Below are 173,217 nucleotides of genomic sequence, written 5' to 3'. Positions count from 1 at the left end.
CGCCGGCCCGACCCGCCGCCGGCCCGACCCGCCGCCGGCCCGACCCGCCGCCGGCCCGACCCGCCGCCGGCCCGACCCGCCGCCGCCGACCCGCCGCCGCCGACTCGCTGCCGCCGACCCGACCCGACACGCCGCCGCCGACTCGCTGCCGCCGACCCGACCCGACTCGCTGCCGCCGACCCGCCGACGCCGACCCGTCGGCTCGCCACGAGCGGCACCGGCCCTGGCCAGGTTCTTTGGCCGGGGAAGACGAGCCTCAAGGGTGCCCACAGCGCCGCCTGAGGTCCCTGGCGTGGGGATAGTCCAGACTGCAGGCTCGGTGGCCGTCTGCCGGGCCGGGCCGATATCCCCATCGGCACCGGCGGAACCGCTGGCATCAAGGCGATCCTGCCGAGAGCGCGTCGGATCGGCGAGCGCTCAGGGGAGTCGGTGGGCACCGCTGGCCGTCAGCCGGGCAGGAAGGGCCGCTGAGACCGGCATTCCCGCCAGCACCGGCAGAACCGTTCGCATCAAGGCGATCCCGCCGAGCGCACCTCGAATCGGCGAGCGTTCGGCGGAACTGCCCCAGCCCACCGGATCAGCCGCGCCCCCAGGCCGACACCAGCGGATAGGACGACACCGTGAACCGCGGATCCCCGAGCACCTTCCGGAACTGCTCAAGCTCCTCCGCCGGCACGCCCTCCTCGGCCAGTTTGTCCGCCAGTTCCAGCGAATTCGCCGCCAGCACCCGGATTTCCGTCCCGCCGCCCGGCCACCGGGTCGTCACGCGCCCGCTGCCGATCTCGCGCAGCCCGGCCCCGGCCAGCACGTCCGGCAGCCGTCCGGCCCACTCGACGTCGCTGCCCGCTCGTTCGAGCAGGTCGATGATCCGGCCTTGCACGGAACGGAAAACCGAGGCGCTCGCCTCGTCGGGCGTCTCCAGCACGGTCTGCCCGCGCGCTTCGATCTCTTCGAGGACCAGCCATCCGCCGGGGGCGAGCGCGGCGGAGAGTTTGGCGACCAGTTCGTCCCGTTCCGGGAAGTGGATCAGCACCAGCCGGGCGTGGATCAGGTCGAATTTCCGGTCCGGCACCGGTTCTTCGCGCACGTCGTGGTGCACCACCGAGGTGTTCGAGGGCAGATCGGCGAGCAGTCGGGTGTCGACGTCGGTGGCCAGCACGTGGCCGTCCGCCCCGGCCCGCTCGGCCAGCCACCGGGCGATCGACCCGCCGCCCGCGCCGATCTCCCAGCAGGACCATCCGGGGCCGACGCCGAGATTCGCCAGGTGCTCGACCGTCGCCGCGTCGTAACTCGCCTGGAGGGCGGACATCCGGTCGTTCGCCGGAGCGCTCGCGTTGTCGAACGGGTAATCGTCGTCCATTCCCCCACCCTGCCAGCGTCCGCGAAACGGCGCTGGCAGGGTGGCGGAAGTCTCAGCAGGTTTCGCGGACGTAGGCGGAATCGCCCTTCGGCGTGACGTCCCGGTCGCGGCGGACGACGCTGAGAGTGTTGCCCCACTTGGCACACGCGTTCCGGAGCCCGGCTTCGGTGTATTCGATGACGATCACGTGGTTGCCGAAGTATTGCGTGTACTCCGCGCAATTGTCCTGTTCGCCGCATTCCTCGGCGACGGCGAAGTCGAGACCGTTCGCCGCCCGCGAGGAAGCCAGCTCCGAGGTGTTCTTTTGGGCAATCGCGAGGCCTTTTCCGTGCGCGTGCGCGGAAAGCAGCTTGACGAGGTCCTGCGCGTTCTGCGCGCTGAGCAAGTCCTGCGACCGGGTGAAGCTGTCGTAGTTGTCCGGCTCGACGGCCTGGTAGCCCTTGCCCGCGCACTCGTCGATCCAGACGCCGACCTTGTCCGCGATCCGGCCCCGTTTGTCCGCGGTGCGCAGGTCGAGCAGCGCCTCGTTCCAGTCCGGATCCTTGACGACGTTGCCGTCGGCGTCGCGCAGGACCAGGTCGCCCCATTCGTTTTCGGCGTCGGGCTGTGCCTGGAAAGCGTTGACGTAGCAGATGTTGTACAGCCCGGCCTCCGCCGGCGCGCTGTGGTCGCGGCTGACCACCTGGACGCCCGGGGGCGGCGCGTAGGGGCCGCCGATCTGGTAATCGAAACCGGCGTGCGGGGCCGGCAGCGGAATGTCCCGCACCTGAGCCGAGGGCAGCGGCGCGCTTTCCGCCGTGCCCGCGGTTCCGAGCGCGCACGCCGAACTGCCGACGAGCAGCGCGGCCGCCGCGGTCGCGCGAGAAATCCGACCAGGAAGCGAATGCATCTGGTGACTCCAGCGATGGGTGAGTACGTCCCCGCCTCGGAGGTTCCGAAAACATCCTGGCGACTGGGTCCGGGCTCGCGGGGAAACCGCATTACCGGCTGGGCGTACTTCTGGCGCCTGCCCGTCCGGCAGGCACCAGAAGTTTAGCGGATCACCGCGCCGCGCCGTCAAGGACAGTTCCGGCCTTGTGAGTGGCGATGCCGGTTAGAACCGGCAGCGCCGCTCACGAGATCAGCTGCCCAGCGTCGCGCGCAATCCCGGCTGAAGCGCGTCGCCGTGCGCGCGCACCATTTCGTCGCACAGTTCCCAGATCCGTTCCACCGGAAGCGCTGCCGCGGTGGCGGGATCGGTCATCGCCGCGTGCCGGATGTGCCGCGGATCGTCCTCGATCGCCGCGCGCACCACGAGTTCCGTCGTGCTCAGGTAGGTGCGGTTGAGCGCGGCCAGCTGCGGCGGGAGCGCGTCGACGCGCGTGGGCCGGATGCCGGTGGCGTCGGCGAGGCACGGCACCTCGACGGCCCCGGTCGCCGGGAGATTCGGGATCAGCCCGCGGTTGAGCACGTTGCCGTAAACAGTGCGCGGCGTGCCGGTGACGACGCTGTGGATGATCTGCGGCGCGTATTCGTTGGTGCCTTCGACGGTGAGCGGTTCGTCGCGCTCGACGGCCTGGCGGGTGCGCTCGTATTCGGCTTCGTTTTCCGCCACCACGTCGAGATACGCGCCGATCGGCAGCCGCAGCCGTTCGATTTCGCTGGCGTGGCCGAGATACCAGGGCACGTATTCGGAGGAGTGCTCGCTGGTTTCGGTGGGGTAGTAGCCGAGCTTGCGGAACATGTCGAACCGGACGCGCCGCCGCAGCTGCGGGTCCTCGGCGAGTTCGGCGAGCCGCGGGTACAGGTCGGCGCCCTGGTGTTCCAGCCGCAGGATCCAGGCCTGGTGGTTGATCCCGGCGGCGTGGTAGGTGACCTCGGACAGCGGCACTTCCAGCAGCGCGGCCAGGTCGTGCACCGTCCAGTACACCGAATGGCAGAGACCGACCACGCGATCGGAGCCGAGCGTCTCGGACAGGTACTGCACGTTCATCGCCATCGGGTTGGTGTAGTTCAGCAGCCACGCCTGCGGGCACACGTCGGCGATGTCCGCGCCGAGTTCGCGCAGGAACGGGAAGGTGCGCAGGGCACGGAAAATCCCGCCGACGCCGAGCGTGTCGCCGATGGTCTGCTTCACGCCGAAACGAGCGGGAATGTCGAAGTCGACGCGGGTAGCCTCGCCCATTCCGATTTGGACCATGTTGATGACGAAGTCCGCGCCCGCGAGGGCTTCGCGGCGGTCGGCGTGCGCGGTGAGGACGGGCTTCGCGCCGCGGGCTTCGGCGATCCGGCCGGCTGCCGCGTGCGCGACGCGCAGGCGTTCCGGGTCGATGTCGTGCAGCGCGACGTGCACCTCGCCCAGTTCGGGATAGGCGAACAGGTCCGCGAGCAGGCCCTGGGTGAACACGACGCTGCCGGCGCCGACGAAGGTGATCTTGGTGGTCATGCGCTTTCCGTTTCGGTGAGGGGGAAAAGTTCGTTCCAGGTCGGTTGGCCGTCGATCCCGCCGCGCGCGAGCGTCGACCGGCCGCCGCCCGCGACCCCGGCTCGCAACGCGTCGGGAAGCGGCAGACCGCGCAGCGTCGCGGCGAGGAACGCGGCGTTGAAGCTGTCTCCGGCGCCGACGGTGTCGAGCGGGGTGATCGGGGACGCGGGAACCGTGACGGTTTCGCCGCGGTGGTGGGCGATCGCGCCGTCGGCACCGTTCTTGACGACGACCGACGGACCGTGCGCGGCTAGATGCGCCGCAGCGTCAAGCAGGCTGGATTTTCCGGACAGCTGCAGTGCCTCGGCGGCATTGGGCAAGAGGAAGTCGGTTTCCTTGAGCACCAACGGGATGCCGAGCGGATCCCACTGCCGCGCCGGATCGTCGTTGGTGTCCAGCGAGGTCGTCGCGCCGTGCGACCGGGCGATGCGGAACAGCTCCGGCAACCCGGCGGCGAGAGCGGGCATCAGGAAGTAGGACGAGGCGTGGACGTGCCGGGCGCTCGCCAGCAGATGCTCGGGGACGTCCGCGGCCGACACCGCGTCCAGCACTCCGGAACTCGTGACGATGGCCCGGCTGCCGTCGCGGGTCAGGATCGCGGTGAGCGGCGTCGGCAAGGACGGATCCACCGTGAGGGCCTGGGTATCGACGCCGCGCTCGGCGAGGATGTCGCGGACGAAGCGACCGGCGGCGTCGTCGCCGATCCGCCCGGCGAAAGCGACCTTCAGCCCGAGCCGGGCGGCTCCGGCGGCGGTGATCGCGGCGGACCCGCCGAGCGTGAGCGTGCCGTGGCCGACGAGGTTCTCCCGTTGCCGGAAGTCGAGGTCGCCGGTCAGCGGCCCGAGGACGACGTCGGGGTTGACGTCGCCGAGCACGAGCAGGTCGAAGGGGTGCGGCATGCGTGGTTCCTCTGGAGGAGTGCGGTTCAGCCTTTGAGGCCGCTGGAGGTGATGGACTGGATGAACGTCTTCTGCGCGCCGAGGAAGGCCAGCAGCACCGGCAGCACGGTGATCACGTTCCCGGCCATCACCGCCGCCCAGTTGGTGTGGTGCTGTCCCTGGAAGGTGGTCAGGCCGAGCTGCAGCGTGTACTGGGTGTCGTGGTTGATCGCGATCAGCGGCCAGGTGAGGTCGTTCCAGGTGCTGAGGAAGGTCAGCACCGCGACCGTGCTCAGCGCCGGCCGGGACAGCGGGAGCACGATCCGGACCAGCACCCGCAGCCGCGAGCAGCCGTCGATCCAGGCCGCCTCCTCCAGTTCGCGCGGCAGCGACAGGAAGAACTGCCGCAGCAGGAACACCGCGAACGGCGTGACCAGCGACGGGACGATCAGCGCGCCGAGCGAGTCGATGAGGCCGAGCTTCTTCATGACCAGGAACGTCGGGATCATGGTGAGCTGGAACGGCACCGCCATGGTCGCCATCATCAGCCCGAGCATCACCTTCGACCCGCGGAACCGCATCCGCGCGAACGCGTAGCCGCCGAGCGAGCCGAAGACGAGGTTGGCCGCCACGGTCACGACCGACACGATCAGCGAGTTGGTGAACCAGCGCAGGAACAGCGCGTTCTCCAGCACGTACCGGTAGCCGGAGAAGTCGATCCCGGACGGCCACAGCGACGGCGGGAACCGGTTGATCTCCGCGTTGCTCATCACCGAACTGAGCAGCAGCCACACCAGCGGAGCCGCGAACAGCAACGCCAGCGGGGCCAGCAGCAGATGCCACGGGCTGAACGGCAGCCGCCAGCGCCTGCGGAGCACGTCGGGCAGCTGAGTGGTGGAAACGGGGGCGACCTGCGCGCGCGTCGTCATCGAGCCTCCTTGTTACGACGCAGCAACCGGACGCCCAGCCCGAGCGCCAGCAGCACGACGGCGAGCACGTACGCGGCGGCGGCGCCGTATCCGGCGGTGAAGTTCTGGAAGGCCTGTTGCCAGATGAAGTAGACGATCACCGTGGTCGACCCGAGCGGCCCGCCCTTGGTGGTGACGTAGGTCAGGTCGAATACCTGCAGCGATTGGATCAGCTGCCACAGCGTGAGAAAGGTGGTCACCGGCAGGACCGCGGGCAGCGTCACGTGCCGCAGGATCCGGAACGGGCCGGCGCCGTCCAGCCGCGCGGCTTCGATGAGCGACGGCGGCACATCCTGCAGCGCGGCCAGGAACACCACCATGCAGAAGCCGGTGCCGCTCCACAGCGTGATGGCCACCAGTACCAGCAGCGCCTGCGACGGATCGGTCAGAAACCCTTGCGGGCTCAGGCCGATCCGGTGCAGCACCGAGTTCGCGACGCCGAATTCCGGGTCGAGGATGAACGAGAACAGGACGCCCTGCGCGGTGGCCGACAGCACGAACGGGACGAACATCAGCGTCCGGTACGCGCCGATGAAGCGCACCCGCCGGTTCAGCGCGAGCGCCAGCGCGAGGCCGAGCACGATGCTGAGCGGGACGTATAACGCCGTGTACAGCAGCGTGTTGCCGACCGCCTGGCCGAAGTGCGGGTCCTGGGCGAGCGCCGCGTAGTTGTCGACGCCGACGAACCGGGACGGGGTGACGAGGTCGTCGGCCTGGAACGACAGGATCAGCGACCACACCACGGGCACGAGCCCGAGGCCGATGATGACGACGACCGAGGGACTCAGGTAGGCCCAGGCGGCGGCGGTCTCGCGCCGCCGGCGGGTCTTGGCGGCCGGAGCGACTGTGATCGGGCCGGGATGTACGGACATGAGCGGGGGTCCTATCGGGGGATGACGAGGGCGGCGTTGGCCGCGGAAGCGCAGTCGCGCATGGCGTCGGCGGGGGTCGCGCGCCCGAGCAGCACGGACACGATCGCGGCGGCGACGGCCTGCGAAACCTGCGGATAGGCGGGGTGGTTGGCGCGGACGTGCGAGTTTTCGAGCGACTGGACGAACACGGAAAGCCCCGCGGTGTCCTTCGTTTTGCGCTGCCACTCCGGAAGCCGCTGCGACTCGGCACTCAGCGGGAGGCTGCCCGCCCCGACGTCCCAGACGACGTCCTGGGACGGGGCGGTGAGCCACCGCAGGAACGTCTTGGCCGCGGCGAGGCGGCGGTCGCCGTTGTCGAACACCGTCCAGGTGTCCGGCCCGGAGATGGTGATCGGCTTTCCGGTGAACGTGGGGAGCGGGGCGATGTGGTAGTCGAGGCCCGCGTCGACGATGTCGGGCAGCTGCCACGGCCCGGTCGGCACCATCGCGATCCGGCCCGAGGCGAACGCCTGGTACATCTGCTCGGAGCCCGGTTTCGGGTCGATGTAGACACTGCGGTCGGCGGCCAGGCTCCGGATGACCTCGAGCGCCTGCACGCCGCTGTCGGCGAAGCCGATGCTGCGGCCGTCCTGCCCGACGATGGTGCCGCCGAGGTCCCAGATCATCGGCCACAGCCGCCAGACGGTGTCCTCGTCGCCCGCGCCGGGCCAGGCCGTGCCGAACTGCCCCTGGTTCCGGTCGGTCAGTTTCTTCGCGGCGGCCACGAAATCCGGCCAGCGCCAGGAATCGTCCGGAAGCGGAATCCCGTGCTGCTGGAACAGTTTCTTGTTGCACGCGACGGCCAGCGAGTCGAGCATCGCCGGCACCGCGCGGACGCGGCCGTTCACGGTGACCGCTTCGAGCGCGGGTTTCCAGAACTGCGCGCCGCCGTGCACGACGTCGTCCATGTCGGCCACCCGCGGGCTGCGGGCGATGCTGGAGAGGTCGGAGCCGAAGACGTACGCGATGTCCGGGTAGGAACCGGACGCGAGCGCCGCGGTCACCTTCTGCAGCATGGCGTCGGCGAGCACGCCGCCGCCGAGGTCGATCCGGATGTCCGGGTGCTCGCGCTGGAACGCGGCGGCCAGCTGCTTGAGGACCTTGAGGCCGGTGTCGTTCTGGCCGTGCCACATTTCGACGGTGACCGGCCCGGTGGTGGCGGCGGGGGCCTCGGCGCACGCCGCGGCGGCGGGCACCAGCGCCACGGCCGCCGCGCCGCGGAGAAACCCGCGGCGGGTCAGGGTTCGCACGCGCATGGGAGTGCCTCCTAGCGGTGCGGGCGGAGCTGACGGGCGGGGGACGTCATCTGCGGGTTCCTTCCGGCGGGGAGAAATAGGCGGCCACCGCGGCGGGCAGCGGCGGGACATCGACCGGCACGGAGCCGGAACGCAGGGACTGGGTGGCGAGCGCGCCCGCCGCCACGGCCTCGCGGGCGGCGACCGGCGACAGCTCCGGCGGGTCGCCGCGGGTGACGTAGCGCAGAAACTCCGTCATAGTCAGGAGATCCGCGTCGGAGTGGCCGGAGACGACGCCGTCGATCGGGTGCTCGCGGTCGCCCTCAGCCGACCATTCGCGGCGGCGATTCCACACCTTCACCACGCCGCCGCCGGTGTCGCCGAAGTTCTCCGCGCGGCCTTCGGTGCCGATCACGGTGTAGTTGCGCCAGTAGTCGGGGGTGAAATGGCACTGTTCGTAGCTGGCGAGCACGCCGTTGTCGAGTCGCATGTGGACCATTGACAGGTCTTCGACGTCGACGACCGGGTTGAGGCCGGTTTGCGCGGCGGGCGGCCAGTTGTCGAAGGAGAACCAGTCGTCGGCGAGCCGGTCGCCCTGGCCGCTTCGGTCGGTGATGCCGCCGTAGACGGCCAGGTCGCCCATCGCGGTGACACGGCGGGTGAAGCCGCCGGCGAGGTAGTGGATGACGTCGAGGTCGTGGCTGGCTTTCTGCAGCAGCAACGAGTTCACTTTGAGCCGGTCGGCGTGCCAGTCCTTGAAGTAGTAGTCGCCGCCGTTGCCGACGAAATGGCGGCACCACACGGCTTTCACCTCGCCGATCTCGCCGCGTTCGACCACACCGTGCAGTGCGCGGACGACCGCCGAGTGGCGGAAGTTGTGTCCGATGTAGAGCGGGGTGCCGGTCTCCCGCGCGGCGGCGAGGACCGCGTCGGCGTCCGGAAGCGTGGTGGCGAGCGGTTTTTCGAGGTATACCGCCACTCCGGCGCGCAGCAGGTCGATGGCGATCTCGGCGTGCGTCCAGTCCGGTGCGGTCACGATCGCGGCGTCGACCAGCTTCGCCAGCTCCGCGTGCCCGGCCACGATGTCGACCGCGCCGAACAGGTCGCGCGCTCGCTCGCGGCCCCGCTCGTGCGGGTCCGAAGCGGCCACGATCTCCGCCGCGACCCCGGATTCCGCTACGTGCCGCGCGATTCCGGCGCGGAGGCCGACACCGACTACGCCGACCCGCAGCACCCCGGGATTCACCACGTCGCCACCTCACGTCTGCGTGATATTGATCTGCATCATGGCAAATCAATCAGAAATGCGCAACGACGGGATCGGTCACCTGGCCACGACCAGCTCCACCGAGGCCGCGGCGAGGTCGGCGGCGAACGAAGCGGGCACGTCGGCGTCGGTGACCAGCGCGTCGATCGCGTCGAGCCGGCAGATGCGGGCGAACGTCGCCTTCGTCAGCTTGGTCCCGTCCGCCACCACGATCACGCGCCGGGCGACCTGGCTGAAATGCCTGCTGACGTCGGCTTCCCCCTCGTGCAGCGTGGTCGCGCCGTACTGCGCGCTCAGCCCGTCGACGCCGAGGATGACCGTGTCCAGCGCGAACGCGGAGAGCGCGTCCGACACGAGCGAGCCGACCAGTTCGTAGGACTGGCGGCGGGCGACGCCGCCGGTCACGACGATTTTGACGTGCGCGCGCACGGACAGCTCGTAGGCGATGTTGAGCGCGTTGGTGACGACGGTCAGCCCCGCTTCGCCGTCGGCGCGGATGAACCGCTCGCTCTTGCCGAGCGCCCGGGCGACCTCGGTGGTCGTGGTGCCGCCGTTGATGCCGACGGTTTCGCCCGGCTGCACCAGGTCCGCGGCGCGCGCGGCGATCGCGGTCTTCGCCTCGGCCTGCCGGGCGATCTTGTACTGCAGCGGCAGTTCGTAGCCGGTGCCCAGTGCGGCGGCCCCGCCGTGGGTGCGCGTGATCAGCCGCTGGTCGACGAGGATCGTCAGGTCCCGCCGCGCGGTCGCGGGGGAGACGTCGAGCGCGCTGCCGATCTCCGAGATCGTGACATTGCCCCGTTCGCTCACCAATTCGAGCAGGGCGTTCAGGCGTTGCTGGGGCGTCATGCCGGGTCTCTCGTTCCTGGTCGGGGGCGGTCCGCCGCTCATCCTAGAGTCCAGGATCGAGCGCTCGGCTGATTGAATCTGCACTCTAAGTCGTAGACTGAGCAAAAGTGCTCAAGTATGGTGACGGAAGTGATCACGTCCCCTTGGATCGAAAGGCCTCCATCCCGTGTCCTCCCTTCCGGATGCCCCCTTCGTCGCCGCTGAACTGGCGTCCCAGCCCGAGATGTGGCGCGCGGCCGCCGCCCTCGCCCCGTCCGCTGCCCTGCCCCAGCCGGGCGAACGGGTGGCGGTCGTCGGCTGCGGCACCAGCTGGTTCATCGCGATGAGCTACGCCGTCGCCCGCGAACAACGCGGCCACGGGGTCACCGACGCCTTCGCCGGCTCCGAATACCCGGCGTCGCGCGAGTACGACCGCGTCGTGGCGATCTCCCGCTCCGGCACCACCACCGAGATCATCGACCTGCTCGCCGCCATGCCCGAGCAGCGCACCGTGCTGATCACCGCGGTCGGCGACAGTCCCGCTGCCGCGCTCGCGGACGAGGTCGTCGAGCTGTCCTTCGCCGACGAGAAATCCGTTGTACAGACCCGGTTCGCCACCACCGCGCTCGCCCTGCTGCGCGCCGGTCTCGGCGACGACGTCGAGCAGTTGGCGACGGCCTGCGCCGAAGCATTGGCCGAGCCGATCGACGACCTCCTCGACGCCGAACAGGTCACCTTCGTCGGCCGCGGCCCCGCTGTCGGGCTCGCTTACGAGGCCGCCCTGAAAACGCGCGAGGCAGCACAGTTCTGGGCCGAGTCCTACCCCGCCATGGACTACCGGCACGGCCCGATCGCGATCGCGCAACCAGGCCGTCTCGTGTGGTCGCTGGGCCCGGCCCCCGCCGGGCTGGCCGAGGACGTCGCCCGCACCGGCGCGCGATTCGTGCACCACGACCTCGACCCGCTGGCCGCCCTCGTGGTGGCGCAGCGCTTCGCTGTCGCGCTGGCCGCCCGGCGCGGCCTTGACCCCGACCGCCCGCGCTCGCTCACGCGCTCAGTCATCCTCGCCTGATTCCCGATGATCGTCACCCTGACCCCGAATCCGGCCGTCGACGTCACCTACCGGATCGGCACCCACCTGCCCGGCGACACGAACCGGGTGCGGGAGGTGCTGCGCCGCCCCGGCGGCAAGGGCGTGAACGTCGCGCGCGTGCTCGCCGCGCTGGATGTCCCGGTCCGCGCGGTGCTCCCGCTGGGCGGCGACGCGGGCCGGTGGCTCGGCAACGCGCTGGACGTGCCCTTCGACGCAGTCCCGATCTCCGGCGAAAACCGCACCACCGTCACGATCGCCGGCGACGGCCACCCGACCGTCTACACCGAACCCGGCCCGGAAGTGTCCGAAGAGGAATGGACGGCCTTCGGCGCGCGTCTGGCCGAATGCGTGTCCGGTTTCCTGGTGGTGTCCGGCTCCCTGCCGCGCGGCGCTTCGCCGGACCTGGTCGCCGACTGGGTCGGTATCGCCCGGAAAGCCGGGGTGCCGACGCTGGTCGACGCGTCCGGTCCGGCATTGCTGGCCGCGGCCCGGGCCGGTGCCGTCGTGAAGCCGAACCAGTCCGAACTGCTCGCCGCCACGTCCGCCGCTGACGAGGCCGCCGGTGCCGCCGCACTTCTCCGCCTGGGTGCCCGGCAAGTCGTCGTCTCCCGCGGAGCCGACGGGATCGCCGCCTACACCGGACACAGCGTCCTGACCGTCCCCGCCATCCCCGACGTGCACGGCAACCCCACCGGCGCCGGCGACGCCGCGACTGCCGGACTAGCCGCCTCCCTCGCTGCCGGCCGCCCCCTGATCGAAGCCCTTCGCGCCGCCGCCGCACTAGGTGCCGCAGCCGTCCTGCGCCCCGTCGCCGGCGAGGTGGATCTGCCCGCCTACCAACGATTCCTGAACGGAGCCACCCCATGATCACCCGCCCCGACCTGCCCCGGCTGCTGGCCGCCGCCCGCTCGCGTGGCTCCGCGGTGGGCGCGTTCAACGTGATCATGCTGGAACACGCCGAGGCCATCGCCGAAGGCGCGCAGCAGGCGGGCTTGCCGGTGGTGCTGCAGATCAGCGAAAACTGCGTCCGCTACCACGGCAGTCTCGCCCCGATCACCGTGGCGTCGCTGGAAATCGCCCGGCGCGCGTCCGTCGACGTGCTGGTGCACCTGGACCACATCGAAGACCCGTCCCTGATCCGGGAAGGCATCGCACTGGGCGTCGACAGCGTCATGTACGACGGATCTCGCCTGCCCTACGCGGAAAACCTGCGCACGACCCGGGAAATCGCCGACCTGTGCCACGAAGCAGGTATAGCGGTCGAGGCCGAGTTGGGTGAGGTCGGCGGAAAGGATGGTGTGCACGCTCCCGGTGCCCGCACCGACCCTGGCGAAGCCGCGGACTTCGTTGCCGCGACCGGCGTCGATGCCCTAGCCGTCGCGGTGGGCACCTCGCACGCGATGGTGGAACGGACCGCCCAGGTAGACCGTTCGCTGGTGACCCGGTTGCGAGATGCCGTCCCCGTCCCGCTGGTCTTGCACGGTTCGTCCGGGCTGTCCGACGAGGAACTGCGCGGCGCGGTGGCCAGCGGGATGGCGAAGGTGAACATCTCGACGCACCTGAACGGCTTGTTCACCCGGTCGGTGCGGCAGTTCCTGGCGGACCAGCCGGAGGCCGTGGACCCGCGGAAGTACGTCCGGCTGGGACGGACCGCAGTGGCCTCGGAGACGGCTCGGCTCCTGCGATTGCTGGCTGGCTGAACGCGGTCAGCCGATCGGTGACCTCTCGTCCCTCCGGCCCGCTGCGCACCCCTCGGGTACTCTTGGTATACCAAAGTGATCCCGTCGAGAAAGGTGCTCTCCGTGTTGATCCGTGACGTCCGCCCCTGGGGCGGTCAGCGCAGCGACGTCGAGGTGGCCGGCGACCGGATCGCCGCGGTCCGGCCGCACGATCCGGCGGCGGCGCCCGGCCCGGACGCGGTCGAGGGGCGCGGCCGGCTGCTGCTCCCGTCGTTCAGCGACGTGCACGTCCACCTCGACTCGACGCGGATCGGCCTGCCGTTCCGGCCGCACACCGGGGCCCCCGGCGTCTGGGCGATGATGCTGAACGACCGCGAGAACTGGCGGAACGCCGAGGTCCCGCTGCCCGAACGCGTCGCGGGCACGCTGGAGCGGATGATCGCGAACGGCACCACCCGGGTGCGCACCTACGCGCAGGTCGACGTGGATTGCCGGCTCGAAAAACTCGACGCCGTCCTCGCGGCCAAGGAGCGGTTCGCCGGGCACGCGGACGTCGAGGTGATGGCGTTTCCGCAGGCCGGGATCCTGCGCGAACCCGGCACCGCCGAGGTGCTGGAGGCCGCGCTGCGCTCGGGCGCGTCGGTGGTCGGCGGGATCGATCCGTGTTCGCTGGACAAGGATCCCAAGGGACACCTGGACGTCGTGTTCGGGCTGGCCGAGAAGTACGGCGTCGAGGTGGACATCCACCTGCACGAACCAGGACATCTCGGCGTGTTCTCGACCGACCTGGTGATCGAGCGGGCGCGAGCCCTGGACATGCGCGGCAAGGTGACCATGTCGCACGCCTACGAGCTGGGCTCGGTTTCGGAAGCGGTGAGCCGCCGCCTGATCGACACGTTCGCGGAGCTGGACATCGCGATGGCCACCGTCGCACCGTCCGTCGACCGGCAGCTGTCGCTGGCGGACCTGACGACGGCGGGTGTACGCGTCGGCCTGGGGGAGGACGGGCAGCGCGATTACTGGAGCCCGTACGGCAACTGCGACCTCCTCGACCGCACCTGGCAACTGGCCTTCACGCACGGCTTCCGCCGCGACGAGCTGATCGAAATGGCCCTGGCCGTCGCGACGATGGGCGGAGCGTCGATCATGAGCCACGACGTCCCCCGCCTGTCGAGCATCACCGACCGGCCCGGAGTGGCCGCTGGCGATCGTGCGGACCTGCTGCTGGTGGACGGCGAGACTCCGACCAGTGCGGTGATGGACCGTGGGAAGGACCGGACTGTGCTGCACAACGGAGTCGTGGTGGCGGACGGGCTGGCGGTCGCCGATCTCTGACGGGTGCCGGACCAGGCCGCGCGCTCTGCTTCCGCGGAGGTCCGTGAGGGACGCCCTGACGGAATCTGATTCTCGCAGGGGTCCCCTCACGGACCTCCGGGCGCGGCCATGCGGGGGTGCGTGAGGGCAGCGCGGCGGCGGTGACGAAGGCTCACCCCGCCGAAGCAGCCCCCTCCGCCGAATGCCGTCGTGCCGCCTCGCTCGTCCCCGTCGCAAGATGCGCCAGCACCAGCCGCTCCACTCGCTCCACATCGCGGTCCACGATCGCCTCGTACAGGAGTTCGTGTTCCGCCGCCATGGCCGTCAAGTCGTCGTGCTGGCCGAGCAACCACCGCATCCGGCTGCGCAGCGTCCGCTCCAGTTCGCCGAGCAGTTCGTTCGCCGAAAGGGACGTCACGACCTCGTGGAAGTCCGCGGCCGCGCGGCGGGCGGTGACTGCGTCGCCGGCACGGGCGGCTTGCAGCTCCGCGTCCAGCACTTCCCGCAGCCGCGCCAGGCCCTCGCGGGTGCGGCGCTGGGCGGCGAGCCGGAACGTCAAGCCCTCGAACGCCGTGCGCACCTCGTTGAGATCCGCGACATCCGACGCGGTGAACTCCCGCACCACCGACCACGACCGCGGCCGCGGCGTCACCAGGCCCTCGTTTCCCAGCGCCCGCAACGCATCCCGCACCGGCACCCGGCTCACGCCCATCTCCGCGGCCAGATCCCGTTCGACCAGCTTGCTGCCGGGAGCCCGCGCGCCGTCGAGGATTTCGTCGCGCAGCTGTTCCGTCACGCGGTCGGACTCCGACGCGAAACCCGGCTCCATCCGATCCCCTCTCGCCGTCACCGACAGTATCGGCGAACCTTCCTCCAGGTTTCCGGAAAAACCCGCCTCCGGCAAGGTCTGGCCGCCAGGTTCCGTCGTTTGGTATACCTAAATGCACCGAGCGGAAGGACTCCGATGCGCACTCGCTGGCGTGCCCGCCACGTGCTTGCCCACCAGAACGGACAGCACGCCCTGCTGGAAAACGGCGAGGTCGTCTGGGAGAACGACGTCGTCACCTACGTCGGCCCGCGGTATGCCGGAACCGCCGATCTGGACGTCGACCTCGGCGACGCGCTCGTCCTTCCCGGCCTGATCGACCTCGACGCGCTGACCGATGTGGACCATCTCGTCCTCGATTCCTGGGCGGCCGCAGACCGCGCGGCCGGGTTGCAGTGGTCCGAGGACTACTTCGCGAACCGCCGCCGCGACGTGTTCACCCCGGCGGAACGGCAGACCATTCGCGAGTACGCGCTCGTTCAACTGGCGCTGCACGGAATCACCACGTATATGCCGATCGCGTCGGAGGTCCACTCTTCCTGGGCTGAACCCTACGAGGAACTCGTCGCGATGGCGGACTTCTCACGAAGCCTCGGGCTGCGCGGATACCTCGGCCCGGCTTACCGTTCCGGCGTCAATGTGGCCACTGTGGACGGTTCGCGGACGGTCGCCTTCGACGAGCGTCGCGGCGAGGAGGGGCTAGCGGACGCGCTGCGGTTCCTCGACCACGCAAAGGAACTCGACGATCCGCTCGTTAACGGTGTGCTGCTTCCGTGCCGCATTGAAACTCTCGCCGAAGGCCTCATGCGCGCAACTGCGGACGCGGCGCGGCAACGCGACGTCCTCGTGCGGCTCCACTGCCTGCAGGGCGTTCTGGAACGGGAATTGATCCTGGACCGTTACGGCGTAACGCCGTTGGACATGCTCAAGCGCACTGGTCTGCTCGGCGAACGGCTGCTGATCCCGCACGGTCAGGTGCTTGACCGCCACCCCGAGGTGCACGGGGAGGATCGCGGTGACGTCGCGACCTTGGCCGCGGCCGGCGCGTCGGTGATCCACTGCCCGCTCACCTCCTTCCGCTACGGCCACGCACTCCGCTCCTTCCGCGACTACCGCGAGGCAGGCCTGAACCTCTGTCTGGGCACGGATTCCTTCCCGCCGGACCTGGTACGCGGCATGGACGTCGGCGTGCAGTTGGCGAAGGTGATGGACGGCCGCGCCGACGCGGCCCCGGCGGAGTGGTACGTCGAAGCCGCGACGCTCGGCGGTGCCCGCGCGCTTCGCCGCGACGACCTCGGCAAGCTGGCTCCGGGTGCGCAGGCGGACCTCGTCGCGTTCCACGTCGGCGACCTGCGCGACGGCGTGCGGGACGACCCGATCCGGACGTTCCTGCTCAGCGGAACCGCCCGCCAGGCAACGCATTCCGTCGTCGCGGGCCAGCCGGTGCTGGTGGACGGGCACGTGCCGGGCGTCGACGAGCAGGACCTCCGCCGTCGTGCGCAGGCGTTGTTCGAGAAGATGCGTGCCGCGTACTCGGAGCGGGACGTCGAACGCCGGGAGCCGGGGGAGTTGTTCCCGCCGACCTTCCCGGCGTTCCGGGAGTGACCCGACCGCTGTCCGTGAGGGGCCCCCTCCCGGACTTGTGGTCCCATGCCAGGGGCTGGAGGTGGGCGGCCTCAGCCTGTCGACTGTCCACGCGGGACGCCAACCTAGGGGTAATGCACGATTGACGCCTATCTGGGCGTTTCTGTGAGTCTGTGAGGGGCACCTTGAGGGAATCAGATTCCCCCAAGGTGCCCCTCACAGACCGCACACCGCGCTCCCGCCCGCCCGGCCCGTCGGTCAGCAGTCAGCACGTCCTTCTCAGCCTGGGCAGACGCACTCCCGGCGCACCCCGCAGGGCCGCTGAGCATAAACCGGGCGCTTTGCCGAAAGTGTGCTCCTTTGTGGACGGACGGCAGACCGGAACCGGATCACCCAGAACAGCAGCGTCCCGTAGGACCGGCCTGCGACGGTCCATTGTTCGAGGTCCATCTGCTTCCTGCCGCGCGCGGCGAGTCCGATGACCACCGCCAGCGCCACCACGGCCAGCGCGACGACCGCGCCCGCGTTCACCGCTGCTCCTGCTCGGTTTCGGCGGAACCCGTGCGCCGGACGCGGTCGGCGACGGCGAGGAAGGCGGGCGTGAGGGCCACCCAGAGCAGGATCCAGAACCCGATCTCGGGCAGGAGCCAGACCCGGCCGCCGCCGCTGAACCAGGGCAGGCCGGCGATCATCGCCACGTAGGGGGTGAAGGCCACCGCGGCCACCACTGCGGAACGCTTCAGCGCGCACACCCTTCGTTGTTTGGTATACCATAAGTGCGGCTGGTGGCGGGTTGTCAAGGGTGCGGGCGGGAACGATGCGGGCTCGCCACTGTGCCGGGCGTCGTTGGATCTTCTGGCATCGGTGGAAGCTTTGGGCGACGGGGTGTTTGTCCGATTTGGACACGGCTGGCGCGACTGCCGTGCCGGAGTCGAGCTTTGGTAGACCGGAGCAAAACCGGTCGCCCGTGCGGGTGGCCGACAGCTACCGTGCCGTGGAAAGGGGGACGCAATGGACAACGCGACGACGGAACTGTGGCGCCCGACCGGTCCGGCCGAGCTGGAACTGGTGCGCCAGTCCGGCTGGCGCGCGTGGCCGCCGCGGCTGCCGGACCAGCCGATCTTCTATCCGGTGCTGAACGAGGACTACGCGGTGAAGATCGCGCGGGACTGGAACGTCCGCTTCGACGGCGCCGGGTACGTGACTCGTTTCCGGGTGGAGACGGCTTTCCTCGACCGCTATCCGGTGCGGCAGGCGGGTGGCGAAACGATCCTGGAGCTGTGGGTGCCCGCGGAGGAGCTGGCGGAGTTCAACGCGCACCTGGTCGGCGAGATCGAGGTCGTGCACGAGTTCCGTTGAGGGGTGTCGTGAGTGGCGATCACGGTTCTAACCGCGATCGCCACTCACGACCCCGCCCGACAACCGACGAAAACACCGAACCGCCAGCTCCACCGGCGCCGCCTTCTCGTCCGTCCCAGCCCAGATCTCCAGCGAAATCCGGATCGCGTCCGTCGCCGCCGCCGCAACCAGATGCACCGTCACGTCGTCCGTCTCCGGAGCCAGCCGGGCCAGCACCGGGCGCAGCCGGGTTTCGGATTCGCCGTTCACCCGGTGCCACACGGCCGCCAGTGCCGAATCGTCCCCGCTCGCGGCGCGCAGCAGGCCTCGGGTCCAGCTGAATTCCGGGGCGGCGTCGGCGGCGGAGATCGTCTTGCGGATCGCGTCTTCGACCGCCTTCAGCAGCGGTGTTCCTTCGGCGGTGGCGGCGAGGTGCTCGCGCCACGAATCGGCTCCGACGACCAGCAGCGGCGCGACCGCGTCCTCTTTGGTGCGGAAGTAACGGTAGAAGGTGCGCGGCGCGACGCCCGCCGCCGCGGCGATCGCTTCCGCGGTCGTTCCCTGTGCGCCATGCTCGGTGAACAGCCGGGCGGCGGCGCGGGCGATGTCGAGCTGCGTCGCCGCTTTGCGCCGTTCTGTCAGGGTCGGGGGCTTTCCGCTCACCGGACAACGATACCGGACATCTGCCAGTCCTGCGCCAGGAGTCAAGGTGGCACAAACTGTCACTTAGGCGTAATGTGACCAGTGGAGGAAAGGAGCGGACTATGAACCGTTACGAAGGACGCCGCGTGCTGGTCACCGGAGGCGGCTCGGGGATCGGGCAGGCGACGGTCCTGCGGATGCTGGCCGAGGGCGGGCGCGTCATCGCCGCCGACGTGAGCGAAGCGGGTCTCGCGGACACCGTCGAGAAGGCGGGCGACGTGGGGGACCGGCTGGGCACCGTGGTCGTGAACGTGGCCGATGAAGCGTCGGTCAAGGCCGGAGTCGCGGCGGCGGTCGAGCGGCTCGGCGGGCTGGACGCGCTGGTCAACGCCGCGGGCATCCTGCGGTCGGCGCACACCCACGAGATGCCGCTCGAGGCGTTCGAGCAGGTGCTGCGCGTCAACCTGGTCGGCACGTTCCTGGTGATCCGCGAGTCGATCCCAGCGCTGCGCGAGGGTTCCGCGCCCGCGGTGGTGAACTTCAGTTCGACGTCGGCGATGTTCGCGCATCCGTACATGGCGGCGTACGCGGCGAGCAAGGGCGGCATCCAGTCGATGACGCACGCGCTGGCGTCCGAGTACGCGAAGGACGGCATCCGGTTCACCGCCGTGCAGCCCGGTTCGATCTCGTCGGGCATGACCGACGGCAGCGGCCAGAGCAAGCAGAGCGTCGGCCCCGGCTTCCCCGAGGACGCCGATTTCACCCTGCTCGGCAAGCTGCTTCCCGCGCTGGGCCAGGGTTTCGCCGGCCCGGAGACGGTCGCGTCGGTGGTCGCGATGCTCGCCAGCGAGGACGCCGCGTTCATCACCGGCACCGAGGTCCGCATCGACGGCGGCACGCACTTCTGATGCGCGTTTTGTTCAAGAACCGGCGGCCGGTCGCATCATAGCTTCGCGGCATGACAATTCTCGTGACCGGCGGTCTCGGCATGATCGGCGCACACACCGCCCGGGCGCTCGCCGACCTCGGGCAAGACGTGCTCGTCACCGGGCACCGGCGGACTGAAGTCCCCTCGTTCCTGGCCGGCCGGGTCGCCGTGGAGACGCTCGACGTGACCGACCGGGACGCGTTCCTCGCGCTCGGCGACCGCTACGACATCAGCGCGATCGTCCACCTGGCGGGCAGCATCCCCGGCGAGGACCCGGTCGCGTTCTTCCGGACGGACCTCGCCGGCCTGACCAACGCCCTGGAGGCGGCCCGGACGTGGCAGGTGCGGCGGTTCGCGGTGGCGAGCAGCCTCGGGGTCTACATCGGACGCGACGAACCGTGCTGGCACGAGGATCTGCCGCTGCCGACCGCGGATCTGCCGCATCTGATCGTCGCGTTCAAGAAGGCTGTGGAGCCGTTGACGACGCACAGCCTGCGGGGGAGCGGCGTCGAGCCGGTGGTGCTGCGGATCGGGACAGTCTGGGGGCCGCTGGTCGACCCGGAGTCGCCGTTCTTCCCGATTCCGTCGTACCTCAACGCGGGACTGCGCGGGGAAACACCGCGCTCGCTGATCGCGGACGAAGGCTTCGACTGCTGCTACGCCCCGGACGCCGGCCGCGCGATCGCGTTGCTGACGACGGCGCCTTCGCTGAAGTACGACACGTACAACGTGTCGAGCGGGCGGCCAGTGACCAACCGGCAGTTCGCGGAGGCGCTGGCGGAGGTCGCGCCAGGGGTGCCGGATCGGCTTCAGCCTGGTGGGGAAACCGGGCCGTACTTGGATATTTCGCGGCTCAGCGAGGAAACGGGCTTCGCGCCGGAGTTCGACGTGCGGGCGGCGGTGGCGGACTACGCGGCGTGGCGGAAGGCGAATCCTCGCTGAGCACTGCCCTGGCCACAGTGGACGGTCCGGGCGGCGGTGCGAGAGTGGCCGGATGGAACAGGGCGTCGAATCCGAGACGGAGCGGGTCGTCCGGCGGCTGCGGGACGAGATCCTGGACGGGGCTCGCAAGCCGGGCAGCAAGCTCGTCGAACGGGACCTGGCTGCGGACCTCGGCGTGAGCCGGGTTCCGGTGCGGGAGTTCACCGCGAGCGACATCGCGGACCTGCAGGAAGTGCGCGCGGCGCTGGGAGTCCTGACGTTCAAGCTCGCGGCGACCCGCCACTCGCGCGCCGGGCTGGAGCAGCTCCGTGCCGCACTGGACGAGGAAACATCGGCGGCCGCCGCCGGAGACGCGGTGACGGCCCGCCGCGCGGCGGCCGATTTCCACGAGGCCGTAACGGCGATGGCGGGGAACGAACTGCTCGACGAGCTGGAACTCACGCTCCGCAGCCGGATGCGGTGGCTGCTGGGCCAGCACGAGGACCTGGAACGGGTGGCGGGGAACACCGGGAGCTGTACGAGGCGATCGCCCGGCGGGACGTGGATGCCGTGGAATCGCTGCTGATGGAGCACATGGAGAGCGGACGGCATTCGCGCGGGCTGGGGCGCGGCGAGGCCTGAGCGGCGGGTTTCCCCGGCTCGAAAACCGGGGAAACCCGCGGCCTCAGTTCGTGTGCGAGATCTCGATGTAGTGCTTGCCGTTCATGGGAATGCACTCGGCGCCGTCCACCGTGGGGTCCGGCGGGAGCGCGCGCAGCGCCTGGACGCATTGGTCCGGGGTGTCGTAAGGGCCTTGGTATTCGAGGTGGCTGGCGAACGCGGTCCCGCTGAGGAGCAGCGAGCCGCCGGTGATGGCGAGGCAGACGGCTGCGGTCGCGGCGAGTTTCCGCACGTTCATGGACAATCCCTCCGGTTCCGGCGATCGCGCTGGCTGGCGACCGTCCCTGAACGATCACTACCCGGCCCGAAACGCCCCGAACCCGTCCGTGCCTGTTCGGATAAAAGGGTTGATCGATCGGGCATCGGGCGCAACCTTGCCGGAACGGCAATTTTCCGTGCCACGGCCGGGGGGACGCCGGCGAAGCTGGAGCACATGATCAAGGACTCGCTGCCTTGAGATCACACCGGTGCGAGCGTGCTGGCCGTCTGGCGGAAAGAACCCGATGGCATCGGCTTGATCTCGCTCCGGCTGATGTGCCGCTCCGCGCTTCGATCGGCGGGCTACCAGAGATCGTTCAACACGGTCCGCGGCCGATAGCCGGGATCCAAGCGCACCAGGTCCCACTCGTTGATCCACCCGCGCACGTGCTGGCGGAACTGGTGAGTGCTTCCGCTCGGAAGCCCCGGCACGTCCGGCGGCGTCCAGTCGTACGCGAGTCCGTGCAGGTCGCGGATGCGCCGGTAGGCTCTGCCGAGCGCGGTGCCGTCGGGGCGGTCGAGCAGCAGCACGTCCCGGTCCAGCGCCGCCATGCCCGTCGCGGCTTGGCTTGCCGCCTCGCGGCCCTGCTCCTTGACCCGCCTGGCGAGTTCGGCCCGGTCGCCTTTGCCGTCCAGCACCGCCGCTCCGAAGTCCTCGGTGATCGCCCACACCGAGCCGATCGAGGTCATCCGGTCCAGGCCCAGATGCCAGCGGCCGATCTCGGAGTAGGCGCGGAAGCGCTGCAGCGGGGAATACCGGCCGACCAGCTCGACCTCGTCGAACAGCACGACCCAGCCCTGGTAGCCGGACAGGGTCATCAGCCGGTGGGCGAACCTCAGCCGCTGCCTGGCCAGCTCCGCCGGGGGCACCCGCTCGAACCGGGTCCGGCCGAGTCCGTGCGCCCGCAGGCCCCGGTTCAGCTCCGTCGCGGGGAGCTGGTCGCCGGACCAGAACCGTTCGATCGCGCCGGCGGTGTCCTCGCCGCGGGCGCTGGCCTCGGCGTGCAGTCGCAGCGACGCGGGGAATCGCGCGTCCAGCGAGGATTCCCCGGATTCCGCCCACCCGAGCAGATCTCGGTACCGCTGGCCCTCGGGATCCAGCCCGGCCGCGAGTTCTTCGAGCACGGGGCCGCGCCGGGTCCGGGCCGAGGCTGAGGTCAGGGCGGTCTTCGCTACCTTGACCGGGTCCCACAGCGGCGTTTCCTTGCTGACCACGACCGTGCTGACCACGTGTCCGGTCCGCAGCGCCACATCGCGCAGGCCGGTGAGCAAGTGGCTCTTGCCCGCCCCGAAACCGCCGCCGACGCTCATCGCCGCGGTGCCGCCGTCGTCGACTTGCCGCAGCAGCTGATCGAACGCCGTCCCGATCCGGGGCTGCCCCGTGCCGAGCAGCTCCACCGCCACTGCGTTGGGCACTCCGGCGCGCAGGCATTCCACGGCCGTACGGGCCCGGAACTGCTCTGTGTGGTTCATGCGGCTGTCGCGCCGACCTGGACCAGGCCGGCGTACGGATTCGGCCGTTCCCGGTCCGCCACTTCGCTGACCACTCGCTGATACAACGCGCGGTAGGCCGGAAGCCCGCGCCTGCGGTCGCATGCCAGCGCCCGCGGCAGCACCACCACCAGGAGCACGCCGTTCAGATCGCCGAGTGCGTCCACGAACTGGCGCAGGACCTCGTAGGCGTCGATCGCCATCGCCTTCGTGTAGAAGGTTCCGGAAGACCGGCGGGTCAGCCCCAGCTTGCTGACGTCGACCCGGAGCACCATCCCGGGCAACCCGGCTGCCGATGCCGACCTCTGCGAGCCTCGCCGGGGACGAACGTGCGGCCGGGTGAGCGGTCAGGCCGTGGACCGGATCAACGCCCGGCCGGCTTCCGCCGTCACCTCCGCGGCGACGGAGGCGAATGCCCGCAGCAGCGCGGTCTCCGCGTTCGTGCGCCACACCAGGGCCACCTCGGAGTCCGGCAGGTCCCGGATCGGGACCAGGGAGACGTCGGGACGCGCGTGGTAGCGGGACACCGACTCCACCACCGGCGAGACGCCGAGACCGGTGCTGATCTGGGCGAGCAGTTCCTGGAAGGTGGCCACCGCCGGCCCGCGCTGGATCTGCTTGCCGCTGGGCGTGCGCGTGGGCGCGTGGAACTCCCACCAGTAATCGGGGGCCGGGCCCGCGACGTCGACCACTGTCTCCTCGGCCAGGTCCTCGACGCTGACCGACTCCCGGCGGGCGAAGGGATGGCCCACGGGGACCGCCAGCATTCGCGGTTCCGACAGCAGGACCGGGCCCACCGTCAGGTCTTCTTCGTGCACCGGCAGGCGAGTGATCAGCATGTCGACGTCGCCTGCGCGCAGGGGGCCGAGCGGATCGGCGCACCGCACCTCGCTCATCGTCACCCGGCAGCCGGGGTGACGGGCCTGGAAGCGGCCGAGAATGTCGGCGGTCAGCTCGTTGGCCGCCGAGCCGAGGAATCCCAGGCGCAGCAGGCCGTCGACCTCCCGCGCGGCGGAAGCGACCCGCTCGAACGCCCGGTGCAGCTCTTGGTACGCGGGACGCATTTCCCGGTAGAACTGCTCGCCGAGCGACGTCAGCCGGACCCGTCTGCTGGTTCGCTCGAACAGCGGGGCGCCCACCTGGCGCTCCAGCAAGCGGATCGTCTGGCTCACCCGGGGGGCCGAAAGGTGCAGCCGTTCGGCGGTGCGCCGGAAGTGTATCTCCTCGGCGAGCACCAGAAAACATTCGATCTCGCGCAGTTCCAACCCTGCCCCCCGATGCCGCCGATCGCTAAGTCCAGCTTATCGCTCGTTGTCAACTCGGCGATTGTTCCGCCTCGCGGACCGCAGCATGATCGACAACAGCAAGCCAATCCGCGTCACGAGAGGTGCACTCTGATGTCCGCGTCGCAGACCACGGCCCCGGGAGCCGGGGCCGAGCAGGTCGAACCGGCAGGCCTGACCGGCCGCCAGCGACTGATGCTGGTGGCGGTGATGACCGGCACGTTCCTGTCGATGCTGAACGACTTCATCGTCAACGTCGCCACTCCGGCCATTCGCACCGACCTCAACGCCAGTTTCTCCGAGATCCAGCTGATCATCGGCGGCTACGTCCTCGTCTACGGCCTGCTGCTGGTGCTCGCGGGCAGGCTCGGCGACATCCACGGTCACCGCAAGCTGTTCCTCATCGGCTCGGCGTTGTTCAGCATCGCCTCGCTGGCCTGCGGGCTCGCCCCGAACCCCGCCATGCTGGTGGTGTTCCGCGTCGTGCAGGCGGTCGGAGCCGCACTGCTGTACCCGCAGGTGCTGTCGATCCTGCAGATCAGCTTCACCGGCAAACGACGGGCCACCGCGTTCGCCGTTTACGGAGCCACGATCTCGCTGGCGTCGGTCGCCGGCCAGCTTGTCGGAGGACTGCTCGTCGAGGCTGACCTGTTCGGCCTCGGCTGGCGCGCGGTCTTCTTGATCAACGTTCCGGTCGGGCTGGCCACTCTGGCTCTCGCGGCGATCTCGCTGCCCCGGACCCGGGCGACCGTCCGCCCCAAGCTCGACCTGCCCGGGCTGGGCTTGCTGACCGTCACCTTGGCGCTCTTGACGTTCCCGCTGATCCAGGGCCGCGAGTTCGGATGGCCCGTCTGGATCATCGTGCTCCTCGTGCTCGCCGCGCCCGTGCTCGCCGCGTTCCTGGCTTACGAGCAGCGCCGCACCGACCGAGGGCGGTTCGCCCTCGTGCCGCCGTCGCTGTTCCGGATCCGCACCTTCAGCGCGGGCAACGCGATCGCGTTGATCTTCTTCGCGGGCAACAGCGGACTGTTCTTCCTGTTGCCGCTGCAACTGCAGAACGGCCTGGGGCACTCCGCTCTGTACGCCGGACTGACCTTCAGCCCGCTGGCGGTGGCGTTCGGCCTGGGGTCGATGCTGGCTCCGCGCATTCAGCGCAAAGCGGGCCACCACGTGCTGACCCTGGGCTACGCGGTCAACGTCGTCGGCAACGTCATCCTGCTGGCCTGCGTCATCGTCGCGGGAGCCGGCATGACCGGTCTCCTGCTGGCGCCGGCGATGTTCGTGATCGGCCTCGGCCAGGGTCTGGGCGTCAGCCCGCTGATCGGGGCCGCTCTCCACGACGTTCCCGAGCGCGACGCCGGCTCCGCGTCCGGTGTCATCCAGACCCTCATGCAGGTCGGCGTGGCCTTCGGAGTCGCGGTGATCGGCCTGATCTTCTTCACGGTCCTCGGCTCGGCCACCGACCCCGCGAGCTACAGCACGGCGTTCACGTGGGCGTTGGTCGCCAGTCCGGTGCTGTCGCTGGCATCGCTGTTGCTGGTCCCCGTCCTCGCCGGGAAGAACCGCGAGCCCGCGGCCTGAGCCGGCCCACCCGCAATCCGGAGAGGAACTCGTCCATGGTGACCATGACGGAGACCGATCGCCCCGCCGCGGCGAGCGGAGTCGTCCTGCTCGGCGGCGACCTGCCCGTGCATCAGCTCGGATTCGGAGCGATGCGGGTCACCGGCCCGGGCGTCTGGGGCCCGCCCGCCGATCGAGAGGAGGCTCGCGCGGTCGTCCGCCGGGCTGTCGAGCTGGGCGTGGACTTGATCGACACCGCGGAGGTGTACGGGCCGCACGTGTCCGAAGAGATCATCCGCGAGGCGTTGCACCCGTACCCGTCCGGATTGGTCATCGCCACCAAAGGCGGCATCCACCGTCCGAGCGCCGACACGCTGGTCCCGAACGGCAGGCCCGAGTTTCTTCGCGCCGGCGTCGAGGGCAGCTTGGCCCGGCTCCGGGTCGAGACGATCGATCTCTACCAGCTGCACCGCGTCGACCCGGACGTGCCGGTGGAGGATTCCGTCGGCGCGCTCGCCGAATTGCGCGCCGAGGGCAAGATCCGGCACATCGGACTGTCGGAAGTCGGCGTGGCCGAGCTGCGGCGTGCCGGGAGCGCGGCGCCGATCGCCTCGGTGCAGAACCGGTACAACGTCGCCGACCGGGAACACGAAGCTGTCTTGGACTACTGCGAGCAGGAGGGAATCGGCTTTTTGCCGTGGTTTCCCCTCAACACCGGCGACCTCGCGGTTTCCGGCGGCCCGCTCGCGGACCTCGCGGCGAGAACCGGTCTCGCCCCCGCTCAGCTGGCTCTGGCGTGGCTGCTGCACCGGTCGCCCGTGATGGCGGCCATCCCGGGTACCGGTTCGCTGGCCCACTTGGAGCAGAACTGCGCTGCCGGCGCGGTCCGGCTCGACGACGAAATCTACGCCGCGCTGTCGGCGATGACACCGCCGGCGGCTTGACCGTCCGGCCGTCCGAGGGGGAGCGATGCGCTACACGCTGTTCGGCAAGACCGGTCTGCGCGTGTCCGAGCTGTGCCTGGGCACGATGACTTTCGGGGAGGACTGGGGGTGGGGAGCGCCGCGCGAGACCAGCGCGAGGGTTCTCGACCGGTTCGCGGGCGCGGGAGGCAACTTCGTCGACACCGCGAACAACTACACCGACGGAACATCGGAGTCGATGCTCGGCGAGTTGCTGGCGAAGCGCCGCGACCGGTTCGTGTTGTCGACGAAGTTCACCTCGATGACCCGCCCCGGCGACCTGAATTCGGCAGGCAACCACCGGAAGAACCTGATGTCCTCTTTGGAGGACAGCCTGCGCAGGCTCCGCACCGACTACATCGACGTGCTGTGGGTGCACGCGCGCGACACCTTCACCCCGGTCGCGGAGGTGATGCGCGCGCTCGACGACCAGGTCCGCGCGGGCAAAGTCCGCTATGTCGGCGTGTCGGACTGGTTCGCCTGGGAAATCGCCCAGGCCGTCACGATGGCCGAATTGCGCGGCTGGACCCCCTTCGCGGGGGTGCAGATGCGGTACAACCTGCTCGGCCGCACCGCCGAGCGGGAGTTGCTGCCCATGGCACGCGGTCTCGACCTGGCAGTCCTGGCCTGGGGGCCGCTGGCCGAGGGCGCGCTGACCGGAAAGTACCTGCGCTCGGCTCCGGACGGCAGGCTCAACCGGGTAGCGGGCTGGAATTCGGCGGGCGAGCCGACCGGCGCCGCGGTCCGCGAGGTCGTCGCGGTCGCGGAGGAGTGCGGCGGGTCCCCGGCCGCCGTGGCGCTGGCGTGGCTGCGCGCTCGTCCCGGCGTCGTCATCCCGGTGATCGGCACGACCAAGGAATCCCAGCTGGCCGACAACCTTTCCAGCCTCGAGCTCGACCTGACCGGCGAGCACCTGGCCAGACTGGACAAAGTCAGCGCTCCCTCTCTCGGTTTCCCGCACGAATTCCTGCGTCACCCGGCGATCACCGAGGTGGTCTACGGGGATCGGTGGCAGGACATCGAAGACCGCCGCTCCACGACCCGCCGCGCGGTGAACGACGAGACCTGAACCCGCGCGAAGACCGACCGGCCCCCGCGACCCCCAGGCGGGGGCCGGTCACCTTCCGGCAGGGCGGGCAGCCGCCTGGCGCGCCGTCGCTTCGCGATGGGCGGGGCCGTTGGGGCGCAAAGACATCAGGCGGGACGGGCCCGCGCTTGAGAGGTGCGATTCGGCGCGGCGGAATGACGGGCGGTCCAGCGGCGCGGTCCTGGCGCCAGCACTCATCCGGCCTCGAGACCGACTTGCCGAACCGGCAATTTTCCGTGTCACGGCGCAGCACGGCTGGCGAGACTGGGGCCATATCGGCGTCGCGCTCCGACGCCGGCCTCGCTCTTTCCCAGGACAGGAACGCATGATCACCGCACCCCCGCCGTTGTCTCGCCGCACTCAGCGATCCCGCACCATCGCGGCCTACGCCCTCTCTTTCCTTCTCGTGATCGGCACCGCGGCCTGCTCGACGCCAACCTCCGCCGAGCCGCAGCCGTATGCCGTCGCCACCCAGAACGACCCGGCGTTCCAGCGCACGTTCCGGCACGAGTTCGCCGACGTCGACGGCGTTCGCATGCACTACGTCACCGGCGGAAGCGGCAGTCCGGTCGTGCTGGTCCACGGCTGGCCCCAGACCTGGTACGGCTGGTGGCCGGTCATGCCCGCCCTCGCGAAACACCACACCGTCTACGCGATCGACCTCCCCGGCCTCGGCGACAGCACCGGCACCCCGACCGGATACGACAAGGCCACTCTCGCGCGATACGTGCACACTCTGATCGCCGAACGGCTCAAAATCCGGAACGCCGCCGTCGTAGGGCACGATTTCGGTGCGGCGGTGGCCTTCCAGTACGCCAGCCAATTCCCGGGCGACACCTCCCGCCTCGGATATTTCGACCTGCCATTGCCGGGGCCGGCGATCAACGCGACCACTTACCGGTCGCTGAGCTGGCACATCGCTTTCCATTCCCAGCGAAGGGTTCCCGAGGCGGTCGTGGGGGACGACGTCCGCGAATACCTCGCGCTGTTCTACCCGCAGGTTTCCTTTGGCGGGACCGCGTTCGGCGGCACCTCGGACCGTTCCCCGTTCACTGATGCCGAGATCACCGAGTATGCCCGGACGTATAGCCGCCCGTCGGTGTTGTCTGGTGGTTTCGAGCTTTATCGCGCGCTGGACAAGGATGTCCGCGACACGGTGGCGGCGGGGCCGGTGAAGGTGCCGACGTTGCTCCTGACTGCGCAAGGGCAGCTTGACGCTATTCGGTCCACTGTGGTCCCGCGGCTGACCGACATCGTCCAAGCGGCGGACGTGCCGAGGGCGGGGCATTGGCTGGTGGAGGAGAATCCGCAGTTCGTGACGGGGGAGCTGGAGCGGTTCCTCAACGGCTAGCCCTGCGGGCGGGTCCAGCCGCGCTGGATGAGGCGGTGCAGTTCGTCCAAGTGCGGCCGAGCCTCCCGCGCTGACCCGGCATCCGCAGTGTCGAACAGCCGCTCCAGTTCGAGCAGCGCGACTTGCGCCTGGCCCGTCGTCTCCTCGGCGCCAGCCCACGACTCGCTCCACTGGCCCTGGCTCACCGCCGACCGGAAGATCAGTTCCTCCACCGTGTCCGCGGCCAGCCCAAGCTGCACGGACCACGACGTCAGCAGCGCGACGTACTTTTCGTAGCTCGCGGGCCGCCATTCGTCGATCGTCAGGCGCAGGCCGGTGTGCGTCGCGAGCCAGCGGCGCACGACGGCGTCCAGGATCGGGGCGCTGGCCTGCCCGGCGGCGGCCGTGACGAACCGCAGGTACTTCGTGCCGAAAGCGACTCCGAGGTAACGCAGCGGCCCACTGGCCAGGTCGCGGAAAGCCGCCAGCCCGCCGTGTTCCCGGGCGACGAGTGCTACTTCCGCCAGTCGCGCGGGTGCGTCCGGGTTTTCGGACAGTACGCGTGCGGTGCGCCAGGGGCCGTAGCCGACGCGGCCGTATCCCCAGATCATCGCGGCCAGGAACGCCTGTTCCGCGCCTGCAGGGGTCGTTGCGTGTGCTGCGTGCCGGGTGGCTTCGGCGCGGTCGACGCGGTCGGGCAGGGCGTCGAGGAACGCGTGGCGGTCCGGGAAGTGCTTGCGCCAGGCGTCGCGGGACCAGCGGACGGCTGGCTGGGCCGGTTCGCCCTCCTCCCGCCAGCGCCGGACGGTGCTGGTCAGCGCGGCCGGAACCGGGGTGCCTGGATGTCCCATCCGACCTTGGTACTCCATCGCGACCCATCAGATCACTGGTGATCCGCAGCAGGGTCAGCAGAGGGGAGCGCCAGAGCTTGGAACAGGTGTGATCCAAGCCCCGGCGCCTGGGTGAAAGCGGGGGTGGCTCCGCCGATCAGGTCTAGACATCCGATGGATGCCCGTCTTACGCTCCCCGCCGTCACCGTTCGGTCACGGATCCGACAGGAGGACCGCCGTGTCGATTCCCGCGAGCCTGGCGTTAGCCGCGGTACTGGCGGCCGGGGGAACGGCTGTCCCAGCGGAAAGAACCGGCTGCCACGGACCGGTCCGGCCCGCGGCGATCCAGACCGTGCGGGCATGCGACGGCATGGACCGGATTCTCGCCAAGGCCGCCGCGACCGTGCCGCGGTCTGGGCAGATCGCCTGGCAGCAGCGGCCGGTCACCGCGTTCACGCACTTCGGCATGAACACCTTCACCGACCGGGAATGGGGCTCCGGCGCGGAAAAGGAGTCGACGTTCGCGCCCCCGGCAGTCGACACCGAGCAGTGGATGCGCTCGATGAAAGCGGCTGGCGTCACGCAGGTGATGCTGACCGCGAAGCATCACGACGGTTTCGTCCTCTACCCGACGCGCTACACGAACCACTCTGTCATCGCGAGCCCCTGGTGGGTCACGCCTGGGTGCGCCGACGACGCTGTGACGAAAGCCCGTGCAGCGGCGCAGAGCGGTCGTGCGCAGGATCCGTCCGCGTACTGGCAGGTCCGCGCCGCTGGCTGCGCCAATCCGCGCGGGGACATTCTGCGTGACTACGTTGATTCCGCCCGGAAGGCCGGGCTGAAGGTTGGCGTGTACCTGTCGCCGGCGGATGGGGCTGAGTTGCCCGCGCAGTTCTTCGCCGACCAGGTGAAACGGGTCGAGGCGAAGGTCGCTGCGGGGCAGCCGTTGAGCATCGAGGAGCAGGCCACCTACGACGACCGGGCGAATACGCCTGCCGGGCAGGGCCGGTACGGCACAGGGAGTGCGGCGAAGGTGCGCACGATTCCGTCGCTGGTCCCCGATGACGACCGGGCCGCGGCACTCGCGGCCGGGAAGCTGCCGAAGTTCACCGTCACCGAGGACGACTACAACGCCTACTACCTGAACCAGATCTACGAGCTGTTCACGCAGTACGGGCCTATCGACGAGCTGTGGCTGGACGGGGCAAATCCCTGGCGCGGCAACGGAATCAGCGAAAACTACGACTTCACGACCTGGTTCCGGATGATCCACGCGCTGTCGCCGGACACGGTCACGTTCGCCGGGCCGGCGGGCGTCCGCTGGGTCGGCAACGAGAAAGGTCAGGCCCGCCAGACCGAGTGGAGCGCGCTGCCGACGACGGGGAATCCGAACACCGCGCACAACGAGGAGTTGTTCGTTGGCGGCGCGGAGGGAGCCGACCTCGGGTCCCGGCAGGTGCTCGCCGACCCGTCCGTGCGGTATCTGGAATGGGCTCCGGCCGAGGCCGACGTGTCGATCCGGCCGGGCTGGTTCTATCACCCGGACGAACAGCCGAAGACGCCCGCGCAGCTCGTCGAGCTGTACCGTGCCTCGGTGGGTCGTAATGCATCGCTGCTGCTGAACGTTCCCCCGGGTCCGGACGGCCGGGTCGCTCCGGCTGATGTCGCCGCGTTGGCGTCCTTCGGGCAGGCCATCGCCAGGACGCAGGCGCAGAATCTCGCCGCCGGTGCGCGGGGGTTGAGCGCGGTCACGGACTCCTCGCTCACGACGTCGTGGTCGCCGCCGCGCGGTGCGCTCGCCGGGACGATGGACGTCGTGCTGCCGAAGGCCGTTACGTTCGATCAGCTTCGCCTGGGGGAGGACATCACTCGCGGCCAGCACGTCGAGGGCGCGACGGTGCAGGCCGAAGTGGACGGTTCCTGGCGCACGATCGCGACTGTCACGACGATCGGCGCCAACCGCCTCGTCACGCTCCCGTCGCCGGTCACCGCTAGCCACCTGCGCGTGGTCGTCACCCAATCGCGGGCGACGCCGTATTTGGCTGCTTTCGCGTTGTACCGCACTGTTCCCGCCGCCTGAGAGGAAGCCATGACTGTACGCCGCAGAGCTTGGCTCGCCGCTGTTGTCGCGACGAGTGCCCTCACTATGGTCCAGCCCGCTGCCGCGCGGCCGGGTTCGGTGCCCGTCGTTTCTCCTACGCCGCAACAGATCAACCGTGACACCGCGGACGTCACGTTGCCGTCGGCGGTCGCGCTCGCCACTGACGGAAGCACTGACGGACCGGCGAAAGACCTGCTGATTTCCCTGCTGAAACAGCACGGGGTGAAGAAGATCAGCACCGGTTCGCAACGCGGGTTCGTCGTCCGGCTCGGCAATAGCGGGGATGCGCCGGCGCAGGCCGAGGGGTATTCCCTTGCTGTGCGGCGCGACGGTGTGACGATCAACGGCCGGGACGGTGCCGGGCAGTTCTACGGTGTGCAGACGCTGCGGCAGCTGTTCGTCCGAAATGGACACGGCTGGGCGGTGAGCGGCGTCGCAGTGCGGGACTGGCCGAACATGGCGCTGCGCGGGTCGATTGAAGGCTTCTACGGTCCACCGTGGACGAACGAGGACCGGTTGCGGCAGATCGCCTTCCTCGGCGAGACCAAGGCGAACACGTACATCTACAGCGCCAAAGACGACGCGTACCTCCGCGCGCGATGGCGGGATCCGTATCCGCAGCAGGAATTGGCGACCCTTCGGCAGTTGGTGCAGGCGGCGAACGCTAATCACGTCGACTTCACCTATGCGTTGTCGCCCGGGGTGTCGATCTGCTTCTCGTCGCCGCAGGACGTCGCGGCGGTGAAGGCGAAGTTCCAGTCTGTCTACGACCTCGGCGTGCGGTCGTTCTCGTTGCCGTTCGACGACATCTCGTACACCAAGTGGAATTGCGCTGCCGACCAGAAGGCGTTCGGGGCACCCGGCCAGGCCGCCGCGGGCAAGGCGCAGGTCTCGCTGCTGAATGAGATCACCAAGAACTTCGTGCGGACCCACGACGGCGTCCGTCCTTTGCAGACAGTGCCGACCGAGTACAGCGATCTGGCGGATTCACCGTACAAAACGGAGCTGCGGGAGCACCTTGATCCGTCCGTGGTCGTGCAATGGACCGGCACCGCGGTCGTGCCGCCGAGTGTGAAGAACGACGAAGCCCAGCAAGTGTCCACTGTGTATGGACGGAAAGTGTTCCTCTGGGACAACTACCCGGTCAACGACTTCGACCAGTCGGCCGGACGACTGCTGCTCGCGCCGTACGCGCATCGCGAAGCGGGACTGTCGAAGTATCTCAACGGGATCGTCTCGAATCCGATGAACCAGGAAGCGGCCAGCGAGATCGCGGAGTTCGGCGTCGCGGACTTCTCCTGGAACGACGCTGGTTACTCGCCGGAACGGTCGTGGCCGCAGGCGTTGGGCAGGCTCGCGGGCGGCGATGAGCGTGCGACGGCGGCACTCAAGGTCTTCGCGGATCTCGAACACCTGGCACCGGTCTTCGGGCCCACGCCGTGGCAGCCGCAGGCACCGGTGCTCGCCGCTCGCGTCGCCGACTTCTGGCAGCGCTGGAACGCTGGCGAGCACAGTGCGCTGGGCAAGTTGCGTTCGTACGCTGAACAGATCCGCAATGCTCCCAACGTAATCCGGGATGGACATGTACAGAGCGCGTTCGTCCGAGAGGCCAGTCCGTGGCTGGACGCGACCGCGCTGTGGGGCGACGCGATGGTGACCCGGCTGGACGCCCTCGCCGCGGCGACGCGCGGGGACGACACCACGGCCGAACGCCTGACCGCCACCGCGGACGCGCTGGTCAAGCGCGCGGAGGCGGTGAAGACGGGGAACAGCAACCGATGGGGCGTGCGGCAGGCGCTCGTCGGCGACGGCGTGCTCGACGCGTTCCTCGTCCAGGTCCGTGCGGCGACGGTCGGCTGAGCGGGGGAGGGATGGACGTGAGCAGGAGGAGTTTCCTCGGCGGCGCGGCCGCGGTCGCCGCGAGCACGGTGTTCGCCGGACCGGCGGGTGCGGCGGGCCGGCGCGGGCTGAGCGTGTCCGGCGACCGGTTTCTTTTGGACGGCAAGCCGTTCCAGATCGTGTCCGGCGCGATCCACTATTTCCGGTTGCGCCCGGACCAGTGGCGCGACCGGCTGACCCGGCTGAAAGCGCTGGGCCTCAATACCGTCGAAACCTATGTAGCGTGGAATTTCCACCAGCCGACGCCGGGCCGCGCCGATTTCCGCGGCCCGCGCGATCTCGCGGCGTTCATCCGGCTCGCCGGAGAACTCGGCTTCCAGGTGATCGTCCGGCCGAGTCCGTACATTTGCGCGGAATGGGAGTTCGGCGGCCTGCCCGCCTGGCTGCTCGCGGACCGGAACCTGGAACTGCGCTGCGCCGATCCGGCTTATCTCCGGGCGGTCGACGCGTGGTACGACCAGCTGATCCCGCAGCTTGCCCCGCTGGAAGCGCAGCACGGCGGCCCGGTCGTAGCCGTGCAGATCGAAAACGAATACGGCAGCTACGGCAATGACACCGGCTATCTCGCGCACCTGCGGGACAGCCTGCGTTCGCGGGGGATCACCAGCCTGCTTTTCGTCGCCGACGGTGCTTCCGAATTCTTCATGCGCTTCGGTGAACTGCCCGGCACCTTGGAAGTCGGGACCGGCGACGGAGATCCGGCGCCGAGCATTGCCGCGCTGAAGGCGTTCCGCCCTGGTGCCCCGGTAATGATGGCGGAGTACTGGGACGGCTGGTTCGATCACTGGGGCGAAGCGCACCACACGACCGATCCGGGGCAAACTGCCGCCCACATCGACCAGCTGCTGGCCACCGGGGCGTCAGTCAACCTGTACATGGCCTGCGGCGGCACCAATTACGGATTCACCGCCGGTGCCAACACTTCCGGCACGCAGTATCAGCCGACCGTGACCAGTTACGACTACGATTCCCCGGTCGGCGAGGCAGGCGATGTCGGCGCGAAGTTCGCCGCGCTGCAGCCAGTCATCACCAAGTACACCAAGCTCCCGGCCGTCCCGCCGCCAGCTCGCTCGCCGCGGCTGCCTGCGCAAACCGTGCCCCCTGGCGAGTCAGTGTCCCTTTTGGACTCGCTGCCTGCACTGTCCACTGTGGTCCGTTCGGCGCAGCCGGTGCCGATGGAACGGCTTGGCCAGTCGACCGGCCTGATCCACTACCGTACGACGGTGCAGGGCCCGCATTCCGGCCCGCTGAGCATCCACGGCCTGGCGGACCGGGCGCTGGTTTTCGTTGACGGGGTGCAGCTGGGCGTGCTGGACCGCAACCATCCGGACGCGACGCTGGACCTGAAACTGGAGAAACCGCGGACGCGGCTGGACATCCTCGTCGACGCGATGGGCCGGGTGAACTACGGCCCGTACCTCGCCGACCGCAAGGGCATCGACGGCTGGGTCGCGATGAACACCCAGCAGAAACTGTTCGGCTGGGAAATCCGCCCGCTGCCGCTCGACGACCTGTCCCGGCTGCGGTTCGCCGCCGCGGAACCCGGACCCGGCCCGGTGTTCCACCGCGCGACCGCGGTGATCGCCGACCCGGCCGACGGTTTCGTGGCCCTGCCCGGCTGGGAGAAGGGCGTCGTGTGGCTGAACGGCTTCAATCTGGGCCGGTACTGGAAGATCGGGCCGCAGAAGACGCTGTACGCGCCGAAGTCGTTGTGGCGGAAGGGGCGCAACGAGCTGGTGGTGCTGGAGCTGCATCACCCGGGGACAACGATCGAGATCCGGCCGGAGGCGGACCTGGGCTGACCGGGGAAGCGGCCGGGCTCGCCGGCGAGAGCGAACCCGGCCGGGGACTCAGATCTGGTTCAGCCCGCCGTCGACGTACAAGCTGGAACCGGTGACGAAGCTGCTCTGCCCGGAAGCGAGGAAGACCACCGCCGCCGCGATTTCTTCCGGCCGCCCGAGCCTGCCCAGCGGCACCTGGGCTGCCAAGCCCCGCTTGATCGCGGCGGACTGCTCCGGGTCCGGCGCGAGCCCGGACAGGCCCGGGGTGTCGGTCGGGCCGGGCGTGACCGTGTTGACCCGGATACCGCGTCCTTTGAGTTCGTTGGCCCAGGTCCGGGCGAACGAGCGGGTAGCCGCCTTGGACGCCGCGTACACGCCGAACGCCTCGTCGCCGACGTCCACATTGGTCGAACCGTTCAAGATCACCGAGGCTCCGTCGTTGAGCAGCGGCAACGCTTTCTGCACGGTGAAGAGCATGCCGCGGACGTTGATGCCGAAGAGGCGGTCGAAGTGCTCCTCGGTGATCTGCTCGAGCGAGGCGAACTCGGCGATGGAGGCGTTCGCGAAGAGGACGTCCAGGCCCTGTCCGCGGGCGCGGATCGTCTCGTAGAGCCGGTCGAGGCCGGCCAGGTCCGAGATGTCGCCGTGCACCGCGGTCGCCGCCGGGCCGATCGTCTCGACGGCCGCGTCGAGTTCGGGTTTGCGCCTTCCGGTGAGGAATACGTGCGCGCCCTCGGCCGCCATCCGCACCGCGCTGGCCAGGCCGATTCCGGCGCTGGCACCGGTGACCAGAGCCGTTTTGCCGTCAAGCAATCCCACGTGAACCGTCTCCTCGGAGTTTTGTAGCGATCGATGCAGAACTCGACCGTAGCAGGTTCTGCAGCGATCGATACAAAAGAGGTAGGCTGCCGGCGTGGAGACCAGTCAGCGCCGCCAGACCGGCCGGCCGCGCGGATTCGACGCGGAGGAAGCCCTCGAACGCGCCCTGCTGGTTTTCTGGGAGCAGGGCTACGAAGGGGCCAGCCTCGCGACGCTGACCGAAGCGATGGGCATCTCCACTACCAGCATGTACGCGACCTTCGGCAACAAAGCGGAGCTGTTCCGCAAGGCGCTGGAGCGCTACGACGAAGGCCCGAGCGCGTACCTGGTCCGGGCGTTGGAAGAACCGACCGCCCTCGGCGTCGCGACCGCGATCCTGGCCGGGACCGTCCGGACCACGACGCGGCCGTCCGCTCCGCACGGCTGCCTCGGCGTTCAAGGCGCGCTGGCCACCAGCGAGTCCGGGCGGGAAGTCCGCGATCTGCTCGCGGCCTGGCGCACCGACGGCTGCGACCGGATCAGCGAGCGGTTCCGGCGGGCGGTGGACGAGGGGGATTTGCCGCCGGAGGCGGATCCGGTGCTGCTGGCCCGTTACGTCACGAGCTTGTCGTTCGGGATCGCCGTGCAGGCCGCGAGCGGGATCGGCCGGGACGAGCTGCAGGAAGTGGCCGACGCGGCGCTGCGGAACTGGCCGCTTTCCTGAAGGGGCTCGCGCGAAACCGTTTCACAGCCTCGGCTGACCGGTTTTGGCTAGGCTCGGCGGGGGACTGACTGGGGAGGTCAGAGTGGCGGGCTATACGACGCCGGACAAGCCGGTGGACATCGCGAGCGTGTTTCCGGAGCTTTCCGGCACGGAGCGGACGACGGTACGGCTGCATCCGTGGCAGGACTCGGTGACAGTGCGGGATTCGTCGATGGGCGGGCCGCTGCTGTGGCCCGAGGACGAGGCGTGGCCGGTGTGTTCGATCGACCATCCGGACGACCGGCCGCTGCCCAGCGCGGAGGGGCAGCGGCTGCAGCGACGGCTCGCTGAGGTCCGCGCCGAGATGTACGAGCACCCAGGGACCCCTGGTCTCGGTGACGAGTTCGCCAGGCTGGAAAAGAGCATTCGCGAGCTGCGGCGCGTGGAGTTCGCCGACGATCCGGCCCGGTCGCTGCCGATGGTGCCGATCGCGCAGTTCTACGCGCGGGACGTCCCGGAGCTGCCGTTCCCGGACGGGACCGACGTGTGCCAGGTGCTGTGGTGCGCGACCGATCACGAGCCGCACTACGGCCCGCTGCCGCTCGTGCGGTGGCGGGACTCGGCGAGCGTGACCGCCGTGCGCGCCGCGCCGGAGCCGGATCTCGCCCTCGTCGAAGAGGAAAACGTGCCGTCGCCGTGCCGCGTCTGGCCGGAGCGGGTGGTGGAGTATCCGCACTGGGACGACCTGGCCTCCGACGACCTGCGGGCGCGGATCGACGCGTGGGAAAAGGGGAAGGACTGGGACTACTACCGGCACCTGTCGGTCGCGCCCGGCTCGAAGGTCGGCGGCTGGATCAGCTGGGTGCAGTCCCCGGAGTGGCCGGAGTGCGAGCGCGGGCACCGCATGGACCATCTGCTCACGGTCGCCTCCGCCGAGGCGGGCAGCGGCAACTGGGAGACGTGGATGCCGCTGGAGGAACGGGCCGGGAGGGAGTTCGTGAAGCAGGTGCGGTTCGCGCTGGTCAACGGCACCACCACCAGCACGGAGATCGGGCTGGACGAGGAATTCGACACCACTGCCACTCATTACTCCTTGTTCGCGGAGGAGCGGCTGGCGGTGGCTCCGGAAACAGTGGAGGAAAGCGTCGTCCCCGCCGACCGGTCCGGATCCGGCCGGTTGGACGTGATGCTGGGCGACGTCGGGGACGTCTACCTCTTCGTGTGCCCGCGCTGCCCGGACCGGCCGGTCGGGGTCGAGTTCCAGTGCAGCTGACCCGTCCGGGCCGGACATCGGGTCGACGCGTCGAGTGCGGCGACCGCGCGGGGCGTGCTGGCCGCGCTTCAGGCCGGTGTCGCGCCGGATTCGGTTACGGGGCTGCGCTTCGACGGCCAGCAGTCCCCCCCGGTAGCGGCGGGCACGAGAAACTCGGAATGGACGAAACGGCGGTGAATGCGAAAATCGACGCGATCGCCGGCACGACGGGTGCGGTTCTCGCATACGCCCGGGAACGGGGAATACCCACGTCGCAGGCCGCGCGGGAATATGCCGCGCGCTGAGCGGAGCATTCGGGCCGCGGTTCCGTGGTCGGGAACCGCGGCCCCGGTTTTTCACGGGATCAGTACCAATGCGCGCGACCGCCGATCCGGCGCCCGGTCCCGCCGAGCACCGCCAGGATCGCGCCGATCACCACGAGGGCGATGCCGATCGTCCACAGAATCTGGATCGAGGCGACGAATCCGATCACGAGCAGAATGACGCCGAGAACAATCACGGGGAGAACCTCGTCTTTCCTTCTCTCGGTGGGGAATGAGGCGTTCGTCGTGCTCACTCCCGGATACCCTCACTCGGACGAGTGAAACCCTGGAAACGGGAGCGAAAACAGTTCCTGCGCGGTTGCCGCCGGACGGGCATCATGGACGGGGCGGCCGAAGACCCGGCGGCGGACGAGGGGACTGTGGCGATGAACGAGCCGACCGACCCGGCGCGCGCGTTCCGTGTCGAGCGTGCCGACCGGCCTCCGGCCGTGGTCCTGACGGTGCGCGGCGACGTCGACATGCTCACCGCGCCGCTGCTGACCGCGTCGGTCGACGAAGCGCTCGCCGAGAATCCGGCGGTGCTGGTGGTGGATCTGGCCGAGGTGGAGTTCCTGGCCTCGGCCGGGCTGACCGCGCTGGTGACCATCACCCAGGACCGGGCGGCCGGCGACAGCCTGCGCATCGTCGCGGCCGGCCGGGCGACGATGCGGCCCATCCAGCTCACCGGGCTGGAGCGGAGCCTGCCGCTGTACCCGACGGTGGAGGCGGCGCTGCACCCGCCGGGCGCGCAACGCGGGTGAAGCCGGGCGGTGCGGGGTAACCGGGCGGCGGAAGAGGTTCCCGGGCGGGGAACCAGTCGAACGGGGAGAACATGCGCATCGGCTACACCTTGATGACCGAACAGACCGGGCCGCGCGAACTGGTCGGCTGCGCGAGCGGCGCGGAGGAGGCCGGGTTCGACTTCGCGGCCTGCAGCGACCACTATTCGCCGTGGCTGGCCGAACAAGGGCACGCGCCCTACGCGTGGAGCGTGCTCGGCGCGGTGGCCCAGGCGACCGAGCGGCTCGAACTCATGACGCTCGTGACCTGCCCGACAATGCGCTACCACCCGGTGGTGGTCGCGCAGAAGGCGGCGACCGTGCAGCTGCTGTCCGACGGCCGGTTCACCCTCGGGCTCGGCGCGGGGGAGAACCTGAACGAGCACGTCGTGGGCATGGGCTGGCCGTCGGCGTCGGTGCGGCACGACCGGCTCGCCGAGGCGGTGCAGATCATCGGCGGCCTGTTCGACGGCGGCGAGTTCACCTATGCCGGACAGTACTTCCGGGCCGATTCGGCGAAGCTGTGGGACCTCTCGCCGACGCGGGTGCCGATCGCGATCGCGGTGTCCGGCGCGAAGTCGGCGCGGCGGTTCGCGCCGGTGGCCGACGCGATGGTGGCGGTCGAACCGGACGCGGAGCTCTGCGCGGAATGGGACCACGACCGGCTCGGGCCGCAGTCGCGCAAGATCGGCCAGCTGCCGGTCTGCTGGGACCCGGACCGCGGGGCGGCCGTCCGGCGGGCGCACGAGCAGTTCCGGTGGTTCGGCTCCGGCTGGCCGGTGAACGCCGAACTGCCGGGAACACAGGCGTTCGACGCGGCTACCCAGTACGTGCGCGAGGACGACGTGGCGGCGGGGATCCCGTGCGGTCCGGACGCGGGGCCGATCGTGGACGCGGCGAAGCAGTTCGCGCAGGCGGGGTTCACCGACCTGGCGCTGGTCCAGATCGGCGGAGCCGAGCACCAGCCGGGGTTCCTGGAGTTCGCGCGGCGGGAGCTGCTGCCCGCGCTCCGGTAGGTCTTCCGCCGCGGTCTGTGAGGGGAACCCTGAGGGAATCAGAGTCCTTCAGGGTTCCCCTCACGGACGTTTGCCGGGAACGGTGGCTACGGGTGGCGCAGCAAGGCTCCGAAGCCGTCCGCGAGGTCGAGCCGTTCGTCCATCACCACGACGTCCGCGCCGACCGCCACCGCGGCGTACGGCAGCGCTTCGTCGGCCCGGCGCAAGGCCGGATCCGCCGCCCCGAGCGCGTCCAGCCGGGGCCGGGCGACGCCGACCTGAGCCGGTTCCGAACCGGCGTACACGCTGGCCTCGCCGGAGTCGCCGACGAGCAGCGTGGCCACGTTCGCCTCCGCCAGCGCGGCGGTCACCGCGGACAACCCGCTGACCGCCAGCGCCGAGTCGCGGGTCGCTGCGGCACGGAAGCGTTCGGCGAGGTCGTCCAGCTCGCGCAACCGTTGCCCGGTAAGCAGTTCGTGCACCGTCCGGTCCAGTTCGGACCGGTCCGCGCCGGAGGCCCGGCTGCCCGCGTCGACCTCAGTGGCGATCGAACGGGCCGGTTCGGGCAGCCGGTCGTGCAGTTCGGTGCGGGCCTGGACTTCGCCGGCCAGGACGATCGCTCGCGGGCCGAAGCGTTCGGCAGCCTTCGCGACGTGGTCGGCGACCTCGGCGAGGTTGCGGCGGGCGGTCTGCTCGGCGTGCGACTGGATGTCCCGGTGCGCCGGACCGCCGCCGCGGACCTTGTGCACCGGGTGCTCCTGCCCCTGCACCGTCTCGGTTTCGACGCTGCCGTCGGGCCGGTGCACCTCGATGTCCGCGCCGGTCCGGTCGACGAGCACCACCAGATGCGCGGGGGCGTCTTCGAGGTGGCTTACGGTCGGCAGGAAGTACGGCAGTGCCGAGTAGCGCGCTTCCTGCGTTGGCGGCGGCGCGGCGAGCCGCCGGTCGAGCAGGATGGTGCCGTGGGCCGCGACGATGGTGCGTCCGGCCCGGCCCACCGGTGGTGGGCTTTCTTCGATCGCGCGCAGCGCCGCCTCGACGGTCGGCCGGTCGGCGGCCTGGTCCTCCAACGCCGCCTCGATTTCCTTGAGCCGCAACCGTAATTGCTTGGCCGCGTCCTCGGTGTCGTGCGACTCGTCGAAGTGCACCGAGACGAACGGTCCGTCGGTCAGCAGTGCGCGCAGTTCGTGAGTGTCCATTTCGGATTCCTCCTCCGGGTCAGCGGGTGCGGGGAAGCTCGGGCGACGCCGTGTCCAGCGGCACCGAACCGGAACGGACCAGCCCCAGCTGCACCGTCTGGCGCCGCCCGGTCTTTTCCAGCGCCCAGTCGGCGGCGGTGCGCAGGCGGTTTCCCGGAAGGGAAAGCAGGTGGTAGCCGCGGGTCACCAGGCGAGCGGGGAGCCCGGCCAGCGGCACGTGCAGCGGGTTGGCCGCGCCTTCGCCGGAGCCGAGGTCGACGGCGAAGCCGAGATCGTGGTGCCGGTACCGGCGCGAGCGGCCGGTGCCGAGCGATGCGGCGACGTTGTGCCCGGCCAGTTTCCCTTGCCGCTGCGCGTGTTGCGCGGTCATCGGGGTGGTTTCGCCGGGGCGGGTGAGATCGGGCACCGCGGCCGCGTCGCCGCAGGCGAACACGTCGTCGCGGCCGGGCACGTTCAGCTCCGGGGTGACGACGAGGCGGCCTCGCACGGTTTCCAAGCCCAGGTCGGAGACCAGCGGATCGGGGCGGACGCCGACACACCAGACGAGCGTGTGTGTCGGCACGGCGTCGCCGTTGGTCAGCGTCACGCCTTCGCGGTCTGCCTGCTCCACGGAGGTTTTCATCCGGACTTCGACGCCTCGCTCGCGCAGCACGCGGTCCGCGGTGGCACCGAGCCGGGGGTCCAATTCGGGCAGGACGCGCTCGGCGATGTCCAGCAGCAGCCAGCGGATCGGCTGCCCGGCGAGTTCCGGGTGCCGGCGCGCGAGCGCCGCGGTGAACTCCGGGCCCTGCGCGGCGACCTCCGTCCCGGTGTAGCCCGCGCCGACGACCACGAACGTGCACCGGGCGTCGCGTTCGGCGGGATCGTCGGTCGCGGCGGCCAGTTCGATCTGGCGGGTGACGTGGTCGCGCAGGTACAGCGCTTCGGGCAGGCCGCGGAAACCGTGCGCGCATTCGGCGACGCCGGGGATCGGCAGCAGCTTGTTTACGCTGCCCGCCGCCAGGATCAGCCGGTCGTAGTCCAGCGTCCGTTCGCGGTCCTCCGGGTCCACATAGGTCACCGTGCGCGCGTCGAAGTCGACCGACTCGGCGGTGCCCAGCACCAAGCGCACGCCGCGCAGAGTGTCCGGAATGGACACCGCGACGTGTCGGGGGTCGACGATCCCGCTCGCCACCTCGGGCAGCAGCGGCAGGTACAGGAAGTAGTCGGTGGGGTTCAGCACGACGATTTCGGCGCGGTCGCCGAGGGTCCGCAGCAGCTTTCGCGCCGCGTGGTACCCGGCGAACCCTCCGCCGACGATCACGACTCGCATGGGCGCCTCCTTTCCGCTGAACGGGTACCCGGAGCGCGGCCGGGCAATCGCGCCGGTTTCGCCCCGCCGGGTCCCGGGAAACCGGGGCCCCGGTACCCGTTCAGCGAGGAGGAGTGCATGAGCAGCACGATCACCGAGATCGTCGACGTCGACGTGCCGGTGGCCACCGCGTACAACCAGTGGACGCAGTTCGAATCGTTCCCCGAGTTCATGGAGGGCGTGGAGGAAATCCGCCAGCTCGACGCGACACACACGCACTGGGTCACCCGTTTCGGCGGCGTCGGGCGGGAGTTCGGCGCGACCATCACCGAACAGCATCCGGACGAGCGGGTCGCGTGGCGCTCGGACTCCGGGCCGGACCACGCCGGCGTGATCACCTTCCACCGGCTGGCCGACACCAAGACCCGCGTCACCGCGCAGATGGAGATCGACCCCGAGGGCTTCGCCGAGAACGCCGCCGACAAGCTCGGCATCCTGGACCGGCGGGTCAAGGGGGACATGCTGCGGTTCAAGGAGTTCATCGAGCAGCGCGGGCGCGAGACCGGCTCGTGGCGCGGTGACGTCGGGCGCCCTGGATGAGTCCTGGGTCACCGGAAGACTTTCGCGGAAAGGAGATCAGCATGGCCCGTGTGGCAGTGCTCGTGGACGAAATGGTCGAGGACGACGAGTTCCGGGTGCCGTGCGAACGGCTGCGTTCGGCCGGGCACGACCCGGTCGTCGTCGGCTTGGCGCGGGGCAAGAGGCTCACCGCGTTGCACGGCACCGAAATCACCACCGATCAGGCCGTGGACGACGTGGGCGCGGCCGACTTCGACGCGGTCGTGGTGCCCGGCGGATACTCGCCGGACAAGATCCGCGGCAGCGAGCCGATGGTCGCGCTGGTCCGGGAGACGGCCGCGGCGGGCAAGCCGGTCGCGGCCGTGTGCCACGGTCCTTGGCTGCTGGCCGAGTCCGGGCTGGCGCGCGGCCGGACGGTGACGTCGTGGCCGTCGCTGAAAACGGACCTGCGCAACGCGGGCGCGGAGTGGGTCGACCGCGAGGTGGTGACCGACGACGGGGTCATCACGTCGCGGAATCCGCAGGACCTGCCCGCGTTCTGCGACGCGCTGCTCGAACGGCTGAAGTAAGCCTCAGGACAGCGCGAACCGGATCCCGAAGTGGTTCAGCGTCGCGGGGAGCCGTCCCGGCTGCAGGTCGGCGGCGGTTCCCCGGGGCGCGAAACCGGCTAGCCGCAGCAGGTTCGCGAGCAGCGTCGAGGCCGTGAAGAGCACGACGTCGCGGCCGGGGCACACAGCGGGCCCGGCGCTGAACGGCACGAGGGCCGGGTTGGCCTTGGCACGGCCGTCCAGCCAGATGTCCGGGACGAAGGAATCCGCGTACGGCAACGTTTCCGGGTCTCGGTGGAAGAACGGCGTGTACACGAGGAACGCCGTTCCGGCCGGGCCCCAAGCGGTGTCCTCGGTGCTTTCGCGCAGCAGCGCGGGTGTGGTGGGCCACAGCCGGATGGACTCCAGGACGCAGGCACGGAGGTACGGAAGCTGTTGCGGCGTCGAGAGATCGGCTTCGGCGGCCTCGTCGCGGGCCGCGGTTAGCTCGTCGGGATGCGTGGCGAGCAGGGCGAGCGCGCGGAGGGTGGCGATGGCGGCGGCGTCGAAGGCGAACAGCCAATGCGGCACCTGTCCGACCGGGTCGAGGCCGGGTTCGGCGGGCTGGTTCTTCATCGCCGCGCCGAGGCTGCCCGGACGGTCCAGGCCGAGCTGCCGGTCGAGCAGGGACTGGAACTGGCGGCGGTTCTCCTCCTGGCGCGGGTGCGCGAACGCCCAGTTCGCGTCGAGCCGCAGCTGGTCGAGGAGATCGGTGACGCGCCGGTCGGCGGTCGTGTCGCCGCCGAGCACGAGCTGGCGGATGATCGTCCAGAAGTGCTCGGTGAACTGGGTCGCGTCGAGGCCGGGGAACCCGGAGAGCATTTCGTGCGCTTCGAAGCGGATCGTTTCCGCCCAGGTTCCGGCGAGTTCGTGCGCCGCGCGGCCGGGTTCGAGCACGGTTTCGTTCAGCTTCCGGCGTTGCGCGCGGGCGCTGCCGGTGGAGATCAGCACGCCGTGCGGCTGGAAATGGCGCAGCGCGGCGGATTTCTCGGCGGTGTCCGGGCTGAACGGGGTGGGCGCGCCGGCCAGCAGTTCGCCGACCTGGCCGGGGTCCAGCGGCAGCCGGATCGACCGGCCGGGCAGCGGGAGTTCGAGCGGGCCCGGTCCGTAGCGCTCGCGCAGGTCGCGGAGCAGGCTGATGGCCGAGCGGTCGAGCTGCAGTTTCTGCGCCGCCGCCATCGCGCGGGGGCGGCGTTTGACCAGTCCGATGCCGACGGTGGGGGCGACCACCCGCGCGGCGATGCGCCCGGTGTCACGGACCGACGCCCGCGCGGGGCGGACGTCGGCCGGGGGCAGTTCGGACAAATCCGGGCTCGCGGCTGCGCGGGTGGTCGCCATGTCGCGCGGATACCCGGGTCGGCGCGGGCGAAACCTGGCCGGGCGGATTCGGTGTGCGGTGTCCGGGGTGGACTGTTGGGGCGGCGGATCGGTACTGGTACGGAACAGTTCTCGGTCGTTGTCAGTGCGGTGGGCCTGGTGCTGCGGTACGGTCGAGCTGGGAGCGGTTCAGCCCACGTGCCGTCGCCTGACCCATCGTGGCCCGCTGTCGCGGGTCCAGGGCCGGGCCGCGCACGGCGGTTCGGCCTCGCATCGGCGAGGAGGGCTCCATGGTGCACGAAACGCTCGCTTACCTGCCGGGGACGTCGGCGAGAACCCTGATCACCGCAACCGCGGACGAGACTGTGGTCACCGTCTCCGCGGATCTGGATGTGCGTTCCACCGCTCGGGTGCGCGAAGTGCTGGTTGATGAAATCTCGTTGCGGCCGCATCGGTTGATAGTTGATGTCAGCGGGCTGACGTTCTGTTCAGTGAGCGGGCTGGAAGTGCTGACCGGGGCTGCCCGGGCGGCTGATGCGGCGGGGGTTCCGTTCGTTCTCGTGGCCGGGCAGCGGGCGGTGCTGCGGCCGTTGCGGGTTCTCGGGCTGGACCGGGAGCTGCGGGTGGTCGGTTGTGTTGCGGAAGTGGCTGCTCGTTGACCGGTTTCGCGGTGCCCGCCTCGGGCTGCTGCCGGTACGGTCGGACACGTGGAAGCTGAGAGCAGGGCGGCGGTCGACTATTCGGCGGTGGTGCGGCTGAGTGGGGACCCGGGTGAGTTGCGCGCCGAAGTCGGCGAGGTGCTGTCCGCGGAGCCGCGGCTGGTGGTCTTCGAATTGAGCGAATTGACTGCGTTTTCTCGCGAGGACCTTGATGCGTTGCGGGATACGGCTGGGACTAGCGAGGCGGTGTTCGCCTGCCGGGAAGGCGGGGTGGCGCGGCGGGTGCTTGAGGAGGAAGGCGTTGCGGTCGCCGATACCGCGTCTGCGGCGTTGGCGTTTGAGGACGAGTCGCTGCGGCCGTCTGGGGAGCGGTTTCGGTCGCTTACCGAGATGCTGCTGGCTGCGGGGTCGGTGGGCGAGGTTTTGCAGGTGATCGTGGACGCTACTGCGTCGTTGGTGCCTTCCGCGGAGCTGGTGTCGATTACGTTGCGGGCGCCGGACGGGAATTTTCATACTGCGGCGTATACCGATTCTGCGGCTGCTGAGCTGGATTTGCTGCAGTACAAGTTGGGGGAGGGGCCGTGTCATGACGCGGCGGTGCCTGGGCGGCCGGAGTTCCTTGAGTGTCCGGATCTGAGCCTGGACGAGCGGTGGGCGCGGTGGTCTCCGACGGTGGCCGGGTTGGGGTGGCGGGCGGTGTTGGCTACTGCGTTGGCCGATGATGCTGTTTCTCGGTTTTCTGGGGCGTTGAATCTTTATTCTCGGGTGCCTGGCGGGCTGGCTGAGGCTGATCGGGATGTGGTGCTGCTGCTGGCCAGTCATGCGACGTTGGCGGTGGCGGAGACTGATGCGGTGACTCGGGCTGAGTTGCATCAGGCGCAGTTGCGGCGGGCGTTGGACAGCCGGGATGTGATTGGGCAGGCCAAGGGGATCATTATGGCGCGGCGGGGGTTGGATGCGGAGGAGGCGTTCGATCTGCTGCGGCGGACTTCTCAGCAGTTGAATGTGAAGCTGGTGCATTTGGCTGGGACGTTGGCGGCTCGGCATGTGGAGCTGGACGGGGAGCCGGATCCGGTGTGAGGGGCTGGCTCGTCGCCTGGCGGCGACATTGCTGGCTCTGGTGCGGCGGGCACCCCGAAGCCCGAGTGTGCTGACGGTTCGGGGGTGCTTGTCAAGGCGGGAAAGATGCCTTGACAAGCACCCCCGAACCGCAGGGAGGCTTCGTATCGGGGTGCGGGGGAGGGGCTGGGTGCACCGCTGGCCGGGTGCGTTGGCGGAGGTTTCGCTGGGGTGGGGCTAGCGCCCCAATGTGGCATTGGGTGCATCTGATGCAACCAACGCCACATTGGGTGCCTGGGACGCACCCAATGCCACATTGGGGCGCTTCGGGCGGCTCAGGTCTGTGAGGGGCTCCCTGAGGGAATCTGATTCCCTCAGGGGGCCCCTCACGGACTTGAAGAAACGGTCATATTCGCGTTAATCGGGCATTTCGCTGGGTTTTGCGTCCATTGTGGACGGTTGGCGGGCTGAGGGTGTCCGGCTTGAGCCCTGGCATGGGAATCTCAGTCCGTGAAGGGGTCCTTCGCGGATGGTTGCGGCAGGGCCAGGGCGCGGGTACGGGGGGCTGGGAGGAGGTCTCGTCGCCGGACGTGTGGTCGCTGGGACGCTTGAGCTGCGTTGAGGGCGGATTGTCGCCTGGGGCGATCGGGTACTCCGCAGGAAAGCCTGAGACGAAGGAGGCCGGCTGATGGATGAAGCGAACCGGGCCGAGCCGGGTGTCGTGGTGGGGGACGACGGGTCTGACGGGGCGCGGCTGGCGGTCGAATGGGCGGCTGCCGAGGCGGAGGCGCTGGGGACGTGCCTGGTTGTCGTGCGGACGATGACGTTGCCTTCGCCTAACGTGGACTTCGTGCCTGGGGTGATTACGCCGGTGGCGGGGGAGATTGTCGCGGATCAGTCCTTTGTGGACTATGCGGAGCGGGAGCTGGCCGAGACGGCGGCGGCGATCGGGCAGAAGCGGCCTGGGCTTTCGGTGCGTACTCGGGTTCGGCTCGGGCGGGCCAGCTGGGAGCTGGCGGACATTGGGCGGCAGGCCGAGCTGATCGTGGTGGGGGCGTCTGGGCGGAGCGGGCTGTCCCGGCTGCTGCTCGGGTCGACGGCTGCGCAGCTGGTGCACACGTGCGCGCGGCCGGTCGTCGTGGTGCGGGCGGCGGGGGAAGGGCAGCGCCGGGTTGTCGTGGGGGTCGATGGGTCGCCGGCCAGTGTTGCGGCGGTGCGGTATGCGTATGACTTCGCTGATCGGCACGGGTGTGTCCTGCATGCGGTGCACGTGTGGGCGGAGCCGCCGGAGGATGTGTTCGGTCCGGCTCGTTCTGGTGGCGAGGGGCAGCCGGACCCGGGAGACCAGGGGGAAAGGGTGCTTGCGGAAGCGCTGACCGGGCTTGGCGAGCGGCATCCGGACGTGGTGGTGCAGCGGGAGGTGGCGCTCGGGCGGGTGGCCGAGGTGCTGCTGGATCATGCTGAAGCGGCGACGTTGCTGGTGGTCGGCGGGCACGGGCGCGGTGCGCTGCGGGGCGCGTTTCTCGGGTCGGTGAGCCATGCGATGGCTTACCACTCGCCGTGTCCGGTGGCGATTGTGCGTGAGGGTGTGGAGGAGCACCCGGGTTAGCGCTGCAGGCCCCGCCGGACCAGGGCGGCGGCCAGCCTCGCCAGGTCGGGGCCGGGTACTAGTTTTGCCAGGCGGTCCGGATCGGTGGGGAGACCGGCTTTCTTCGCGCCGTCCAAGGCCTTGCGGTCGAAGTACGGGCGCAGCCACGGCCAGACGGCTTGTGCTTCGCGGCAGAAGATCTGCGCGCCGGTCGGGCCGATCCGGGGGAACTCGGTGAGCAGCTTTTCCAGGCGCTGGGGATCGCCGTCGGCGGTGTCGGCCATGCGGCGCAGGTCGTCGCGGTAGCGGTCGTGGATGAAGTCGGCTGCTTCGCCGAGATGGTGCGAGGTGCTTTCGTCGTAGCGGACGTAGCGGGCGCGGCCGAGTGCGTCAACCCGTTGCTGCCACGTGGAATTTCGCATCGCGGCCGGGGAACGCCAGCCGGAGCGGGACAGTTCGCGCGCGGCGGCGACGGCGAGGTCGGCGCTGATCCGCGTCGACAGCAAGGTGGCGAGAACCAGCAACCGGTACAGCGGCTGCGGTTTGTCGGCCAGGGTGATCCCGGCTTCCTCGGCGTAGGTCGTGCCGTGTTCGGCCAGCAGGTCGTCGGCTCGGCGCATCGGTTACTCCGTTTCCTCCTCCAGCATTCCGCGCAGTTTCTCCAGCGTCTGCGCGAGCAGCCGGGACACGTGCATCTGGGACAGCCCGATCCGCTCGGCGATCTTCGACTGCGTCATGTTCCCGAAGAACCGCATCGCGATGATGGACCGTTCGCGGGCGGGCAGTTCGCGCAGCATGGGTTTCAGGGCTTCGTGGATCTCGGCCCGTTCGAATTCGACGTCGTTCTCGCCGAGCGTGTCGCCCAGCGTGCCGGCGTCCGGTTCGTCGGGCAGGGTCCAGTCGAGGGAATTCGTCTGGTAGGCGTGCCCGGCGACAAGGGTTTCGGTCACCTCGTCCAGGTCGAGGTCCGCCTGCTCGGCGAGTTCGCGCGCGGTCGGGGCGCGGCCCAGCCGTTGCGCCAGCACGGACGCGGCCCGGCTCACGGCCAGGTGCCGGTCCTTCAGCTGCCGCGGGACGCGGACCGACCAGCCCGCGTCGCGGAAGTAGCGGCGGACCTCGCCCATGACCGTCGGCACGGCGAAGGACAGGAAGTCCGCGCCGCGCTCGGGGTCGAACCGGTCCCACGGCCTTGACCAGGCCCAGCCGGGCCACCTGGACGAGGTCGTCGCGGGGTTCGCCGCGCCCGCCGAACCGCTGCGCGATGTGCTCGGCCAGCGGGAGGTGCTCCTCGATCAGCTTGCGGCGCAAGCGGTCCCGGCGTTCGCCCGCGCCGGGAAGGGCGCTCAGCTCGGCGAACCACCCGGCGCAGTGCTCGTAGCCGTCGGCGTGCGATCGCGCGGAGGTCTTCATGATCCTCCCGTCCTGGGCTCCTGGTGCAGCGGCTCCTTGGCGAATTCGACGCACAGCCGCCAGCCGTCCTCGCCGGGCGCGGGTTCGGTCCAGGCGGCGAGCGAATCGGTCAGCGCGCGCAGGATGTGCCACCCGATCTCGTCCGGTCCGGGCGGGAAAGCCACCGACGACGTCGTGGAGACGGTGACGGTGATCGTGCGGGCGCAGCGGAACGCGCATTCCAGCACCGCGCCGTCGTCCGCCCGGACGGCGAGCGCCGCGACCGCTTCCTCCACCGCGAGCCGGAAATCCGCGGCCTCGTCGAGGGTGCACTCCGCCGAGACGGCGAGGTCCTCGGCCACCGGTCTGGCCAGGAACAGCAGATGTCCGTTCGCCGGCAGGCGCAATTCGACCACGGGCACGGCCGCGGTCAGCACGTTCACTCCGTCCGCACTGCGCTGAACCATGGGTGCCGGGTTACCCGGAGCCGCGCCGCGCCAATCATCGCCGCCGGAATGCCTGGCAGCACACGAGAACTCCGTTTCCGGATGCGGAAGCCGGGTACCCGGCGGGGAGCACGGCAGCGAAAGGAGCATCCGGCATGAGCACCAACGCGTACCTCTCGTTCCTGGCGATCGGGATAGCGCTGGTCCTGGTGGACGGCCAGATCATCTACCGCAGCGGCCGCCGCTACCTCGCGAACGCCTACGGAGACCCGGGGGCGGGCGCCTCGATGACGCGGCTGGTCACCGTGCTCTTCCACCTCGGGACGCTGGGCATCCTGGCCCTGATCTCGACCGTCGACATCGGCGGCAGCGACCTGCCGGGCGTCGTGGGCCGGGTGGGCGTGCTGCTGCTGGTCCTGGCACTGGCGCACGCCGCGACGCTCGGCGCGCTGGCCCGGATCCGCGGCGAGCAGGACGTGGCGGAGGCGATCGCCCACCGCGACGACCGGGCGGCCCGCCGGGCGCAGCAGGACCTGCAGGCTCCGACGGTCACGCCGGTGCCCGGCCAGGAGGGCAGGCATCCGGACGTGAGCCCGTCGTTGGAGCAGCGTTCGCCTTACACGGCTTGACCCGACTGTCTACAAGCGAGGGTCGACCGGCTCGGATTCCAGTGCGAGCACGGCGAAAACGCACTCGTGGACGCGCCACATCGGCTCGTCGCGGGCGAGCCGGTCCAGCGCTTCGAGGCCGAGGCTGTACTCGCGCAGCGCGAGCGAGCGCTTGTGGCCGAGGCCTCGTTGCCGCAGCCGGGACAGGTGGTGCTCCTCGGTGTAGTCGGGGCCGTAGATGATCCGCAGGTACTCGCGGCCCCGGACTTTCAGGCCCGGCTGCACGAGCCCGCGCGATCCCCGGACCAGGTTGGCGGCCGGTTTCACCACCATGCCCTCGCCGCCGCGCCCGGTGAGGGCGGTCCACCACTCGACGGCCGCCGCGACCGAGGCGGGGTCGGTGGTGTGGACCGGCAGCCGTCCGGTCGGGGCGAGGAAGCCGTCGCTGCTCTCCACCAGCCGGTCGGCCAGCGCGAGATGCCAGTCGTGTGGTTGCTGGTGGTGGGCGCGGCCCGCCGAGGCCAGCACCTGGAAGGGCGCGAAGCGGACGCCGTCGAGTCCGTCGGTCGGCCAGCAATAGCGCCGGTACGCCTCCGCGAACGCGTCCGCGTTGTCCGCCCGGGAACGCGTGCGCTCCAGCAAAGCGGACACGTCGAGGCCGGACTCGTGCGCTGCGGCCAGCGCCGTCGCCGCAGCCGGAAGCGCCGACCGGGCCGCAGTGCCGACCGCCGCGTACTGCTCGCGCAGCAACTGCTCGGCCTTCACGCTCCACGGCAGCAGTTCGCCGTCGAGCAGCAACCAGTCCGAGCCGAGTTCGTCGAACAGTCCGGCTTTCTCCGCCGCCGCACGGATGCGGTCGACCACCTCGGAGGTCTGCGTTTCGCCGAAGAAGGGCCGTCCGGTCCGCGTCCACACGGCACCGAGCGTGTCGCCGGGCGCGCCGAAGCGGGCACGGGCCGCGTCGAGCGAGCGGCACACGAGCGCGACCGCGCGCGAGCCCATGTGCTTTTCCTCGCACACCACGGAATCCACGCCCTCCGCGCGGAAATACTCGAACGCCTGGTCCGGGTGTTCCAGCAGCCCGTCCGCGGTCGCGGTGGCCACCGGCGACATCGTCGGCGGCAGGTAGACCAGCCAGCGCGGATCGATCGCGAACCGCGACATCACCTCCAGCGCCGCGGCCGCGTTCTCCTCGCGGACGCCGATCCGCTTCTGGTAAACGGTTTCGATCACCCGGCGGCCCTGGACGTCGGTGACGTCGAGGACGCCCGGGTCGCGGCGCGCGACCGGCTCCGCCGCGTCCGGGTTGGCGGGGAACGGCTTGGCCGGCTCGTAGTAGACCTCGGCCGCCGGGACGGAGACGATCTCCTTTTCCGGGTACCGCAACGCGGTGAGCGTTCCGCCGAACACGCATCCGGTGTCCAGGCACAGGGTGTTGTTCACCCACTCCGGCGAGGGCACCGGGGTGTGGCCGTAGACGACCATGGCGCGGCCCCGGTACTCGCTGGCCCACGGATACCGCACCGGAAGGCCGAATTCGTCGGTCTCGCCGGTGCTCTGCCCGTACATGCAGAAGCTCCGCACACGCCCGGAAGCCCGGCCCTGGAAGCGTTCGGTGATCCCCGCGTGCGCGACGACCAGCCGTCCGCCGTCCAGGACGTAGTGGCTGATCAGGCCGTCCATGAACTCCTGTGCCGCGGCGCGGAATCCGTCCGGTTCGGCGGCGAGCTGCTCCAGCGACTCGGCGAGGCCGTGGGTGACCTGCACGTTCCGGCCGCGCAGCGCGCGCAGGAGCTTGTGCTCGTGGTTTCCGGTGACACAGAAGGCATTTCCCGCGCGCACCATGCCCATGACGAGCCGCAGCACGCCCGGCGTGTCCGGACCGCGGTCGACGAGGTCGCCGACGAACACCGCCCGCCGCTCCGGATGCCGCGCCCCGACCGCACGGCCCTGGTCGTCGCGTTCGAGGACGTAGCCGAGCTGGACGAGCAGCGTTTCGAGTTCGGCGCGGCAGCCGTGGATGTCGCCGACGATGTCGAACGGCCCGGTTTCGTGTCGCAAGTCGTTGTACAGCGGGACGCGCTTGATCGTCGCTTCGGCGGCTTCTTCCGGAGTGCGCAGCACATGCACCGTCCGGAAGCCTTCCTTCGGCAGGCTCCGCAAGCCGCGCCGCAACTGGTCTCGCTGCCGCCGGATCACCTGCGGGCCGAAAGTCCGGTCCGCGCGGCCTTCGTTGCGGGCGGCGCAGAGGGATTCCGGCAGGTCCAGCACGATCGCCACCGGCAGCACGTCGTGCTCCCTGGCCAGCGCTGCCAGCGATTTGCGTGCGTCGGGCTGTACGTTGGTCGCGTCGACGACGGTCAGCCGCCCGGCGGCGAGGCGCTTGCCCACGATGTAGTGCAGGACGTCGAACGCGTCCTTGGTCGCCGACTGGTCGTTCTCGTCGTCGGACACCAGCCCGCGGCAGAAGTCCGACGAGATCACCTCGGTCGCCTTGAAATGCGTGCGGCCGAACGTCGATTTGCCCGACCCGCTCGCGCCGACCAGCACGACGAGGCACAGGTTGGGGATATCCAGCTCGCTCATGCTTCGCCGCCTTTCGTGAACAGGGCCAGCTGCGTGGCCGGGCCAACTTCGGGATCGTCCGCGCCGACCGGCAGCGTCCGGACGGCGTAGCTGTAACTGCTCGCGACCCGGTCCGCCCACGCGCGGAACTCGGCGCGAGTCCACTCGAAACGGTGATCCCGGTGCCGCAGCTTGCCCTCGGGCAGCGACTCGAACCGCACGTTGTACTCGCGGTTGGGCGTGGTCACGACGACCGCGCGCGGTGCGGCGAACTGGAACACGGTGCGCTCCAACGCCTCCAGCCGCGGCGGGTCGACGTGCTCGACGACCTCCATCAGCACCGCCGCGTCGAGGCCCGCGAGCCGGTCGTCGCGATAGGTGAGCGAGGACTGGAACAGCTCCAGCCTGGCCCGCTCCTTTTCGGACATCCGCTCCAGCCGCAGCTTCCGCGCCGCGACCTGCAGAGCGTGCACCGACACGTCGGTGGCCACGATCCGCTCGACCGACCGCTCGGCCAGCAGATCGCGCACGAGCGCGCCCTCGCCGCAGCCGAAGTCGCCGACCGTGTGCGCGCCGAGCGAGCGGAGCACGGCCATGATCGTGCCGCGCCGCTGCTGGGCGAGCGGCACCGGACGGTCCGGCTCGTCGAGGACGACGGGCGCGGCGAGCGCGTTGTCGATCTCCTCAGGAGCCGAATCGTCCACTTCGGCCAGCCGGGTCAGCGCGGCGGCCGTCAGCCCGCGGCGGTGCGCGAGGTAACGGCGGGTGATCAGCTCCTTGTCCGGATGCGCGGCCAGCCAGTCGCCGCCCGCGCGGATCAGCTTGTCGATCTCGGCTTCGCCGACCCAGTAGTGCTTCGCGTTGTCCAGGACCGGAAGCAGCAGGTAGAGGTGGTTGAGGGCGTCGGCAAGCCGGATCTCGCCGGTGAGCCGCAGGTCGACGTACCGCGAATCGCCCCACTGCGGGAAGTGCGGATCCAGCGGGAGCGGGGTCGCCTCGACGGCCCAGCCGAGCGGCTCGAACAACCGGCGGACCAGGTCGGCGCCGCCCGGGCAGGCGGGCACGCGGATGTCCAGCGGGATCGGGCTGGTCGCCAGCTCCGGATGGGACTTGCACCGTCCGGTGAGCGCGGTGCGGAAGACCTCTTTCAACGCCACCGAGAGCAGGCTGGACGCGGCGTAGGGCCGGTCGTTCACGTATTGGCCCAGCGTGAACCCGTCCCCGGCGCCCGTCTTGCCGCGCACCAGGGCGACCGGGTCGACTTCCAGCAGGAGCGCGGCCGTGCACCGGTCGTCGGTCGCTTCCGGGTAGAAGACGTGCGCTTGGCCGGCGGAGAGGTCGAACGACTGCACCCGGCCTGGGTGCTTGTGCAGCAGGAAGCCCAGGTCGGAGGCGGGGTGATGAGTCGTGGTGACGGTCAGGAACACGGGGGGGAGTATTCCGGAGAGGTTCGCCTGGTGTCGCGCGAGTTTCCGGGCCTGGCTCGGTGCGCGGCGGGACGGTCCGTGAAGGGGTCCTTGAGGGAATCTGATTCCAATGCCTGGGACTTGAGTCGACGTCACGGGTGCGGCTGAGGCTCGTCTGCCCAGGTCGAAGGCACCAGCCAGGGCCGACATGGCTCTCGGCGGGTCCGGCGGGGTGCGGGGTTGGGTTGTCCGTGAGGGGAACCCTCACGGACTCTGATTCCCGCAGGGTTCCCCTCACGGACCTTCGGATGCAGTCACGCGGGCATCAACCGGGCAATTCAGCACCCGGCTTAAGTCCCCGGCATTGGAACCGGAGTCCGTGAAGGGACCCCTCACGGACAGCCGAAGGCGGCGTTACGGGTGCGGTTGACCTGCTTGCCCGGGTCAATGGGGGTCGGCACGGCTCTTGTCCGGGGAGGGTGGGCTTGTCGTCCGTGAGGGCCACCTTGAGGGACCCTGATTCCCTCAAGGTGCCCTTCACGGACCCGCAGAGCCGGTCAAGCGGACATCAATCGGGCATTTCGGCGGCGGCCGCGTCCTTTGTGGACGAACCCCGCGGGTCCGGCGCAGCGTGGGGCAGTCCGGTGGCAGCTGATCGCTCCGCTCCGCACACAGCCAATCACCGGGAATAAACTTCCCATTAACTGGGAAAACGCGCTGGGCACCCGCGGAGCCGCGACGTAGCGTGCCCGCCATGACAAGCGCGGATGCGAACCGGAGAGCCGGGACGAGGGCGGCGCGGATCCTGGCGGTGTTCGCCGAGCGGGAGAGCGCCACGGCGGAGGAGATCTCCGTCGGCACGGGCATTCCGTCGAGCGCCGTCTACCGGTACCTCACGACGTTCGTCGAGATCGGGCTCGTGCACCAGGCGCGCACCCGCGGCCGGTACTGCGCGGGCTCGCTCACGGTGCAAATGGCCGAGAACTACCGCCGCGAGGCGCTCGGCCAGGGCGGCGTCAAGCGGCGGCTGCGGCAGCTCGCGGCGGACACCGACGAACTCGCCGCCTTCCTCATCGCCAGGGACAACGACGTCCTGTGCGTCGAGGCGGCCGAGGGGACCCGCGTGATCCGGTGCAGTTTCTCGCCGGGGCTGAGCAAGCCGCTGGTCTTCGGGGCGAGTGCGCAGGCGTTGCTGGCGTACCTGCCGGAGGAGCGGGTCGCGGCCGCCGCCGAGGCGCACGGGCTGAGCGGGGAGCAGGCCGGGAAGCTGGAGAGCGACCTGCGCCGCGTGCGGGACCAGGGGTTCGCCGAGAGCGTCGGACAGGTCGATCCGGGGGTGTGGGGCGTGAGCGTCCCGGTGCTGGACCGGCACCGCGCCCTCGTCGGCACGGTGAGCACGATGGCCCCGGATTTCCGCGTGCGCCCGCGCCGCGATTCCCTCGTCACGCTCACCCACGCCGCCGCGCAGGACATCAGCAGATTGCAGGAGCACGTGTGAGCACAGCCAAGTGGACCGGACGCGACGACGGCAGCGGTCCGGAACATCGCCGATGGCACCACGCAGTCAACGAATTCTCCGGCGGCCCGGGCGTTTCCCTGATCGGGTTCGCCAGCGACGCCGGGGTCCGGCGCAACGGCGGACGCCCGGGGGCGCAGGCCGGGCCGGACGCGATCCGGCGGGCGCTGGCGTCGTTCGCGATCCGGCCCGAGTTCGTCATTGGAGACGCGGGGGACGTCGTCGTGGAAGGCGACGAGCTGGAAGCGGGGCAGGAAAACCTCGGCGAGCTGGTCGCGAAGCAGCTCAGCGACGGGAACCTCCCGATCGTGCTCGGCGGCGGGCACGAGACGGCGTACGGCTCCTACCTCGGGCTCGCCCGGAGCGGGCTGCTGGACGGCCGGCGCCTCGGCGTGCTCAACCTCGACGCGCATTTCGACCTGCGGACGGCGGACCGCGCGTCCTCGGGCACCCCGTTCCGGCAGATCGCCGCCTGGGAAGCCGAGCGCGGCGCGGAATTCTCCTACGCGGTGGTCGGCATCAGCGAGCCTGGCAACACCGCCGCGCTGTTCGAGACGGCGAGCGAGCTGAACGTCCGCCACCTCCTGGACCTCGACTGCCAGGAACGCCATCTCGAACGAGTTCTCGACTTCGTCCGGGGCTTTATCGCGGACGTCGACGCGCTGTACCTGTCGATCGATCTCGACGTGCTCCCCGCCGCGCAGGCGCCAGGGGTCAGCGCCCCTTCGACACTCGGCGTACCCGCCGGGGTCGTCCTCGAGGTGTGCCGGCTGGCCGCGAGAGACCCGAAGCTCGCCATGGCCGACATCACCGAACTGAACCCCGTCTTCGACGTCGACAACCGCACAGCCCGGATCGCGGCCCGCCTCGCGCACACGCTCGCGACCGGCCGTCCGGTCCCGGAAGGACACTGAACATGCCCCCTCAGCGAATCTGGCCGCGGCTCGGCGCCGTGCTGCTGGCCTGCCTGCTCGCGTTCCTGCCGACCAGCGCGATGAGCACGGCGAACGCGGCCGAACCGCAGGGCGGGAAGCTCGCCGCGCTGCGGTCCGGGCAGACCGCGCTCCGGGTCGGCACCGACGCCACGTTCCCGCCCTTCGAGTTCACCGACGCCAAGGGCGGCCAGCTCGGCTTCGACATCGACCTCGTCCGGGCGCTCGCCGAGCGCGCGGGCATCAAGAAGGTCGACTTCGTCCAGATGCCGTTCGGCAACATCGTCCCGGCGCTGCAGGCGAACCAGATCGACGTCGGCGCGTCGGCGATCTACATCAGCCCCGCGCGGCAGAAAGCCGTCGACTTCTCCGACATCTACTACCCGGGCGGCCTCGCGGTTTTCGTCTCCGACAAGGACAACTCCGTCACCTCGCTCAAGGACCTGGCCGGCAAGCGGGTCGCGGTGCAGGTGGGCACGAAGTCCGTCGACTGGCTCACCCAGCACCAGCCCGCCGCGCAGCTGATCACCGCGCAGACCAACGAGCAGATGTTCTCGTCGGTCAAGCTGGGCCAGGCGGACGCGGTCGTGACCGGGGCGCCGGCCGGGAAGTACTTCATCGCGCAGCAGGGCGGCCTCAAGCAGGTCGGCGACCGGCTGACCGAGGAGAACTACGGCTACGCCTTCCAGAAGGCCGACGCCGAGCTGCGGACCGCGTTCAACACCTCGCTCAAGCAGATGCACGACGACGGTTCCTACAAGCAGGCCACCGAAAAGTGGTTCGGCGCGGAAAGCACCGCGGCCAAGTCCGGCGGGCATTCGCTGTTCAACTTCTCCACCATCGTCGATTCCTCGGGACAGCTGTGGCAGGGCCTGCTGGTCAGCCTCCAGGTGATCCTGCTGGCACTGGCATTGAGCCTGCTGCTGGGCACCCTCGGCGGGTTCGCGAAGCTCAGCAAGATCGCGCCGATCAGGTGGATCGGCAACGTCTACGTGTCGGTGATCCGCGGGACGCCGTTCGTGGTGCAGCTGTTCTTCATCTACTTCGGACTGCCGCAGCTCGGCCTGCAGCTTCCGCCGATGACCGCGGGCATCATCTCGCTCGGCCTCTACAGCGGCTCGTACGTGACCGAGATCTTCCGCGGCGCGGTGCAGTCCATCGACCGCGGCCAGCTGGAAGCGGCGCGGTCGTGCGGGATGTCGCAGGTGTCGGCGATGCGGCACGTGATCATCCCGCAGGCGTTCCTGCGGATGCTTCCGCCGCTGGGCAACGAATTCGTGTCGCTGACGAAGAACTCCGCGCTGGTGTCCTTCGTGACCATTCACGAGCTGTTCCTGGTGGGGCAGACCATCATCTCCCGCACCTTCGACGCGCTGACCGTGTACCTGTTCATCGGCCTGCTCTATTACTTGCTCACCAACCTGATCAGCGTCACCACGCGCACCCTGGAGAAGAAGATGGCGGTGTACATCTGATGGCACTGTTGGAAGTCCACGGCCTGACCAAGTCCTACGGCGACGTGCAGGTGCTCGACGGGATCGACTTCGCGATCGAGCCCGGCCAGGTGGTCGCGGTGATCGGGCCCAGCGGCGGCGGGAAGTCCACCTTCCTGCGCTGCCTCAACCTCCTGGAGACCCCGACGTCCGGCAGCGTCTCGTTCGACGGCGAGGAACTGACCGGCCGCGGCGTCGACCTGGACCGGCTGCGGTCCCGGATGGGCATGGTGTTCCAGCACTTCAACCTGTTCCCGAACATGACCGTGCTGCGCAATGTGGTGCTGCCGCAGATGAACGTGCTCAAGCGGTCCAAAGAGGAGGCCGAGGCGAAGGCGCGCGCCCTGCTGGAGCGCGTCGGCATGCTCGAACGCGCCGGCGCTTACCCGAACCGGTTGTCCGGCGGGCAGAAGCAGCGCGTCGCGATCGTCCGGGCGGCCGCGATGGACCCGAAGCTGATGCTCTTCGACGAGCCGACCTCGGCGCTGGACCCGGAGGTCGTCCAGGACGTCCTCGACATCATGTCCGAGCTGGCCAAGGACGGGATGACGATGCTCGTGGTCACGCACGAGATGGGGTTCGCGCGGAAGGTCGCCGACCGGGTGGTGTTTGTCGACGGCGGGAAGATCGCGGCGGATCTGCCGCCGGGCGAGTTTTTCTCCGAGGGGAACGCGAATCCTCGCGCGCAGGCGTTCTTGCAGAAGGTGCTGTAGGAGGTCGTCGTGAGTGGCGACGCCGGTTCTAACCGGCATCGCCACTCACGACCCCCGTTCGATGGCGGCAGCGACGCCGTCCATGATCAGCTCGAGGCCGAAGCTGAACTCGCGCTCCGCCGCGGTGCCGCCAGACGCCTCTGGTTCGAAGACGCTGACTGCGAACAGCCGTGCGGCGTTCGGAAAGCGGTCCGGCGTGACCAGCGTCCCCAGCGCCCGGCCGTAATTCTCCTCCACCTGAGCCTGGCTGAGCCCGGTGCGCTCCTCGAACTGCCGGGTCAGCGTGATCGAGTTCCGGAGATACCCGCTGATCACGGTCAGCACGCCGGCCTGCGTGCCGAGGTCGAGCCCGGTGTCGTGCAAGGCCTCCAGGAGGGCGTCCATCCAGCCGACGGCGTTGGGCCCGCGCGGCGGCCCGGACATCGGGATGTCGATCAGCCACGGGTGCTCGGCGTACCGCTCGCGGGTCGCGGCGGCCCACTGCCGCACCTTTCCCCGCCAGCCGAGGTCCGCGTCGAGGCTGGGCGCGGGTCCGGTCGCGTGGTCGGCCATCAGCTCGAACAGGTCGTCCTTCGAGCCGATGTGCCGGTAGAGCGACATCTTGGTGAACCCGAGTTCCTGCGCGACCTTCTGCAGGGTCACCCCCTCCAGCCCGTCCCGGCCGGCCAGCGAGACGGCGGCGCGGACCACCTGGTCGACGTCGAGTTCGGGGGTCCGGCCCAGCTTCGACGACGCGCGCAACCGCCACAGTCTCCGCAGGTCGGCGGGTATTTCCGGATCAGCCATGCCACGCCTTCCGCCAATTAGTGTCCATGGGATAGTATCCTTCGTATATTAATAGTTTTGCCGACCAAGGGGGACCCGCGTGACCGGATAGCTCGCCGCGGCGAGAACACGGGTGCATGACGTCGACGCCCTGCGGGGGTTCGCCTTGATCGGGATCTTCGTCGTCAACATCACCTTCATGGCTTCCGGCTATCCCGGCAATCTAGTGGCCGACCCGGCCTTCTCCTCGACCGCCGACGACGTCGTGCGGACGCTGTCGTCGGTACTGGTCGACATGAAGTTCTACCTGCTTTTCTCGTTCCTGTTCGGCTACAGCTTCATGCTGCAGGCGGACGCGGCGCGACGCGCGGGCGCGGCTTTCGCCCCGCGGATGCTGCGCCGGATCGCGGGGCTGTTCGTGCTGGGCGCGCTGCACTTCGTGTTCCTCTCCGCCGGCGACATCCTGGCCACCTACGCCGTGGTCTGCCTGGTGCTGTTCTGGATGCGCGGCATCCGGGACCGGACCGCGCTTCGCGTCGCGGCGGCGGTGTACGGCGTCGTGTTGCTCAGCGCCCTGGTCGGCAGCCTTTTCCTGGACAGCTCGGCATTCCTGCCTTCCGGCTCCGAGGCACTGGCCAGCGCCGAGCGGACGACCGGCGACCTGCTCGGCGGGTGGAGCAGCGTCATCGCGGCACACCTGCGCGGCCTGCCGCTGCTGCTGATCCAATCCGCCTCGCTGCAGGGCCCGACCGCGCTCGCGATGTTCCTGCTCGGCGTGGTCGCCAGCCGTCGCCGGTTGTTCTCCCGGATCACCGGCGACGATCCGGTCCTGCGCAAGACGCAGCTGATCGGCTTCCCGATCGGTCTGGCCGGCGGGGTGCTCTACGCACTGGGCGGCGGCAACGGGAACACCCTCGCGGTCACGGCCAGCGTCGCCACCGCGCCGCTGCTGACGGCGGCTTACGTCGCTACTTTGCTCCGGGTGCTGCACAATCCGCGCACCGCTGGCGTCCGTGCCGCGCTCGCTCCCGCCGGGCGGATGGCGCTTACCAACTATCTCGCGCAGTCGCTGTTCGGGATCCTGGTTTTCACCGGCATCGGCCTCGGTGCCGCCGGTTCGCTGTCGCCGCTGGCCCTCGCCGGACTGGCAGTGCTGTTCTTCGTCTTCCAGATGGCGGCGAGTGCGTTGTGGCTGCGCGTGTTCCAGTACGGCCCGGCCGAGTGGGTGCTCCGGTGGATCACCAACGCCCGCCGCCCGGCCTGGCGAAGCGCAGGCAACCGCGGGGTGCCTTGACTCGCGCGGCACACCGACTTAATGTTGCGTTCACAGACAGGCACAGACGAAGAGCCACTGTCAGCGGTCTTCGTCGTGTCTGTTTTTTTCATTGCCGGGATCGCTGACAGCCAGCGCAGAAAGTTGGCGGTCCATGAGTTCACCCACGGTCCGGGCGTCGCGATCGATCGCGAACGTTTCGCAGGTCAGCGCGCTGATCAACACGTTGTCGAAGTTGCCGCGCAAGGCGAACCTGCTGTGGTACCTGGTCCTGGGCGGACTGTTCCTGGACGCCTACTCCAACGCCGCGCTCGGCGCCGGCCTCGCGCCGATGACCAAGGAGCTGGGGCTCGGCGCGGGCCAGGTCGGCCTGCTCACCGCGACCGCGCCCGCGGTCGCCATCGTGTTCAACCCGGTCGGCGGCTGGCTGGCCGCGCGGATCGGCCGGGTCAAACCGCTGATCGCGGCCAAGGCGATCGCCGGGCTCGGCGCGGTCCTCACCGCCACCGGCGGCAGCTTCGAGGCGGTCTGGGCCGGGCGCGGGCTGGTCGGCGTCGCCTACGGCATCGACTTCGCGGTGGCGATGGCGCTGCTCGCCGAGTACACCCCGGCGAAGCTGCGCGGGCGGCTGAACCTGTGGCAGTCGGTCTGGTACGTGGCCACCACGGTGAACCTGGCGCTGACGCTGGCGTTCTACCAGGCCGGCGTCTCGGTGGAGATCTGGCGCTGGTCGGTCGGCTCGGCCGGGGTCTTCGCGCTCGCGCTGCTGGTGCTGCAGGTCGCGTTCCTCGCCGAAAGCCCGTCGTGGCTCGCGGCCAAGGGACGGCTGTCCGAGGCGGCGCGCAGCCTCCGCCGGATCTACGGTTTCCAGGTGACGCCGGGAACGCCCAGCGGCGGCGAAGCGGCCGAGGAGCGCAAGATCGGGTTCCGGCAGGCGGGCGTGCTGTTCCGCAAGCCCTACCTGCCGCGCACGTTCCTGTCCACGGCGATCTCGCTGACCCAGGCGATGCAGTACTTCGCGGTCGGCTGGTATCTCCCGGTGATCAGCCTCGCGATCTTCGGCGACAAATTCGAAACGGCCACGCTCGGGTCGATGATCTTCAACGTCGCCGGGATCGTCGGCGGCGCGCTGTCGGCGTACTTCGGCCGGAAGATCGGGCTGCGGGTCAGCTCGGCGATCGGCTACGCCTTCGCGTTCGCCATCCTGCTGGTGATGGGGCTCGGCTTCGGGAAGCTGCCGATCGCGATCGGGTTCCTGCTGCCGTTCCTGTTCATCTTCTTCCATTCGGCGGGCCCTGGCGCGAACGGCAAGTCGATCGCGGCGCTGTCCTACCGCAGCGACGTGCGCACCCTCGGCACCGGCGTGACCGGCATGCTCGGCAGCTTCGGCAGCGTCGTCGGGCTGTACGTGTTCCCGCAGATCAAGGAGGCGATGGGCCTCGGCCCGACGATCGCGCTGCTCGCCGTGGTGCCGGCGCTCGGCCTGGTGTCCTGCCTGATCGTGCGCTGGGACCCGACCCGCAGCGGCGTCGACCCGGACGACGAGGAGATCTCGCTGCCGGGGAGGACGGCATGACGCGGCGCGGGATCCTGGCCGTCGACGAGGGTTCGACCGGCACCCGGGCGGCCGTCGTCGGCGAGGACGGCGTGTGTGGGCCGTCGTTCTACACCGCCGTCGACGTCGTCCATCCGGAACCGTCGCGAGTGGAGCAGGACGCGGCGCAGCTGCTGGAGCGCACCGTCGGCGTCGCCCGCCAGGCGATCGCGTGGGCGGGGGAGAACGGCGTCGAGATCGTCGGGATGTCGGTGTGCACGCAGCGGGCCACCGCGATCCTGTGGGACCGCGAGACCGGGCAGCCGCTGGCCCCGGCCGTGGTCTGGCAGGACACCCGGTACGCGGACGAGCTGGCGAAGCTCGCCCCGGAGTGGGATCCGGTGCTGTGGGCGGGAACCGGCCGTCCGGTCGGCACCCGTGCTCCGTTCCTGTGGGCCGCGCGGCAGCTCGACCAGCTCGACGTGCCCGCCGATCGCGTGCGGTTCGGTTCGGTGGACACCTGGCTCGTGTGGCATCTCAGCGGCCGCAGCCGGTACGTCATGTCGGCGACCAACGCCGTCGCGTTCGGCGGCTACCGGCTGCGCGAGCACGCGTGGGACCGGGAATGGCTGGCAGCACTGGGTTTCCCGGCCGAGCTGGCCCCGCCGCCGGTCGACGACGACGGCGATTTCGGGTACACCGACCCGGAACTGCTCGGCATCGAGGTGCCGATCGCCGCGGTGATGGGCGACCAGCACGCCTCGCTGATCGCGCTCGGCGCGCTGACCCCGGGCCAGGGCACCTGCGTGCACGGCACCGGCACGTTCGTCGGCGCGCTGGCCGGGGACGAACCGCCGGACGGGCTCGGCAAGGTGGACGGCGTGCTCTGCCTGGTCGGCTGGCGCAGCGCGGGACACAGCCGGTTCAGCCTGGAGGCCTACACCTCGACCACCGGGTCCGCCCTGCGGTGGCTCACCGAGGATCTCGGGCTGTTCCGGTCCGCCGCCGAGATCAGCGAACTGGCCGCGGCCCAGCCGAGAAGCACGTCGACCTGGTTCGTGCCGACGCTGGCCGGGCTGCGCACGCCAGTGCAGCGGCCGGGCGCGCGCGGGGTGCTGACCGGGCTGAGCCTGGCCACCACCCGCGACGTGGTGGCCCGCGCGGTGCTCGACGGGATCGCGCACGCGGTGAGCGACACCGTCGACGCGCTGCGCACGACGATGAACCGGCCGGTGACCCGCCTGCGGTCTGGTGGCGGGCTGGCCGCCAGCGACGTGCTCCTGCAGAGCCAAGCGGATTTCGCCGGTGTCGAGATCGAACGAGTGGCCGATTCGGCGACCGCCAGCCTGCGGGGCGCCGCGTATCTCGCGGGCGTCCGGCTGGGCGTGTGGCCGTCGCTGGCCGAAGCCGTTGCGCACCAGGGCAAAGGCGAGGTCTTCGAGCCTCGGCTGCCCGAGGACGAACGGCGCGAACTGCGGGACCGCTGGCAGGACGTGCTCGCGGCCTCGCTGTCCTGACCGTCCTCAGTGGACGTTCACCAATTTTTGAGTGGAGAGACAAGCTCATGTTCACACTGCCGTCCCGACGGCCGAACGCCGCCGCCGCGAAGGCGACGCTGTCCGCGCCGCTGCGGCTGGACCGCCGCACCGCGCTGACCGGGCTGGAGACCGGCTCGTTCGACGTGCTGGTGATCGGCGGCGGGGTCACCGGCGCCTACACCGCGCTCGACGCCGCCTCGCGCGGCCTGAAAGTGGCGCTGGTCGAGCGCGACGACTTCGCGTCCGGAACCTCGTCCAAGTCGTCCAAGATGGTGCACGGCGGGCTGCGCTACATCGAGCAGGGCAACCTCGACCTGGTCCGGCATTCGCTGCTGGAGCGGCAGCGGTTCCGCCGCAACGCCCCGCATCTGGTGCAGCGGCTGCCTTTCCTGTTCCCGATCCTGGCCAAGGACGGGGTGTTCGACGCCCGCATCGCCAAGGCGTTCGAGAGTCTCTTGTGGACTTACGACCTCGCGGGCGGCTGGCGGATCGGCAAGCTGCACCAGCGCCTGACCGTGGACGAGGTGCTCGCGCACGCCCCGACGCTGCGCGCGGAGAACCTCAAGGGCGGGCTGATGTACTACGACAGCCGCGCGGACGACGCCCGGCTCACGCTGGCGATCGTGCGCAGCGCGGCCCGGCTCGGCGCGGTGGTGGTGAACGGGGCCGAGGTGACCGGCTTGCGCACCGCGGGCGGACGGGTCACCGGTGCCACGGTCCAGGCCGACGGCGAGCAGATCGACATCCGCGCCCGCGTCGTGGTGAACGCGACCGGCGTGTGGGCCGACCGGGTCGAAGGCATGGCCGATAGCGGGCACCAGCCGCAGGTCCGGCCGGCGAAGGGCGTGCACATCGTGCTGCCGTGGGCGAAGATCCGCAACGACTGCACGGTCACCGTGCCGATCCCGGGCCGTGCGCGCCGCGCCACCTGCACTCGCTGGGGCGACGTGGTCGTGGTCGGCACCACCGACACCGACTACACCGGCTCGACCGACGACGTGCACTGCACCCGCGAGGAGATGGATTTCCTCCTTGAAGGGGCCCAGATCGCCTTCGACACCAAGCTGGACGCCAGCGACGTGCTGGGCAGCTACGCGGGCCTGCGCCCGCTCGTCGGCGGCAAGGAGGGCGCGACGCTGGACATGCGCCGCGACCACCACATCACGGTGTCCGCGGGCATGGTCACGGTGACCGGCGGCAAGCTCACCACGAGCAGGCACATGGGCGAGCTGGTCGTGGACAAGGCGCTCGGCCTGCTGGGCCGGAAAGCCAAGTGCCGCACCAAGAACCTGCCGCTGATCGGCGGCGCCGGATACGACGCGGAGGCGACCGCCGCGACCGGCGGCGTCGCCGCGCACCTCGGCGGCCGCTACGGCACCGAGGCGCGGTTCGTGAGCGCGCTGGTCGACGAGAACCCGGAGCTGGGGGAGCCGCTCATCGACGGGCAGCCGTTCCTCAAGGCCGAGGTCGTGTTCGCGGCCCGCTCGGAGATGGCGCGTTCGGTGGACGACGTGCTGTCGCGGCGGACCCGGCTGCGGCTGTTCGCGCGGGACGCGTCGGTCGAGGCCGCGCCGCTCGTCGGCGAGCTGCTCGGCGCCGAACTCGGCCTGAGCCCGGAAACCGTGGCCGCGCAAGTGGAGCAGTACCGGGCGGACGTCGCCCGGGAGAAGTCGATCCTGTTCGGAGACAACCTGTTGGGAGCCAACGCATGATCAGCCGCCAGACCGTCACGCACCCGTTCAACCGGGGCAACTACGTGGTCGGCGCGCCGACGCCGCCGCGCTGGGGCGCCCGCACCGAGGTGGGCGCGGGCGACGCGTCGCTGCAGACGGCCGCCGTGGCCGTGCCCGCCGAGGTGACCGAGGCGCTGCGCGGGATCGCCGACGCGGTGCACACCGAACGCGACGAGGTCGTGCTGCGCACCCGCGACTGGTGGGCGGGCTCGATGATCGGCGAGACCGCGGGCGCCCCGGCGACCCCGGACGCGGTGATCGCCGAGGTGAGCACCGTCGAGCAGATCCAGGCCGCGGTCCGGCTGTGCGGCGAGCACCGGGTGCCGCTGACCGTGTCGGCGGGCCGCAGCAACGTCACCGGTGCCGCGCTGCCGGTGTACGGCGGTGTCGTGCTGGATGTGTGCGGGCTCAACCAGATCGTCTCCTTCGACGCCGAATCGCAGATCGTCGAAGTGCAGGCGGGCATGTTCGGCGACCTCTTCGAGAAGGAGCTGCAGGAAACGCACGGCGCGACCACCGGCCACTGGCCGTCCGCGTTCGCGATCTCCACCGTCGGCGGCTGGGTGGCCTGCCGCGGCGCGGGCCAGCTGTCCACTCGCTACGGGAAAATCGAGGACATGGTCGTCGGCCTCGACGTCGTGCTCGCCGACGGCACGCTGGCCCGCTTCGGCGACTACCCGCGCGCCGCGACCGGCCCGGACCTGCGGCAGCTGTTCGTCGGCTCGGAGGGCACGCTCGGCGTGATCACCGCGGTGCGGCTGCGCACGCACCCGCTGCCGACGTACTCGAAGGCCATCGCGTACGGCTTCGAGACGTTCGCCGCCGGTCTCGACGCCTGCCGCCGGATCATGCAGCGCGGCGCCACCCCGGCCGCGATGCGGCTGTACGACAAGCACGAGAGCGGCACGCACTTCGGGCAGCCGGACACCAACCTGCTGCTGATCGCCGACGAGGGCGACCCGGTGCTGGTCGACGCGATGATCAAGGTCAGCGCCGAGGAATGCGCGGCGAACGGGTCCGAAATGGACGGTCAGCCGGTGTTCGAGCGCTGGCTGGACGAGCGGATGCTGGTCGGCAAGTCCGCCGACGGCTTCACCCCGGGCCCCGGTTTCGTCGCCGACACCCTGGAGATGGCCGGTTCGTGGTCCGCGCTCCCGGCGATCTACGACGAGGTGGTGGCCGCGATCGAGGCGGTGCCGGGCACGCTGGCCGCGTCCGCGCACCAGTCGCACGCCTACACCGACGGCGCGTGCCTGTACTTCTCGCTGCGCGGCGACGTCGAGCCGGAGAAGCGGCGGCACTGGTACCGGTCGGCGTGGGACGCGGCGAACGCGGTGCTGGTGCGGCACGGCGCGGCGCTGAGCCACCACCACGGGTCGGGGCTGCTGCGCGGGCCGTACCTGGCGGACGCCCTCGGCACCGGATTCGGCACGTTCGTCGAGGTCAAGCGCGCTTTGGACCCGGCTGGCCTGCTGAACCCCGGGAAGCTCGGCCTTCCCACCGAGCTGGGCCCGAACCCGCTGGACTCGGCGAGCTGAGTCGGTCTTGAGGTCCGTGAAGGGAACCCTGAGGGACTCTGATTCCCCCAGGGTTCCCCTCACGGACAGTCGCGGAACGGCATGAAACGGTGGACGGCATGAACGAGAAGATCACGGCGGCGTTCGAGGACGTCCCGGTGTGCGCGTCGGTCGTCGGTGTCGCGAAGGTGCCGGATTTCGTGGCCGCGGCGTCCCGGGTCGGGATCCTGGCGTCGGTCCCGGTGGGGCAGCTGCCGAAGATCGTGGCGGCGCTGGCCGGGCGGGACAAGCTCGTGTTCGTCAACATCGATTCGTGCCCCGGCCTCGCCACCGACCGGGCGGGCGTCGACTTCCTGCAGGAGATCGGGGCGGCCGGGGTGGTCAGCACCCGGGTCGCCCCGATCGAACGGGCGCGGGCGCTGTCGATGCTGACCATGCACAAGGTGTTCGTCACCGACCGGTCCAACCTGAACCGGAGCCTGGAGGCGGTCAAGCGCAGCGGGCCGGACCTGGTGGAGCTGATGCCCGCGCCGATCATCCCGTGGATGTCGGCGGCCGCGCGAGAGGTCATGTCGCCGTTCGTCGCGGCCGGTTTCGTCACCGACCGCGACGGGGTGGCGCATTCGTTGGCGATGGGCGCGGCGGCTGCCGCGTCCTCCGATCCGGGGCTGTGGTCGCTGACCCGGTCCCGGCTGCGTACAGGAGAAGAATGAGTTTCGTAGTGGTGGCCCGGTATGTGACCGCGGAGCGGGACCGGGTCGTCGAACTGCTCGGCCCGATGGCGGAGGCGTCGCGGCGCGAGCCGGGGTGCCTGCGCTACACCGTCCACACGGGAATCGAGGACGGGGTCGTGGTCATCGTCGAGGAGTACCAGGGCGAGGAAGACTTCGCGGCGCACTGCGCGTCGGAGCACTTCACCCGGATCGTGCTCGGCGAGGTTGTGCCGCTGCTGTCCGAGCGGCAGGTCACCCGCTGCGTCCCGGTGAGCGCGTGATGGAGGTCCGCGGCGCGGTCCTGCGCGAGGTCGGGAAACCGCTGGAGATCGAGACGCTGACGCTGGCCCCGCCCGGGCCCGGCGAGCTGCTGGTTCGGGTGCGCGCGGCCGGGCTGTGCCATTCGGACCTGTCGGTGATCGACGGATCGCGTCCGCGCCCGGTGCCGATGGTGCTCGGGCACGAGGCGGCCGGCGAGGTGGTCGAAGCGGGTCCGGGCAGCGACTTCCGGCCCGGCGAGCACGTCGTCCTCACGTTCGTGCCGTCGTGCGGCGACTGCGCTCCGTGCACGGCGGGCCGTCCCGCGCTGTGCGGTCCGGCCGCGGCGGCCAACCGCGAGGGCACGTTGCTCGGCGGGGACGTCCGGTGGTCGTCGCCAGCCGGGAATCCCTTGCACCACCTCGGGGTTTCGGCGTTCGCCTCGCACGTGGTCGTGTCCGACCGGTCGGCGGTGCGGATCGACAAAGCGTTGCCGTTCGAGATCGCGGCGTTGTTCGGCTGCGCGGTGCTGACCGGCGCCGGCGCGGTGTTCAACGCGGCCGACGTGCGTCCTGGCGACAGCGTGGCCGTGTTCGGTCTCGGCGGCGTCGGCTTGTCCGCGCTGCTCGCCGCGAAGGCCGCCGGTGCCAGCACCCTGCTCGCGATCGATCCCGTCGAGAGCAAGCGGGAGCTGGCGCGTTCGCTGGGCGCCACGGTGCTGACCGGCGACGTCGCGGAGATCCGCGAGCGGACCGGCGGCGGCGTGGACTACGCCGTCGACACCACCGGCGTGGTCGCCGCGCTGAGCCAGGCGTACGAGGCGACCCGGCCGGGCGGGACGACGGTCACGGTGGGCCTGCCGGACCCGTCGGCCGGGCTGACCCTGCCCGCGCAAAGCCTGGTGGCCGAGGAGAAAACCCTGCGGGGCAGCTACCTCGGCTCGTGCGTGCCGCGGCGGGACGTGCCCCGGTTCATCGCGCTGTACCAGGCCGGGCTGCTGCCGGTGGAGGCGTTGCTGACGCACTCGATCGCGCTGGAGGAGATCAACACCGGCTTCGCGCGGCTGCGGGACGGGGGCGCGGTCCGTCAGGTGATCTCCTTCTGAACCGCGCCCGGCCCGGTCACGAGTCGCCGCGCAGCGAGGCGGTCGCGATGGTGGCCGCGTTGATGGCGCTCTTGGCCACCCTGGTCGAGGAGTTGGAGTTGAGTTCGCTCAGCGTCGCCCGGTTCAGCGCGTGGACGGCCCATTCGTAGGTGTGGTTCGTCGTGCACGGGCCCTGGTAGCCGAAGAAGTTCGCGCTGCCGCGGTAGTAGGCCTGCCGGGATCCGGCCGGGACCGACGGCTGGTAGGCGTGGTCGACGTTGCGAGGCAGCCCGGCGGCGGCGACCGGGATGTCGTAGATGACCCAGTGGATGATGCCGTTGTCGAGGTCGTGCATGACGATCGCGTAGCTCTTGGCCGCGTCCGGTCCGCCGGACCAGTCCAGCGGCGGGGACTCGTTCTTCTTCCTGGGGTCGCCGTCGCCGCTGCTGGCGCAGTCGTGGGCCTTGGGGATCAAGCCGCCGTCGGCGAACGCGGTGCTGGACAGGGCGAACGCGTTCCGGCCCGTGCTCGCCGACGCGGCGGCGGGGCTGAGACTCGCGGCGCAGAGGACGAGCAGGGCGAAGAGAGCGATTCTGGTGCGTCTCACTGGAGGCTCCCGAGGCGGCTGGTGGTCTCTTGTCCTTTCGAGGGGTGAGTGTGCGCCGGAACCGCCGGGGACCGTCGGGCCAGCGGCAGGGAGTACCACGTTTCCCGTCAAGAGTGACATGGTCCGTAGGGTGCGGGATATGACCGTTACCCGGGAGCTGGCCGGCGTCGTGCGCGCCGCATTCGGCGCGCGTGAGCTGGTTTCGGCGGAACGCCTGCGCGGCGGCTCGAAAAAAGGCGTCTACCGGCTGACCCTGGACGACCGCACGACCAGCGTCGCCTACGTGTGGAACGCCGGCGAAAACTACTGGCCGGAAGCGGCGACGGAGGACGGCGACCCGTTCGGGCACAGCGGCGGCGTCGGGTTGTTCGCGGCCGCGCACGCCGCGTTGTCCGAGGCCGGGGTCCGGGTGCCCGAGGTGATTCTCCTCGACGATGCCGTCGCGCTGGTGGAAGACGTGCGCGGCGGCTCGCTGGAAACCCTGATGGACCAGGACCCGCCCCGCGCCCGGCACGTGCTGGCCCGGCTCGGCGAGGCCGTCCAGACCCTGCACTCTTGTACGCGGAGCGCGCGAACCGGCCCGCTGGAACACCTCGTGCTGCGCCGCGCGCTGGACCACCTCGCCGAGGCCGCCGCCCGGGTGGAGCCGATCGCGGCCGTCGAGCGCCGTCTCGCGGAGCTGCTCGGCGAGCGGCACGCCGCCGTGGCGCCCCGCGGGGAGGACCGGTTGATCCACGGCGAACTGGGCCCCGACCACGTCCTCGTCGACGAGCACGACGAACCGGTGCTGATCGACATCGAGGGCGCGATGTTCTTCGACGTCGAATGGGAGCACGTCTTCCTGGAACTGCGTTTCGGCGCCGATTACCGCTACTTCCGCAATTCCGAGCTGGACCTCGACCGGATGCGGTTCTACCGCCTCGCCCAGTATCTTTCCCTGGTGGCCGGACCGCTGCGGCTGCTCGACGGCGATTTCCCGCACCGGGCCGGGATGCTGGACATCGTGGACCAGAACATCGCCCGCACGCTCGGGCAGCTCGGCTGATTGGCCGCCGGCGCAGAATCCATTGTGGAGCGCCACAAGGATCGCCGTCGCCGCCGTTCGCGCGGGTATCGTCGGAGGACTCGGAAAACGCGACGATCACTCGGAGGACCGGTGCCGGTGGCGACCTCGGCCGCGCCCGCGCGCTCGTTCGACGGCGACTGGTGGCACGCCGGCCGGGTGGCGGCCGGGCTGCTGGTCCCCGGGCTGGCGCTGCTCGCCGCGGGCCGCCCGGACCTGATCATTTTCGCCGCGTTCGGCTCGTTCGCCGGGATGTACGGCCGGGCCGAGACGCGCGCGCTCCGCTTACGGCACCAGCTCCAGGCGGGTGCGGTGCTGCTGAGCGGGGTCGCGCTGGGCGTGCTGCTGTCGGCGTGTCACGCGCCGCCGTGGCTGCTGGTGGTCACCGAAGCCGTGTTCTCGTTCGGCTGCGCGCTGGTGACGAATCGCCTGGACTTGAGCCCGCGCGGCCCGTTCTTCGGCATTTTCGCCCTCGGCGCGATCGCCTTGGTGCCAGCTGGCCGAGTAGAACCGTGGGCGGGAATCGCGTTGTGCGCGGGCACGATCGCCGGATGTGTCCTCATTGGACTGACCGGACCGGACCGCTCCGCCGCCCCGGCGACCACGACGTGCGCGCCGGACTGCGGTCTCGCCTGCGCCCTCGTGCACGCGGCCCGCTACGCGGCGGCGATCGCGGCCGCGGGCGTGGTCGGCTTGCTGCTCGGCGTAGACCACGCGAACTGGGCGATGGCGTCGGCCGCCGTGCCGCTCGCGGCGGCCGATCCGCGCAGCCGGCTGCATCCGGGGCTGCGCAGCGTGCTGGATCGCAGCGCGCACCGGGTCCTCGGCACGCTGGCCGGGCTGGCGGTCACGGCGTTGCTGCTGCTGCCGGGATTCGGGGCGGAGCCGCTGGCGCTGGCGGTGATCGTGCTGCTGTTCCCGACGGAGCTGTTCATGTCCCGGCATTACGGCGTCGCGCTGGGGTTCTTCACCCCGCTGATCCTGGTGATGACGGAACTGGCCGCTCCCGCCGAACCGGCCACCCTGCTCACGGCCCGGGTGGCTGACACGCTGGTCGGCGTCGCGGCCGGCATCGGGGCGGCGGTGCTGGTGCGCGCCCCTTGCCGGACCGCTCGTCCGCAAGCTTCACGTCCGTGAGGGGAACCCTGAGGGAATCAGATTCCCGCAGGGTTCCCCTCACAGACCGCGAACCAGGGCAGTGCAGGCGGCGAGGTATCGATCGGTGTCATGCAGAGCGTTCGACAGTGACCTTCAAATGCTTCATGATCGGCTGGTCGCTCTGGGTGCTGTAGTCGCCGATCGCGCACAGCACGTTCATCTCCGGCATGTACCCGGCCGCGCACCCCCGCGGGATGTCGTACGGCACAGCGCGATACCGCTGCAGCGACCGCGTCGTCCCGTCCTTCGCAGTGGCGGTGATGTCGACCTCGTCGAACTCGCCCAGACCGCGGTCGCGCATGTCCTCGGCGTTGAGGAACACCAGCGTGCGGAGGTTTTTGATCCCCCGGTACCGGTCGTCGTCCGAGTAGATCGTGGTGTTCCACTGGTCGTGCGAGCGCATCGTGCCCAGCGCGAGCGTGCCGGTGGCGGGGACGACGTCCGGCAGGTCCGCGGTGGAGAATTCCGCCCGCTGCGACGGCGTGTGGAAGACGCGTTCGCGCGCGGGCTGGTGGATGCGGAAGCCCAGCGGTGCGCGGACGCGGGTGTTGAAGTCCTCGAAACCGTCCAGCACCCGCGCCATTGTGTCGCGGATCCGGTCGTAGTCGCCGACGTAGTCCGCCCACGGCGTCGCGCTGCCGGGCAGCGTCGCGCTGGCCATTCCGGCGATGATCGCGGGTTCGGAGCGCAGGTGTGGCGATGCGGGCTTCTTCATCCCCGTGGACAGATGGACCATGCTCATCGCGTCCTCGACCGACGTCGACTGGATCCCGGCCGTCTGGAAGTCCTTTTCGGTCCGGCCCAGGCAGGGCAGGATCAGCGCCTGCTTACCGTGTTCGAGGTGGCTGCGGTTGAGTTTCGTGCTCACCTGCACGGTCAGCTCGCACTTGCGCAGCCCGGCCGCGGTGTAGGGCGTGTCCGGCGCGGCGAGGGCGAAGTTGCCGCCCATGCCGACGAACACGCGCACGTCGCCGCGGTGCATCGCTTCGATGGTGCCGACGGTGTCGAGCCCGTGGTGGCGCGGCGGGTCGATGCCGCAGACTTCGGCGAGCTTGTCGAGGAACTCCGAGGTGGGGCGGTGGTCGATGCCGCAGGTGCGGTTGCCCTGCACGTTGCTGTGCCCGCGCACCGGCGACGGGCCGGTCCCGGGGCGGCCGATGTTTCCGCGCAGCAGCAACAGGTTCACGATTTCGCGGACGGTGTCGACGCCGTGCTCGTGCTGGGTCACGCCGAGGCACCAGCTGATGATCGACCGCTCGGCCGCGCGGTAGATCTTCGCCGCCGCCCGGATTTCGGCTTCGGCCAGTCCGGACTGCCGTTCCAGCTCGGCCCAGGACGTGGTTTCGCAGACGGCGCGGTACTTCTCGAGTCCGGAGGTATAAGCCTGGAGGAATTCCGTGTTGATCGCGTGCGGATCGGTTTCGGCCATTTCGAACAGCGCCTTCGCCATGCCGCGGATCAGCGCGAGGTCGCCGCCGATGCGCGGCTGCAGGTTGAGCGTGGACGTCGGGGTGGCGCGGAAGGTGGCCATCCGGGCGAAGTCGTGCGGGATGATCGTGCGCGTGGCCCCGGCCTCGACCAGCGGGTTGACGTGCACGATCTGCGCGCCGCGCCGGTGCGCCTCGGCGAGCGCGGTGAGCATCCGGGGCGCGTTCGACGCCGCGTTGACGCCCATCACGAACAGCGCGTCGGCCTGCTCCCAGTCGTGGATGTCGGCGGTGCCCTTGCCGGTGCCGATGGCGGCCTGCAGCGCGCGGCCGCTGGCCTCGTGGCACATGTTCGAGCAGTCCGGCAGGTTGTTCGTGCCGAATTCGCGGGCCCAGAGCTGGTACAGGAACGTCGCCTCGTTGCCGAGCCGCCCGGACGTGTAGAACGCCGCCTGATCGGGGGAGTCGAGGCCCCGCAGCGCGGCGCCGACCACCTCGAACGCCTTGTCCCACGAGATCGGCACGTACCGGTCGGTCTTCTCGTCGTAGCGCAGCGGTTCGGTGAGCCTGCCCTGCGCCTCCAGCGCGGTGTCGCTCCAGCCGTCCAGTTCGGACACGGTGTGCTCGGCGAAGAATTCCGCGCCGACGCGTTTGCGGGTCATCTCCCACGTGACGTGCTTGATGCCGTTTTCGCAAATGTCGAGATGCAGGCCCTTGGTGTCGTCCGGCCACGCGCAGCCCGGGCAGTCGAACCCGCCGTTCTCGTGGTTCATCTTCACGATGGCGCGCGGGCCGGCGAGCAGCTCCCGTTCCCGGACGAGGAACTGCGTCACGCTTTTCGCCGCGCCCCAGCCCGCGGCCGGATGGTGGTAAGGCTTGAACTCCGGCTGGTCGTCGCGCTGCTGGTCGTCCACCGTAACCCTCTCGGCCGAAAACTGTGCTTCTCTTCCCGATTCAAGCACAACGACCCGGCGAGGGCATCCGGAAGGGGAATGCGGACAACGTCGTTGTGGGCGGCGACAAACATTTCTGTTCCGCTCCACAATAGCGCGGGAAAATGGTGCGGCCGGCCTTGACGGTACCGTTTCGCCCGAGTAGACCGGACCGGGAAATCGGCCCTCGTTTTCGGGGAAAGGAAATCCGCGTGGCAGCCGTGCCGGAAGGCGTGCGTCGTGACGAGGGCTCCGGCGGAGGTAGCATCCCGGGCATTGCCGACCGGGAGGACAGCGCTGTGCGGACCGCCGCCCTGACCGAACTCGTCGCGTGGGCCGACGAGCGGCTGCCCCGGCTGATCGACGACGTCTGCGCGGCGAGCTGCGAGCGGATCGAGCTGTACCGGGACGAGAAGATCGTGCCGCGCGCGGACCTGCACCGGTCGGTCGCGGTGAACCTCCGGTTCATGGTGGACGCGCTGGCCAGCAGCGAGCCCCCGGACCAGCGCGCGCCGAAGGAGACCGGACGGCGCCGCGCGCACCAGGGCGCGCCGCTGCCCGAGGTGCTGCAGGTGTACCGGATCGCCTGCGCGATGCTGTGGGACCTGCTGGCCGCCCGTGCCCGCGAGATCGGCAACACCGACGTGCTGATCGAGGTCGCCAGCCTGCTGTGGCAGGTCACCGACGAGCACGCGGTGCGCGTGACCGAGGCGTACCGGGCGGCGAGCGCGGAACTGCTCGTCGCGCAGCAGCGGCGGCGGTCCGCGCTGGCCGAGGCGCTGCTGACCGGCCAGCGCGTGTCCGACGCCGGGCCGTGGGAGGCCGGGCGGCTGCTCGGCCTGTCGCTGGACGGGAAGCTGGCCGTGGTCGCGGCCGAAACGCGCGGGCTGGCCGAGGAGAGCCTGGTCGGCGTCGAACGGCGGCTCGGGCAGCTCGGCATCGTGTCGGCGTGGCATCTCTCGCCGACGCTGCAGGCGGGCGTGGTGTCGCTGCGCGAGGACCAGTACGACGAACTGCTCGCCCTGCTGCGCGAACTGGCGCTCGCCCGCACCGGCGTCAGCCCGCTGTTCCGTTCGCTGGCCGATACCCCGCGTGCGGTCCACCTGGCCCGGACCGCGCTGTCCGGCATCCCGCCGGAACGGGGCGAGGTCCGCGCGTTCGACCCGAGCCCGCTGGCCGCGTTCGTCGCCTACGACCCGGACGAGGGCCGCCGGCTGGGCGAGCAGGTGTTCGGCGCGGTGCTGGAATTGCCCGCGGAGGAACGCGAAGTGCTGCTCGAAACGCTGGACGCGTACTTCTCCCGCGGCGGTTCGGCCGACCGCGCCGGGCAGGCCCTGCACTGCCACGCCAACACCGTCCGGTACCGGCTGCGCCGGATCCGGGAACTCACCGACCGGTCGCTCACCGACCCGCGCGACGTCGCCGAACTGGTCGCCGCGATGCAAGCGCTGCGCGCCGACTCCGCGCGCGGCGACTGAAAGCCGTTGGCGCGCAAGACTTGAGGGGACCACTATGACCGAACCACGCCGCATCGCCGCCGCCACCATGGGAAATCCGGGCGGCGGGCTCTTCGACAACCCGTGGCCGCCGGGATCCCCGGCGGTGGGGCAGCGGGTCGCGGTCTTCGCCTACGAGGTGACGAAGGTCGACGGCGTCGCGGCGGACGCGCGGAGCTTCCACGTCGCTCCGGTCGAAACGGCCGCGTGGGGCCCGATCGGGCCCAGCCGCGACGAGTCGCAGGGGATCGAGGTCGCCTGGCGCGGCTGCGGCACCGGGACTGTCGTGCGGGCGAGGGGCGCGGACGAACGCACCTGCGACGTGACACCGGATTCCCGGACAATCCCGTGGGGAGAGGACGATGTCTGAGCAGTGGTACTACAACACGCGCACGCACGAGGTCGAGCGCGGCCGTCAGTCGCGCGGCGTGGACCGGCTCGGTCCGTACCCTGACGAGGCCACCGCGCGACGGGCGCTGGAGCTGGCGCGCGAGCGCACCGAAGCGGCGGACCAGGCCGACGCGGAGTGGAACAACCCCCAGTGACCGCCCCGGATTTCCGCGGCGCGACAACGGCCGGCGAGGCGATGCTCCGCGCCCCGAAGGTCCTCGACGCGACGGCCACCGTCGCTGAGGTGCGCGCGCTCTTCGAGGACGACCACGTGCATGCCGCGCTGGTGGTCGCCGGGCGGACGCTGCTGGGGGTCGTGGAGCGGGCGGATCTCGCCGGGCTGCCGGAGGCGCTTCCGGCGTACCGGGCGGGCCGGTTGGCCGGCCGGGTGATCGGGCCGGAGGCGGATCTGTACGCGACGTGGCTGGGGATGCCGCGCCGTCGGCTCGCGGTGGTCGATGAGGACGGCGAGCTGCTGGGGTTGTTGTGTTTGAAGCGGAGCGGGCGCGGGTTTTGTTCGGACGCAGACGTGGCGGCCCGCGGTCGGGCTCGGGCCGCCACCTCCGTCAGCGCCAGTCCACTTTGAACACCCACGCGTGCCGCCCGGCCGCCCGTGCGGACGCAGGCACGTCGATCACCAACCGGCCGTCATGCTGGGTCCAGTGCAGCGGCCCGCCGTGGCCGAGCATCGTCACGCGGTCGCCGCGCCGGATCGGGACCGGGGCGTCGACGACGAGCTGCGAGCCGGGTGCGACCAGCGACGTGAGGTAGAACGCCGAACCCGGCCGCACGGTGAACCGGAGGTCGCCGAGCTGCGCCATCCGGGACCAGTACGTGGTGCGGTAGATGGCTTCTCCGTTGGTGCGCAGCCATTCGCCGGTCTCGCGCAGCCGCTGCTGCATCACCGCCGGGATGGTGCCGTCGAAGTCCGGGCCGATGTCCAGCAGGAAATTGCCATTCTTCGACACGACGTCGACCAGCGTGTGCACCACGTCGTCGGTGGTCATGTACTTGTCGTCCGGCGTCGCGCGGTTGTAGCCGTAGGAGTACGGGTCGAGGCCTCGGCTCGATTCCCACTTCGCGACGACGGTGTTCGGGTACGTCGTGTACTCGGGCGTGGTGAAGTCGTGGTCCGGGATGCCGCCACGGTCGTTGTAAGTGACGTCCTTGGGCCTGCGCCGGTTTTTCGCCCGGTTGAAGTACTCGGTGAGCACCTCCCGGCTGTCGTTCACGCCGCCGATGTCGAACCACAGCACGTCCGGGTCGAAGCCGGAGATCAGCTCCAGCACCTGCGGCGCCTGGAGGTCCTTCACGAAATCGCGGCCGGCGGTGTAGCCGGTGTAGGGCAGTGGCGCGCCGGTGTACGGGTTGCGCGGCGCGTGGCCCATCCACGGGTTGTCCGGGTTGAACCACTCCGGCAGCGAGAAGTACAGGCCGTTGCGCAGGCCCGGGGTGTACCTGCGCGAGGCGGCGAACAGGTCGGCGACGAGATCGCGGCGCGGCCCGAGCTTCTTGGCGTTGCGGCCGCTGACTTTGGTGTCCCACAAGGCGAACCCGTCGTGGTGCTTGGACGTGAGCACGTAGTACTGCGCGCCCGCGTCCTCGATCAGCCGCACCCACGAACGCGGATCGAACTTCGCGGCGGTGAACTGCGGGATGAAGTCGTCGTAGACGAACGATTCGCCGTAGGTCTTGGCGTGGTAAGCGTAGGTGGGGCCGTTGGGGTCCTGCTGGTTGTTCCAGTACCACTCGGCGTACTGCTGCCCGACCGGAGCCCACGCGGGCACCGAGTACACGCCCCAGTGGATGAAGATGCCGAATTTGGCGTCGTTGAACCAATACGGCGCGCGGTGGGTGGACAGGGACGCGTCGGTCGGCCGGAAATCCGGGATGCCGAGCGGGACCGGCAGCGTCCGGGTGGCGATCGTCGACCGGTCGGCGAGCACTCGGATCCGGCCGGTGGCTGGGGTTCCCGCCGGCAGGCCGCGATCAGCGGTCAGGCCGAGCCGCACCGCGGTCTGCTCGCCAGGGGCCAGCCGGGTGATCGGCGCAGGCGTGCGCACCCGGCCGCCTGGGACGTCGAGGGTGACGGTGATCCGGTCGCGCTCGGTGAGCCACACGGTGCCGGTGTTGACGATCGTCGCCTCGACGGCCTGCGGTCCGCCGTCCTGCAGGAGGTTCGCGGTGGCGCGCGCGTCGAGGACGGCGGCCGAACGGCCTTGCGCGACCGGCTGCAGCGTCAGCGCGAACACGTGCAGGCTCGCCACGTTCGCGGCGGGCTGGGCGGTTTTGGGCAGGGTCACCGCGACCGCGTCGCGCGCCGGGTCGATCCACACCTGCGCGGTGCCGATCGACACCGGGTTCTGGTCGGCGACGCCGCCCGGCCCGTAGCGGAAGGTCGACGCGAGGGCGCCGCCGGAGCCGTACCAGTCTGAGCCGGACAGGGTGGCAGTGGTCGTGCTGCCGTCGGCGTAGTGGACCGTCGCGTCGCCTCCGGTGCTGCCGTAGCTGCACGCGACGAGGAACGCGGCGTTGTAGTACCGGCCTTTCGGCAGGTCGATCCGCTGGCCGAGCGCGATGACGTTGTTCTTCGCCCCAGCGGCGGCGGACCCGAGCAGGTACGGCACGCCACCCGCCGTGACCGTGCTGCCCGCCGGGATCTGCTCGGCCGGGAAGGTGTAGCCGGAACCGTCGAAGTTCCCGTCGTGCGCGCTCGCGGAGTCGATGCCGTCGTTGTCGAACCACGCGTCGAGCGGGACCGGCACCGGCGGAGGCGGCGGGACGACCGGGGTGCCCGCGCCGTCCGTGACGACCGGCTGCGCGGGCCCGGCCGTCGCGGTGCCCGGAAGCCCGAGCAGCACCGCGCCGCCGAGCGCCATGCCGAGCGCGTGCCGGCGAGGATAGGTCGTCATGGAACCTCCACGGTGAAGTCCAGTGGTCCGATGCCTGGCGGGGAATTTCTGGATCATCAGGGAAATCGAGCGAGCATCCGGTCGATACATCTGATGAATCATCGTCGGCGCGCACTGGGACGCTGTCAAGGAGATCCCGCTCAGCGGAGCACCGCCGGGGTCCGTCCGCGAAGGGGGTCCGGAGGGTGCAGAGCCGATGCCGGGAACCTGCGCCATGTCGCCTCGGCCTACCTTTGTCCACAATGGACTCAAGCGGGATGAAATGTCTGGTTAAGGTGTTTGTGGCCGTATTTGCAGGTCCGTGAGGGCCACCTTGAGGGAATCAGATTCCCCCAGGGTGGCCCTCACGGACAGCGAACCTCGCGCTTGCGGCACCGCCGCGGCCCGCCAGCGGCGCTGGTCAGGAGCGCAGCCAGACCGCCGTGTCGGTCGGCAGGTCGCCGGTCACCGGGTCGCTGGCCAGCAGAACCTCCGCGTGCGGCGGCAGCGGGACCGGCGAACCGGAGAAGTTGAGCACGAACGTGAACCCCGGCTCCCGGCGAAAGGCCAGCACGTCCTCGCCGAGCGAAAGCCACTCCAGGCTCCCGGCGTCCACCGGGCGCAGCCGAAGTCCGGCGCGATAGAGACTGAGCATCGACGCCGGATCCGCGGCCTGCGCTTCAGCCGTGTACGCCCGCCATTCCGCCGGCTGCGGCAGCCAGGCACCGCCGGGACCGAAGCCGAACGGCGGTTCGTCGCCGGACCACGGCACCGGCACCCGGCAGCCGTCACGGCCGGGGTCGGTGCCGTTCGTGCGCGCCCACACCGGGTCCTGCCGCAGCTCGGCGGGAAGGTCCTCGACCTCCCACAGCCCCAGCTCTTCGCCCTGGTAGACGTACATCCCGCCGGGCAGCGCCATCGTCAGCAGCGCGGCGGCGCGGGCGCGGCGGGTGCCCAGCACCAGATCCACCGAGCTGCCGTGCAGCCGGTCCGCGAACGAAAAGCCGGTGTCGCCCGCCCGGCCGTACCTCGTGACGTGCCGGGTGACGTCGTGGTTCGACAAGACCCAAGCGGGTGGCGCGCCGACGGCGTCGTGCGCTTCCAAGGTCCGCTCGATGACCTCCCGGAAGCGCGCGGAATCCCACGGGCAGACCAGGAAATCGAAGTTGAACGCCGAGTGCAGTTCGTCCCGGCGCAGGTACCGGGCGGTGCGGGACAGGTCGGGCAGCCACATCTCGCCGACCAGCACCCGCTCGCCCGGGTAGCTGTCCGCGATCTTCCGCCACGACCGGTAGATCTCGTGCAGCCCCTCCTGATCGGAGAACGGCGTCTCGTCGCCGTCGGCGACGTCCGGCAGCCGCGCGTCCTTCACCAAGCCGTCAGCGACGTCGATGCGGAACCCGTCCGCGCCGCGGTCGAACCAGAACCGCAGGACGTCCTCGAATTCGGCGCGGACGTCCTGGTTGTCCCAGTTGAAGTCCGGTTGGCGCGAGCTGTAGAGGTGCAGGTACCACTCGCCGTCCGGCACCCGGGTCCACGCGGATCCGCCGAAGCGCGACTTCCAGTTGTTCGGCGGTTCGGCGCCGTCCGGTCCTCGGCCGGGCCGGAACCAGAACCGTTGCCGCGCAGCCGAACCCGGGCCGGCGGCCAGTGCTTCGCGGAACCAGCGGTGCTCGTCGGAGCAGTGGTTCGGCACGATGTCGATGATCACGCGCAGGCCCCGCCCGTGCGCTTCGGCGATCAGTGCCTCCGCCTCGGCGAGGGTGCCGAAAAGCGGGTCCACGTCGCGGAAGTCGGCGACGTCGTAGCCGCCGTCGTCCATCGGCGACGGGTACCACGGGGTGAACCAGAGCGTGTCGACGCCGAGCGCGGCCAGGTGGTCCAGCCGGGCGCGGACGCCGGCGAGGTCGCCGATGCCGTCGCCGTTGCCGTCGGCGAAACTACGCACGTAGATCTGGTAGATCGCCGCGGTGCGCCACCAGCCGGCAGCGGCGTGTCTTGCGGATGCGGTCACGGAAAGAACCCTCCTCGTGGTGGGGAAAGCCGGAGAGAAGCGGGCCGGGTCAGCCCTTGAGCCCGCCCGCGGTGAGGCCGGCCAGGATCTGGCGCTGGAACACCAGGAACAGCGCCACCATCGGCAGGCTGGCCAGCACCATCCCGGCGGTGAGCACGTTGAGCGGCATGTCGATCGCCACGCGCTGCAGCATCACCGAAAGCGTCTGCTTGCCGGTGTCCGGGAACACCAGCAGCGGCCAGATGAAGTCCTTCCACGCGGTGACGACCGCGAGGATCGACACCACGGCCAGGATCGGCCGCGAGATCGGCAGGACGATCCGCCACAGCGTGCGCACCGGCCCGGCGCCGTCGAGCCGCGCGGCTTCGATCAGCTCGTCCGGGATCCGGTCGAAAAACCGTTTCAGCACATAGACGTTGAACGCGTTCGCGGCGGCGGGCAGCCACACCGCGGCGGGGTTGTCGATCAGGTTCAGGTGCACCAGCGGCAGATCGGTGATGGTGACGTAGGTCGGCACCAGCAGCGCGGCCGCGGGCAGCATCAGGGTGGCGAGCATGAGCCCGAGGACGACGTTGCCGAACTTCGGCCGCAGCTTCGACAGCGCGAACGCGGCGGGGACATCGATCGCGAGCTGCGCCAGCCACGCCCCGCCTGCGACGACCAGGGTGTTGAGGAAGTACTTCCCGAGGCTGAGCCGGTCCCAGGCCTCGCCGAACGTCTCCGGATGCCACTCGTGCGGGACGAGCGTGGCCGGGGTCTGCGCCAGTTCCTGCGGCGTCTTCATCGCCCCGGTCACCGCCCAGTACAGCGGGAACAGGAACGCGAGCACGAACACCAGAAGCGTGCAGGCGAAGACGACGCCGTACACCGCCTTGCCGCGGCGGCTGCGGAGCGCGCCGGGGGAGACGAGCGTCCTCATGCCTGGTCCGCCTTCCTGGTGAGCCGGACGTACAGCGCCGAGAACGCGCCGAGCGCCACGAACAGCAGCAGGCTCATTGCGCTCGCCGAGCCGAAGTCGTTGTAGACGAAGGCGTAGCGGTAGAGCAGCAGGAGCACGGTCACCGTGGAGTCGTCCGGGCCGCCGCCGGTCATCACGTACGGTTCGGTGAACACCTGCATGGTGGCGACAACCTGCAGCAGCAGGAGCATCAGCAGCACGAACCGGGTCTGCGGGAACGTCACGTGCCGCAGCCGCTTCCACATCCCGGCCCCGTCGAGTTCGGCGGCCTCGTACAGCTCGCCGGGGATGGTGCCGAGCGCGGCCAGGTAGATCAGCGTGGTGCTGCCCATGTTCGCCCACGTCGAGACGAACACCAGCGACAGCATCGCGGTGCCGCTCGAATCCAGCCACTGCGGGCCGGACAGTCCCACCGCGCCGAGCGCGGAGTTGAACAGGCCGGAGCCCGGGTCGTAGAACCACTTCCACATCAGCGCGGTCACCACCGGCGGCAGCATCACCGGCAGGTACACCGCGAGCCGGAAGAACGCCCGGGCGTGCCGCATCTCGTTGAGCAGCACCGCGGTCAGGAACGGCACCGCGAAGCCGAAAACCAGCGCGAGACCGGTGAACAGCAGCGTGTTCCGCCAGGCGACGCCGAAGAGCGGGTCCGCGAACAGCCGGGCGAAGTTGTCGATGCCGACCCACGTGGGCGGGTTGACGAAGTCGACCTGCTGGAAGCTCAGCAGCACGCCGCGCACGATCGGGTACCAGGAGAACAGCGCGAACACGAGCAGCGCGGCGCAGAGCAGGCCGTACGCGGTGAGGTTTTCCTTGAGCGCGCGGCGCAGCCTGGCCCGGCGGCGGGCGGCGGGGGAGGCGGCCGGCCGCCTGGCCGGCGACGAGGACGTCGCGGGCCAGGCGAGCAGGCTACTTGACCTGGGCGAGGACACTGGTGACCTTGGCCGCCGCGGACGAGAGCTGCTGGTCGATATTCGCGTTCCGATCGGTGAGCACCGCCTGCATCACGCTGTCGAGGATCGCGTAGACCTGCTGTGCGTTCGGCGGTTCGACGCTGCCCTTGATCGTGCCCGTGGTATCCACATAGGACTGGTAGTTCTTCGCGGGAACGTTGGCGTACTTGGCTTTCAGCGCCAGCTGCTGCTCGCGCACCGCGCCCTGCCAGACGTCCGGGGTCGGCTCGGCGGGCAGGCCGACCGGCTGCTTGCCGTCCACGTACTGCTTGATGTGCTTCTCGAAGCGGTCCGGGTTGAGGTACTTCCACTGGATCCATTCGAGGCCCGCCTTGATCTTCTCCGGCGACGCCTTCGGGTTGATCATGTAGCCCTCGCCGCCGAGCAGCGTGCCCTTGCCGTCCGGCATCCCGGCGATGCCGTAGTCCTCGTACTTGCCGTTGAACTGCTTGACGAGCACGGGGACGTTGTCCGGGGCGGCCATGTACATGCCGAGCTGGCCCGCGCCCATCATCCGCTGGACGTCCTGGGCTTCCAGCAACTGCTTGCTGCCCATGGCATCGTCGGTCCAGCGCAGGTCGTGGAGCATGGTGAGAGCGGCTTTGCCCTTCTCGTTGTCGAAGTCGGCGACCCACTTGCTGCCGTCCTTGCGCGCGACGGAGCCGCCCATCGAGGCCAGCCAGCCAGTGAGGTGCCAGCCGCCCTGGTTGTTCTTGCTGTAGTCGGCGTACCCGACGATTCCGTTGCCCAGTGCGGAAATCTTCTTCGCGGCGGCGCGCACCTCGTCCCAGGTCCGCGGCGGCTTGTCCGGATCGAGCCCGGCCTTCTGGAACAGCGGGCGGCTGTAGAGCAGGCCCATCGTGTAGTTCATCGTCGGCAGGCCGTAGAGCTTGCCGTTCGCGCCGCGGAAGTTGTCGAGCAGCTCCGGCTTGAGGTCGTTGACGTGCGGGACTTTCTTGACCGCCTCGGTGATGTCCGCGGCCTGGTGCCGGGCGATGATCTGGGCGGGATCGGTGAAATAGACGTAGTAGACGTCTTCGAGCTGCCCGCCGGCCAGCTTCGCGCCGAACGTCTTCGGGTCCATGAACCCTTCGTGCGGCTCGATCTTGACGTTCGGGTGCGCCGCCTCGAACTCCTTGACGTCGGCGTCGAACACGCCGCGTTCGAACGGCTGGCTGGTCGGCGGCTGGCCGGTGACGGTGATCGTGACCTTGCCCCCGGCGGAGCCGCCCGGATCCGCGCCGCTCCCGCAGGCGGTCGTGCCCAGCGCCAGGCCGACTGCGGCGAGCAGCGCGAACATCCGGCGGGGAGCGGCGGGGGACCAGGGTCTGCTCATCTCAAGCCTCATCTCGCGGGGACAGCAGGTGACGGCGGTCACCATAAGGCCGCGAAGGCTGAGTGCGCAAGAAGTGGACTGGAAGGCGCAAGATGTGGACAGGTGGGGTCGTGAGTGGCAATCCCGGTTCTAGCCGGGATTGCCACTCACGACCCGCTCCGGCGAGCAGTCGATCCGCGCACCACCAGCTCCGGGGCGAACAGCAGCTCCTCCACCGCCACCTCGCCGCCGTTGATGCGTTTCACCAGCAGTTCGACCACCGCGCGGCCCATCGCCTCGATCGGCTGGCGCGTGGTGGTCAGCGGCGGGTCGGTGCAGTTCATCAGCGCCGAATCGTCGTAGCCGACCACGGAGATGTCGCCCGGCACGGACAGGCCCTGCCGCCGGGCCGCGCGGATCGCGCCCAGTGCCAGCGGATCGCTCGCGCACAGCACCGCCGTCGCTCCGCGCGGGTACAGCCGGGCCGCGGCCGCGTGCCCGCCCTCGATGGAGAACATCCCGTGCTCCACCAGTTCGTCCAGCACCGGGAGCCCGAGTTTCGCGGCGTGCACCCGGAACGCCTCGAGCTTGCGCCGCGACGGCACGTGGTCGCTCGGCCCCAGCACCAGGCCGATCTTCTCGTGGCCGAGCGAGCTCAGGTGTCCGACGGCCTGCTCCACGGCCACCGCGTCGTCGCACGAAACCTGCGGCAGGCCGAGGTGGCCGACTGCCGCGTTGATCAGCACCGTCGGCAGCCTGCGCTCCACGAGATGGTGGTAGTGCGTGTGCGCGGCGTCGGCCTGCGCGTACATCCCGCCGGCGAACACCACGCCGGACACCTGCTGCTGCAGCAGCATCTCGACATACTCCGCCTCCGACACCCCGCCCGCGGTCCGCGTGCACAGCACCGGCGTGAAGCCCTGCTGGGCCAGCGCGTTGCCCATGACCTCGGCCAGCGCCGGGAAAATCGGGTTCTGCAGCTCCGGCAGCACGAGCCCGACCAGCCGGGCGCGCTCGCCGCGCAGCTGGGTCGGCCGCTCGTAGCCCAGCACGTCCAGCGCGGTGAGCACGGCGGCCCTGGTGCTCGCGGACACCCCGGCCTTGCCGTTGAGCACCCGGCTGACCGTGGCTTCGCTGACCCCGACCTGGCGGGCTACTTCGGCAAGACGACGTGTCATGAGAGAAAGTTACCGCAAACGAGCGCAAATTTCCGACTGGGCGTGCCTGAGCTGTGCAAGCGGAGAGAAAGCGCTGGTGGCGCGCGGTGCGCTGGCGGAAACATCGTTGACTTCCCGTCGTCATTCGGTTGTAATTCTTGAACGAATCAGTGAAAATCCCTGACTAGATCCGAGCCGCTCCTCAACGAAGAGGTGCCATGCCGACTGTTCCGTGCTGTTCCCGTGCGCCCCCGGACGGGTTCGCCGCCCGTCCGCTCCCCGGTCCCCGTCGTCCCGCGCCGCGCGGGGCGTTCTCGAGCACGTCGTCTCCCTCCTCCTTGGATCAGAGGAAACCCATGAGAACGAAGCGACTCCTCACTCGCGTCGCGACCTGCGCCCTGTCCTTGCTGCTGGCCGCGCCCGCCTGGCCGGCGACCAGCGCGTCGGCCGAAACCCCGGTCCGGCCCGCCGCGCAAGCCGCCACCGCGACGTACACCGCCAGCAGCCAGCTCCCCGGCTACCCCGTCGCCACCGTCGGCGACGGCGACCGCGCCACCTACTGGGAGAGCGCGAACAACCAGTTCCCCCAATGGATCCAGGCCGATCTCGGCACGACGGCGAACGTCGCCCAGCTCGTGCTCAAGCTGCCCGCGAACTGGGAGGCCCGCACCCAGACCTTCGCGGTGCAGGGCAGCGCGAACGGCGCGAGCTTCAGCGATCTCGTGCCGTCGGCCGGCTACCGGTTCGACCCGGCGACCGGCAACACCGTCACGGTGAACCTCACCGCCAGCACCCGCTACGTGCGGCTGAATGTCACGGCCAACACCGGCTGGCCTGCCGCGCAGCTGTCGGAGTTCGAGGTGCACGGCCCAGCCGGAGGCGACACGCAGCCGCCGTCCGCGCCCGGCAACCTCGCCTACACCGAGCCCGCGAGCGGACAGATCCGGCTGACCTGGTCGGGCTCGACGGACAACCTCGGCGTCACCGGTTACGACGTGTACGCCAACGGCCAGCTCCGCGGCAGCGTCGCCGGGGATGTGCTTACCTACACCGACAATCAGCCCGCCAGCGCGAGCGTCGCCTACTACGTGCGCGCCCGCGACGCAGCGGGCAACCAGTCGGCCAACAGCGCCACGGTGACCCGCAACGGCACCCAGAGCGGCACGAATCTCGCGCTGCGCAAGCCAATCACGGCTTCGTCGACCCAGCAGACGTATGTCGCGGCGAACGCCAACGACGACTCGGTGACCACGTACTGGGAGGGGAGCGGGGCGTACCCGAACCTGCTGACCGTGGCGCTCGGTTCGCACGCTGACCTCGACCGGGTCGTCGTGAAGCTCAACCCGGACCCGGCGTGGAGCGCGCGGACCCAGACGATCGCCGTCGAGGGCCGAGACCAGGGCGCGGCTGACTTCACCACGCTGGTGGCCGCGCAGACGTACCGGTTCGACCCCGCGAGCGGCAACATCGTCACCATCCCGGTCAGCGGCCGCGCCAGTGACGTCCGCCTGCGCTTCACCGCGAACTCCGGCGCGAGCGGTGGCCAGGCCGCGGAGTTCCAGGTCTTCGGCGTTCCCGCGCCGAATCCGGATCTGACGGTTTCCGGGGTCTCCTGGTCGCCGGAGAAGCCGGTGGAGACCGACGCGATCACCGCGTCGGCGACGGTCCGCAACGCCGGCACGGCGGCCTCGGCCGCGACCGACGTGAACCTCTACCTGGGCAAGACGAAGGTCGGCACGGCGGCGGTCGGCGCGCTCGCGGCCGGAGCGTCCACGACGGTGTCGGCGAACATCGGCACCCGGGACGCCGGCGACTACGACGTGACCGCGAAGGTCGACGAAGCCAACACCGTTGTCGAACAGAACGAGGACAACAACTCCTACACCAGTTCGACGCCGCTGACCGTCAGTCCGGTGCAGAGTTCCGACCTCGTCGCGGCTACAGCGTGGTCGCCGAACAACCCGTCCGCGGGCAACTCCGTCGCCTTCACCGCGACACTGCGCAACCAGGGCACGGTCGCTTCCTCGGCGGGCACGCACGGCGTCACGGTGACGATCGCCGACCAGACCGGGACGGTCGTCAAAACGCTGAGCGGTTCCTACTCCGGTGTTCTCGCCCCAGGAGCGACTGCGCCGGTGGCAGTCGGCGGCTGGACGGCGGCCAACGGCCGGTACGCGGTGAAGACCGTCGTCGCGAACGACGCCAACGAGTTGCCTGCTAAGCAGGGCAACAACAGCAGCACGCAATCGCTGTTCGTCGGCCGCGGCGCGAACATGCCGTACGACATGTACGAGGCCGAGGACGGCGTCGTCGCGGGCGGTGCGTCGGTGATCGGTCCGAATCGGACGATCGGCGACCTCGCGGGCGAAGCGTCGGGCCGCAAAGCCGTGACCCTCAACGCGACCGGCTCGTCGGTGGAGTTCACCACCCGCGCGGCGACCAACACTCTTGTCACGCGGTTCTCGATACCGGACGCCGCGGGCGGCGGCGGGCAGAACTCGACACTGAACGTGTACGTCGACGGCACCTTCCTCAAAGCCATCGACCTCACCTCGCACTACGCGTGGCTCTACGGTCCGGAAGCTTCCCCAGGAAACTCGCCGGGCGCGGGACCGGCGCGCCACATCTACGACGAGGCCAGTCTCCTGCTCGGCACGACGGTGCCCGCCGGGCACAAGATCAAGCTGCAGAAGGACGCGGCGAACAGCGCGAACTACGCGATCGACTTCGTGAACTTCGAGCTGGCCGCCGCGACGGCGAACCCGGATCCGGCGCACTACGCGGTCCCGGCCGGGTTCACGCAGCAGGACGTGCAGGCCGCGCTGGACAAGGTCCGCCAGGACCCGAACCTCACCGGCGTCTACCTTCCCGCCGGGCAGTACCCGGTGTCCGGCAAGTTCACCGTGTACGGCAAGCCGGTCACGGTGCTCGGCGCCGGGCCGTGGTTCACCAGGTTCACCGCGCCCGCCGGACAGGAGAACACCGACATCGGCTTCGACGCGCAGGCGAGCGCGAGCGGGTCGACGTTCAGCGGGTTCGCCGTGTTCGGGAACTACACCTCCCGCATCGACGGCCCGGGCAAGGTCTTCAACTTCACCGGCGTCACGAACATGACCATCGACAACATCTGGGTGGAGCACCAGATGTGCCTGCTCTGGGCGACCAATGTGGACAACTCGACGGTGAAGAACACCCGCATCCGCGACACGTTCGCCGACGGCGTCAACTTCACCAACGGCAGCACCGGCAACCACGTCACCAACAACGAGGCCCGCTCCACCGGCGACGACAGCTTCGCGCTGTTCGCCGCCACGGACCTCAACCAGGGCAACCAGTACGACAACGTGTTCGAAAACCTCACCGTGCTGCTTCCGTGGCGCGCGGCGGGCCTCGCGGTGTACGGCGGGTACAACAACACCTTCCGGAACCTCTACATCGCGGACACCTTGACGTACTCCGGGATCACGCTCAGCTCGCTCGACTTCGGCTATCCCTTCCTCGGGTTCGGGCCGCAGCCGACGACCGTCCAGAATGCCTCGCTGGTCCGCGCCGGCGGCCATTTCTGGGGCAAGCAGACGTTCCCGGCGATCTGGATGTTCTCCGCGTCCAAGGAGTTCCGCGGCATCCGGCTGTCCGACGTGGACATCCAGAGCCCGACCTACAGCGGCATCATGTTCCAGACCAAGTACACCGGCGGCCAGCCGGAGAACCCGGTCCAGGACACGACGCTCGCGAACGTGTCGATCAGCGGGGCGCACCGCAGCGGCGACGAGTTCGACGCCAAGTCCGGGATCGGGATCTGGGCCAACGAGCTGCCGGAACCCGGTCAGGGCCCGGCCGTCGGCTCGGCGACGTTCACCGGGCTCGCCTTGAGCGACAACGACCAGGACATCCGGAACACGACGAGCACCTTCGTCATCAACCGGAACTGACCGCGAGTGCCCGCCGGTCGCCCCGGCGGGCACTCGCCCTTCCTCCGCCGTCTCAAAGAAGAGAAGAGGCCATGACACGTCTGCGTTTGCCCCGCCTCGTCGCGGGTTTCATCGCCGCAGGGCTGTTTGCCGGGGGTCTTTACCCCGCTTCCGCCGCTGGCGGCCCGTCGCCAGGGCCCGCTGCCAGCGCCGCCGCCGATGTGCCGTTGACGCGCACGGTGTCGGCGAGCAGCGTCCAGCCCGGCTATCCCGTCGCCAACGCCTTTGACGGGAATCAGGCCACCTACTGGGAATCGGCCAACAACGCGTTTCCCCAGTGGATCCAGGCCGACCTCGGCTCGGCCAAGCCCTTGTCGCGGCTCGTGCTGAAACTGCCCGCCTCGTGGGAATCCCGCACCCAGACGCTCACCGTGCGCGGCAGCACCGACGGCACGTCGTTCACCGACCTCGTCCGGTCGACCGGGTACACCTTCGCCTCCGGCATGGTCACGATTCCGGTGACCGCCTCCGCCCGCTACGTGCGGCTGGACGTCACCGCGAACACGCAGTGGCCCGCCGCGCAGCTCTCGGAGTTCGAGCTGTACGGCCCGGACACCGGCGACACGCAAGCGCCGACCGCGCCCGGGAACGTCGCGCTGACCGAACCCGGCTCCGGGCAGGTCAAGCTGACCTGGTCGCCGTCGACCGACAACGTCGGCGTGACCGCTTACACCGTCTACCGCGACGGCACGCCCGTCACCACGGTCACCGGCACCGCCTTCACGGAGACCCGGCCTGCGGGCACGCGGATCGAGTACTTCGTGCGCGCCAAGGACGCCGCCGGGAACGAGTCCGCGGACAGCAACCACGTCGTCCGCGCCGGGACGCAGACCGGCCAGAACCTCGCCGCGGGCAAGCCGATCGAAGCGTCCTCGACGGTCGGTTCGTTCGCGGCCGCCAACGCGAACGACAACAACCTCGGTACTTATTGGGAGTCTTCCGCAGGCTACCCGAACACCCTGACAGCGAAGCTCGGCGCCGACGCTGACCTCGACTCGATCGTGGTGAAGCTCAACCCGGACCCGATCTGGGCCGCGCGGACGCAGAACTTCGAAATCCTCGGCCGCGCCCAGGGAGCCGCCGAGTTCACCAAGTTGTCGCCGCGGGCCGATCACCGCTTCGACCCGGCCAGCCAGAACACTGTGACCGTCCCGGTCACCGGCCGCGCCGCCGACGTGCGGCTGCGGTTCTTCGCCAACTCCGGCGCACCGGGCGGGCAGGCCGCCGAGTTCCAGGTGTTCGGCACTCCCGCGCCAAACCCGGACCTGACCGTCACCGGCACGGCGTGGACCCCGGAGAACCCGACCGAAAGCAGCGACCTCGCCGTGTCGGCAACCGTCCGGAACGCGGGCTCCGCCGACGCGGCCGCCACCACGGTCAACGTCAGCCTCGGCGGCACCGTCGTCGGAGCCGCGCCGGTCGGCCCGCTCGCCGCCGGCGCGTCCACCACGGTGACGGTGAAGGCGGGCAAACGGCCGCAGGGCACCTACCGCGTGGCCGCCACCGTCGACCCGGCCAACATGGTGATTGAGCAGGACGACACCAACAACACCTTCACCTCGCCGACGCAGCTGGTGATCGCGCAGGCACCGGGACCGGACCTGGAAATCACCGGCATCACGTCGAACCCGCCGAACCCGGCCGTCGGAGCGGCAGTGACGTTCACCGTCGCCGTGCACAACCGCGGCACGAGCGGCGCGGGAGCCTCCACGACCCGCCTGACCGCCGGCGCGACCACGTTGACCGCCGAGGCCCCGGCGATCGCCGCCGGTGCCACGGAGAACGTCGCGATGCCCGGCACCTGGACCGCCGCCAACGCGACGCTCACCGCGACGGCGGACGCGACCGACACCGTCGAAGAGACCAACGAAGCCAACAACGGCCTCTCTCGGGCGATGGTGGTGGGCCGCGGCGCTGCGGTGCCGTATGTCGAGTACGAGGCGGAATCCGCGCAGTACCAAGGCGAGCTGCTGGAGACCGACCCGCTCCGCACCTTCGGGCACACGAACTTCGCGACCGAGTCCTCCGGCCGAGAGTCCGTGCGGCTGGCGAACCAGGGCCAGTACGTGGAGTTCACCTCGACAAACCAGTCGAACTCGATCGTGGTCCGCAACTCGATCCCCGACGCGCCCGGCGGCGGCGGACAGGACGCGACGATCAGCCTGTACGTCAACGGAACCTTCGCGCAGAAGCTGAACCTGTCGTCGAAACACAGCTGGCTCTACGGCAGCACCGACGACCCCGAAGGCCTGACGAACACGCCGGGAGCCAACGCGCGCCGGCTGTTCGACGAGTCGCACGCCCTGCTGTCGCAGTCGTACCCGCCGGGCACGAAGTTCAAGCTGCAGCGCGACAGCGGCGACACCGCGGCGTTCTACGTCATCGACCTGATCGACCTCGAACAGGTCGCGCCGCCCGCCCAGAAACCGGCGGACTGCACGTCGATCACCGAGTACGGCGCCGTGCCCGACGACGGCAAGGACGATTCCGAGGCGATCCAGCGCGCGGTCACCGACGACCAGAACGGCGTGATCAGCTGCGTCTGGATCCCGCCGGGCCAGTGGCGGCAGGAACGCAAGATCCTGACCGACGACCCGAACGTCCCCAACGGCGGCGGGCAGTACAACCAGATCGGCATCTCGAACGTCACCGTCCGCGGTGCCGGGATGTGGCATTCGCAGCTGTACTCGCTGATCCAGCCGCAGGACGCGGGCGGCATCAACCATCCGCACGAGGGCAACTTCGGCTTCGACATCGACAAGAACGTCCAGATCTCCGACCTCGCGATCTTCGGCTCCGGCCGGATCCGCGGCGGGGACGGCGGCGCGGAAGGAGGCGTCGGGCTGAACGGCCGGTTCGGCACCGGCACGAAGATCTCGAACGTGTGGATCGAACACGCGAACGTGGGCGTGTGGGTCGGCCGGGACTACAGCAACCTCCCGGCGCGGTGGGGCCCGGCCGACGGCCTGGAGTTCAGCGGCATGCGGATCCGGGACACCTACGCCGACGGCATCAACTTCACCAACGGCACCCGGAACTCGCGGGTGGCGAACTCGTCGTTCCGGACCACCGGCGACGACTCGCTCGCGGTGTGGGCGAACCAGTACGTGAAGGACCCGGCGGTGGACATCGCGCACGACAACGCGTTCGTGAACAACACGATCCAGCTGCCGTGGCGCGCGAACGGGCTGGCGATCTACGGCGGGTACGGCAACAAGATCGAGAACAACCTGGTGTCGGACACGATGAACTACCCCGGCATCATGCTGGCCACTGATCATGACCCGCTGCCGTTCTCCGGGCAGACGCTGATCGCGAACAACGCCCTGTACCGCTGCGGCGGCGTGTTCTGGGGCGAACAGCAGAAGTTCGGCGCGATCACGTTCTTCGCGCAGGGCAAGGACATCCCGGGGGTGACGCTGCGCGACACGGAGATCCACGACTCCACCTACGACGGCATCCAGTTCAAGACCGGCGGCGGCGCGATGCCGGGGGTGGCGATCAGCAACGTGAAGATCGACAAGTCGAACAACGGGGCGGGAATTTTGGCGATGAGCGGCGCGCGGGGCAGCGCGACGTTGACGAACGTGGCGATCACCGGTTCGGCGGCGGGGGACATCGTCCGGGAGCCGGGTTCGCAGTTCACGATCACCGGCGGTCCGGTTCCGGTGGTGGTGCGGCGCGGGGCGCGGTAGCGGGGGAGCGGTCCGGTGCCGGGGACGGGTGGTGTCCCCGGTACCGGGTCGGCGTGTGCGAGCGAGTGGTGCTGGTGGCTGTGCGGCGCTGACGGATGTGGTGGCTCGGGTTCGGCGGCGGGGGACATCGTGCGGGAGCCGGGTTCGCAGTTCGCGACCGCCGATGGGCTGGTTCCGGTGGTGGCGTGGTAGCAGGCGAGCGGCGTCTCCGGTGCCGAACCGACGTCTGCGATGAGCGGCGCGCGGGGCAGCGCGACGTTGACGAACGTGGCGATCACTGGCTCGGCGGCGGGAGACATTGTCCGGGAGCCGGGTTCGCAGTTCACGATCACCGGCGGCCCGGTTCCGGCGGTGGTGCGGCGCGGGGCGCGGTAGCGGGGGAGCGGTCCGGTGCCGGAGACGAGCGGCGTCTCCGGCACCCGGCCGGAATTGCCTGCCGCTACGGTGTCGAAATCCCGTCGCCAGGTTCGTACCTCCCGGTGAACGGCCATCCGACCAGGAGGAGAACGAGACCATGGCGAACACCGGCGAGATCAACGAAGAGTTCACCGCGACCCTGCGCAAGAGCCCGGCCAAGGGCGGCCACACCTACCTGGTCTGGCCCGGCTCGGCCGAGTTCTTCGGCACCCGCGGCCTGGTGAAGGTGCGCGGGACCGTCGACGGCGAGCCGTTCCGCAGCTCCTTCATGGCGCTCGGCGACGGCACCCACAAGCTCCCGGTCAACGCCACGATCCGGAAGGCGATCGGCAAGGAAGCGGGGGACACCGTGACCGTCGTCCTGCTGGAACGGCTCGCCCGCTGAGCGTTGGGCTCTTCGGGTGGTCGTCCCGGCCGCCGGCGAACGCCGTCCCGTCCCCCGTGCGTGACCCAAGGAGAAGTGTGCGCACGGAACTCATGGGGGAGACATGGGGAGTATCAACGGCCGTCCGGAACTGCCGGTCATCGAAGCCGAAGCACCCGAGGAATACGCGCCCGCGGCGGAAACGGCGGACACGTTCGATCCGCACCAGCGATGGAGCCGTCTCGTCGGCGGAGGCGACGGCGTCGTCTACGCGGTCCAGTCGGACGGCGCTCTGTACTGGTACCGCCACCGCGGCTGGCCCACCGCCACCTACCAGTGGGCCAACTACGGGTCCGGGGTGCAAATCGGGTCCGGGTGGCAGGACTTCGTCACCGTGCTCGGCGACCTGAACGGCGTCCTTTACGGCGTGCGCGGGGACGGGACCGTGCTGTACTACCAGCGGATCGTGTCCAATATGGACACTGGCGCGGGCACGTGGGCCAACAACGGCACCGGAGTCGTCGTGGGGACCGGATTCAACGCCTTCCCGCGGATTTTCGGCGGACCGGGCGGCGTGATCTGGTGCGTGGACGCCGACGGAATCCTGTACCGGTCACGGCGGATCAACGGCACTTTCGAAACACCGAAGCCGCTCGGCAACGGATTCAACATCCCGCGCTATCTGTTCTCCGACACCGGAAATGTCGTCTACACCGTCAGCGGCACCGGCTCGCTCAGCTGGTTCCGCTACCGCGACGGCACCGGATGGTCGAACGGCGGGCAGCCCGTCGTGATCGGCGACAACAACTGGTTCGAGCTGTTCCGCCGCGACCTGTTCGCCGGCGGCGGCAACGGCGCGGTCTACCTGATCCGGATCGACCAGTCCACGGTGCCGGGCGACGACGGCGACCTCGTCGAGCTGCGGCTCACCAACCACGAGACCGTCGACACCGACGGCGGGCCGCGGTGGATCAACAACGCGACTGGCGTCGTGGTCGGGCGAGGCTTCACCGTCGAACGCAGCGCCGGGCTCCAGGGGTACCCGCAGCGGCAGAGCGTGCCCGCCGGCGGCCGGGTGTCGATCGCGCTGTCCACGGCGTTCAGCGAGGTCACCGCGCAGCTCGTGCGCGTCGCGCCCGGCGGGGACACGCCGGTCGCGGTCACCGGGATCACCACCGTCGCCGGGGGCATCCAGCGGGTGGCCGCGGACTACCGCTCCGCCGGATGCGGCTGGGCCGAGCGCTACGCCGCCGACCTCCCGACGAGCTGGCCGTCGGGGGTGTACGCCGCGCGGCTGACCGGCCGGTTCGACCGGGTGCAGCACATCCCGTTCGTGGTGCGGCCGGCGACGCCCGCGCAGAAAATCGCCGTGGTGCTGCCGACCAACACCTACCACGCGTACAACGGCTGGGGCGGCCACGACCAGTACTCCGAGGGCCAGATCGGCGTCCGGCGCGCGATCTCGTTCCTGCGGCCGAGCTACACCTGGCAGACCGCGCCGAGCGGCCAGTACGACCTGTATTTGTACAGCGACCTGGAACTGCTGCGCTGGCTGAGCGGCGAGCAGATCGGCTTCGACTGCTACACCGACCACGACCTGCACACCGGCGGCTGGCTCGCGGCGTACCGCGCGATCGTGCTCGGTTCGCACCCGGAGTATTTCTCGATGGCCATGCGCACCAACCTGGCGGACTACCTCGCGGCCGGGGGCAGCGTCATCGGCACCGGCGGCAACCAGATCTACGAACGCGCGGAGTTCGACGCCGCCGGCACCACCCTGACCTTCCGCGCCGCCGACGGCAGCCGCGACCTGTTCCGCGAGCACTACGGCCTGCCGGAGTCCCAGCTGCTCGGGGTGAACTACGAGTACCAGGGCTGGATGACGTTCGCGCCGTACCGCGTGCTGCGCGACCACCCGTTCCTCGCCGGCACCGGACTGACGGTGGGCAGCGAGTTCGGCGCGCACGGCCGCAACGGCGCCGCGAGCGCCTGGGAGTTCGACACCCTCCAGGGCCTCGACGGCGAGGTCCGGCCGGACGAGGTCATCGCGCGGGGCACGAACCCGACCGACCGCGCGGGCGCCGCGATGGTGTGCAAGGAGCTGCCGGGCGGCGGTTTCGCGTTCAGTGCGTCGTCGATGACCTTCAACGGCGCCCTCCGGGTGGACCCGGCGGTGCGGAAGGTGTTGCGGAACGTGGTCGACCGGGCGCTCGGCAGTCCCGCTCCGCACGCCGGATAGCGGTCCGCGAGGGAAGCAGAGCGAAGGCAGGTGCGGTGGGCAGGCCTGGGCCGAAGGTCCGTGAGGGGAACCCTGAGGGAATCAGAGTCCGTGAGGGTTCCCCGCACGGACGACCCAACTCGCGCCCGCCGGACCCGCCGAGGGCGGCACCGGCCATGGTCAACCCCTCGGTCTGGGCAGGCGAGCCTCAACGGCACCCCGCACTGCCTTAAGTCCCTGGCATGGGAGTGGTCGTCCGTGAAGGACTCCTTGAGGGAATCAGATTCCCTCAAGGAGTCCTTCACGGACCGGAGGAAACGGTTTTGTGGTCATGAATCGGTCATTTCGGGTGCCCTTGCCGGGTGTCGGCGGGTGCGGCGGCCTTCACCTCCGGCTCGCCCGGGAATGCGCAGAGGTAGTTGAACGTTTGAGCATCCGTGAAGAAGATTGGCTTCCTTTCGTTCGGCCACTGGTCGGCGAGCGCGCACTCCGAGACCCGGTCGGCCGCCGACTTCCTGCACCAGTCGATCGACCTCGCGGTCGCGGCCGAGGAGCTGGGCGTCGACGGCGCGTACTTCCGCGTGCACCACTTCGCGCGGCAGGCGGGCAGCCCGTTCCCGCTGCTCGCCGCGATCGGCGCGCGGACGTCGAAGATCGAGATCGGCACCGGCGTGATCGACATGCGCTACGAGAACCCGCTGTACATGGTCGAGGACGCCGGCGCCGCCGACCTCATCTCCAACGGCAGGCTCCAGCTCGGCGTCAGCCGGGGGTCCCCCGAGCAGGTGATCGACGGCTGGCGGTACTTCGGTTACGCGCCGGCCGAGGGCGAGACCGAGGCGGACATGGCCCGCGAGCGCGTCGAGGTCTTCCTCAAGCTGCTCGGCGGCGAGGGTTTCGCGCAGCCGAACCCGCGGCCGATGTTCGCGAATCCGCCCGGGCTGCTGCGCCTCGAACCGCATTCCGAAGGGCTGCGCGACCGCATCTGGTGGGGTTCGGGCTCGAACGCGACGGCCGTCTGGGCGGCGAAACTGGGCATGAACCTGCAAAGCTCCACGCTCAAAGACGACGAAACGGGCGAACCGCTGCACGTCCAGCAGCGCAAGCAGATCGAGGCCTACCGCGAGGCGTGGAAGGAGGCCGGTCACGAGCGGGAGCCGAGGGTGTCGGTCAGCCGCAGCATTTTCGCGCTGACCAACGACCTCGACCGCGCGTACTTCGGCCGCGACCGCGACTCGCGCGACCAGGTCGGCATGATCGACGAGAACACCCGGGCGATCTTCGGCCGTTCGTACGCCGCCGAACCGGACCGGCTGGTGCGGGAGCTGAAGGAGGACGAGGCCGTCCAGGCCGCGGACACCTTGCTGCTGACCGTCCCGAACCAGCTCGGCGTCGATTACAACGCGCACGTGCTGGAAAGCATTCTGACGCACGTCGCTCCGGAGCTCGGCTGGCGCTGATCCGCGACCGGCCACAAGGGACACCCGCCGTCCTTTGTGGCCGGTTTTCCGCGCTGGCCCTGCGATTCCGCACTCCCCGTGCCGGGCGCACCGGCCGCTCCCGCTAGCATCACTGAGTTTTCAGCGCGGCGCGAAAAGGGGCGGAAAGTGGACACGGGGACGTTGAGCGGGCCGGTGCGGCCCTCCCAGTCGCCGGGCGGAGAGCGAAGACCGGCGTTCCGGCCGGACATCCAGGCTCTGCGCGCGGTGGCCGTCGGCCTCGTCGTGCTCAACCACCTGTGGCCCGCGCGCCTGAGCGGCGGCTACGTCGGCGTCGACGTCTTCTTCGTCATTTCCGGCTTCCTGATCAGCTCGCACCTGATCCGCGAGGTCGCGAGCACCGGGCGGATCCGGCTGGCGAGGTTCTACGCGCGCCGCGTGCGCCGCCTGCTGCCCGCGGCGTTCCTCGTGCTGGCCTTCATTCTCGTCGCCGCGTACCTCCTGATGCCGTTCCCGCGCTGGGAAGCCAACGCGCAGGAAGCGGTCGCGAGCGCGCTGTACTGGGAAAACTGGCTGCTCGCCGCGCATTCGGTCGACTACTCGCACCTGACCGACTCGGCGAGCCTGTCTCAGCACTACTGGTCGCTGTCGGTCGAGGAGCAGTTCTACCTGTGCTGGCCGCTGCTGCTCCTGCTGCTGTTCAAGATCCGGGCGCGGTGGGCGCGGCTGGCCGGCGTCGTGGTCGTCGGCGCCGCCTCGCTGGGGTTCAGCATCTGGTTCACCGACGTGTCCAAGAGCCAGGCGTACTTCGTGACGCCGGTGCGGGTGTGGGAATTCGCGCTCGGCGCGGTGCTGGCTTTCGGCGGCGCGAAATTCGTGCTGCCCCGGATCGCCGCGAACCTCGCCTCGCTGGCCGGCTTCGCCGCCATCGCCGTGGCCGCCGTGCTGTTCGACGGCCAGACCGCGTTCCCCGGGGCGACCGCCCTGCTGCCCGCCGTCGGCACCGCGCTGGTCATCCTCGCCGGGGCCCGCGAGGGACGGCAATGGCACACGCCGCTGTCCTCGTCGCCGCCGGTGCAATGGCTGGGGAACGTCAGCTACTCGCTCTACTTGTGGCATTGGCCGCTGATCCTGCTGGCCCCGTTCGCCTTCCCGGACGCGCTGGCCGCGGGCGCGCTGACCTGGCAGGTCAAGCTGGGCGTCGTGGCCGCGTCCCTGCTCGCGGCGTACGCGTCGAAGCGGCTCGTCGAGGACCCGGTCCGGACCTGGCGGCCGTTGAGCCGCGCCACCGGGATGACCTTCGCGAGCATGGCCGCCGGGATGCTCGTGGTGTGCGTCGCGGCGGGCGGCCTGACCTGGACGTACCAGCGGCACGTCGACCAGGCGGCCCGCGAGGTGACGGCCGAGCGGGACAGCCCCTGCCACGGCGCCAGGGCGCTGATGGCGGGCAGCGGGTGCGAGGACCCGTTCGGCCCGGCCAAGACCGTCGAAATGGGCCCGGCCAACCGCTACTACACCGCGCCCGCCGACTGCCCGCCGCTGATGTCGCAGTACTCGGCGAGCGACGGCACCAAGACCACCACCAAATGCGACTTCAGCCAGGGCGCGGCCAATCCGACGGTGGTCTGGCTGGTCGGCGACTCGCACGCCCAGCAGTGGCAGGGGCCGCTGCTGAGCATCGCGCGCAAGAACCACTGGCTGCTGTACACGAGCTACCTGGGCGGCTGCCCGTTCGCCGGCATCCGGGCCGTGCAGTACGGCCGCGAGACCGTCGCCGACCAGCGGTGCATGTCCTGGACGAAGTCGATGACCGGCGAGATCGCGGCGACGCGGCCCGCGTACGTGTTCACGTCGTTCTACAGCAGGCACGAGCCGGCCCAGGACCACAGCGGACGGTCGCAGGCGGAGCAGTACCAGGAGGGGCTGAACGCCTACTGGTCGAAGTGGACCGCCGCCGGGGCTACGGTATTCGTGCTGGCCGACCCGCCGCTCAACGGACTTGTGCGTCCGAACGACTGTGTATTGCTGAATCCGGATGACCCTCGCCAGTGCGCGGTCGACCGGTCCGTCGCGCAGCCGCCGGACCCGCTGACCGCGGCGGCCAAGGCGAGCACCGACCCGAAGGTCCGGCTGCTCGACCTGACCGACTACTTCTGCGACCAGCGGCGCTGCTACGCGGTGATCGGGAACGTCGTCGTCTACTACGACCCGAACCACCTGAACCTGGACTACAGCCTGAGCCTCGACCGGGTCATCGCCCAGGCCGCGGGCATTCCGGGCTAGCGGGAGCCGCGGCCAGCGCGGCCTCGAGGTCCTCGTCGAGGAGCCGGCGCGGGTAGGCCAGGCGCAGCAGGGGACCGGTCATCACGGTGGTCGCCACGGCGGTGAGCACCAGCAGCGAGTACAGGGTCCGGTCGAGCAGGCCCAGCTGCAGCCCGGCGCTCAGCACGATCAGCTCGGTCAGGCCGCGGGTGTTCATCAGCACCGCCAGCGTGGCCGACCGCCGCCAGTCCTCGCGGGCCAGCCGGGCCCCGGCCAGCGCGCCGGCGAACTTGCCGCCGACCGCCACCAGCAGGATCAGGCCGAACTCGCCGAGCCCGGCCAGGCCGACGCCGGACAGGTCCACCTGCAGCCCGGCCACCACGAAGTAGACCGGCAGCAGCAGCGTCGTGCCGACCTGCTCGATCCGCTGGGCCACGCCCTCGCGCACCTCGGCGACGTCCTCGGGCATGAGCAGGCCGAACAGGAACGCGCCGAACAGGAAGTGCAGCCCGGCCCATTCGGTGAACGCGCTCGAGACGAGCAGGCCGATCAGCACGGCCGCGAAGATCTCCAGGATCCAGCCGCGCCGGGCCTGCCAGCGGATCAGCCTGCCCAGCAGCGGCCGCACGACCAGGAAGCCCGCGGCCGCGAACGGCACGATCAGCAGCACCCGCCACGGATCGTGCCCGCCGCCGCCCAGCGTCATCACCGCGACCGCCAGCATCGACCAGCACAGCAGGTCGCCGACCGCGGCGCTGCCCAGCGCCAGCGCGCCGATCCGGGTCCCGCTCATCCCGCGGTCGCCGATGATCCGGGCCAGCACCGGGAACGCCGTCACTGACATCGCGGTGCCCACGTAGAGCACGAAGCCGAGGGTGTGCCCGCCGCCGTGGCGGGCCGCCAGCCACCCGGCCAGCACGGTGCCGAGCGCGAACGGCACCAGCGTCGAACCGGCGGACACGGCCGCGATCGAGCCGAGCCGCCGGCGCAGCAGCTTCCGGCTGAATTCCAGCCCGGCCAGGAACATGAACAGCACGACGCCGACGTTGGCCAGCGCGGACAGCATCGGCCGGACCCCGGCGGGGAACAGGGCGTCCGCGATCGCGCCGTGGAACAGCGTCGGCCCGAACGCGATCCCGGCGAGGATCTCGCCGATCACCGGCGGCTGGTCGAACCGCCTCGCCAGCGCGCCCATCGCCCTGGCCACGACGAGGATCACCGCGAGGTCGAGCAGCAGCGTCACCACCTGGCCGGACGTCACCGGCGCCCCCGCACGCGGAGCAGCCCCTCCTGGGCCATGGTGGCGACCAGCGCGCCGGAACGGCGGTAGACGCTCGCCCGGTTCAGCACCCGGCCGTCCGTGGCGGCGAGGCATTCCTGGTCGTAGAGCAGCCATTCGCCGGCGTCGAACCCGCCGTGCAGCCACAGCGCGTGATCGAGGCTGACCAGGTCGGCCGCCGCCGGGTCGCGGGCGCAGTCCGGAAGGAAGAACACCGGCTCGCCGATCAGCAGGTCCGCGGAGTAGACCAGCGCGCACACCGCGACCAGCGGATCGTCCGGCAGCGGTTCGGTGATGCGCAGCCAGGCGAGCTGGCGCGGCGGGACCGGACTGCGCGGCGGTGCCAGGTACGGCGGCGGCTCGACGTGCCGCAAGTCGACAGTCTCGGGCAGGACCCGCGATCCGGGCACCTCCGCCCCCGCCGTGGCGAAACGCTCGCCGAGGGTGGGCAGGTCTTCCGGCGGGACGGTGATCGGACGGGCCGAGGTGTACTGGCTGCTGTCGCGGCGCCGCTGACCGGCCACCGTCACGGCGCACACTTCGCGATCGCCCTGCCGTGCGGACACCTGTCGCAGGCCGCTGGCCAGCCCGTCCCGGACCCGCCGGACCGCGTACTCCGTCTGCCGTTCCGGATCGGCGCGGTTGACGAAGACGGCGTGTACCGAGTGGACGGACGCGCGTTCCGGCATGGTGCGCCCGGCCGCGGCGATCGACTGGGCCAGCAGCAGACCGCCGAAGGCGCGGTGCCTCGGCCACGGCTGCGGCTGGCCCGCGAAGCAGTCGCCGGGGAACTCGTCCACGTCGAGCAGTTTCGCCAGCGTGGCACCGGATTCGGCGCGGACTGCGTGCTCGGTCACGGCCGCGCCCCTGATTCGGCGCACCACAGATCGATTCGCCCGGCGAGCAGGTGGGTGCGGACGATGTCGTGGGCGGCCCGGAACCGGCTCAGCATCACCGGTCTGCCGGTTTCCCGGCGCACCAGGTCGGCGGTTTCCAGCGCCGCCGCCAGCGCGGGCGGACCGTCGTCGGCGGCGAGGTCGACGAGGTCGCACCAGCCCGCTGCGCACAGTTCGCGCAGCCGGGCGAGCAGCGCTGGGGGAGGCAGGTCGGCCGTGCTCGCCAAGGTGGAGCGGATGGCGAGCACCGTGTCTTCCGGGCGGTCGAGGTCGCGCAGCGCAGCGGTCATCCGCCGCGCGTTGGCGCGTTCCTCGGCGGGATCTTCCCGGTACGGGCCAAGGTCGACGCTGATCACCTTGGCTCCGGCGAAATCCGCCGACCACGCGGGATCGTCGGCCAGCCGCGTCGGGTCGACTACCGCGATGGGCACCATCAGCGACCCGGGTGCTTCCACGGCCAGCCTGCCCGCCAGCCGCACCGGGCCCACGGTGAGCGGCAGGTCGAGAAGATCGCGATCGGACAGTGGACCGGCCAGCGCTTCGGTCGCGTCTTCGGCGAGCTGGCTGGCTTCGGCGGTCAAGGTGGCCAGGGGGACGCTGTTCGCGCGCGTCAGCAGATGCACGGCGAACTGCGCGGGCGGCTTGTTCAGGTGGCTGGGCGCGTCCTCGAACCAGCGCATGCTGCGCTCGCCGGCGGACTGCAGCTCGCCGGTGCTGGGCAGCCTGCGGCGCTGGTACTCGGCCAGCGCGGGGGCCAGTTCGTCGTGCCGGGCCAGCGAGCGCGCGAGGTAAAAGCCGTCTTCGAGAGCCATGCGCGTGCCGGAGCCGACCGAGTAGTGCACGGTGTGCGCCGCGTCGCCGATCACCACGACGTTCCGGTGCACGCAGTTTCGCAGCTGCACCACCGGAAACCGCTCCCAGCGCAGGCCGTTGGCCCGCAGCGCCTGCCCGCCGAGGTGGTCGGCGAACACCTCGGCCCACTGCGTCAGCCCCCGCTCCGGGCCATCGCCTGGCACCTCGACGACGAACGTGCTGAGCCCGTCCTCGTGCGGATAGCCGTGCGCCACCACGACCCCGTGCTCGGTGCGTTCGAAGACGAACGTCATCGCGTCGAAGCTGGCCGTCGTGCCCAGCCAGGCGAATTTCGACCGTCCATAACGGACAGTCGCACCCAGCTCTTCGGCCAGCTGCCCGCGGATCTGGCTGTGCGCCCCGTCCGCGGCCACGACCAGGTCGTGCTCGCCGCGCAGGTCGTCGAGCGTTGCCGGGGTTTCGTAGCGGAGGTCGACGCCGACCGCGGCGGCCCGCCCGGCCAGCGCGCCGAGCAGCCGGTGCCGGGACAACGCGGCGTACCCGTGCCCGGGTATCCGGTACCGCGCGCCGCCTGCCCGGATTTCCACGTCGTCCCACCGGGTCTGGTTCGCCAGCAGCGCGCCCAGCTCCGGGGCGAGGTACTCGATGGTGCGCACCGCGACGTCGGAGAACACGACGCCGTAGCCGTAGGTGACGTCCTTGGGCGCGCGCTCGTAAACCAGCACCTGCCAGCCGGGCCGGGCCAGCTTGATCTGGGTGGCCGCGAGCAGCCCCGCCGGGCCGGCGCCGACGCAGGCCACCGACCGGGCGGTCACGGCAGGCCCCCGACGAGCGGCAGCGTGCCCTCCTCGATCCGCCTGCGCAGTTCCGGACGGCGGATCTTCCAGGTCGAGGTGGCAGGCAGGTCGCGCCACCGCACCTGCAGCGGGTCGGCCAGCCCGGCGAACTCGGCGCTGGACTCCCGCCACCGCACCGGGTCCAGCGGCCGGTCGTCGCGGGTGCACACCACCGGGGTCGGCGTGCCCTCCGCCGACCGCACCACCACGATCTCCACCAGTTCGGGCAGCCTGCTCAGCAGCGTGTCCTCGATGGACAGGGTGCTGTCCACCCCGTCGATCCGGTCGACCTCGCGGTCCAGCAGGTACAGCGCGCCGAAGCGGCCGCGCCTGCCGACGTCGCCGAGTTCCCACCAGCCGTCGGAAAACCGCCGTTCGTACTGCTCCTGTTCGCCGATGATGCCGATCGCCCGGCCGCGCGCCCTGGCGTAGATCCGGCCCGGCCGGTCCGGCCCGTCCTCGTGCACGACCTTGATCCGCACACCGGTGACTGGGTAGCCGACGCACCGGGTGCCGTAGCGGCGCAGCATCCACCTCGTGCCGACGAACCCGACGATGCCGCCGAGTTCGGATTGCCCGTAGCCGTTGGAGAACAGCGGCAGCCGACGGCGCGAGGCGTCCAGCAGCCGCAGCATGATCTGCGGGTGCAGCGCGTCGAAGGTGCTGCGGAACAGCCGGATGCCCGCCAGCGGTTCGCGCGGGTCGCCAGCCAGCTCGCCCCAGCGCTGCAGCACGTTCGGATACGCCTCGACCACCTCGGGCTGCACTCGCAGGAGCATCTCGGCGGCGTTGCCCGGCTCGGGGTCGGTGACGAACGCGATGGTCTGCCCGATCCGCCCGGCGATCGCCAGCATCGGCCAGATCCGCACGTGCGCGAAGGAGGCGCAGGTGGCGAGCGGGCCGGTCAGCCGCAGGACCCGGGCGCGCCGGATCTGCGGCCGGTAGTGCCAGTACAGGCTCCGCGCGGACTGCACGACGAGCTTGGGCAGACCGGTGGTGCCGGAGCTGTGCGTGACCAGCGCGGGTTCGTCGCGCGACTTGACTCGGGGGAATGGCCGCCCGTCCGGGGCGAGGCTGTCGAGCGCGGTGGTGCCCGGGCGCGCTCCGGAGGTGGTGAGGACGCCGGTCACCTGGTCCGCCACCGGCACGCCGGCCAGTTCGCCGTCCAGCTTGGCCGGGTCGGTGACCAGGAACGCGGGCCGGTCCAGTGCGGCCAGCAGCGCGTGCGCCGTCGCTCCGTCCGAAGTGGACGCGAGCATGACCGGCACCGCGCCGAGCCGGGACGCGGCGCATGCGACGAGCACGAGGTCGAACCTGTGGGTGGCGTAGACGGCGACGTAGTGGCCGGGGGTCACGCCTGCTGTCCGCAGCCGTCCGGCGAGGTCGTCGACCAGCGCGGCCAGCGTGGCGAAGGTGAGCGCACGCCCGGCTTCGGGGTACAGCGCGAGGTCGTGGTCGAGGACGACCCTTGCGGCCGGATGGTGCTTCGCTCCGGTCGCGAAGACCCGGCCCGGGTCGAGGCCGCGAAATCTGGTCGCGCACAACGATTTCAGGTTCACGCGGAAGCTCCGTTCGGCCTGGTCAGTTCGCGGCGCAGCACTTTCCCCGCGCCGTTGCGGGGGAGTGCCTCGACGAAATCGATGCGGGCGGGCTGTTTGTAGGACGCGAGCCGCTCGCGCAGATGCTTCGCGATCTCCCGGCGGGACAGCACCGCGCCGGGCTCGGCCACCACGTACGCCACCGGGACCTCGCCCCAGGTCTCGTCCGGCACCCCGGCCACCGCGACCTCGCGCACCTGCGCGAGCTGGCCGACGACCTGCTCGATTTCGGCCGGGAACACGTTCTGCCCGCCCCGCTTGATCAGGTCCTTGCTGCGGCCGCGCAGGTGCACGTAGCCGTGCTCGTCCATCAGCCCGAGGTCGCCGGTGCGCACCCAGCCGCCGTCGAGCACCTCCCCGGTCGCGCCGGGATCGGCGACGTAGCCGGTCATCCGCCCCGCCGAACCGACGACGATCTCGCCGGTTTCGCCGAGCGGAAGCGGGTGCCCGTCCGGGCCGCGGATGCCGACCCGGATGCCCGGCACGGCGCGTCCGCTGGATTCCAGCGGGACGTCCCGCGTCGCGTCAGTCCCGTCCCAGAGCCAGGTGCAGAACGTGCCGCCGGCCTCGGTCATCCCGTACACGTTGCGGAAGGCACAGCCGAAGGTGCGCGCCGCGTCGGCCAGCAGCTTCGCCGTGATCGGTGACGCGCCGAAGAGGATCTCGCGCAAAGCCGGCAACGGCACCGGTTCGGTCGCGGACGCGGTGACCAGGAACCGCAGCATGTGCGGCACCAGCCAGATGTGCGTGATGTCGTGTTCGGCGAGTGCGCGCAGGACCGTCCGCGGCTGGAATTCGCGCTGCACGAACACCGTCGCGCCGGCGGCGAGGTAGTGGAAGGTGAGCGTGATTCCGCCGTGCGACAGCGAATTGAGGTTGAGGAACCGGATCCGGTCGTCGGCTTTCACCTCGGCCAGCCAGGACAGCGTCGCCTGGCGGAGCGCGCCCGAAGTCTGTGCGACGCCCTTCGGCAACCCGGTGGTGCCCGAGGTGAGCAGCACGGTCAGCGTGTCGTCCATGCCCGTCGCCGGGGCGGGCGGTGGCTCGCCGGTCGTCATCGCCCGCTGGAATTCGTTGTCCTCAAAGGAAGTCGTGGAACCGGTGGGGAGGCCCAGGCGGCTCAGCGCTTCGGCTTCGCCCAGCACGTGCGCGATGTCCAGCCGCTTGCCGACTTCGCCGTACTCGGCCGCTGGCATGGCGTGGTTGACCGGCACGAACGGCGCGCCGAGATAGGCGAGAGCGAAGTAGGACACCAGGACTTCGCTCCGGTTGCGGGAGTACACCGCGACGCGATCGCCGAGGCCGATTCCCTGGCTGGCCAGGCAGGCCGCCACCCCGCTGGCAGCCGCGCGCAGTTCGCGCCAGGTCAGCACCCGGCCGTTCTCGGCCAGCGCGGGCGCGTCGCCTCGCTGCTGGCAGTGCCGGTCGAGGATTTCGCTGAGCCACATCTGGTTCCCCCCAACGCCTCCGGCGGGTTCAGGCCGCCTCGGCGAGCACCGCGTCGATGTCCTGGATCGATCTGATCCGGCCGAGTTCCTCGTCGGTCAGCGCCCGGTCGATCTCCTCCTCGAGGCGCAGCGAGATCAGCACGAATTCCCCCGAGTTGAGGCCGGCCTCGCGCAGGTCCTCGGTGTCGGTCACCTCGTCGAGGAAGTCGTCGGGGCCGAGGCACGACCGGACCAGTTCGCGCGCCTTGCTCATCGCGCACTCGCCGCCCTCGCGTCGACCTCGGTCGGCACCTCGGGGAAAGCGACCGCGTCGTGGGTGTGCGAGACCAGCGCCGCGCCGGCTTCGCAGTCGAACGGAATCAGCCGGTTGTAGGGTGAGCCAGCGCAGAATTCGTCGAACTGGTCGGCCTGCGCGTCTTTCAGATGCCACCGCCGGGCGACGAAAGCCACGGTGGGATCGAGGATTTTCCAGACGCCGTCCTCGTAGATCTCGGTCCATCCGTGCGGCATGGCCCCGACCCCGGCCAGATAGCCGTTGCGCGACCGCGCGGTCAGGCCGCCCTCGGTCAGCGTCTTGGCCAGATAGGTCGCCGTGGACATGCAGTTCGTGATGCGGTGGGACCGGGCGAGATCCGGTTGCGCGGCGAGCGCGCCGGGCAGGGCCTGGAACCGGATTTCCCCGGAACGCAATTCGCCGAGCGTTTCCCGGTAGAGCCGGCGCGCCAGCGGCGACCGGAGCGGGAGCTTTTCGCCCCGGCTTTCCGTGACGCAGTCCAGCACCACGGTCGCCGGTTTCCCGCCTACTTGCCCGCTCGGCTCGGGCGCACGGGCGCCGGGCCCGACGGTGGTTTCGAGCACCCGGCCGTGCACCAGATCCGGCCGGATCGGGGCGTGCGTCCATGTGCCGTCGCATTTTTCGCGCTCCGGGCAGGCCGCGAAGGTGCGCACCCGCCAGGACATCGGCCGGACCCATTCCCCGGCCGCTCCCCGGCAGAACCGCACCACCGACTTGCTGGCCAGTTCGGAAACGGACCGGTTCGTCCCGGAATGGAAACCGAGGGTCCAGACGTCGTGCTGCTCGAAAAACCGGTCTCCGTCGCTGTCGCGGAAACGGAGGCCGTCGCCGGCGAGCGTGTCCAGGGTGTGCTCGCCGATTTTCAGGAAGTTCAGCGTGGCGTCGCGGGACATCGTGTACCGCGCGAAGCGGTCCGGCACCGGGATCAGCTCCGCCAGCGACGCGAGCCAGGCCCGCACGTCGTCGGGCTTTCCGCGACCGGCAGCGCACAACTCGACCACCCCTTGTTGATTGCCGAGGAAAATGCGGAAAAATTCGCGAGGAAGACGCTAGCCGAACGGGCAATGTTCGACAACACCCGCCGGGAAACGGAAAGCCGGCCCGGGCGCCCGGAACACCGGGAGCCCGGACCGGCCGGGGGGAGGGGAGGTGGTTTACGGTTTTTTCGCGGACGGCAGCAACCGGACCAGAACCGTGTTCACCGCGAGCACCGCCGTCATCAGGATCAGCGCGGCGGTGAACGCGCCCGAGTAATGGTGCAGAGCCCCGTCCTCGCCCGGAGTGCCGAGCGCGCCGAGGAACACCGCGCCTGCCACGGCGATGCCGACCGCGCCGCCGACCTGCTGGCCGGTGGTGAGCAGCCCGGACGCCGCGCCCGCGTCGGAACTGTGCACGCCGGACAGGATGGTGCCCAGCAGCGGGCCGATCATGAACCCGGCCCCGAAGCCGGCGACCACCAGCGCGGGCAGCAGATACCAGCCGCTGAGGCGGTCTCCGGTCAGCGCGACGGTGGCGAGAATCCCGGCCGTGCCGACTGTCCACAGTGCCGAACCGGCGAAGCAGATCGTCCGCCCGGCCACCTTTTTCTGCACGCGCACCGCGATCTGGTACCCGGCGATGGTGCCGACGGCGTACGCGGTGGAGGTCAGCCCGGTTTGCAGCGCGGTGTAGCCGACGCCGTACTGCAAGGTGATCGACTGGTAGAGGAAGAACGACAGCACACAGGAATAGGCCAGCACGTAGACGATCAGGCCGGTGACGAACCCGCGGTCCTTCCACAACGCCGGCGGCACCAGAGCGGACTGGGTGCGCGCCTGCACCGCCCGGCAGCGCCAGTGGAACAGCGCGAACAACGGGACGGACGCCACGATCAGCCCGATCGCCCACGCCGGCCACTGCTGGTCCTTGCCCTCGATCAGCCCCACGATGGCCGCGGCCAGCGCGGCGGTGATCAGCACGACGCCGCCGAAATCGAGCTTTTTCGCTTGCTCGGAACGGGATTCGGGCAGATACCGGGCCGCCATCAGCAGCCCGATCGCGCCGATCGGCAGGTTGATCAGGAACGACGGCCGCCAGCTCGAGCCGAGGAGGTCCAGCTGGATGATCGCGCCGGACAGCAGCGGCCCGAGAATCGTCGCCGCGGCACTGGTGATGCCGAACGCGGCGATCGCGGCGGGACGGCGTTCGCGCGGCACCGCGACCTGGATCACCGACAGCGTCTGCGGGAACATCAGCGCGGCCGTCGCGCCCTGCAGCGCGCGGGCGACGATCAGGAACACCGGCGTCGGGGCGAGGCCGCAGGCGACCGAGGTCAGCACGAACCCGGTGAGGCCCAGCACGAACAGCCGCCGCCTGCCGAACAGGTCGCCGAGCCGCCCGCCGGTGATCAGCAGCGCGGCGTAGCAGATCTGGTACACCGCGATGATCAGCTGCGACTGGCCGAACGACGCGCCGAGGTCCTCCCGCAGCACCGGAATGGCCACGTTGACGATGGACGCGTCGGCCAGCACCAGCACCGCGGCGACGAGCACAGTCGCGAGGGCCAGGACCGGACGGGTGCTCACGGCGCTGTCGACCGGCGCGGCCGCTCTGTCCGACGAAGTGGACACAGTTCTTTCCTCCCAGTCGATCCTCAGCTCCGCTGGCGCTGCCGCTCCGCCAGCCAGTCGCCGGCCCGGCCCAGCAGCCCGGGCACCCCGCCGGCCACCTGCGCGGCCAGCTCTGCCATGGACTGTCCGGCGAGGGTGTCCCGCCAGGCGCGTTCGGCCTCCCACATCGCCTTGTGCACCAGGCACATCGCCCGGTCCCCGCGCTCGCCGCACGGCGCCGGGGCGAGCGGCCCGCGCAGCCGGATGTCGGCGCAGCGGAACATCTCGCCGTCCCCTTCGACGGCCTGCACCACTTCCAGCACCGAGGTCTCCTCCGGCGGCTTCTGCAGCGAATAACCACCGCGCGGCCCGGGAGTCGAGCGCAGCAGCCCGGCGCGCACCAGCGCCTGGAGGTGCTTGGTCAGGTACGCCTGCGGCAGGTCGTAGGCCGCGGCGAGGTCGGACACCTGGACCGGCTGGCGGCCCGGGGTCCACGCCAGCACGAGGTAGCAGTGCAGGGCCCATTCCACGCCGGAACTCATTCGCACAGATCGAGGATAAAGGATGTCCAGGATTGCCGGAACCCCCCTCTGGAGGCCGGGGCTCAGGCCTGCGCAAGCCGTGGGAGAACTCGAAGCAGCGCGGTGGGCCGGCGGACGAGGGGAGCAGGGCTGTCGTCCGTGAGGGGAACCCTGACGGACTCTGATTCCCTCAGGGTTCCCCTCACGGACCTCCTGACCTGGCCACGCGGGCACCAATCGGGCATTTTGCCACGCCGGGCGTCCTTTGTGGATGGTCTGGCGACCACGCCTCGACCGCCTGCGGAGTTCCGCACATTGGCGCGCGCCGCGTTCGCCGGGATACTGCGCCACCATGACCGAATCCCGTTCCCGCCCGACCAGGGCCGACGCGGTCCGCCTCGACCAGTCCGATCCGCTGGCCGGGGAACGCAAGCACTTCGCGCTCCCCAGCGGCGTGATCTACCTGGACGGCAACTCCCTGGGCGCGCTCCCGCGATCCGTGCCGGACGCCGTCGGCGAAACCCTGCGCCAGTGGGGCGAGGACCTGATCAGCGGCTGGTGGGACGACGGCTGGTGGGCCGCGCCGGAGCGGGTCGGCGACCGGATCGGCGGGCTGCTCGGTGCCGCGCCCGGGCAGACCGTCGTCGGCGACTCGACCTCGGTCCAGCTGTTCAACGCGCTCACCGCCGCGGCCCGGCTGCGCGACGGACGTCGGACCGTGTTGGTGGACCGCGAAGGTTTCCCGACCGACCGCTATCTGGCCGCGTCGGTCGGCCGGCTGCTCGGGCTGACCGTCCGCGAGGTTCCGATGGCCGGGCTCGCCGAGGAGATTCGCGCGACCGGCGATGACCTGGCCGTCGTCGCCGCGAGCGCGGTCGACTACCGCAGCGGCGAGCTGCACGACCTGGCCGCGTTCACCGAAGCGGCGCACGACGCGGGTGCGGTGGTGCTGTGGGACGTGTGCCACGCGGCGGGCGCGCTGCCGCTGGCCTTCGACGCGCTCGGCGTCGATTTCGCGGTCGGCTGCGGCTACAAGTTCCTGTCCGGCGGCCCGGGCGCGCCCGCGTTCCTCTACGTCAACGCCCGTCATCACGAGCGGTTCGACCAGCCGCTCACCGGATGGCACGGGCACGCCGAACCGTTCGCGGCGACCGCCGGGTATCGGCCGGCGGCCGGGATCGCCCAGGCGCGCATCGGCACACCGCCGATCCTGTCGCTGCTGGCGCTGGAGGCCGCGCTGGACGTCTTCGACCACGTCGACCTGGCCGCCGTGCGCGCGAAAAGCCTGTCGCTCACCGACTTCTTCATCGCCTGCGCCGACGCGCGGCTGTCCGGGCTCGGCTTCGAGGTCGTCACGCCACGGGAGCACCGCCGCCGGGGGAGCCAGGTCACGCTGCGCCATCCGGACGCCGAGGCGATCATGACCGCACTGGCCGGACGGGGCGTGCTCGGCGACGTGCGGCCGCCGAACCTGCTGCGGTTCGGCTTCAACGGGCTCTACGTGTCCCATGTGGACGCTTTCGACGCGGTGGCCGCGATCGAGGAGGTGAGCTGAGTCAGCCCGGCCAGCGGTGGTAGCCGCGCCTGCCGTAGAGCAGCGGCGCGTGCCCGTCGTGCCGGGCGGAGTCGAAGACCTCGCCGAAAACGACCAGATGCGTGCCCGCGTCCTCGACGCGGCTCACCCGGCAGTCCGCGATGGCGTGCGCGGCCTCGCGCAGATGCGGCCCGCCCGGTCCGGCGGTCCAGCGCACCCGGTCGAAGCGGGCGGACGCGGAACTGCTGAACAGCTCCGCGACCTCGCGCGCACCGCCGTGCAGCAGGTTCGCGGCGAACGCGCCTCGCCGCAGGATCGCGGAGAGCGTCGGGCTCTGCGCGCGCAGGCAGACCAGCAGCGTCGGCGGGGAAACGCTGACGCTGCACAGCGACGAGCAGGTCATACCCCAGGGCACGCCGTCGTCCATGGCCGTCACGACCGCCACGCCGCTGGGGAATTCGGCCATCAGCGACCGGAACGTGCCTGGCGCCACCACGTCCGAGGCGAACGACTCGGTCACCGCTGTGTCCCTTCTCCTCGCCGGAAAACGGGCCGGGCCGGGACGCCGGACCCGGCCCGGCCCGCGCTACTTGCCGTGCAGCTGCCGGAGGTACTCGTACGTGCTCGGCAGGGTCTCGACGAGTTCGGCCCGGCGGCGGCGCACGTCGTCGAAGACCTCCTGCGCCGACGCGAGCGCGTCCGGGCGGAAGTCGAGCAGCGGCAGCGGGTTGTCCGGCAGGAAGCCGAGGCCGGCGAATACGCAATTGTAGTTGGCGTTGCTCCAGAAATTACGGAATTCGGCCTCGAAATTGCCGTAGTAGTTCGATTCGTCGGTGAACGGCAGATTCACCGGAAGGCCGGATCGGTACATCGCGACCTTCTCGGCGAACCCGTCGGCGAACCGCAGCTCCTTGCAGGCCCGCCAGAACGGCGTGTCCGCGCGCGGCGCGAAACTGAAATGCGCCTGGAGGAAATCGCGGGTGTCGTCGAACATCGTCTCGACCTCGCGGTTGAACCGGTCGATCAGCACCGGGTCGAACCGCTTGTCCGGCAGGTGCTTCACCAGCTGGTAGAGCGAGGCGTAGACGAAGTAGATGCCGGTGGACTCCAGCGGCTCCACGAAACAGGACGACAGGCCGATGCCCACGACGTTGCGCACCCAGGCCCGCCGGTTGCGCCCGACCCGGAACTTGATGTGGTTGAGCGGCTGGGTTTCCGGGTCGAGGCCCCACATCCGGCAGAACTCCTCGGTCGCCTCGTCCTGGGTGGCGAACCGGCTGGAGTAGACGTAGCCGGTGCCGAACCGGCCGAGCATCGGGATCTTCCAGGTCCAGCCGGACGACATGGCGATCGCCGAGGTGAACGGCTCGACCCCGTCGCGCTCGTCGTCGTTCGGCACCGCGGTGGCCACCGCGCGGTCGTTGAGCAGGTGGTCGCCCATGTCCAGGAACGGTTCGCGCATCACCTGGTTCATCAGCAGGCTGCGGAATCCGGAGCAGTCGACGAAGAGATCGGCCTCCAGCCGCCGCCCGGTTTCGGTGCGGACGGCGGTGACGTGGCCGCGCTGGTCGAGTTCCGCGTCGGTGAACCGGTCCTCGACGTGCACCGCGCCCTGCTTTTCGGTGGCGAACCGGCGCAGGAAGTCCGCGACGAGGGAAGCGTCGAAATGCCAGGCGTAGCTGGCCCATCGCGTGCCGTCCCGGTGCCGCGGCGACAGTTTCCGGTCGAACACGGCGGGCTGGGCGTAGCAGGCGTAGTCGAAGGGCTCGTCGGTCGCGCCGGTCAGCTTCCGGTGCACCCAGTACTGGGAAAGCGGCAGGTTCTTGTGGTCGGGAAGCAGCCCGAAGAGATGATCGAAATGGTCGGGACGGCCCTCGTGCGGGCGGGGCCGGGCCTCGCCCGCGCCCGGGGTGCGCCAGTTGACGAATCTGATCCCCATTTTGAAGCTGGCGTTGCACTCGCGCATCCACTCTTCCTCCGGGATGCCGAGAAAATCGAAGAAAACCTTGTGCAGGTTGGGGATCGTGGCCTCGCCGACGCCGATCCTCGGGATCGCGGGCGCCTCGAGAACGGTGACGGACGCCGCCGGCCCGAGCGCCTTGCCGAGGTACGACGCCGTCATCCAGCCCGCCGTCCCGCCGCCGAGCACGACGATTTTCGTGATCCGGTTGTCTCCGGTCATGCTGTGACTCTCCCCATGAGTGAATTGCGGGAATTGACGACATCCACAATGCCGGGCGAGGATATCCCGGCCGGAACGGAGAACGTCAAGACCGGCGGCCAGAGCCGAACGCAGTGCGTTTCGCCCGCGCCGGGACCGTTCCGGCCCCAGGGGAGGGTATTCGGTTTTTCCGGCGTTCGGGGGGAGTCGCGGATGCGCGTCGACGTTCTCGGGCCGCTGACGATCGCGGCCGGGCCGCGGGTGCGCGAGATCACCCAGGCGAAGGTGGGCGCGATCCTGGCCGTGCTCGCGCTTTCGCCGGGAGCCCCGGTGTCCAGCACCCGGCTCATCGAGGAGGTGTGGTCCGGAAAACCGGTGCGCGACGCGCGGAACACGTTGCAGGCCAACGTGAAACGGCTGCGCCGGATCGTCGGCGCGGTGACCGGCCGGCGCGGCGACGAGCTGATCCGCACCGTCGGCGGCGGTTACCTGCTGCGGCTGCCGGCCCGGCAGATCGACGCGCGCGCCTTCGCCGAACTCGCCGACCAAGGCGCCGGGCTGGCCGGCCGCGATCCGGCGCGAGCGGCGCACCTGCTGCGCGCGGCACTGGAACTGTGGCGCGGACCGGCTCTGCTGGGCCTGCGGGACGTCCCGCTCTGCCGGCTGGAAGCCGCGTTCCTCGACGAGCGGCGGCTGGGTGCGCGGGAGGACCTGATCAGCGCCCGGCTCGCGCTCGGCGAGCACCGGGAGCTGATCGCGGAACTGACCCGGCTCACCGCGGCGCACCCGGAACGCGACCGCTTCGGCGAACAGCTGATGCTCGCCCTGTACCGGGCCGGCCGCCAGACCGAGGCGCTGAACGTCTTCCACGGCATCCGCCGCCGGCTGGCCGCGGAAAGCGGACTGGAGCCCGGTCGCGGCATCCGCCGCCTGCACCAGGCGATCCTGGCGCAGGACGACCGCGTGCTGGCGGTCCCTCCAGCCTGCTGACCGTCCATAACGGACTTCAAGAGCGACTGGATCGGTTCCCGTGTTGCGGTATCCGAAGGTCCGTGAGGGCCACCTTGGGGGAATCAGAGTCCGTGAAGGTTCCCCTCACAGACCTTCGGACGCGGTCATGCGGGCATCAAACGGATGCTTCGGCGGCTCTGGCGTCCTTTGTGGATGGTCCAGCAGGCGTGGGGCCACGCAGCTCAAGTCCCTGGCGTGGGAATCAGAGTCCGTGAGGGAGGCCTTCGCGGAACGACGACCCCGCACTGGACCGGCGCGAGCGGCGTCGGTCCCGCCATTCGGCCCAGGCGGCTCTGCCTCAGCCGCACCGGGCCGCCCTCGGGTCCGTGAAGGTTCCCCTCACGGACCGCCGCCTCAAGTACCGACCGCGTCCTCGCCGCGCTGCTCGAGTTCCGCCGCGAGTTCTCCCCAGGCCTCGCTGGTCAGCTTCGCCAGGTGGGCGATCGTCGTGGTGCAGTGCGCCGGAACGCTGTCGGCCAGCCGCGTGCGCTGCTCGGCGTGCAGCAGCCGGGGGTCGAAGAGCCGCAGCAGCGCCCGTCCGGTGTCGGTGAACCGCAGGGACGGGTCGGAGCGCACCCGGTGCAGCACGGATTCCCAGTCCACGCCCGCGCGTTGCTCCGGCACGTCCTGAGCGGACGGGGCACGGCGGTCCCGGCCGAAGTGCCGTTCGCGCAGCTTGCGCGGGACCGGGTCCCGTCCGTTGCGCAGCCGGTCCCGCACGTCGAGCGCGGTGGACGCGGAAATGCCCGCCGCCTCGGCGATCTGGCGCAGCGGGGCGTCCGGATTCTCTTCGAGGAGCCTGCTCGCGAGCATTCGGCCGACTGTGCTGTTCACCGGCCGGAGCCGCCCGTCCCGGCCGAGCCGCGTGTTCGACTGCGCGGACGGGGCAGTCGAACGCAGCCGCACCGCGCGCACGGTCGCCGCGGACAGCCCGGTCACCTCCGCGATCCGCCGGTCCGACCACTGGGAGTGCGAGCCGATGATCCGGGCGGTGGCGGCGGTCCGGTCGGCCAGCGACAACGGAAGGCCGTGATTGTTGTTGTGCTGCACGGCGATCACGAACGCGTCGTCCTCGCTGCCGTCGTAGAACCGGACCCGCACGGTCTCCTGCCCGCGCAGTTTGCCCGCCCGCACCCGGTGCATCCCGTCGATCACGCGCATCGTGGCGCGGTCGACGATCACCGGCGGCAGTTCTCGCTCGTCGAGTTCGGCCAGCACCTGGACGTGGTCGGTCTTCTCGCCGTCGAGCCGCGGCGAGTCGGCGGGCAGCAGGGCGCTGATCGGCAGGCGCACCGTGCCGGGATCGTCCGGTTTCGCGGCCAGGGAACTGTTTTCGTAGATATTTCCCCGGGTGGCTCCGAAATTGGCGGGTATTCCGATATTTTCCGGGTGCACAACGATGCCTCCCCCAGGCGTGAACAAGATCCCCAGTGTGCGCACGCGCGGCCGGCGCGACGGCGTTCTTGCCCGAACAGCCTATTGAAACCCGGAAACGGCGTCGACCTCGCAACCGGGCTGAAACCTGGATGGAGTAACAGGTCCCGCCACCGCTGCACAAGACACAGTGCGGGGCAAGGATTGTACGCGCCCGGCTGCGAACGGTCATCAGGGCGGAACCCCGGATCTGCCGCGAGCGGGCGGTCAGGCGAATTTCAGCGGAGTTTCAGTCCTCTCGGCAATCATGTCGTCGTGACCGCGAAGAAAATGGCTCAAGGCCCGCGCGCGTACATTCCGTTGACGGAGGACGAGCGCCGGGAAAGAGCGGAACACAGCGGCGGCGAGCCGGTGTTCGACTTCCGGTCCGGGGCCGCCGGGCCGGACAGCACCGCGTACGTGGACTACCACAGCGTCGACGCGCTGCTCAGCCTTCAGCACCCGCGCACCGGCGAACCGGCGGAGCTGGCCTTCTACACCGTCGGCCAGGTCCAGGAGCTGCTGTTCAAACTGCTCTTCACCGAGGCGAACCGCGTGCGGGACCTGCTGTTCGACGACCGGCTGGACGACGCGCTGTGGTGCCTGCGGCGGATGGAGCGCACCCAGCGGGTCCTGGTGGCCAGCTGGGAACCGGTCAGCACGATCACCGCGGCGGAGTTCGCCGCGTTCCGGGACCAGCTCGGCGTCGCGTCCGGCATTCAGTCGCACATGTACCGCCAGCTGGAGTTCGCGCTCGGCAACAAATCGCCGCGGATGGCGGAGGCGTACGAGGGGATTTCCCAGCTCCACAAGGACGTCGACGCCGCGCTGCGGGCGCCGAGCATGTACGACGGAGCCCTCGCGCTGCTGCGCCGCCGGGGCGCGCCGATCCCCGAGGACCACGTGACCCGGGACTTCGCGCAGCCGTACCAGCCGCATCCGGCGGTCGAGGAGGCCTGGGCGGGCATCTACCGGGATCCGGCCGGGCAGCGCGATCTGTATGTGTTCGCCGAAGCGCTGTCGGATGTGAACCATCAGTATTCCCTTTGGCGCAGCGCGCATTTGCTGACCGTCGAGCGGGTGCTGGGCAGCAAACCCGGCAGCGGCGGCACGGCGGGGGTGGCGTGGTTGCGCCGCGTCGCCGAGCATCGGTTCTTCCCGGAACTGCTGTCCGCTCGCACCGCGCTGTGACCGGCGGCGGCCGCGAGGTGTACCGCGGTTACGGCCAGGCGGAACTGGACCGGCAGTACTCGCCCAGTTCCCGGGTCGCCGACCTCACGGTGTTCCTGGCCGAGTACACCGCCGAAAGCGTCCGGGCGAAGGCGGAACTGGCGGTCGAGGAATCGCTGCGGTACGGCCCGGAACCGCCGGAGACGCTGGACTTCTTCCCAGCTTCCGGCCCGGCCGCCCCGCTGATGGTGTTCGTGCACGGCGGCTACTGGCGGGAACTGGGCAAGGACGACTCCGCGTTCCCGGCTCGCGGCCTGGTGCCCGCCGGAGTGGCGTTCGCGGCGCTCAACTACGGGCTGGCCCCGCAGTACCGGCTGGACGCCATCGTCGATCAAGTACGGCGCGGCCTGTGGTGGCTGGTCGAGCATGCGGCCGAACTGGGCGTGGCGGCCGATCGCATCCACGTGAGCGGCAGCAGCGCCGGAGCGCACCTGACCGCCATGGCGCTGCTCGACGGCTGGACCCCGGACGGCCGTGCCCCCGCCGACGTCTTCGCCGGGGCGACCCTGCTGTCCGGCGTGTACGACCTCGAACCGGTCCGGCGCACCTACGTGAACGAACCGCTCCGGCTGGATCGCGCAGCGGCGGCGCGGCTCAGCCCGATCCGCCGTCTGCCCGACCGGCTGCCTCCGCTGGTCGTGGCCCGCGGCGGCGCGGAAACCGACGAATTCATCCGCCAGCACAACGAATTCGTGCGCGCCGTGGCGGACCGTGCCCCGATCGTGCGGGAGGTCGTCGCGCCGCACCGCAACCATTTCGACCTCTCGTTCGACCTCGCCGACCCGGCGACGGCACTGGGCGCGGCGGTTTTCGAGCAGCTCGGCGCCGGTCGCCGGGCTCCGGCCGGCAATGGCCCGAAAGTAGGACAATGATGTTCTCCCGTGTCCAATTCGGGCCGCCCCCGCGCGGCCGCTTTTAGGCTCGGCCGCATGACGATTCCTTCCGAATCCATCGGCAGCCTTCCCCGTTCGCCCGAATTGCTCGGCGCCCTCGCCGCGCACGAAAGCGGCCAGCTCGGCGACCAAGCCTTCGACGCGGTGGTCAGCCGGGCCGTCCGCGAGACCATCGAGCAGCAGGCGGCCATCGGCGCGACCGTCGTCACCGACGGCGAGCAGCGCAAGCCCAGTTTCGTCACCTACCCGATCGCGGGCGCGGAGAACCTTGCCCCGGACGGCGTAGTCATCCCGTTCGCGGACGGGCATCAGCGGCAGCTGCCGTGCCTGACCTCCGGGCCGTTCCGCTACCAGACGCACGCCGAGAGCTATTTGCGCGCCGCGCGGGAATGCACGAGCCTTCCGGTGAAACAAGCGGTGATCGCCCCCTCGGCGTTGTCGCTGCTGTACCCGTCGTCGGGGATCGACGGCTATTCGCGCGAGAACTTCCTCGAAGACCTGGTCAACGAAGCCGAAACCGACATCCGCGGATGCCTGGACGCGGGCGCGCACGTCGTCCAGCTGGACTTCACCGAGGGACGACTGTCCCTGAAGCTCGATCCCAGCGGACAGGTGCTGCGCGATTTCGTCGAGCTGAACAACCGCGTACTGGCCCGGTTCAGCGAATCCGAGCAGGCGCGCATCGGCGTGCACACCTGTCCGGGCGGAGACCAGGACTCGACGCACAGTCTCGATGTCGACTACGCGGAGCTGCTTCCCGTGCTGTTCCAGCACACTGCCGGCAATTTCTACGTCCAGCTCGCCAGCGAGGCCGACCCGGACCGCGTCCTGCGCGTCATCGCCGATCACCTGCGGCCGGGAGCCCGGGTGTTCGTGGGGGTGACCGACCCGATCGACCCTCGGGTGGAGACGGCCGAGGAGGTGCGCGACCGGGTTTTGCGTGCTGCGCAATACCTTCCGGTGGCACAGCTGGGCACGTGCGACGACTGCGGGTTCTCCCCGTTCGCCGACGACCAGTCGACCTCGCGGCGCACCGCGTTCGCCAAGATCCGTGCGCGGCTGGAAGGCACCGCGCTCGCGGCGGAGCAGCTCGGGGTCGGCTTCCCGGCGGCCAGGTCCAGCCAGGAAGCCCACCGCCCAGCTGCTGTCGAGTAGGAATCGCGCAGCGCAAGGGAAATACGCGGGTCCGCGGCCGGGCGGCGGCTACGCAGGGTGCATCGCGGGGGCTGGATCGGGCCGCGGACTGCCCCGACCGAGTCATCGCCCGTGACCGCGGCCGCGTGCGCGCGCCACGATGGCCCGGCTGGTAGGCCCCGATAGGGAAAGGCGTTGCCCGGCCGGGTGTTTCCGGTGCGGTTTCGCTGGAAAGGATGGTCTTCCGCTCACTCGGCGCATTCGCCGCGCTACCGCTTGTAACGTCGCGTAGGCGGCAAGCGGGCCGCACGGCGAAGGGGAGCGATGACGGTGGGGAGGATCGGCGGCGGCGCGGTGGCGCTGCGGACGGCACGGGCGTTCGCGGTCCTCGCCGTGCGGATGCTGCTGCTGGGGCCGGCGACGGCGGCGGCCTGGCTGCGCGGGCGATCGCTCGCGCGAGACGTCTGGCTGGCGGACACCGTGGTGGCGCTGGGGCCCGCGTTCGTGAAAGCGGCCCAGCTCCTGAGCACCCGCGCGGACCTCCTGCCGCCGCGGGTGTGCCGGGCGCTTTCCCGTCTGCACGACCAGGTTCGTCCCCTTCCGCCGAGCGCGCTGCCGCCCGCGCTGCGGTTCGGGACCGGCGAGCCGCGGCTGGTCGGGGCGGGCAGTATCGCGTGCGTGTACCGGGTGGTGCTCCCGGACGGCCGGGCGGTGGCGGCGAAGGTGCGCAGGCCGGGCATCGTCCGGTCGCTCACGGCCGATCTCGCGATGCTGGAGCAGGGTGCGCGGCTGATGGCACGGCTGCCGAGGCTGCGCGGCGTACCGGTCACCGCTGTCGCCGCTCAGCTCACCGCGAGCATTCGCGCACAGCTGGACTTCGCGCGGGAAGCGGAGTCGCTGGAAGGTTTCCGGAAGGCGCTCGGCGAGGTTGACGGAGTGACCGTGCCCGGGGTCCGTCCTGGACTGTCCACAGAGGACATCCTGGTGATGGACTTCGTCGACGGGCTGGCCCGCCGTCGTCCGGAGGACCTCGGCGAGGAGGAGCGCCGGAACGCGGTCGTCGCTGCGTTGCGTGCGGTGTACCGGATGCTTTTCCTGGACGGAGTGGTGCACTGCGACCTGCACCCCGGCAATCTCTACTTCCGCGCGGACGGCTCGATTGTCGTGCTGGACGCGGGTTTCACCGTCCGGCTGTCCGGCTCCGCGCGGGAGAAGTTCGCCGCGTTCTTCTACTGCATGAGCCAGGGCGACGGCGAAGCCTGCGCCGACATCGTGCTGTCGACCGCATCGGCGGCGCCGGGTGCCGATACGGCGAGGTTCCGCACCGGATTGGCCGCGCTGGTGGCCGAGCACACCGGACGCAGCGCGGCGGACTTCGACCTGGTTTCCTTCGCCGCCAAGCTGTTCGACCTCCAGCGCGCGCACGGCCTGCACGCCGATCCGCAGTTCGTGTTCCCGATTCTGTCGCTGCTCGTGCTGGAGGGCACGGTGCGGGAATTCCATCCGGACGTCGATTTCCAGCGGGAGGCACGGCCCGCGCTGGTCACCGCGCTGATGGAACGCGTCGTAGCCGAGCCGCGGGAAGCACGGTGAGCCCCGGGATCGCGGCCAGAGCGCTGCGTCAGGACCCGAAGCAGGTCGACTTCGGACTGCGCCGGTTCCGGCTGCGGCCCGGCCCCGCGCGCGAGGTACTGGAATCGGCCGGGCGAGCGTTCCTGACCGGTCTCAACGCCTCGGTCGAGCCGGACCGCGCCGTGCTCGGGCAGCGGGTGTCCGCGCTCGAACCGGAGTTGCGCGGGTTCGCGTTCGAGGGCGCGGGCATGGGCTGCGCGTTGCTGGACCTGCTCCTCCCGGTCCGGCGCGGCCGGGTCGAGGCGCTGCTGCGCGGACCGGCGGCCGGCTATCCGCATCTCGTGCACGTCGGCATCGGCTGGGCCTACGCACGGCTGCGGCTCCGTCCGTTTTTCCGTGCCCCGGCGACGGATCCGCTGCTGCGCTGGCTGTCCTGGGACGGATTCGGCTTCCACCAAGGCTTCTTCCACACGGATCGGACAGTCGGACGCCACCGCGTCGAACCCGGGCTGAGCGACAGGGCCCGGGCGATCCGCGACCAGGGCCTCGGCCGGTCGCTGTGGTTCTGCGAATGCGCCGACCCGGACGGCGTCGCGCTGCGGATCGCCGAGTTCCCAGCCGAACGGCACGCGGATCTGTGGAGCGGGATCGGCCTGGCCGCGACGTACGCGGGCGGCGCCGACGCCGGCGAACTAGCCCGGCTCGCCGATCTGTCCGGCACCTTCCGGGCACACCTGGCACAGGGCTGCGCGTTCGCCTGCGCCGCGCGGCGGGTCAGCGGCATCGTGCCCGCGCACACCGACAAGGCCGCCGAAGTGCTGGCCGGTGCCGACACCGACGTGGCCGCCGAATGGACCGACCAAGCGCTGGCCGTGCTCGGCCCCGACCCGTCCACGCTCGCGCACTACCAGCGCTGGCGCGCGGAAATCCGGTATCTGTGGGAGAGGAAGAGCCGATGAGAACCTTTCTGCGCCGGCATCTGGCCCGCGTGGTCGCGTTGTTCGGCTGCGCGGCGGTGTTCGCGTTCACGGTCGTCCCGCAGTCGTCCTCGGCGGAGGAAACCGAGCTGGCGCGCCAGTTTTCGTTCGCCGCGTCCCCGGTCAGCCCGGACAACGCCCCGGACGGCCGGCGCGTCCGGACCGTCGCCCCTGCCTACGAGCCGATCCGGTCGTGGATCTCCTCGGTCGGCGCGGCGGCAGCGCTGTTCGCCGCGGACGGCGGCCCGGCCGCGCACGACGTGTGCCTGGTCGACCCCCGCACGGACACCGTCACGGTCCGGCCCGCGCCCGGCACCGGTGCGCGCTACCAGCCGTTCACGCTGGTCCCGTCCGGGCTGGAAATGCCGTCCTTCGCGGCCCCGATGGGATGCCTGCCCGCGGACGTCGACGAGAACGGCCGCCAGGACGTGGTCGTCTACTACTGGGGCCGTTCCCCCGTGATCTTCGAACGGCTCGCAGGGGACACTCCGTCGACGGCCGCGTACCGTCCGCGCGAACTGATCAGCCCGTGGCAGGTCTGGAACACCAACGCCGCCACAATCGGCGACTTCGACGGCGACGGACACACCGACCTCGTGTTCGGCAATTACTTTCCCGACGGCGCACGCGTGCTCGACCCCACCGCGCACCAGTCCGAACTGGTGATGAACGATTCCCTGTCCCACGCCGCGAACGGCGGCACACTCCGCCTGTTCCGCTCCACCGGCAGCGGCCGTTTCGTGGAGGCACCCGATGCGTTCCCGCCGGACGTGCGAACCGGATGGGCGCTCGCCCTGGGCGCACAGGACATCGGCGGCCGGGGACTGCCGGACCTCTACGTCGCCAACGACTTCGGCTCCGATCACCTGCTGGTCAACGACTCCGCCCCAGGCCGCTTCGCCTTCCGCGCGGCGACCGGAACACGGCACGCGACGACACCGAAGTCGAAGGTGCTGGGCAACGACTCGTTCAAGGGCATGGGAGTGGCGTTCGCGGACCTCGACGCAAAGGGCGTCCCGGACATCCTGGTCAGCAACATCACCGAGCCGTACGCGTTGCAGGAAAGCAACTTCGCCTACCAGTCCACAGTGGATCGCGCCGCCACCGCCAGCCAGCTGCGCGACGGCGTCGCACCCTACGACGACCACAGCGAAAACCTCGGCCTGTCCCGGACCGGATGGTCGTGGGACGTCAAGGCGGCCGACTTCGCCAACTCCGGTGCCGACGAGGTCATGCACGCGACCGGTTTCGTCGCCGGAACGGTGAACCGGTGGGCGCAGCTGCAGGAGACCGCGATGTCGAACGACCTCGTGCTGAGCCACCCCGCGCTGTGGCCGCGGTTCACCGAGGGAACCGACCTGTCCGGACACGACCGCAACACCTTCTTCGCCCGCGGCACGGACGGCCGCTACGTCAACGTCGCCGAGCAGGTCGGAGTCGGCACCGACACGGTCAGCCGCGCATTCGCGGTCGGCGACGTGGACGGCGACGGACGGCTCGACTTCGTCGTCGCCAACCAGTGGGCACCGTCCACTTTGTACCGGAACACCTCGCCAGCCGGTGCGTTCCTCGGGCTGCGCCTGCGCAAACCGGTCGGCGACCACGCGTGCCAGGCGGGTTCGCCCGGCCCGACGTCACCCGCGATCGGCGCCGAGGCCGAGGTAGCCGCACCCGGTGGAGGAACGCGGCTGCAACAGGTGTACCCGGCCAACGGGCACAACGGCGTCAACGCCCCCGACCTGCACTTCGGCCTGGGCAACCAGCCCCCGGCCGCGGTGCCGGTCCGCCTGGCTTGGCGGGACAGCTGCGGCCACCGCCACACCGGTTCGGTGTCGCTCCCGCCGGGCTGGCATCAGCTGCGGCTCAACCCCGACGGGACCATCGAGGAGGGCCGATGACCAGGTCACTGCGCGAGCGCCGATCTGGCGTCGAGGCCGCGCCGTGCGGTGGGAATCCGCTGCCGTTGTATCCGGCCAACGGACGCAACCGCTTCAACCCGCCCGACCGGCATCGCGGCCTGGGCGGCCGTCACGACGACGCCATCGAGGAGGACCGGTGACCAAATCCCCGAGCGAACGCCGTTCCGCCGCCCTGCGCCGGTTCGGGGCGTCGATCACCGTGCTGACCGTGCTCGGGCACACGGTGCTCGGCTTCGAACAGGCCTACCTCACCCCGGTGGTCGCGGTCGTCGCCGCGCTGGCCGCGGAGATCGTGCTGGAATCGGTCGAAGCCGCCACCGCCAGCCGTCGGCCCCGGTACCTCGGCAAACCCGGCGCGGTCGTCGATTTCCTGCTTCCGGCCTACATCACCGGCATGGCCTGCGCGATGCTCCTGTACGCGAACGACCGCTTCATGCCGACGGTGCTCGCCTCGGTCGTCGGGGTCGCCTCGAAATACGTCGTCCGGGTGCGGGTCGGCGGCAAGAGCAGGCACGTGCTCAACCCGAGCAACGTCGGGATCGTGGCGGTCCTGCTGCTGTTCGGCTGGGTCGGCATCGCGCCGCCGTACGAGTTCACCGAATGGGTCGCCGGCTGGTGGGGCGCGGTCGTGCCCGCGCTGCTGCTGATCGCCGGGACCATGCTCAACGCCCAGCTCACCGGCAAGGTCCCGCTGATCCTCGGCTGGGTCGGCGGCTTCCTCGCCCAAGCCCTGCTGCGCGCGCTGTTCACCGACGTTTCCCTGGTGAGCGCGGTGCTGCCGCTCACCGGGACGGCGTTCGTGCTGTTCACCAACTACATGATCACCGACCCCGGCACCACCCCGTCCTCGCGGCGGAACCAGGTCGTCTTCGGGCTCGCCACGGCGGCGGTCTACGGCCTGCTGGTGCAGCTGCACGTCGTGTTCGGCCTGTTCTTCGCGCTGACGATCACCTGTGCGCTGCGCGCGGTCGTGCTCGCGGTCGCCGCGCGCCGGAGCACCCAGTGGACGGTCCTGGTGCCGGCGCAGCGCACTGCCGCGGAGCCGGAACCGGCGCGGGAGCCCGCATGACCCGCCGCGAAGCGGGCGAGCCGATCGCGATCGTCGGGATGGCCTGCCGTTATCCGGACGCGGCCGATCCCGTCGAGCTGTGGGAAACCGTGCTCCACCAGCGGCGCGCGTTCCGGCAGCTTCCTCCGGGACGGCTGAACCTCGCCGATCACTGGAGCGCGGACGCGAGCGCCCCGGACCGGACCTACAGCACCCAGGCGGCCGTCCTGGCGGATTGGGTGTTCGACCGGGAGGCCTTCCGGATCCCCGGCCCGGCCTTCCGCGCCGCGGATCCCGCGCACTGGCTGGCGCTGGAAACCGCGGACCGCGCGCTGGCCGACGCAGGCCATCCCTCCGGTGCCGGGCTGGACGCGGACCGGGTGGCGGTCGTGGTCGGCAACAGCCTGACCGGCGAGGTGACCCGAGCCCGGACGCTGCGGCTGCGCTGGCCGTACGTCCGCGACGTCCTGCGCACCACGCTGCCCGAGGCGGACCTGTCGGCGGTCGAGAAGCGGTATCTGGCGGCTTTCCCCGAGGTCGGGGACGAGACGCTGGCCGGAAGTCTCGCCAACACCATCGCCGGGCGGATCTGCAACCACTTCGGCTTCCACGGCGGCGGGTACACAGTGGACGGTGCGTGCGCTTCGTCGATGCTCGCGGTGATCACCGCCTGTCGCGCGCTGCGGGACGGCGGCGCGGACTTCGCGCTGGCCGGGGGAGTGGACCTGTCCCTCGACCCGTTCGAGCTGGTCGGCTTCGCCAAGGCCGGCGCGCTCGCCGCCGAGGAGATGCGGATCTACGACGAGCGTTCGGCGGGGTTCTGGCCGGGCGAGGGCTGCGGGATGCTCGCGCTCGCCCGCGCCGAAGACGCCCGCGCGGCGGGATGGCCGGTCTACGCGGAGATCCTCGGCTGGGGCGTCTCCTCGGACGGCCGCGGCGGCATCACCCGGCCCGAGGCGGACGGGCAGCTGCTCGCGCTGCGCCGTGCGGGCGAGATGGCCGGGGTCGAGCACGCCGCGATCGGCCTGTACGAGGGGCACGGCACCGGAACGGCGGTCGGCGACCTGGTGGAGCTGACCGCGCTGAACCGGGCCCGGTCCGGAGCCGGGTCCGCCGCGCTCGGTTCGGTCAAGGCGAACATCGGGCACACCAAGGCGGCCGCCGGAGCCGCGGGCGTGGTCAAGGCCGCGTTGAGCCTGTCGTCCGGATTGCTGCCGCCGACCACCGGCTGCGCGGTGCCGCATCCGGCGCTCGGCGAAAGCCTGCGGGTGCTGTCCGCCCCGGAGCCCTGGCCGGACGGCCCGCGGTTCGCCGGGGTGAGCGCGATGGGATTCGGCGGCATCAACACCCACGTCGTGCTGGGCGCCCCGGCGCGGCCCCGGTCCGTGCCGTCACCGGTGGCCGCCCGGCCGACCCCGGAGTACGACGTCCTCGCCGTCAGCGGGCCCGACCCCGCCCGGGTCGCTGCCGAACTGTCCCAGATCGCCGAGGCCGCGCCACGGTTGTCGAGGGGCGAGATGCACGACCTCGCCTGCCAGTACGGCCGCCGGGACACGGCCGGACCAGTCCGGGCCGCCCTGGTCGTGCGAACCCTCGCTGAACTCGCCTCGCTCGCCACTCGCGCCGCCGCTGCGGTGGAGACGTTGCGGCGCGGACAGCTCTCGACGGCACCGGGATTCTGGCTGGGACACACCGTTCCCGGCCGGGTCGCGCTGCTGTTCCCCGGGCAGGGCGCGAGCGGTGCCGAACCGGCCGACACCACATTGGCCCAGCCCGCGATCTACCGCGCCAGCCGCACCGCGCTCTCCCGGCTCAGGGAACTGAGCGTCACCGCTAGCGCCGCGATCGGGCACAGCCTCGGCGAACTGGCGGCGCTGGTCTGGGCGGGCTCGCTGTCCCCGGAGGACGGTGAACGGCTGGCCGTCGAACGCGGCCGGATCATGGGCGAATACGGCGCGCCCGGCACCGGGATGCTCGCTGTCGCGGCGAGCGCGGCCGAAGCACAGGCGTTGTGCGCGGGAACCGAGGTAGTGCTGGCCGCCGACAATTCGGCGGTGTCTCAGGTGCTCTCCGGCTCGGTGGCGGAGCTTCGCGTGGTGGCGCAATCGGCTGAGCAACACGGGTTCCGCGTCCGGTGGCTTCCGGTGTCCCACGGCTTCCACAGTCCCGCCATGGCCGCCTGCGCCGCGCCGTGGCGCGCGTTCCTCGACGGTATCGAGATCTCGCCGGTGCGGCGCACCGTGCTGTCCACTGTGTACGGTCGGCAGCTCACCGAGGCGGACGATCTCGTCGAACTGCTCGTCACGCAGCTGTGCGCGCCGGTGCAGTTCCGGGCCGCTGTACAGACTGTCGACGCGGACTTGTTCTGCGAAGCGGGTCCCGGCCGGGCCCTGAGCACCCTGGCCGGTCCGGAGACTCCGGCGGTCAGCCTGGACGTCGGCGACCGCGTGTCCGCTGACGCGGCGGCCGCGCTGTTCGCCGCCGGTGCTGCCGCGAACCTCGTCCCATGGTTCGCCGGGCGGGCCGCGCGGCCCATCGACCTCAGCCACGAACCGGAGTTCCTGACAAATCCGTGCGCGGCGGCCCCGTCGGCGATTCCGGCCCCGAGGGCGGCCATGGACCCCGCTCCGGCTCGCGACGCCGCCGCGACGGTCACCGGCCTGCTCGCCGAGGCCACCGAACTCGACGCGGCACTCATCGGCGCCGAGACCCGCCTGCTCGCCGATCTCAACCTGAGTTCGCTGCGGGCCACCCAGCTCGTCGTCGAGGCGGCCTCGGCGCTCGGGCGGAAACTGCCGTCGGTGTCGATGGCGCTCGCGGACAGCTCGGTCGGCGAGGTGATCGCGGAGATCGAACGGCTCCCGGAGACCGCCGAACCCGACGCGGCGGCACCCGTTCCAGGCGTGCGGCCGTGGCTCGCCTGCTTCGCCGAGACCCTGGTCCCGGCCCGGCCGGAACCGTGGCGTCCCACCGAAACCGTGTATGTCACCGACCCGGAGGACGTCGAGACGCTGCTCGATCTCGGGCAGAAAGCCTTGCAGCACAAGGCCCTCGTCGTGGTCGCGCACGACTGCGCGCTCGGCGGATTCCTCCGCTCGCTGCACCGCGAACATCCCGACGTCGGCATCACCCTCGCCCAGGTTCCGGCTGGTGCCAAGGATTTCTCGGCACTCCACGCCGAGCCGGGCCGATTCCGCGAACTGATCCTCGGCGAGGACGGTGCTTGGTACGAACCACGAGAACAACTGGTGCCCGCGCCGACCGGCGAAACACCGCTCGACGAGCAAGACGTGCTCCTGGCCAGCGGCGGTGGCAAGGGCATCGGCTACGCCTGCGCGCACGCACTAGCCAGGTCGACCGGTCTCTCCCTGGCGATCGTCGGCCGCTCCCACCCGGAGACCGACGAAGTCCTCCGGTCCAACCTGGACCGGCTCCGGACGGACGGCATCCGCGTCGCCTACGAAGCCGCCGACGTCGGCGACCCGGAGGCGGTCGCGCTCGCCGTGGAAAAGCTCACCGCCGAAACCGGCCCGGTCACCGCGCTGCTGCATGCGAGCGGCATCAACGAACCCGTCCGGTTCGCCGACCTGACGGCTGGCCAGATCCACGCCCATCTGCGTCCCAAGGTCGCCGGGCTCCGCGCGTTGCTCGCCGCCGTGGCGCCCGAATCGGTGCGGCTGCTGGTCACGTTCGGCTCGGTGATCGGGTCGGCGGGAATGCCGGGGGAGTGCCACTACGCGCTGGCCAACGGCATCCTGCGCGCCGAAGCCCGGCGGCTCGCGCGAGAGCTGCCGACGTGCCGGGTGCTCGACATCGCCTGGTCCGCGTGGTCGGGCGCCGGCATGGCCGAACGCATGGGCGCGGCGCAAGCCCTCGCCCGCACCGGCGCGACACCGATCCCGGTCGAGGAAGGGACCGAACTGTTCCTGCGCCTGCTGCGCACCCCGGCGACTTCCGCCGACGTGTCCGTGCACGGACGGCTCGGCGACGAACCCTCGCCGGGAACGGGCCGCTTCCTGCAGCGAATCCGGGCGCGGCATGCGGGCGTCGAACTCGTCGCCGACGCAACGCTTTCCCTGCACACAGACCCCTGGCTGGACGGCCACCGGGTCGACGGAGCGGCGCTGCTGCCCGCTGTGGTCGGGCTGGAAGCGATGGCACAGGCTGCGTCCACCGTCGCCGGCCGAGCCTTGACGACCGCGTGCGACGTCAAGTTCGACCGGCCGGTCATCGTTCCCGACACCGGCGAGACCGTCGTCCGGGTGTGCGCGCTGCGGGAGGGCGATGCCGTCACCACCGTGCTGCGCTGCGCCGGATCCGACTTCTTCGTCGACCACTTCATCGCCACTTTCCCGCTGTCCGCCGGTGAAATCGCCGCAGACCCGCCGGTGGTCGCGGAGGGCGGCCGTCTCGAACCCGGCGACCTGTACGGCCGCCTGCTGTTCCACAATGGACGATTCCGCCGGGTCGCCGAGGTCGCGGTCCCGGACCCGTGGTCCTGCCGGGCCGTGATCACCCCGGACGACGGCGAGCCCTGGTTCGCCTCGGTGCTCGGCGATCCCGCCGCCCACGACGCCACCGTGCACGTCCTGCAGGCTTGCGTCCCGACGCGCAGACTGCTGCCCGTCGCCTGCGACCGCGTCGACTTCGATCCGCACGCGGCAGGCCCGTGGCACCTGCGCGGCACCGAACAGCACGCCGCCGACGGCCGTTACACCTGGAATGTCGCGGCCACGGATGAGAATGGCCGGACCGCCGTCCGCTGGACCGGCCTGCGGCTGGCCGACACCGGCCCGCTGCCGGACGACCAACCGTGGCCGCCGCCGCTGCTGTCCGTCGCGATCACCCGCACCGCGGCGGCGCTCGGACTCGATCCGTCGCTGCGCGTGTCGTTCGGCGAACCGTTCGCCGTCGACAGTTCCGGTCTCGCCGTCTGCGCCTGGGAATTCGTCGAACCCCACGAACCACCGGATCCAGGGCTGCTCCGGGTGATTTCGGGCCCCTGCGCCGAGCCGCCCGAACGCCTGGCCGCACGAGCCTCGACGGTGACGCGCTGCCTGGCCAAGGTGAACGCAAGCCCTTCGGACGCAAGGTTTTCCGGTGCCTACGACGGAGGCTGGCTAGTCCTCTCCGCCGGCCGCGCGCGGGTCGCCTCCGCCGTGTTCACTGTGGACGGCTACCGGCTGCCGATCGCGATCGCCCTGCTCACCGTCGGCAGCTCCGCATGACCCCGGCCTACCGATACCGCCACCCCGTCACGCTGGAGGAAACGAACCTCGTCGGCAACGTCTACTTCGCGCATTACGTTCGCTGGCAAGGACATTGCCGGGAACGGTTCCTCGCCGAGCACGCCCCGGACGTCCTCGCCTCGCTCACCGACGGCTTCGCCGTGGTCACCACCGGCTGCGGCTGCGAGTACTTCGGCGAACTGACCGCGGGCGACGTTGTCGAACTGCGCATGACCCTGACCGAACTCGAGGGCCACCGCGTCGCGATGGCGTTCGACTACTACCGGAGCGAAGTCGCCGTGCCGCAACTGGTGGCGCGGGGGCATCAAGCCGTCGCCTGCATGACGCGCGGCCCCACCGGCCTGGAACCGGTCCCCGTCCCGGATCAGCTCCGGACCGCCCTCACTCCCTACTTGAAAATCCAGTAGTACTCTAGTGCGGTGACGACCACTGCCAGGGGAGAACGGCAGTACCGGCAGTACTGCGGGCTGGCCGCCGCGCTCGATGCCGTCGGCGAGCGCTGGACGCTGCTCATCGTGCGCGAACTGCTGCTCGGCCCGCGCCGCTACAACGAGTTGCTCGCGGATTTGCCCGGCATCGGCACCAACCTGCTGGCGGACCGGCTGAAGAAACTGTGCGCCGCCGGAATCGCCGAACGGTCCGAAACCGGCGCGGGACACGCCTACCGGCTCGGCCCGCGGGGCGAACAGCTGCGGGAACCGGTGCTGGCGCTGTCGAAATGGGGCATCGGGCTGCTGGGCGAACCGAGCGCGGACATGATCACGCGGCCGCATTGGGCACTGCTGGCCGTCCAGGCGATGGCGGACGCGAGCCGCCTGCCGGACGCGGCGGAGACCTACGAGTTCGAGGTGGACGGGGAGAGCTTCCACCTGACGGTCGACCACGGCGCGCTGACCACGGCACGCGGCCCCGCCGAGGCGCCGGTGCTGAGCATCCGCACGGACGCGACGATGTTCGTCCGGATCGGCGCGGGAGCGATCGGGCCGTTCGAAGCGCTGGCGACGGGAAAGCTCACGTTCGCCGGAGACCCGGACGCGGTGGTGCGGTGCTCGACGGTGCTGGGGCTGCTGGAACGGCCGGGGTCGCACGGGGGCGGGTGATCCGGGCGGGGGCTGCCGAGGCCGGGGGGGTGATTCGGGGGCGGTGGAACGGGCCGGATCGTGCGGGGCTGGGTGCTGGGGGCCGTTGGCGCGAAGACCGCCGTCGCCGTGTGGTGCCCGAAAGCGGGAGGTCGGCGCTGCGGGCTCGCTGGCTCCGAGGCTGTGCCGCCTGGATTCCCGGCGGATGCCGTGGCGCTCGGCAGTGCCGGGGCGGCCGGTTCGCGGTGCCCGGCCGTGCGGAAATCGCTGGCACAGCCCGGTTCACACAGCCCGGTTCACGCAGCCCCGAGCGCGGAAACCTCCGATGCCCTGTCACGACCTGAAACGGCCCGGCCCGCCCGCACGGGCGGGCGAACCGGGCCGCGGCTCAATCGGGCTCAGCCGGGCTGAACCGGGCTCAGAGTCCGCCGACCTTCACCGGGAATTTCTGGATCGTCGCGATCGTCGTGTCCGGGTCGTCCGGCAGGATCAGGTCCACCGGGTTCTGCAGCTGGTACAGGTCGCCCCGGGGCGGGAACTGGGTCAGTTTCCCGACCAGCAGCGCCGGGTCCTTCGTGGTCAGCACCAGCGGTTCGTAGGCCTTGCGCGACTGGATGCCCGCGCGGCGCAGCAGCCCGTCGGGCTGGTCGATCGTCATGGTGAAGCTCAGCACCATGATCTGCTCGTACCGCGGCGGGAACCGCTGGGTGAGCTTGAGCAGGCTCTTCGCGTCCACGTCGATGTCGTTCTGCTCGATCGTGATCGTCCCGCCGCCCTGGTCCGCGCCGTCGCCGCCGGGCAGTTCGGCGGACACGCGGTGGCCGACGACCCGCAGGCGCACCGAGTTGACCGGGTCGTCCGGGTTGACGTCCACCCGGACCTTGATCCCGCCCCGGAAGTCGACGCTCACCAGGGACGTCCGGATCTGCAGCGGGGTGTTGATCGCCAGGCAGCTGCACGGGATCTCCGCGCCGATCGGCGGCAGGCCGGTCTGCTGCGGCAGCGCGTGCGCCTGCTGCCCGCCCAGCAGCCCGCCGGCCGCGACCCCGCCCACCCCCATCGCGGCCGCGGCGGCGGCCCCCTTCAGGAACTTCCGCCGGTCCTGGCCGGAGCCGGGTTCCCCGGGTTTCTCGTCGTTCGGAGCAGGCATCCTCTACCTCCGCAGGTGCGTGTCGAAGACTCTGGCTCGCTTGAATTTAAGATAGTGCCAGCCAGCGCTGCCAGGGGCGGGACCAAGATCGACCCGGTTGTGTCCGGCGCCGGTGACCCACGGCGACCGGGTGCGGGGGACCGGGCCAGCCGGACAGGCGACGCCGGTCATCAGATCGGCGGTCGCCCGCCGGATCGGCGCGCCGGGCGGGCGGCGAGGACGTAGCCGAGGAGCGCGGCGATGAGGGCGGCGCCTGCCCACATGGCGGTTCGCCAGCCGTCCGCAAAGGACTCCTGGGCCGCTCGCACCAGTTCGCTGGAACCGGGTGCGGCTTGGACGGCGTTGGCGATGCCTTCGCGGGCGGCGTCGGCGAGGTGAGCGGGGACGCCGGCCAGCCGGGGGCCGATGGCACTGCGGTATCCGGCCGAGAGCAGCGCGCCGAGCAGGGCGACGCCGAGCGCGGTGCCGAATTCGCGGGTGACGTCGTTGAGCGCGGAGGCCACGCCCTGGCGTTCCCGGGGGAGGGCGCTGGTGATGGCCTCGGTGGCGGGCGGCATCGACAGGCCCATGCCCGTTCCCATGGCGATCATGCCGGGCAGGACCGCGAGGTACCCGCCGTCGGCGGACACGAACAGCGCCAGGAGCACGAGTCCCGCGCCGGTCAGGAAGATGCCGGTGGCCATGGTGGCGCGTGCGCCGATTCGCTCGGCGAGGCGCGGTGCGAGGCCGGAGGCGACCATCATCAGCCCGGCCATCGGCAGCAGGGCCACTGTGGACAGCAGGCCCGGCCAGCCGAAGACGGTCTGGAAGAACGGATACAGCACGACGGAGACTCCCGCCTGGACGCCGAAAACCGTCAGGAGCGTCACGGAACCGCTGGCCAGGCCGCGTTCCCGGAAGAGCCGGACGTCCAGCAGCGGTGCGCGGTGGCGAAGTTCCCAGGCGACGAAGCCTGCGGCGGCGGCGAGACCGGCGAACAGGCTGATGACGGCGGCGGGCGCGGTCCAGCCGTTTTCGGGGCCTTCGTGCAGGAAATAGACGAGGCCGACGACGGCGAGGAGCGCCGCGAGCGAACCGACCAGGTCGAAGGGGCGGTGCGGCGTCTCGCGGGAGTCGGGGACCGAACGGCGCACCATGACCAGCGCGACGAGGACGAGTGCGACCGGGAGGACGAACAGGTAGCGCCAGTTCGCCGCGTCGACGAGCACGGCCGAGAGGAACATGCCCACCAGCCCGCCGCCGCCCGCGACGCCGGTCCACACGCCGATCGCGCGGCCGCGTTCCTTCTCCGGGAAGGTCGAGGTGATGACGGCGAGCGTGACGGGCATGATCATCGCCGCGCCGACGCCGCTGAGTACGCGTGCCGCGAGCAGCATTTCCGCTGTCGGGGCGAGGCCGCCGCCCACGTTCGCGAGGCCGAAGATGCTCAGGCCGAGGAGAAGCACCGGCTTGCGTCCCCAGCGGTCGCCTGCCGCGCCGAGCGGCAGCAACAGCGCGGCGAGGGCGAGGATGTAGCCGTTGATGATCCACAGGACAGTGCTTTGCGAGGCGCCGAACTCGACGGCGAGGTACGGCTGGGCGACGTTCAGGCCGGTGACCGACGCGATGACGGCCATCAACGCGACGGAGACCGCGACGAGGATCGAGCGGCGCTGGCGGGCGTCGGAGACCACAGGCGCGACCTGCGGCGGGTTCGTGCTCATGGAAGTCCTTTCGGGAGGTTGCCTCGCGACGGTAAGCGCGGTTTGCGCAGGGGGCATAAGGTTGTGCGTATGACGCAAGACGATGCCGAACTGGACAGCCTGGTGCGCAAACGGATCCGCGCGCTGCGGGTCGCGCAGGGCTGGTCGCTGGAGGAACTGGCCACCCGGGCGCGGCTCAGCCCGTCCTCGCTCAGCCGGATCGAGAACGGCCAGCGCCGCCTCGCGCTGGATCAGCTCGTCACGCTCGCCCGTGCGCTCGACACGTCACTCGACCAGCTCGTCGAGGCGGACACCGACGACGTGATCGCGAGTCCGATGATCGACGGCACGCACGGCCTGATGCGGTGGCCGATCAAGGCCGAGCCCGGGATGACGGTCGTGCGCCAGCGCATCACGACGCCGCCGCCGGACAATCCCGCGGCGATGCGCGCGCACCCGGGCCACGAGTGGTTCGTCGTCCTCTCCGGCACGGCCGTCCTTCTGCTCGGCCACCGCCGGTTCCGCGTGGAGGCCAACCAGGCCGCCGAGTTCCCGACGATGCTTCCGCACGCGATCGGCGCCGCGGGCCGGCCGTGCGAGATCGTCGGGATTTTCGACCGCGAGGCTCGCCGCGGGCATCAAGCCGACCGGAAGGCCTGAGACGCACGGTCAGCGCGGCCCTCATTGCGTAATTAGCAAGATCCTGTGCCTCTCACGCATGACAGGCCTAGTTTGGACGGTGTTCGCATCGCGGCAGAAAGGACTTCTCATGGACACGGAATACGCTGTCCCGCCCGGGTACACGGCTTGGCGCGAGGCCAGGTGGGACGAGATCGCCGGTCCGAACGGCAAGGCGAAGGTCGTCGCCAACGGCCGGGTGTCCGGGCGGGATCCCCGGGCCATCGCGGGTATTCCCGGGCAGTGGCAGGTCACCGAGGCGGGCGGTCTGACGGTGTCGGCCGGCGCCGAGGACGCCGTGACGGTCAACGGCGAAGCGGTGCACGGAACGGCTGACGTGCCGTCCGGCAGCACCCTGGAGTTTTCCGGAGGGCGCGTCGGTTTCGCGGGCGGCGCGGACGGGTTCTACGGCGTGGTCGTCATGGACCACGAGGCGCTCGCCCGGTCCGGGCTCGCCGGGATCGACACTTACCCGTACGACCCGGACTGGGTTTTCGAGGGCGAGTACCGGGCGGCTCCGGAGGGCCGCCGCATCGAAGTGGGGCGGCTGACGGCTCCCCGCAGCACGGAAGCGATCCTGGCTCCGGTCGACCTCGTCGTCACCGTGCGCGGCACGGAATACGTGCTGCCCGTGCTCGAAGACATGCCGGGGCAGCGGCTGGTGGTCTTCACCGACGAGACCAACGGAACGGAGACGCCCGGGATCGGCCGCTGGCTGGTGCTGCCCCTGCTGGAACCGGGCAGCGCGGTGACGGTCGACTTCAACCAGGCGACGCTTTCGCATCACCACCTGGCCCCGGCCGTCTTCACCTGTCCGCTTTCGCCGCCCGGCAACCACCTGCCGATGCGCGTGGCGGCGGGCGAGCGCGCTCTCGTTTACGCCGAAGAACAGAGCCTGAAGGAGAAAGCGATCGCCTACCTCCGCCACCTGGAGAACCGGGAATGGGCGCAGGCGCGGGCGATGTGCGCGGAGAAAGCCGCCGTCTGGCACAACGACGGCAAGGGCGAATCGACGATCGAGGAGAACATTTCCGGCATGGCGGCCCAGATCGAGCCGATCCAGTCGATGCGCTACGACGTCACCCGGCAGTTCTCCCAGCCGGACGAGGTCCTCCAGCAGCACGTGATCACCGTGGTCATGAAGGACGGAGGGGTCTTCCGGGTCGACGCCGCGGTGTATTTCCGGTTCGAGGACGGGCTCATCACCCGGATCGAGGAATACGCTGGTTCGCCTGGCAATTCCTGACCGCGTCGGACAGATCGAGCACCGGTAGGCCGTGTTCGGCGGCGAAGGCGACGGATTCGCGCGGGGTGGCCATCCGTCGCGGATCTGAGGGGCTGACCAGTCCGGCGAAGACGGCGGCGGCGGAGTGCCCGGCACGCAGGCACAGGTCGACGGCTGCCTCGGGGATCGCAAGCCGCCCCAGGATTCCTTGCGGGTGCGTCGCGCAGGGCAGCACGTGTCCTGGGCGGTGCAGGTCTTGCGGGACAGTGGCGGGATCGGCGAGCCGGCGGATCGTTTCCGCCCGGTCCGCGGCGGAAATCCCGGTGGTGACGCCGGTCGCGGCGTCGACCGCGACGCACCAGGCGGGGCCGTCGCCGGCGCGGAAGCTCGGGCACATGGGCGGCAGCTCCAGGGCGTCGCACCGGTCACCGGGCAGCGCGACGCTTACCAGCCCGGACGAATGCCGGACGACGAAGGCCAGCGCGGTCGTGGATACCTTCGCGGCGGGCAAAATCAAGGCGGCGTCGGCGGCGGAGAGCACCATTGGGCGTCCGGTCGCGAGGGCGGAGAGTGCGGCGTCGACTGGGTGCGCGGCTAGCGAGGTCATCACGCGACGATCCGGATTTCCGCTGTCGCGAACCGCGCCACCTGTTCGGCGACGGTCGCGAGTTGTGCGGCGAGTTTCCGGTCGGCGACGCGGCCGTCGTCGGCGAACGGCTGGGCGGTCGAGTCGACTACGACGCCGAGCGGGGTCGGCCAGCCGCGCAGCGCGTGCACGGTCGAGCGGAGGGAGGTCAAGGTCGTCACTCCGGCCTGTGGTCCGTAGGCGCTGACGATGCAGCCGACCGCGCGGCCGTGCAGGTATGGACGATCGTCGTCGGCTAGGTCTTGGAGGTAGTCCAGGGCGTTCTTGAGCAGGCCGGACAGGCCGCCGTGGTAGCCGGGGGTCGAGATGAGCACGCCGTCGGCGCGGCGGACGGCGTCGAGGAACGCGGTCGCGGCTGGGGAGCGCTGCGCGAGGTCCGGTTCGTACATGGCGAAGCCGAGGTCTCGTGCAGTGAACAGTTCGGTGCGGACGCCGTGCGCGCGCACGTTGTCGAGCACGGCGCGCAGTGCGCGTTCGGAAGAGGAATCGGGGCGGACAGTGCCGCCGATGCCGACAATCAGGGGTTGCATGGTGGACCAGCTTCCGTTAGCGCGTTCGGGCGGAGTCGGGGAAGTCGAAGCGGGCGACCTCCGCGAGCTGGTCGCCCAGGGTGCCGACGAGCGACTTGAACCCTGTCGCGCCTGCTTCGGCGCTGGCTAGCGTGGGGTCTCCGAGGTAGCCCTCGGTGCCGAAATCGTTGGCCAGCCAGCCGAAACTGACGCTGCCGCCGAACCGGGCGTGGACGTTGTCGGCCATGTGCGCGGGGATTCTGCGTTCCGCGGCGCCGAGGTCGACCAGATCGGGGCGCAGGTGCAGCATCAGGGACGTTTCGGCGGCCCCGCCGTGGATGCCGAGGCCGTTTTCGCTGGCTGCCCAGGCCGGGTCGTGGTCCTCGGCGAGGAAGGTGTTGATGCCGAAGGTCAGGAGGCCGTAGGCGAGGCGCAGGTCGCGCAGCGCGGTCTGGATCTCGGACACGTTCCCGCCGTGCCCGTTCACCAGCGCGAGGCGGTGGATGCCCGCGGCGGCCACCGAACGTCCGATGTCGTCGAGCACGGCGGCGAAAGTCGCGGTGGACAGGGACAGCGTTCCCGCCGCCCAGGTGTGTTCCACCGACCGGCCGTAGGTGATCGTCGGCAGCAGCCACAGGTCCAGCTCTTCGCCGCGCGCCGCCACCGCCTCCCTCGACACCGCTTCGGCCACGACCGCGTCGGTGGCGAGCGGGAGGTGCGGACCGTGCTGTTCGATCGCGCCGACCGGCAGCACCGCCACCGACGACGGACTGCAGGCCGTGTCCACTTGGGAGGCTCGCAGATCAGCGAAAAACCGGGAAGCCATCAGAGGATTCTCCTTCGGGTGTTCAGGAGCCGAGGTAGGCGACGGCGCGGATTTCCACTCGCATTTCGGGCGTGGCCAGCGCGGGATAGATCAGCAGCGACGCGTATGAGCGCTCGGTCAGCAGCTTCGGCGCGTGCTCGGCCAGCCAGTGGTCGCGCACTCCCATGTACTCCGCGCGGTCGGCGGGATCGGCGAGGAACTGGTCGAACTGCACGATGTCCTCGAACTCCGCGCCCGCGTCGGCGAGCAGCCGGTGCACGCGGTTCAGCGTGACCAGGGTCTGCGCGGCGACGCCGATGGTGGGCTGGCCGTGTTCGTCGGTCACGCCGTCGATGCCGCTGAGGAAGACGAAACCGCCCGCCGCGGCTCCGCGTCCCCAAGGCTGGACCGTCGTGCCGTACTTCAACGGGCCAAGCGCTTGTTTCGTCACTGGGCGGCCTTCCGGTAGCGTCGGATGAGGTAGTAGGCGAGCGCGGCCACCGCGCCGCCGACCCACGGGGTGATGTCGCCGAACTGCGGGAATCGGGCGGCGAACGCGCCGGTGTACAGGCTTTGGTCCATGAACGGCACCGAGACGGCCACCGCGATCACGAACGCGGCCAGCCCGGGGCGGATCCGCCGGGCGCGGTCGAAATACCGGCGCGGGTCGATCTCGCCGCGCCCGAAGACCACCGCGTCCACGACGACGATCCCCAGCCACGGGCCGATCCAATAGCCCATCAGGAACAGGAAATTCTGGAAGGTGCCGAACACCGACCCCGCGTCGTGCCCGGCCACGAACCCCACCGCGGTGCCCAGCACGCCGATGATGACCGCGGAGATCCAGCGGCGCACCGCGACGCCGACCATCAGCAGGCCCAGCGAAGCGGTGTAGATGTCCAGCACGCTGCCGGAGATCGAGGCCGCCAGCAACGCCACCAGGATCACCGCGGCGAGCCCGGACGGAATCAGCTTCGCCACCAGGTCGGTCGGGCTGTCGACGGAGATCACTGTGCCGATCGCGGCCCCGACGACCGCCATCCACAGCCCGGCCAGCGCGGCTCCGGAGAACGCCGAGAGCAGCACCCGCCGCCGCGACGTGCCGCGCGGCAGATAGCGCGTGTAGTCCGAACCGCCGATCGACCAGCCGAACGTCCTCGTCGACGCGAGCGCGACGGTGGTCAGCATCCCGCCGGCGACGCCGCCCGCCCCGCGGTGCAGGACGTCGCCGGGTGCCCCGAGGTTGCCTTTCGCCAGGCCGTACCAGGTGAGGATCAAGAACAGCACGGACGCGACGACGGCGAGGAAGCGTTCCGCCTGGTGCACCAGATCGTGCCCGACGATCGCGATGACGATCTGCACCGCCGCGACCGCGACGAGCGAGACGAGGAACGGGAGCCCGAACAGTTCGCGGACGATGTAGGCCCCGAGCACGGTGTTCACCGCGAAGTAGCCGAGGCCGGTGAGGCACAGCAACAGCACCGGCAGGAAATTGCCGTAGTAGCCGAACGGAATGCGCGACTGGATCATCTGCGGCACGCCCGCGCGGGGTCCCATCGAGGCGGCGAAGCCGAGCAGGACGCTGCCGATCAGGATGCCGATCGTCAGGGAAACGACGGCCTCGCCGAAGCTCAGCCCGAGGAACGCGGTGGGTATGGCCCCGACGGCGAGCGCCGAGTACTGCAGATTTCCCGCGAACCACAGGGAAAAGGCCGAACGCGGCGAACCGTGCCGCTGGTCGTCGGGGATCCTTTCGATGCCGTGGTGCTCGACGGAAACTGCGGGAGCGCGGACTGTGCGGGCGTCTTTGACCATCTGTCCTCCAGCGGATGAACCCCCTGCGGCGGATGCACCGGCCGTCATGTTGATATAGGTAACATCGCCGCCACAGCCTGCGCCGCGCCGTCGGCAGATGTCAAGAGTCTGTTTGAGGCTTGACACTCCGCAGGTCAGCCCGCACAGTGTTGATATTACTTACATTTTGCGTCTGATCGTGGCCCGGCCTTGCCCGGGAGGGATGGAGGCCCAGTGCGGCACGGAGTGTTCTTCTTCGGCTCGGTCGAGATGCCGGACGTGCTGGCCGGGAACCCGGTGCCGGCCGCGCGCCGCCGGGCCACGCGGCAGCAGGTGTGGCACGCGCACGAGCGGCTCGTCGGGATGGGCGTGCTCGCCGAGGAACTGGGGTACGACAGTTATTGGCTGGCGGAGCACCATTTCCAGCATGAGGGCTACGAGGTCGTGCCGAACGCGATGATGCTCGAAGCGCATCTGGCCGCGCGGACTTCCCGGATCCAGCTGGGGTCGATGTTCAGCATCGTGCCGCAGTGGAATCCGCTGCGGCTGGCCGAGGACTTCGCCAGCCTGCTCAACCTGTCCGGCGGGCGGGCGGTGCTCGGCGTCGGCCGGGGCACGGTGTCGCGCGAACTGCGCAGCCTCACCGCGCATCAGGCCGACATCGGCGTGCTGTCGTCCGGCGAGGAGCGCAAGGTCATCGACGCGCACAACCGCGAGGTGTTCGCCGAGTACATGGACATCGTGCGCACGGCGTTGAGCCAGGAAACCTTCTCGTACAACGGAAAGTTCTTCGAGCTTCCGCCGCCGGACACCAGCGACCCGGACCACGACGCCGGCACGCTGACGCTGGTGCCCGGCCCGTTGCATCCGGTCGAGATCTGGCAGGCGGTCACCAGCCCGCCGACGCTGGACTACGCGGCCGAGATCGGGCACGGATGCGTGTGGTGGAACCAGTATCACGGGTACATTCGCGAGCAGTGGGAGCGCTACGCCGAACTGTACGAGCGGCGGCACGGCCGGCTGGCCCCGGGGCAGAACCGGATCCTGGTCCTGCCGATCCACATCGCCGACACGCACGAAGAGGCGTGGCGCACCGGCCGGATCGGGCACGACGAGTTCTGGAACCTGCTCGCCCCGTTCGGCTGGAGCAGCGGCTACCGCGGCGACGACGGAAACCGCGCGCCGGCCGGGCTGGTGCCGACGCTGGAACAGTCGACGAAGCAGAAGTGCTGGGCGGTCGGCACTCCGGAGGAGGTGGCCGAGATCGTGCAGCACCACAAGGACACGCTCGGCCTCGAACACCTCGTGGTGTTCCCGCATTTCCCCGGGCACACCTACGACATGGCCGCCGAGCAGATGCGGCGCTTCACCGAACAGGTCGTGCCGCTGCTGCGGTGATTCCCTCGGCCGCGCGGCGTTTCCGGCCGCGCGGCCGCGGTCATTCCCCGGTGTTGATCAGCAGCACCCGGACCGGTTCGTCGCCGAGCCTGCGCCAGCGATGCGGCCGCGACCCGGGATAGGTCGCCACGTCGGCTTCGCCCAGTTCCTCGCGGCGGCCGTCTTCGAAGTCCAGTTCGATCCGCCCGGCGACGACGTAGAGCATCTCCTGCCCGACGTGCTCGAAATACTCGCCGAACTCCGCCGGTCCGCCGGTGTATTCGATGGGCTGCACCGGAAAACCCGCCCTGGACAACGCCCGCGCGGTCGATCCGGTCGGGACCTCGGCGCCGGGCATCACCATTCCTTCGTCGGCCCGCAGCACTCCCACGCCCTGTTCCGCCGGTCCGGCCAGCAAGGCGGAGACGGTGGTGTCCAGCGCGACCGCGATCCGCTGCAGCGTGCTGACGCTGGCGGCGGCCAGCCCGCGCTCGAACTGGCTGAGAAAAGCGTGCGACAGACGGGAAACCTGGCCGACCTGCTTCAGCGTCAGGCCGCGGCCCCGGCGCAGTTCGCGCACCCGCGCCCCGAGCACCTGCGCCGGATCCGGCGCGGCTCCGGAATCGGGGGAGGGAGGGGTGCGCATTGGCCCGACTATACCGGAGCCGGGGTGTTCCGAAATGGACTCTCGGGCGGCGGGGCGGGAATGTGCAAGGAAAAGCGTCTGGAAACCGCCCGGACGACGTTGTGGCTCTCCGCTTGCGCCGAAGTCCGTGAGGGGAACCCTGAGGGAATCAGCGTCTGTGAAGGTTCCCCTCACGGACGACCCGCGCCGCTCCCGTGGCGAGCTGGTTGACACACTTAGTACACTAAGTTGTATGAGCACCCGACCGAGCCGAGCGCCGCTCTATCGCACGATCCAGAGCGAGATCCAGCGCGACATCCTGAGCGGCAAGCTGAAGCCGGGGGACTGGCTGCCGTCGGAGAGCCAGCTCAGGGCGCAGTACGGGGTGTCCCAGACGTCGGTGCGGCGTGCCTTCCAGGAGCTGCAGCGGCTCGGCCTCGTGGAGCGGTTCCACGGGCGCGGCAGCATCGTCGCGTCGAACGAGATCCGGGCGATGAGCCCGATGCTCGGCCTGGGGCGCGAGCTTCGGCAGCGCGGCTTCGCGATCCGCCCGGAGCTGCTCAGCAACGCCGAGGAAGCCGCCGGCAAAGCCGTAGCCGAGGCGCTTGACCTCGAAGCAGGCGACACGGTGAGCCACATCGAGCGGCGCTACTGGATCGACGAGGATCCGTTCGTCTTCCTCGACCACTACCTGGTTCCCCAGCCCGGCATCGATTTCGCCGAGTTCGCCGGGGATTCGCTGTACGCCTTCCTCTCCGGCCACGACGCGCAGCCCACGCACGCCCGCGAGCGGGTCAGCGCGGTGAACCTGTCCGCGGCGGAGGCGGAGCGGCTCCAGGTCGAGCCCGGCGCGGCGGCGATGCTGCGCGAACGCACGTCGTTCGGCGTGGATCAGCGTCCGGTGGAGTTCACCCGCTACATCCTGCGCGGCGATCGCTACCACCTCGACATCGACCTCCGGAGCGAGCGATGAGCGCCGTGCCGCGGCTGGTGGTCGTCGGGGACGCGAGCATCGACTACTTCGTCCAGGTGCCGCACATCGCGGGCAACGACAACAAGGCCATCGGCTCCCTGACCGGCGTGTACGGCGGCGGGATGAGCGCCAACCTCGCGGCGGCGGCCGCGCAGCACGGCATCGCGGTGGACCTGATCACGAAGACCGGGGCCGGGCCGGACACCGACGCCGCGCTGGCCGAGCTTCGCCAGCTCGGGGTGTCGATCGAGCATTCCCTGCGCGACCTCGAACATCCGACCTGGATGTGCTTCGTCCAGCTCGACGCGAGCGGCGAGAAGGCGCTGACCGGCGCGGACACCGGGATCAAGGTTCCGGCGATCGAGGAGATCGACGCGTCGGTCCTGGCGGGCGCGGACCTCGTCGCGCCGCTGGCGGACGATCTGGAGTGGGCCTCGGCCGTCGCGGAACTCGCCCGGGAACGCGGCGCGCGCGTCGCCGTCGACCTGGAGCCGGACGCGTTCGAGCCGGATCAGCCGGAGTTCGCGCGGCTGCTCGGGCTCAGCGACATCGTCTTCCTCAACGCCGCGTCGGCGACCAAGCTCGCCGCCGAACCCCGCGACGCCGCCCGGCGGCTGATCCAGCTCGGCGCGGAACTCGTTGTCATCAGCGAGGGTGCGCACGGGGCGTCCACTTTGGACCGGGACGGTGTGGTGCACCGAGCGCGCTTGTGCGGCGAGGTGACCGCCGTCGACACGACTGGCGCCGGCGATGCGCTGGCCGGGGCGTTCCTTGGCGCGCTGCTGGCCGGGGCCGAGGTGCGCGAAAGCCTTCGCCGGGCTGTTGCCCAGGCGACCCGGTGCGTCACCGCCGTCGGCGGCCGCACCTATCTGTCCGGCTCGCAGCGCGGCGAGTGGCCGGACGAGTTGATCACGATCACGACTGAGAGGTACCCGAGTTGAATTCTGTGCTGCGTTCCAAGATCCACGGCAGTCTCGCCGCGGCCTGCCTGGCCGACGCGCTCGGCGCGCCGACCGAGGAACTGAGCCGGGGCCAGATCCGGGCCGCGTTCGGCGGCTACGTCACCGAGTTCCACGCCCCGCTCCCCGGCGCCCCGTACGCGAAGGGCCGCGCCGCCGCGCAGATCACCGACGACTCCAGCCAGATGATCATGCTCGCCAGGCTGCTCGCCCGGACCGGCGCCGCGCTGAGCCCGGACGACATGGCGCAGCTGCTGATCGAATGGTCCAAGAACGAGAACTACTTCCCGCATTTCGCCGGGCCGACCACCCGCGAGGCGATCGCCCGGCTGGAGCGCGGCGAGGACCCCCGCGAGGTCGGCCGCACCGGGACGATCATGACGCAGGGGGCCAGCAACGGCGCCGCGATGCGAGTCGGGCCGGTCGGGCTGTACCACCACGGCGACCCGGAAGCGGCGGTCCGGACCGCCTTCACCACCTGCGTGCCCAGCCACAACACGCCGCCCGGGGTCGCGGGCGCCGCCGCCATCGCCGCCGCGGTCGCGCGGGCTTGCACGCCGGGGGCGGAGATCGTCGACATCGTCCGCGCGGCCACCGACGGAGCCCGGGCGGGGGCCGAACTCGGCCGGACCGAGGGGCGCGACGTGCCAGGCGCTTCGGTCGAGCGTCGGATCGACCGGGCGGTCGCGCTGGCGATCACGGCCCGCGACGACGAGCACGCGATCGACCTGATCGCCGGGGAGATCGGCGTCGGGCTGCCCGCTGCGGAGGCGGTGCCTGCCGCGCTGGGCTTCTTCGTCGCGGCGGGCGGCGACCCGGTGCGGGTCGCGCGGCTGGCGGCCAACGCGGGCGGGGACAGCGACACGATCGGCTGCATGGCGGCGGCGATCGCCGGCGCTTACCGGGGGATCGAAGTGATCGACGCGGCTGCGGTCGCGGAGGTCGAGCGTGCGAACGGCCTCGATCTGGCCGCGCTCGCCGACGAACTGCTGGCTGCGGTCCAGCACTAACCCCCCACCCCGATCCGAAGGGACGCTCGACGATGAGCGAACGAAGCGACGAATTCGCCACGGTGACTTGGAAGGAACGGCTTTCCTTCGGCGGCGGTGATCTGGCCACGAACATCGCCTGGGGTGCGCTGGCCACCTATGTGGTTTTCTTCTATACCAACGTGATCGGGGCGGCGGCCTCGGCGGTCGGCACGATCGTGCTCATCGCGCGGCTGTTCGACGGAGTGGTCGACGTCGGGATGGGCGCGATCGTCGACCGGACCTCGACCCGCTGGGGCAAAGCGCGTCCCTGGGTGCTGTGGGCCGCCGCGCCGTTCGCGATCGCGCTGATCCTGGTGTTCACCGTGCCGGGCATGGAACCGACACCGACGCTGGTGTACATCGCGATCACCTACGCGCTGATGAACATCGCCCTCAGCGCGGCGGTGATCCCGTACGGAACGCTGAACACCCGGATGACGCGGGACTTCACCGAACGCTCCCGGCTCAACGTCACCCGGATGTTCGGCGCGACCCTCGGCTCGCTGGTCGTCACCGTGCTCACGCTGCCGCTGGTGAGCGCGCTCGGCGACGACCAGCGCGCGTGGATCATCACGTTCTGCCTCTTCGGTGCGCTCGCGGCCGTTTTGTTCTTCATCACCTTCCGCAATACGCGGGAACGCCTCGTCGACACCGCACCGCCGAAAGAACAGCCGGGCATCGGCGAATCGCTCAAGCTCGCGGTGCGGAACCGGTATTGGGTGCTGTTGTTCGCGATCTTCATCGTGTTCAGCATCGCGGAATCGCTCTACACCGGAGCGACCGCGTACTTCGCGCAGTACTTCCTCGGCAATGCCGGTTTCGCCGCGCTGATGTCTTTCATGCTCTACATCCCGGCCTTGCTCGGCATGCTGTTCATGCAGCCGGTGTACAACCGTTTCGGCAAAATCGCCCCGATGATCGTCGGCGCGGCGATCTTCGTGGTGGGGTCGCTGATCATCGCGATCGACCCGACCGACATGAGCCTGGCCGTCACCGGTTCGATCCTGCGCGGCATCGGCCGGATCCCGATCTTCGGCGCGATCTGGGGCATGCTGCCCGACACCATCGAGTACGGCGAGTGGAAGAACGGGCGCAGGCTGGAGGGCGTGCTCTACAGCGCGGGCAGCATGGGCCAGAAACTCGGCTACGGCCTCGGTGCGGCGGTGCTCGGCTGGGTGATGGGCGCGGCGGGCTACAACGGGCTGAGCCACACCCAGCCGGATTCGGCGCTGGCGGCGATCAACGCGTTGTTCGTCTACGTGCCGATGGCCTTGTTCGTGCTGCTGATCGTGCTGTTCTGGGCTTACCGGCTGGAGCGGATCTACCCGAAGGTGGAGAAGGAACTGGCCGAGCGCCGGGCGTCCTCCGCTGCCGCCCGGCCCTGACGCACACGCGGGGTCCCGCCGCGGCGGCGGGACCCCGCGCTCGCGAATCAGTCTTTCTTCAGCGCGTTCTTGACTTTGCCCGCGGCGTCGCCGAGAGCGTCTTTCACGTTTTCGGCGGCTTCCTTGATCCCGGCTTTCGCCTGGTCGGCTTTGCCTTCGTTTTCCAGTTTCTCGTCGCCGGTCAGGGAACCGGCGGCCTCCTTGGCCTTGCCGCCGAAGTCGTCTGCCTTGGCACCGATCTTGTCGCCCATCGACATGGCTTCTCCTCCTTCATCGCGAACAACGAACTCCAGAATGCGTCACCGGAGAAGACAGCGCGGATTCCGAATCGTCACTCACTCGATCCTGTGATCGTCGTCACTCGTGCGGGGAGTGAGTTTCGCGCGGTTCCGGAGTCGGACCGGTGAACTGAAACAACCGGAGACGACCGGAGGAGAAACGATGGCTTCGACGAACGACACCGCGGCCAAGTCCCAGGACGTGGAGAAGGCCGCGCCGCTGGCCAGTTCGCAGGGGACGACGACGGTCGCGGACGTGGTGGTGCAGAAGATCGCTGGTCTGGCGACGCGGGAGATTCCGGGTGTGTATGACCTGGGCGGTGGTGCGGCGCGGGCGTTTTCGGCGTTGCGGGAGCGGATTCCGGGTGCGACGGCGTCGGCGGGGCAGGGTGTTTCGGTGGAGGTGGGGGAGAAGCAGGCTGCGGTGGATCTGCAGATCGTGGTGGAGTACGGCGTGTCGATCGCGGATGTCGCGCGGTCGATCCGGCGGAACGTGATCAGCGCGGTCGAGGGGATGACCGGGCTGGAGGTGGTGGAGGTCAACATCAGCGTGGGAGATCTGCATCTGCCGTCCGACGACGAGGAAGGCGCGGCGGGGGACAGCAGCCGGGTGTCGTGAGTGTTCGTGCCGGTTAGAACCGGCGCACGACCCCTCCCGCTCAGCGCGGAGCGAGCACCACCACCGGGATCTCGCGGTCCGTCCAATCCTGGTACTTGGCGAAATCCGCGTACAGTTCGACCATCCGCGGCCAGAGTTCGCGGCGTTCGTCCGCCGAAGCGACCCGCGCCTTCACCGGGAGGTTCCGGCGGCCCTTGAGGTGCACGTGGGCTTCCGGGTGCGCGAGCAGGTTGAAGTACCACTGCGGGTGCTTCGGCAGACCGCCTTGGGACGCCACGAGGATCAGGTCGTCGCCGGAGCGCAGGTACAGCAAGGGCGTGGTGAACAGGCGGCCGGACTTGCGCCCCCGGTGTTCGAGCAGCAGCGTCGGCACCGGGTGGCGGAAACCGGCCCCGACGCGCCATTTCGCGCCGATCCGGCCGTCGGTGGCGGTGAAGACCTTGACCTGGATTCTGGCCATGTACTTCATCAGCGCCGCCGTCACCGGCGAGTCCAGGCCCTTCGGTGCTTGCGCGGGAAGGGAAAGCGTCCCATCAGTGCCCTCCTGGCGGGGTGGCGGCGGTCGATCCGGCCAGCGGCATCGGGTCGAGGCCGAGCTTGCGGTGGTCCCACGAACGGACGCGCTCGACGTCGACGCGGACCGCGACCCGTTTGCGGAGCATGAATTCCACCATCGGTTTCACCTCGTCGGTGTACTCGCCGTGGTAACGCTCCCAGATGCCGACGCCGACCGCCCAGAGCGCCTCGGGGTCGTCGACGACCTGGGCCCGCCCTTCCATCGAGACGCCGCGCAGGGCGTCGTAGGTCAGGCCGTCCTCGATCAGGACCGTGACGCGCGGATCGCGGCGCAGGTTGACTGCCTTCTGCGCCTTGGCTTTCGTTTCGAACCAGAGTACGCCGTCGAGGACCGCGTACCACATGGCGACCGCGTGCGGATGCCCGCCGGCGCCGAGCGACACGAGCGTCGCGGTGCGCTGGGACGCGAGGTAGGCCGAGACCTCCTCGGGGGTCATCTCGATCTGCGCGCGCTGGTTGGTTCCCATCGATCCCTCACTTCATGCGTCGGGCCCCGGCGGGCCGGCGAGTACGGATGTCACGACGTCGACGAGGTCCTCGACGATCTCCCCGGTGGTCCAGTCCGCCGCGTCCGGGCCGTGCAGGCGGCGGGTGCGGCCGACGTCGCCGAGGACGTTCAGGGTCACGGTCATCGCTTGGGACAGCCGGAAATCGAGCGTCCGGCGGGGGACGCCCGGGCTCAGCCGGTCCAGCAGGTCGACGAACGCGGCGTTGCGCTCGAAGAACGACTCGGCGACCGCGTCCAGCCCGTCGCCGCCGGTCGCCAGCAGCCTGCCGACCAGCCGGATCCAGCATTCGCCGCCGGATTCGAGCACGGCGGCCACCGGCTGCACGAACGCGCGGGCCAATTCCCGTGCGGTGACCCCGTTTTCAGGGACTTCCCCCAGCACCGCGGTCCGCTCGACGGCCACCTGGCCGAGGCGGCTGCGCAGGACGGCGTCGAGCAAGCCTTCCTTGGAACCGAAGTGGTAGTGGATCGCCGCCACGTTCGTCCGCGCCGCCTGCATCACGGTGCGCAGGGACATCGCGCCGACGCCGTGCTCGGCGAAAAGCCGTTCCGCGGCGGCGATGAGCCGCTGCTCGGTCGCCGTTCCCCGGCTGCTGGGGATCCGCGCGGCTTCGGTGCCCATGGCGCGGACTCTATCAGCCGATTCAATCAGTTGATAGAGCCCGCGCGGGGCGTCAGAGCCGGTCGTACAGCGCGGCGAGCCGGGTGAGGACCGTGCCCGCGGCGTCGATCGCGTGCTCGTCGAGGTCCTCGGTCAGCTCGCGCAGCCCGGCGGCGAGGATCTGCTCCCGCTCGTCGTGGCGGCGGCGGCCCGCGTCGGTCAAGGCGACGATCGAGGTGCGGCGGTCGCCGGAAGCCGCTCGTTCGCGCGTGACGTATCCCGCGTTGGCCAGGCCGTTGACGAGCTGGGTGACCGCGGCTCCGGTCGTTTCGACGTGCCCGGCCAGCTGGTTGACCGTCATCGGCCCGTGTTCGGCGAGGCTTTTGAGCGCGCGGGCGTGCGCGAGCGAAAGGGCTTCGGCGTCGCGGGTCGCCCGGCCGCGGAGCCGGGAGTCGGCCGCGCTGAGCCGGTAGGCGGCTCGCGCCAGCCGGGTGATCGCCTCGTCGCCCATCGATTCTTCTCCTGTGGTGCCGGCCGCATTCCTTGCCGCGCGGAGTCTAGCCGTGGCATATTAGCTAAGTACTTAGTTAATTGAGGAGGCGATCATGACGGCACGTTCGGCCGGGCAGAGCTGGGCCTTGGACATCGCGCTGGCGCAAGGCGGGTTCGACGCGTTGCACCCGGAGGGCAAGGGCACGCTCGAACAGCTCGGGCACGATCACGCCGATTTCGACAAGGTGTTCGCGATGGTGCGCGCCGGGTCGATGCTGCCGAAGGCGTGGGCGGTCGTCGCGGGGCAGGCCGAAGAACGGGCCGCACACCACGAACGGCTTGGCTACCGGCGGACGGCGTCGGACCTGTACCTGCGGGCGGCGGTGATGTACGGCCGTGCGCAGTACTCGATCTTCGACTCCGCCGACGGGCGCAAGGCGAAGTTCCGCGAGCGCTGCGATTTCTGCGTGGCGCGGCTGGGGGAGCTGCGCGGGAACACCGTGCGCCGCGTGGAACTGGACTTCGAGGGCGGCAAGATCTTCGCGCTCCTGCACCTGCCGGCGCACCCGGTTTCCGGTGCCCCGGCGGTGATCCTCGGCCCCGGCATGGACATGATCAAGGAGGACTACATCTTCGCCGCCGAGCGCTACTACACCTCGCGCGGCGTGGTGGCGCTGTCCATCGAGGGGCCCGGGCAGGGCGAGACGCGGGCGCGCGGGCTGACGGTGACGCTGGACAACTACGAGCGCGCTCTCGAAACCTATGCCGGGTACCTCGCCGGGCTGCCCGAGGTGGACGAGAACCGGATCGGCATGTTCGGCATCAGCATGAGCGGCTACTGGGCCCTGCGCGCCGCGGCGGCGCCGGGCACCCGGTTGCGCGCGGTGGCGGCTTTCGAGGCGGTGTCCGGTGATTTCGAGACGATTTTCGAGCGGGCGCAGCCGAGTTTCAAGAACAACTACCTGTACATGGCGGGCTACACCGACGAGGCGGCGTTCGATCGCGACCTGAAGGACCGGATGCCGCTGGGCGATCTGGTGGGCGGCATCGAGTGCCCGGTGCTGCTGGGCATCGGCGAATTCGACGAGCTGACGCCGGTGGAGAACGCGCTCGAAACCTACGAGAAGATCCGTGCGCCCAAGGAAATGCGCGTCTACGAGGACGAGTTCCACCCGCTGGGCGGCACGGCGGCGGAGGTGTTCGCGTTCGGCGCGGAGTGGCTGTCGCGCGGAATGGCCGGCGAGTTCGACGCGCCGGGCCGGGACGAGCGGTTCTTCGTCCACCGCGACGGCCGCACGACGGAGGGATCGGCCGACCCGCGCTGGTGGCTCGGCGCGACCCCGGCCGGCCTTGCCGAGGTCCGTGAAGGACTCCTTGGGGGAATCTGATTCCTTCAAGGAGTCCTTCACGGACCGCAACTCCTTCAGGGGACGAGGACGGTTTTGCCGAGCAGTTGCCCGGAAGCCGCTTCGTCGTGGACGGCCGGGAGATCCGCCAAGGGCCGCCGGTCGGCGACGGTGATCCGCAGCGTTCCCGCGTCGACGCGCGACACGAGATCGGCCAGCCGACCGGCGTCGCTGACGACGAACACGCGAGCGATGCGGATCCCGCGCCCGGGGTTGTCCGGCGGGGGAGTCGTGGTGCTGACCAGCGCGCCGCCGTCGGCGACCAGGTCGGTCAGCGCCGCGACTTCCTCCGGTTTGGCGGGCACGAGATTGACCACGACGTCGAACTGCCCGGCCGTCAGCGGGCTGGCGGTGAAGTCGAGGTGGCCGATGATCCGGTCGGCTCCGTAGTCGCGGAGACGTTCTTCGTGGCGCGGGCTGGAAGTCGCGGTGACGATCGCGCCTGCTTCGTGGGCGAGTTGGACCGCGTAGCCGCCGACTGCTCCGCTGGCACCGTTGATCAGGACGGTCTGGCCTGCTTGCAGGTGAGCGTCGTCGAACAGTGCCTGCCAGGCGGTCAGCCCGCCGACCGGGAGCGCGGCGGCGTCGGTCAGTTCGACGGTCTGCGGCGCGGCGGCCAGTGCCTCGGCGGGGACGACCGCGTACTCGGCGGCGGCGCCGTCGGCGTTCATCGGCAGGAAGGCGACGACCGTGTCGCCGATCTGGCGGCCGTCGGCGCCGGGGCCGAGTTCGGCGATCGTCCCGGCGACCTCGATGCCCGGCACGTGCGGGAACTCCAGCGGGAACACCTCCTGCAGGCCGCCCGCGCGGATCCCGAGGTCGACCGGGTTGAACGACGTGGCGGCCACCTTGACCAGCACCTGCCCTGCGCCGGGGACCGGCCGTTCGGCCTCTTCGTAGGCGAGTACTTCACTGCCGCCGTAGCGGTGGTAGCGCACTGCTTTCATGGCATCCTCCGTGACTGCTTCAATGTCGAAGTAATTTGAGTATGCTTCGATATCGAAGCAAAGTCTCGGAGACGTGAGGGTCGCCACAGTGATTCGACTTCGAAGCATCTAAGCTGGCGATATGGCGGACGCGCTGGAACCGAAGCAGCTCACGACGTACTTCGCGTTGATGGAGGCCGTGAGCCTGCTGCAGCACGCCGTCACGCAGCAGCTGCAGGCGGAGGGCGGCCTGAGCTACGTGCAGTTCGAACTGCTGGCCCGGCTCGCCGACTCCAGCGAGCCCTTGACGATGACCGAGCTGGCCGACGGTGTCGTCTACAGCCGGAGCGGCCTGACTCATCAGGCAGGTCTGCTTGAGAAGGCGGGCCTGGTCACGCGCGCGCCGAGTGCGGAGGATCAGCGGGCCACCGTCGTCGCCATCACCGAGGCCGGTCGCGCGCTGGTGGCGAAAGTGCTGCCCGGGCACGTCGAAGTCGTGCGCAGATTGCTGGTCGCCCCACTGTCCACTTCGGACTTGGACGCGCTGGGCAGCATCATGGCCCGCGTCCGCGACCACATGCGCGCCGAGCCGCCCCGGTCGGTCGCCACCCGCCGGGGCCGGGTTCTCTAACGCGCATCGTCGTTGTTCTTAGACTGGCCGGGTGGAGGACATCGAGGCGATCGCCGTGCTGCAGGATCCGGTCCGGCGGCGGTTGTATGACTACGTGGCCGGCCAGGATCACGACGTGAGCCGGAACGAGGCCGCCGAGGGCGCCGGGATTCAGCGCACCCTCGCCGCCTTCCATCTCGACAAGCTCGTGGACGCGGGTTTGCTGGAGACGGAAAGCAAACGGCTGAGCGGACGTTCGGGTCCCGGTGCCGGCCGTCCGGCGAAGCTCTACCGCCGCTCGGGCGTCGAGCGCCAGTTCTCGGTGCCCGCGCGCGATTACCGCGTCGCCGCCGACCTGCTGGCCGAAGTCGCCGAGACCGCCCGCTTGGATGTCGAGCTGCAGGCCGCTGCCCGGCGGGAGGGCCGCGCCGCCGGACCGGTCGAGAACCTCGCCGCGGCGGAGGCTGTGCTCACCGCGCGCGGCTACGAACCACGGCAGGACGGGGACGTCGTGCGCCTGGCGAACTGCCCGTTTCATGTCCTGTCGCAACGGCATCCGGGGCTGGTGTGCGGCATGAACCTGGCGCTGCTGGAAGGACTGCTGGAGGGCGCCGAAGGCGTGCGGGCCCGGATGGACCCGCGCCCCGGCTTGTGCTGCGTGGTGGTCGAGTCTTCTAAAAATAATGAGAGTTGACATAGAAGGGCCGGCGATGGTGAGGTGAAGGCGTGACCGGACATCACCTCGCCCAGCTCAACGTGGGCATCCTGAAACATCCGCTCGAGGACCCGCGCATGGACGGCTTCACGTCCATGCTCGACACGCTGAACGAGGTCGCCGACCGCGCGCCCGGTTTCGTGTGGCGCCTCGTCGAGGACGGCGGCAACGACGCCACCGCGATCCGGACGCCGCTGGGGGCGGACGTGCTCGTGAACATGTCGGTGTGGGAGAACCGCGAAGTCTTGTGGGACTACGTCTACCGCAGCGGGCACCTGGACATGCTGCGCCGCCGGTCGGAGTGGTTCGAGCTGCCGAAGGCGCCGTTCCAGGTGCTGTGGTGGGTCCCCGCCGGGCACGTCCCCACGGTCGAGGAGGCCGTCGGGCGCCTGGAACTGCTGCGGGAGCAAGGCCCGTCGCCGCGCGCGTTCGGTTTCCGGGACAGCTACCTGCCCGAAAGCGCCGCTTCCGCCCCGTGACCGCCGCGACACGTGCCGGTGGGTCGCCGGACTGGCCCGCCGAGGTGGCTAGGGTGTCGGCGTGGCGAACATGTCCCGATGGTCGGATGAGAACGGCGGCTTGGATTTCGGCCTGCTGGTACTGCGGGTGATGCTGGCGGTCGCGATGGGCGCGCACGGCCTGATGCAGGTCTTCGGCCTGTTCGGCGGCGCCGGGATGGCGCACTTCGGGAACCTGTTGCGCGGCTACGGGTTCAGCCACAACATCGAGTTCCTCACCTGGCTGACCGGAATCACCGAGGTCGCCGGCGGAGCGCTGCTGGCGCTGGGCCTGCTGACCCCGCTGGCCGCCGCCGGACTGCTGGGCGTGGCGCTCAGCGCGGTGCGGGTGAAGTGGGCGGGCGGCCTCTTCGGCAGCGACGGGCCGGGGTTCGAGCTGGAGCTGACGCTGGCGGCGATGTCGCTGGCGCTGCTGCTGACCGGGCCGGGGTGGTACGCGCTGGACCGGCACACGGCTTGGCGGCAGAAACCGCTGGGGTTCGCGGTGGGCGGGCTGTTCTTGTCGGTTTGCGCGGCGGTGGCGGTGGGGTCGCTGTTCTGATCGCCGGTCTGGAAAGCTGAGCTGGTGTTTGCACTTGATGACGCCGGTCGGGAGCTGAACGCGGAGTTCTCCGTGGGGGAGAGCGGCGGCAGGCTGAGCTTGGTGCTGGAGAGCGCCGGCGGCCAGGGGAAAGGGCCGTGGCCGCGCAACCACGAGTACGTGCCTGCGCTGAAGCTGCTGCTCGGGCGGCTTCGGGAGCGGAAGGCGGTGCTGGTGTCCGGCGTCGTGGCGTCCTCGAAGACCGTTGATCTGCCGGAGGAAAAACGCAGCATCGTCCCGGCCCCGATCGACCTGGCCGCGGAAAGCGACCTTGAGCAGCTGCGGCGGCAGCTCACCCGGGCACAGGGGAAAGTCGGCTTGTCGGACAGCGCGGCGAAGGACGGGAACAACCGGAAGCGGATCGAGCTGCGGCTGCAGGTCCCCGGCTACGGCCCGGGCGATGCCGCGCGGCTCGCCGCAGATCTCGCCGCGCCTTCCGGGAGCGCGGTGCTGCCGCGTGCGGAGGACCTGCTCGGCGACCTGGTCGGGTCGACGATCCCGACTGTCACGGGCAGGGAGAACAAGGTCCTCGCCGTGCAGGACGGATCGGTGCTGGTCGGCACCGACCGGTCGCCGGAGGGGCAGCCGGTCCCGATCGCCGACATCCAGCACGGGCTGGACGTGCTCGCCGCGCGAGGGTCACTCCAGATTTCGGTCGACGAACTCGGCCACCGGAGTGCCTTTGTCGGGGCAGTGCTGTCCACGCTGCCGCACGCCATCCCGGCCAAGTCCCCGGCGACGGTGACGCTGGACAGCTCGACCGCCGAGCCGGACGCCGCCGACCGCCACTTCGGCGAACTCGATGCGATCACGCAGGTCAAGGTCCGGACTGAACAGACCCGGCTGCGGCGGCTGCTGGCAAACGAGCGCGAGTCCGCGCCCTGTGCGTTGTGCGGCGACGAGTTCCCGTTGCGGTTCCTGGTCGCTGCGCACGTGAAGAAGCGCGCAGCGTGTACTGACACCGAACGCCGGAACCTTCGCGACATCGCCATGCTCGCCTGCAGCTTCGGCTGCGACATCCTGTACGAATCGGGCTGGGTCACCGTCGGCGAGGACGGCCTCATCCAGACCGTGCCGCTCGACCAGCTTCCCGCCGGGAGCCTGAAGCTGCGTATGGAGCAGCTGGCCGGTCGTCGCTGTGAGGCGCACCGGCCGGAGTCCGAACCGTACTTCGCTTGGCACCGGACGACTACGTTCGTGGGCCGCCCGACCGCCTAGCTCTGCGGCACCTCCAACGTCGCCGCGAGCAAGCTCCGCGTATAAGCATGCGCAGGCGCCCCCAACACCCGCTCCGTCCGCCCCGCCTCGACAGCCCGCCCTTGGCTCAGCACCACGACCGCGTCGGAAATGCTGCGTACCACCGCCAGATTGTGCGTCACGAAGATCATCGACGGACCGTCGCTCATCAAAGACCGCAGCAGTTCCACCACCGACGCCTGCACCGACACATCCAGCGCCGACGTCACCTCGTCGCAGATGATCAGCTTCGGCTCGCACACCAGGGCCCGCGCGATGGCTACTCGCTGGCGTTGTCCGCCGGACAGTTCCGCGGGGTATCGGTCGGCCAGCCGGGCGGGGATTTCGACGCGGTCCAGTGCCGCGCGGGCTCGGCGGCGGCCTTCACGGGTGGCTACGCCGAAGTAGTGCCGCAGGGCCACTAGCAGGCTGTTTTCGATAGTCCGATGTGGACTCAGCGAACCGTAGGGGTTCTGGAAGACGTACTGCAGTTCACGCCGGGTGCGGACGTCTCGCCGGGCGGCTGCGGCGGGGACTGGCTTGCCGTCGAAGGTGATCGAACCCTGTTGTTCGGGGTGGAGGCCGGCGAGGCATCGGGACATCGTGGTTTTGCCGCTGCCGGACTCGCCGACTACCGCCAGGCATTCGCCGTGCTGCAGGTCGAAGGAGACATCGAAGACGACCTGGCGTCCGTGGTAGCCCGCGGTCAAGCCGGAGACCGACAGGAGCGCTGCCTGGTGATCGGCTGGTTGGTGCGGTTCCGCGCGGGGTGCGGTTCGGGTGGTGTGGGCGATCTCCTCCACTCGGAGGCACCGGGCGAGGGTGCCGGAAGGCGCGCGGACTAGGGGTGGAGGTGTTGTGTGGCAGGCAGGTACGGCGTGGTCGCAGCGTGGGGCGAAGGCGCAGCCGGTTCGGGTCTCGTCGATTCCGGGGGCCCGGCCGGGGATGGGGACGAGCCGGTGCCGGTGGGTCGCGGACGGTACGGCGGCCAGCAGCGCGCGGGTGTAGGGATGCGCGGCGCGGGTCAGGACCTCGCGGGCGGTGCCGTGTTCGACGACCTCGCCGCCGTACATGACGACTACCTGGTCGGCGACGTCGGCGATCACCGCGAGGTCGTGCGAGACGTAGATCGCCGCGAGGTCGCGGGTACGGCAGAGTTCCCGTACCAGGTCTAGGACGCGGGACTGGGTGGCGACGTCCAGCCCGGTCGTCGGTTCGTCGAGCACGATCAGGCGCGGTCCGGCGGCGATCGCCATGGCGATGGCGACGCGTTGCTGCTGTCCGCCGGAAAGCTGGCGTGGGCGGCGGCGCAGGAAGGCGTCGTCGCTGGGCAGGCCGACGGTGTCGAGGAGTTGTCGTACTCGGGATAGCGCGGGTGCGTCTAGGCCTTCGGTCAGCTGGGTGGAGATGCGCAGGGCTGGGTTCAGGGCGGTGGCGGGATCTTGGGGGACATAGGCGACTTTCCGGCCTCGGGCGCGGCGCAGGTCGGCGGGAGGCAGGGCTAGCAGGTCTACGCCGTCGACGGAGACCTGTCCGCTGGTGACGGTCGCGCCGGTGCGGGCGAAACCCAGCAGCGCCAGGGCGAGGGTGCTCTTGCCGGAGCCGGATTCGCCGACGACGCCGAGGACCTCGCCGCTGCCGAGTTCGAAGCCGATGTCCTGGACGATCGGGTGTCCCGCGGCTTCGACGGTCACGCCGGACACCGCCACTTCCTTGGCCACGTCAGCTCTTTCCTTCCGTGCGGCTGACGGTCCGGGCGACCGACTCGGCCACCAGGTTGCCGCCGAGGGCCATCATGAGGATCAGGGCGATCGGCGCGAGCACGGCCAGCGGCGCCACCGCCAGGCCGTCCTGGTTCTCGCTGACCATCAGCCCCCAGTCCGGCGCGGGCGGCGTGATGCCGAAGCCGAGGTAGTTCAGCGAGGCGATCGCGGTGATCGCCCACACCAGCCGCATGCCGGTCTCCACCATCAGCGGCGAGGTGACGCCGGGCAGCACCTCGCCGGCGACGATCTGCCGCGCGGGCAGGCCGTTCGCCTTGGCCCACAACACGTATTCGCTGTCGAGTACCGGCAGCGCGGCGCCGCGCAGCACCCGCGAGACCCCGGGGACGAACGCCACGCCGACGAGTGCGGCGGTGAGCAGCGTGTGGCGGCCGAACGCGGCGACGAAGACCAGCACGAAGATGGTTTCCGGGAAGCTCAGCACGACGTCCATCGCCCGCATGAGCACGGTGTCGGCGGCACCGCCGCGGTAGGCCGCGGTCAGGCCGACGAGCGCGCCGAGGGCCACGCCCAGTGCGGTGGCGAGGAGCGTCATCCAGGTGAGGCTGCCACCGCCGGAGAGCACGCGGCTCAGCACGTCGCGGCCGAGCAGGTCGGTGCCCAGCGGGAAATCCGCGCTCGGCCCGGAAAGCGGCGGCGCGACGATGGCGGTCGGCGGCCACGGCGCGAGCAGCGGACCGAAGACGACGATGAAGGCGATCGCGGCGAGCAAGCCGAGCCCGAGCCGGGCGCGGCCGGTGCGGGCCGCGCGGCGCACCACGGAGACGGTCATCGGGTGCGCCCCAGTGCGGAAAGGACGTCGGAGAGGAGATTGCACAGGTAGTACGTGGCCGCGAGGATGAGCACGCACGCCTGCAGGACCGGCAGATCGTGCGAGTTCACCGCGCTGACCAACGCGGTGCCGAGTCCCGGGTAGGAGTAGACGTATTCGACCACCACGACGCCGGTGATCGTGACGGCCGCGACCAGCCCGGCCGCCGGGAGGCTCGCCGCGATCGCGTTGGGCAGCGCGTGCCGGAACAGGATCCGGCGACGGCTGAGTCCTTTGAGGACGGCCATCTGCACGTACTCGCTGTCCAGCGCGTCGATGACGGAAGCGCGGACCATGCGTCCCAAGTACATCACCCCCATGAACGTGAGCGTGGCCACCGGCAGCACGAGTTCCGCCGGATGCCACCACGGCAGGTCGCCGGGCGGGATGTCCGAGACGCCTGGCAGCACCCCGAGCAGCGAGGTGGCGAAGAGCGCGATCAGCAGCATGCCGACGACGAACGGCGGCAGCGCCATGCTCAGCGACGAGACGGCGACGAACGCCTTGTCCGCGTAGCTGTCCCGGCGCGCCGCGCTCAGCACCCCGGCGGTCACCGAGAGGGGCAGGATCAGCAGCATCGAGACGAAGCCGAGGGTGAACGAGTTCACGATCCGCGGCCCGAGGATGTCCGCGACCGGCTCCTTGTTCTGCAGCGACACGCCCGGGTCCCCGGTGAGCAGGCCGCCGAGCCAGCGGCCGTACTGCGTCACGAGCGGCTGGTCGAGCCCGAGCTGATGGCGCAGCGCGGAGACCTGCTCGGCGGTGGCGTCCTTGCCGAGGACGATCCGGGCCACGTCGCCCGGCAACGCCTGCGTCACCAGGAAAACCAGCACGGAGACCAGAAACAGCACGAGCACGCCGAGCGCGAGCCGGCGCGCGAGCCAGCGCGGGCTCATCCGACGGTCACGTCGGTCAGGAACGACAGCGGGCGGCCGTTCACGTCCGGCACCAGCCCGCGCACTGCCGCCCGGTGCGGCATGAGCACGTCGGAGAATGCGGGCGTGATGTTCGGGCCGCTCGTGTACTCGATGTGGTGCATCTGGTTCATCAGCGGGCACTGGTCCTGCTCGGGCGAGGAGAACAGTTTTCCGGCGAGGCGCACGAAAGCGGGTTCGTTCCAGTGCGAGCCGTTGCCGATCCGGTCCGGCAGCAGGGAACCGAGCACGGACGGCAGGTAGGGGACCGGGTTGTAGTCGATGAAAGCCGGCCACTGGCCCCATTTCGCCAGCAGTTCCGGCGTCGGGACCACGTTCACGGTCACCTTCACGCCCGCCTGCGCGGCGTTCTGCGCGAAGACCTGCGCCAGTTCCGACATGCCGGGCAGCAGGCCGTCGGTGGTGATCGCGAACGCGAGATTGCTTTGCCCGGCTTCGGCAAGCAGTCGTTTCGCCGCCGCGACATCCGGGGCGCGTTGCGGGATGTCCGGCGGGGCACACGGTGGTGCGGTCGTCTCGTAATCGTTGGCGATCCGGGCGTAGCCGCTGAAGACGTTGGACACGATCTGCTGCCGGTCGACCAGCAGCCGCAGCGCCTGGCGCACCCGGACGTCGCTGAACGGCGCGGTCGCGGTGTTCAGCCCGATCCGCAGGCTGAAGTTCCCCTTGCTGTCCAGCAGCTGGATCCCGCCCCGGCCGACGAGCGATTTCGCGATCGTGGGGGTCGTGTTGGACGCGATGTCGACCCGGCCGGACAGCAGCGCGTTCGCCTGCGCCTGCTGGCTCTGGTACTCGATCAGCTCCACGGTGCGCAGCTTGGGTTTCTTGCCCCAGTAGCCGTCGAATCGATCCACAGTGGACTGCCGGCCGGGCGCGAACGACTTCACCGCGAACGGCCCGGTGCCGACCGGTTTCGCCGGCGCCGACCCGGTTTTCGTCATCGGCAGCAGCACGCTCGCCCAGATGTCCTTGAACGGGCCGAACGGCTCGGTCAGTCCGATCCGGACGGTGAGCTTGTCGACCGCCTCGATGGCGGCGGGGTCGATCATCTGGATCAGCGCCAGGCCCTGCGCCGCGTGCGCGGGATCGCGCAGGTACTTGATGCTGGACACGGCGTCGGCGGCGGTGAACTCGGTGCCGTCGGTGAACTTCACGCCGGGGCGCAGCGTGATCGTCCATTGTGTCCGGTCGGCGTTCGGTGTCATACCGGTCGCGAGCCGCCATTCGGTTTTGCCTGCCGGGTCCAGCGAGGTGAGCCCTTCGAAGAGCAGGGAGCTGCGCAGTTCCTGGATCGGGCTCTGTGTGCCGACGTACGGGTTGAGGCTCTCGCCCGCGTCGGCGGAGACGGAGACGCGAAGCGTGTCGCCGCCCGCCGCCGCGTCGTCCGGGCGGCCGCAGCCGGCGAGCAGCGCGGCGCCGAGCAGGAGGGTTGGCAGCCATCGGGCTCTGCGCGACACTGGGGACCTCCAGGGGCAACCGGGAAATCTAAGCCATTAGATACGGCGAGCGTCGCCACAGGGTACGGCCACTCCCGGCCTGAAGGAAGAGTCTACAAGTGGAGAAGCTAATCGTTTAGAGTGTGCCGTGCAGCCGTCGTGAACCCGGCCGGGAGCAGCAGGAGGAAGGGGCCGCATGACCAGTCCGTACGAGCACCTGTTCGTGAGGAAGATGCCGAACTGCCTCGACGACCTCGTCAACGAGGGAGCCGCGGCGGGCGTCGTCGAACCGCCCAACGTCGGCGAATCGCTCGCCCTGATGCGCGCGAAGGAGGTTCCGGAGAGCAAGATCCACCTCACCTACACGTGGATCAGCGAATGCGACACGCCCGTGCAGTGGGTGAAGGAGCACCAGCACGACTACGACGAGGTGCTGATCTGGCACGGGAACAACCCGGCCGACCCGGACGACCTCGGCGCGGAGATCTACCTCGACGTCGAGGGCGTGCGGCACGTGATCACCACGAGCGGGTCGGTCTACCTGCCCGCGGGCACCCGGCATTGCCCGCTCGGGTTCACGCGCGTGGACCGGCCGTTCCGGTTCAGCGCGCTGTCGCTGAACTCGGTTTACGCCTCGGACGAGCACACGCTCCCCACGCGATAGCGGATCGCCCCGTCGCGCGTTCGCTGCGGCGGGGCGGTCATCCGCTGGCGGCGGCTCCGGCGTGCGCGGCTTCTTTGGTGACGCCGGGAGTGCAGCCGCAGGTCACGCCGATGCTGAGGGTGCCGTCCAGCACTGCCGAGCAACCGTTGCCCGCCAAGGCGTCGAAGGCGCGAACCGAGAATTCGTCCAGCGGGACGTGGACGGTGGTGAGCGGAACGTTGCCGAGCCGGGCTTCCCTCGTCCCGTCGAAGCCGACCACCGCGAGATCTTCTGGCACGCGCAGTCCGAGGCTGTGCGCGATGCGGATGGTTACCAGTGCCTGTTCGTCGGTGGTGGCGTAGACCGCGCGGATCCGCTTGCCGCTCGTCAGCACCTCGCGCACGGCGCGGCCGGCCTCGACCTTGTCGAAGGATGTCCGGACGAGCCTGCCCTTCGTGGACAGACCTGCGTCCGCCATCGCCCGCCGCCAGCCGCCTTCGCGCCCTTCGGCCGGTCCCACCGCGATTTCGCCCGCCACACAAAGGATGTCCGTGTAGCCGTGCCCGAGCAGGTGCTCGGTGACCAGCCGTGCGCCGTCGAAGTCGTTGAAGGTGACGCTGGGGGAGTCGTCCGGTGCGGTCCACTGCAGGAACACGCACGGCGTTTCGGCCGACAGCCGCGGTTTTTCGCCGGTGGTCACGAAAATTCCGCGCGGCCGAAGCTCGGAGAACGCCTCGCCGTACTCGTCCGCGAGCCCCGGGCGGTAGTCGGTGTTGCCGAGCAGGGTGAGCAACCCCCGGCGGCGGCCCTCCGCTTCGAGGCAGCGCGACATCTCGCCGTAGAAGGCGTTCGCCGTGTCCGGCACCAGCAGTCCGACCAGATTGGACCGTCCGCCGCTCAGCGCCCCGGCGAGCGGATTGCGCCGGTAGCCGAGCATCCGGATGGCGTCCTCGACCTTGCGCCGCGTCTTCTCCGCCACCGGGCGGGGGCCGTCGTTGACGACGTAGCTGACCACCGCCGTGGAGGTGCCGGCCAGCCGCGCGACATCGGAAAGGACCGGCCGGCGCGCGGGGCGCGGGGTCTCCTCGGTTTCGGCTGGCACGATGCCACTCTAAAGCACCGGGCCGGGTCCATTCGGCACAGCGGGGCTTCAGTGCGTGGTGTGCTTGGCCGGATACCAGTCCTCGCCGACGGGTTCGCCGGCCAGGTTCCAGCTCCAGGACTCGGTCGGCGTGATGCGCAGGAACGTTCCCGGGCCGACCATGCCGACGCGCTCGAACGGCTGTTCCGCGTACCCGTAGATCCGGATCCCGCGCGCCACGAACGGGTCGAAGGAGGGCAGGTCGTCGACCACCAGCGAGACGTTCCGGTTGCCCGCGGCGACGTTGCGGAACTTGCGGGTGCGGGTCACGGTCGCGCCGCCGCCGACCCAGAAGTGCGTCCCGTCGTATTCCACCGCGACCGGCACGACGTCGGGCTGGCCGCCGCTGTCCACGGTGGCCAGGCGGCCGGTGGGCTGCGAGCGCAGGTAAGCGATCTCGTCCTCGGTGAACGACACGGGGCGGCCTTTCTTTTTCGGCGGGGCGTCAGGCGGCGTCGAGGTACCCGGCCAGGTCGTCGAGTTCCTTCGGCCAGCCCTGAGCGTGCCCGGTGAATTCGTTGTCCGCGATCGGCGCGGGCATCCGTGCGAACCCGGTTTCCACCACGTGCAGCCGGGTGCCCGTCGCGATCGGTTCCAGGGTGAACTCGACGTGCGTGTGATACGGCTCGTCGTCCGGCAGGCCGGGCATTTTCCAGGCGAAGCCGAACACCGTCGGCTCCTCGACCCGTTCCACGGTCAGATCGGCCAGGTAGCCGCCGTCCCACCGCACCTCGGCCGGGCCGCCCGGCCGCAGGTCGATGGCCGCGGAATCCCCGAACCAGGAGCCGAGGCCTTCGGCGGTGGTGAGCGCGGCCCACACTTTCGCCGGCGGGTGGGCGAACTCGGCGGTCCGCTCGATGCGGTCGGGAATGGCCATGCGAATCCTCCGTTTCCGGCAGCCGCCATCCTAAGGCGGCCGGCCGCGGTCGTGCTTACCGTGTGCGGGCGGCTTCCCCGGCGGGCGGGAGCGCGGGAACCGGCGGCGGCCGGAGAAAAGCGGTGGCCCAGGCGACGACCGCGGCGGCGCACGCGAAGACGAACCCGGTGAGCACCGTCGCGGCGGGCGAGAATCCGCTGATCGCCATCCCGCCCGCGGCCGAGCCGACCGCGACCCCGAGGTTGGTGAACGACGCGGGCAGCGACTGGGCGAACTGGGCGCCGGGACCGGCGAGGCGCACCACCCGGTACTGCATCGCCGGCACCATCGCCATGCCGAGGACCCCCAGCGCGAGCAGCGCCACCACGACCAGCGCCGCGATCGAGCCCGCGAGAAACAGCGTCAGCAGGGAAAGCGCGAGACCGCAGGAACCGGCGATCAGCGTGCGCGGGGCGTCGCGGTCGGCGAACCGTCCGCCGCCGAACGAGCCGAACGCGGTCGCCACGCCGTAGACCAGCAGGAAGACGCTGAGCGACGTTCCGGAGACTCCGGTGACCTGTTCCAGGAACGGGGCGAGGTAGGTCAGCGTGGCGAAGATCGCCGCGCACAGCAGGACGCCGAAGCCGAGCACCGCGAGCACCCTTGGTGCGAGGGCGTATCTGGCCTGGTTGCCGATGCCTTGGACGGCAGCCGCGACGGGCGGGACGAGCACGGCGATCGCGACGAGCGTCAGCGCGGCGAGCACCACGATCGCGGCGAACGTTCCCCGCCAGCCCAAGGCCTGGCCCGCCGTCGTGCCCAGCGGCACGCCGAGCGCGGCCGCCACGGTGAATCCGGAGACGACCGCGGAGATCGCCCGCCCCATCCGCTCCGGCGGCACGACCGAGGTGCCTGCTTCGAGGGCGGCGGCGATGAACAATCCTTGCGCCGCACCGGAAAACACCCGGGCGGCGAGGATCAAGGGGTACTCGCCGGTCAGCACCAGCGCCAGATTCGCCGCCGCGAACAGGCCGAGCGCTCCGGTCAGGATCGCGCGCCGGGGGAGCCGGATCGTCACCGCGGTCAGGAGCGGTCCGCCCAGCGCGAGCCCCAGTGCGTTCGCGGTGACCAGCATCCCGGCCGCCGGGATCGGCACGGCCAGGTCCTCGGCCACCAGCTTCAGCACCCCGGGCACGATCAGCTCGGCGGTGCCGAGGACGAACGAGCCGAGGAACAGCACGGCCAGGACCGCCTTGGCCCGGGCGGGGGACACGGCGCTCACGGGGCCACCGACGCGGGGAAGGGACGGCCGGTGCCGGTGGTGATCAAGGCGTGCAGGCTGGTGTTGACGCAGGCGGTCCAGCCTCGCACGCAGAGCTGGTAGCACGTGCTGGCCGGGGTCAGGCCGTGGTGGGTGAAGCGCAGCGTGGTGCCGCCCTCGCCGCGGGCGATGTCGAAGGTCATCGCGGTGCCGTCCCACTCGTCGTCGGAATCCTCGACGTGCCAGGCCACCCGGCGGCCGGGAACGAGGCCGGTGACCCGGATCCGGCCTGAGGTGATGGCTTTGTCGGTGAACGAGAACACGTCGCCCACCTGGGCGGACGCCCCGGTGACGGTCTCGCTGAACCAGGCGCGGACGTCGGTGATCGCCGCGAACACCTCGTCCGGCGAGCGGTCGGCGGTGAACCCGGTGGTGAAGTCCGTGGTCATGGATCCTCCCTGTGGCAACTGATCGGTTGCGACGTTATGGCAACTGATCGGTTGCGTCAAGTTCGGAACTAAGGTGTCGGGGTACTCGCCAGCGCACGACACCGAGGGGCACCGTGGAAGCATCAGCGCGCCGCACGAGGGGCGAATCGGCCGGGCTCACCCGCGAAGCCGTCGTCGCCGCGGCCGAGGCCGTCGCCGAACGGGCGGGCGTCGCCAAGCTGTCCTTGCGCGCGGTGGCCACGGAGCTGGGGGTCAGCCCGACCGCGATCTACCACCACGTCCGCGACCGGGACGAGCTGCTCGACGCGGTCGCGGACGCGTTCGTGTTCCGGAAGGTGCTGCGGCGGCTGCCGCGGAAAGCCGATCCGCTCGATCGGGTCCGGGTGATCGCGAAGCGGCTCCGCCGGGCCGGGATCGAGCATCCGGGCCTGCTGTCCGCGATCGTCGGCTACATCCCCGAACAATCGCCGTCCGCGCAGATGGACTGTGCCGAGCTGATCATCTCGGACTTGCTCGACGCCGGTGCCGCGCCGGACCGGGCGATCGTGCTTTACCGCGCCGTGGTGATGCTGTGCGTCGGCGACGCGATCGCTTACGCCAACTACGCCCGCCCGCGCGCGATGCCGCTCGCCGATCGGATCGAACGTCATCTGAAGACGGAGCAGTACCGCGTGCTCCGCGGCTATCTGCGCCGCTCCGCGGAGCCGGAGGGCGACCGCGGCTTCGACAAGCAGCTGGATGTCGTCTTGCAGGAGCTGATGCCGCCCGCGCCCGCGTGAGACCTGGCGGTCCGTGAGGGGAACCTTCACGGACTCTGATTCCCTATGCTAGGAACATAAGCTGCGTGGCGCCGCGCCTGTCGACCGTCCACAAAGTACGCCAGAACCGGCGATTTGCCCGATTGGTGCCCGCGTGGCCATGTCCGGAGGTCCGTGAGGGGAACCCTGAGGGAATCAGAGTCCGTCAGGGTTCCCCTCACGGACGACCAAACCCGCTCCCGCCGGCCCGCCAAGAGCGGCCCTGGCCAGCCTCTGCGACGGCAAGGCGAGCCTCGACGGCACCCGCAGCGCCCGCCTTAAGTCCCCGGCATTGGAATCTGATTCCCTCAAGGAGTCCTTCACGGACCTGGCTCCTCGCGTCCGCGGCCGAGCGTTGCCGTGCCGGGAAGCCCTGCCGTGCTCGGGCGGTCCGCAGTGGCCCTTGCCATTTAAATTGACACTGTTAATATGACTCGCACGGCCACCAGCCGCTCTGCCCGTTTCTCCGCTGCCACCACGCCGGGAGTCCCTATGCCGTTCGATGCCGAGAAGGTCCGCGATATCGCTGCAGCGCAGCTGGAAGGAGACCCGGAAGGCGGGGCCGCGCTGTGCGTCTTCGTCGACGGGGCCGAGGTGCTGAACGAAACGTGGGGGTTCGCGGACGCCGAGGCGGGTGCTCCCTACACCGCGGACACCCTGCAGATCGCCCAGAGCATGGGCAAGGGTGTGGTCGGGGCCGTGGCCGCGCTTCTGGTCGCCCGGGGGCAGCTCGACCTGGACGAGCGCGTCGCGGCGTACTGGCCTGAGTTCGGCACGGCGGACAAGCGGGACATCACGGTGTCCCAGCTGCTTTCGCATCAGACCGGGTTGCTTTATCTGGACGGCACCATGCCCTTCGCGCTCACCACCGACCGGGAGAAGCTCGCCGCGGCTCTGGTCGCGCAGGCTCCCGCGTGGGAGGCGGGGGCCAAGATCGGGTACAGCCCGCAGACCGTCGGGAACTACGCGGATTTCCTGTTCGAGCGGGCTTCCGGAAAGGGCTTCGCCGAACTGCTGCAGGAAGTCAACGACGCACTCGGGACGGAACTGTCCGTCGGCCTGCCGGTCGGGCGGCGGCACCGGGCCTCGCGGGTGCTCGCCGCGGAGGGCGGCGCGCTTTCGGAGGAGGCGTTGGCCGCGCTGCTCGCCGATCAGGACAGTCTGTTCGCGCGCATCTTGCACAATATTCCGGAAACGCTGCCCGACCCGATGCCGGCGGTCAACGGCGACGGGATTCGCGACGCGTTCATGCCCGCCGCGAATATGTTCGGCAGCGCACGGGATTTCGCGCGTCTCTACAACGCGTTGAACACCGCATTGCGCGGCGGACAGTCGCCGCTGTGGTCTCGTGAGGCGGTCGAATTGGCGACGACCGAAATCGTGCGCGGCACCGATGCGGTGCTTTCGCTGGAGACGGCGTTCGCGCTCGCGTTCCAGAAGCCCAGCACGACCTATCCGCTCGCGCGGAGTCCCCGCGGTTTCGGGCACGGGGGAGCGGGCGGTTCGCTCTCGATGGCCGACCCCGATGCCGGTTTCGCCTTGTGCTGGATGGCCACCCGGTACGGAACCGCTGCCTTCGACCCGCGCCAGACCGCGGTGCTGAACGCCGTCTACTCGGCACTGGACTGACCGAATGCCTTCCGAGAAAAGGGGAATGCGAATGACCGGACTTCCCGATCCCGGTGCGCGCGACATCCGCGGCACCGCCGAATTCGAGCGAGTCGCGCAGTTCTACCGGCGGTGGCACGAGCCGGCGTTCGGCGAGGTCAGCGGGGCGGCGTCGCCGTCGGCCGCGCCGGACGGGCGTGCGATCGCTTTCGCCGGGGAGGTCCGCGCGGACCTCGAAGGCCGCCCGCGGTTCCGGCTGTGCGTGGCCGACGGGTCCGGGATCCGGCGGCTGACCGGCGCGGACACGGCGGACGAGCGGAATCCCCAGTACTCCCCGGACGGGCGGACGATCGCGTTCACCTCCGACCGTGAGACGTCCGGCGTCCAGCAGCTGATGCTGGCCGACGCGGCGAGCGGGCAGGTGCGGGCGGCTCCGGCGGTCGACGGCACGGTGGAGTACCTGCAGTGGTCGCCCGACGGGGCGCGGATCCTGCTGGGCGTCGCCGGGCTTGGCGCGGATCTCGCCGGGGGAGAGGGGTCCGGCGGCGTCGTGCGCGGCGAGCGCGAGGAGCTTCCCGGCTGGATCCCCGAGACGGACTCCGGGGTGTCCGGCGAGGACTGGCGCAGTGTCTGGCTTTACGACGTCGCGGGCCGCACGGTGGAGCGGTTGCCGTTGGCCGGACGGAACGTGTGGGAATCGGCGTGGTGCGGGCCGGACGCGGTGCTGGCGGTGACGAGCCCGTCGCCCGGCGAAGGTGCTTGGTACACCGCGGATCTGCGCCGGGTCGAGCTGTCCGGTGTGGACGAAGTCGTGTACGAACCGGACCGTCAGCTGGGCTGGCCGGCGGCGAGCCCGTCCGGCCGGCGTCGCGCGGTGGTGCGGGCGTGCTCGTCGGACCGCTGGGTCGTCGCGGGCGATGTCGTCTTACTGGCGGAGGGGCGCACGGCGAAGGTCGAGACCGCAGGCGTCGACGTCACGCAGTTGCAGTGGCTCGATGAGTCGCGGCTGGCGTTCTTGGGCGTGCGCGGGCTGGAGACGGTCGCGGGCGTTTACGACGCGGACCGCGAGGAGACGACCGAACTCTGGTCGGGCGCCACCACCTGCGGGGATCGCTATCCCGTCGCGTCGTTCCTCCCGGACGGGTCGGCGGCGGTGGTGCACAGCGGCTATTCGGTTCCCCCGGAGCTGGCGTGGCTTCGCGACGGCAAGGTCGAGACCGTGGCCAGCCTGCGTCATGCGGGGTCCGACTACGTGGGCGAGACGGCTGGAGAGGTCGAGCCGGTCGAGTGGACCGCGCCGGACGGGACCGGGATTCAGGGACTGCTGTGCACTCCCGAGGGCGAGGGCCCGTTCCCGCTCGTGGTGAACGTGCACGGCGGGCCGGTCTGGGGTTGGCGGAACCAGTGGATGCTGGGCGGCACCTACGTCCGGCTCCTCGTCAGCCGCGGTTACGCCGTGCTGCATCCGAACCCGCGCGGCAGCAGCGGGCGCGGCCAGGAGTTCGCCGAGGCGGTCTTCGGCGATCCCGGCGGCGCGGACACGTTCGACTATCTGAGCGGGATCGACGCGCTCGTCGCTCGCGGCATCGCCGACCCGAAGCGCATCGGCGTGACCGGGGCGTCCTACGGCGGCTATATGTCGGCGTGGCTGATCACCCAGGACGAGCGGTTCGCCGCCGCGGCTCCGATCGCTCCGGTGACCGACTGGCACTCCCAGCATTTCACGTCCAACATCCCGTTTTTCGACGAGCTGCTGCTCGCCGACGGCCCGCACGGGACGTCCGGCCGGTACCGGGACCGCAGCCCGGTGACGCACGCGGGCCGGGTGCGCACGCCGACGTTGCTGATCGCCGGCGCGGAGGACCGGTGCACGCCGCCGGGCCAGGCCGTCGAATTCCACAATGGACTGCAGCTCGCCGGCGTGCCGTCGGTGTGCGTCGTCTATCCCGGCGAGGGACACGGGATCCGGTCTTTCCCGGCGGTCGCGGACCAGGGTGCCCGGCTTCTCGACTGGTTCGACCGGCACCTGTCGCTTCCGGAGGCATCGTGACCACCCGACTCGCGGCCTGGAGCGACGCCGAGCTGACCGCTCTTCTCGACCAGTTCCCGGGACGGCGGCTTTCGCCGGGACTGCTGCGTGCGATGACGCAAGGCTGGTCCGTGCCCGGGAACGACCCCGCGGAGTGGCCTGGCGCCGAGCCACGCCGAGCGCGACGCACCCGGATCGCGGCGGACTTCCCGGGCAGCACGCTGGTCGTTCCGGCGGGACGACCGGCGGTGCGCACGAACGACCTGCCGTTCGCGTTCCGCCCGGGGACCGACCACATGTGGCTGGCCGGGCCGACCGAACCCGGGTCGGTGCTGGTCCTCGGGCCGGACGGCGAGGAGACGCTCTACGTCGCCGAGCAGCCCGCGCTGGGGCATCCGCTGGCGGTGCTGGACCCCGAAGGCCCGCTCATCGAAGGCCCCCGGGAGTCGCGCGCGGCGACCGCGGTCCGGCTCGGGATCGAAACCCGGCCGCTCGGCGAACTCGGCAAGCGGCTTCGCGGGACCGAGGCGAGGACGGTGCGCGGCCTCGACCCAGCGGTCGACGACCTCGTGGCGGACGACGGGCGGGAACTGGAAAAGCAGCTCGCGCGGCGTCGGATGGCCAAGGACGTCTACGAAATCGACCAGCTCCGCCGCACCGCGGACGCCACCGTCGAGGGTTTCGCCGCCGTAGCAAGGGCGTTGCCGGAGGCGGTCCGGTACGGCGAAGCCTTTGTCGAGGGCGTCTTCGCCCGAGAGGCCAGGACACACGGCCGCGGGCTCGCCTACACCCCGATCGTCGGAAGCGGGCACCGGGCGACGATCCTGCACTGGCAACGCAACGACGCGCCGGTCGGACCGGAGGATCTGCTGCTGCTCGACGCCGGGGTCGAAGGGCCCGAGCTGTATGCCTCCGACGTCGCCCGCACCATGCCGGTGTCCGGCCGGTACCGCTCCGCGCAGCGGGACGTCTACGAGATCGTCCATGCCGCGCACGAGGCCGCACTAGCGGCCGTGCGCCCTGGAGTGTCCTTTATGGACTCTCATCGCGCGGCGCAAAGCGTTCTGGCGGAAGGGTTGCGGAGCCTCGGTGTATTGCCCCATCCGGCTTTCGACGGGCTCGCCGACGCGGAGCGCTCGTGGCGGTGGACGTTGCACACCACGAGCCACATGCTCGGCGTCGACGTGCACGACAGCATGGTGGTGGCCGGGGAGTACTTCGCCGGCGAGCTTGCGCCGGGGCATGTCCTCGCGGTCGAGCCCGGGCTGTACTTCTCGCCGTTCGACGACTACGTGCCCGAGCACCTGCGCGGAATCGGCGTGCGGATCGAGGACAACGTCGTGGTCGGAGACGACGGGATCGAGGTGCTGACTGCCGCGCTTCCGACGTCTGCCACAGGCATCGAGGAGTGGATCGCCGACTGCGCCGGATGAGGGCGCGCGTTCCCCGGGGGTAGTTCTCCGCCGCGGTCCGTTCCGCGGCGGCAGGGGGGTGTCATCGCTGTCATCTCAGGAGGCACCGTGTCCGATATCGTTCCCCGTCCGCCTCGTCCCGGGTCCGCTCCGGCGGCCGTGTTCCTGCTGGCCGCGCTCACGGTCGCGATCGGGGCGCTGGAAAGCATGCCGTTGCCCGCTCTTCCGCTCATCCAGCGGGAACTCGGCCTGGATCCGGCACAGGCCGCCCTGCTGACCACGACGCTGCTGCTGACCGGGTCGGTCACGATGCCGGTCATCGCCAAGCTCGCCGACGCGCGCGGCGGCCTGCGGGTGCTGCTCGGTCTCGCCTGGTGCATCGTCGCCGGCGGGGCGGTCTCGGCGTTCGCCGGGTCGCTGCCGCTGATGGTGTTCGGGCAGTTCCTGCAGGGGCTCGGGATCGCGGTCGTCCCGGTCGCGTTCGTGGTGCTGCGCGAGCTGTTCCCGGAGCGGATGTCTGTGGCGGTCGGCGTGATCACCGGGTGCTTCACCGTCGGCGGCGGGGTCGGGGTCTTGGCCGCCGGGCCGCTGGCGGACGCCTTGTCGCGGCGCTGGATGTTCCTGCTGCCCACCCTGGTGGTCACGGCGCTGGCCGTGCTCGCGCACCTCGTGTTCCGGCGGAGCGCGGGCGGGTCCGGGCAGGCGGCGCGCCTGGATTGGGCGGGTGCGTTGCTGCTGGCCGGCGCGCTCGCGACGTTGACCCTGAACTTGGCGTGGCTTCCGCAGAACGGCTGGGTTTCCGTTCCGACCGGGATTCTCCTCGCGGCGACGATCGGCTTCGGGGCGGCGTGGGTGTTCGTGGAACGCCGGGTCGCTGAGCCGGTGGTGGACCTGGCGATGCTGGCCCGGCGCGGAGTGTGGAGTTCCAGCATCGTCGCGGCGGTGCTGGGCGTGGGGTATGCGGTGCCGTACTTCTTGTTCCCGCAGCTGCTGGCGATGCCGCCGTCGGTCGCCGGGTTCGGGTTCGGGGCGTCGGCCAGCACGATCAGCCTGTACCTGTTTCCGGCGGTCGCGGTGGCGGTCGTCGTCGGCCCGGTGACGGGGCTGCTGGTGCGGCGGGTCGGCTCGCGGGCGGTGGTGGCGGGCGGGCTCGTGGTCACGGCGGCGGGGATCCTGTTCGCGGCGGTGTGGCACAGCCAGCCTTGGCACCTCGTGGTCAGCATGCTGCTGACGATCGGGCTCGGGGTCGGCGCGGCGTTCACCGCGCTGTACACCGGCGTGATCGACTCGGTCGAGCAGGCTGACACGGGCGTCGCCACCGCGATCAACGGCATCGCGCGCGGCATCGGGCTGTCGCTGGGAGTTCAGCTTTCCGCGCTGATCCTCTCGACGGGCCTCGACCCCGTGACCCACCTGCCCACGCGGCGGTCTTTCGCGTTGGGGTTCCTGCTGTCGGCGGTGCTGGTTCTCGTTCCGCTGGCGGTGGTGCGGTTCGTGCCGGGTCGGGTGCGGGCTGCGGCGAGGGTCGCCGAGGTGCGGCTCTGACGCACGCGAAAGGGGGTCCGCGGCAGCTGCTGCGGACCCCCTTTTCGGGCCGGTCAGTACCAATGTCAGGGACTTGAGGCGGCGTTATGGGTGCGGCTGAGGCGTGTTCGCCCAGGCCGAAGCTGCTGGCGGACCGGGCTGGCTTGCGCCGGGACCGACGTGGGCGGCGGGAGCTGGGGTGTCGTCCGTGAGGGGGCCCCTGAGGGAATCTGATAGGGCTTTGTCAGGGTGGGAGTTGTTGTTGGCATAGCGTGCAGGCCCCGGTCCAGCTGGTGAG

The 173,217-nt window shown here is 70.4% G+C and carries 156 protein-coding genes and 1 pseudogene; 85 read left to right on the top strand and 72 right to left on the bottom strand.

Annotation, left to right across the window (positions count from 1 at the left end):
- Positions 1-577 precede the first annotated feature (577 nt).
- The 9 genes from ACFSVL_RS09000 to ACFSVL_RS08960 all read right to left on the bottom strand — a co-directional run bounded on the left by ACFSVL_RS09000 (position 578) and on the right by ACFSVL_RS08960 (position 9,929).
- On the bottom strand, positions 578-1,360 hold the full coding sequence (locus tag ACFSVL_RS09000) for a class I SAM-dependent methyltransferase (RefSeq protein WP_378302326.1): 783 nt from the start codon (positions 1,358-1,360) through the stop codon (positions 578-580).
- A gap of 52 nt (positions 1,361-1,412) precedes the next feature.
- Positions 1,413-2,249 (bottom strand): endo alpha-1,4 polygalactosaminidase, encoded by an 837-nt coding sequence (locus ACFSVL_RS08995; RefSeq protein ID WP_378302324.1) that lies wholly within the window; start codon positions 2,247-2,249, stop codon positions 1,413-1,415.
- Between the two features lie 231 nt (positions 2,250-2,480).
- The gene (melA, locus tag ACFSVL_RS08990; protein ID WP_378302323.1) at positions 2,481-3,785 is read right to left on the bottom strand and encodes an alpha-glucosidase/alpha-galactosidase; all 1,305 of its coding nucleotides are present in this window, start codon (positions 3,783-3,785) and stop codon (positions 2,481-2,483) included.
- Entirely contained in the window at positions 3,782-4,723 is a 942-nt protein-coding gene (locus ACFSVL_RS08985) for a carbohydrate kinase family protein (protein ID WP_378302321.1), read from the bottom strand. The genes melA and ACFSVL_RS08985 overlap by 4 nt, the downstream gene beginning before the upstream one ends.
- 26 nt (positions 4,724-4,749) lie before the next feature.
- Positions 4,750-5,631, bottom strand: coding sequence for a carbohydrate ABC transporter permease (locus tag ACFSVL_RS08980; protein ID WP_378302319.1), 882 nt, complete (start codon positions 5,629-5,631; stop codon positions 4,750-4,752).
- Positions 5,628-6,542 carry a carbohydrate ABC transporter permease gene (locus ACFSVL_RS08975; RefSeq protein WP_378302317.1) on the bottom strand — a complete coding sequence of 305 codons (915 nt, stop codon included), beginning with the start codon at positions 6,540-6,542 and terminating at the stop codon, positions 5,628-5,630. Before ACFSVL_RS08975 ends, ACFSVL_RS08980 begins: the two co-directional genes overlap by 4 nt.
- An 11-nt stretch (positions 6,543-6,553) precedes the next feature.
- Positions 6,554-7,837: an ABC transporter substrate-binding protein gene (locus tag ACFSVL_RS08970; protein ID WP_378302315.1), complete on the bottom strand. Its 1,284-nt coding sequence runs from the start codon at positions 7,835-7,837 to the stop codon at positions 6,554-6,556.
- A 46-nt stretch (positions 7,838-7,883) separates the two neighbouring features.
- Complete coding sequence (locus ACFSVL_RS08965; protein WP_378302313.1) at positions 7,884-9,065, bottom strand: Gfo/Idh/MocA family protein; 1,182 nt, start codon at positions 9,063-9,065, stop codon at positions 7,884-7,886.
- 75 nt (positions 9,066-9,140) lie between these two features.
- The gene (locus ACFSVL_RS08960; RefSeq protein WP_378302311.1) at positions 9,141-9,929 is read right to left on the bottom strand and encodes a DeoR/GlpR family DNA-binding transcription regulator; all 789 of its coding nucleotides are present in this window, start codon (positions 9,927-9,929) and stop codon (positions 9,141-9,143) included.
- 223 nt (positions 9,930-10,152) lie between these two features.
- Between ACFSVL_RS08960 and ACFSVL_RS08955 the strand changes: the two genes are divergently transcribed.
- The 4 genes from ACFSVL_RS08955 (at position 10,153) to ACFSVL_RS08940 (ending at position 14,015) form a co-directional block, all read left to right on the top strand.
- On the top strand, positions 10,153-10,980 hold the full coding sequence (locus ACFSVL_RS08955; RefSeq protein ID WP_378302441.1) for an SIS domain-containing protein: 828 nt from the start codon (positions 10,153-10,155) through the stop codon (positions 10,978-10,980).
- 6 nt (positions 10,981-10,986) lie between these two features.
- Positions 10,987-11,868 carry a 1-phosphofructokinase family hexose kinase gene (locus tag ACFSVL_RS08950; RefSeq protein ID WP_378302309.1) on the top strand — a complete coding sequence of 294 codons (882 nt, stop codon included), beginning with the start codon at positions 10,987-10,989 and terminating at the stop codon, positions 11,866-11,868.
- On the top strand, positions 11,865-12,701 hold the full coding sequence (locus ACFSVL_RS08945) for a class II fructose-bisphosphate aldolase (protein ID WP_378302307.1): 837 nt from the start codon (positions 11,865-11,867) through the stop codon (positions 12,699-12,701). Before ACFSVL_RS08950 ends, ACFSVL_RS08945 begins: the two co-directional genes overlap by 4 nt.
- Before the next feature lie 102 nt (positions 12,702-12,803).
- Positions 12,804-14,015, top strand: coding sequence for an amidohydrolase family protein (locus ACFSVL_RS08940; protein WP_378302305.1), 1,212 nt, complete (start codon positions 12,804-12,806; stop codon positions 14,013-14,015).
- 151 nt (positions 14,016-14,166) lie between these two features.
- Here the strand turns inward: ACFSVL_RS08940 and ACFSVL_RS08935 are convergent, their stop codons facing one another.
- Positions 14,167-14,823 (bottom strand): GntR family transcriptional regulator, encoded by a 657-nt coding sequence (locus tag ACFSVL_RS08935; RefSeq protein WP_378302303.1) that lies wholly within the window; start codon positions 14,821-14,823, stop codon positions 14,167-14,169.
- Between the two features lie 135 nt (positions 14,824-14,958).
- Between ACFSVL_RS08935 and ACFSVL_RS08930 the strand changes: the two genes are divergently transcribed.
- Positions 14,959-16,425: a chlorohydrolase family protein gene (locus ACFSVL_RS08930; protein WP_378302301.1), complete on the top strand. Its 1,467-nt coding sequence runs from the start codon at positions 14,959-14,961 to the stop codon at positions 16,423-16,425.
- 258 nt (positions 16,426-16,683) lie between these two features.
- On the opposite strand, the gene ACFSVL_RS08925 is transcribed toward ACFSVL_RS08930, so the two are convergent.
- The gene (locus ACFSVL_RS08925; RefSeq protein ID WP_378302299.1) at positions 16,684-16,935 is read right to left on the bottom strand and encodes a hypothetical protein; all 252 of its coding nucleotides are present in this window, start codon (positions 16,933-16,935) and stop codon (positions 16,684-16,686) included.
- Complete coding sequence (locus ACFSVL_RS08920) at positions 16,932-17,120, bottom strand: hypothetical protein (RefSeq protein ID WP_378302297.1); 189 nt, start codon at positions 17,118-17,120, stop codon at positions 16,932-16,934. The genes ACFSVL_RS08925 and ACFSVL_RS08920 overlap by 4 nt, the downstream gene beginning before the upstream one ends.
- A gap of 295 nt (positions 17,121-17,415) precedes the next feature.
- Here ACFSVL_RS08920 and ACFSVL_RS08915 point away from each other — a divergent pair, with 295 nt between their 5' ends.
- Entirely contained in the window at positions 17,416-17,763 is a 348-nt protein-coding gene (locus ACFSVL_RS08915; RefSeq protein WP_378302295.1) for a hypothetical protein, read from the top strand.
- Positions 17,764-17,790: 27 nt separating this feature from the next.
- Here the strand turns inward: ACFSVL_RS08915 and ACFSVL_RS08910 are convergent, their stop codons facing one another.
- The gene (locus ACFSVL_RS08910; protein ID WP_378302293.1) at positions 17,791-18,405 is read right to left on the bottom strand and encodes a TetR/AcrR family transcriptional regulator; all 615 of its coding nucleotides are present in this window, start codon (positions 18,403-18,405) and stop codon (positions 17,791-17,793) included.
- Between the two features lie 101 nt (positions 18,406-18,506).
- Between ACFSVL_RS08910 and ACFSVL_RS08905 the strand changes: the two genes are divergently transcribed.
- Genes ACFSVL_RS08905 through ACFSVL_RS08895 form a run of 3 tightly spaced genes read left to right on the top strand, consistent with a single transcriptional unit; the run spans position 18,507 to position 20,819 of the window.
- Positions 18,507-19,292 carry an SDR family NAD(P)-dependent oxidoreductase gene (locus ACFSVL_RS08905; protein ID WP_378302291.1) on the top strand — a complete coding sequence of 262 codons (786 nt, stop codon included), beginning with the start codon at positions 18,507-18,509 and terminating at the stop codon, positions 19,290-19,292.
- Between the two features lie 50 nt (positions 19,293-19,342).
- Positions 19,343-20,254: an NAD-dependent epimerase/dehydratase family protein gene (locus tag ACFSVL_RS08900; RefSeq protein ID WP_378302290.1), complete on the top strand. Its 912-nt coding sequence runs from the start codon at positions 19,343-19,345 to the stop codon at positions 20,252-20,254.
- A gap of 52 nt (positions 20,255-20,306) precedes the next feature.
- On the top strand, positions 20,307-20,819 hold the full coding sequence (locus ACFSVL_RS08895; RefSeq protein ID WP_378302288.1) for a GntR family transcriptional regulator: 513 nt from the start codon (positions 20,307-20,309) through the stop codon (positions 20,817-20,819).
- Between the two features lie 99 nt (positions 20,820-20,918).
- Here ACFSVL_RS08895 and ACFSVL_RS08890 read toward each other — a convergent pair whose 3' ends face one another.
- The 4 genes from ACFSVL_RS08890 to ACFSVL_RS08875 form a co-directional block, all read right to left on the bottom strand.
- Positions 20,919-21,152, bottom strand: coding sequence for a hypothetical protein (locus tag ACFSVL_RS08890; protein WP_378302286.1), 234 nt, complete (start codon positions 21,150-21,152; stop codon positions 20,919-20,921).
- A 323-nt stretch (positions 21,153-21,475) separates the two neighbouring features.
- The gene (locus ACFSVL_RS08885) at positions 21,476-22,645 is read right to left on the bottom strand and encodes a BREX system ATP-binding domain-containing protein (RefSeq protein ID WP_378302284.1); all 1,170 of its coding nucleotides are present in this window, start codon (positions 22,643-22,645) and stop codon (positions 21,476-21,478) included.
- Positions 22,642-22,938, bottom strand: coding sequence for a hypothetical protein (locus ACFSVL_RS08880; RefSeq protein ID WP_378302282.1), 297 nt, complete (start codon positions 22,936-22,938; stop codon positions 22,642-22,644). Before ACFSVL_RS08880 ends, ACFSVL_RS08885 begins: the two co-directional genes overlap by 4 nt.
- A gap of 72 nt (positions 22,939-23,010) precedes the next feature.
- A complete protein-coding gene (locus ACFSVL_RS08875) occupies positions 23,011-23,928 on the bottom strand; it encodes a LysR family transcriptional regulator (protein ID WP_378302280.1) in 918 nt (305 codons plus the stop codon).
- A gap of 132 nt (positions 23,929-24,060) precedes the next feature.
- On the opposite strand from ACFSVL_RS08875, the gene ACFSVL_RS08870 reads away from it, so the two are divergent.
- The 4 genes from ACFSVL_RS08870 to ACFSVL_RS08855 all read left to right on the top strand — a co-directional run bounded on the left by ACFSVL_RS08870 (position 24,061) and on the right by ACFSVL_RS08855 (position 28,906).
- Positions 24,061-25,527 (top strand): DHA2 family efflux MFS transporter permease subunit, encoded by a 1,467-nt coding sequence (locus ACFSVL_RS08870; RefSeq protein ID WP_378302278.1) that lies wholly within the window; start codon positions 24,061-24,063, stop codon positions 25,525-25,527.
- A gap of 44 nt (positions 25,528-25,571) precedes the next feature.
- Positions 25,572-26,450, top strand: a complete 879-nt coding sequence (locus ACFSVL_RS08865; protein WP_378302439.1) for an aldo/keto reductase — start codon at positions 25,572-25,574, stop codon at positions 26,448-26,450.
- Positions 26,451-26,475: 25 nt separating this feature from the next.
- Positions 26,476-27,537 (top strand): aldo/keto reductase, encoded by a 1,062-nt coding sequence (locus ACFSVL_RS08860; RefSeq protein WP_378302276.1) that lies wholly within the window; start codon positions 26,476-26,478, stop codon positions 27,535-27,537.
- A 343-nt stretch (positions 27,538-27,880) separates the two neighbouring features.
- A complete protein-coding gene (locus ACFSVL_RS08855) occupies positions 27,881-28,906 on the top strand; it encodes an alpha/beta fold hydrolase (protein WP_378302274.1) in 1,026 nt (341 codons plus the stop codon).
- Here the strand turns inward: ACFSVL_RS08855 and ACFSVL_RS08850 are convergent.
- Entirely contained in the window at positions 28,903-29,736 is an 834-nt protein-coding gene (locus tag ACFSVL_RS08850) for an 8-oxoguanine DNA glycosylase OGG fold protein (RefSeq protein WP_378302272.1), read from the bottom strand. The genes ACFSVL_RS08855 and ACFSVL_RS08850 overlap by 4 nt on opposite strands.
- A gap of 217 nt (positions 29,737-29,953) precedes the next feature.
- Here ACFSVL_RS08850 and ACFSVL_RS08845 point away from each other — a divergent pair, with 217 nt between their 5' ends.
- From ACFSVL_RS08845 to ACFSVL_RS08835, 3 genes are read left to right on the top strand one after another with little or no spacing between them, the layout of a single operon-like run.
- Positions 29,954-31,795: an alpha-L-fucosidase gene (locus ACFSVL_RS08845; RefSeq protein WP_378302270.1), complete on the top strand. Its 1,842-nt coding sequence runs from the start codon at positions 29,954-29,956 to the stop codon at positions 31,793-31,795.
- Between the two features lie 9 nt (positions 31,796-31,804).
- A complete protein-coding gene (locus ACFSVL_RS08840) occupies positions 31,805-33,676 on the top strand; it encodes a beta-N-acetylglucosaminidase domain-containing protein (protein ID WP_378302268.1) in 1,872 nt (623 codons plus the stop codon).
- A gap of 11 nt (positions 33,677-33,687) precedes the next feature.
- Positions 33,688-35,517 (top strand): beta-galactosidase, encoded by a 1,830-nt coding sequence (locus ACFSVL_RS08835; RefSeq protein WP_378302267.1) that lies wholly within the window; start codon positions 33,688-33,690, stop codon positions 35,515-35,517.
- Positions 35,518-35,565: 48 nt separating this feature from the next.
- Here the strand turns inward: ACFSVL_RS08835 and ACFSVL_RS08830 are convergent, their stop codons facing one another.
- Positions 35,566-36,315: an SDR family oxidoreductase gene (locus tag ACFSVL_RS08830; RefSeq protein WP_378302265.1), complete on the bottom strand. Its 750-nt coding sequence runs from the start codon at positions 36,313-36,315 to the stop codon at positions 35,566-35,568.
- A 94-nt stretch (positions 36,316-36,409) separates the two neighbouring features.
- Between ACFSVL_RS08830 and ACFSVL_RS08825 the strand changes: the two genes are divergently transcribed.
- From ACFSVL_RS08825 to ACFSVL_RS08815, 3 genes are all read left to right on the top strand, one after another.
- Positions 36,410-37,018, top strand: a complete 609-nt coding sequence (locus ACFSVL_RS08825; protein WP_378302263.1) for a TetR/AcrR family transcriptional regulator — start codon at positions 36,410-36,412, stop codon at positions 37,016-37,018.
- 82 nt (positions 37,019-37,100) lie between these two features.
- Positions 37,101-38,270, top strand: a complete 1,170-nt coding sequence (locus ACFSVL_RS08820) for a hypothetical protein (protein WP_378302261.1) — start codon at positions 37,101-37,103, stop codon at positions 38,268-38,270.
- A gap of 158 nt (positions 38,271-38,428) precedes the next feature.
- The gene (locus ACFSVL_RS08815; protein WP_378302259.1) at positions 38,429-38,554 is read left to right on the top strand and encodes a hypothetical protein; all 126 of its coding nucleotides are present in this window, start codon (positions 38,429-38,431) and stop codon (positions 38,552-38,554) included.
- A 59-nt stretch (positions 38,555-38,613) separates the two neighbouring features.
- Here the strand turns inward: ACFSVL_RS08815 and ACFSVL_RS08810 are convergent, their stop codons facing one another.
- On the bottom strand, positions 38,614-38,769 hold the full coding sequence (locus ACFSVL_RS08810; protein ID WP_378302257.1) for a hypothetical protein: 156 nt from the start codon (positions 38,767-38,769) through the stop codon (positions 38,614-38,616).
- 81 nt (positions 38,770-38,850) lie between these two features.
- On the opposite strand from ACFSVL_RS08810, the gene ACFSVL_RS08805 reads away from it, so the two are divergent.
- Together ACFSVL_RS08805 and ACFSVL_RS08800 are read left to right on the top strand one after the other, a co-directional pair.
- Positions 38,851-39,333, top strand: a complete 483-nt coding sequence (locus ACFSVL_RS08805) for an STAS domain-containing protein (protein ID WP_378302255.1) — start codon at positions 38,851-38,853, stop codon at positions 39,331-39,333.
- Between the two features lie 71 nt (positions 39,334-39,404).
- Positions 39,405-40,367: a TIGR03557 family F420-dependent LLM class oxidoreductase gene (locus ACFSVL_RS08800; protein WP_378302253.1), complete on the top strand. Its 963-nt coding sequence runs from the start codon at positions 39,405-39,407 to the stop codon at positions 40,365-40,367.
- Between the two features lie 86 nt (positions 40,368-40,453).
- Here the strand turns inward: ACFSVL_RS08800 and ACFSVL_RS08795 are convergent, their stop codons facing one another.
- Entirely contained in the window at positions 40,454-41,545 is a 1,092-nt protein-coding gene (locus ACFSVL_RS08795; protein WP_378302251.1) for an Rv2629 family ribosome hibernation factor, read from the bottom strand.
- Between the two features lie 19 nt (positions 41,546-41,564).
- Entirely contained in the window at positions 41,565-42,857 is a 1,293-nt protein-coding gene (locus ACFSVL_RS08790; protein ID WP_378302250.1) for an NAD(P)/FAD-dependent oxidoreductase, read from the bottom strand.
- A 117-nt stretch (positions 42,858-42,974) separates the two neighbouring features.
- On the opposite strand from ACFSVL_RS08790, the gene ACFSVL_RS08785 reads away from it, so the two are divergent.
- A complete protein-coding gene (locus ACFSVL_RS08785) occupies positions 42,975-43,436 on the top strand; it encodes an SRPBCC family protein (RefSeq protein ID WP_378302248.1) in 462 nt (153 codons plus the stop codon).
- Positions 43,437-43,477: 41 nt separating this feature from the next.
- The gene (locus ACFSVL_RS08780; protein ID WP_378302246.1) at positions 43,478-43,984 is read left to right on the top strand and encodes a type 1 glutamine amidotransferase domain-containing protein; all 507 of its coding nucleotides are present in this window, start codon (positions 43,478-43,480) and stop codon (positions 43,982-43,984) included.
- Between the two features lie 3 nt (positions 43,985-43,987).
- Here the strand turns inward: ACFSVL_RS08780 and ACFSVL_RS08775 are convergent, their stop codons facing one another.
- Positions 43,988-45,340, bottom strand: a complete 1,353-nt coding sequence (locus tag ACFSVL_RS08775; protein WP_378302244.1) for a cytochrome P450 — start codon at positions 45,338-45,340, stop codon at positions 43,988-43,990.
- A gap of 269 nt (positions 45,341-45,609) precedes the next feature.
- Between ACFSVL_RS08775 and ACFSVL_RS08770 the strand changes: the two genes are divergently transcribed.
- The 3 genes from ACFSVL_RS08770 (at position 45,610) to ACFSVL_RS08760 (ending at position 48,646) form a co-directional block, all read left to right on the top strand.
- Positions 45,610-45,978, top strand: a complete 369-nt coding sequence (locus ACFSVL_RS08770; protein ID WP_378302242.1) for an STAS domain-containing protein — start codon at positions 45,610-45,612, stop codon at positions 45,976-45,978.
- Positions 45,979-46,026: 48 nt separating this feature from the next.
- Positions 46,027-47,058, top strand: a complete 1,032-nt coding sequence (locus ACFSVL_RS08765) for a GAF and ANTAR domain-containing protein (RefSeq protein WP_378302240.1) — start codon at positions 46,027-46,029, stop codon at positions 47,056-47,058.
- Positions 47,059-47,725: 667 nt separating this feature from the next.
- Entirely contained in the window at positions 47,726-48,646 is a 921-nt protein-coding gene (locus tag ACFSVL_RS08760; RefSeq protein WP_378302238.1) for a universal stress protein, read from the top strand.
- Here ACFSVL_RS08760 and ACFSVL_RS08755 read toward each other — a convergent pair.
- The 3 genes and pseudogenes from ACFSVL_RS08755 to ACFSVL_RS08745 form a co-directional block, all read right to left on the bottom strand.
- Positions 48,643-49,245, bottom strand: a complete 603-nt coding sequence (locus ACFSVL_RS08755; RefSeq protein ID WP_378302237.1) for an endonuclease — start codon at positions 49,243-49,245, stop codon at positions 48,643-48,645. The two genes, ACFSVL_RS08760 and ACFSVL_RS08755, sit on opposite strands and share 4 nt — an antisense overlap.
- 3 nt (positions 49,246-49,248) lie before the next feature.
- Positions 49,249-50,035, bottom strand: a pseudogene (locus ACFSVL_RS08750) (SigB/SigF/SigG family RNA polymerase sigma factor).
- Positions 50,032-50,481 carry an anti-sigma factor gene (locus ACFSVL_RS08745; RefSeq protein WP_378302235.1) on the bottom strand — a complete coding sequence of 150 codons (450 nt, stop codon included), beginning with the start codon at positions 50,479-50,481 and terminating at the stop codon, positions 50,032-50,034. Before ACFSVL_RS08745 ends, ACFSVL_RS08750 begins: the two are co-directional and overlap by 4 nt.
- A 134-nt stretch (positions 50,482-50,615) precedes the next feature.
- Here ACFSVL_RS08745 and ACFSVL_RS08740 point away from each other — a divergent pair, with 134 nt between their 5' ends.
- On the top strand, positions 50,616-51,089 hold the full coding sequence (locus ACFSVL_RS08740) for a hypothetical protein (RefSeq protein ID WP_378302233.1): 474 nt from the start codon (positions 50,616-50,618) through the stop codon (positions 51,087-51,089).
- A gap of 9 nt (positions 51,090-51,098) precedes the next feature.
- On the opposite strand, the gene ACFSVL_RS08735 is transcribed toward ACFSVL_RS08740, so the two are convergent.
- Both ACFSVL_RS08735 and ACFSVL_RS08730 read right to left on the bottom strand, forming a co-directional pair.
- Entirely contained in the window at positions 51,099-53,654 is a 2,556-nt protein-coding gene (locus ACFSVL_RS08735) for a polynucleotide kinase-phosphatase (RefSeq protein WP_378302231.1), read from the bottom strand.
- Positions 53,651-55,060 (bottom strand): 3' terminal RNA ribose 2'-O-methyltransferase Hen1, encoded by a 1,410-nt coding sequence (locus tag ACFSVL_RS08730; RefSeq protein WP_378302230.1) that lies wholly within the window; start codon positions 55,058-55,060, stop codon positions 53,651-53,653. The genes ACFSVL_RS08735 and ACFSVL_RS08730 overlap by 4 nt, the downstream gene beginning before the upstream one ends.
- Before the next feature lie 733 nt (positions 55,061-55,793).
- On the opposite strand from ACFSVL_RS08730, the gene ACFSVL_RS08725 reads away from it, so the two are divergent.
- From ACFSVL_RS08725 to ACFSVL_RS08710, 4 genes are read left to right on the top strand one after another with little or no spacing between them, the layout of a single operon-like run.
- Complete coding sequence (locus ACFSVL_RS08725) at positions 55,794-56,537, top strand: IclR family transcriptional regulator (protein ID WP_378302228.1); 744 nt, start codon at positions 55,794-55,796, stop codon at positions 56,535-56,537.
- Positions 56,534-57,469 (top strand): formimidoylglutamase, encoded by a 936-nt coding sequence (gene hutG / locus ACFSVL_RS08720; RefSeq protein ID WP_378302226.1) that lies wholly within the window; start codon positions 56,534-56,536, stop codon positions 57,467-57,469. Before ACFSVL_RS08725 ends, hutG begins: the two co-directional genes overlap by 4 nt.
- Before the next feature lie 2 nt (positions 57,470-57,471).
- Positions 57,472-58,962 (top strand): ABC transporter substrate-binding protein/permease, encoded by a 1,491-nt coding sequence (locus ACFSVL_RS08715; RefSeq protein ID WP_378302224.1) that lies wholly within the window; start codon positions 57,472-57,474, stop codon positions 58,960-58,962.
- The gene (locus ACFSVL_RS08710) at positions 58,962-59,693 is read left to right on the top strand and encodes an amino acid ABC transporter ATP-binding protein (RefSeq protein WP_378302222.1); all 732 of its coding nucleotides are present in this window, start codon (positions 58,962-58,964) and stop codon (positions 59,691-59,693) included. The genes ACFSVL_RS08715 and ACFSVL_RS08710 overlap by 1 nt, the downstream gene beginning before the upstream one ends.
- 45 nt (positions 59,694-59,738) lie before the next feature.
- On the opposite strand, the gene ACFSVL_RS08705 is transcribed toward ACFSVL_RS08710, so the two are convergent.
- Positions 59,739-60,479: a TetR/AcrR family transcriptional regulator gene (locus ACFSVL_RS08705; protein WP_378302220.1), complete on the bottom strand. Its 741-nt coding sequence runs from the start codon at positions 60,477-60,479 to the stop codon at positions 59,739-59,741.
- Positions 60,480-60,591: 112 nt separating this feature from the next.
- On the opposite strand from ACFSVL_RS08705, the gene ACFSVL_RS08700 reads away from it, so the two are divergent.
- The 8 genes from ACFSVL_RS08700 (at position 60,592) to ACFSVL_RS08665 (ending at position 70,129) form a co-directional block, all read left to right on the top strand.
- Positions 60,592-61,752: a DUF418 domain-containing protein gene (locus ACFSVL_RS08700; RefSeq protein ID WP_378302218.1), complete on the top strand. Its 1,161-nt coding sequence runs from the start codon at positions 60,592-60,594 to the stop codon at positions 61,750-61,752.
- Between the two features lie 133 nt (positions 61,753-61,885).
- The gene (locus tag ACFSVL_RS08695; protein WP_378302216.1) at positions 61,886-63,307 is read left to right on the top strand and encodes an MFS transporter; all 1,422 of its coding nucleotides are present in this window, start codon (positions 61,886-61,888) and stop codon (positions 63,305-63,307) included.
- Positions 63,304-64,782: an FGGY family carbohydrate kinase gene (locus ACFSVL_RS08690; protein ID WP_378302214.1), complete on the top strand. Its 1,479-nt coding sequence runs from the start codon at positions 63,304-63,306 to the stop codon at positions 64,780-64,782. The genes ACFSVL_RS08695 and ACFSVL_RS08690 overlap by 4 nt, the downstream gene beginning before the upstream one ends.
- A gap of 47 nt (positions 64,783-64,829) precedes the next feature.
- The gene (locus ACFSVL_RS08685; RefSeq protein WP_378302212.1) at positions 64,830-66,515 is read left to right on the top strand and encodes a glycerol-3-phosphate dehydrogenase/oxidase; all 1,686 of its coding nucleotides are present in this window, start codon (positions 64,830-64,832) and stop codon (positions 66,513-66,515) included.
- Positions 66,512-68,074 (top strand): FAD-binding oxidoreductase, encoded by a 1,563-nt coding sequence (locus ACFSVL_RS08680; RefSeq protein ID WP_378302210.1) that lies wholly within the window; start codon positions 66,512-66,514, stop codon positions 68,072-68,074. The genes ACFSVL_RS08685 and ACFSVL_RS08680 overlap by 4 nt, the downstream gene beginning before the upstream one ends.
- A 98-nt stretch (positions 68,075-68,172) precedes the next feature.
- The gene (locus ACFSVL_RS08675; protein ID WP_182895052.1) at positions 68,173-68,766 is read left to right on the top strand and encodes a glycerol-3-phosphate responsive antiterminator; all 594 of its coding nucleotides are present in this window, start codon (positions 68,173-68,175) and stop codon (positions 68,764-68,766) included.
- On the top strand, positions 68,763-69,047 hold the full coding sequence (locus ACFSVL_RS08670) for a putative quinol monooxygenase (protein WP_378302208.1): 285 nt from the start codon (positions 68,763-68,765) through the stop codon (positions 69,045-69,047). The genes ACFSVL_RS08675 and ACFSVL_RS08670 overlap by 4 nt, the downstream gene beginning before the upstream one ends.
- Positions 69,047-70,129: a zinc-binding dehydrogenase gene (locus tag ACFSVL_RS08665; RefSeq protein ID WP_378302437.1), complete on the top strand. Its 1,083-nt coding sequence runs from the start codon at positions 69,047-69,049 to the stop codon at positions 70,127-70,129. Before ACFSVL_RS08670 ends, ACFSVL_RS08665 begins: the two co-directional genes overlap by 1 nt.
- Before the next feature lie 16 nt (positions 70,130-70,145).
- Here the strand turns inward: ACFSVL_RS08665 and ACFSVL_RS08660 are convergent, their stop codons facing one another.
- Positions 70,146-70,715, bottom strand: coding sequence for a YbhB/YbcL family Raf kinase inhibitor-like protein (locus ACFSVL_RS08660; RefSeq protein ID WP_378302206.1), 570 nt, complete (start codon positions 70,713-70,715; stop codon positions 70,146-70,148).
- 139 nt (positions 70,716-70,854) lie between these two features.
- Here ACFSVL_RS08660 and ACFSVL_RS08655 point away from each other — a divergent pair, with 139 nt between their 5' ends.
- Entirely contained in the window at positions 70,855-71,760 is a 906-nt protein-coding gene (locus ACFSVL_RS08655; protein WP_378302204.1) for a phosphotransferase family protein, read from the top strand.
- A gap of 111 nt (positions 71,761-71,871) precedes the next feature.
- Positions 71,872-72,915: an FUSC family protein gene (locus tag ACFSVL_RS08650; RefSeq protein WP_378302202.1), complete on the top strand. Its 1,044-nt coding sequence runs from the start codon at positions 71,872-71,874 to the stop codon at positions 72,913-72,915.
- An 88-nt stretch (positions 72,916-73,003) separates the two neighbouring features.
- On the opposite strand, the gene ACFSVL_RS08645 is transcribed toward ACFSVL_RS08650, so the two are convergent.
- On the bottom strand, positions 73,004-75,277 hold the full coding sequence (locus tag ACFSVL_RS08645) for an FdhF/YdeP family oxidoreductase (protein WP_378302201.1): 2,274 nt from the start codon (positions 75,275-75,277) through the stop codon (positions 73,004-73,006).
- Between the two features lie 230 nt (positions 75,278-75,507).
- On the opposite strand from ACFSVL_RS08645, the gene ACFSVL_RS08640 reads away from it, so the two are divergent.
- From ACFSVL_RS08640 to ACFSVL_RS08625, 4 genes are read left to right on the top strand one after another with little or no spacing between them, the layout of a single operon-like run.
- Positions 75,508-76,773 (top strand): PucR family transcriptional regulator, encoded by a 1,266-nt coding sequence (locus ACFSVL_RS08640; RefSeq protein WP_378302199.1) that lies wholly within the window; start codon positions 75,508-75,510, stop codon positions 76,771-76,773.
- A gap of 34 nt (positions 76,774-76,807) precedes the next feature.
- Positions 76,808-77,161 (top strand): hypothetical protein, encoded by a 354-nt coding sequence (locus ACFSVL_RS08635; RefSeq protein ID WP_378302197.1) that lies wholly within the window; start codon positions 76,808-76,810, stop codon positions 77,159-77,161.
- Positions 77,154-77,336 (top strand): hypothetical protein, encoded by a 183-nt coding sequence (locus tag ACFSVL_RS08630; RefSeq protein ID WP_378302195.1) that lies wholly within the window; start codon positions 77,154-77,156, stop codon positions 77,334-77,336. Before ACFSVL_RS08635 ends, ACFSVL_RS08630 begins: the two co-directional genes overlap by 8 nt.
- Positions 77,333-77,767: a CBS domain-containing protein gene (locus tag ACFSVL_RS08625; RefSeq protein ID WP_378302193.1), complete on the top strand. Its 435-nt coding sequence runs from the start codon at positions 77,333-77,335 to the stop codon at positions 77,765-77,767. The genes ACFSVL_RS08630 and ACFSVL_RS08625 overlap by 4 nt, the downstream gene beginning before the upstream one ends.
- Here ACFSVL_RS08625 and ACFSVL_RS08620 read toward each other — a convergent pair.
- The 6 genes from ACFSVL_RS08620 to ACFSVL_RS08595 all read right to left on the bottom strand — a co-directional run bounded on the left by ACFSVL_RS08620 (position 77,748) and on the right by ACFSVL_RS08595 (position 86,490).
- The gene (locus ACFSVL_RS08620; RefSeq protein ID WP_378302191.1) at positions 77,748-80,093 is read right to left on the bottom strand and encodes an alpha-L-fucosidase; all 2,346 of its coding nucleotides are present in this window, start codon (positions 80,091-80,093) and stop codon (positions 77,748-77,750) included. The genes ACFSVL_RS08625 and ACFSVL_RS08620 overlap by 20 nt on opposite strands.
- A gap of 400 nt (positions 80,094-80,493) precedes the next feature.
- The gene (locus tag ACFSVL_RS08615; RefSeq protein WP_378302189.1) at positions 80,494-82,086 is read right to left on the bottom strand and encodes a glycoside hydrolase family 13 protein; all 1,593 of its coding nucleotides are present in this window, start codon (positions 82,084-82,086) and stop codon (positions 80,494-80,496) included.
- 49 nt (positions 82,087-82,135) lie between these two features.
- Positions 82,136-83,005 carry a carbohydrate ABC transporter permease gene (locus tag ACFSVL_RS08610; protein WP_378302187.1) on the bottom strand — a complete coding sequence of 290 codons (870 nt, stop codon included), beginning with the start codon at positions 83,003-83,005 and terminating at the stop codon, positions 82,136-82,138.
- The gene (locus tag ACFSVL_RS08605) at positions 83,002-83,976 is read right to left on the bottom strand and encodes a carbohydrate ABC transporter permease (RefSeq protein WP_378302185.1); all 975 of its coding nucleotides are present in this window, start codon (positions 83,974-83,976) and stop codon (positions 83,002-83,004) included. Before ACFSVL_RS08605 ends, ACFSVL_RS08610 begins: the two co-directional genes overlap by 4 nt.
- Positions 83,954-85,333, bottom strand: a complete 1,380-nt coding sequence (locus ACFSVL_RS08600; RefSeq protein ID WP_378302183.1) for an ABC transporter substrate-binding protein — start codon at positions 85,331-85,333, stop codon at positions 83,954-83,956. Before ACFSVL_RS08600 ends, ACFSVL_RS08605 begins: the two co-directional genes overlap by 23 nt.
- A 146-nt stretch (positions 85,334-85,479) precedes the next feature.
- Positions 85,480-86,490 (bottom strand): LacI family DNA-binding transcriptional regulator, encoded by a 1,011-nt coding sequence (locus ACFSVL_RS08595; RefSeq protein WP_378302181.1) that lies wholly within the window; start codon positions 86,488-86,490, stop codon positions 85,480-85,482.
- A gap of 335 nt (positions 86,491-86,825) precedes the next feature.
- Between ACFSVL_RS08595 and ACFSVL_RS08590 the strand changes: the two genes are divergently transcribed.
- From ACFSVL_RS08590 to ACFSVL_RS08560, 7 genes are all read left to right on the top strand, one after another.
- Positions 86,826-90,401, top strand: coding sequence for a discoidin domain-containing protein (locus ACFSVL_RS08590; RefSeq protein ID WP_378302179.1), 3,576 nt, complete (start codon positions 86,826-86,828; stop codon positions 90,399-90,401).
- Between the two features lie 71 nt (positions 90,402-90,472).
- Positions 90,473-94,135, top strand: a complete 3,663-nt coding sequence (locus tag ACFSVL_RS08585) for a CARDB domain-containing protein (protein ID WP_378302177.1) — start codon at positions 90,473-90,475, stop codon at positions 94,133-94,135.
- A 231-nt stretch (positions 94,136-94,366) separates the two neighbouring features.
- The gene (locus ACFSVL_RS08580) at positions 94,367-94,510 is read left to right on the top strand and encodes a hypothetical protein (protein ID WP_378302175.1); all 144 of its coding nucleotides are present in this window, start codon (positions 94,367-94,369) and stop codon (positions 94,508-94,510) included.
- Positions 94,511-94,649: 139 nt separating this feature from the next.
- Positions 94,650-94,937 (top strand): DUF1905 domain-containing protein, encoded by a 288-nt coding sequence (locus ACFSVL_RS08575; RefSeq protein WP_378302173.1) that lies wholly within the window; start codon positions 94,650-94,652, stop codon positions 94,935-94,937.
- A gap of 103 nt (positions 94,938-95,040) precedes the next feature.
- A complete protein-coding gene (locus ACFSVL_RS08570) occupies positions 95,041-97,155 on the top strand; it encodes a N,N-dimethylformamidase beta subunit family domain-containing protein (protein ID WP_378302171.1) in 2,115 nt (704 codons plus the stop codon).
- 416 nt (positions 97,156-97,571) lie between these two features.
- Positions 97,572-98,594, top strand: coding sequence for an LLM class flavin-dependent oxidoreductase (locus tag ACFSVL_RS08565; protein ID WP_378302169.1), 1,023 nt, complete (start codon positions 97,572-97,574; stop codon positions 98,592-98,594).
- A 147-nt stretch (positions 98,595-98,741) separates the two neighbouring features.
- On the top strand, positions 98,742-100,856 hold the full coding sequence (locus ACFSVL_RS08560) for an acyltransferase family protein (RefSeq protein WP_378302167.1): 2,115 nt from the start codon (positions 98,742-98,744) through the stop codon (positions 100,854-100,856).
- On the opposite strand, the gene ACFSVL_RS08555 is transcribed toward ACFSVL_RS08560, so the two are convergent.
- From ACFSVL_RS08555 to ACFSVL_RS08515, 9 genes are all read right to left on the bottom strand, one after another.
- A complete protein-coding gene (locus ACFSVL_RS08555) occupies positions 100,825-102,096 on the bottom strand; it encodes a cation:proton antiporter (protein ID WP_378302165.1) in 1,272 nt (423 codons plus the stop codon). The genes ACFSVL_RS08560 and ACFSVL_RS08555 overlap by 32 nt on opposite strands.
- Positions 102,093-102,971 carry an acyl-CoA thioesterase gene (locus tag ACFSVL_RS08550; protein WP_378302163.1) on the bottom strand — a complete coding sequence of 293 codons (879 nt, stop codon included), beginning with the start codon at positions 102,969-102,971 and terminating at the stop codon, positions 102,093-102,095. Before ACFSVL_RS08550 ends, ACFSVL_RS08555 begins: the two co-directional genes overlap by 4 nt.
- The gene (locus ACFSVL_RS08545; protein ID WP_378302161.1) at positions 102,968-104,638 is read right to left on the bottom strand and encodes an FAD-dependent monooxygenase; all 1,671 of its coding nucleotides are present in this window, start codon (positions 104,636-104,638) and stop codon (positions 102,968-102,970) included. Before ACFSVL_RS08545 ends, ACFSVL_RS08550 begins: the two co-directional genes overlap by 4 nt.
- On the bottom strand, positions 104,635-106,218 hold the full coding sequence (locus tag ACFSVL_RS08540) for a class I adenylate-forming enzyme family protein (RefSeq protein WP_378302159.1): 1,584 nt from the start codon (positions 106,216-106,218) through the stop codon (positions 104,635-104,637). Before ACFSVL_RS08540 ends, ACFSVL_RS08545 begins: the two co-directional genes overlap by 4 nt.
- The gene (locus ACFSVL_RS08535) at positions 106,215-107,705 is read right to left on the bottom strand and encodes a class I adenylate-forming enzyme family protein (RefSeq protein WP_378302157.1); all 1,491 of its coding nucleotides are present in this window, start codon (positions 107,703-107,705) and stop codon (positions 106,215-106,217) included. The genes ACFSVL_RS08540 and ACFSVL_RS08535 overlap by 4 nt, the downstream gene beginning before the upstream one ends.
- Positions 107,706-107,733: 28 nt before the next feature.
- Positions 107,734-107,958 (bottom strand): phosphopantetheine-binding protein, encoded by a 225-nt coding sequence (locus ACFSVL_RS08530; protein WP_378302155.1) that lies wholly within the window; start codon positions 107,956-107,958, stop codon positions 107,734-107,736.
- Positions 107,955-109,001 carry a hypothetical protein gene (locus ACFSVL_RS08525; RefSeq protein ID WP_378302153.1) on the bottom strand — a complete coding sequence of 349 codons (1,047 nt, stop codon included), beginning with the start codon at positions 108,999-109,001 and terminating at the stop codon, positions 107,955-107,957. The genes ACFSVL_RS08530 and ACFSVL_RS08525 overlap by 4 nt, the downstream gene beginning before the upstream one ends.
- A 153-nt stretch (positions 109,002-109,154) precedes the next feature.
- The gene (locus ACFSVL_RS08520) at positions 109,155-110,609 is read right to left on the bottom strand and encodes an MFS transporter (protein ID WP_378302151.1); all 1,455 of its coding nucleotides are present in this window, start codon (positions 110,607-110,609) and stop codon (positions 109,155-109,157) included.
- Between the two features lie 23 nt (positions 110,610-110,632).
- Complete coding sequence (locus tag ACFSVL_RS08515) at positions 110,633-111,130, bottom strand: RrF2 family transcriptional regulator (protein WP_378302435.1); 498 nt, start codon at positions 111,128-111,130, stop codon at positions 110,633-110,635.
- Positions 111,131-111,461: 331 nt separating this feature from the next.
- Between ACFSVL_RS08515 and kynU the strand changes: the two genes are divergently transcribed.
- Positions 111,462-112,664 (top strand): kynureninase, encoded by a 1,203-nt coding sequence (gene kynU / locus ACFSVL_RS08510; protein ID WP_378302149.1) that lies wholly within the window; start codon positions 111,462-111,464, stop codon positions 112,662-112,664.
- 1 nt (position 112,665) lies between these two features.
- Here the strand turns inward: kynU and ACFSVL_RS08505 are convergent, their stop codons facing one another.
- Complete coding sequence (locus ACFSVL_RS08505) at positions 112,666-113,163, bottom strand: flavin reductase family protein (protein WP_378302147.1); 498 nt, start codon at positions 113,161-113,163, stop codon at positions 112,666-112,668.
- Between the two features lie 66 nt (positions 113,164-113,229).
- Complete coding sequence (locus tag ACFSVL_RS08500) at positions 113,230-114,825, bottom strand: tryptophan halogenase family protein (RefSeq protein ID WP_378302145.1); 1,596 nt, start codon at positions 114,823-114,825, stop codon at positions 113,230-113,232.
- A 192-nt stretch (positions 114,826-115,017) separates the two neighbouring features.
- Here ACFSVL_RS08500 and ACFSVL_RS08495 point away from each other — a divergent pair, with 192 nt between their 5' ends.
- Positions 115,018-115,794, top strand: a complete 777-nt coding sequence (locus tag ACFSVL_RS08495; RefSeq protein WP_378302143.1) for an AfsR/SARP family transcriptional regulator — start codon at positions 115,018-115,020, stop codon at positions 115,792-115,794.
- Positions 115,795-116,169: 375 nt separating this feature from the next.
- Here ACFSVL_RS08495 and ACFSVL_RS08490 read toward each other — a convergent pair whose 3' ends face one another.
- The gene (locus tag ACFSVL_RS08490) at positions 116,170-117,210 is read right to left on the bottom strand and encodes a ParB/RepB/Spo0J family partition protein (RefSeq protein ID WP_378302141.1); all 1,041 of its coding nucleotides are present in this window, start codon (positions 117,208-117,210) and stop codon (positions 116,170-116,172) included.
- A 294-nt stretch (positions 117,211-117,504) separates the two neighbouring features.
- On the opposite strand from ACFSVL_RS08490, the gene ACFSVL_RS08485 reads away from it, so the two are divergent.
- The 11 genes from ACFSVL_RS08485 to ACFSVL_RS08435 all read left to right on the top strand — a co-directional run bounded on the left by ACFSVL_RS08485 (position 117,505) and on the right by ACFSVL_RS08435 (position 132,350).
- Positions 117,505-118,419: a tryptophan 2,3-dioxygenase gene (locus tag ACFSVL_RS08485; protein WP_378302139.1), complete on the top strand. Its 915-nt coding sequence runs from the start codon at positions 117,505-117,507 to the stop codon at positions 118,417-118,419.
- Positions 118,416-119,330 carry an alpha/beta hydrolase gene (locus ACFSVL_RS08480; RefSeq protein ID WP_378302137.1) on the top strand — a complete coding sequence of 305 codons (915 nt, stop codon included), beginning with the start codon at positions 118,416-118,418 and terminating at the stop codon, positions 119,328-119,330. Before ACFSVL_RS08485 ends, ACFSVL_RS08480 begins: the two co-directional genes overlap by 4 nt.
- 57 nt (positions 119,331-119,387) lie before the next feature.
- Positions 119,388-120,506: a cobalamin-independent methionine synthase II family protein gene (locus ACFSVL_RS08475; protein WP_378302135.1), complete on the top strand. Its 1,119-nt coding sequence runs from the start codon at positions 119,388-119,390 to the stop codon at positions 120,504-120,506.
- A gap of 303 nt (positions 120,507-120,809) precedes the next feature.
- The gene (locus tag ACFSVL_RS08470) at positions 120,810-122,078 is read left to right on the top strand and encodes an ABC1 kinase family protein (RefSeq protein WP_378302133.1); all 1,269 of its coding nucleotides are present in this window, start codon (positions 120,810-120,812) and stop codon (positions 122,076-122,078) included.
- Positions 122,075-123,016 (top strand): DUF1702 family protein, encoded by a 942-nt coding sequence (locus ACFSVL_RS08465; RefSeq protein WP_378302131.1) that lies wholly within the window; start codon positions 122,075-122,077, stop codon positions 123,014-123,016. The genes ACFSVL_RS08470 and ACFSVL_RS08465 overlap by 4 nt, the downstream gene beginning before the upstream one ends.
- On the top strand, positions 123,013-124,932 hold the full coding sequence (locus ACFSVL_RS08460) for a CRTAC1 family protein (protein ID WP_378302129.1): 1,920 nt from the start codon (positions 123,013-123,015) through the stop codon (positions 124,930-124,932). Before ACFSVL_RS08465 ends, ACFSVL_RS08460 begins: the two co-directional genes overlap by 4 nt.
- A complete protein-coding gene (locus tag ACFSVL_RS08455; protein ID WP_378302127.1) occupies positions 124,929-125,093 on the top strand; it encodes a hypothetical protein in 165 nt (54 codons plus the stop codon). Before ACFSVL_RS08460 ends, ACFSVL_RS08455 begins: the two co-directional genes overlap by 4 nt.
- On the top strand, positions 125,090-126,022 hold the full coding sequence (locus ACFSVL_RS08450; protein WP_378302125.1) for an enediyne biosynthesis protein UnbU: 933 nt from the start codon (positions 125,090-125,092) through the stop codon (positions 126,020-126,022). The genes ACFSVL_RS08455 and ACFSVL_RS08450 overlap by 4 nt, the downstream gene beginning before the upstream one ends.
- Positions 126,019-131,229: an SDR family NAD(P)-dependent oxidoreductase gene (locus ACFSVL_RS08445; protein ID WP_378302123.1), complete on the top strand. Its 5,211-nt coding sequence runs from the start codon at positions 126,019-126,021 to the stop codon at positions 131,227-131,229. The genes ACFSVL_RS08450 and ACFSVL_RS08445 overlap by 4 nt, the downstream gene beginning before the upstream one ends.
- Entirely contained in the window at positions 131,226-131,657 is a 432-nt protein-coding gene (locus tag ACFSVL_RS08440) for an acyl-CoA thioesterase (RefSeq protein ID WP_378302121.1), read from the top strand. The genes ACFSVL_RS08445 and ACFSVL_RS08440 overlap by 4 nt, the downstream gene beginning before the upstream one ends.
- 12 nt (positions 131,658-131,669) lie before the next feature.
- A complete protein-coding gene (locus ACFSVL_RS08435; protein ID WP_378302119.1) occupies positions 131,670-132,350 on the top strand; it encodes a winged helix-turn-helix transcriptional regulator in 681 nt (226 codons plus the stop codon).
- A 397-nt stretch (positions 132,351-132,747) separates the two neighbouring features.
- Here the strand turns inward: ACFSVL_RS08435 and ACFSVL_RS08430 are convergent, their stop codons facing one another.
- The gene (locus ACFSVL_RS08430; protein ID WP_378302117.1) at positions 132,748-133,479 is read right to left on the bottom strand and encodes a twin-arginine translocation signal domain-containing protein; all 732 of its coding nucleotides are present in this window, start codon (positions 133,477-133,479) and stop codon (positions 132,748-132,750) included.
- Between the two features lie 170 nt (positions 133,480-133,649).
- Positions 133,650-135,182, bottom strand: a complete 1,533-nt coding sequence (locus tag ACFSVL_RS08425) for an MFS transporter (RefSeq protein ID WP_378302115.1) — start codon at positions 135,180-135,182, stop codon at positions 133,650-133,652.
- Between the two features lie 69 nt (positions 135,183-135,251).
- Between ACFSVL_RS08425 and ACFSVL_RS08420 the strand changes: the two genes are divergently transcribed.
- Both ACFSVL_RS08420 and ACFSVL_RS08415 read left to right on the top strand, forming a co-directional pair.
- Positions 135,252-135,821 carry a helix-turn-helix domain-containing protein gene (locus ACFSVL_RS08420; RefSeq protein WP_378302113.1) on the top strand — a complete coding sequence of 190 codons (570 nt, stop codon included), beginning with the start codon at positions 135,252-135,254 and terminating at the stop codon, positions 135,819-135,821.
- Between the two features lie 109 nt (positions 135,822-135,930).
- The gene (locus tag ACFSVL_RS08415; protein ID WP_378302111.1) at positions 135,931-137,085 is read left to right on the top strand and encodes a DUF1684 domain-containing protein; all 1,155 of its coding nucleotides are present in this window, start codon (positions 135,931-135,933) and stop codon (positions 137,083-137,085) included.
- On the opposite strand, the gene ACFSVL_RS08410 is transcribed toward ACFSVL_RS08415, so the two are convergent.
- Genes ACFSVL_RS08410 through ACFSVL_RS08390 form a run of 5 tightly spaced genes read right to left on the bottom strand, consistent with a single transcriptional unit; the run spans position 137,042 to position 140,839 of the window.
- Positions 137,042-137,671, bottom strand: a complete 630-nt coding sequence (locus ACFSVL_RS08410) for a 3,4-dihydroxy-2-butanone-4-phosphate synthase (RefSeq protein ID WP_378302110.1) — start codon at positions 137,669-137,671, stop codon at positions 137,042-137,044. The genes ACFSVL_RS08415 and ACFSVL_RS08410 overlap by 44 nt on opposite strands.
- On the bottom strand, positions 137,671-138,240 hold the full coding sequence (locus ACFSVL_RS08405) for an NADPH-dependent FMN reductase (protein WP_378302108.1): 570 nt from the start codon (positions 138,238-138,240) through the stop codon (positions 137,671-137,673). The genes ACFSVL_RS08410 and ACFSVL_RS08405 overlap by 1 nt, the downstream gene beginning before the upstream one ends.
- Before the next feature lie 16 nt (positions 138,241-138,256).
- Positions 138,257-139,045: a creatininase family protein gene (locus ACFSVL_RS08400; protein WP_378302106.1), complete on the bottom strand. Its 789-nt coding sequence runs from the start codon at positions 139,043-139,045 to the stop codon at positions 138,257-138,259.
- 22 nt (positions 139,046-139,067) lie between these two features.
- Positions 139,068-139,475 carry a RidA family protein gene (locus ACFSVL_RS08395; RefSeq protein WP_378302104.1) on the bottom strand — a complete coding sequence of 136 codons (408 nt, stop codon included), beginning with the start codon at positions 139,473-139,475 and terminating at the stop codon, positions 139,068-139,070.
- Positions 139,472-140,839 carry a purine-cytosine permease family protein gene (locus ACFSVL_RS08390; protein ID WP_378302102.1) on the bottom strand — a complete coding sequence of 456 codons (1,368 nt, stop codon included), beginning with the start codon at positions 140,837-140,839 and terminating at the stop codon, positions 139,472-139,474. Before ACFSVL_RS08390 ends, ACFSVL_RS08395 begins: the two co-directional genes overlap by 4 nt.
- Positions 140,840-141,052: 213 nt before the next feature.
- Between ACFSVL_RS08390 and ACFSVL_RS08385 the strand changes: the two genes are divergently transcribed.
- Positions 141,053-142,216, top strand: coding sequence for an LLM class flavin-dependent oxidoreductase (locus ACFSVL_RS08385; RefSeq protein WP_378302100.1), 1,164 nt, complete (start codon positions 141,053-141,055; stop codon positions 142,214-142,216).
- A gap of 40 nt (positions 142,217-142,256) precedes the next feature.
- Here ACFSVL_RS08385 and ACFSVL_RS08380 read toward each other — a convergent pair whose 3' ends face one another.
- Positions 142,257-142,841, bottom strand: coding sequence for a helix-turn-helix domain-containing protein (locus tag ACFSVL_RS08380; protein ID WP_378302098.1), 585 nt, complete (start codon positions 142,839-142,841; stop codon positions 142,257-142,259).
- 232 nt (positions 142,842-143,073) lie between these two features.
- Between ACFSVL_RS08380 and ACFSVL_RS08375 the strand changes: the two genes are divergently transcribed.
- From ACFSVL_RS08375 to ACFSVL_RS08360, 4 genes are read left to right on the top strand one after another with little or no spacing between them, the layout of a single operon-like run.
- Complete coding sequence (locus ACFSVL_RS08375; RefSeq protein ID WP_378302096.1) at positions 143,074-143,793, top strand: GntR family transcriptional regulator; 720 nt, start codon at positions 143,074-143,076, stop codon at positions 143,791-143,793.
- Complete coding sequence (locus tag ACFSVL_RS08370; protein ID WP_378302094.1) at positions 143,790-144,734, top strand: carbohydrate kinase family protein; 945 nt, start codon at positions 143,790-143,792, stop codon at positions 144,732-144,734. The genes ACFSVL_RS08375 and ACFSVL_RS08370 overlap by 4 nt, the downstream gene beginning before the upstream one ends.
- Before the next feature lie 5 nt (positions 144,735-144,739).
- The gene (locus ACFSVL_RS08365; RefSeq protein WP_378302092.1) at positions 144,740-145,762 is read left to right on the top strand and encodes an ADP-ribosylglycohydrolase family protein; all 1,023 of its coding nucleotides are present in this window, start codon (positions 144,740-144,742) and stop codon (positions 145,760-145,762) included.
- Between the two features lie 32 nt (positions 145,763-145,794).
- A complete protein-coding gene (locus tag ACFSVL_RS08360) occupies positions 145,795-147,168 on the top strand; it encodes an MFS transporter (protein WP_378302090.1) in 1,374 nt (457 codons plus the stop codon).
- A 47-nt stretch (positions 147,169-147,215) separates the two neighbouring features.
- Here the strand turns inward: ACFSVL_RS08360 and ACFSVL_RS08355 are convergent, their stop codons facing one another.
- Positions 147,216-147,425, bottom strand: coding sequence for a CsbD family protein (locus ACFSVL_RS08355; RefSeq protein ID WP_037812879.1), 210 nt, complete (start codon positions 147,423-147,425; stop codon positions 147,216-147,218).
- 184 nt (positions 147,426-147,609) lie between these two features.
- On the opposite strand from ACFSVL_RS08355, the gene ACFSVL_RS08350 reads away from it, so the two are divergent.
- Positions 147,610-148,065 (top strand): Asp23/Gls24 family envelope stress response protein, encoded by a 456-nt coding sequence (locus ACFSVL_RS08350; RefSeq protein WP_378302088.1) that lies wholly within the window; start codon positions 147,610-147,612, stop codon positions 148,063-148,065.
- 40 nt (positions 148,066-148,105) lie between these two features.
- On the opposite strand, the gene ACFSVL_RS08345 is transcribed toward ACFSVL_RS08350, so the two are convergent.
- The 4 genes from ACFSVL_RS08345 to ACFSVL_RS08330 are packed head-to-tail and all read right to left on the bottom strand — an operon-like array spanning position 148,106 to position 150,261.
- Positions 148,106-148,549, bottom strand: coding sequence for a nitroreductase family deazaflavin-dependent oxidoreductase (locus tag ACFSVL_RS08345; protein WP_378302086.1), 444 nt, complete (start codon positions 148,547-148,549; stop codon positions 148,106-148,108).
- 49 nt (positions 148,550-148,598) lie between these two features.
- Positions 148,599-149,108, bottom strand: a complete 510-nt coding sequence (locus ACFSVL_RS08340) for a pyridoxamine 5'-phosphate oxidase family protein (RefSeq protein ID WP_378302084.1) — start codon at positions 149,106-149,108, stop codon at positions 148,599-148,601.
- A gap of 12 nt (positions 149,109-149,120) precedes the next feature.
- Complete coding sequence (locus ACFSVL_RS08335) at positions 149,121-149,771, bottom strand: TetR/AcrR family transcriptional regulator (protein ID WP_378302082.1); 651 nt, start codon at positions 149,769-149,771, stop codon at positions 149,121-149,123.
- A gap of 52 nt (positions 149,772-149,823) precedes the next feature.
- Positions 149,824-150,261: a MarR family winged helix-turn-helix transcriptional regulator gene (locus ACFSVL_RS08330; protein ID WP_378302080.1), complete on the bottom strand. Its 438-nt coding sequence runs from the start codon at positions 150,259-150,261 to the stop codon at positions 149,824-149,826.
- A gap of 94 nt (positions 150,262-150,355) precedes the next feature.
- On the opposite strand from ACFSVL_RS08330, the gene ACFSVL_RS08325 reads away from it, so the two are divergent.
- On the top strand, positions 150,356-151,630 hold the full coding sequence (locus tag ACFSVL_RS08325) for an alpha/beta hydrolase (protein WP_378302078.1): 1,275 nt from the start codon (positions 150,356-150,358) through the stop codon (positions 151,628-151,630).
- 35 nt (positions 151,631-151,665) lie between these two features.
- Here the strand turns inward: ACFSVL_RS08325 and ACFSVL_RS08320 are convergent, their stop codons facing one another.
- Positions 151,666-152,595 (bottom strand): NADP-dependent oxidoreductase, encoded by a 930-nt coding sequence (locus ACFSVL_RS08320; RefSeq protein ID WP_378302076.1) that lies wholly within the window; start codon positions 152,593-152,595, stop codon positions 151,666-151,668.
- A gap of 121 nt (positions 152,596-152,716) precedes the next feature.
- On the opposite strand from ACFSVL_RS08320, the gene ACFSVL_RS08315 reads away from it, so the two are divergent.
- The 5 genes from ACFSVL_RS08315 (at position 152,717) to ACFSVL_RS08295 (ending at position 156,215) form a co-directional block, all read left to right on the top strand.
- Entirely contained in the window at positions 152,717-153,205 is a 489-nt protein-coding gene (locus ACFSVL_RS08315) for a MarR family winged helix-turn-helix transcriptional regulator (RefSeq protein ID WP_378302074.1), read from the top strand.
- A 31-nt stretch (positions 153,206-153,236) separates the two neighbouring features.
- A complete protein-coding gene (locus ACFSVL_RS08310; RefSeq protein WP_378302072.1) occupies positions 153,237-153,878 on the top strand; it encodes a helix-turn-helix transcriptional regulator in 642 nt (213 codons plus the stop codon).
- Between the two features lie 32 nt (positions 153,879-153,910).
- A complete protein-coding gene (locus tag ACFSVL_RS08305) occupies positions 153,911-154,378 on the top strand; it encodes a DUF3291 domain-containing protein (RefSeq protein ID WP_378302070.1) in 468 nt (155 codons plus the stop codon).
- A 70-nt stretch (positions 154,379-154,448) separates the two neighbouring features.
- Positions 154,449-154,958, top strand: coding sequence for a DoxX family membrane protein (locus ACFSVL_RS08300; protein WP_378302433.1), 510 nt, complete (start codon positions 154,449-154,451; stop codon positions 154,956-154,958).
- 24 nt (positions 154,959-154,982) lie between these two features.
- Positions 154,983-156,215 (top strand): hypothetical protein, encoded by a 1,233-nt coding sequence (locus tag ACFSVL_RS08295; RefSeq protein WP_378302069.1) that lies wholly within the window; start codon positions 154,983-154,985, stop codon positions 156,213-156,215.
- Here the strand turns inward: ACFSVL_RS08295 and ACFSVL_RS08290 are convergent.
- From ACFSVL_RS08290 to ACFSVL_RS08275, 4 genes are read right to left on the bottom strand one after another with little or no spacing between them, the layout of a single operon-like run.
- Positions 156,212-157,954, bottom strand: coding sequence for a dipeptide ABC transporter ATP-binding protein (locus ACFSVL_RS08290; RefSeq protein ID WP_378302067.1), 1,743 nt, complete (start codon positions 157,952-157,954; stop codon positions 156,212-156,214). The genes ACFSVL_RS08295 and ACFSVL_RS08290 overlap by 4 nt on opposite strands.
- A gap of 1 nt (position 157,955) precedes the next feature.
- On the bottom strand, positions 157,956-158,789 hold the full coding sequence (locus tag ACFSVL_RS08285) for an ABC transporter permease (RefSeq protein ID WP_378302065.1): 834 nt from the start codon (positions 158,787-158,789) through the stop codon (positions 157,956-157,958).
- Positions 158,786-159,724, bottom strand: a complete 939-nt coding sequence (locus tag ACFSVL_RS08280) for an ABC transporter permease (RefSeq protein WP_378302063.1) — start codon at positions 159,722-159,724, stop codon at positions 158,786-158,788. Before ACFSVL_RS08280 ends, ACFSVL_RS08285 begins: the two co-directional genes overlap by 4 nt.
- The gene (locus ACFSVL_RS08275; protein WP_378302061.1) at positions 159,721-161,220 is read right to left on the bottom strand and encodes an ABC transporter substrate-binding protein; all 1,500 of its coding nucleotides are present in this window, start codon (positions 161,218-161,220) and stop codon (positions 159,721-159,723) included. Before ACFSVL_RS08275 ends, ACFSVL_RS08280 begins: the two co-directional genes overlap by 4 nt.
- A 175-nt stretch (positions 161,221-161,395) precedes the next feature.
- Here ACFSVL_RS08275 and ACFSVL_RS08270 point away from each other — a divergent pair, with 175 nt between their 5' ends.
- Entirely contained in the window at positions 161,396-161,863 is a 468-nt protein-coding gene (locus tag ACFSVL_RS08270; RefSeq protein ID WP_378302059.1) for a hypothetical protein, read from the top strand.
- A 37-nt stretch (positions 161,864-161,900) separates the two neighbouring features.
- On the opposite strand, the gene ACFSVL_RS08265 is transcribed toward ACFSVL_RS08270, so the two are convergent.
- The 5 genes from ACFSVL_RS08265 to ACFSVL_RS08245 are packed head-to-tail and all read right to left on the bottom strand — an operon-like array spanning position 161,901 to position 165,549.
- Complete coding sequence (locus ACFSVL_RS08265; RefSeq protein ID WP_378302057.1) at positions 161,901-162,944, bottom strand: LacI family DNA-binding transcriptional regulator; 1,044 nt, start codon at positions 162,942-162,944, stop codon at positions 161,901-161,903.
- A gap of 48 nt (positions 162,945-162,992) precedes the next feature.
- Positions 162,993-163,400 carry a PPOX class F420-dependent oxidoreductase gene (locus tag ACFSVL_RS08260; RefSeq protein ID WP_378302055.1) on the bottom strand — a complete coding sequence of 136 codons (408 nt, stop codon included), beginning with the start codon at positions 163,398-163,400 and terminating at the stop codon, positions 162,993-162,995.
- A gap of 28 nt (positions 163,401-163,428) precedes the next feature.
- Positions 163,429-163,860 (bottom strand): SRPBCC domain-containing protein, encoded by a 432-nt coding sequence (locus ACFSVL_RS08255; RefSeq protein ID WP_378302053.1) that lies wholly within the window; start codon positions 163,858-163,860, stop codon positions 163,429-163,431.
- Between the two features lie 55 nt (positions 163,861-163,915).
- Entirely contained in the window at positions 163,916-165,121 is a 1,206-nt protein-coding gene (locus tag ACFSVL_RS08250) for an MFS transporter (RefSeq protein WP_378302051.1), read from the bottom strand.
- Positions 165,118-165,549, bottom strand: a complete 432-nt coding sequence (locus tag ACFSVL_RS08245) for an SRPBCC family protein (RefSeq protein ID WP_378302049.1) — start codon at positions 165,547-165,549, stop codon at positions 165,118-165,120. Before ACFSVL_RS08245 ends, ACFSVL_RS08250 begins: the two co-directional genes overlap by 4 nt.
- A gap of 113 nt (positions 165,550-165,662) precedes the next feature.
- On the opposite strand from ACFSVL_RS08245, the gene ACFSVL_RS08240 reads away from it, so the two are divergent.
- From ACFSVL_RS08240 to ACFSVL_RS08220, 5 genes are all read left to right on the top strand, one after another.
- The gene (locus ACFSVL_RS08240) at positions 165,663-166,328 is read left to right on the top strand and encodes a TetR/AcrR family transcriptional regulator (RefSeq protein ID WP_378302047.1); all 666 of its coding nucleotides are present in this window, start codon (positions 165,663-165,665) and stop codon (positions 166,326-166,328) included.
- A 510-nt stretch (positions 166,329-166,838) separates the two neighbouring features.
- Positions 166,839-167,975 (top strand): serine hydrolase domain-containing protein, encoded by a 1,137-nt coding sequence (locus tag ACFSVL_RS08235; protein ID WP_378302045.1) that lies wholly within the window; start codon positions 166,839-166,841, stop codon positions 167,973-167,975.
- Positions 167,976-168,006: 31 nt separating this feature from the next.
- A complete protein-coding gene (locus ACFSVL_RS08230; protein ID WP_378302043.1) occupies positions 168,007-170,004 on the top strand; it encodes a S9 family peptidase in 1,998 nt (665 codons plus the stop codon).
- The gene (locus ACFSVL_RS08225) at positions 170,001-171,416 is read left to right on the top strand and encodes an aminopeptidase P N-terminal domain-containing protein (RefSeq protein WP_378302041.1); all 1,416 of its coding nucleotides are present in this window, start codon (positions 170,001-170,003) and stop codon (positions 171,414-171,416) included. Before ACFSVL_RS08230 ends, ACFSVL_RS08225 begins: the two co-directional genes overlap by 4 nt.
- 87 nt (positions 171,417-171,503) lie before the next feature.
- Complete coding sequence (locus ACFSVL_RS08220) at positions 171,504-172,940, top strand: MFS transporter (RefSeq protein WP_378302039.1); 1,437 nt, start codon at positions 171,504-171,506, stop codon at positions 172,938-172,940.
- Positions 172,941-173,217: the final 277 nt, after the last annotated feature.

It is taken from the genome of Amycolatopsis silviterrae (genome assembly GCF_042684085.1).
Lineage (GTDB): Bacteria > Actinomycetota > Actinomycetes > Mycobacteriales > Pseudonocardiaceae > Amycolatopsis > Amycolatopsis silviterrae.
This window is presented reverse-complemented; position numbering and strand designations above follow the sequence as displayed.

What these genes read in the sequence shown, in the direction of transcription:
- ACFSVL_RS09000 (WP_378302326.1), bottom strand. Translation starts at nt 1,360, where the DNA reads ATGGACGACGATTACCCGTTCGACAACGCGAGCGCTCCGGCGAACGAC.
- ACFSVL_RS08995 (WP_378302324.1), bottom strand. Translation starts at nt 2,249, where the DNA reads ATGCATTCGCTTCCTGGTCGGATTTCTCGCGCGACCGCGGCGGCCGCG.
- melA (WP_378302323.1), bottom strand. Translation starts at nt 3,785, where the DNA reads ATGACCACCAAGATCACCTTCGTCGGCGCCGGCAGCGTCGTGTTCACC.
- ACFSVL_RS08985 (WP_378302321.1), bottom strand. Translation starts at nt 4,723, where the DNA reads ATGCCGCACCCCTTCGACCTGCTCGTGCTCGGCGACGTCAACCCCGAC.
- ACFSVL_RS08980 (WP_378302319.1), bottom strand. Translation starts at nt 5,631, where the DNA reads ATGACGACGCGCGCGCAGGTCGCCCCCGTTTCCACCACTCAGCTGCCC.
- ACFSVL_RS08975 (WP_378302317.1), bottom strand. Translation starts at nt 6,542, where the DNA reads ATGTCCGTACATCCCGGCCCGATCACAGTCGCTCCGGCCGCCAAGACC.
- ACFSVL_RS08970 (WP_378302315.1), bottom strand. Translation starts at nt 7,837, where the DNA reads ATGCGCGTGCGAACCCTGACCCGCCGCGGGTTTCTCCGCGGCGCGGCG.
- ACFSVL_RS08960 (WP_378302311.1), bottom strand. Translation starts at nt 9,929, where the DNA reads ATGACGCCCCAGCAACGCCTGAACGCCCTGCTCGAATTGGTGAGCGAA.
- ACFSVL_RS08955 (WP_378302441.1), top strand. Translation starts at nt 10,153, where the DNA reads ATGTGGCGCGCGGCCGCCGCCCTCGCCCCGTCCGCTGCCCTGCCCCAG.
- ACFSVL_RS08950 (WP_378302309.1), top strand. Translation starts at nt 10,987, where the DNA reads ATGATCGTCACCCTGACCCCGAATCCGGCCGTCGACGTCACCTACCGG.
- ACFSVL_RS08945 (WP_378302307.1), top strand. Translation starts at nt 11,865, where the DNA reads ATGATCACCCGCCCCGACCTGCCCCGGCTGCTGGCCGCCGCCCGCTCG.
- ACFSVL_RS08935 (WP_378302303.1), bottom strand. Translation starts at nt 14,823, where the DNA reads ATGGAGCCGGGTTTCGCGTCGGAGTCCGACCGCGTGACGGAACAGCTG.
- ACFSVL_RS08930 (WP_378302301.1), top strand. Translation starts at nt 14,959, where the DNA reads ATGCGCACTCGCTGGCGTGCCCGCCACGTGCTTGCCCACCAGAACGGA.
- ACFSVL_RS08915 (WP_378302295.1), top strand. Translation starts at nt 17,416, where the DNA reads ATGGACAACGCGACGACGGAACTGTGGCGCCCGACCGGTCCGGCCGAG.
- ACFSVL_RS08905 (WP_378302291.1), top strand. Translation starts at nt 18,507, where the DNA reads ATGAACCGTTACGAAGGACGCCGCGTGCTGGTCACCGGAGGCGGCTCG.
- ACFSVL_RS08900 (WP_378302290.1), top strand. Translation starts at nt 19,343, where the DNA reads ATGACAATTCTCGTGACCGGCGGTCTCGGCATGATCGGCGCACACACC.
- ACFSVL_RS08895 (WP_378302288.1), top strand. Translation starts at nt 20,307, where the DNA reads ATGGAACAGGGCGTCGAATCCGAGACGGAGCGGGTCGTCCGGCGGCTG.
- ACFSVL_RS08890 (WP_378302286.1), bottom strand. Translation starts at nt 21,152, where the DNA reads ATGAACGTGCGGAAACTCGCCGCGACCGCAGCCGTCTGCCTCGCCATC.
- ACFSVL_RS08885 (WP_378302284.1), bottom strand. Translation starts at nt 22,645, where the DNA reads ATGAACCACACAGAGCAGTTCCGGGCCCGTACGGCCGTGGAATGCCTG.
- ACFSVL_RS08880 (WP_378302282.1), bottom strand. Translation starts at nt 22,938, where the DNA reads ATGGTGCTCCGGGTCGACGTCAGCAAGCTGGGGCTGACCCGCCGGTCT.
- ACFSVL_RS08870 (WP_378302278.1), top strand. Translation starts at nt 24,061, where the DNA reads ATGTCCGCGTCGCAGACCACGGCCCCGGGAGCCGGGGCCGAGCAGGTC.
- ACFSVL_RS08865 (WP_378302439.1), top strand. Translation starts at nt 25,572, where the DNA reads ATGACGGAGACCGATCGCCCCGCCGCGGCGAGCGGAGTCGTCCTGCTC.
- ACFSVL_RS08860 (WP_378302276.1), top strand. Translation starts at nt 26,476, where the DNA reads ATGCGCTACACGCTGTTCGGCAAGACCGGTCTGCGCGTGTCCGAGCTG.
- ACFSVL_RS08855 (WP_378302274.1), top strand. Translation starts at nt 27,881, where the DNA reads ATGATCACCGCACCCCCGCCGTTGTCTCGCCGCACTCAGCGATCCCGC.
- ACFSVL_RS08850 (WP_378302272.1), bottom strand. Translation starts at nt 29,736, where the DNA reads ATGGGACATCCAGGCACCCCGGTTCCGGCCGCGCTGACCAGCACCGTC.
- ACFSVL_RS08840 (WP_378302268.1), top strand. Translation starts at nt 31,805, where the DNA reads ATGACTGTACGCCGCAGAGCTTGGCTCGCCGCTGTTGTCGCGACGAGT.
- ACFSVL_RS08835 (WP_378302267.1), top strand. Translation starts at nt 33,688, where the DNA reads ATGGACGTGAGCAGGAGGAGTTTCCTCGGCGGCGCGGCCGCGGTCGCC.
- ACFSVL_RS08815 (WP_378302259.1), top strand. Translation starts at nt 38,429, where the DNA reads ATGGACGAAACGGCGGTGAATGCGAAAATCGACGCGATCGCCGGCACG.
- ACFSVL_RS08800 (WP_378302253.1), top strand. Translation starts at nt 39,405, where the DNA reads ATGCGCATCGGCTACACCTTGATGACCGAACAGACCGGGCCGCGCGAA.
- ACFSVL_RS08795 (WP_378302251.1), bottom strand. Translation starts at nt 41,545, where the DNA reads ATGGACACTCACGAACTGCGCGCACTGCTGACCGACGGACCGTTCGTC.
- ACFSVL_RS08790 (WP_378302250.1), bottom strand. Translation starts at nt 42,857, where the DNA reads ATGCGAGTCGTGATCGTCGGCGGAGGGTTCGCCGGGTACCACGCGGCG.
- ACFSVL_RS08785 (WP_378302248.1), top strand. Translation starts at nt 42,975, where the DNA reads ATGAGCAGCACGATCACCGAGATCGTCGACGTCGACGTGCCGGTGGCC.
- ACFSVL_RS08780 (WP_378302246.1), top strand. Translation starts at nt 43,478, where the DNA reads ATGGCCCGTGTGGCAGTGCTCGTGGACGAAATGGTCGAGGACGACGAG.
- ACFSVL_RS08775 (WP_378302244.1), bottom strand. Translation starts at nt 45,340, where the DNA reads ATGGCGACCACCCGCGCAGCCGCGAGCCCGGATTTGTCCGAACTGCCC.
- ACFSVL_RS08770 (WP_378302242.1), top strand. Translation starts at nt 45,610, where the DNA reads ATGGTGCACGAAACGCTCGCTTACCTGCCGGGGACGTCGGCGAGAACC.
- ACFSVL_RS08760 (WP_378302238.1), top strand. Translation starts at nt 47,726, where the DNA reads ATGGATGAAGCGAACCGGGCCGAGCCGGGTGTCGTGGTGGGGGACGAC.
- ACFSVL_RS08755 (WP_378302237.1), bottom strand. Translation starts at nt 49,245, where the DNA reads ATGCGCCGAGCCGACGACCTGCTGGCCGAACACGGCACGACCTACGCC.
- ACFSVL_RS08745 (WP_378302235.1), bottom strand. Translation starts at nt 50,481, where the DNA reads ATGGTTCAGCGCAGTGCGGACGGAGTGAACGTGCTGACCGCGGCCGTG.
- ACFSVL_RS08740 (WP_378302233.1), top strand. Translation starts at nt 50,616, where the DNA reads ATGAGCACCAACGCGTACCTCTCGTTCCTGGCGATCGGGATAGCGCTG.
- ACFSVL_RS08735 (WP_378302231.1), bottom strand. Translation starts at nt 53,654, where the DNA reads ATGAGCGAGCTGGATATCCCCAACCTGTGCCTCGTCGTGCTGGTCGGC.
- ACFSVL_RS08725 (WP_378302228.1), top strand. Translation starts at nt 55,794, where the DNA reads ATGACAAGCGCGGATGCGAACCGGAGAGCCGGGACGAGGGCGGCGCGG.
- ACFSVL_RS08715 (WP_378302224.1), top strand. Translation starts at nt 57,472, where the DNA reads ATGCCCCCTCAGCGAATCTGGCCGCGGCTCGGCGCCGTGCTGCTGGCC.
- ACFSVL_RS08710 (WP_378302222.1), top strand. Translation starts at nt 58,962, where the DNA reads ATGGCACTGTTGGAAGTCCACGGCCTGACCAAGTCCTACGGCGACGTG.
- ACFSVL_RS08705 (WP_378302220.1), bottom strand. Translation starts at nt 60,479, where the DNA reads ATGGCTGATCCGGAAATACCCGCCGACCTGCGGAGACTGTGGCGGTTG.
- ACFSVL_RS08695 (WP_378302216.1), top strand. Translation starts at nt 61,886, where the DNA reads ATGAGTTCACCCACGGTCCGGGCGTCGCGATCGATCGCGAACGTTTCG.
- ACFSVL_RS08690 (WP_378302214.1), top strand. Translation starts at nt 63,304, where the DNA reads ATGACGCGGCGCGGGATCCTGGCCGTCGACGAGGGTTCGACCGGCACC.
- ACFSVL_RS08685 (WP_378302212.1), top strand. Translation starts at nt 64,830, where the DNA reads ATGTTCACACTGCCGTCCCGACGGCCGAACGCCGCCGCCGCGAAGGCG.
- ACFSVL_RS08680 (WP_378302210.1), top strand. Translation starts at nt 66,512, where the DNA reads ATGATCAGCCGCCAGACCGTCACGCACCCGTTCAACCGGGGCAACTAC.
- ACFSVL_RS08675 (WP_182895052.1), top strand. Translation starts at nt 68,173, where the DNA reads ATGAACGAGAAGATCACGGCGGCGTTCGAGGACGTCCCGGTGTGCGCG.
- ACFSVL_RS08670 (WP_378302208.1), top strand. Translation starts at nt 68,763, where the DNA reads ATGAGTTTCGTAGTGGTGGCCCGGTATGTGACCGCGGAGCGGGACCGG.
- ACFSVL_RS08665 (WP_378302437.1), top strand. Translation starts at nt 69,047, where the DNA reads ATGGAGGTCCGCGGCGCGGTCCTGCGCGAGGTCGGGAAACCGCTGGAG.
- ACFSVL_RS08655 (WP_378302204.1), top strand. Translation starts at nt 70,855, where the DNA reads ATGACCGTTACCCGGGAGCTGGCCGGCGTCGTGCGCGCCGCATTCGGC.
- ACFSVL_RS08635 (WP_378302197.1), top strand. Translation starts at nt 76,808, where the DNA reads ATGACCGAACCACGCCGCATCGCCGCCGCCACCATGGGAAATCCGGGC.
- ACFSVL_RS08630 (WP_378302195.1), top strand. Translation starts at nt 77,154, where the DNA reads ATGTCTGAGCAGTGGTACTACAACACGCGCACGCACGAGGTCGAGCGC.
- ACFSVL_RS08620 (WP_378302191.1), bottom strand. Translation starts at nt 80,093, where the DNA reads ATGACGACCTATCCTCGCCGGCACGCGCTCGGCATGGCGCTCGGCGGC.
- ACFSVL_RS08610 (WP_378302187.1), bottom strand. Translation starts at nt 83,005, where the DNA reads ATGAGGACGCTCGTCTCCCCCGGCGCGCTCCGCAGCCGCCGCGGCAAG.
- ACFSVL_RS08600 (WP_378302183.1), bottom strand. Translation starts at nt 85,333, where the DNA reads ATGAGCAGACCCTGGTCCCCCGCCGCTCCCCGCCGGATGTTCGCGCTG.
- ACFSVL_RS08595 (WP_378302181.1), bottom strand. Translation starts at nt 86,490, where the DNA reads ATGACACGTCGTCTTGCCGAAGTAGCCCGCCAGGTCGGGGTCAGCGAA.
- ACFSVL_RS08590 (WP_378302179.1), top strand. Translation starts at nt 86,826, where the DNA reads ATGAGAACGAAGCGACTCCTCACTCGCGTCGCGACCTGCGCCCTGTCC.
- ACFSVL_RS08585 (WP_378302177.1), top strand. Translation starts at nt 90,473, where the DNA reads ATGACACGTCTGCGTTTGCCCCGCCTCGTCGCGGGTTTCATCGCCGCA.
- ACFSVL_RS08580 (WP_378302175.1), top strand. Translation starts at nt 94,367, where the DNA reads ATGAGCGGCGCGCGGGGCAGCGCGACGTTGACGAACGTGGCGATCACT.
- ACFSVL_RS08575 (WP_378302173.1), top strand. Translation starts at nt 94,650, where the DNA reads ATGGCGAACACCGGCGAGATCAACGAAGAGTTCACCGCGACCCTGCGC.
- ACFSVL_RS08570 (WP_378302171.1), top strand. Translation starts at nt 95,041, where the DNA reads ATGGGGAGTATCAACGGCCGTCCGGAACTGCCGGTCATCGAAGCCGAA.
- ACFSVL_RS08535 (WP_378302157.1), bottom strand. Translation starts at nt 107,705, where the DNA reads ATGTGGCTCAGCGAAATCCTCGACCGGCACTGCCAGCAGCGAGGCGAC.
- ACFSVL_RS08530 (WP_378302155.1), bottom strand. Translation starts at nt 107,958, where the DNA reads ATGAGCAAGGCGCGCGAACTGGTCCGGTCGTGCCTCGGCCCCGACGAC.
- ACFSVL_RS08515 (WP_378302435.1), bottom strand. Translation starts at nt 111,130, where the DNA reads ATGAGTTCCGGCGTGGAATGGGCCCTGCACTGCTACCTCGTGCTGGCG.
- kynU (WP_378302149.1), top strand. Translation starts at nt 111,462, where the DNA reads ATGACCGAATCCCGTTCCCGCCCGACCAGGGCCGACGCGGTCCGCCTC.
- ACFSVL_RS08500 (WP_378302145.1), bottom strand. Translation starts at nt 114,825, where the DNA reads ATGACCGGAGACAACCGGATCACGAAAATCGTCGTGCTCGGCGGCGGG.
- ACFSVL_RS08495 (WP_378302143.1), top strand. Translation starts at nt 115,018, where the DNA reads ATGCGCGTCGACGTTCTCGGGCCGCTGACGATCGCGGCCGGGCCGCGG.
- ACFSVL_RS08475 (WP_378302135.1), top strand. Translation starts at nt 119,388, where the DNA reads ATGACGATTCCTTCCGAATCCATCGGCAGCCTTCCCCGTTCGCCCGAA.
- ACFSVL_RS08470 (WP_378302133.1), top strand. Translation starts at nt 120,810, where the DNA reads ATGACGGTGGGGAGGATCGGCGGCGGCGCGGTGGCGCTGCGGACGGCA.
- ACFSVL_RS08460 (WP_378302129.1), top strand. Translation starts at nt 123,013, where the DNA reads ATGAGAACCTTTCTGCGCCGGCATCTGGCCCGCGTGGTCGCGTTGTTC.
- ACFSVL_RS08455 (WP_378302127.1), top strand. Translation starts at nt 124,929, where the DNA reads ATGACCAGGTCACTGCGCGAGCGCCGATCTGGCGTCGAGGCCGCGCCG.
- ACFSVL_RS08445 (WP_378302123.1), top strand. Translation starts at nt 126,019, where the DNA reads ATGACCCGCCGCGAAGCGGGCGAGCCGATCGCGATCGTCGGGATGGCC.
- ACFSVL_RS08440 (WP_378302121.1), top strand. Translation starts at nt 131,226, where the DNA reads ATGACCCCGGCCTACCGATACCGCCACCCCGTCACGCTGGAGGAAACG.
- ACFSVL_RS08430 (WP_378302117.1), bottom strand. Translation starts at nt 133,479, where the DNA reads ATGCCTGCTCCGAACGACGAGAAACCCGGGGAACCCGGCTCCGGCCAG.
- ACFSVL_RS08425 (WP_378302115.1), bottom strand. Translation starts at nt 135,182, where the DNA reads ATGAGCACGAACCCGCCGCAGGTCGCGCCTGTGGTCTCCGACGCCCGC.
- ACFSVL_RS08420 (WP_378302113.1), top strand. Translation starts at nt 135,252, where the DNA reads ATGACGCAAGACGATGCCGAACTGGACAGCCTGGTGCGCAAACGGATC.
- ACFSVL_RS08415 (WP_378302111.1), top strand. Translation starts at nt 135,931, where the DNA reads ATGGACACGGAATACGCTGTCCCGCCCGGGTACACGGCTTGGCGCGAG.
- ACFSVL_RS08410 (WP_378302110.1), bottom strand. Translation starts at nt 137,671, where the DNA reads ATGACCTCGCTAGCCGCGCACCCAGTCGACGCCGCACTCTCCGCCCTC.
- ACFSVL_RS08405 (WP_378302108.1), bottom strand. Translation starts at nt 138,240, where the DNA reads ATGCAACCCCTGATTGTCGGCATCGGCGGCACTGTCCGCCCCGATTCC.
- ACFSVL_RS08400 (WP_378302106.1), bottom strand. Translation starts at nt 139,045, where the DNA reads ATGGCTTCCCGGTTTTTCGCTGATCTGCGAGCCTCCCAAGTGGACACG.
- ACFSVL_RS08390 (WP_378302102.1), bottom strand. Translation starts at nt 140,839, where the DNA reads ATGGTCAAAGACGCCCGCACAGTCCGCGCTCCCGCAGTTTCCGTCGAG.
- ACFSVL_RS08380 (WP_378302098.1), bottom strand. Translation starts at nt 142,841, where the DNA reads ATGCGCACCCCTCCCTCCCCCGATTCCGGAGCCGCGCCGGATCCGGCG.
- ACFSVL_RS08375 (WP_378302096.1), top strand. Translation starts at nt 143,074, where the DNA reads ATGAGCACCCGACCGAGCCGAGCGCCGCTCTATCGCACGATCCAGAGC.
- ACFSVL_RS08370 (WP_378302094.1), top strand. Translation starts at nt 143,790, where the DNA reads ATGAGCGCCGTGCCGCGGCTGGTGGTCGTCGGGGACGCGAGCATCGAC.
- ACFSVL_RS08360 (WP_378302090.1), top strand. Translation starts at nt 145,795, where the DNA reads ATGAGCGAACGAAGCGACGAATTCGCCACGGTGACTTGGAAGGAACGG.
- ACFSVL_RS08355 (WP_037812879.1), bottom strand. Translation starts at nt 147,425, where the DNA reads ATGTCGATGGGCGACAAGATCGGTGCCAAGGCAGACGACTTCGGCGGC.
- ACFSVL_RS08350 (WP_378302088.1), top strand. Translation starts at nt 147,610, where the DNA reads ATGGCTTCGACGAACGACACCGCGGCCAAGTCCCAGGACGTGGAGAAG.
- ACFSVL_RS08340 (WP_378302084.1), bottom strand. Translation starts at nt 149,108, where the DNA reads ATGGGAACCAACCAGCGCGCGCAGATCGAGATGACCCCCGAGGAGGTC.
- ACFSVL_RS08335 (WP_378302082.1), bottom strand. Translation starts at nt 149,771, where the DNA reads ATGGGCACCGAAGCCGCGCGGATCCCCAGCAGCCGGGGAACGGCGACC.
- ACFSVL_RS08330 (WP_378302080.1), bottom strand. Translation starts at nt 150,261, where the DNA reads ATGGGCGACGAGGCGATCACCCGGCTGGCGCGAGCCGCCTACCGGCTC.
- ACFSVL_RS08325 (WP_378302078.1), top strand. Translation starts at nt 150,356, where the DNA reads ATGACGGCACGTTCGGCCGGGCAGAGCTGGGCCTTGGACATCGCGCTG.
- ACFSVL_RS08320 (WP_378302076.1), bottom strand. Translation starts at nt 152,595, where the DNA reads ATGAAAGCAGTGCGCTACCACCGCTACGGCGGCAGTGAAGTACTCGCC.
- ACFSVL_RS08315 (WP_378302074.1), top strand. Translation starts at nt 152,717, where the DNA reads ATGGCGGACGCGCTGGAACCGAAGCAGCTCACGACGTACTTCGCGTTG.
- ACFSVL_RS08300 (WP_378302433.1), top strand. Translation starts at nt 154,449, where the DNA reads ATGTCCCGATGGTCGGATGAGAACGGCGGCTTGGATTTCGGCCTGCTG.
- ACFSVL_RS08285 (WP_378302065.1), bottom strand. Translation starts at nt 158,789, where the DNA reads ATGACCGTCTCCGTGGTGCGCCGCGCGGCCCGCACCGGCCGCGCCCGG.
- ACFSVL_RS08280 (WP_378302063.1), bottom strand. Translation starts at nt 159,724, where the DNA reads ATGAGCCCGCGCTGGCTCGCGCGCCGGCTCGCGCTCGGCGTGCTCGTG.
- ACFSVL_RS08270 (WP_378302059.1), top strand. Translation starts at nt 161,396, where the DNA reads ATGACCAGTCCGTACGAGCACCTGTTCGTGAGGAAGATGCCGAACTGC.
- ACFSVL_RS08255 (WP_378302053.1), bottom strand. Translation starts at nt 163,860, where the DNA reads ATGGCCATTCCCGACCGCATCGAGCGGACCGCCGAGTTCGCCCACCCG.
- ACFSVL_RS08245 (WP_378302049.1), bottom strand. Translation starts at nt 165,549, where the DNA reads ATGACCACGGACTTCACCACCGGGTTCACCGCCGACCGCTCGCCGGAC.
- ACFSVL_RS08235 (WP_378302045.1), top strand. Translation starts at nt 166,839, where the DNA reads ATGCCGTTCGATGCCGAGAAGGTCCGCGATATCGCTGCAGCGCAGCTG.
- ACFSVL_RS08230 (WP_378302043.1), top strand. Translation starts at nt 168,007, where the DNA reads ATGACCGGACTTCCCGATCCCGGTGCGCGCGACATCCGCGGCACCGCC.